The 230686-nt window shown below is 41.2% G+C and carries 251 protein-coding genes, 6 pseudogenes and 1 riboswitch (1 of these 258 running past the window's edge); of the genes and pseudogenes, 65 read left to right on the top strand and 192 right to left on the bottom strand.

Annotation, left to right across the window (positions count from 1 at the left end):
- Nucleotides 1-16 precede the first annotated feature (16 nt).
- From ACGTNH_RS05395 to ACGTNH_RS05375, 5 genes are all read right to left on the bottom strand, one after another.
- The gene (locus ACGTNH_RS05395; protein WP_394585575.1) at nt 17-811 is read right to left on the bottom strand and encodes a DUF6574 domain-containing protein; all 795 of its coding nucleotides are present in this window, start codon (nt 809-811) and stop codon (nt 17-19) included.
- 259 nt (nt 812-1070) lie between these two features.
- Entirely contained in the window at nt 1071-1877 is an 807-nt protein-coding gene (locus ACGTNH_RS05390; RefSeq protein WP_394585574.1) for a histidinol-phosphatase HisJ family protein, read from the bottom strand.
- A gap of 183 nt (nt 1878-2060) precedes the next feature.
- Nucleotides 2061-3407 (bottom strand): PTS ascorbate transporter subunit IIC, encoded by a 1347-nt coding sequence (gene ulaA / locus ACGTNH_RS05385; RefSeq protein WP_394585573.1) that lies wholly within the window; start codon nt 3405-3407, stop codon nt 2061-2063.
- A gap of 35 nt (nt 3408-3442) precedes the next feature.
- Complete coding sequence (locus ACGTNH_RS05380; protein WP_394585572.1) at nt 3443-3724, bottom strand: PTS sugar transporter subunit IIB; 282 nt, start codon at nt 3722-3724, stop codon at nt 3443-3445.
- Complete coding sequence (locus tag ACGTNH_RS05375; protein WP_394585571.1) at nt 3724-5766, bottom strand: BglG family transcription antiterminator; 2043 nt, start codon at nt 5764-5766, stop codon at nt 3724-3726. Before ACGTNH_RS05375 ends, ACGTNH_RS05380 begins: the two co-directional genes overlap by 1 nt.
- A gap of 175 nt (nt 5767-5941) precedes the next feature.
- Between ACGTNH_RS05375 and ACGTNH_RS05370 the strand changes: the two genes are divergently transcribed.
- Complete coding sequence (locus ACGTNH_RS05370; protein ID WP_394585570.1) at nt 5942-6790, top strand: Cof-type HAD-IIB family hydrolase; 849 nt, start codon at nt 5942-5944, stop codon at nt 6788-6790.
- Nucleotides 6791-6851: 61 nt separating this feature from the next.
- On the opposite strand, the gene ACGTNH_RS05365 is transcribed toward ACGTNH_RS05370, so the two are convergent.
- The 17 genes and pseudogenes from ACGTNH_RS05365 to allD all read right to left on the bottom strand — a co-directional run bounded on the left by ACGTNH_RS05365 (nt 6852) and on the right by allD (nt 25122).
- Nucleotides 6852-7898 carry a M14 family zinc carboxypeptidase gene (locus tag ACGTNH_RS05365; protein ID WP_394585568.1) on the bottom strand — a complete coding sequence of 349 codons (1047 nt, stop codon included), beginning with the start codon at nt 7896-7898 and terminating at the stop codon, nt 6852-6854.
- Nucleotides 7899-8313: 415 nt separating this feature from the next.
- On the bottom strand, nt 8314-10926 hold the full coding sequence (mngB, locus tag ACGTNH_RS05360; RefSeq protein WP_394585566.1) for a mannosylglycerate hydrolase: 2613 nt from the start codon (nt 10924-10926) through the stop codon (nt 8314-8316).
- A 19-nt stretch (nt 10927-10945) separates the two neighbouring features.
- A complete protein-coding gene (mngA, locus tag ACGTNH_RS05355) occupies nt 10946-12889 on the bottom strand; it encodes a PTS 2-O-a-mannosyl-D-glycerate transporter subunit IIABC (protein WP_394585565.1) in 1944 nt (647 codons plus the stop codon).
- A gap of 130 nt (nt 12890-13019) precedes the next feature.
- Nucleotides 13020-13739 (bottom strand): MurR/RpiR family transcriptional regulator, encoded by a 720-nt coding sequence (locus tag ACGTNH_RS05350; protein ID WP_394585564.1) that lies wholly within the window; start codon nt 13737-13739, stop codon nt 13020-13022.
- A gap of 122 nt (nt 13740-13861) precedes the next feature.
- Nucleotides 13862-14407 (bottom strand): hypothetical protein, encoded by a 546-nt coding sequence (locus ACGTNH_RS05345; protein WP_394585563.1) that lies wholly within the window; start codon nt 14405-14407, stop codon nt 13862-13864.
- Between the two features lie 9 nt (nt 14408-14416).
- Nucleotides 14417-14653, bottom strand: coding sequence for a hypothetical protein (locus ACGTNH_RS05340; protein ID WP_394585562.1), 237 nt, complete (start codon nt 14651-14653; stop codon nt 14417-14419).
- 23 nt (nt 14654-14676) lie between these two features.
- Complete coding sequence (locus ACGTNH_RS05335) at nt 14677-15213, bottom strand: stage II sporulation protein M (RefSeq protein ID WP_394585561.1); 537 nt, start codon at nt 15211-15213, stop codon at nt 14677-14679.
- 14 nt (nt 15214-15227) lie between these two features.
- Nucleotides 15228-15947 (bottom strand): ABC transporter ATP-binding protein, encoded by a 720-nt coding sequence (locus ACGTNH_RS05330; protein ID WP_394585559.1) that lies wholly within the window; start codon nt 15945-15947, stop codon nt 15228-15230.
- Complete coding sequence (locus tag ACGTNH_RS05325; protein ID WP_394585557.1) at nt 15940-17607, bottom strand: hypothetical protein; 1668 nt, start codon at nt 17605-17607, stop codon at nt 15940-15942. The genes ACGTNH_RS05330 and ACGTNH_RS05325 overlap by 8 nt, the downstream gene beginning before the upstream one ends.
- A gap of 38 nt (nt 17608-17645) precedes the next feature.
- Entirely contained in the window at nt 17646-17972 is a 327-nt protein-coding gene (locus tag ACGTNH_RS05320; protein WP_394585556.1) for an uberolysin/carnocyclin family circular bacteriocin, read from the bottom strand.
- Between the two features lie 310 nt (nt 17973-18282).
- Entirely contained in the window at nt 18283-19131 is an 849-nt protein-coding gene (locus tag ACGTNH_RS05315; RefSeq protein WP_394585555.1) for an SDR family oxidoreductase, read from the bottom strand.
- Nucleotides 19131-20198: pseudogene (gene uxuA / locus ACGTNH_RS05310) on the bottom strand (mannonate dehydratase). Before uxuA (ACGTNH_RS05310) ends, ACGTNH_RS05315 begins: the two are co-directional and overlap by 1 nt.
- Nucleotides 20199-20220: 22 nt before the next feature.
- Nucleotides 20221-21237: a zinc-binding alcohol dehydrogenase family protein gene (locus ACGTNH_RS05305; RefSeq protein WP_394585554.1), complete on the bottom strand. Its 1017-nt coding sequence runs from the start codon at nt 21235-21237 to the stop codon at nt 20221-20223.
- Nucleotides 21238-21254: 17 nt separating this feature from the next.
- Nucleotides 21255-22529, bottom strand: coding sequence for a TRAP transporter large permease (locus ACGTNH_RS05300; RefSeq protein WP_394586138.1), 1275 nt, complete (start codon nt 22527-22529; stop codon nt 21255-21257).
- Entirely contained in the window at nt 22529-23005 is a 477-nt protein-coding gene (locus tag ACGTNH_RS05295) for a TRAP transporter small permease (RefSeq protein WP_394585553.1), read from the bottom strand. Before ACGTNH_RS05295 ends, ACGTNH_RS05300 begins: the two co-directional genes overlap by 1 nt.
- Nucleotides 23006-23073: 68 nt before the next feature.
- Nucleotides 23074-24069 carry a TRAP transporter substrate-binding protein gene (locus tag ACGTNH_RS05290; RefSeq protein ID WP_394585552.1) on the bottom strand — a complete coding sequence of 332 codons (996 nt, stop codon included), beginning with the start codon at nt 24067-24069 and terminating at the stop codon, nt 23074-23076.
- A 42-nt stretch (nt 24070-24111) separates the two neighbouring features.
- Nucleotides 24112-25122, bottom strand: a complete 1011-nt coding sequence (gene allD, locus ACGTNH_RS05285) for an ureidoglycolate dehydrogenase (protein WP_394585551.1) — start codon at nt 25120-25122, stop codon at nt 24112-24114.
- A 374-nt stretch (nt 25123-25496) separates the two neighbouring features.
- On the opposite strand from allD, the pseudogene ACGTNH_RS05280 reads away from it, so the two are divergent.
- A pseudogene (locus ACGTNH_RS05280) lies at nt 25497-25653 on the top strand (transposase); the annotation flags it as partial.
- Nucleotides 25654-25886: 233 nt separating this feature from the next.
- On the opposite strand, the gene ACGTNH_RS05275 reads toward ACGTNH_RS05280, so the two are convergent.
- The 6 genes from ACGTNH_RS05275 to ACGTNH_RS05250 all read right to left on the bottom strand — a co-directional run bounded on the left by ACGTNH_RS05275 (nt 25887) and on the right by ACGTNH_RS05250 (nt 31891).
- Nucleotides 25887-26609: a sugar isomerase domain-containing protein gene (locus ACGTNH_RS05275; RefSeq protein ID WP_394585550.1), complete on the bottom strand. Its 723-nt coding sequence runs from the start codon at nt 26607-26609 to the stop codon at nt 25887-25889.
- Between the two features lie 12 nt (nt 26610-26621).
- Nucleotides 26622-27347, bottom strand: coding sequence for a GntR family transcriptional regulator (locus ACGTNH_RS05270; RefSeq protein ID WP_394585549.1), 726 nt, complete (start codon nt 27345-27347; stop codon nt 26622-26624).
- Between the two features lie 3 nt (nt 27348-27350).
- Entirely contained in the window at nt 27351-28097 is a 747-nt protein-coding gene (nagB, locus tag ACGTNH_RS05265; protein ID WP_394585547.1) for a glucosamine-6-phosphate deaminase, read from the bottom strand.
- Nucleotides 28094-29272: an N-acetylglucosamine-6-phosphate deacetylase gene (gene nagA / locus ACGTNH_RS05260; RefSeq protein WP_394585546.1), complete on the bottom strand. Its 1179-nt coding sequence runs from the start codon at nt 29270-29272 to the stop codon at nt 28094-28096. Before nagA ends, nagB begins: the two co-directional genes overlap by 4 nt.
- 55 nt (nt 29273-29327) lie before the next feature.
- On the bottom strand, nt 29328-31259 hold the full coding sequence (nagE, locus tag ACGTNH_RS05255) for an N-acetylglucosamine-specific PTS transporter subunit IIBC (RefSeq protein WP_394585544.1): 1932 nt from the start codon (nt 31257-31259) through the stop codon (nt 29328-29330).
- Between the two features lie 371 nt (nt 31260-31630).
- A complete protein-coding gene (locus ACGTNH_RS05250; RefSeq protein ID WP_394585543.1) occupies nt 31631-31891 on the bottom strand; it encodes a hypothetical protein in 261 nt (86 codons plus the stop codon).
- Nucleotides 31892-32069: 178 nt separating this feature from the next.
- Between ACGTNH_RS05250 and ACGTNH_RS05245 the strand changes: the two genes are divergently transcribed.
- Nucleotides 32070-32957, top strand: coding sequence for an AraC family transcriptional regulator (locus ACGTNH_RS05245; RefSeq protein ID WP_394585542.1), 888 nt, complete (start codon nt 32070-32072; stop codon nt 32955-32957).
- A 374-nt stretch (nt 32958-33331) separates the two neighbouring features.
- Here the strand turns inward: ACGTNH_RS05245 and ACGTNH_RS05240 are convergent, their stop codons facing one another.
- From ACGTNH_RS05240 to ACGTNH_RS05220, 5 genes are all read right to left on the bottom strand, one after another.
- Nucleotides 33332-34375, bottom strand: coding sequence for a FecCD family ABC transporter permease (locus ACGTNH_RS05240; protein WP_394585541.1), 1044 nt, complete (start codon nt 34373-34375; stop codon nt 33332-33334).
- A 24-nt stretch (nt 34376-34399) separates the two neighbouring features.
- Complete coding sequence (locus ACGTNH_RS05235; RefSeq protein WP_394585540.1) at nt 34400-35413, bottom strand: FecCD family ABC transporter permease; 1014 nt, start codon at nt 35411-35413, stop codon at nt 34400-34402.
- Nucleotides 35414-35464: 51 nt separating this feature from the next.
- The gene (locus ACGTNH_RS05230) at nt 35465-36439 is read right to left on the bottom strand and encodes an ABC transporter substrate-binding protein (RefSeq protein ID WP_394585539.1); all 975 of its coding nucleotides are present in this window, start codon (nt 36437-36439) and stop codon (nt 35465-35467) included.
- A 4-nt stretch (nt 36440-36443) separates the two neighbouring features.
- Nucleotides 36444-37022, bottom strand: coding sequence for a nitroreductase family protein (locus ACGTNH_RS05225; RefSeq protein WP_394585537.1), 579 nt, complete (start codon nt 37020-37022; stop codon nt 36444-36446).
- Between the two features lie 347 nt (nt 37023-37369).
- Complete coding sequence (locus tag ACGTNH_RS05220) at nt 37370-38389, bottom strand: TDT family transporter (protein ID WP_394585535.1); 1020 nt, start codon at nt 38387-38389, stop codon at nt 37370-37372.
- Between the two features lie 182 nt (nt 38390-38571).
- Between ACGTNH_RS05220 and ACGTNH_RS05215 the strand changes: the two genes are divergently transcribed.
- The 5 genes from ACGTNH_RS05215 to ACGTNH_RS05195 all read left to right on the top strand — a co-directional run bounded on the left by ACGTNH_RS05215 (nt 38572) and on the right by ACGTNH_RS05195 (nt 43233).
- Nucleotides 38572-40089, top strand: a complete 1518-nt coding sequence (locus tag ACGTNH_RS05215; RefSeq protein WP_394585533.1) for a spore germination protein — start codon at nt 38572-38574, stop codon at nt 40087-40089.
- Nucleotides 40090-40091: 2 nt separating this feature from the next.
- A complete protein-coding gene (locus ACGTNH_RS05210; protein ID WP_394585531.1) occupies nt 40092-41291 on the top strand; it encodes a Ger(x)C family spore germination protein in 1200 nt (399 codons plus the stop codon).
- A gap of 10 nt (nt 41292-41301) precedes the next feature.
- Complete coding sequence (locus tag ACGTNH_RS05205; RefSeq protein ID WP_394585529.1) at nt 41302-41508, top strand: hypothetical protein; 207 nt, start codon at nt 41302-41304, stop codon at nt 41506-41508.
- Between the two features lie 20 nt (nt 41509-41528).
- Nucleotides 41529-42653 carry a GerAB/ArcD/ProY family transporter gene (locus ACGTNH_RS05200; RefSeq protein ID WP_394585527.1) on the top strand — a complete coding sequence of 375 codons (1125 nt, stop codon included), beginning with the start codon at nt 41529-41531 and terminating at the stop codon, nt 42651-42653.
- A gap of 67 nt (nt 42654-42720) precedes the next feature.
- Nucleotides 42721-43233, top strand: a complete 513-nt coding sequence (locus tag ACGTNH_RS05195) for a DUF3231 family protein (protein WP_394585525.1) — start codon at nt 42721-42723, stop codon at nt 43231-43233.
- 541 nt (nt 43234-43774) lie between these two features.
- Here ACGTNH_RS05195 and ACGTNH_RS05190 read toward each other — a convergent pair.
- Nucleotides 43775-44038 carry a hypothetical protein gene (locus ACGTNH_RS05190; protein ID WP_394585523.1) on the bottom strand — a complete coding sequence of 88 codons (264 nt, stop codon included), beginning with the start codon at nt 44036-44038 and terminating at the stop codon, nt 43775-43777.
- Nucleotides 44039-44249: 211 nt separating this feature from the next.
- On the opposite strand from ACGTNH_RS05190, the gene ACGTNH_RS05185 reads away from it, so the two are divergent.
- Nucleotides 44250-44393: a Spo0E family sporulation regulatory protein-aspartic acid phosphatase gene (locus ACGTNH_RS05185; RefSeq protein ID WP_394585521.1), complete on the top strand. Its 144-nt coding sequence runs from the start codon at nt 44250-44252 to the stop codon at nt 44391-44393.
- 3 nt (nt 44394-44396) lie between these two features.
- Here ACGTNH_RS05185 and ACGTNH_RS05180 read toward each other — a convergent pair whose 3' ends face one another.
- From ACGTNH_RS05180 to ACGTNH_RS05110, 15 genes are all read right to left on the bottom strand, one after another.
- Complete coding sequence (locus ACGTNH_RS05180) at nt 44397-44615, bottom strand: hypothetical protein (RefSeq protein ID WP_394585519.1); 219 nt, start codon at nt 44613-44615, stop codon at nt 44397-44399.
- Nucleotides 44616-44636: 21 nt separating this feature from the next.
- Nucleotides 44637-44924 carry a hypothetical protein gene (locus tag ACGTNH_RS05175; RefSeq protein WP_394585518.1) on the bottom strand — a complete coding sequence of 96 codons (288 nt, stop codon included), beginning with the start codon at nt 44922-44924 and terminating at the stop codon, nt 44637-44639.
- Entirely contained in the window at nt 44921-45727 is an 807-nt protein-coding gene (locus tag ACGTNH_RS05170) for an ABC transporter ATP-binding protein (RefSeq protein WP_394585516.1), read from the bottom strand. Before ACGTNH_RS05170 ends, ACGTNH_RS05175 begins: the two co-directional genes overlap by 4 nt.
- Nucleotides 45718-46377: a hypothetical protein gene (locus ACGTNH_RS05165; protein WP_394585514.1), complete on the bottom strand. Its 660-nt coding sequence runs from the start codon at nt 46375-46377 to the stop codon at nt 45718-45720. Before ACGTNH_RS05165 ends, ACGTNH_RS05170 begins: the two co-directional genes overlap by 10 nt.
- Before the next feature lie 53 nt (nt 46378-46430).
- Nucleotides 46431-46613 (bottom strand): hypothetical protein, encoded by a 183-nt coding sequence (locus ACGTNH_RS05160; protein ID WP_394585512.1) that lies wholly within the window; start codon nt 46611-46613, stop codon nt 46431-46433.
- A gap of 157 nt (nt 46614-46770) precedes the next feature.
- The gene (locus ACGTNH_RS05155) at nt 46771-46905 is read right to left on the bottom strand and encodes a hypothetical protein (RefSeq protein ID WP_394585510.1); all 135 of its coding nucleotides are present in this window, start codon (nt 46903-46905) and stop codon (nt 46771-46773) included.
- A 346-nt stretch (nt 46906-47251) separates the two neighbouring features.
- Complete coding sequence (locus tag ACGTNH_RS05150; protein ID WP_394585508.1) at nt 47252-47554, bottom strand: hypothetical protein; 303 nt, start codon at nt 47552-47554, stop codon at nt 47252-47254.
- A gap of 136 nt (nt 47555-47690) precedes the next feature.
- On the bottom strand, nt 47691-48431 hold the full coding sequence (locus ACGTNH_RS05145; RefSeq protein WP_394585506.1) for an ABC transporter permease: 741 nt from the start codon (nt 48429-48431) through the stop codon (nt 47691-47693).
- Complete coding sequence (locus ACGTNH_RS05140) at nt 48428-49339, bottom strand: ABC transporter ATP-binding protein (protein ID WP_394585504.1); 912 nt, start codon at nt 49337-49339, stop codon at nt 48428-48430. The genes ACGTNH_RS05145 and ACGTNH_RS05140 overlap by 4 nt, the downstream gene beginning before the upstream one ends.
- A gap of 99 nt (nt 49340-49438) precedes the next feature.
- Complete coding sequence (locus tag ACGTNH_RS05135; protein ID WP_394585503.1) at nt 49439-50884, bottom strand: glycoside hydrolase family 13 protein; 1446 nt, start codon at nt 50882-50884, stop codon at nt 49439-49441.
- Between the two features lie 29 nt (nt 50885-50913).
- Nucleotides 50914-51738 (bottom strand): carbohydrate ABC transporter permease, encoded by an 825-nt coding sequence (locus ACGTNH_RS05130; RefSeq protein WP_394585501.1) that lies wholly within the window; start codon nt 51736-51738, stop codon nt 50914-50916.
- Nucleotides 51738-52598: a carbohydrate ABC transporter permease gene (locus ACGTNH_RS05125; protein ID WP_394585499.1), complete on the bottom strand. Its 861-nt coding sequence runs from the start codon at nt 52596-52598 to the stop codon at nt 51738-51740. Before ACGTNH_RS05125 ends, ACGTNH_RS05130 begins: the two co-directional genes overlap by 1 nt.
- A gap of 70 nt (nt 52599-52668) precedes the next feature.
- Entirely contained in the window at nt 52669-53943 is a 1275-nt protein-coding gene (locus ACGTNH_RS05120; protein ID WP_394585498.1) for an ABC transporter substrate-binding protein, read from the bottom strand.
- 237 nt (nt 53944-54180) lie between these two features.
- Entirely contained in the window at nt 54181-55173 is a 993-nt protein-coding gene (locus ACGTNH_RS05115; RefSeq protein ID WP_394585496.1) for a LacI family DNA-binding transcriptional regulator, read from the bottom strand.
- A gap of 134 nt (nt 55174-55307) precedes the next feature.
- Nucleotides 55308-57407, bottom strand: a complete 2100-nt coding sequence (locus ACGTNH_RS05110; RefSeq protein ID WP_394585494.1) for a heavy metal translocating P-type ATPase — start codon at nt 57405-57407, stop codon at nt 55308-55310.
- 232 nt (nt 57408-57639) lie between these two features.
- Between ACGTNH_RS05110 and ACGTNH_RS05105 the strand changes: the two genes are divergently transcribed.
- Nucleotides 57640-57909, top strand: a complete 270-nt coding sequence (locus ACGTNH_RS05105) for a hypothetical protein (protein ID WP_394585493.1) — start codon at nt 57640-57642, stop codon at nt 57907-57909.
- Nucleotides 57910-58157: 248 nt separating this feature from the next.
- The gene (locus ACGTNH_RS05100) at nt 58158-58355 is read left to right on the top strand and encodes a hypothetical protein (protein ID WP_394585492.1); all 198 of its coding nucleotides are present in this window, start codon (nt 58158-58160) and stop codon (nt 58353-58355) included.
- A 156-nt stretch (nt 58356-58511) separates the two neighbouring features.
- On the opposite strand, the gene ACGTNH_RS05095 is transcribed toward ACGTNH_RS05100, so the two are convergent.
- Both ACGTNH_RS05095 and ACGTNH_RS05090 read right to left on the bottom strand, forming a co-directional pair.
- Nucleotides 58512-58910 (bottom strand): RDD family protein, encoded by a 399-nt coding sequence (locus ACGTNH_RS05095; RefSeq protein ID WP_394585491.1) that lies wholly within the window; start codon nt 58908-58910, stop codon nt 58512-58514.
- 103 nt (nt 58911-59013) lie between these two features.
- Complete coding sequence (locus ACGTNH_RS05090; RefSeq protein ID WP_394585490.1) at nt 59014-59151, bottom strand: anti-repressor SinI family protein; 138 nt, start codon at nt 59149-59151, stop codon at nt 59014-59016.
- Between the two features lie 428 nt (nt 59152-59579).
- Here ACGTNH_RS05090 and ACGTNH_RS05085 point away from each other — a divergent pair, with 428 nt between their 5' ends.
- The 4 genes from ACGTNH_RS05085 (at nt 59580) to ACGTNH_RS05070 (ending at nt 61991) form a co-directional block, all read left to right on the top strand.
- On the top strand, nt 59580-60194 hold the full coding sequence (locus ACGTNH_RS05085) for a hypothetical protein (RefSeq protein WP_394585488.1): 615 nt from the start codon (nt 59580-59582) through the stop codon (nt 60192-60194).
- Nucleotides 60195-60808: 614 nt separating this feature from the next.
- Complete coding sequence (locus ACGTNH_RS05080) at nt 60809-60958, top strand: Spo0E family sporulation regulatory protein-aspartic acid phosphatase (protein ID WP_394585486.1); 150 nt, start codon at nt 60809-60811, stop codon at nt 60956-60958.
- A 215-nt stretch (nt 60959-61173) separates the two neighbouring features.
- Nucleotides 61174-61626: a YndM family protein gene (locus ACGTNH_RS05075; protein WP_394585484.1), complete on the top strand. Its 453-nt coding sequence runs from the start codon at nt 61174-61176 to the stop codon at nt 61624-61626.
- A gap of 53 nt (nt 61627-61679) precedes the next feature.
- Nucleotides 61680-61991 carry a hypothetical protein gene (locus ACGTNH_RS05070; protein ID WP_394585482.1) on the top strand — a complete coding sequence of 104 codons (312 nt, stop codon included), beginning with the start codon at nt 61680-61682 and terminating at the stop codon, nt 61989-61991.
- A gap of 57 nt (nt 61992-62048) precedes the next feature.
- On the opposite strand, the gene ACGTNH_RS05065 is transcribed toward ACGTNH_RS05070, so the two are convergent.
- The 4 genes from ACGTNH_RS05065 to ACGTNH_RS05050 form a co-directional block, all read right to left on the bottom strand.
- Entirely contained in the window at nt 62049-62870 is an 822-nt protein-coding gene (locus ACGTNH_RS05065; protein ID WP_394585481.1) for a manganese catalase, read from the bottom strand.
- A gap of 72 nt (nt 62871-62942) precedes the next feature.
- Complete coding sequence (locus ACGTNH_RS05060) at nt 62943-63140, bottom strand: hypothetical protein (RefSeq protein ID WP_394585479.1); 198 nt, start codon at nt 63138-63140, stop codon at nt 62943-62945.
- A gap of 102 nt (nt 63141-63242) precedes the next feature.
- Complete coding sequence (locus tag ACGTNH_RS05055) at nt 63243-63425, bottom strand: YjzC family protein (RefSeq protein WP_394585478.1); 183 nt, start codon at nt 63423-63425, stop codon at nt 63243-63245.
- Between the two features lie 74 nt (nt 63426-63499).
- A complete protein-coding gene (locus ACGTNH_RS05050) occupies nt 63500-63772 on the bottom strand; it encodes a general stress protein (protein ID WP_394585476.1) in 273 nt (90 codons plus the stop codon).
- 372 nt (nt 63773-64144) lie between these two features.
- Here ACGTNH_RS05050 and ACGTNH_RS05045 point away from each other — a divergent pair, with 372 nt between their 5' ends.
- Both ACGTNH_RS05045 and ACGTNH_RS05040 read left to right on the top strand, forming a co-directional pair.
- Entirely contained in the window at nt 64145-64501 is a 357-nt protein-coding gene (locus tag ACGTNH_RS05045) for a SpoIIAA family protein (RefSeq protein WP_394585475.1), read from the top strand.
- A gap of 26 nt (nt 64502-64527) precedes the next feature.
- Nucleotides 64528-64695, top strand: a complete 168-nt coding sequence (locus tag ACGTNH_RS05040; protein ID WP_394585474.1) for a hypothetical protein — start codon at nt 64528-64530, stop codon at nt 64693-64695.
- Between the two features lie 66 nt (nt 64696-64761).
- Here ACGTNH_RS05040 and ACGTNH_RS05035 read toward each other — a convergent pair whose 3' ends face one another.
- The gene (locus ACGTNH_RS05035; RefSeq protein ID WP_394585472.1) at nt 64762-65517 is read right to left on the bottom strand and encodes a YqjF family protein; all 756 of its coding nucleotides are present in this window, start codon (nt 65515-65517) and stop codon (nt 64762-64764) included.
- A 70-nt stretch (nt 65518-65587) separates the two neighbouring features.
- Nucleotides 65588-66010: a CBS domain-containing protein gene (locus ACGTNH_RS05030; protein ID WP_394585470.1), complete on the bottom strand. Its 423-nt coding sequence runs from the start codon at nt 66008-66010 to the stop codon at nt 65588-65590.
- A gap of 225 nt (nt 66011-66235) precedes the next feature.
- Between ACGTNH_RS05030 and ACGTNH_RS05025 the strand changes: the two genes are divergently transcribed.
- Nucleotides 66236-66616, top strand: a complete 381-nt coding sequence (locus ACGTNH_RS05025; RefSeq protein WP_394585468.1) for a DUF2512 family protein — start codon at nt 66236-66238, stop codon at nt 66614-66616.
- Between the two features lie 67 nt (nt 66617-66683).
- On the opposite strand, the gene ACGTNH_RS05020 is transcribed toward ACGTNH_RS05025, so the two are convergent.
- Nucleotides 66684-66974, bottom strand: coding sequence for a YrhK family protein (locus ACGTNH_RS05020; RefSeq protein ID WP_394585466.1), 291 nt, complete (start codon nt 66972-66974; stop codon nt 66684-66686).
- 198 nt (nt 66975-67172) lie between these two features.
- Nucleotides 67173-67257: riboswitch (cyclic di-GMP riboswitch) on the top strand.
- A 17-nt stretch (nt 67258-67274) separates the two neighbouring features.
- On the opposite strand from ACGTNH_RS05020, the gene sda reads away from it, so the two are divergent.
- A complete protein-coding gene (gene sda, locus ACGTNH_RS05015; RefSeq protein WP_394585464.1) occupies nt 67275-67448 on the top strand; it encodes a sporulation histidine kinase inhibitor Sda in 174 nt (57 codons plus the stop codon).
- Nucleotides 67449-67552: 104 nt separating this feature from the next.
- On the opposite strand, the gene ACGTNH_RS05010 is transcribed toward sda, so the two are convergent.
- From ACGTNH_RS05010 to ACGTNH_RS04980, 7 genes are all read right to left on the bottom strand, one after another.
- Complete coding sequence (locus ACGTNH_RS05010) at nt 67553-67678, bottom strand: Spo0E family sporulation regulatory protein-aspartic acid phosphatase (protein WP_394586137.1); 126 nt, start codon at nt 67676-67678, stop codon at nt 67553-67555.
- A 293-nt stretch (nt 67679-67971) separates the two neighbouring features.
- Nucleotides 67972-69405 (bottom strand): NAD-dependent succinate-semialdehyde dehydrogenase, encoded by a 1434-nt coding sequence (locus ACGTNH_RS05005; protein ID WP_394585463.1) that lies wholly within the window; start codon nt 69403-69405, stop codon nt 67972-67974.
- Nucleotides 69406-69423: 18 nt separating this feature from the next.
- Complete coding sequence (locus ACGTNH_RS05000; protein WP_394585461.1) at nt 69424-70593, bottom strand: iron-containing alcohol dehydrogenase; 1170 nt, start codon at nt 70591-70593, stop codon at nt 69424-69426.
- Nucleotides 70594-70610: 17 nt separating this feature from the next.
- Nucleotides 70611-72113: a sodium:solute symporter family protein gene (locus ACGTNH_RS04995; RefSeq protein ID WP_394585459.1), complete on the bottom strand. Its 1503-nt coding sequence runs from the start codon at nt 72111-72113 to the stop codon at nt 70611-70613.
- A 98-nt stretch (nt 72114-72211) separates the two neighbouring features.
- Nucleotides 72212-72712: a hypothetical protein gene (locus tag ACGTNH_RS04990; protein ID WP_394585457.1), complete on the bottom strand. Its 501-nt coding sequence runs from the start codon at nt 72710-72712 to the stop codon at nt 72212-72214.
- A gap of 129 nt (nt 72713-72841) precedes the next feature.
- The gene (locus tag ACGTNH_RS04985; RefSeq protein WP_394585455.1) at nt 72842-73834 is read right to left on the bottom strand and encodes a LacI family DNA-binding transcriptional regulator; all 993 of its coding nucleotides are present in this window, start codon (nt 73832-73834) and stop codon (nt 72842-72844) included.
- Between the two features lie 251 nt (nt 73835-74085).
- Nucleotides 74086-74307: a hypothetical protein gene (locus ACGTNH_RS04980; protein ID WP_394585454.1), complete on the bottom strand. Its 222-nt coding sequence runs from the start codon at nt 74305-74307 to the stop codon at nt 74086-74088.
- Nucleotides 74308-74474: 167 nt separating this feature from the next.
- Between ACGTNH_RS04980 and ACGTNH_RS04975 the strand changes: the two genes are divergently transcribed.
- Complete coding sequence (locus ACGTNH_RS04975; RefSeq protein ID WP_394585453.1) at nt 74475-74645, top strand: hypothetical protein; 171 nt, start codon at nt 74475-74477, stop codon at nt 74643-74645.
- 9 nt (nt 74646-74654) lie between these two features.
- Here the strand turns inward: ACGTNH_RS04975 and ACGTNH_RS04970 are convergent, their stop codons facing one another.
- Nucleotides 74655-76283: a pyridoxal phosphate-dependent decarboxylase family protein gene (locus ACGTNH_RS04970; RefSeq protein ID WP_394585451.1), complete on the bottom strand. Its 1629-nt coding sequence runs from the start codon at nt 76281-76283 to the stop codon at nt 74655-74657.
- Between the two features lie 169 nt (nt 76284-76452).
- Here ACGTNH_RS04970 and ACGTNH_RS04965 point away from each other — a divergent pair, with 169 nt between their 5' ends.
- The 3 genes from ACGTNH_RS04965 to ACGTNH_RS04955 are packed head-to-tail and all read left to right on the top strand — an operon-like array spanning nt 76453 to nt 78652.
- A complete protein-coding gene (locus tag ACGTNH_RS04965; RefSeq protein ID WP_394585450.1) occupies nt 76453-76812 on the top strand; it encodes a hypothetical protein in 360 nt (119 codons plus the stop codon).
- Nucleotides 76813-76824: 12 nt separating this feature from the next.
- Nucleotides 76825-77535 (top strand): hypothetical protein, encoded by a 711-nt coding sequence (locus ACGTNH_RS04960; RefSeq protein WP_394585449.1) that lies wholly within the window; start codon nt 76825-76827, stop codon nt 77533-77535.
- Between the two features lie 25 nt (nt 77536-77560).
- Nucleotides 77561-78652: a methyl-accepting chemotaxis protein gene (locus ACGTNH_RS04955; RefSeq protein ID WP_394585448.1), complete on the top strand. Its 1092-nt coding sequence runs from the start codon at nt 77561-77563 to the stop codon at nt 78650-78652.
- Between the two features lie 201 nt (nt 78653-78853).
- Here ACGTNH_RS04955 and ACGTNH_RS04950 read toward each other — a convergent pair whose 3' ends face one another.
- Genes ACGTNH_RS04950 through ACGTNH_RS04935 form a run of 4 tightly spaced genes read right to left on the bottom strand, consistent with a single transcriptional unit; the run spans nt 78854 to nt 80613 of the window.
- Nucleotides 78854-79159, bottom strand: a complete 306-nt coding sequence (locus ACGTNH_RS04950; RefSeq protein WP_394585447.1) for a hypothetical protein — start codon at nt 79157-79159, stop codon at nt 78854-78856.
- Nucleotides 79156-79542, bottom strand: coding sequence for a thiol-disulfide oxidoreductase DCC family protein (locus ACGTNH_RS04945; RefSeq protein ID WP_394585446.1), 387 nt, complete (start codon nt 79540-79542; stop codon nt 79156-79158). Before ACGTNH_RS04945 ends, ACGTNH_RS04950 begins: the two co-directional genes overlap by 4 nt.
- A 25-nt stretch (nt 79543-79567) precedes the next feature.
- On the bottom strand, nt 79568-80209 hold the full coding sequence (locus ACGTNH_RS04940; RefSeq protein ID WP_394585445.1) for a pyridoxamine 5'-phosphate oxidase family protein: 642 nt from the start codon (nt 80207-80209) through the stop codon (nt 79568-79570).
- 11 nt (nt 80210-80220) lie between these two features.
- Nucleotides 80221-80613 (bottom strand): hypothetical protein, encoded by a 393-nt coding sequence (locus tag ACGTNH_RS04935; protein WP_394585444.1) that lies wholly within the window; start codon nt 80611-80613, stop codon nt 80221-80223.
- Nucleotides 80614-80831: 218 nt separating this feature from the next.
- On the opposite strand from ACGTNH_RS04935, the gene ACGTNH_RS04930 reads away from it, so the two are divergent.
- Complete coding sequence (locus tag ACGTNH_RS04930; RefSeq protein WP_394585443.1) at nt 80832-80930, top strand: YjcZ family sporulation protein; 99 nt, start codon at nt 80832-80834, stop codon at nt 80928-80930.
- Nucleotides 80931-81196: 266 nt separating this feature from the next.
- On the opposite strand, the gene ACGTNH_RS04925 is transcribed toward ACGTNH_RS04930, so the two are convergent.
- The 4 genes from ACGTNH_RS04925 to ACGTNH_RS04910 all read right to left on the bottom strand — a co-directional run bounded on the left by ACGTNH_RS04925 (nt 81197) and on the right by ACGTNH_RS04910 (nt 83623).
- Complete coding sequence (locus ACGTNH_RS04925) at nt 81197-82012, bottom strand: DUF817 domain-containing protein (protein ID WP_394585442.1); 816 nt, start codon at nt 82010-82012, stop codon at nt 81197-81199.
- A gap of 18 nt (nt 82013-82030) precedes the next feature.
- Complete coding sequence (locus ACGTNH_RS04920; RefSeq protein ID WP_394585441.1) at nt 82031-82243, bottom strand: helix-turn-helix domain-containing protein; 213 nt, start codon at nt 82241-82243, stop codon at nt 82031-82033.
- A 10-nt stretch (nt 82244-82253) separates the two neighbouring features.
- Nucleotides 82254-82736: a DUF2975 domain-containing protein gene (locus tag ACGTNH_RS04915; RefSeq protein ID WP_394585440.1), complete on the bottom strand. Its 483-nt coding sequence runs from the start codon at nt 82734-82736 to the stop codon at nt 82254-82256.
- A gap of 290 nt (nt 82737-83026) precedes the next feature.
- Complete coding sequence (locus ACGTNH_RS04910) at nt 83027-83623, bottom strand: class I SAM-dependent DNA methyltransferase (RefSeq protein ID WP_394585439.1); 597 nt, start codon at nt 83621-83623, stop codon at nt 83027-83029.
- A gap of 95 nt (nt 83624-83718) precedes the next feature.
- Here ACGTNH_RS04910 and ACGTNH_RS04905 point away from each other — a divergent pair, with 95 nt between their 5' ends.
- Nucleotides 83719-83907, top strand: coding sequence for a hypothetical protein (locus ACGTNH_RS04905; RefSeq protein ID WP_394585438.1), 189 nt, complete (start codon nt 83719-83721; stop codon nt 83905-83907).
- A 12-nt stretch (nt 83908-83919) separates the two neighbouring features.
- Here the strand turns inward: ACGTNH_RS04905 and ACGTNH_RS04900 are convergent, their stop codons facing one another.
- From ACGTNH_RS04900 to ACGTNH_RS04860, 9 genes are all read right to left on the bottom strand, one after another.
- On the bottom strand, nt 83920-84273 hold the full coding sequence (locus ACGTNH_RS04900; protein WP_394585436.1) for a DUF2200 domain-containing protein: 354 nt from the start codon (nt 84271-84273) through the stop codon (nt 83920-83922).
- A gap of 246 nt (nt 84274-84519) precedes the next feature.
- Entirely contained in the window at nt 84520-85848 is a 1329-nt protein-coding gene (locus tag ACGTNH_RS04895) for a YjiH family protein (protein WP_394585435.1), read from the bottom strand.
- Between the two features lie 87 nt (nt 85849-85935).
- Nucleotides 85936-86925, bottom strand: coding sequence for a formimidoylglutamase (hutG, locus tag ACGTNH_RS04890; protein WP_394585434.1), 990 nt, complete (start codon nt 86923-86925; stop codon nt 85936-85938).
- Nucleotides 86922-88196, bottom strand: coding sequence for an imidazolonepropionase (gene hutI, locus ACGTNH_RS04885; protein WP_394585433.1), 1275 nt, complete (start codon nt 88194-88196; stop codon nt 86922-86924). Before hutI ends, hutG begins: the two co-directional genes overlap by 4 nt.
- Nucleotides 88196-89875 (bottom strand): urocanate hydratase, encoded by a 1680-nt coding sequence (hutU, locus tag ACGTNH_RS04880; protein ID WP_394585431.1) that lies wholly within the window; start codon nt 89873-89875, stop codon nt 88196-88198. Before hutU ends, hutI begins: the two co-directional genes overlap by 1 nt.
- A 38-nt stretch (nt 89876-89913) precedes the next feature.
- Nucleotides 89914-91452, bottom strand: coding sequence for an HAL/PAL/TAL family ammonia-lyase (locus ACGTNH_RS04875; protein WP_394585428.1), 1539 nt, complete (start codon nt 91450-91452; stop codon nt 89914-89916).
- Nucleotides 91453-91468: 16 nt separating this feature from the next.
- Nucleotides 91469-93049, bottom strand: coding sequence for a BCCT family transporter (locus tag ACGTNH_RS04870; protein WP_394585426.1), 1581 nt, complete (start codon nt 93047-93049; stop codon nt 91469-91471).
- 267 nt (nt 93050-93316) lie between these two features.
- Nucleotides 93317-94804, bottom strand: a complete 1488-nt coding sequence (locus ACGTNH_RS04865; RefSeq protein ID WP_394586136.1) for a helix-turn-helix domain-containing protein — start codon at nt 94802-94804, stop codon at nt 93317-93319.
- Nucleotides 94805-95306: 502 nt separating this feature from the next.
- Nucleotides 95307-96668: a DUF2254 domain-containing protein gene (locus tag ACGTNH_RS04860; RefSeq protein ID WP_394585424.1), complete on the bottom strand. Its 1362-nt coding sequence runs from the start codon at nt 96666-96668 to the stop codon at nt 95307-95309.
- 368 nt (nt 96669-97036) lie between these two features.
- Between ACGTNH_RS04860 and ACGTNH_RS04855 the strand changes: the two genes are divergently transcribed.
- On the top strand, nt 97037-97909 hold the full coding sequence (locus ACGTNH_RS04855; protein ID WP_394585422.1) for a DMT family transporter: 873 nt from the start codon (nt 97037-97039) through the stop codon (nt 97907-97909).
- A gap of 177 nt (nt 97910-98086) precedes the next feature.
- On the opposite strand, the gene ACGTNH_RS04850 is transcribed toward ACGTNH_RS04855, so the two are convergent.
- Nucleotides 98087-98416 (bottom strand): MazG nucleotide pyrophosphohydrolase domain-containing protein, encoded by a 330-nt coding sequence (locus ACGTNH_RS04850; protein ID WP_394585420.1) that lies wholly within the window; start codon nt 98414-98416, stop codon nt 98087-98089.
- Nucleotides 98417-98500: 84 nt separating this feature from the next.
- Between ACGTNH_RS04850 and ACGTNH_RS04845 the strand changes: the two genes are divergently transcribed.
- The 4 genes from ACGTNH_RS04845 to ACGTNH_RS04830 all read left to right on the top strand — a co-directional run bounded on the left by ACGTNH_RS04845 (nt 98501) and on the right by ACGTNH_RS04830 (nt 103128).
- A complete protein-coding gene (locus tag ACGTNH_RS04845) occupies nt 98501-99085 on the top strand; it encodes an LOG family protein (RefSeq protein WP_394585417.1) in 585 nt (194 codons plus the stop codon).
- 147 nt (nt 99086-99232) lie between these two features.
- Nucleotides 99233-100882 (top strand): spore germination protein, encoded by a 1650-nt coding sequence (locus tag ACGTNH_RS04840; RefSeq protein WP_394585414.1) that lies wholly within the window; start codon nt 99233-99235, stop codon nt 100880-100882.
- A 13-nt stretch (nt 100883-100895) separates the two neighbouring features.
- Entirely contained in the window at nt 100896-101996 is a 1101-nt protein-coding gene (locus ACGTNH_RS04835; RefSeq protein ID WP_394585412.1) for a GerAB/ArcD/ProY family transporter, read from the top strand.
- Nucleotides 101983-103128, top strand: coding sequence for a Ger(x)C family spore germination protein (locus ACGTNH_RS04830; protein ID WP_394585409.1), 1146 nt, complete (start codon nt 101983-101985; stop codon nt 103126-103128). Before ACGTNH_RS04835 ends, ACGTNH_RS04830 begins: the two co-directional genes overlap by 14 nt.
- Nucleotides 103129-103134: 6 nt before the next feature.
- Here the strand turns inward: ACGTNH_RS04830 and ACGTNH_RS04825 are convergent, their stop codons facing one another.
- Nucleotides 103135-103260 (bottom strand): hypothetical protein, encoded by a 126-nt coding sequence (locus tag ACGTNH_RS04825; RefSeq protein ID WP_394585407.1) that lies wholly within the window; start codon nt 103258-103260, stop codon nt 103135-103137.
- A 520-nt stretch (nt 103261-103780) separates the two neighbouring features.
- On the opposite strand from ACGTNH_RS04825, the gene ACGTNH_RS04820 reads away from it, so the two are divergent.
- On the top strand, nt 103781-104506 hold the full coding sequence (locus tag ACGTNH_RS04820) for a DUF421 domain-containing protein (protein WP_394585404.1): 726 nt from the start codon (nt 103781-103783) through the stop codon (nt 104504-104506).
- Nucleotides 104507-104893: 387 nt separating this feature from the next.
- Here the strand turns inward: ACGTNH_RS04820 and ACGTNH_RS04815 are convergent, their stop codons facing one another.
- A complete protein-coding gene (locus tag ACGTNH_RS04815; protein ID WP_394585402.1) occupies nt 104894-105526 on the bottom strand; it encodes an SdpI family protein in 633 nt (210 codons plus the stop codon).
- Nucleotides 105527-105868: 342 nt separating this feature from the next.
- On the opposite strand from ACGTNH_RS04815, the gene ACGTNH_RS04810 reads away from it, so the two are divergent.
- Together ACGTNH_RS04810 and ACGTNH_RS04805 are read left to right on the top strand one after the other, a co-directional pair.
- Nucleotides 105869-106849 (top strand): ATP-binding cassette domain-containing protein, encoded by a 981-nt coding sequence (locus tag ACGTNH_RS04810; RefSeq protein ID WP_394585400.1) that lies wholly within the window; start codon nt 105869-105871, stop codon nt 106847-106849.
- A complete protein-coding gene (locus tag ACGTNH_RS04805; RefSeq protein WP_394585397.1) occupies nt 106839-107648 on the top strand; it encodes an ABC transporter permease in 810 nt (269 codons plus the stop codon). Before ACGTNH_RS04810 ends, ACGTNH_RS04805 begins: the two co-directional genes overlap by 11 nt.
- Before the next feature lie 107 nt (nt 107649-107755).
- Here ACGTNH_RS04805 and ACGTNH_RS04800 read toward each other — a convergent pair whose 3' ends face one another.
- The 6 genes and pseudogenes from ACGTNH_RS04800 to ACGTNH_RS04775 all read right to left on the bottom strand — a co-directional run bounded on the left by ACGTNH_RS04800 (nt 107756) and on the right by ACGTNH_RS04775 (nt 110597).
- A complete protein-coding gene (locus tag ACGTNH_RS04800) occupies nt 107756-108151 on the bottom strand; it encodes a VOC family protein (RefSeq protein ID WP_394585394.1) in 396 nt (131 codons plus the stop codon).
- 123 nt (nt 108152-108274) lie between these two features.
- Entirely contained in the window at nt 108275-108490 is a 216-nt protein-coding gene (locus tag ACGTNH_RS04795; RefSeq protein ID WP_394585391.1) for a hypothetical protein, read from the bottom strand.
- 64 nt (nt 108491-108554) lie between these two features.
- Nucleotides 108555-108770, bottom strand: coding sequence for a hypothetical protein (locus tag ACGTNH_RS04790; RefSeq protein WP_394585389.1), 216 nt, complete (start codon nt 108768-108770; stop codon nt 108555-108557).
- A 384-nt stretch (nt 108771-109154) separates the two neighbouring features.
- On the bottom strand, nt 109155-109712 hold the full coding sequence (locus ACGTNH_RS04785; RefSeq protein WP_394585386.1) for a DJ-1/PfpI family protein: 558 nt from the start codon (nt 109710-109712) through the stop codon (nt 109155-109157).
- Between the two features lie 249 nt (nt 109713-109961).
- A complete protein-coding gene (locus tag ACGTNH_RS04780; protein WP_394585384.1) occupies nt 109962-110255 on the bottom strand; it encodes an RNA polymerase alpha subunit C-terminal domain-containing protein in 294 nt (97 codons plus the stop codon).
- 82 nt (nt 110256-110337) lie between these two features.
- Nucleotides 110338-110597, bottom strand: a pseudogene (locus ACGTNH_RS04775) (antibiotic biosynthesis monooxygenase family protein).
- A gap of 435 nt (nt 110598-111032) precedes the next feature.
- Between ACGTNH_RS04775 and ACGTNH_RS04770 the strand changes: the two are divergent.
- Nucleotides 111033-111770, top strand: a complete 738-nt coding sequence (locus tag ACGTNH_RS04770) for a PHP domain-containing protein (RefSeq protein ID WP_394585382.1) — start codon at nt 111033-111035, stop codon at nt 111768-111770.
- 217 nt (nt 111771-111987) lie between these two features.
- On the opposite strand, the gene ACGTNH_RS04765 is transcribed toward ACGTNH_RS04770, so the two are convergent.
- The 9 genes from ACGTNH_RS04765 to ACGTNH_RS04725 all read right to left on the bottom strand — a co-directional run bounded on the left by ACGTNH_RS04765 (nt 111988) and on the right by ACGTNH_RS04725 (nt 118678).
- A complete protein-coding gene (locus ACGTNH_RS04765) occupies nt 111988-112125 on the bottom strand; it encodes a hypothetical protein (RefSeq protein WP_394585380.1) in 138 nt (45 codons plus the stop codon).
- Nucleotides 112126-112231: 106 nt separating this feature from the next.
- Nucleotides 112232-112372 carry a hypothetical protein gene (locus ACGTNH_RS04760; RefSeq protein ID WP_394585379.1) on the bottom strand — a complete coding sequence of 47 codons (141 nt, stop codon included), beginning with the start codon at nt 112370-112372 and terminating at the stop codon, nt 112232-112234.
- A 431-nt stretch (nt 112373-112803) separates the two neighbouring features.
- Complete coding sequence (locus tag ACGTNH_RS04755; protein WP_394585377.1) at nt 112804-113844, bottom strand: zinc-binding dehydrogenase; 1041 nt, start codon at nt 113842-113844, stop codon at nt 112804-112806.
- 259 nt (nt 113845-114103) lie between these two features.
- The gene (locus tag ACGTNH_RS04750; RefSeq protein ID WP_394585375.1) at nt 114104-115459 is read right to left on the bottom strand and encodes an MFS transporter; all 1356 of its coding nucleotides are present in this window, start codon (nt 115457-115459) and stop codon (nt 114104-114106) included.
- A 67-nt stretch (nt 115460-115526) separates the two neighbouring features.
- A complete protein-coding gene (locus ACGTNH_RS04745) occupies nt 115527-115820 on the bottom strand; it encodes a Dabb family protein (RefSeq protein ID WP_394585374.1) in 294 nt (97 codons plus the stop codon).
- 10 nt (nt 115821-115830) lie between these two features.
- Complete coding sequence (locus tag ACGTNH_RS04740) at nt 115831-117081, bottom strand: flavin-dependent oxidoreductase (protein ID WP_394585372.1); 1251 nt, start codon at nt 117079-117081, stop codon at nt 115831-115833.
- A 574-nt stretch (nt 117082-117655) separates the two neighbouring features.
- Nucleotides 117656-117907, bottom strand: a complete 252-nt coding sequence (locus tag ACGTNH_RS04735; protein ID WP_394585370.1) for a hypothetical protein — start codon at nt 117905-117907, stop codon at nt 117656-117658.
- 69 nt (nt 117908-117976) lie between these two features.
- Nucleotides 117977-118318: a hypothetical protein gene (locus ACGTNH_RS04730; RefSeq protein WP_394585368.1), complete on the bottom strand. Its 342-nt coding sequence runs from the start codon at nt 118316-118318 to the stop codon at nt 117977-117979.
- Between the two features lie 54 nt (nt 118319-118372).
- Nucleotides 118373-118678, bottom strand: a complete 306-nt coding sequence (locus ACGTNH_RS04725; RefSeq protein WP_394585365.1) for a DUF5316 family protein — start codon at nt 118676-118678, stop codon at nt 118373-118375.
- 883 nt (nt 118679-119561) lie between these two features.
- Between ACGTNH_RS04725 and ACGTNH_RS04720 the strand changes: the two genes are divergently transcribed.
- Nucleotides 119562-120431, top strand: a complete 870-nt coding sequence (locus ACGTNH_RS04720) for a DMT family transporter (protein WP_394585364.1) — start codon at nt 119562-119564, stop codon at nt 120429-120431.
- Between the two features lie 68 nt (nt 120432-120499).
- On the opposite strand, the gene ACGTNH_RS04715 is transcribed toward ACGTNH_RS04720, so the two are convergent.
- Both ACGTNH_RS04715 and ACGTNH_RS04710 read right to left on the bottom strand, forming a co-directional pair.
- The gene (locus tag ACGTNH_RS04715; RefSeq protein ID WP_394585361.1) at nt 120500-121054 is read right to left on the bottom strand and encodes an alpha/beta fold hydrolase; all 555 of its coding nucleotides are present in this window, start codon (nt 121052-121054) and stop codon (nt 120500-120502) included.
- 64 nt (nt 121055-121118) lie between these two features.
- The gene (locus ACGTNH_RS04710) at nt 121119-121424 is read right to left on the bottom strand and encodes a hypothetical protein (protein ID WP_394585359.1); all 306 of its coding nucleotides are present in this window, start codon (nt 121422-121424) and stop codon (nt 121119-121121) included.
- Nucleotides 121425-121711: 287 nt separating this feature from the next.
- Between ACGTNH_RS04710 and ACGTNH_RS04705 the strand changes: the two genes are divergently transcribed.
- Nucleotides 121712-122188: a CarD family transcriptional regulator gene (locus ACGTNH_RS04705; RefSeq protein ID WP_394585357.1), complete on the top strand. Its 477-nt coding sequence runs from the start codon at nt 121712-121714 to the stop codon at nt 122186-122188.
- An 86-nt stretch (nt 122189-122274) separates the two neighbouring features.
- Here the strand turns inward: ACGTNH_RS04705 and ACGTNH_RS04700 are convergent, their stop codons facing one another.
- Nucleotides 122275-123249 (bottom strand): serine hydrolase domain-containing protein, encoded by a 975-nt coding sequence (locus ACGTNH_RS04700; protein WP_394586134.1) that lies wholly within the window; start codon nt 123247-123249, stop codon nt 122275-122277.
- Between the two features lie 410 nt (nt 123250-123659).
- On the opposite strand from ACGTNH_RS04700, the gene ACGTNH_RS04695 reads away from it, so the two are divergent.
- The gene (locus ACGTNH_RS04695; RefSeq protein WP_394585355.1) at nt 123660-124847 is read left to right on the top strand and encodes a DUF4062 domain-containing protein; all 1188 of its coding nucleotides are present in this window, start codon (nt 123660-123662) and stop codon (nt 124845-124847) included.
- The gene (locus ACGTNH_RS04690) at nt 124834-125049 is read left to right on the top strand and encodes a hypothetical protein (protein ID WP_394585353.1); all 216 of its coding nucleotides are present in this window, start codon (nt 124834-124836) and stop codon (nt 125047-125049) included. Before ACGTNH_RS04695 ends, ACGTNH_RS04690 begins: the two co-directional genes overlap by 14 nt.
- Nucleotides 125050-125241: 192 nt before the next feature.
- On the opposite strand, the gene ACGTNH_RS04685 is transcribed toward ACGTNH_RS04690, so the two are convergent.
- Nucleotides 125242-126339 carry a YkvI family membrane protein gene (locus ACGTNH_RS04685; RefSeq protein ID WP_394585351.1) on the bottom strand — a complete coding sequence of 366 codons (1098 nt, stop codon included), beginning with the start codon at nt 126337-126339 and terminating at the stop codon, nt 125242-125244.
- 131 nt (nt 126340-126470) lie between these two features.
- Between ACGTNH_RS04685 and ACGTNH_RS04680 the strand changes: the two genes are divergently transcribed.
- The 4 genes and pseudogenes from ACGTNH_RS04680 to ACGTNH_RS04665 all read left to right on the top strand — a co-directional run.
- Nucleotides 126471-127712 (top strand): PucR family transcriptional regulator, encoded by a 1242-nt coding sequence (locus ACGTNH_RS04680; RefSeq protein ID WP_394585349.1) that lies wholly within the window; start codon nt 126471-126473, stop codon nt 127710-127712.
- A 118-nt stretch (nt 127713-127830) separates the two neighbouring features.
- A complete protein-coding gene (ald, locus tag ACGTNH_RS04675) occupies nt 127831-128964 on the top strand; it encodes an alanine dehydrogenase (protein ID WP_394585347.1) in 1134 nt (377 codons plus the stop codon).
- A 70-nt stretch (nt 128965-129034) separates the two neighbouring features.
- Nucleotides 129035-130204 carry an alanine racemase gene (gene alr, locus ACGTNH_RS04670; RefSeq protein ID WP_394585345.1) on the top strand — a complete coding sequence of 390 codons (1170 nt, stop codon included), beginning with the start codon at nt 129035-129037 and terminating at the stop codon, nt 130202-130204.
- A 166-nt stretch (nt 130205-130370) separates the two neighbouring features.
- Nucleotides 130371-130633: pseudogene (locus ACGTNH_RS04665) on the top strand (cation:proton antiporter regulatory subunit); the annotation flags it as partial.
- 125 nt (nt 130634-130758) lie between these two features.
- On the opposite strand, the gene ACGTNH_RS04660 reads toward ACGTNH_RS04665, so the two are convergent.
- Together ACGTNH_RS04660 and ACGTNH_RS04655 are read right to left on the bottom strand one after the other, a co-directional pair.
- Complete coding sequence (locus tag ACGTNH_RS04660; RefSeq protein ID WP_394585343.1) at nt 130759-131214, bottom strand: NUDIX hydrolase; 456 nt, start codon at nt 131212-131214, stop codon at nt 130759-130761.
- Nucleotides 131207-131530: an inner-membrane translocator gene (locus tag ACGTNH_RS04655; protein WP_394585341.1), complete on the bottom strand. Its 324-nt coding sequence runs from the start codon at nt 131528-131530 to the stop codon at nt 131207-131209. The genes ACGTNH_RS04660 and ACGTNH_RS04655 overlap by 8 nt, the downstream gene beginning before the upstream one ends.
- Before the next feature lie 765 nt (nt 131531-132295).
- On the opposite strand from ACGTNH_RS04655, the gene ACGTNH_RS04650 reads away from it, so the two are divergent.
- Nucleotides 132296-132454 carry a hypothetical protein gene (locus tag ACGTNH_RS04650; protein ID WP_394585339.1) on the top strand — a complete coding sequence of 53 codons (159 nt, stop codon included), beginning with the start codon at nt 132296-132298 and terminating at the stop codon, nt 132452-132454.
- A gap of 149 nt (nt 132455-132603) precedes the next feature.
- Nucleotides 132604-132789: a hypothetical protein gene (locus ACGTNH_RS04645; protein ID WP_394585338.1), complete on the top strand. Its 186-nt coding sequence runs from the start codon at nt 132604-132606 to the stop codon at nt 132787-132789.
- A 191-nt stretch (nt 132790-132980) separates the two neighbouring features.
- Here the strand turns inward: ACGTNH_RS04645 and ACGTNH_RS04640 are convergent, their stop codons facing one another.
- From ACGTNH_RS04640 to ACGTNH_RS04625, 4 genes and pseudogenes are all read right to left on the bottom strand, one after another.
- Complete coding sequence (locus ACGTNH_RS04640) at nt 132981-133475, bottom strand: DinB family protein (RefSeq protein ID WP_394585337.1); 495 nt, start codon at nt 133473-133475, stop codon at nt 132981-132983.
- 165 nt (nt 133476-133640) lie between these two features.
- A pseudogene (locus tag ACGTNH_RS04635) lies at nt 133641-133838 on the bottom strand (DUF2975 domain-containing protein); the annotation flags it as partial.
- Between the two features lie 330 nt (nt 133839-134168).
- Nucleotides 134169-134645 (bottom strand): DUF3995 domain-containing protein, encoded by a 477-nt coding sequence (locus tag ACGTNH_RS04630; RefSeq protein WP_394585336.1) that lies wholly within the window; start codon nt 134643-134645, stop codon nt 134169-134171.
- A gap of 146 nt (nt 134646-134791) precedes the next feature.
- On the bottom strand, nt 134792-135448 hold the full coding sequence (locus ACGTNH_RS04625) for a hypothetical protein (protein ID WP_394585334.1): 657 nt from the start codon (nt 135446-135448) through the stop codon (nt 134792-134794).
- A 296-nt stretch (nt 135449-135744) separates the two neighbouring features.
- Between ACGTNH_RS04625 and ACGTNH_RS04620 the strand changes: the two genes are divergently transcribed.
- Nucleotides 135745-136194 carry a DUF1569 domain-containing protein gene (locus ACGTNH_RS04620; RefSeq protein WP_394585332.1) on the top strand — a complete coding sequence of 150 codons (450 nt, stop codon included), beginning with the start codon at nt 135745-135747 and terminating at the stop codon, nt 136192-136194.
- A gap of 226 nt (nt 136195-136420) precedes the next feature.
- Here ACGTNH_RS04620 and ACGTNH_RS04615 read toward each other — a convergent pair whose 3' ends face one another.
- From ACGTNH_RS04615 to ACGTNH_RS04605, 3 genes are all read right to left on the bottom strand, one after another.
- A complete protein-coding gene (locus ACGTNH_RS04615) occupies nt 136421-136618 on the bottom strand; it encodes a GNAT family N-acetyltransferase (protein ID WP_394585331.1) in 198 nt (65 codons plus the stop codon).
- A complete protein-coding gene (locus ACGTNH_RS04610; RefSeq protein ID WP_394585330.1) occupies nt 136609-136881 on the bottom strand; it encodes a GNAT family N-acetyltransferase in 273 nt (90 codons plus the stop codon). Before ACGTNH_RS04610 ends, ACGTNH_RS04615 begins: the two co-directional genes overlap by 10 nt.
- Before the next feature lie 219 nt (nt 136882-137100).
- On the bottom strand, nt 137101-138501 hold the full coding sequence (locus ACGTNH_RS04605; protein ID WP_394585328.1) for an aminotransferase-like domain-containing protein: 1401 nt from the start codon (nt 138499-138501) through the stop codon (nt 137101-137103).
- 210 nt (nt 138502-138711) lie between these two features.
- Here ACGTNH_RS04605 and ACGTNH_RS04600 point away from each other — a divergent pair, with 210 nt between their 5' ends.
- Both ACGTNH_RS04600 and ACGTNH_RS04595 read left to right on the top strand, forming a co-directional pair.
- On the top strand, nt 138712-139425 hold the full coding sequence (locus ACGTNH_RS04600; RefSeq protein ID WP_394585326.1) for an AzlC family ABC transporter permease: 714 nt from the start codon (nt 138712-138714) through the stop codon (nt 139423-139425).
- Entirely contained in the window at nt 139422-139748 is a 327-nt protein-coding gene (locus ACGTNH_RS04595) for a branched-chain amino acid transporter permease (RefSeq protein WP_394585324.1), read from the top strand. Before ACGTNH_RS04600 ends, ACGTNH_RS04595 begins: the two co-directional genes overlap by 4 nt.
- A gap of 156 nt (nt 139749-139904) precedes the next feature.
- Here the strand turns inward: ACGTNH_RS04595 and ACGTNH_RS04590 are convergent, their stop codons facing one another.
- From ACGTNH_RS04590 to ACGTNH_RS04480, 23 genes and pseudogenes are all read right to left on the bottom strand, one after another.
- A complete protein-coding gene (locus tag ACGTNH_RS04590; protein WP_394585321.1) occupies nt 139905-140549 on the bottom strand; it encodes a uridine kinase family protein in 645 nt (214 codons plus the stop codon).
- A 134-nt stretch (nt 140550-140683) separates the two neighbouring features.
- Nucleotides 140684-141193 (bottom strand): GNAT family N-acetyltransferase, encoded by a 510-nt coding sequence (locus ACGTNH_RS04585; RefSeq protein WP_394585319.1) that lies wholly within the window; start codon nt 141191-141193, stop codon nt 140684-140686.
- Between the two features lie 70 nt (nt 141194-141263).
- On the bottom strand, nt 141264-141563 hold the full coding sequence (locus ACGTNH_RS04580) for a TIGR04104 family putative zinc finger protein (protein ID WP_394585318.1): 300 nt from the start codon (nt 141561-141563) through the stop codon (nt 141264-141266).
- Nucleotides 141564-142023: 460 nt separating this feature from the next.
- Nucleotides 142024-143307 (bottom strand): TRAP transporter large permease, encoded by a 1284-nt coding sequence (locus ACGTNH_RS04575; protein ID WP_394585316.1) that lies wholly within the window; start codon nt 143305-143307, stop codon nt 142024-142026.
- Entirely contained in the window at nt 143304-143798 is a 495-nt protein-coding gene (locus ACGTNH_RS04570) for a TRAP transporter small permease (RefSeq protein ID WP_394585314.1), read from the bottom strand. Before ACGTNH_RS04570 ends, ACGTNH_RS04575 begins: the two co-directional genes overlap by 4 nt.
- 58 nt (nt 143799-143856) lie before the next feature.
- Nucleotides 143857-144870, bottom strand: a complete 1014-nt coding sequence (locus tag ACGTNH_RS04565; RefSeq protein ID WP_394585311.1) for a DctP family TRAP transporter solute-binding subunit — start codon at nt 144868-144870, stop codon at nt 143857-143859.
- A gap of 18 nt (nt 144871-144888) precedes the next feature.
- A complete protein-coding gene (locus ACGTNH_RS04560) occupies nt 144889-145533 on the bottom strand; it encodes a GntR family transcriptional regulator (protein WP_394585309.1) in 645 nt (214 codons plus the stop codon).
- A 750-nt stretch (nt 145534-146283) separates the two neighbouring features.
- Complete coding sequence (locus tag ACGTNH_RS04555; RefSeq protein ID WP_394585307.1) at nt 146284-146454, bottom strand: DUF1427 family protein; 171 nt, start codon at nt 146452-146454, stop codon at nt 146284-146286.
- Nucleotides 146455-146475: 21 nt separating this feature from the next.
- On the bottom strand, nt 146476-147555 hold the full coding sequence (mtnA, locus tag ACGTNH_RS04550) for an S-methyl-5-thioribose-1-phosphate isomerase (protein ID WP_394585306.1): 1080 nt from the start codon (nt 147553-147555) through the stop codon (nt 146476-146478).
- A gap of 16 nt (nt 147556-147571) precedes the next feature.
- A complete protein-coding gene (locus ACGTNH_RS04545; RefSeq protein ID WP_394585303.1) occupies nt 147572-148174 on the bottom strand; it encodes a class II aldolase/adducin family protein in 603 nt (200 codons plus the stop codon).
- Nucleotides 148171-149616, bottom strand: a complete 1446-nt coding sequence (locus ACGTNH_RS04540; protein ID WP_394585302.1) for an amidohydrolase family protein — start codon at nt 149614-149616, stop codon at nt 148171-148173. Before ACGTNH_RS04540 ends, ACGTNH_RS04545 begins: the two co-directional genes overlap by 4 nt.
- A gap of 1 nt (nt 149617) precedes the next feature.
- Entirely contained in the window at nt 149618-150418 is an 801-nt protein-coding gene (locus ACGTNH_RS04535) for an MTAP family purine nucleoside phosphorylase (RefSeq protein WP_394585300.1), read from the bottom strand.
- Nucleotides 150415-151296 (bottom strand): nucleoside phosphorylase, encoded by an 882-nt coding sequence (locus tag ACGTNH_RS04530; RefSeq protein ID WP_394585299.1) that lies wholly within the window; start codon nt 151294-151296, stop codon nt 150415-150417. Before ACGTNH_RS04530 ends, ACGTNH_RS04535 begins: the two co-directional genes overlap by 4 nt.
- On the bottom strand, nt 151280-152137 hold the full coding sequence (locus tag ACGTNH_RS04525; protein ID WP_394585298.1) for an energy-coupling factor ABC transporter ATP-binding protein: 858 nt from the start codon (nt 152135-152137) through the stop codon (nt 151280-151282). Before ACGTNH_RS04525 ends, ACGTNH_RS04530 begins: the two co-directional genes overlap by 17 nt.
- 20 nt (nt 152138-152157) lie before the next feature.
- Entirely contained in the window at nt 152158-152940 is a 783-nt protein-coding gene (locus ACGTNH_RS04520) for an energy-coupling factor ABC transporter ATP-binding protein (RefSeq protein WP_394585296.1), read from the bottom strand.
- 65 nt (nt 152941-153005) lie between these two features.
- Complete coding sequence (locus ACGTNH_RS04515) at nt 153006-153899, bottom strand: energy-coupling factor transporter transmembrane component T family protein (protein WP_394585294.1); 894 nt, start codon at nt 153897-153899, stop codon at nt 153006-153008.
- A 21-nt stretch (nt 153900-153920) separates the two neighbouring features.
- Nucleotides 153921-154958: a LacI family DNA-binding transcriptional regulator gene (locus tag ACGTNH_RS04510; protein ID WP_394585292.1), complete on the bottom strand. Its 1038-nt coding sequence runs from the start codon at nt 154956-154958 to the stop codon at nt 153921-153923.
- 226 nt (nt 154959-155184) lie between these two features.
- Nucleotides 155185-155964: a fumarylacetoacetate hydrolase family protein gene (locus tag ACGTNH_RS04505; protein WP_394585291.1), complete on the bottom strand. Its 780-nt coding sequence runs from the start codon at nt 155962-155964 to the stop codon at nt 155185-155187.
- Entirely contained in the window at nt 155961-157169 is a 1209-nt protein-coding gene (locus ACGTNH_RS04500) for an NAD(P)-dependent malic enzyme (protein WP_394585289.1), read from the bottom strand. The genes ACGTNH_RS04505 and ACGTNH_RS04500 overlap by 4 nt, the downstream gene beginning before the upstream one ends.
- Before the next feature lie 187 nt (nt 157170-157356).
- Nucleotides 157357-157974 (bottom strand): ECF transporter S component family protein, encoded by a 618-nt coding sequence (locus tag ACGTNH_RS04495; RefSeq protein WP_394585288.1) that lies wholly within the window; start codon nt 157972-157974, stop codon nt 157357-157359.
- A gap of 679 nt (nt 157975-158653) precedes the next feature.
- A pseudogene (gene arr, locus ACGTNH_RS04490) lies at nt 158654-159069 on the bottom strand (NAD(+)--rifampin ADP-ribosyltransferase).
- A gap of 448 nt (nt 159070-159517) precedes the next feature.
- Nucleotides 159518-159970 (bottom strand): VOC family protein, encoded by a 453-nt coding sequence (locus ACGTNH_RS04485; RefSeq protein ID WP_394585287.1) that lies wholly within the window; start codon nt 159968-159970, stop codon nt 159518-159520.
- 435 nt (nt 159971-160405) lie between these two features.
- Entirely contained in the window at nt 160406-161254 is an 849-nt protein-coding gene (locus tag ACGTNH_RS04480) for a sialate O-acetylesterase (protein WP_394585286.1), read from the bottom strand.
- Nucleotides 161255-161728: 474 nt separating this feature from the next.
- Here ACGTNH_RS04480 and bla point away from each other — a divergent pair, with 474 nt between their 5' ends.
- The 3 genes from bla to blaI all read left to right on the top strand — a co-directional run bounded on the left by bla (nt 161729) and on the right by blaI (nt 164892).
- Entirely contained in the window at nt 161729-162658 is a 930-nt protein-coding gene (bla, locus tag ACGTNH_RS04475; protein ID WP_394585284.1) for a class A beta-lactamase, read from the top strand.
- Between the two features lie 62 nt (nt 162659-162720).
- Nucleotides 162721-164487 carry a BlaR1 family beta-lactam sensor/signal transducer gene (locus ACGTNH_RS04470; protein WP_394585283.1) on the top strand — a complete coding sequence of 589 codons (1767 nt, stop codon included), beginning with the start codon at nt 162721-162723 and terminating at the stop codon, nt 164485-164487.
- A 21-nt stretch (nt 164488-164508) separates the two neighbouring features.
- Nucleotides 164509-164892 carry a penicillinase repressor BlaI gene (gene blaI, locus ACGTNH_RS04465; RefSeq protein WP_394585281.1) on the top strand — a complete coding sequence of 128 codons (384 nt, stop codon included), beginning with the start codon at nt 164509-164511 and terminating at the stop codon, nt 164890-164892.
- A gap of 509 nt (nt 164893-165401) precedes the next feature.
- Here the strand turns inward: blaI and ACGTNH_RS04460 are convergent.
- The gene (locus ACGTNH_RS04460; RefSeq protein ID WP_394585280.1) at nt 165402-165872 is read right to left on the bottom strand and encodes an SRPBCC family protein; all 471 of its coding nucleotides are present in this window, start codon (nt 165870-165872) and stop codon (nt 165402-165404) included.
- Between the two features lie 154 nt (nt 165873-166026).
- Between ACGTNH_RS04460 and ACGTNH_RS04455 the strand changes: the two genes are divergently transcribed.
- The 3 genes from ACGTNH_RS04455 (at nt 166027) to ACGTNH_RS04445 (ending at nt 170285) form a co-directional block, all read left to right on the top strand.
- Nucleotides 166027-167772, top strand: coding sequence for a LytS/YhcK type 5TM receptor domain-containing protein (locus ACGTNH_RS04455; RefSeq protein ID WP_394585279.1), 1746 nt, complete (start codon nt 166027-166029; stop codon nt 167770-167772).
- Nucleotides 167769-168494: a LytR/AlgR family response regulator transcription factor gene (locus tag ACGTNH_RS04450; RefSeq protein WP_394585278.1), complete on the top strand. Its 726-nt coding sequence runs from the start codon at nt 167769-167771 to the stop codon at nt 168492-168494. The genes ACGTNH_RS04455 and ACGTNH_RS04450 overlap by 4 nt, the downstream gene beginning before the upstream one ends.
- A gap of 348 nt (nt 168495-168842) precedes the next feature.
- A complete protein-coding gene (locus tag ACGTNH_RS04445; RefSeq protein WP_394585277.1) occupies nt 168843-170285 on the top strand; it encodes a carbon starvation CstA family protein in 1443 nt (480 codons plus the stop codon).
- A 204-nt stretch (nt 170286-170489) separates the two neighbouring features.
- Here the strand turns inward: ACGTNH_RS04445 and ACGTNH_RS04440 are convergent, their stop codons facing one another.
- Complete coding sequence (locus tag ACGTNH_RS04440) at nt 170490-172124, bottom strand: SLC13 family permease (RefSeq protein WP_394585274.1); 1635 nt, start codon at nt 172122-172124, stop codon at nt 170490-170492.
- Nucleotides 172125-172309: 185 nt separating this feature from the next.
- Between ACGTNH_RS04440 and ACGTNH_RS04435 the strand changes: the two genes are divergently transcribed.
- Entirely contained in the window at nt 172310-173413 is a 1104-nt protein-coding gene (locus ACGTNH_RS04435) for a tartrate dehydrogenase (RefSeq protein ID WP_394585272.1), read from the top strand.
- A gap of 301 nt (nt 173414-173714) precedes the next feature.
- On the opposite strand, the gene ACGTNH_RS04430 is transcribed toward ACGTNH_RS04435, so the two are convergent.
- Entirely contained in the window at nt 173715-173894 is a 180-nt protein-coding gene (locus ACGTNH_RS04430; RefSeq protein WP_394585270.1) for a hypothetical protein, read from the bottom strand.
- 66 nt (nt 173895-173960) lie between these two features.
- On the opposite strand from ACGTNH_RS04430, the gene ACGTNH_RS04425 reads away from it, so the two are divergent.
- Nucleotides 173961-174680: a GntR family transcriptional regulator gene (locus ACGTNH_RS04425; protein ID WP_394585268.1), complete on the top strand. Its 720-nt coding sequence runs from the start codon at nt 173961-173963 to the stop codon at nt 174678-174680.
- Between the two features lie 90 nt (nt 174681-174770).
- Here ACGTNH_RS04425 and ACGTNH_RS04420 read toward each other — a convergent pair whose 3' ends face one another.
- Nucleotides 174771-175691 carry a DMT family transporter gene (locus ACGTNH_RS04420; protein ID WP_394585265.1) on the bottom strand — a complete coding sequence of 307 codons (921 nt, stop codon included), beginning with the start codon at nt 175689-175691 and terminating at the stop codon, nt 174771-174773.
- A 132-nt stretch (nt 175692-175823) separates the two neighbouring features.
- On the opposite strand from ACGTNH_RS04420, the gene ACGTNH_RS04415 reads away from it, so the two are divergent.
- Nucleotides 175824-177269 (top strand): aminotransferase-like domain-containing protein, encoded by a 1446-nt coding sequence (locus ACGTNH_RS04415; protein WP_394585262.1) that lies wholly within the window; start codon nt 175824-175826, stop codon nt 177267-177269.
- Nucleotides 177270-177680: 411 nt separating this feature from the next.
- Here the strand turns inward: ACGTNH_RS04415 and helD are convergent, their stop codons facing one another.
- Nucleotides 177681-180014 carry an RNA polymerase recycling motor HelD gene (gene helD / locus ACGTNH_RS04410; protein ID WP_394586133.1) on the bottom strand — a complete coding sequence of 778 codons (2334 nt, stop codon included), beginning with the start codon at nt 180012-180014 and terminating at the stop codon, nt 177681-177683.
- A 234-nt stretch (nt 180015-180248) separates the two neighbouring features.
- On the opposite strand from helD, the gene ACGTNH_RS04405 reads away from it, so the two are divergent.
- Nucleotides 180249-180464 (top strand): hypothetical protein, encoded by a 216-nt coding sequence (locus ACGTNH_RS04405; RefSeq protein ID WP_394585259.1) that lies wholly within the window; start codon nt 180249-180251, stop codon nt 180462-180464.
- Between the two features lie 92 nt (nt 180465-180556).
- Here the strand turns inward: ACGTNH_RS04405 and aac(6') are convergent, their stop codons facing one another.
- The 9 genes from aac(6') to ACGTNH_RS04360 form a co-directional block, all read right to left on the bottom strand.
- Complete coding sequence (gene aac(6'), locus ACGTNH_RS04400) at nt 180557-180991, bottom strand: aminoglycoside 6'-N-acetyltransferase (RefSeq protein ID WP_394585257.1); 435 nt, start codon at nt 180989-180991, stop codon at nt 180557-180559.
- A gap of 124 nt (nt 180992-181115) precedes the next feature.
- On the bottom strand, nt 181116-181862 hold the full coding sequence (locus ACGTNH_RS04395) for a L,D-transpeptidase family protein (protein WP_394585254.1): 747 nt from the start codon (nt 181860-181862) through the stop codon (nt 181116-181118).
- A gap of 211 nt (nt 181863-182073) precedes the next feature.
- The gene (locus ACGTNH_RS04390) at nt 182074-182223 is read right to left on the bottom strand and encodes a hypothetical protein (RefSeq protein ID WP_394585252.1); all 150 of its coding nucleotides are present in this window, start codon (nt 182221-182223) and stop codon (nt 182074-182076) included.
- 179 nt (nt 182224-182402) lie between these two features.
- Nucleotides 182403-183251: an N-acetylmuramoyl-L-alanine amidase gene (locus ACGTNH_RS04385; protein ID WP_394585250.1), complete on the bottom strand. Its 849-nt coding sequence runs from the start codon at nt 183249-183251 to the stop codon at nt 182403-182405.
- Between the two features lie 291 nt (nt 183252-183542).
- A complete protein-coding gene (locus tag ACGTNH_RS04380; protein WP_394585248.1) occupies nt 183543-184859 on the bottom strand; it encodes a TrkH family potassium uptake protein in 1317 nt (438 codons plus the stop codon).
- A 124-nt stretch (nt 184860-184983) separates the two neighbouring features.
- Nucleotides 184984-186240 carry a YeeE/YedE family protein gene (locus ACGTNH_RS04375; RefSeq protein ID WP_394585245.1) on the bottom strand — a complete coding sequence of 419 codons (1257 nt, stop codon included), beginning with the start codon at nt 186238-186240 and terminating at the stop codon, nt 184984-184986.
- Nucleotides 186241-186511: 271 nt separating this feature from the next.
- On the bottom strand, nt 186512-186826 hold the full coding sequence (locus tag ACGTNH_RS04370) for a hypothetical protein (RefSeq protein ID WP_394585243.1): 315 nt from the start codon (nt 186824-186826) through the stop codon (nt 186512-186514).
- Between the two features lie 63 nt (nt 186827-186889).
- The gene (locus ACGTNH_RS04365; protein WP_394585242.1) at nt 186890-187735 is read right to left on the bottom strand and encodes a manganese catalase; all 846 of its coding nucleotides are present in this window, start codon (nt 187733-187735) and stop codon (nt 186890-186892) included.
- Between the two features lie 156 nt (nt 187736-187891).
- The gene (locus ACGTNH_RS04360) at nt 187892-188155 is read right to left on the bottom strand and encodes a hypothetical protein (RefSeq protein ID WP_394585240.1); all 264 of its coding nucleotides are present in this window, start codon (nt 188153-188155) and stop codon (nt 187892-187894) included.
- Nucleotides 188156-188230: 75 nt separating this feature from the next.
- Between ACGTNH_RS04360 and ACGTNH_RS04355 the strand changes: the two genes are divergently transcribed.
- Nucleotides 188231-188413 carry a hypothetical protein gene (locus ACGTNH_RS04355; RefSeq protein WP_394585239.1) on the top strand — a complete coding sequence of 61 codons (183 nt, stop codon included), beginning with the start codon at nt 188231-188233 and terminating at the stop codon, nt 188411-188413.
- A gap of 27 nt (nt 188414-188440) precedes the next feature.
- Here the strand turns inward: ACGTNH_RS04355 and ACGTNH_RS04350 are convergent, their stop codons facing one another.
- From ACGTNH_RS04350 to ACGTNH_RS04290, 13 genes are all read right to left on the bottom strand, one after another.
- Nucleotides 188441-188623, bottom strand: a complete 183-nt coding sequence (locus tag ACGTNH_RS04350; protein ID WP_394585237.1) for a hypothetical protein — start codon at nt 188621-188623, stop codon at nt 188441-188443.
- Nucleotides 188624-188817: 194 nt separating this feature from the next.
- A complete protein-coding gene (locus tag ACGTNH_RS04345; RefSeq protein ID WP_394585236.1) occupies nt 188818-189003 on the bottom strand; it encodes a hypothetical protein in 186 nt (61 codons plus the stop codon).
- A complete protein-coding gene (locus ACGTNH_RS04340; RefSeq protein ID WP_394585235.1) occupies nt 189000-190256 on the bottom strand; it encodes a helix-turn-helix domain-containing protein in 1257 nt (418 codons plus the stop codon). Before ACGTNH_RS04340 ends, ACGTNH_RS04345 begins: the two co-directional genes overlap by 4 nt.
- A gap of 150 nt (nt 190257-190406) precedes the next feature.
- Nucleotides 190407-190664 carry a response regulator transcription factor gene (locus ACGTNH_RS04335; RefSeq protein WP_394585234.1) on the bottom strand — a complete coding sequence of 86 codons (258 nt, stop codon included), beginning with the start codon at nt 190662-190664 and terminating at the stop codon, nt 190407-190409.
- Nucleotides 190665-191147: 483 nt separating this feature from the next.
- The gene (locus tag ACGTNH_RS04330) at nt 191148-191336 is read right to left on the bottom strand and encodes a hypothetical protein (RefSeq protein ID WP_394585232.1); all 189 of its coding nucleotides are present in this window, start codon (nt 191334-191336) and stop codon (nt 191148-191150) included.
- Between the two features lie 11 nt (nt 191337-191347).
- Nucleotides 191348-192058, bottom strand: a complete 711-nt coding sequence (locus ACGTNH_RS04325; RefSeq protein ID WP_394585230.1) for an ABC transporter ATP-binding protein — start codon at nt 192056-192058, stop codon at nt 191348-191350.
- Nucleotides 192059-192072: 14 nt separating this feature from the next.
- Nucleotides 192073-192669: a hypothetical protein gene (locus ACGTNH_RS04320; RefSeq protein WP_394585227.1), complete on the bottom strand. Its 597-nt coding sequence runs from the start codon at nt 192667-192669 to the stop codon at nt 192073-192075.
- 16 nt (nt 192670-192685) lie between these two features.
- A complete protein-coding gene (locus ACGTNH_RS04315) occupies nt 192686-193207 on the bottom strand; it encodes a stage II sporulation protein M (RefSeq protein ID WP_394585226.1) in 522 nt (173 codons plus the stop codon).
- Nucleotides 193182-194699, bottom strand: a complete 1518-nt coding sequence (locus tag ACGTNH_RS04310) for a hypothetical protein (RefSeq protein ID WP_394585224.1) — start codon at nt 194697-194699, stop codon at nt 193182-193184. Before ACGTNH_RS04310 ends, ACGTNH_RS04315 begins: the two co-directional genes overlap by 26 nt.
- 93 nt (nt 194700-194792) lie before the next feature.
- Nucleotides 194793-195035 (bottom strand): hypothetical protein, encoded by a 243-nt coding sequence (locus ACGTNH_RS04305; protein ID WP_394585223.1) that lies wholly within the window; start codon nt 195033-195035, stop codon nt 194793-194795.
- Between the two features lie 84 nt (nt 195036-195119).
- The gene (locus ACGTNH_RS04300; protein ID WP_394585222.1) at nt 195120-196304 is read right to left on the bottom strand and encodes an ABC transporter permease; all 1185 of its coding nucleotides are present in this window, start codon (nt 196302-196304) and stop codon (nt 195120-195122) included.
- A 34-nt stretch (nt 196305-196338) separates the two neighbouring features.
- Complete coding sequence (locus ACGTNH_RS04295; protein WP_394585220.1) at nt 196339-196998, bottom strand: ABC transporter ATP-binding protein; 660 nt, start codon at nt 196996-196998, stop codon at nt 196339-196341.
- Nucleotides 196991-198112: an efflux RND transporter periplasmic adaptor subunit gene (locus ACGTNH_RS04290; RefSeq protein ID WP_394585218.1), complete on the bottom strand. Its 1122-nt coding sequence runs from the start codon at nt 198110-198112 to the stop codon at nt 196991-196993. Before ACGTNH_RS04290 ends, ACGTNH_RS04295 begins: the two co-directional genes overlap by 8 nt.
- A gap of 321 nt (nt 198113-198433) precedes the next feature.
- On the opposite strand from ACGTNH_RS04290, the gene ACGTNH_RS04285 reads away from it, so the two are divergent.
- On the top strand, nt 198434-199507 hold the full coding sequence (locus ACGTNH_RS04285) for an LptM family lipoprotein (RefSeq protein ID WP_394585216.1): 1074 nt from the start codon (nt 198434-198436) through the stop codon (nt 199505-199507).
- A gap of 167 nt (nt 199508-199674) precedes the next feature.
- Here the strand turns inward: ACGTNH_RS04285 and ACGTNH_RS04280 are convergent, their stop codons facing one another.
- From ACGTNH_RS04280 to ACGTNH_RS04270, 3 genes are all read right to left on the bottom strand, one after another.
- Nucleotides 199675-200829 carry a CaiB/BaiF CoA transferase family protein gene (locus ACGTNH_RS04280; protein ID WP_394585214.1) on the bottom strand — a complete coding sequence of 385 codons (1155 nt, stop codon included), beginning with the start codon at nt 200827-200829 and terminating at the stop codon, nt 199675-199677.
- Between the two features lie 25 nt (nt 200830-200854).
- Nucleotides 200855-201700, bottom strand: coding sequence for a fumarate hydratase (locus tag ACGTNH_RS04275; protein WP_394585213.1), 846 nt, complete (start codon nt 201698-201700; stop codon nt 200855-200857).
- Between the two features lie 166 nt (nt 201701-201866).
- Nucleotides 201867-202718 (bottom strand): HpcH/HpaI aldolase/citrate lyase family protein, encoded by an 852-nt coding sequence (locus ACGTNH_RS04270; protein ID WP_394585212.1) that lies wholly within the window; start codon nt 202716-202718, stop codon nt 201867-201869.
- 67 nt (nt 202719-202785) lie between these two features.
- Here ACGTNH_RS04270 and ACGTNH_RS04265 point away from each other — a divergent pair, with 67 nt between their 5' ends.
- Nucleotides 202786-203664, top strand: a complete 879-nt coding sequence (locus tag ACGTNH_RS04265; protein ID WP_394585210.1) for a LysR family transcriptional regulator — start codon at nt 202786-202788, stop codon at nt 203662-203664.
- Between the two features lie 12 nt (nt 203665-203676).
- Here the strand turns inward: ACGTNH_RS04265 and ACGTNH_RS04260 are convergent, their stop codons facing one another.
- The 8 genes from ACGTNH_RS04260 to ACGTNH_RS04225 form a co-directional block, all read right to left on the bottom strand.
- Entirely contained in the window at nt 203677-204870 is a 1194-nt protein-coding gene (locus tag ACGTNH_RS04260; protein WP_394585209.1) for an acyl-CoA dehydrogenase family protein, read from the bottom strand.
- 132 nt (nt 204871-205002) lie between these two features.
- Nucleotides 205003-206067 carry a tartrate dehydrogenase gene (locus tag ACGTNH_RS04255; protein ID WP_394585208.1) on the bottom strand — a complete coding sequence of 355 codons (1065 nt, stop codon included), beginning with the start codon at nt 206065-206067 and terminating at the stop codon, nt 205003-205005.
- 19 nt (nt 206068-206086) lie between these two features.
- Entirely contained in the window at nt 206087-206767 is a 681-nt protein-coding gene (locus ACGTNH_RS04250) for a GntR family transcriptional regulator (protein WP_394585207.1), read from the bottom strand.
- Nucleotides 206768-206786: 19 nt separating this feature from the next.
- The gene (locus tag ACGTNH_RS04245; RefSeq protein ID WP_394585206.1) at nt 206787-207674 is read right to left on the bottom strand and encodes an NAD(P)-dependent oxidoreductase; all 888 of its coding nucleotides are present in this window, start codon (nt 207672-207674) and stop codon (nt 206787-206789) included.
- Between the two features lie 59 nt (nt 207675-207733).
- Nucleotides 207734-208285, bottom strand: a complete 552-nt coding sequence (locus tag ACGTNH_RS04240) for a Fe-S-containing hydro-lyase (protein WP_394585205.1) — start codon at nt 208283-208285, stop codon at nt 207734-207736.
- A 27-nt stretch (nt 208286-208312) separates the two neighbouring features.
- On the bottom strand, nt 208313-209665 hold the full coding sequence (locus tag ACGTNH_RS04235) for an MmgE/PrpD family protein (protein WP_394585204.1): 1353 nt from the start codon (nt 209663-209665) through the stop codon (nt 208313-208315).
- Between the two features lie 36 nt (nt 209666-209701).
- Nucleotides 209702-210499 carry an enoyl-CoA hydratase/isomerase family protein gene (locus tag ACGTNH_RS04230; RefSeq protein ID WP_394585203.1) on the bottom strand — a complete coding sequence of 266 codons (798 nt, stop codon included), beginning with the start codon at nt 210497-210499 and terminating at the stop codon, nt 209702-209704.
- Nucleotides 210500-210510: 11 nt separating this feature from the next.
- Nucleotides 210511-211440, bottom strand: coding sequence for a hydroxymethylglutaryl-CoA lyase (locus ACGTNH_RS04225; RefSeq protein WP_394585201.1), 930 nt, complete (start codon nt 211438-211440; stop codon nt 210511-210513).
- A 105-nt stretch (nt 211441-211545) separates the two neighbouring features.
- Between ACGTNH_RS04225 and ACGTNH_RS04220 the strand changes: the two genes are divergently transcribed.
- The gene (locus ACGTNH_RS04220) at nt 211546-212466 is read left to right on the top strand and encodes an AEC family transporter (protein ID WP_394585199.1); all 921 of its coding nucleotides are present in this window, start codon (nt 211546-211548) and stop codon (nt 212464-212466) included.
- An 87-nt stretch (nt 212467-212553) separates the two neighbouring features.
- Here the strand turns inward: ACGTNH_RS04220 and pcaC are convergent, their stop codons facing one another.
- The 3 genes from pcaC to ACGTNH_RS04205 all read right to left on the bottom strand — a co-directional run bounded on the left by pcaC (nt 212554) and on the right by ACGTNH_RS04205 (nt 215394).
- Nucleotides 212554-212934 (bottom strand): 4-carboxymuconolactone decarboxylase, encoded by a 381-nt coding sequence (pcaC, locus tag ACGTNH_RS04215; RefSeq protein ID WP_394585198.1) that lies wholly within the window; start codon nt 212932-212934, stop codon nt 212554-212556.
- 15 nt (nt 212935-212949) lie between these two features.
- Nucleotides 212950-214296: an MmgE/PrpD family protein gene (locus ACGTNH_RS04210; protein ID WP_394585197.1), complete on the bottom strand. Its 1347-nt coding sequence runs from the start codon at nt 214294-214296 to the stop codon at nt 212950-212952.
- Nucleotides 214297-214377: 81 nt separating this feature from the next.
- Nucleotides 214378-215394, bottom strand: coding sequence for a DctP family TRAP transporter solute-binding subunit (locus ACGTNH_RS04205; protein ID WP_394585195.1), 1017 nt, complete (start codon nt 215392-215394; stop codon nt 214378-214380).
- 303 nt (nt 215395-215697) lie between these two features.
- On the opposite strand from ACGTNH_RS04205, the gene ACGTNH_RS04200 reads away from it, so the two are divergent.
- Nucleotides 215698-216210 (top strand): TRAP transporter small permease, encoded by a 513-nt coding sequence (locus ACGTNH_RS04200; protein ID WP_394585194.1) that lies wholly within the window; start codon nt 215698-215700, stop codon nt 216208-216210.
- Between the two features lie 48 nt (nt 216211-216258).
- A complete protein-coding gene (locus ACGTNH_RS04195) occupies nt 216259-217530 on the top strand; it encodes a TRAP transporter large permease (RefSeq protein ID WP_394585192.1) in 1272 nt (423 codons plus the stop codon).
- Nucleotides 217531-218080: 550 nt separating this feature from the next.
- On the opposite strand, the gene ACGTNH_RS04190 is transcribed toward ACGTNH_RS04195, so the two are convergent.
- The 12 genes from ACGTNH_RS04190 to ACGTNH_RS04135 form a co-directional block, all read right to left on the bottom strand.
- Nucleotides 218081-218290: a helix-turn-helix transcriptional regulator gene (locus tag ACGTNH_RS04190; protein ID WP_394585191.1), complete on the bottom strand. Its 210-nt coding sequence runs from the start codon at nt 218288-218290 to the stop codon at nt 218081-218083.
- 4 nt (nt 218291-218294) lie between these two features.
- The gene (locus ACGTNH_RS04185) at nt 218295-218825 is read right to left on the bottom strand and encodes a DUF6773 family protein (protein WP_394585190.1); all 531 of its coding nucleotides are present in this window, start codon (nt 218823-218825) and stop codon (nt 218295-218297) included.
- 170 nt (nt 218826-218995) lie between these two features.
- Entirely contained in the window at nt 218996-219973 is a 978-nt protein-coding gene (locus ACGTNH_RS04180) for a 2-hydroxyacid dehydrogenase (protein WP_394585189.1), read from the bottom strand.
- 14 nt (nt 219974-219987) lie between these two features.
- Nucleotides 219988-221136, bottom strand: coding sequence for a galactonate dehydratase (gene dgoD / locus ACGTNH_RS04175; protein ID WP_394585188.1), 1149 nt, complete (start codon nt 221134-221136; stop codon nt 219988-219990).
- Between the two features lie 19 nt (nt 221137-221155).
- Nucleotides 221156-222637 (bottom strand): tripartite tricarboxylate transporter permease, encoded by a 1482-nt coding sequence (locus ACGTNH_RS04170; RefSeq protein ID WP_394585186.1) that lies wholly within the window; start codon nt 222635-222637, stop codon nt 221156-221158.
- A 21-nt stretch (nt 222638-222658) separates the two neighbouring features.
- Entirely contained in the window at nt 222659-223099 is a 441-nt protein-coding gene (locus ACGTNH_RS04165) for a tripartite tricarboxylate transporter TctB family protein (protein ID WP_394585185.1), read from the bottom strand.
- 29 nt (nt 223100-223128) lie between these two features.
- Nucleotides 223129-224130: a tripartite tricarboxylate transporter substrate binding protein gene (locus ACGTNH_RS04160; RefSeq protein WP_394585183.1), complete on the bottom strand. Its 1002-nt coding sequence runs from the start codon at nt 224128-224130 to the stop codon at nt 223129-223131.
- 18 nt (nt 224131-224148) lie between these two features.
- Nucleotides 224149-225165, bottom strand: coding sequence for a 2-dehydro-3-deoxygalactonokinase (locus ACGTNH_RS04155; protein ID WP_394585182.1), 1017 nt, complete (start codon nt 225163-225165; stop codon nt 224149-224151).
- A 17-nt stretch (nt 225166-225182) separates the two neighbouring features.
- A complete protein-coding gene (locus ACGTNH_RS04150) occupies nt 225183-225821 on the bottom strand; it encodes a bifunctional 4-hydroxy-2-oxoglutarate aldolase/2-dehydro-3-deoxy-phosphogluconate aldolase (protein WP_394585180.1) in 639 nt (212 codons plus the stop codon).
- 123 nt (nt 225822-225944) lie between these two features.
- Entirely contained in the window at nt 225945-226712 is a 768-nt protein-coding gene (locus ACGTNH_RS04145; RefSeq protein WP_394585179.1) for an IclR family transcriptional regulator, read from the bottom strand.
- Between the two features lie 67 nt (nt 226713-226779).
- The gene (locus ACGTNH_RS04140) at nt 226780-227463 is read right to left on the bottom strand and encodes a response regulator transcription factor (RefSeq protein WP_394585178.1); all 684 of its coding nucleotides are present in this window, start codon (nt 227461-227463) and stop codon (nt 226780-226782) included.
- On the bottom strand, nt 227441-228541 hold the full coding sequence (locus ACGTNH_RS04135) for a sensor histidine kinase (protein ID WP_394585176.1): 1101 nt from the start codon (nt 228539-228541) through the stop codon (nt 227441-227443). The genes ACGTNH_RS04140 and ACGTNH_RS04135 overlap by 23 nt, the downstream gene beginning before the upstream one ends.
- A 287-nt stretch (nt 228542-228828) precedes the next feature.
- Between ACGTNH_RS04135 and ACGTNH_RS04130 the strand changes: the two genes are divergently transcribed.
- Both ACGTNH_RS04130 and ACGTNH_RS04125 read left to right on the top strand, forming a co-directional pair.
- Nucleotides 228829-229083 (top strand): hypothetical protein, encoded by a 255-nt coding sequence (locus tag ACGTNH_RS04130; RefSeq protein ID WP_394585174.1) that lies wholly within the window; start codon nt 228829-228831, stop codon nt 229081-229083.
- Between the two features lie 13 nt (nt 229084-229096).
- The gene (locus ACGTNH_RS04125; protein WP_394585173.1) at nt 229097-229582 is read left to right on the top strand and encodes a hypothetical protein; all 486 of its coding nucleotides are present in this window, start codon (nt 229097-229099) and stop codon (nt 229580-229582) included.
- Nucleotides 229583-229755: 173 nt separating this feature from the next.
- On the opposite strand, the gene ACGTNH_RS04120 is transcribed toward ACGTNH_RS04125, so the two are convergent.
- Nucleotides 229756-230601, bottom strand: a complete 846-nt coding sequence (locus tag ACGTNH_RS04120; protein ID WP_394585171.1) for an SDR family oxidoreductase — start codon at nt 230599-230601, stop codon at nt 229756-229758.
- Nucleotides 230585-230686: the 3' end of a mannonate dehydratase gene (gene uxuA, locus ACGTNH_RS04115; RefSeq protein ID WP_394585170.1), read on the bottom strand. It continues 987 nt past the right edge of the window; only the last 102 of its 1089 coding nucleotides appear in the window; its start codon lies off the right edge, out of view — the gene reads right to left on this strand; its stop codon occupies nt 230585-230587. The genes ACGTNH_RS04120 and uxuA (ACGTNH_RS04115) overlap by 17 nt, the downstream gene beginning before the upstream one ends.

Genomic DNA, 230686 nt, shown 5'->3' with positions numbered 1-230686 from the left:
CCGCCTTTATGTAAGATTAAAATGGAAACATATTTATAAAGGATTCTATTTCTTCTACAGTGTCGGATACCATCCATCTCCAGAAAAAAAACGTTAAGACCGAAACGGATACACCTGTAACTAAACTCCAATAAAATACGTTTTGTTCAGGCTGTTCCGTTACTCCCTGGTGGTATATGTATAGAATTGGGACAATAAGCAGTGCAAATGAAGTAGAGAAACCTAACAGGAGAAGTGTTAAAGATAGGGACCCACTTAACCCGAAAATGATCGCTGCTAGATTGACGGCTGCAAACGGGGTTAGTAATCCACCAAACTGTGCAATCAGTCTTTTGATGCTGATAGAGAGTTTTAAGCCTTTAGAAATTATAAAAATAGAAAAGACACTAATGGCCACTCCAATTAATGAAAGAAGGAATAATCGCGAACTGAGTTCAAAGAAAGGAAGCGATTGGCTTTCCATTAGAAAAGAACCCATTTGCTTAAATAACGAATTAGCTAAAAAATAAATGCTTAACGTGTAAGCCAGGCTGTAAATAATTAACGTTACAAGACCCTGCATGAACGCTGATTCTCCCAGTTGAAAGGCAGCTGCGGGCCGCTTTAATAACCTCAGGGAAGACTGGCTGAACTCTCCTGAAAATTGTTTAACTTTTTCCATAGATTCAGAGTTTACAGCTGCAGTTTTCTCCGGGGAGCTTTCTACGGCAGCCGCTGAATATTCTGCTCCTGCTGCTTGCTCTAAAGGACTTCCACAAACTCCGCAAAACTTGCCCGAATCTTGTTCATTATTACATTTGTTGCATGTCATCAAACCATCCTCTACTCAAATAATGTGTTACGTTACCCAAATAAATTTGTTCTTCCCTCCTTCCTACTTTCAGCTGTGCTGAAAGGAAATTTATTGTACATTTGGATAACTTATTATTATTCTACCAGAACGCTAACACTTTAATAGGTGTTTTTTCATAATTTCAAGTTAAATTTATACAGTAAACCAGATAAAAAGAATCATCTATTTAAAAACAGGAAAAAATAATCACACTTCAAAATGAAGTGTGATCAGCTACCTAGGTACCTGGTACCGCTAATAATCTATTTAGCTTTCGTTTCGTAAACGTATAAACATGAGTAAATTCAGCCTGCCTGGCCATCTGGAGAGCACCTTCTAAATGGTTCCCTACGGTATGCGCGTGGTGGGAGTCTGATCCAATGGTTAAAATCTCGCCGCCGAGATGTTTATATAGTTTGAGAATCTCCCTGGTAGGAAAAGCTTCTCCCACATGTTCATTTGATAACCCCGAGGTATTGATTTCAATTCCAATGTCTCGTTCCACTGCCTTCTCTAAAATAGCATGTAAAATTTCTTGAAAATCAGTAAAGGCATAGTTTCCTTTTGTTTGTACCGCATAACGTTTCATCAAATCTAAATGGGCCAATACATCAATATCTGCTGAAGAAACTAAAGAATAGACTTCTTCAAAATATTTTTGATAAGCTTCGTTCTTCTCTCTCTCATTCATGAATTTACGCAGCTTTTCTTCATTGATGTTATGAACGGAACCAAGGATAAAATCAATCTCCAGTTGGCTGAGCACTTCATGATACTCCTCTTGCATGAGATGAGGCTCACAAAGTTCTATCCCAGCTTTCACTGTCAAATCATCTTTGAATTTATCTTGACAGTATTTGATTTGGGAGAAGTATATATCAAAATCCATATGGCCGTATGTGGGCAGTTTAGGATTAACTGAATAATGGTCTGTGAAACAAATCTCATCGATGCCTTTCACTATGGCTTGTTTACAGACTTCTTCCATATTTGCTTTAGAGTCAATTGAGTTATCGGTATGATGATGATATTCGGTTAAATACATTTCCAGCCCCCCTCCATCAAATTTAGCTGTTTCCTTAATTGGGGTAATTACGTCTCCTCCCCCATCTAAGTGGTTCCATCATTCACAAAACCAGGAATCACCCTTCGGCACATGCTTTGCCAGAGTAGACTTGGTAAAGAATTAGACAAGGGGGGAGAATTCCCTCCTTCCCGTCAATTATAATTATGCACTTTTTTTACTTCTAAACGGAATGGCCATAAGGACAAGAATAACGATAAGGCTGATTACAATTGCCATTGGTCCTGCATAATTGGCCAGTGTTCCGAAGAAGATGCCCCCGACACCAAAGTCTGCGTCTGAGAATGTGGTATTAGCAAAGCCTAGCTCTCCTAATACCGGCAGAAGAAAAACGGGTAGGAATGAAATAATAATTCCGTTTACGAAGGCTCCCGCAACAGCGCCTTTTACTCCACCTGTCGCATTTCCAAACACACCGGCTGCTGCTCCTGTAAAGAAGTGAGGCACTACGCCAGGAAGAATGATCGTACTTCCCACTACAGCCATAATAATCATACTGAACAATCCACCGACAAAGCTTGAGAAGAAACCAATTAATACAGCATTCGGTGCATAGGTGAACACAATAGGAACATCTAAAGCAGGCTTCGCATTTGGCACAAGCTTTGTTGAAATCCCTTTAAACGCAGGCACAATTTCCGCAAGTACCAAGCGTACCCCTGCTAAAATAATGAAGACACCTGCTGCAAAATTACCAGCCTGAATAAGTGAAAAAACGAGGAAGTTTGTATCATCACTAAGCTCCCCTTCAATATAAGCCGGGCCGGCAGCCAGGGCAACAATAAAATACATAACCACCATTGTTAACGCTATACTAACGGTGCTGTCTCTTAGGAAACCCAGCCCTTTAGGAAAATCGATTTTTTCTGTAGACGTTGACTCTTTTCCTTTCACAGCTTTTCCTACTAACCCGCTTAATGCATAACCCACAGCACTGAAATGACCTAAGGCAACATTATTATTCCCTGTCAGCTTTCTCATAAAAGGCTGAAGAATGGCGGGGGATAATGTCATGATGATCCCAAGTGCCACTGAGCCGGCTGCAATTAGTGGTACGGTAGTAAAACCAGCAACTGCCATGATTACAGCCAGCATACACGCCATGTACAACGTATGGTGACCTGTCAGAAAGATATATTTGAACCTCGTAAATCGGGCAATTAATATATTTACGATCATTCCGAAGAACATAATTAATGCGGTATTTGAACCATATTCATTTAATGCCAGTGCCACAATGGCTTCATTGTTTGGAACGACTCCAGATACATTAAATGCTTCCTGGAACATAGAACCAAAGGGAACCAGGGATGTTTCTAAAATGCCGGCTCCCGCGGCAATGACGAGGAAACCGACAAATGTTTTTGTTGTCCCCTTCATTGTGTCCGACAGGTTTTTCCTTTGAGCCAATAAACCTACTAAAGCAATCAAAGCAACTAATATTGCCGGTTGACTTAAAATGTCTATTAAAGTTGCAAGTATATTATTCATCTGCTTTTCTCCCCCTTTATCCTCAAATCAAACCATTACGTCAGGTTTTTTTCTTCTGCCATTTTCTTAATCTTCTCTCTTAATTCATCCATATCGATAATATTATCAAGTACAATTACTTCCCCGAGGTGCTCTCCGCCTTCTGCTATATCCTTTGCTAAGATGAAAACATCTGCATCACCCGGCGCGGCTGAGCTTAAGTCCGAGTGGGAGACTTCGACACCTGTAACTCCCAGTTCGTCCAATACCTGCTTAATATTCATCTCCACCATAAAACTAGTACCTAATCCTGATCCGCATACTGCTAAAATTTTCATTATGATTCCTCTCCTTCTTTTATAATCGTAATAATTTCCTGAGCAGACTCAGCACTTTTCATCGCTTGTAACGTAGATTCATTTCCTAATAGTTTCGTCAGGTGAGCTAAAGCCTTCAAGTGAGCTTCGTTATCGATCGCTGCCAAGCAGACAAATAAATCAATTGAATGCTCAGGCTGATCCAGCAGCAATACTGGCTTTTGTGTTCTAAGCAGGGACATCCCTACTTCCTTAACCCCGGCATCGGGTCTGGCGTGAGGGATCGCTATTCCTTTTCCAATATGAATGTACGTGCCGACATCCTCGACATTCTGGATCATCGCATCGATATATCTTTGTTCTACTTTGTCTGTTTCAATCAACGGCTGAGCCGCCTGAGTAATAGCTGTTTTCCAATCGAGGTTTTCGTTCGTAAATTGAATGGTATCTTGTGTTAATAGCTCTGAAAGCATCGGCTTTTCCCACCTTGTATCTGTGTTATTAAAATACATAAGTTCTACTAATTCAGAAATTAGTTTTTTCTCATTTTTGACATCGGCGTTTCTTCGAACAATGGTCATAATTTGATCTACAGAAATGTTCCGCTCATTTAACTGTGGAAACTCCGCAGACACCGCTTGAATAAGCTGATTTTTTTCGACAAGTGATAATAAAGGCTTCACAATAAACAAAGGTTTCATAGACGTTAATTGAACGGTTGAAAAAATTAAATCATAATCCGAAGGTGAGACATTGTGTATATCATCAGCTGTATGAATCCGAGAAAAATAAACACCCGGAAACATTTCATTTAACTGAGCTCTCAGCATAATCGATGAACTCACCCCGTTGGAGCAAACAATTAAAGCTCTGATGTGTTCCGTTTTCACTTCTCTGTATTTTTCTAAATATCCGCCAAAGTGGAGAGTGAAATACCCGATTTCCGCTTCGCTTATCGTTTTACCTGTCAATAACGAAAGAGGACGGAGCGAGCTTTCCACAAATTGAAACAGTTCCTTGTATTCAGCCTTAATCCGGTTCGTCATCGGGTTAATTAACGGGATTTCGAATGTAATCCGAAAGAAAGTGGGAACGAGATGATTAAACAAGCTTTGTATCAGATAGTCTTTATGCTTGATCGGCAGAAGCGTATTTTTTTCAAATTCATGAACGATCTCTTCTGCTAATTGTTTCAAAACAGTGTTCCCTTGACTGTGTACTTCCTCCTGCGTTGTTAACAGTTGAATAGCTGTGAAATACTTTTCCTGCTTGTATTCTTCTGGGAATAATTCTTTAGCGAGATCACAGGCGTGCTGAAATAAATCCTCTTTCTTCAGCATTTCTTTCTCTGCTGCTGTAAAATGGAGGTCTTCACTTTGACGGTGTAGTCTCATAAAGATCAGATGATAGATCATTTCTGTTTTACGACTTTTGACAAGGTGAAGCGTGACCCGATTCAAATATTCCTCTATCACCGTTTTTGTTTCTAAAATCTCCTGCTCTTTTTCCCAGGCTCTTAAAGTCATCACAATCATTTCTTTTCCCAGCGGCTGTGAAAGAAGGTAATCGATGCAGTAAAGCGCCAGTCTTCGCTTATCCATTTCATGCCCTTCTAATGTGTAGCCATCCATTCTTCTGTAAACCAACTGAATATTCCACGTCTTACAAAAGTCTTTTGTTTTTTTTACATCCGCTAGAGCTGTGTTTTTACTGACCCCAAGAATCAATTGAAAATGATAACCTGAAAGGACCTCCTCTTTAATAAAGGTATATAAATATATGACAAATGGACGGTCTTCTTCAGAAATAATGAGGTTGTTTCCCTTTGAGTCCAGAGCAGTCTCTGGTTCAAGCAGCTCTTTTGATTTCTCATCGACCAGAAACATCTGGTTTTTCATTTCAATAGGCGGCAGCTTATAGCTGCTTAATGTACTGTTGGCTTTTTCAAAAAGGTAATGAAATTGTCGTTCTGTCAGCTCCAGCTCGATCATGATCTCTGGTTTGGTAATTTGGCTGTACGTCATAATCCTCTCGAGAAGTTGATAGGTTTTCTGATCCAGCAAAGGAAGAACCTCCATTTCTTATTTCAATTGTAGAACGCTTACATTGCGATCACAACAACATTCAAACCCAACCTTTGTAAGCGTTTTATACATAAATTGTGCTTGTATGTCCATTGTTTTAAAGATATAGCGACATTATACTTTAGTTAGTCAAAGGCACGAAGGAGGAAATAACATGATACCTAAAGCCATAGCACTGGATATGGACGGTACGCTGTTAAATGCCGAAAATAAAGTGACTAAAGAACTTCTCTCTTTTCTTGTAAATATCCAGCAGGAGCAGGACATACGTGTATTTCTGGCAACCGGTCGAACGAAGCTCGAAATCGATGAAGTTCTTCCTACAGGGTTCACGCCTGATGGCATTGTCACAGCCAATGGAATGGGAGGTTACATAGATAGACAAACCTTGTTTGAGCATACAATCAATCCATCTTTAGTGCGCAGCGTCATACATCAAGCTAAAGAAGCCGGGTTATATTATGAGGTTCACCCCCATAAAGGAAGGCGGGTGGCACTCAGAGAGGATAAGCACTTACTTGAAAGTGTAGTCGAATCTCGGCGGCCCGATACGTTATTAGATAATGAATATTTTTCAAGAAAACAAGCGCTCAGCCAGGATATCGTGTGGGTCGAGAATTTATCGTATGAAGGAAATATCAAAGTCTATTTCTTTAGTATGGATCCAGGTAAAATAAACGAATGGAAAGAGACCTTATCCACTTTAAAGGCACGCTTTACTTTTACCATATCCTCTTCCTCTCTGCATAATGCAGAAATTATGGAGGGCAAAGTCACTAAAGCCAGCGGCATCACGAAATTGTTAGAGGAATTTCACCTATCGCCTGAAGACTTAATGGCAATTGGTGACGGGGAAAATGACCTTCCCATGCTTGAATTAGCCGGCTGGTCCGTTGCGATGCAGAATGCAGAAGACATCGTAAAGCGTACGGTTGATGAAGTGACGAAGTACACTTACGAAGAAAACGGCCTTTATTCTTTTCTATCAGAAAAATTAAAATAACATCCTTTTTCCATACAACAACCCCCGCTTCGTTACGTTCGAAGCGGGGGGTTGTTTTTCTCTATTCTTCTTCAGCCGTATATTGATCAGGCATCGTATCCCAGACACTTTCATCTGCTGTCTCAATAGAACCGACTGCGATGGCTTCAATAGAAGAAAGCATCGCGTCCGTTCCTTGCTTGATTAAGTAGCCGCTGCTCTTTTGACCAAGAATTGACGTTGTATTAGGTGAATCTGTCATCCCTCGGTTTTCAAAAAGAATCGTCGGAATATCATAGTGCGTCGCAAAATGGTTTCGCGCATTCGATGTTAAACTATCGCCTTCTGCATAACGGGCAAATGTGCCGTAGCCTTTTGATTCCATTTCATTGTAGATGATGGCGCCGAGCTTTCGTGACTTCTCAAGCACCTCATCCGTAATGGTACTCGTTGGATAGAGCAATGCTCCAGATACAAGCTCTCCGTCTTCCGTCACGCGATTGGCAATCTGATGATGAAAATCAATCGCGTAATCAAAGTCATACTTCCTTAATACGTTTTCGTGTAATGCACGGGTTTCTGGCTGAGATAATGAATTATGAGTACGGTTTAAATTAATCCCCGCTGCATTATTTCTCGTCTGCATGCCGCCAAATTGAAGATGCGATGTATCCCAATTGACATCACCTGCAGCTCCGTCCGGGTTAAGTCGTGGTACAAATAGAACGTTGACGTTATTAAGCCAATCTTTAACTTGTTTACTATCAGTTGAAAGCTTCTTGATCACTTGAATGGCTGACTCCGTCACGAGAGCTTCATTGCCGTGCTGCTGAGTGACCATGAGGATCGTCGGGTTGGCTGGATTAGTTCCTGCCCTTACAAGGTTAAGATCCCTCCCTTTAATCGACTGTCCTATAACCTCAACGCTGATGCTGTCCGATTTCTTGTCCACTTTTTGTAAAAAACTTGTCAACTCTTCGTTACTCGTTAAGCTTTCAATCTTTACCTGCTGGTTTTCATTCACTTCTGGTCCGCTGCTGTCAGCCCCAACTGGGCTGACAGACGGTGCTGCCAATAAGGACATGGTAAGCATTGCTGTGACGCCTGTTTTCAACTTCTTATTTTTCATACGCATACCTCCAAGAAAATTTAGTTATTTAAACAATTTCTTTGAAAGTATTCCATTTCCTTCTATAATAAGTAAAATACAGACAATTTACCCATTAAAAAAAGCGAAAACTCTTTTGAGTTTACGCCCAGCTTTTGGAGAAGCCTTGGTATTCTCTACACTTTTTATGAAGGGGAAAGTTTCTATTATGCGATAGCATAGGTCACCCCTTATTCCCATTTCCGAAGGGATCTCGCTCCTTGCAGATTCCTTATAATTAAAAAAGATGGTCCTTTCCCTTGCCATATTGAGCAAGAGTAAGGACCATCCTTTCATATTTTGGTTATTGCCGTCATCAATGACTTTACGTTGTTTTTTCTTTCCACGCATGGAACATTAACGCAGCCTTTGCAACAACCAAAAAACGAATGATTCTCTATTTTTTAATTAGAAAGCTTTGTGATTGATTAACTTTTATCGGAAACTTAATGAAGCCTCTATCTTCCTTCCACTCTTCCTGCTTATCCTCATTTAAATTCGCCTGCCAGACCTCCCGTGCCCCATTATCTATTCTGTAACAAGCCTCAACCTCTTCATCTTTTCCGTTAAACACTCGCAGAATAAGGGACTCCTCTTCCTCAGCTTTCTTCAATGTGCTTAACACAGCTTCAGACTCCATCTCTTCCAACAGCTGATAACTTACGGGTGTCTTCACACTTGTTGGATTAAGCTTCATCGCATTATGAGGAATCTTGTTATACGTCTCTACCGGCGTTAGATAGTCCTTAGCGGCCTTTGCTGTATTTACGTCGAGTGTACTCCCTTGATGAGGAAACAAAGCAAACTCCAGCGTAAGCTTTCCTAGCATTTGAGAGTCAGGTGTCGGCAGCTTGATGCCTGACGGACGGCCCGGCCGGCGCAGCATATCGGCTTTCCCTAAATGGCCGACACTTCTAAATAACGTAAGGGCGATCGTATCATAGGAATCACCTACAATCTCGTATTCTCTCGTACTATTGGACAGAACGCTTACGCCGTAGTTATCGTTAGATACTCCCACATAGCTTAACAGTGGATAAATTGCATCAGGGCGCTCGCTCCATTTCTCTTCCTGCCACACACCCATCGCTGAATCAATTACACCTCTTTGAATGTGACCAAATTGATTATCAGCAATGGAAAAGCTTGAACTTAATCCAGTCGGGATATAAGCACGCAGGCGATGATCCTTTGCTTTGTTGTCGAGTTCGCATGTTACTTCTATCAACGGTTTATGATTGGAAATACGAATCGTAAAGTGCACATTGACCTCGCTGTTTATCCTGCCAGCCTTTCGTTCCTCTAGATTAGCCGGTACGGGCATAGAACAGCAGACCTCAATTTTCCCAGCATATTGATTTTGTTCAATAGAAACATTAGCTTCTACATTGTTGCTGAAAATTAATGCTTCACCTTCAAGTGGAGAGAAATCATATTCATCACCGTCGTCTCCCCCGTTTTCCAAAAGAAGCACTTGATCAAACGACTTTCCTAACTGCTTATCGTAAATCTTCAGCGTGCCATTATCATTCACAGTCACCCGATAGTAATCCGTATCTACTTGATCACTGCGTTTATCTTCCATTCTCTTTTTTTCTTCTTCCTTCACAAAAAAGGTCGTATACCCCATTGGCGGCAAAGTTTTCTTCAATTGAACCTTATATTTAATAAAAGGATCATAGTTTCCGTAATGAACAATCTGCCGGTCGATTAAGCCGGGATCGATCTCTTCACGATGAAGAATCTCGTAATCTACCGCTTTTCCGTTTTCATCAACTAAGGAAAACCCTTTGTACTTTGTAATGACCTCAGTCATAACCACTTCTTCGCGTTTATAAGGCAGGAAGTTAAACAACGTTAGACGGTCGGCTGTCTCGTCCGTCTCCATCGCATCGACAATCTGACGTTTATAAAATTCAATCAACTGATCGGTCTTCTCTTCAGCTAAAAAGAGTCGACCGGCAATTTCACGATGTACTTTGTCAGAACAGCAGCAGCCTATGCTGTCATGGGCATGGTTTTTCATAATTTCTTTCCAAATCAGTTCAATCAGCCCATGGTGATACTCAAATCCGAGGTCATACGCCATAGAAGCGAGCGGCTCCAGCACATTAGTAATCTTATTTTCGACACGTGTATTGGCGGATTTAATATCCATACGAGTCGAGTAAATGCTGCGATGAACGCGCATGTATTTCCCATCCAGGAATTCGCCTTTGAGTGTGGTCAAATCGTTCTGCTTTTCGATTTCAGCAAAGATATTTTCATATTTACTTAAGAAAAACTCACGATCAGGATAAAGCTGCCTCAGCTTACCTATCACTTCAAAAATGTCCTTTTGAATCGGCATTTGATCATGACCGTTAGGAAGCACGAGATGGTCCGTTGTCGTTCCCCGGTCTAACACTGGGAAATACTTTTCCATACGCTGTTTCAATGCTTCTTCTTCCTGCGGCAGATATTTGCCAATTGCATAACCTAAAGGAAGTAGCTGGACGAGCACGCGGGATCCGTCGGCTGTTTCCCAATAAAATTCAGTTTTATCAGTGCCGTGCCGTTCACTCGTTCCGCGCCAGAAAATCGTATACTTAATATCAAACCCGTTTAAAATGTGCGGGATCTGCGCCGATTGCCCAAAGGAATCGGGCAGGTAACCGATCATCATTGGCTGTCCGAACGCCTTGCTGTCCTTTATCCCATAGAGAAGATTGCGGACAATGGATTCACTGCCGACCACCATTTCATCCGTTTGCGTATACCATGGGCCGATGATCAGTTTTCCGGCTTGCACGAGTTTCTTCACCCGCTCCTTCGCATCCGGTTTCACGGCAAAATAGTCTTCTAAGATCGACGTTTGTCCATCTAAAACGTAGTAAGGATACTCCGGATCTGTTTCGAGACGATCCATAATTTCTTCCATATTATTAACGAGGAGTATTCTTGATTCTTCAGTTGAAAAATACCATTCTCGATCCCAGTGCATGTGTGGTACAACGTGGACTTGCTTCATTACTTATCCCTTCCTTTACTTAGGCTGACTTCCATTGTTTATCTTCTTCTGTTGTTAAGTTCGTTGATTGCTTTTTTAATTTATGTTTTCTAGAAAGAATGAGCAGAATCATAGAAATGAAGGCTCCGATTAAGGCAGAACCTAACCAGACGCTGGCTCCTAATACTAATGGCTGGCCTTCTAGTAAAGCTAAAGAGAAAATCCCGGCGCCCGGCACATTCAATCCAATTCCGAAGAAAGCGACGATTCCGCCGGTCACGGCTGACCCGGCAATTAGTGACGGAATAACACGGAGCGGATCGTTAATCATGAACGGAATCGCCCCTTCTGTAATCCCCGCTAAACCAAGAAGCCATGTTTGTTTTCCAACCTCTTGTTCAGGTTTGGTATATAGATTCCTTGCAATAATCGTTGCTCCTGTCACGGCAAATGCAGATACCATTTTCACCGAAGCAAAAGCAGCATAAGGCATGATGTTGCCACTCGCCATAGCCCCAATACAGAATGTGTAGGCTGCCTTATTCACTGGTCCGCCAAGATCAAAGGAGACCATTGCGCCAATAACCGCCCCAAGTAAAATCGCATTTCCGCCTGACAAACCTTCCAGCCAGCTAATGAGCCCATTATTTAAAAAGGCTAAAGGCTCACCAATCACAAACAGCATGATCGCTCCGACAGATAATGTCCCGGCTACAGGATATAACCAGAAGCTGACAAAACCTGCGAATGTGCCTGATGTTTGCACATGCTTTTTCAAAAACTTAATAATATATCCGGCAAGAAAACCACCAAGCATCCCGCCTAAAAAGCCACTCTCAATCAGGTTTGCGGCAATCCCGGCTGCAAAACCTGGTCCAAGTGCCGGCTTATCACCAATTGAGTACGCCATGTACGCGGATAAAATCGGAATCATTAACGTTCCAAGCATTTCGCCGCCTAACTGACGGAACAACCAAAGCCAAGAACCTTCCTGATCATAAACCTCCTGCAGTCCAAAGGCTTGAGAGACTAGCACAGCGAAAGCCAATGTCATCCCGCCAGCTACAATAACAGGGATAATATATGAGATCCCAGTCATAATAGAGTCTTTAATTTCAGCTTTGAATGATTTTCCTTCCGGCTCCTCTTCTTCGAATTCATCATCTGCTTCTTCCCGTAAAGATGGGTCTCTTGATTTCTTAATCGCGTCCTCAATAATTCCCTTTGCATTTTTTAAAGGCGCTGCCACTGAAGTCGTTACCCTGGGAAGTTCTGCAAAACGTTCCTGGTCCTTCACGGCAACGTCAGCTGCAAATATTACTGCATCCGCACGACGAATGTCTTTTTTAGAATGCCGGTCTTCAATGCCGTTCGACCCTTGCTTCTCAACCTTCACCTCAGCATTTAGTTCCTTACCGGCTCTTACTAAGGCCTCAGCTGCCATGTACGTGTGCGCTATCCCGGCTGGACAGGCTGTTACAGCTAAGAGCAATTTATCTGATGTTGACTCCGCAGCTTCTGCTGTTTCCTCCTGATCAAGCGCTTCATAAAATGCCTCACTCGTCTTAGCTGCCATCAATTTTTCTTTATAGGACGGGTCAGCCATTCGTGTCATTAACTCAGCCAGCAGATTTAAATGGGTTGATCCCGCTTCATCTTCTGGAATAGCGAGCAGCATGACAAGCTCCACCTCGTTATTCTCATCGACGCTTTCCCAGTCTTTAATCGGCGTCTTTAACGTAGCTGCCGCAAATGCAGCCTGTTTAACCGATGTAGATTTGCCGTGGGGGATGGCTAACCCCCCTTCCATCCCCGTAGCCGACAGCGCTTCTCGTTCCATCACTGCATCATAAAAGTCCTCAGCTGAATGAAGCAGGCCTTCTTTATCTAATTGATCAACTAAATATCGAATCGCTTCCTCTTTTGTAGAGAAAGCTTGATCTGTACGAATTAAATTCGTTGACGTTAACTGTTGTAGTTTCACAACGTTTTCCTCCCTTCAACCTTCGTTCCATTTGAAAACAATGTAACACAAGATAAGTAAACGCTTTCTTTTATTTATAAAAGTACACTTCCTCAAAAAAATAAACCACTGATGTGTGTATTTATACACATCAAGTGGTTTCCCAAAAGATAGTAGAAAGATGCTGTAGTGCCAGCATAACCGGCGTCTTATCAGAAATGTTGTAGTTCTCAAGCATTCGTTTAGGCGAGTAAAAGAAAAAGCGATAATCCGCCATTTGTTCTAACGTATTACTTGAGAAATGAGTTAAAGAAACAATGCTGATTTCTTTTTCCTTCGCTAATTCACCGATTTCAATGATTTGTTCCGTTTCCCCAGACATGCTGATCAGAAAAAGAACGTCTTGTTTCTTCGCATGATTGATAGCATAAACCGCATCATGACGATGCAGGAAAAACTCAGCATTCATCCCCCCGATTTTAAAATGAGTGGCCATAATTTCACAAAAAGGAGCCGTATCCCCTACACCAAACAAGTACACGTGACGGGACTGCTTCATTTTTTTGGCTATTTTGCGGAGAATTTCTTCATCTAAAATATCCATCGTTTTGCGAATGTTATACTGCGCTGCATGTTCTTCCTCGTCTGGCTGCTCTTCTTTTAGACTGTTTTTCAGCTGGGAAAAACCATCATACCCTAGTTTCTTTGACAACCTGGTAATGGTATTCGGCACCGTATATAAGGATTTTGCTAATGCCTGGATCGAAGTGTCAACTATTGTTGCTTTATTAGCCAGGATATAGTCAATAATTTGATCATCTGTATCATTCAGTTTGTACTCATATTTATGGGCACGTTCTTTTAAATTCATAGGTTCACCTCATGGAAGGCCTGTTTGTGTGGCTTCCATTATAACATGTCTATAGAGAGGCCAATTAAAAGATGAACGAAAAAGTGAGAATATCCAATTAGTTGAACAGAACCTCCAGTGAGCTAAACCTTCAACAAATAATGCAGCAAAATCGAACTTGCAACTTGAACTACATAGTAAACTCCACAAAAAACAAAGTTATACACTCGTTCAATGTTTGTTTTCGACAGCAGTTTAAAGAATACAAAAACGGATAAGAGTAGAAACGGATTCAGTACAATAAAATAAATATTGTTATTCGGAATAATAATCGAACCATTAGTAAAAAAATTGGCTGCAGCCACTGGAAGATTGATCAGCATATTAGTTAAAATGACACAGCTGCAGATATACAAAAAGTCCATTTTCGTAGCACCGCTGTCGACAATTTTTCCAAAGATGTAAGTTAATATGCTGAACAAAAGAATACCAAAAATGTTAGCGGTGACGATGATAACCCCAATAACAAGCAGCACAATAATTAAAACGGTTGTATGGGACTCCAGTAATGGATCTGTCTTAAAGTAATTTAAAAAATATTGAAACACACTCGCATAAAATAAGAGAAACAAAGCCGTGATGACCAGCCACATCGAACCAATTCTGCGCATATTAGATTGAATAAGCATATGATCCTCCTATGCAGAAATATTAGGATTGATAAGGATCCAGAGCAATGCTCCTACGATAATGATCTGAACACCGACAATACTTATTTTTAAAGGTTTGGAATTTAGCCGGCCGACAAGCTGTGAGGCAGTTATGACCATGGAGAGTGTTAATAATACGATTCCGATAACCATCCTATCCATAGACACAAGTGTGACGGCAGCAATTAACATTACGAGCGAAACGATCCCTGTAATTTTATTCATTATGACCCATCTCCTTTTTCCTTTTAATACGTCACATACCATTCAATTAAAGCTGCAAAAAACAAAAAAATGATCACTTTACTGCCTATACAAAAGATACTAACCAGGTGCTCCTTTATAAGAGGAATAAATTTTTTTGAGGTGACAAACAATTCAATGAGAATGTGTAAGCCTTTAAAGCCAATCACACCAGCAAGGAGCAATGCTGGTATTTCAAGCACTCCGTGGGGAGCCAGTTTAAGAAAAACCTCCCAATTGCTCATTCCGTTATTTACGTGTTGTTTAATAGCTAATCCGACAATTAAGCCGTTCATTGCCAAATAGATGAGTGTAGGAATGCCTAGAAAAAATAGTCCTGAAGCTAGAATTAAACAGACAATTAAGTTATTCTCAAATAAACCCCAAAAGCTGGCGGGTTCAATAAACTCTTGATTGGATAAGCTGTCTGGATTCAGCAGGCTTCCTAAAGCAATAGTGACAGCAAATAAGCCAGAGGATATGAACAAAATAATTATATTTGATTTTGTCATCACATAGGAACGGTAAGTATTCACCAACATGCTCCCCTCCTCAGCTAACCCGCATAGTCATTTCCTCGTTGAATATAAACTTCTCTAATGTGCTCCTCTAATGAACGAATGTTAGTAGCTGAAGTTGAAAATTCCTCTACAATTTCTCCATTGTGCAGAATTCCAATTTTGTCACATAAAGAGTGAGCCAGTTCTATTAAGTGAGTAGTGAGCACCACGGTATTTTCTTTTGAAAAATCCTGTAAATACTCCTTAATGACCTGTGTACTGATCATATCGATCCCAGTTAAAGGCTCATCTAAAAGGATAATTTTCGGATCATTAATAATCGCTGCTGCTATCGATATTTTTTGTTTCATGCCGTTACTATACGTTTTAATTAACTCATTTCTCGCAGAGTTCAGTCCAAATAAATGAAGGAACTTATCAGCAAGAGATTTTCGTTCACCTTTGGGAATATCAAACATGGAGGCAGCAAATAGCAGGTACTCTTCCCCGCTTAAATATTCATACAAAGCAGGCGTGTCAGGAATAAAACTCAATTGCTCCGGTGTGTCACTTTGATTGGTCACTTTGACACCGTCAATTGTCATTGTCCCACTGTCTGCTTTCGTAAAGCCGGTCATAATTTCAAGAAGTGTCGTTTTTCCAGCTCCATTCGTTCCTACAATTCCATAGATGCTGCCTTTCTCTACTTCTAAATCTAATCCCCTTAAAACTTCATTGCTTCCATAACTCTTTTGAAGGTTGTTGATTTTAATCATAGTTGGTAAACACCTCTTTCAATTGCACCTTCTTCAAATACAATACTGTAGTGAAATAGGTGAAGGTAAAAAAGAATAAGACGAACGCACTTACGAGCACCGTGGTGAAAAACCCAAGACTAAGCCCCCATAGCTGCATTCCAAAAAACAATAAGCCGATAATAATCGTATAGAACACGGTTAGTGCGTTATTTAATAGATTGTTAATTTTACTTGCTTTGTTGGATTCACCGATTTCATAATAATGCTCCCAATTCATTCTAGGATACAAACCCGTAGTGGCAATTTGAAAAAGTCCTGAAAGAATGCCATAAGTTACAATAATAAGAAATGAAATAAGAACCGCCGAATAATCGGCGTTCAAGAAAAAGGTAATAATAAGTAAAAACAGAAGAGATATTGATGCTACGAAAATAAAATACGTGTACATCTTTTCCTTCACTAAATCGTATACTCGAAAGCTTTTATTAATGAATAAATACGCGTTTTTGGCCTCTCCATCAATCGCTAAAATCATTCGCAGGGAATCACCAACTAATTGAAAGATCGCAATGGATATTAAGCCAGAGATCGCAATGATAAACAACGATTCACTTACTCCAATAAAATGGTCGATTAAAGGAATAACCAATCCAACAAATAGCAGCAGTCCGAATATCGTTTTACTGATATGGCCGATAAACCAAGCATTCATTCGTCGAATATGGAGTAAATCTTTTATGAAAAATAGATGTTTCGCTTCGAGAATAGAGGTCTTATCTTTTTCGGAACTCATGACACGATTGATTTGATAGTAATCAATTAAATCAAACCTTCTCAGCAGAAGGAACCATAAGTAGAGAAAAACCAGGGAACCTATGCTTAATAGTATGGTGAAGAGAACTGATTCCACAAAGAACACTTGCGTGAACAAGTACGGGCTGATACCCAATTCACTTAACACCGTTTGATAGTTTTCTATAAACGGTCGTAACCGTTCACTAAACACATCCGTATTTACAAAATAAGAACTTACACTGTAAGGAATAAAAAAGAATAATAGACTAGCAGCGATAAAAACAATTCCATTATTCAAATAACGAATGGCATTCGCATAAAAAAGTTTTGAGAACAGGTAATGCAGCAGCGTGAAAAACATTAATAAAAATAGATTAAAAAATAGATAACCCGGGGCATAGACGACAATCAACAGCCATGAAATTTCTGAATGATGGATGGCTGCTCCTAAGAAAAGCGGTGCCAGGAAAATCATCCAAGTGAGCAGAGAGTATTTTACAGTGTTCCCTAACATAAAGGATACAACTTGCAACACTCTTATTTGTTTCGTTCGATTTAATAGTTTACTTGTATCTAAATAAAATAAATTTCTATGTTTGGAAAAGAAAGAGAAAGATTTGAGAATACTTAATCCTATGAATAACGTAAATAGCACAGAAACAAAATTCGTCATTTGGCCTTCTGGTATGAAAAAAGCGGTTAATACGTAGGACCCTGCAAATAACAGAAGAAACAAACCAAGTAGAACTAACGCTCCTGTTTTGTAAATAAATCCCAGAGTTAGGTGAGAAAAGTTCCAGTCATTTATGATCTTTCGCAGGTTAGACCTTTGGTTATAATAGATTAAAGAAAGAATTTTGTTAACGCTCATTAAACGATTCATAGTGATCACTCCCAAAAAGAATAGGGGGGCTTGATTTCTTACCAAGCAGCTGCTGCGTCAGTACCTCGTTTTTTAATCACGTACTTGATCCCGGAAATCCCGCCTGCTGCAAGAAGACCAGCACCAGAAACGCCTGCAATGACAGAGACGATGGTTAGAATAGTTGACCCACTATTTACCATGTTAATAACGGCGGATGCTGTACTTTGCGTCACTCCCAATTTAGTCGCAAGGAACCCAAACATTGAGCCCCCATCAACAGCAACACCTGAGACCTGCATAGTTGCTAAACCAAAAAGCAAAACTAAAACACTAGATAAAACGACAGTAGTAAAAACTCCAACATTCATACGGCTTAATTGCATGAAATCATTTCCCCTTTCCAAACTTATTGTGGTAAGCCCCCCTATCACAACTTACATTCTATTGGAATTTTTCCTAATTTTCTACATTTTATTTCCAATTTAGTGATAAAATACCAATTTCTTACGGTGGGGTGTAGGGTAAAGGCCTGTTTTACGGTGACTAATTTCATAGATATTAAGTTATAAATATCGATACAACTCTATAACTTTTCACTTAGATTCAACCTCTGTCCCAGCAAAAAACAAAAAAGCTGCCGAGTTTACTCGACAGCTTGAAGAGCTTCATTCTTTAGATGCTGCAGATATCTACTTAAACACCGGAGTAAGCTAAAAAACCACCATCTACAGGAACAGTGATTCCTGTGATGAAACCAGACATATTCTCGTCCGCCAGCCAAATTAAAGTACCGAGCAAATCCTCCGGCTTGCCAAATCTCTGCATTGGCGTATGACTGATAATTTTGTTTGAGCGCTTGGTTAAACTACCATCTTCGTGAGTCAGCAACTTCCTGTTTTGATCTGTAAGAAAAAAACCCGGAGCAATTGCATTGACTCTTATACCCACATCTGCCATATGAACGGCCAGCCATTGAGTAAAATTATTTATGCCAGCTTTAGCTGCACTATAAGCAGGTACTTTCGTCATAGGAGAAGGGGCACTCATTGAAGACATGTTAATAATAGAGGCTCCTTTCCTATTAACCATTCTCTTAGAAAAAACCTGGGTCGGGATAAACGTACCGACTAAATTTAAATCAAATACAAACTTAAACCCTTCGGTTGTCATATCAAAAAATGTTGTGAGTTCTTTTTGATCCAGATCCTCTTCTTGAAGAGTTTCGTTATCTGTAGCTCCTCCTGGATGGTTTCCTCCTGCACCGTTAATAAGCAAATCGCATATCCCCAGTTCAGAGGTTACAATTTCTTCTGCGCGATATACACTGTCTTTGTCGAGTACGTCGCAATGTACGAATAAAGCCGTTCCGCCACCATCTGTAATGGATTGTTCTACTTTCTTACCCGTTTGTTCGTTTCGATTTAATATAGCCACTCTTGCCCCAAGTCTGCCTAGCTCCTTAGCCATTGGACTGCACAGAACCCCGCTTCCTCCCGTAACAACAGCTACTTTTCCCTTTAGGTTGATATTATTTAACGTCATTAGCGATTCACCCTCCTTTGCGTTTTTGCGCTTAAGGCATCCCATATCCCCAACATATACATAATGCCGAGACCTCTATTATAAAGACCGTAACCCGGACGGCCCTCTTCTCCCCAAATATGTCTGCCGTGATCAGGTCTCATATAGCCGGCAAATCCATTCTCATGATAGGCTTCCATTACTTTGTAAATATCGACAGACCCCTCGTTACGTCTCGATAAAATCCCCGTTCTCATAAGTTTCCACATTTCTAACGTGGGCAAAATGAATGCGATCTGAAAACTCGTGAATCATTTCTGAAATATCATTTTGAGGGTCTGCGCCGAAAGAACCACTGCATAATGTTGTACCGTTGCAAGGGTCATCAACTAATTTTAGAAACCTTTGTACACTTTTCTTATTGGTTAGTATCCGTGGCAGCCCAAAAACTGACCAGGGCTGGTCATCAGGATGAATGCCCATTTTAATTCCATTTTCCTTAGCTGCTGGAATAACCTTTTCTAAAAAGTATTGTAAGTTTGACCAGAGATCTTCCTCAGTTACCTTCTTATATTTCTCAAACAAACTAGATAATTGTCCGAGTCGTTCAGGTTCCCAACCCGGCATCGTAAACGTAGAATCCAGTGCGATAGTACGGACAAGTTCATGGGGATCAATGTTCTCTACTTTCTCTCGTTCAAAGAACAATGCCGTTGACCCATCTTCCATTTCTTTATAGAGGTCGGTTCTTGTCCAGTCAAATACTGGCATGAAGTTATAACAAATCACTTCCACTCCTGCTTGAGCCAGCTTTTCGATCGTTTTAATATAGTTGTTTATATATTGATCTCGTGTCGGGAGACCCAGCTTAATATCCTCATGAACATTCACGCTTTCCACTACATCCATATGTAAACCTGAACTCTCGACTTGTTCTTTTACCTCTAGAATTCTGTCCATGGCCATTCTTCGCCAGCTGGAATATCATGAAGGGACCAGACAACTCCCTCAACCCCGGGTATCTGCTTTATATAACTTAACGGAATGCTGTCATTTCCTTCACCGAACCAGCGCATAGTCATTTTCATCTCGTCTACTCCCCCGTCTATATTACAGCTTAATGATCACTTTTCTTACGTGAGCAGAAGGATTTTCCATTAACTGAAAGGCTTCTTTAACATCAGAATAATCAAATTGATGACTCACTAAGTCTTTTACGTTTAGTTCTAAGGAGTTAAATAAACGAACCACTTTTTGAAACTGATGAGTCTGCAGTCTTGACCCGCATATGGTAAGTTCTTTTTTCGTAATATGAACTTGGGAGATGGCGGACAGTTCTTTCGCAAATCCAAGTAAAACTACTCGAGCAGCTGCGGATGTAAGAGAAACCGCCTGTTCGACCGTTTTCGATGTACCTACTGCGTCGATGACAACGTTGGCCCCTGATCCATCCGTCCACTGAGAGACCTTTTCTTCAACGTCAGTGATGCCAGGGTTAACTACCATATCAGCACCCCAGCTTTGAGCAAACTTCAGTCTCTCTTCATTAAAGTCAGATATAGCAACACTTGCTCCTGCTATTTTGGCCATTTTCAAACAACAGAGACCTATAGGGCCTGCTCCAATAATAAAAACATGGTCTCCGGACTGTACGTTCCCTCGGTAAACGGATTGTGCGCCAATTGTAAATGGCTCGATTAACGCAATTTCTGACCAATCTAATGAGGGATGTACACGGTGGACTAAGGAGTCCGGCACCACCATCATCTCAGACCCGCCTCCATCGCGATGCACACCATACACTTCAACGCTTTCACATACATTCGGCCTTTCTTGTTTACACGCGTAACATTCCCCGCAGGAGATCATAGGCTCTAGAACGACTTTATCGCCAATCGATAGATTAGTCACGGACTCACCGATCTCAATTACTTCTCCTGCCAGTTCATGTCCAATAATTCTCGGATAGCTGGCGAAAGGATTTTCTCCATGATAAATATGCATGTCTGACCCACATATTCCCATCGATCTTATTCTTATTTTCACTTCATTTGCATCTGTTAACTCAGGCTCTTCTTTATCTACGATGTTTAAAACACCTGGTTTTTTCACTTCAATAGCTTTCAACGATAATCCCCCGTTTATTAATCAAATAAGCTTGGCAGGAACAGTGTTAACTCAGGAATAAAACTAACAAGCAATAGTACGAACAAACTTACAGCTAAAAATGGCAGAAGAGCTATAGAAGCTTTTCCAAGAGAAACCTTTCCAATGCTTGAAGCCACAAACAAACATACGCCTACTGGCGGTGTAGACAGTCCGATCATTAAGTTTAGAACCATGACTACTCCAAAATGGACAGGGTCCATGCCTATATGCGTTGCTACTGGCAGAAGCACAGGAAACAGGATAACTAGAGCTGCAATCGTCTCCATAAATGTTCCAACGAACAAAAGTAATAAATTCAAAAGCAGGATGACCACAATAGGATTTTCAGAAAATGATAGTATACTGTCGGCAACAAGCTGTGGAATATTTTCACTAACTAATATCCAGCCGAACAAATTAGCAAAGCCGACTAAAATCATTATTCCAGCCGTACTTACCATTGAATCTAGAAATACCTTTGGAATCATTTTCAATTTGAGGTCACGATAGACTAGAAGTCCGACAATTAATGCATAAACCACGGCCACAATGGATGCTTCTGTGGGAGTAAAGAAACCACTTAAAATTCCAAATAATATAACAACCGTCATCATTAACGCCCAGAAAGCACCTGAAAATGATTTGATAACTACGGAAAGATGCTGGCGCTCCCCTTTTGGATAGTTTTTCTTTTTGGATATGATGTACGTTATTACCATTAAACAAATACCCAGTAAAACCCCGGGAATCGTGCCGGCTAAAAATAAATCTCCAATGGATACTGTAGCTAATGTCCCTAAAATAATCATGGGAAGCGAGGGCGGAATAATCGGTCCAATGGTCGATGAAGAAGAAGTCACAGCAACTGCAAAGGATGAATCATATCCTTCTTTCTTCATAGCAGGAATCATAACTGAACCTATGCTGGCTGTATCCGCCAGTGCAGTTCCTGAAATTCCGGCAAATCCCATAGATGAACCTACGTTAGCCAAGCCCAGTCCACCTCTTATATGCCCAACAATGTTATTAGTGAATTTAATAATCCGATCCGTAATTCCTCCAGCGTTCATTAAATTACCTGCCAGAATAAACCCTGGAATACACAGCAATGTAAAGGAGTTAATCCCTCCAAACATCTTTTGCGGGATTATATTTAAAGGGATCTCAGCTAATAATATGTATAGTAGTGAAGAGATACCTAAACTAAAGGCAATTGGCACACTAAATGAAATCAAAACAAGAAAAGAAATAAATAAAATCATGGCCATAATTACCTTACACCTTCTTTCTGCTCACTCTTTAACACAACATAGATATTAATGAAGCTATAAATTGTTAAAAGAGAAAATGTGAGTACCATACTTAAATTTATATAAAACATTTCGACCGCCATCGTTGCGGAGGATTTGTTTTCTCCTAATAAGGCAAACTCATAGGCATAGTAAATTAGAAAGGCGGAAAATGCGCCAACCAGTAAATAAATAAAAGAATCTACATATTTCATTATTTTAGACGAGAGCACTTCCAAGAGAAAATCTACTCTGACATACTCCCGTTTTTCCATGGCAAGTGGTGCAGATACAGCAATGGCATAGATGAACAGGAACCGTGAGAGCTCTTCAGTCCATACAAAAGAAAAAGTAGTATAGCGGCCTGTGATTTGAATGAGGACAACAATAACCAATGCCATAAATAGCAGCACTGTAAGAACCTTAAGTAAACCACTTAATAATTTTATAAGTTGCATGATTGATCATCCTTTAGATGTTAATAGATAAACACCCCCCCTTTTAGGGAAGAATGTTTATCTAAGCATTATTCTCCAGCTTCAAGTATTCTTTCATAAAGATCTAATTGAACGTCATCAAAACTGCTTTCCACGCCCGGCTGCATCTTTTCAGCAAATGCTTCCTGATCTACTTCTACAAATTCCATGCCTTCTTCTTTCAGCTCTTCCTCAATTTCCTTAGTCTCTGTTTCATACAACTCCATCCCATATTCCTGTGCTTCTTCAGCAGCTTCTTGGACGGACGCCTGTAAATCTTCATCCAATTCTTCAAACTGATCATTTCCGATAACAACATAAATCCAGGAGTACACGTGCTCCGTCACATTTACATAGTCTTGAACTTCAGCTAACCCTCCACTTTGAATAAGATCTACCGGATTTTCCTGCCCATCAATTACACCTTGCTGCAACCCAGTAAATACTTCGCTGAAATCCATGGCTTGAGGCCTTGCGCCTGCTTCCTCCCAGGCTTTCATGAATAGCGGTACATTAGGAACCCTCATTTTAAATCCGCTTAAATCTTCTGGTGTTTCAATTTTCTCGTTGGAGGTTAAATTTCTAGGCGCTCTTATGTGATAATAAAGAGGGGTTACGCCTACATCTTCTTTAACGCTTTCCTCGATCTCAGATCCAATATCTCCCTCAACTACCTTTTGTAGATGCTCCTCATTATTAAATGCGTATGGTGTAGCCATAAGAGCAGCTTCCGGTGCCCAATTTTCCATCGTTTCCCCAGATATAGTTAGATCAGCTGTCCCTGCTTTAATGCTGTCCAGCACTTCCGTTTCAGACCCTAATTCTTCATTAGGGTAAAGATCAATTTCGATCTGGCCATCCGTTTTCTCGTTTACTAGTTCGGCAAACTTCTCTGCCGTTTTATGCCATTGGTGATCTTCATTCGATAAATGGCCAAGCTTCCAAGTGATTGTATCACCTGATCCTGAAGCACCTTCATCCCCTCCACAAGCAGCCAGAGCAAAGACTAACAGTCCAGAAAAAAATAACGCAGCTTTTTTCTTCATTACAATTCCTCCTTAAATATTGGTTTTATGTATTTAGCAGGCTTAAGAATTCAAGTAATCGTATATGCTTTGAGGAATTGGAATCCCTTCAGCTTTATATTTCTCTTCTTTTAATTGTTCTGGTTCGCCCGGAACTAAGACGGAAGAAAATCCTTCGGCTGGTTTCACATCATGTAAATCATCAATCATTTGATCCATATTATTAAGAAATTCATTCTTATCAATAAATAAACCAGGGTCAATCGTTACGATCATATGACTTAACTCTCGATTCTTTTTGTAATCTCCATACATCGTAGAAATATTTGGACCAAATGCACCGCCTGTTAAAATCCCTGTTAACACATCAACGACTAGTCCGAGACCGTATCCTTTTGGTCCTCCTGAAGGTAACAAGTACTTTACAAGATTAGGGTCTGTTACTGGATTCCCTTTTTCATCTACTCCCCAGTTATCAGGGATAGAATCACCCGTTTCCCTTGCATGTAATACTTTTCCTAAAGCTACATTACTCGTAGCCATATCTAATATAACGGGACGATGCTGAGAAGCTGGAAAACCGTAAGCAATCGGATTCGTTCCAAAAAAAGGCTCTGCTCCTCCAAAAGGAACAACCGCACTGTCTGTATGTGTCATAATCATACTGATCGTTTCTTGATCAGCAGCTTGTTGAGCGAAGTATGATAAAGCACCACAGTGACTGCTGTTTACAATTCCGACAATCCCTATTCCATTTTCTTTTGATAACTTGATTGCTTCGTCCATTGCATTTTTCGTTATTACGTGACCCATGCCATTGTCCCCGTCATACATTAAGGCTGATGAACCTTTTTTAGTTGCATCAAATCGAGGATTAGCATTCATTCCTCCTTGTGTCATTCTTTTAACATAGTGTTCCGTACGTAATACGCCATGAGAACTGACCCCGCGGAGGTCCGCATGTACTAATACATCCGCCACCACTTCAGCATGCTCCTGACTTACGTTAGCTTCACTAAGTTTTGTAACAACTAACGATTTTAGTTCTTTTTCATTAACAATAACTTGTGACATGTTGTCTCCCCCTTGCTAATTTAAAACGCTTACATTCTTTCTGCCTCTAACTTAGTTTTAACTTCTCCTTTCACCTCTAACTTGTTGCATCCTTCACTAAATCGGTTTAGTAAACCGATTCACTAAACCGATTTAGTAAATATTAACATAATGTAAGCGCTTTTAAAATAGAGAATTATAATTATTTTAAATTTTATTAATTGTCAATCAACTAAAACAGTCAAAGTATGTAATGAAAGCAGTTTTAATTTTTATAACAAGAAGTTCACGTGGAAACAGCTGACTATATCGAAGAGTTGAATGAAGCTGTCCTTGAGGAACGGGTGAATCACGGAAAAAACCTCTCAAAGAAAAGGAGGAAGTGAAGAAAACCAAAGTGGATATACCGTATGAGAAAAGAGAAAGCCGAGCGTAGCTTCGCAGATTCAAAAGAACTGCATGGGCTGCGCTATTGCCGCTTGCGTGGCGCTGATGACGGCTGCCTGCCAGAACATGAAAAAGGTTGCCCTTCACCTAACCAAGGTGAGTTAGGTGAAGGAGAGTTTTTTTTCGGTGAAGGGCGGTCAAATACCAGGAGACTCCTGCGGAAAAACGGGCGATCCGAGACCCCGCAGTGGGGTTTTCACGAGGAGGCTCGGGCGTTCGTCCGCGGAAAGCGAGTGGTATTTGTCCGCACGGGTGCACAAAAAAAGCTTGTAGGAAAACACGGGGTTTCTCTACAAGCTGAGCGTGAACTTTATAAAAGTTCACGCTTTCTATGTTCTTTAAAATTCAATACGATGTTTATACCTTTCAACAAGCTTACTATTATGTTCTTCCACCCCATCCAGATTTCCGCTCATGAATACAGGAGGCACTTCTCCCATTTCCTTAAGGCGAACTACAGTTTTCGCCAGCAGATCCTGAATTAATGCAACACCCACCACTGAAGACAAAGGCGCGAACGCGGTTGGGACCCCTTCTTCTTTTAAAAGGGCATCGCCCAGCGGAACCTGGGTGTCAATGACCGCATCGACGACATCTTCTAAGCGTTTGCCCGACTCGTGACGAGACGGCTGGTTTGATGCATATTCCATCGACAGCATGCCGATCACGTAAGCGCATTTTTTGCGGCCGAATTTTGCTGCATCGATGGGTGCCGGATTACGGCCGGATGTAGATATAACGATAAGCACATCTTCTTCACGTACGTCTTCCTCAGCTATATGATCTTGTACTAAATGTGACGTTTTTTCATACACACTTGACTTCACAGCACCGTGGTGAAGCATCAACGGTTCAATGATGATGGGCCGGACGGGAACGAGACCTCCTGCCCGGTAGTAAGGCTCCTGAGCCAGCAAACTGGAGTGACCACAGCCAAACAAGTGAATAATCCCGCCGGCTTTTAGTTTCTCTGCGATCGTTTGACTGATTGAAGTCATCCGCTCGTTCGTGGACTCTTCTAAGCGGAGGATTTGTTCAGCGGCCTTTGATAAATACGACAAGCTTCCCCCTCCTTACATACGATAAATATCACTAATGAATTTGTAGCGGTCAGCTCGATAAGACGATTTGACGACTTCAAAAGGAGTTCCATCCGCTAAGCAGCTGTGCCGCTCGATCGACAAAATAGCTGAGCCTACAGGAATATCCAATAAAGCAGCTTGGTTCTCATCAGCCGTGGTTGCTTCAATCACTTGGTGAGCTTTTCCGATCGCCTGCTTTTTCATTTTTTCAATGTAGCTGTATAGCGAACCATGAACCGCCTGTTCATTTAGATCAGGAAACATATCGACGGATAGAAAATTTGTTTCAATTGCCATTGGCTTTTTGTCGGCGTAGCGAATCCGTTGAATTTTGTAAACGGATGCCTCTTCCTTCGTTTCTAATTTCCGTGAAATATCGTAGGGTGCGCTTACTTTTTCAAAGGTAAGCAATTTACTGCTCGCTTCCATTCCCCGCGTTTTCATATCTTCAGTAAAACTGGTCAGCCCCTGGAGAGGCTGTTCAATTTTCTCCTCCGCCACAAAAGTTCCCCGGCCTTTCTCACGATATAAGACGCCTTCATTGACCAGGTTCGTAATTGCCTGCCTGACAGTCATACGGCTCACCTCAAAGGTTTCAGACAGCTCGCGTTCGGATGGAATCATGTCAAAGGTCTTAAATTCTTTGTTTTTGATGCGCTGCTTAAGATCTTCTTCAATCTGATAATAAATCGGGAGTGGTGATTGTTTATCAACCATTTTCTATTGGGTCTCCTCTCCTTGTCCAACTTTTTGATAGGCTTCTTCGTCTACTATAAGCGTAACATTTTTATGATTCTTCAAGGCAGAGGCTGGCAGATCCTCGCTTGGCTCTTCTTCAACTAAGCGTTGAATAGCGTCTACTTTCCGTTCGCCAGAAGCAATTACGACGATCTTATTACTTTTTAATATGGACTTGATCCCCATCGTAATGGCTTGCTTCGGTACAGCGTCAATGGAGTCAAAAAATCGGGCATTAGCCTGCCTTGTCGACTCTTCCAATTGAATGAGGTGGGTTTCCCGGGCAAACGGGGTTCCTGGTTCGTTAAAGCCGATGTGTCCATTTTGCCCGATTCCGAGCAGCTGAAGATCCGGCGGGCCGATCTCTTCGATAAATTGTTCGTATTGTTCACATTCTTCCTGCAGATCCTTCGCTTTCCCATTCGGAATGTACGTGTGTTCAGGATTAATGTTAATGTGATCAAATAAATGCTTTCTCATAAAATAATGATAGCTTTGCGGATCGTTTTTGTCTAAACCGATATATTCATCTAGATTCAGCGTTTTTACGTGGCGATAATCCACAGAACGATGCTGGAATCCCTTAATCATTTCGTTATACGTCCCCAGAGGAGAACCTCCTGTGGCTAAGCCGAGCACGGAATCCGGCTGCTCTTTCACCTGATGTTCGATAAGTTCGCACGCTTTTTCACTTAATTCCTGCTTGTTCTTCGTGATGATCACCTTCATCGTGTCGTCTCCTTTCGTTCATAGGCAATTACACCGCGGCAAACCGTCATCTCTACGTTGTAATTCTCATCAAGAAGCACAAGGTCCGCATCTTTTCCTTCTTCAAGTTTCCCTTTACGGTCGTCGACGCCTAATTGTACCGCAGCATTGGTGGATGTAATCCGTGCAAGGTCGCTGAGCGTCAGGTTTATATTTTCTTCCATATGAGAAGCCGCTTCTTCTAACGTTAGAATACTTCCTGCTAAGGTTCCGTCCGATAACCGTGCTTCTTTTCCTTTGACATGAACCTCTTGTCCGCCTAAGTCATAGGCTCCTTCTGGAAGACATTTCGCTCTCATCGCATCCGTGATTAAAATCGTACGGTCCGCTTTCGTATGATGATACGCCAGTTTCACTGCCTCCGAACGGGCATGGACATGATCTACAATCATTTCTACCATCAGCTTAGGATTTAAAAAGGCCGCTCCGACAACACCAGGTTCCCGGTGATGCATGCCGCTCATTTGATTGTACAAATGCGTCACGTGGCGCGCCCCGGCTTCTACGGCTTCTGTCACTTGTTCATACGTGGCGTCGCTATGCCCTACGGAAGCAACAATGCCTTTTTGACTGACGTGTGTAATAAAATCCGCTGCCCCATTTACCTCAGGAGCTATTGTCACAAGACGAATGTGATCTCCGCTTTTCTTGTTCCATTGATCGAACAGCTCGATGGAAGGAGGTGCAATATGTGTCAGAGGCTGAGCCCCGGCTTTATTTCTTGAAATAAAAGGTCCTTCTAAGTGAATACCCAGCACTTCAGCCAGGCCATCTGCTTGTTCATTTTTCATATAGTTCCCGACGTTCGTTACAGCTTTTGAAATCTCATCATTTGACTGCGTCATCGTTGTGGCAAGGAAGCTTGTCGTTCCTTCCTGAGGCAGCACAGCCGCCATGCCACGTAAAGCTTCTTCGCTTGAATCCATTACATCATGACCATTGGCTCCGTGTATATGAACGTCAATAAACCCAGGCACAAGGGCCCTTCCTTTTCCCTCAATCGTTACATCTGCTCCGCCGAATGAATGACGTGCGATTGCGGTGATTTTTCCATTTTCTACATACAGGGAACCGTTTTCGATTGTTGCTTCCGGGGTCACAATCGTTACGTTTGTCCACTCGATACTTCCTGCCATCGTCTCACTCCTTATCATCAACGAAGGGAGAAGCAAGAAACTTCCCCCTGCTTTATTATTGAATGGTTAAAATTCCGGTTTGGCCTTCTGTCTGCATCCCTTGCTTAAGGAGGGTCACTGATTCGTTTTCCAGATTTGTGAAAATAATCGGTGTGACAACAGAAGGAGCTTTGCTTTTCACATACTCAAGGTCGATACGCAGCAGCGGGTCGCCTTGCTTTATAGACTGACCAGCTTCCACTAAGGTTTCAAATCCTTCTCCATTTAGTTTAACGGTATCCAGTCCTACGTGAACGAGCATTTCTAAACCATTGTCCATTTCAAGCCCAAACGCATGCTTCGTTGGAAAAACCTGCACAACTCTGCCGTTTATCGGAGAGTTGAATGTTTCTCCCTTAGGATCAATTGCAAATCCAGGTCCCATCATGCCTTGCGCAAACACTTCATCGGGCACTTCTTCAAGAGCCATAACTTTCCCTTTAATCGGCATCGTAAATTCGTGTTCACTCAAGTTACGAAAACCTTGAGCCACTTCTTCCTGTTTAGCTGGCTGCTTTTCATTATGCACGGGAGGGGCGTTGTTTCCATACTCCATCCGTTTTCTCATCGCTTCTGCTAAAAACTCTACTGACGTGCCGACAATGACCTGAAGGTTTTGCTTTCCAACCTTCATCACACCACGAGCACCGTACGATTTTAATGCTTTTTCATTGACCTTATCACGCTCATCCATCTGCAGACGCAGGCGTGTCGTACAATAATCGAGGGATTTAATATTATCAGCTCCTCCGAGCGCTTCCAGGTAGCGATAAGCTTTTACATCTTGGTCATCCATCTGTTCTCCCGGCTGCCCGACTTCCTGCGATTCTTCTACGAAATCTTCGTCTTCATCTTCACGACCCGGTGTTTTCAAGTCGAGCTTGATGATTAAGAAGTAAAACACGACGAAATAAATGGCTGCAAATACCAAACCTACGACAATCAGAAGAAGTGGATTTTGAGCAATTCCATAGTTTAGAGTAAAATCGATTAACCCTGCGGAGAAACCAAATCCATGTCTGATATCAAGCATAAAGGCTGTGACCATTGCTGCCCCTGTCAACAAGGAGTGCACGAAATAAAGCAGTGGGGACAAGAACATAAAAGAGAATTCAATTGGTTCAGTAACACCAGTTAGAAAGGAAGTTAAGCCAATACTTAAGAACATGCCGCCGACAGCTGCTTTACGATGTTTTTTCGCTGCAGCATACATCGCTAAACAAGCAGCCGGCAGCCCGAACATCATAATAGGGAAGAAGCCGGCCAAGAAATACCCGGCCTCTGGATCACCATTTAAGAAACGGTTAATTTCGCCGCGGACAACATCCCCGGCCCCAGTGGAAAATGTTCCAAAATCAAACCAGATTACAGCATTCATTACATGGTGTAATCCGACTGGAATAAACAAACGGTTCAGCACCCCATACACACCGACACCAATTTCACCGGAGTTTAAGATCCAGTTTGCAGTAGAATCGAGGACGTACTGTGGATACACCCATAAATAACCAAAAACAAACGAAAGTACTACCATAGTGAGGGAAGTAATTATTGGTACAAACCTTTTTCCGCCAAAGAATGATAGAAACTCAGGGAACTTTACGTCATTGTATCGGTTGTACAGCATACCAGCGATCACCCCGGCAATAATCCCGGCAAACACACCCATATCAATGTCATCATTAATGCCTTCAATTCCGCTTTCAAGAACTAAAACACCAACCGCACCTGCAAGAGCTGCGGCCCCGTTGCCATCCTTCGCGAATCCCATCGCTATCCCAATCGCAAAAATGAGCGACAGGTTTTCAAGGATTCCATTTCCCGCTGCTGTAACAAACGGGATATCAAGCATATCGTCCATACCAAGGCGCACGAGAAGAGCAGCGGCTGGTAACGTTGCAATGGGAAACATGAGTGACTTCCCAATCCGTTGTAAGAAATTTAACATGATTATTCTCCTCTTAGATTTTTTATGTGAAAACGTTTCATATAAGTAATTTACCATTACGGAGTATAGTTGTCTATACCAATTGGATAAAAGATTACTTTCACCTGTATTTAGAGTGGGGAGAAGTCGTCATCCTTATGTAAAAAAAGTCTACGTTTCTTCGATTCGTCTCACTTACCTGCAATAATCGTTATGGCACCTTGTAACTTACGAATGTTTTTTCGATTGCTCTCTGTTGAAGCCACGATGAACGTTCGGTAATATGTATAAGCACACAAGAGGGTAATCAATCCCTAAAAAGATTAATTTAATAAACAAGTATATTGGTGGATAGCCGCCACGAGAGAACCTCCCTTTTAAAAGATTCACAGCTATCCTAAACTTATCACCCGATCATTCTCTTCTTTGGAACGTAACACGATTTTCGCTCCTAGTTGAGGCTTTTGATCCGCATAATTCACCTTCATCTCATCGAATAATTCACTTACAATTGATTCAAGCTGATCGATCGTCGTGTTTTTTGGAAGCGTCATTGTTCTAAAAATTTCACAGCTTTTTATAGCTTCTTCATAGTCTTCTTTCATTTCTTCTCCGAATGCTTTCACTTCAAATTCTACTTTAATTTCTTCCATTCTCATTCACCTCCCATAATACAATCCTTACCATACCATAAAATGTTAATATTATAACCTGTTTCCCATAGTAGTTGTTTAGTATTTTTAAAAGTAAAAAATAAAAGATAGCAAAAAGTGTTAAGAGTAACTTCTTGTTTGGTGCTATATTGTAAGTACAAGGCAGGTGAAAAGCGGTATGGATTATGGGGACAGCATACAACGAACACTCGATTACATTGAAGATAATGTGCAGGAACAGCTTACACTTGAAAAATTAGCGGCCACTGCGTGCTTTTCTCCTTTTCATTTTCATCGAGTTTTTCAAGCCATGGTTGGAGAACCTGTGATGGATTATGTACGAAAAAGGAGGCTTACGATCGCAGCGGAGCGTCTTTATTACTCCAATGAAAAAGTACTTGATATTGCCCTGGATGTTGGATTTCATTATCATGAATCGTTCAATCGGGCTTTCAAAAAGTGCTATGGTGTTTCACCTAAACAATACCGCAATGCAACGCGTATTTCCGGTCCTTTACGCGGCAAAGCCTGCCTTCAACCAATACACTTATCAGGAGGGCGAAAAATGAAGCCGAATATTGTGACGAGGCCTGCTTTTCACATCATTGGGTATGAACTGAAAACAATAAATAAGGATGGTCAGAATCTTAAAGACATCCCCCAGTTTTGGCAGCAGTATATAAAAAATAAATTAGGCGAAACAATTCCGAATCCTCTGCACAACAAAGAAGAACTCGGCATCTGTACCGATTTTTCTCCAAAAACCGGCGAGTTCGTTTACATCATTGGAAAAGAAGTAGAAAAAGGAACGCAGGCACCTGAAGGATTGGTGTATAAAAGTTTTCCTGAACTCGAATATGCAGTGTTTACTACGTCAAAAGCAGATGAAGACTCTTTTCCATCAACCATTCAATCGACGTGGAATCACCTTTTTACTGAATGGTTTCCCCAGTCAGGGTATGAGCATCAGGGAACCTTAGATTTCGAACTTTACGACGAAAGGTGCCACGGCCATGAGAACAAACAGATTGACATTTACATTCCCATTAAAAAACTTACAACATAGGTCCCATAGAAAAGCGCCCAATTTTTACAATATAAAATTAGACGCTCAGCTTGTAGATAAACCTTAGTTTTTGCTTTTACCTCAACTGTGTAATCACTTCTCGCATTAAAAAAGAGGAAAGGGTTTTAGGAAACGACTTCCTTTCCATAGGCGAATGGTGTGCCTCCCCGGGCTTTATAGCCCTGTGGGGTCACACCTTATTCGTTTCTCCCATAGGAGTAGCGCCGTTTCCCAAAACCCTTTTTCGATAAAAATCCACTATTGAAAGTAATGAATCAACGTTTCCTAATGGATCAGATACTTACTGTGCATTCATTATATGATAGTTCCGTGCGCTTAATTATGTTAAAAGGATCGGAACCTCTAAATGATATTTAAAATTGATTCCGGTTTTTAACTAACAAGTAAATAAAGAAAGGAGCTCCTACACCAGCTGTAAAGATTCCAGCAGGGATATCGCTGGGGTAAAAAGCCGTGCGTGCAACGACATCTGCTAAAAAAACGATAAGAGCACCAATAAAGCCGGCGGAAGGAAGTAAGTATGGGAACGAACGGCCCACCAGCAGTCGTGCGATATGAGGGGCAACTAACCCTACAAATCCTATGGTGCCTACAACAGAAACTGCTGCTCCGGCAAGCACTACACTGCTCAATAATAAAACGAGACGGTGTTTCTGTACACTTAGACCGAGGCCTGCAGAAGTATCGTCTCCCAATTCCTGCACATTAAGTACAGAGGAGTACAAAATGATTAGCGGCACGATAAGAATCGTCCAGGGCAGCAGTAAACGAAGCCCCTCCCACGAGGCACCGTAAACACTTCCTGTCAGCCAAATATAGGCTTGACTTGCAGAGTAATCCGGGCTCAGCGTTAGAATGAGCATTGTACAGGCGTTCATCGCTGCGGAAACACCAATGCCGATAAGAACCAGTCGAATTGGCGTTACCCCTTTATTCCATGAAATTAAATAGATTAGTAAGGAAGCTGCTAAGGCACCACCAATTGCTGCAAAGGGCAGCCATTGAATGCCGAAACTATCCTGAAAGAAAGTGATATAGCTTACCGCCGCTACAGCCGCTCCTCCAGTAATGCCAATAATATCAGGAGAAGCCAGAGGATTACGTACGATCCCTTGAAGTATTGCCCCAGCTATGCCTAAACATAATCCGGCCAGCAGAGACACAGCTGCACGAGGAAATCTCAGCGTATTAATAATAAACTCATTCCCCCCGCTGCCTAAACCAAATAAAGACTGACTGATCTCAACCGGGCTGAAAAAAGGATCACCCAGTCCAGGTCCTGCAAAGAGAGCGGCAACAGCGAGCATCAGTAAAATCAGGGTAACCAGTAAAGATTTTACATCGATTTGAAAGGATATCGTGTTTTTTTTACTGCGAATGTTTATTTGTCTGATCATACTGAAACTCCCTCCACAATACCTTTACCTCTTTGTTAAACCATACCGGGCGATATAAATAAAAAACGGTGTTCCGATCAATGCGGTCATAATCCCTACAGGTACTTCCTGGGGCATAATAAGCAGCCTTGCTAACACATCCGCGCTTACGAGTAATGAGGCGCCCAGCACAGCACATAAAGGGAGCACCCAGCGGTAATCAGGTCCGAAAACCCCCCTGGTTATATGGGGAACGACTAAACCAATAAAACCTATAGCACCGGCGATCGATACAGAACTCCCTGCAAGAATAATGACAATAATGCCTATCCCTATTTTTAACAGGACTGTTTTCTGGCCAAGGTTTTTAGCCACATCTTCTCCGGTAGAAAACACATTTAACGCATTACCCATAAACAAAGCAGCGACAGCGGCAATTACAATAAAAGGTAAAACAGGATAAAGCATTCCCATTGATCTGCCGCTGATTGAACCGGTCAACCAGAACAGGACTTGCTGCAGCCCATTCTCATCTAACACAAGCATCGCCTGGGTCATAGATAAAAACAAAGCACTGATCGCCGATCCAGCTAAGACAATTTTGATAGGAGTCATCCCATCTTTCCCCACGGAACCAAGCAAAAACACCAAAATCCCCGCCACCGCTGCACCTAAGAGCGCGAGCCACATAATTTGAATCAGAGAAGAAAATGAAAACAGAGTAATTGACAAAACGACGAAAAACAAGGCACCCGCGTTAATGCCGAAAATACTTGGAGAGGCGAGAGGGTTACCTGTTAAAGCCTGCATCAATGCCCCGGCAATGGCCAGACTGGCACCGATGACACTGCCTAACACGGCACGGGGCAGCCGCTCTTCCAAGACGACCACCTGGTTAATGGAAGACGGATTAAAGCGGGTAAAAGCGTGCACAATGTCTTCCATTACAAGGGCGGTCTGTCCAAAATATAAGCTTGAGAAAAAAGCAGATAAAAATAAAAGTAGAGTGACCGCTGTTCCTATAATTTTTGAAAGCTTTGTTTTTAGTAAATAAGGCATAGTCAGTCGTTATCCTTTAGCAGACAAAAGAAGAGAGATGCCTCTCCTCTTCTAGTCGTTATTTTCATCTTCTAAGTTATAAATCTCGTACAAGTCATCGAGCATATGGTTCGCCGCCAGGTAGCCTCCAGCACTGTTCCACGTTACTTCATCTACATTGTGAACATTATCATCCTGCACCGCATCAAGCTCCTGCCACAGCGGGTGGCCTGTCCATTCTTCATACGTCTGTTGAATTTCGTCCTTTTCTGTACCAGAGTTAAAGTTAAAAATGACGTCCGCGTTCATTTCTGGAATACTTTCTTTAGACGTTAACTTCACTCCCCACGTGTCCTCTTGGTGGTTTTCAGGGCGGTCAAAGCCTAATTCATTTAAGATGCCGCCCCCAAAGCCGGTGTAAAAGATTCGAGCATGGTCCGCCCGGAAGTTCGTAATCGCCGCTTCGACTGGAAAATGACCTTCCTCTTCCATTTGAGATTTAAAGTCTTCTACTCTCTCATCCCAATCATTTAGTAACTCTGCAGATTCTTCTTCTTTATCCAGTGACTGGCCCATGAGATCAACGGTATCTTTCCATCCATAGATCTCATCAATCATGACCGTCGGTGCAATTTGTGAAAGCTCATCATAAATATCCTCATGCCGGTCTTTATTGGCAAAAATAACATCCGGCTGCTGTTTAGCTACTTCTTCTAAATTAGGCTGGGTTTCTTGACCTACCTGATCTACGCCTTCAAGATCATCGCGCAAATATTTATAGACAGGCTGCTCCACCCAGGACTCTACAATGGCCACAGGCTCTACATCTAGAGCCACAGCTGCATCATTGGCTCCCTGGAAGAGTGAAACCACACGTTCTGGCTCCCCCTCAATTTCTGCCGTTCCCATCGCATGCTCCACTTCACGAGTTTCTGACTCCTTGGATTGATTTTCAGAGTCTCCTGACGTTTCATCTGAAGAGCTCCCGCATGCCGTTAATATCAACGATAAAAGAAGCAGAATCCCGATTCCCCATTTATTTTTCATTTTATCATCTCTCCTTTTTATCAATCACTGTCAATTTTTCTTCTGCTTTTGTTCTTTGTTGGGCATTAGGAATTTCTGCTGGATATCCCATATGGATAATCCCTACGATTTTTTCTCCTTCTTTCACCCCGATATCTTCACAGAAAGAACTGGAATTTATGTACTGATTGGTCTTCCATATCATCCCAATTCCTTTTTCCCAGCCGAGCAATTGAAGGTTTTGAATCAAAGCGCTTGTAGCTGCAAAATCTTCCTCCCATATTTTTTTCTTATCACTCTCTTCCATTACCACAACTAAGTGAGCAGGGATGTGGCGGTACCTTTCAATCAGCTTGTCAGGATTTTTCGTCGCTAATTTGCCGCGCTCACACTCATTTTGCAATGCTCCAACGATAGCTTCTTTTCCTTCCCCCATAAACAGCATAAACCTCCATGGTTCCCTTACACCATGATTGGGAGCCCAGACCGCATCGTTTAAAAAATCGATGACGACTTCTTTATCGATGGGGGTACTTTTAAATTTTTTAATTGAACGCCGATTTTTTATCGCTTCAACTACTTTACTCTCTTCGACTTTCAGCATTTGCTCACTCCTATATGGTAATGATAATCATTTTCATTTAAAAATAATAAAAAAAATAACCCCAGCTGGAGGATTAATTTTTAATTAACTGATAATGATTCTCATTATATACAAAACGAGAGGAAGTTGCAACAAGGGATCGAAAGAAAATATTCAGCTAAGCTGTGCCTTCATTCAGCAGTCACCTCTCTTTTGGTATTCCTTTAATACGACGTGCACGATGTCTTTATCCATCCCCGTTTTCTATTTAGCCAGCACTCTATTAAAGGAGCCGGCCTGTAAGATGATCTCATTCCAGGGTTCTCAAAACCCATTTCAATAATAGATACTCCCTTTATCAAAGGCCATCACGGGGCAACGTGCCCACGATCAAGATAATGAAAATTCGCTTTCAGCCAAAGTCCTATCTGCACGATCAGTGCAGCAAGCACCACCCATGCCCATATGGATAAAATTATTTCATGAAAATCATACATCAGGTTTAAATAATATGGCCCTTCATGTCTCATCATCGTAAATGCGTAAAACATCCCAAACGTAAAATTACGCGACCATTGGCTGATGTTGTACGTAAACAGTCCTTTTCTCCAGCCATATGCGCGGACGCGTATAAACGCTCTTCGAATTTCTACAGCTTCAACCAGAACTACTATACTAAACACGAACAGCCAGAAAAATAATAAAAAGACAGGGGGCATTAATTGAGTCGATACAATCGCCAGTCCTGTAATCGACAATGCCCCGTGGATAATACAATTTGTATTCGTCCAATCCTCGGCAAGCGACCATTGATTGTCACTTTTATATCGGATTCCGATCAGCACAATACCAAATAAATAAAACAAGAGGCCTAAAGTCAGCACTGATAAAATGACGAGCGCTGATACGAAGGGAAACAGTTCCGTCCATACTATGACGAGCGACTGCGTAGCCACAGTAGATAACAGGATTACACCGTGGGCCGAATGTTTTCCAGGCTTCTGCAGCAGCTGCCTGAAATTATTGACGCAATAGAATATAAACACGATCCAGAAACACGTATTTACGATTGCCGCTGCTTGAATCCACGGATTAAGCTCTGGAAAATATTTAAGCACCACATTACACAAAACAGAGATTCCTGCAATCCAGGCCCCCATAACGAACGAATTGACTGGATTATTTAAAAACGGAACGCGGAAGGCTTTTCGAAAGCTCTGCTGAGCCAGGGGCACATAAATGACAAGGGCCGTAACCGTTAGTAATGCTGCTAACCATTTCCCCCAAACCTGATCAAGTAAAGGAAAAGCTTCGATCGCTCCATATAGAAAAATGCCCAGCGCCATCACGATCGATGCCGCTGCAGGATTAATTAATTTCATATTCATTCACCCACTCTCACAATTCTTCTATTATAAACCTCCTTCCTCCTTAGGAAAAGACTTTTAAAAAAGCTTATCTTATTCCAAAACAGTTGAAGAGTTTCACAAAAATCCCAGTGGATCATTCATAATTTCTCAGTTTTTGAACAAAATAAACAAAAACATCCAAGAGTAAAGGTGGGATCGCGGTGAAGCAACAATCCAATAATCGAACTACCCCACCTGTTCCCCAACCACTTTTTCATAAATTAGAAGACAACTTAACTCATATTCGTACGTCGTTGGGAGATAGCTCTGACCTTGTGATTCGTTCTTTAACGATTTACAAAACATCCGCAGCTGTAATCTATATGGATGGGCTTGTCGATAATAATGCTGTGCAAAATTTCATACTTGAAGCCTTGATGCTTGAAATGCCGCCGAAACGTCAGTCCAGTCACCATCTCTACTTATCCATTAAGCAAAGAGCATTGCCAATTGGAGAAACAGAAGAAATAGATTCGTACACTGACCTATTTGATAAACTGCTTTCGGGAGAAACGATCCTGCTTCTAGAAAAACAAAAGAAAGCCTTGGCTGCGAGCACTAAAGGCTGGCGTGACCGAGGGGTTCAGGAAACGACATCAGAAAGCGTCATCCGCGGACCGAAAGAAGCCTTTACAGAAACCTTGCGAACAAACACTGCTTTAATTCGAAGAAAAATTAAAGATTCAAATCTTCGCATTGAATCTAAGAAAATCGGTAAGAAAACACATACGGATGTAGCTGTCGTATATTTAGAAGGAACGGCCGAATCACAAGTCATCGAAGAATTGAACCGGCGTTTAGACGAGATTGATATTGATGGAGTATTAGAAAGCGGTTATTTAGAAGAGTTCATGCAGGATGCCCAGTACTCTCCCTTCCCTACCGTCTATAACTCGGAAAAACCGGATGCGATTGCGGGAGGAATTCTTGAAGGACGGGTCGCTATTATTACAGATGGAACGCCAAACGTTTTATTAGTACCTGCTTTATTTGTAAACTTTATGCAATCGAGTGAAGATTACTATCAGCGGGCGGACATAAGTACTTTAATTCGTCTGCTGCGTTTGTTCTGTTTTTATGTCGCTTTATTTATGCCTTCTATCTATATTGCCTTTACAACGTTTCACCAGGAAATGATCCCGCCTCCACTTTTGATCAACTTAGCTGCCCAGAGGGAAGGCGTCCCTTTTCCTGCGTTAGTCGAAGCATTGATGATGGAGTTGACATTTGAAGTGTTACGGGAAGCAGGAGTAAGGCTGCCTAAACCTGTAGGTTCTGCTGTATCAATTGTCGGTGCATTAGTGTTAGGACAATCAGCCGTGCAGGCAGGGCTGGTATCTCCTGCTATGGTTATCGTTGTGGCTATTACAGCCATCAGCAGCTTTGTTTTTCCGTCTTACAATATGGCGATATCCATTCGAATGCTGCGATTCCCTTTGATGATCCTGGCAGCTACGTTCGGTTTATATGGGATCATTCTAGGTATGATTGTAATGGTTCTTCATTTATGCAGTTTGAAATCATTCGGGAAACCGTATATGTCTCCTTTTGCTCCGATGATCGCGAAGGACCAAAAGGATGTGCTCGTCAGATTTCCCCACTGGGGCTTGTTGTCCCGCCCTAGTTCTTTAACTAAAAAAGACCAAAAAAGAGTAGATTCTACATCAAAGGAGAGCTGAAAATGTTGGTAAAGAAGGGCGGCTTTTTCAAAATTTCAGCTGCAGTCTTGTGCTTGATTCTCCTTACTGGGTGCTGGAACAGCAACGAGTTGGATGAACTTAGTATTGTTGTGGCAATGGGAATTGATAAAACAGATGACAACCAATATGAGTTAGTAACTCAAGTTATTAATCCATCTGAAATTGCAACAGACGCACCAACTACTCGACCACCAGTCTCAACTTACTCTACTACAGGCAAAACCTTATTTGAAGCCTTCAGACAGCTGACCCATAAATCCCCGCGGAAAATGTACTTGTCGCAATTAAGACTGCTTGTAATCGGAAAAGATTTAGCAGAAGAAGGCATCCTGTCTTCGCTTGATTTATTTTATCGAGATCATGAATTCCGGACTGGTTTTTATGTAACGATTGCTAAAGATACAGACGTGGAGACTTTGCTAAGCGTTCTGACAGCCTACGAAAAAATTCCAGCTAATAAACTGATGAACTCCATTGATGCAGTAGAAACAAATCATGGGTCCTCGAAAGGGGTCACAATTGATGAATTAATCACTCAGATTCACAGTAAAGGACAAAGCCCGGTGATCGCCGGTCTTCTCCTGGAAGGACCTGAAGATAGCGGCACGAATATTAGCAACGTAGAAAATATTGATGCTCCCGTTGAATTGACAATTGATCACTTAGGCGTGCTAAAAAATGACAGGCTCGTAGGATGGCTGGATGAAGACGCAAGTAAGGGGTATAACTACGTTGTCGGAGATATCAAAAATTCAGTGGTTACCCTACCGTGCCAAGATGGGACGACAAGTATTGAAATATTGCGGACCCAAAGCAGCATGGAGGCTTCCTTTTCAGAAGGGAAACCATCCATTTCCATTGAATTAGATGTAGAGGGAAACGTTGCAGAAGTGGATTGTCCAATCGATTTAAGCAAAGAAGACTCTATTCAGAAATTAAACGATGAAACAGAGAAAGAAATTAAAAGGCTCATGGAAGCCTCTTTAAAAATGGCTCAAAAAAATTTTGAAACCGACATTTTCGGTTTCGGCGGGATGATCCATCGGAAAGACCCTGAATATTGGAAAACCGTAGAGAAAGATTGGGATAATCATTTCAAAGATTTAAATCTCGACATTCAAATTAAAGCGGAACTTCGTAGAAAAGGAGACGCTGAACAGCCAATCACTAAAGAAGAATAGGTGAGTGCATATGTGGTCCATGTTAGCCATCCTAATTATCGCAGCCGTTATCTTTTTTGTAGAGTTTCCTCTATTAAAGAAGAAAAAGAAAGACCTTTGGTTTTTCAGCCTGCTTTTGTTGTTTTTCACGATTATAAGTGTATTAGAAGCTGGAGAAGTACCGCTGCCGAACCCACTGGATTATATTCAAAGCTTCTATCAATTTTTCTTAGGGTAACGAAAAAGTGAGGTGAAATAATGGATAACCAGACGATCAGTCCCCGTCAGTTTATGTTCTTGGTCATTTTATTTACCGTTGGAAGTTCCATTCTGATTGTGCCGGGTCCCCTTGCTGCACAGGCAAAGCAGGACGCATGGTTATCTATTACCATTTCGATTTTAATTGGGTTACTTCTTATCCTCTTCTATGACCGTATGACGAATTTGATGGAAGGGAAGACATTTGTCCAGGCAACTATTATGGTATTTGGAAATTGGTTCGGCAGATTTCTTCTATTCTTCTATCTATCGTTTCTTTTCATTTTAGGTGCCCTTGTGTTAAGAAATATCGGGGATTTCATGACAACTGAAATTATTCCAGCCACTCCTTTACAATTCACCCATATTCTCTTTCTAATTGTTGTCATATGGGGGGCTTATTTAGGTTTGGAAGTTATGGGGAGATCTGCTGAGATGTTTATGCCCTGGGTTCTCATTTTATTGGTTTTTTTCACAATTACGCTAACTCCGCAGATTAAAGCGGAAAACCTCCAGCCTTTTCTAGGGGAAGGAGTTGTGCCCGTGCTCAGTACGTCTACCTTAGTTATCGGCACCCCCCTTTTAGAGATGGTCACATTTCTAATGATCTTCCCTTATGTAAAAGAAGCGAAAGCGAAAGCGAAACGGAAAGCATGGCTCTTAGGCATTTTTATCGGCGGAATGATTTTGACGTTGATTACTCTTCTCTGCTTGCTCGTTCTTGGTAGCGACCTTACAGCCCTGAATACTTTCCCCAGCTACAAACTCGCTCAAAAAATCAACATTGCCGGGTTTTTAGAAGGATTGGAAATTGTAATTGGAATTATTTGGATGCTAACGATATTCTTCAAAATGGTGATCATTTATTACGCTGTCACTGTAGGTGTCGCCCAGTTCCTCACTATAGATGATCACCGCCCTTTGCTTCTGCCGCTAGGGATGGGCATGATTGTGTTATCCATCATCGCCTATCCTGATGTCGCTTATTTTGAAACATTCTTTGCAGAGACGTGGTTTCCATATGCTCTTACCAATGGTTTCCTACTACCTGTCTTCGTATGGATCGGTTTATTGATTAAATCGAAGAGAAATAAGAAGCAGCAAGCCCTCCCTTCCCAATTATAAACGAATGTATAAATTCGAAATAAGGATAAATAATACATTTGACACTATTATAAGGAGTAGATAAAAGATGGGTATTTTGACAGGGAATCAACAAAAAGAACCACTGCATTATGGAGAAGTTTTTAGTCTTTGGAGTTACTTATCAGTTGCAAAAGGGAACTGTGCAAGCTATGAGACCCTTTACAATCATGCTGGTGATAAAGATTTAAAACGGTTATTAGAAGAGTTGATTCAAGGGATTAAACAGGAAAACCGGGAAATTGAAGAAATACTTAAAGCAAACGGGATTGCTCTTCCTCCTACACCTCCTGAACGTCCAGTAGCAAACACAGACGAAATTCCCGTAGGGGCCAGATCCAATGATCCAGAAATAAGTGCTGCTGTCTCCCTTAACATTGCTCAAGGACTTGTGGCCTGCAGTCAAGCTATGGGACAATCCAGCCGAGAGGATATTGCGATGTTATTTGGCCAGTTTCACATGAATAAAGCGCAGGCGGGTTCAAGGGCGCTGCGCTTGAATAAAGAAAAAGGCTGGCTTGTGCTTCCTCCTCTGCATAAAACGAGTTCACGCGAACAATAAAGTTTATTACTAAATCAAACTGATAAAACGATGTAATCCAGGATAGACCCGACTAATCTTTAGCGGGTCTTTCTGTATTTAGAAGGCAGCGATCGTCAATATTCTACTACACGAATAACACACTCATCCTTTATTTTTTTCTTCTTTACGTTCCGCGGCGCTTCCCCAATTGAATCCCGATTTGCTCCAGTATAGAAGAAAAAAAGCTGATGCTGCAATCATAAACAGTCCTAGCATCTCCCCGCCCCCTTTTTTCTTGTTCCTACAAGTACGATGAGTTAAATGGGAAAGTTTCACTTCTAAAGGTAAAAAAAGAAGCTTCGGGTTAGGAAGCTTCTTTTGATTCATGTATTTTTGTCATGCCGGCTAAAATAACCACAATGCCGACAGCACATACAAACACCCCTAAAGGCAGCGTGACGGCGGTAATCCATGCCCTTCATCTGCGAGTACCCCCTGAATGAACATAAGATGCAGAGTGATCGTCACCACTAAAAACAGCGCAGCACATCGATATCAGTCACGAAAAAACACCTTCTTATTATGTATTCATCGATAACATTTCATTATCTAGATTAATTTTAACCATTCTTCCGCGTACAACATGTGGATTGGTTTTGACGCGGAAATATTGTCTTGCGCCGTTGTAGGTGGTGTACCATAAATTATTGATAATCGAGTACTTCCATGGCTCACTGCTGGTAATTTCAATTGGATGAAAGGAAGCACCAAAGACTTCATCTTCTATTTTAAGTATGCCGTACTTCTTCTGGGGGTCGACCCAAACCGTTTTTGTCTTTTCCATTCATCCTTTTCTCCTTGTCGCTTCTAATTATGTTTGGCTGTGCACGAAACTATGCTTAAAAAATTTAATAATAGTGAATTTAAAAAACGAGGACTTCCAATGAGAACTTATTTTGACATAATATTTTCCTGCTGATTCTCTTGAAATCATACTATTTTTTCCGATATCATAAATAAGATCTTGTCGAAATCCCTCAAAAAGGAGAGATGATATGAAACAAAATCATTTAGAAAACGAAATTGAAAACATGAGGAAACAGCTTTATGAAGCTTACTTGAATGGGTGTGAATACAGCCACCTTCTTCAACTGTCACAGAAGCTCGATGACTTGATGAATCAGCTGTATACAGCGTAATATTTAAAGCAATGCAACACTGCCATCTTCTTTAAATTCTACGAGCGAAAGGTGATCCACTTTAGGTGTTAATACGGGTTTCATGTGATGATTATTTTCCTTAAAAAGCTGCAGGTCCTCAGAAGAAAGGTCGCCCATCGCAAGTGTAATGTGAGGCACCCATTGATCTGGTGTGTACAAGTCAAACAAAGTAGCACAATATCGCTCCAGCAGTTGATGCACGTCGTTATGTAATGCAGTTAATTAATCGGACTTCTTGATTTTTAAATAAATCACAGGGGAAGGTGATTCGAAATAGCCGAACCCATCGACGTTCACATCAAACGAATGATGCGCCGCCCATAGCTGTTGCAAATCTTTTTTCAAAGAAACTGCGTCTTCACACGTTCCGCCCTGGTAGCCAAAATTAGGGTGAGCAAAGGACTGTACTGCCGTTGAGTTAAAATCCTTCTCAAACATCTTCCAATAGGAAAGCACCTCTTGTTTCCCTTTTCCTGTAAGTAATGTAGCGACACCTACTGTTCGGCTCACGTCATCCCTCCTCTTTTATATGCCATTTCTACTTTTGAAAGAAACGGACGGTCGTTGTGCCAGCTGAGGGCAACAGGCAGACCAAAAAATGCAGATAATTGTTCACTCGTCATCATCTCATTCGTCTTTCCAGAAGCAAAAACTTCGCCTTCTTTTAGCAGCAGCGTTTTATGAAAAACAGGTAAAATTTCTTCGACGTGATGGGTCACATAAATCATTGTAGGGGCGTCCACCTTTTTCGCAAGCTCTTCAATCGATTCTAATAGCTTTTCTCTAGCAATAAAGTCCAGCCCATTCGTCGGCTCATCGAGAATCAGCAGAGAAGGCTCTGCCATTAAGGCTCGCGCAATGAGTACCCGCTGCCTTTCTCCTTGAGATAACGTTTCATAATTACGGTTGGCGTATTCAATGCAGCCGAGATCCTCCAATAACCCAATGGCGCGCTCACTCATGTCATCTGTTGGTCGTTCATACAGACCAATTGATGCAAAAGCTCCGCTTAACACGACTTCAAACGCGTTATCACCCTCATGAATCTTCTGTTGTATGGCGGAAGAAACGAAGCCGATCTGTTTACGGAGTCGTTCAGCGAGATACGTTTGTCCAAATTGCATCCCTAAGACGTTGATTTCTCCCTTTGTCGCAAACGTGTAAGAGTTCAGCAAATTAAGGATCAATGTTTTACCAGAGCCATTCAGGCCGAGCAGGACCCAGTGCTCGCCTTTATCAATTTTCCAATTAATGTCCTTTAAAATCCAGCGGTCGCCTCTTCTTATTGAAACGTTTTCCATTTTTAGTACCATTCACCGGACTCCTTTCCTCTGGCTGTTTTCACTAAATTTCTATACTGGACATCCCCGAGGCCGTATTCTTTACATTCACTCAGTAGTACATCGAGGATTTCTTTGTCTGAATGCTCAGGATGTTGTTGGATAAACTTTATCAAGTCCTTTTTGTGATTTAAGTATAACTCAATGCCTCTTTTTAAAAACAGCTGCTTCACATCCGGCGTCATTTTTTTATTTAAAATGACGGACTTGTACACCGCATGATACCCTTTGACGTGAAAGGGTATCGTATCAACAGGATACATATGATCATCCACGATGGTAAGCTCCACTTCTCCTGCATACTCAGTCTGATCCAGCCAGGCGAGGATCGTCAGAATATTAATTTGACAGAACATATCCTCGTCAAACCACAAAGCAATCCTCGGGTAATTTTCATGAAAAAGAGGGGACAGCGGATCGATGGTGATTTTGCGGTATTCACGGACAGGAACCCCGTGCGTGGCTGCTCTCTGCTGAATAAATGCTTGCGAAAATACGGTTTCATGCGCCGCTCCGTCACACATCGCTTCATTAAAAGGAGCTATCGTTTCACCTTTAAGAAAACCTCTTCGTACAAACGTCTTGTGCATTTCTTTTCCGTTTAGAATGTGCAGTGTTTTCATAGCCGCCTCCTTTTGTTGTAAGAATAGCACTGCATCCTGCTGAAGAACGCGGCTTATGTGGCCTGCGCTTCTTCTACTTTAGCGCGCCATTCATTTTGTCGTTTCTTTTGTAAAAGCTCGTGGTAAAAAGCAAGCCGCGCTGTTTCATACAGCACTAAGGCGATGACTACACCAACACCGAAGAGTCCAAGGCCGAGAATGAGACCGCCCCCTGTGATTAGAAACAGACCGAGCAATGCCCTGCGTTTCCCCCTTTATTAAAGAAAAGCTCTGCTTTACGCTGCTGAACGTACTACTATCATGATCATCATGTATATATAACGCCTGCGAAATCCCTAAATACAGCCAAATGAAAAAAGTAAAGAGGAACGTATAGGGGAAGATAAGGATCCGCTAACTTTCTTCATCTGTTTCTCTCTTTTCATTCTGATAGTGCACCCATTTCGTGAACGCTGCAAGTAAAACGACAATTAATGTAATAATGATGGATGTGCGTGTAATCATAAAGAAATAATCAGGGTATGACATCGTAGCCCCCTGAAACCATTCCATTTACATCTTCTGTTGTTCGAGAGCGACTCATAAATGCGATTAAACAAAAAAAAAGAGATAACAAATGTATAAATTCCTGTTTTAACTAATAACTTCTCCATAGTTTCCCCCCTATAGATCGGTACCCATTTATCGGTACCAGGTACAGAAAGTGCGAGTGAGTGTACCTGGTACCAATAAACTATCAATTTTTCATTTTTCCTTTAATTTCTTTCTTCTATTTCTCATTTCTCCCCTGCTTACACCTTTTGGTAATTCTATCATTCTTTCATGGTAACACTAACATTCCATTTGAATGAAGAAAAAAACGATCGAACCCCGCTCAGGATTCGACCGTCTTCCCTTTATCCAGTTCACCCTTAGATTTCATCAAAACAGAACCATCACTCGTTACAAGATCCGTTGCTGCCGTACCGATATACGTTTGTCCCTTAATATCTAATAAATTCAACTTAAATGATTGGTCATCTTTTCCTTTAAATACATCAGGCTCTTTAACTTTAGACAGGCTGACCGTCCAATTCTCAGGTGTACCTTTGTCATCAATGAGCAGCAAACCTTTTGAGAAAGTAATTTCTGAGTTGTCTTCCATATTAAACGCTTTGTTCAGCTTTATGTTTTTCATTTCGATACAACCTCCTCTAGTATAGTATTCCATATCCTAGAGGTTTTTTCCTGCTCACTTGGTAAAGTTGGCTGATACGTTTTATAAAACAATTAAGTGGCGGACTAGGCGGTCATGATTAATTCGGCGAGAATATTTATTTATCACTCCACCGGAAGAACCGTGAAGCTAAAAAGACTGAAACTACACCTATGGATAACAGAATCATAACTTCCAAGCCATAATCAGTGATCGGTCCCTCATTCCACGTACCACGAAGTAATTCAATGACATAATACAGCGGCAATATTTTTGAAGCGTATTGGAGAACAGTCGGCATAAACTCAAGCGGGAAGGTCGCTCCAGATAAAAACAGCATTAAATTTAGAAAAAGTGAACTGATGGCGGCCGCTGCCTGTGTATTTTTAGCAAGTGACGTAATAAATAAAGCAAATGGAAAAAAGGCCAGAATGCTAATGAGCAGCGCTAATAACGTGCTTCCGATGTAGACTGGTAAGTGTAAATCGTACATGAGCATTCCAAATACCATGAGGAGAACAGCTGATATTCCAAAAATAACAGTACCCTGAAGCGTATGTGCAGCAAGAATTTTCCATGATGCCAGCGGAGTTGACTTATATCTCCGCAGCACACCTGTTTCTCGATAACCAGCCAGCACGGTACCAAGTGTAAAAAATGAAGTGGTAACGATATTGACGCCAATCCAGGATGGAACGAACAATTCAGCAAACGAGAAATTTCCCATTGCAGTGTCACCGAACATTGAGCCAAAAAGCCAAATCATAACTACAGGAAATAGAAACGTCCAAAATACACTAAGGCGATCCCTGAAAAACATTTTCGTTTCTAAACGCGCCAGCTTGATCACAGCATTCATTCGGCATGCTCCTTTTTCAAGTACTGGACAAATAAATCATCCAGGGACCCTTTTTCAAATTGGAAGTTGCTGATGGTGAGTTCTTCTTCGTGGCAAAAGGAAAAAATATAGTAGGCCGTCTTTTGCAGATCATCACTAAACACTTTAAAACTATGCTGCTCCTGTTCTACACGGATCACGTCAGGAAACATCATCAGATCTTCCTTATGCAATTGTTCACTTTCAAACAGTAAGTAATGGGCGGCATTATTATTCAACAATTCCTTCGGTGTATCTACCGCCTTCAATTCCCCGCTATAAATCATAGCGACGCGGTCACAAAGCTTCTCTGCTTCTTCCATATAATGTGTCGTTAGGACAATCGTGCTTCCCTGATCCCTCAATAAACGAATCATTGACCACATTTCCCGACGGGCATGCGGATCAAGTCCCATACTAGGCTCATCCAAAAACAAAAGCTCTGGCTTATGAAGCGTAGCTAACGCCAGCGTCACACGCTGCTTCCATCCCCCTGATAAATCAGCGAAATGAGAATTGAGCTTCTCACCCAATCCGAGTATCTTTATGAGCTCTTCCTTTTGAGAAGCACCATGGTAAAAAGAAGAAAACAAATCAAGCGCTTCTTTCACTTTCATTTTTTTTTGAATCGACGTAGCCTGAAACTGAACACCGATGCGATGATTGAGCTGCTTTAATTGACTGCTCGGTTTCAGACCGAGTACATCGACTTCACCGCTGTCAGCTTTTTGAATACCTTCTAGAATCTCAAGAGTGGTTGTCTTTCCCGCCCCGTTTGGGCCAATTATTCCAAAGATTTCTCCTTTATGGACTTGAAATGATACGCCTTTTAACGCTTGAACGCTCCCGTAAGACTTGGTCATATGTTCTACCGATATCACCTGCTCCATAGCTTCCTCTCCTTCTCCTCATTCGGACTCCACTATTTTATCTACGCGACTCTTATGGAAAAGTTTCGTAAATATTTCCATGAAAAAGACACTTACCAATTAGATAAGTGTCCCCTTTAATTGAAAAACCCGTGTTTCAAAAGGCTGTAAAACAGTTTCTTCTAAAGCAGCTTCTTCATAGTTACTCAAGTACAGCTCACTTGCATAATCCTTCCCAAAAGCTTCTGTAGGAGCATGCGTTTCTGTTAAATTAGCCATGACCACAAACGTTTCTCCTTTGAAGTTCCTCGAATAAGCAAAAATTTGATCGTGCTCAGGAAGTTCGAGCTGAAAACTTCCATAAATTAATGCGGGATGGTCTTTTCGCAACTGAATCAGCTGTTTATAGAAGTGATAGATGGAACCGCTCCTTGCCATCGATTCTTCTACGTTAAGCTGCTTGTTATTGGGGTTTACTTTTATCCACGGAGTTCCTGACGTAAATCCGGCATTCTTTTCTGCTGACCACTGCATCGGTGTCCGTGAATTGTCGCGACCACAGTGCCAAATCGCTTCCATTACTTTTTCATGACTCTTCCCACTGGCTGTTTCATACTGATAAAGGTTCTTGGCAGCAACGTCGTCATAGTCGTCAATCGTCGGGAAATGCACATTCGTCATTCCGATTTCCTGACCTTGATAAATAAACGGGGTGCCCTGCATCAAAAAATAAAAAGCAGCTAAGCATTTGCTTGAGGCTGTATGATACTTTTCATCATTACCCCATACCGACACCGAACGGGGGAGGTCATGATTCTCTAAAAACAGAGCGTTCCATCCTGATCCATCAAGCGCCGTCTGCCATTTTGTGAAAATGCGTTTTAAAGTGTGAATATCCAGGCTTTTCTTGCCTTCTTTCCCCCACAAATCGGTATGTTCAAATTGAAAAATCATATTAAATTTTCCATCTTTCTCGCCAACCCATTCATTGGCTTCATCGACACTAACACCATTCGCTTCACCTACCGTCATAATATCGTAGCGGGAAAAGGTTCGGTCCTTCAATTCTTCTAAATAGGTCTGAATTCCTTGCTGATTGCGGTGTCCGTCAAATGAAGCCCAGGCGGATCCTTCAAAAATAGAAGCCCAATTGTTCGGTTCCTTTCCATCTTTACCAGGAAGCCAAATGTAAAAATCCCGGTACGGATTATCTTTGGATGACTTCGATTCTATAAACCACGGGTGTTCATCTGACGTATGATTGATAACCAAATCCATAATCAGCCTCATGCCTCGTTTATGAATTTCATTCAGCAGCTCGTCAAAGTCTTCCATTGTCCCAAATTCACTCATAATTCCCTTAAAGTCACTGATGTCATAGCCATTGTCATCGTTTGGGGATGGATAAACTGGACAAATCCAGATCACATCAACGCCCAGATCTTGCAAGTAATCCAGTTTAGAGAGGATGCCTTGCAGGTCACCGATACCATCACCATTTGAATCCATAAAACTGCGTGGGTAGATTTGATAAGCGACCGCTTCTTTCCACCATTTTCTTTTCATTTCCCTAACCTCCTGCTTCTTTCTCTTCGTTACTTCACGGCTCCTTCAGAAACCCCGGCAATGATTTGTTTCTGGGCAAAAAAGTAGCCAATAATGACAGGGATGATCGCAATCGTTAACCCAGCTAACGCCAAATGCCACTGCTTCGTATATTGACCAAAGAAGAAAAACATTTTCAACGGGATGGTCGCATTGGCCTCACTTAAAACAAGGGAAGGCAGCAAATAGTCGTTCCAAATCCAAATGACATTTAAAATTCCAACTGTAACGGATATCGGTTTTAATAAAGGGAAAATGATCCACCAGAACAATTGAAATCGATTCGCTCCATCGATAATTGCCGCTTCATCCATCGACTTCGATACTCCCGTCATCGCTCCGTGGTATAGGAAAATAGATAAACTGCACCCAAACCCTAAGTACATGAAGATTAATCCACCGGCGTTTAACATATCAGCCTGTCCAAACAAGGCAACTAACGGAATCATCACAGACTGAAACGGAATCAGCATCGCTGCCACAAACACGAAAAACATCACGCCGCTCAGCTTACTTTTATTTCGTGCCAGCGCGTAGCCGGCCATCGAGGAAAAGAGAATGATGACGGCTACGCTGACGCCCGTAATCAAAGTCGAATTAAACAGCGACTTTAGAAATTCAAGATCAATAAATGCTTCCACAAAGTTTTCAGTAATCCATTCTTCTGGAAACCCGAGAACGCCTGTGAAAATATCGCGCTTCGTTTTAAACGCATTCACAATCATTAAGTAAAAGGGGGCAATCCATAAAAGTCCCAGCACTAATCCGAGAATTTCGATGGAGAATAAGTTCCGCTTCTCGTAGTTTTTCTTCATTACATTTGCACCTCTCGCTTTTTGTTGTAATAGACCTGCGTTAATGCAACAACTGAAACAATAAGGAAGAAAATGACCGCCTTCGCCTGCGCGTAAGCCATGTCGTTATCTGAGAACGCTGTATTAACGATGTCCATCGCCACCATCTGCGTTTGATTGGCAGGGCCGCCGTTCGTTAACGATAGGTTCTGGTCGTAAATTTTAAACGACATCGACAGCGTTAGAAACATACTGATTGTAAAGGCCGGAGCCACCAGTGGAAAAGTGATATTCTTAAAACGCTGAAAGGCACTCGCGCCGTCAATTTTCGCCGCTTCAATTAAATCTTTCGGGATATTCTCAAGGTACGCAATGTAAATGATCATAATGTAGCCGGCCATCTGCCAGCAGGTAAGAATGACGATCCCCCAGAACCCCGTGTTCGCGGTTGAGAGCCAGCCGTTAAATCCTTCAATTCCCGTGAGACCGCCAATATCCCCGAACACGCTGATAAAAATAAACTGCCAGATGAACCCGAGAATCAGCCCGCCGATTAAGTTCGGCATAAAGAAGATCGTACGCAGCAAATTACCTGATTTAATATTACGGGTTACGATTAAAGCAAGCCCGAGACCAAAAAGGTTTAATAAAATCACTGTGACAAAGGCAAATTTGGTCGTAAACCAGACAGCCTGCATAAACTCATCTTCCTGAAACAAACGGATGTAGTTCTGCCATCCGATAAATTGATCCGCCCTTAACCCGTTCCAATCGGTAAACGAATAGACCAGTCCGTAAAGAAACGGAATCACCACAACAATGCTTAAGCCAAGTAAAACAGGGGTAAGAAACAACCAAAATGAAAGCGTCCGATTACTCATAACAGCCTCCTTGCATTTTTAAATGAGGAGAGCTAACAACCTAAGCTGTTAGCTCCTCTTCACATTTTATTTAATCCTGTCTGTAGTTCTCCCAGCGGCTGATGGACTTTTCTTCCACCTCGTCCCACGTCATATCTCCACTTACATATTCCTGAATATAACCGCCGATATCCTCGCCCCACGTGCCCGGATAGCCAAGGAGAACCCAGCCGATCGTATCTCCTTCAGACGCGTATTTATAAATTTCTTTTGACAACGGATCCGCGATATTTTCCGTATCGAAACCTTCATAAGCAGGGATAAACTTTAATTCTTGAAGAACTGCTTCCTTGCCGGCTTCAGACGTGTACATAAAGTCAATAAAATCCTTAGACGCTTGCACTTCTTCTTCGCCGCTATTCTTATTCACACCCCAGTAGTTCGGAATTCCAACAGGCATCTTGCCTTCGAACCCTTCGACGGGAATAGGAATAATCCCCATGTTTTCTTCGGCAAATTCAGGATCCATCTGTTCAACCGACGGATAAATCCAATTCCCCTGCTGAATAATCGCCACTTCCTCTAGAGAAAAATGCTGCTCTACCTGTTGAGAGTAATCCAGCGTCAAGCTAGGCTGAATCGAATAATCATTTTGCAGATCAATCATTTTTTTAAACTCGCCGCCTTTTTCAAAATCTACACTGTCTGCTTCATAAGCATTCAAAACTTGTTGATCAAATTCCGGCGCTATAAATACATTCGATAGATGGCTTCCAGGAACCCATTTTTCTTTAGCCGGGAAAGCAAAAACGGCTTCTAATCCTAAATCTTCTTTTTGACTGTCCAGTTCTTCCACAGCACTCTCTAAGTCTTCATAAGATTTAATCTCTTCAGCGTTCACACCTGCTTCTTCAAATACACGCTTGTTGTAGATTAATCCGTATCCTTCCTGGTTAAAAGGAAGACCGCGAACTTCCCCGTCTTTAGTCACGGGTTCAAGCGTACCTTCAAGCGCGGCGTCAGCCGATGCTGTATCAGATAAATCCGCTAAATACTGTTCAAAACTCTCAGATTCTGTAGGGCCGGCAACACTGAAGATTTCAGGTTCATCCCCAGAAGCAAATCTTGTTTTCAGCGATCCCGCATAATCGTTTCCGCCCCCGACACTTGTAATTTCAATATTTACATTCGGGTTTTCTGATTCATATTGCTCGGCAAGCGCTTCAAACTGATCTTTAAATTCGACTTTTCCTTGATAAATTTCCACCGTCACCTGATCTTCTGAACCTTCACCGGAACCGCCGGAGGAAAACGAACACCCTGTTAACCATAGAGAAGCTGCAACTACCATCATCATTTTCTTCATTTGACTGAACACTTCCTTTGTTTATGTGATATCGGTTTCACAAAAAGATAAAATAAAAAACCTTATAACAACTCAGTCTTCAAACCATTCCCCAACACCAACCTGGCTACTCGTGACAACAAATGCATGTGATATCGGTTTCATATTTATCAAAAAAATAAGAAACCAATAGTCACAATTTATTTCTACGTAAAGTATACGTCATCATGATATCGGTTTCAATAGTTTTTTTGAAAATTAAGTAGATTTTCTAACAAGCAGTTCTACAGGCAGTTCAATATTTTCAGGAACTGTTTCCTTGCTATTCATAGCTGCAATCAGCTGAGCCACCGATTTCTCACCTAATTCATCTACCGGCTGACGAATTGTCGTTAGTTTTGGCTCCAACATCTCAGCGACCGGTTGATCGTCAAATCCCATGACCGCCAGATCCTCCGGAACACGTACCCCGTTTTCCTTCGCTTCCATGATGACACCAGCGGCGATTTCATCGCTGCCTGTAAAAATAGCCGTCGGTCGGTCAGCCATTTCAAGGAGCTGCTTCATCACTTTTCTACCATCATCAATCGTATGTTTATTAATGAAAATCCAGTTCGTATGAATGCTGAGCCCTGCTTCGGAAAGCGCGTGCTGATAGCCATTGTTGCGATCCTTGTCCTTCCCATCCTCCGCAAATAAGCCGCCGGTACAATACCCAATCTTCGTATGACCCTTATCAATCAAATGTTTTGTGCCGATATAGGCGGCCTTCGATTGGTCCAGACGAACGATTGGTGCGTTCGAGTGCGTTAAGTATTCGTTACACAGCACGATGGGACCAAATTTCGTATAAGGCTCAATCACTTCCCAGTCGTTTTCGATCGCTGTCATAATCAGGCCGTCCACCTGGCGATTCTTGAGCAGATTAAGAAAGTATAGTTCTTTATCTTTCTTTTCGTTGCTTTGAAACATCAACACCTGATAATTGTTTTTATATGCCGCTTGTTCAATCGAGTTGACTAAATACGAAAAAAACGGGTTAACGATTCTTGGAACAATTACACCTATCGTGCTCGTCGTCGATCCCCGCAGCCTTCGTGCTGACGGATTAGGTACATAGCCGAGCTCTTTCATCGCCTGTTCCACGCGCTCCCGTTTTTCTTTTGCAATATAAGGATGATTGTTAATCACCCGGGAAACAGTTGCTTTCGACAAACCCGATAACTTTGCCACATCCGAAATCGTAGGCATCCACATCACTCCATCGATATATGAAATCAGTTTCATAACTTTAGTCTAATCAACAGAGAAAGATTATGCAATCAAAAAGAAGATTTGTCAGTGTAAAAAATGATTTTTAAATACTTTTTTGGTACCAGGTACGCTTAGATGACTTCTCTGTACCTGGTACCTAATAATTTTGCGTTGATGGCGACTATGATTGTGCTGAGACTCATTAGTACGGCTCCGACTGCGGGGCTTAGTACAATGCCGATGGGGGCAAGAATTCCTGCGGCGAGTGGGATGGCTGCTATATTATAGCCTGCAGCCCACCATAGGTTTTGCACCATTTTGCCGTACGTACGCCTGGATAATTCCATGATACTGACTACATCCTTTGGATTGCTTTTCACTAGAACAACATCAGCTGTTTCCATTGCCACGTCCGTTCCGCTGCCGATGGCAATGCCTAAGTCTGCGGTAGCCAGAGCCGGGGCATCATTCACGCCATCTCCTGTCATAGCTACCTTCCAGCCTTTCTGCTGGATGTTTTTAATTTGATCGGATTTGTGATGAGGGAGTACTTCCGCATACACTTCCTCAATCCCAATCTGTTCTGCGACCCAGTCGGCAACCTTCTGATTATCTCCTGTCAGCATAATCGGATGGATGTCCATCTCTTTAAGGCTGGCCACTGCATCTTTAGCAGAGTCACGAACCATATCTGCTAATGCAATCATACCTGCTAGTTGTTTCTCAATAATGACAAATACGACCGTTTTCCCTTTTTCTGAAAGATCGTTAAAAGCCTGTTGATCATACGTCATGTCTTGTTCGCTCACGTATCCTGGACTGACAACGAGAACTTCTTTTCCTTCTACAGTACCTTTTAACCCTTTTCCGGTCATCGACTCAAAGCCTGAAACTTGTTTCAAGGTAAGTTCTTTTTCCTTTGCTTCTTGTAAGACTCCTGCCGCAAGGGGATGCTCTGAATTCTGTTCAGCACTTGCTGCCCAGAGAAGAACTTCATTTTCAGTAAAATCGTTAGAAGAAATGATATCGGTAACACCGAATTCTCCTTTGGTCAGTGTCCCGGTTTTATCAAAAACCACAGCGTTCAGCTGACGGGCCCCTTCGAAATTGGTACGGTTTCTAATTAACAACCCTTTTTTGGCAGCAATCGATGTGGATACCGCCACTACAAGGGGAGCGGCCAAACCAAGCGCGTGGGGACAGGAAATAACCATGACCGTTACCATACGTTCAAAGGCCATATCAAAGCCATAGCCTAAAGCGAGCCAGATAAACAAGGTTCCAAATCCGGCTGCTAACGCGATGTAAAACAACCACTTTGCCGCTCGGTTAGCTAAATCCTGGGTTTTCGATTTCGAATCCTGCGCTTCTTTAACTAATGTAATCACCTGTGAGAGGTACGTCTCATACCCAGTTTTCTTCACTTCAATGGTTAAAGAGCCTTCCTGGTTTACAGCTCCGCCAATCACTTCATCGTCAACATTTTTTTCTACAGGCATAGACTCACCCGTCAGCATCGATTCATCAATCGCTGATTTCCCGTCTTGAATCACCCCGTCTACAGGAATTTTCTCTCCAGGTTTGACGAGTACTCGTTCTCCCGCATCCAGCTCAGAAACAGCAACGTCCTCTGTTTCTCCGTTTTCCTTCACGCGATGGGCTTCATTCGGCATCAGTTTCACCAGCTGCTCCAGCGCATTGGATGCTCCCATGATCGAGCGCATTTCTATCCAGTGACCAAGCAGCATAATATCAATTAACGTGGCAAGTTCCCAGAAAAAGTTATTCCCGCTCCATCCAAACACAACGAGCGAGCTATAACCGTACGCTACAAAAATAGCTAAACCGATTAACGTCATCATCCCTGGGTTCTTTTGTTTTAACTCACTCCATGCTCCTGTAAGAAACGGCCACCCCCCATAGAAAAAGACAATGGTAGAGAGGCAAAATAAAATCCACAGATCATACGGAAATCGCCAATCCACTCCCATAAAATCCTGAATCATTGGAGATAAAATAAGGATGGGAATTGTCAATAATAAGGAAATATAAAAACGTTTCTTAAAATCCGCGATCATATCTCCGTGGTCATGATGATCGTGTCCTCCATGATCATGACTATGTTCTTCATGAGAGTAATGATCATCGGTCACCTCTTCCCCTTCATGATTATGGCTTTCTTTATGAGGATGATCCTGGTTTTGTTTCTCTTTTGCTTCATCTTTAGACATCACACCTGCTCCTTTCTTCACCTATTTTCCTCTATATAAAAGAAACTTATGCCATCCGTCTTCTAAGATGGCTTTTAGGACAGTTCCACTAAATTGTCGAGATTTTATGAAGTGGAGGACTTTTTTTGGATAAATACGAGAAGTCTGGTTGTCCAATTTTAATGTTATAATTTTCTGATTATTTGGATAAAATAATCTAACAAGAGAACATTAAAAAAAAGAGGTGAATATAATGGAGTTTGAGGCCAAATGTAAACGAAGTATATTCAGCAAAGTTCCAGTTAAATTGAATGCAGCCAAAGATGAAGAATCATTTAAGAAATTGTTAGATTCTCCTCATCATTGCTTTTTCACAGAAGGAGAATATTACACCTTCAAGGTCGGCCAGCATGTATGGGAAAGTGTTAATAACTTTTCAGACTGGCACCTGTTCAATGTAAGCCGGGATTTTGATACAGTAGCTGACCATTTTGAATTAAAGACGCTGTCCAAAATTAAATAGAATGAACCTGGCTCTATTATGAAGAACGAATCCAAGAAACTTACATATTGGATTCGTTCTTCTTTTGTTCTATTGCCGTTGGAAAAGTTCAATATTCTTTACATATATAATCATCATTACTAATGCCATTAGTTGAGTTATAGGAGAAGATCTTCCCAGGGAGCAAGATTGTTTAAAGATGCAATTGATAAAAAATTCACTCGTATAGGAAAAGTACTGTCCAGGCTTTACCTCCATGTTTTATAGTAATGGTTCATAATTATTCATTATGGATTATAGGTGCTGCGCTCCCTGGAATAGGAACAGCTATGGTTTATCCCACCATTCTCGCATCAATAAGTGATGTGGCCCAACCAGAGTGGCGGGCCACATCTATGGGCGTTTATCGATTTGGGCGAGACAGCGGCTACGCTTTTGGCGCTTTAGTGGAAGCATTGCAGATATAATCAATGTCAATTGGACCATTGGTTTTGTGGCGGTACTTCCTTTTCTATCCACCATCATAGCATGGACAAAAATGAAAGAAACGCTTCAAGCGGATCAATTTGAACGTGCTAATTGACTTCATCGATCGTTCCCTCATGGTAGGTCATATGCTCAAATTAACAGGATTCAACTTCTTTCACGATCGTCCCTGCATAACGGTCATGCGGCAAAAGCGCACCATCTTCTTCAGTGAACCCTTTTCGATCCTTCAAATAACGAAAACTGCTGACCGTGTCCCGATACGCCAATCGTTTTAGCAGCTGATTCGAAGTCGGCTCCCCTCCATCTTCATTTTCCAGTGCCAGTCCCATCATTTTATAACCTGCCGTCTGCCCGCACCGCTTCAGCTGTCCATATTCCAGCACCCACATGACGAGAGTCGGAGTTACCAACGCGTGCACAGCTTCATTTTTTATTTTTTTCCGCAGCAGCTTCTCCACACTTACCGTAACGGCTGTTGAAATAGCAAAGTCAATGAATATAGCTGCTGTGCGTTTTTTGGAAATGGTTGTCATCGTCTTTCCTCCTTCATTTTTAATGTCATTTTTTACATACGAGCATTATTTGTAAAAAGTTTCATAAAGAGAGAGCCTGCTTTCCCTAAACAGGCTCTCTCTTTCATTCTTTAGTTTTTCCGCCATTGGCAAAAAACTTCTGCACTTCTTTTTTCGAAAATCCCAGAGCCTTTGCCACCTTCATCAATTCCATCCACTCGTCGTCTAATGTTTTTAACGATTTCCCTTGAACTGAATCCATCCGTTTACTGATCCCCTCCAATTTTTACCTTTGGCAATAATGAACAATTCCCCTGGCTATACAGGATGGTGCCACTTCATTGATGAATCGCTTTTTAATGATCACAAGATCGACGGCCACTATCAAAGCCATGATCCCCCTGCTCGCCGAACGAACAAGATAGATACGCCGACAGCTGGAAATTTATTACTTTCTAGTAGTATAAATTAATTCGTTAAAAAGAACAATACGTTTTTTCCCTTTCCTCCCAGGCTTTTATTCGGAAGTAACGTATAGAATGGTTTATTTTAAGACAGGCTGGGTATTATCTATACAAATAACGCAATCCATCAAGCCCAGCCCAAACGAACTATCTACTATCAAGGGTTTAATGGCGGTATGGAAATCTTATAACAAACAATGAAACGACAGGAAAAGGAGAGATTTTTATGACCAGTCCACAATCCATTGTTAATCGTCTGACTCACTTTACTGCAGAATCCTATAATGAGCACACTGATTCAGAAGCAATCCAGAAACTGCGTCATGACTATGAGTGTGCGGTATGGAAAGCGATCGAAATGTACAGGGAGGCCAATGAAGATATTCGTCCCGAGGTCGTACGGTACAACGAGCTCGTATTAAAAATTAAAATGAGCCTGGGGCAGGAAAACTGCCGTACGGTAAATCAAATTCTTAAGATGGAAGAGAACTTAAGAAATGAAAAACCATCAGACACATGTGAGCTTCAGGTCACCAATCATTCAGAGATCGTCGACCGATTGGTTTACTTAACCGCAGAAGCTTTTCAAGATGATTTTCAGTCGGAGGCTCTCCAAAAATTACGCCATGATTATGAATGTGCCCTGGAGGATGCCGTCCAGACTTATAAAAAATCTTATAATAAAATGTATAATGAATCGATCCGATATAATGAATTTGTAAACAAAGTAAAATCATTCCTCGGTCAGAAAAACTGCGATCACATCGACCGAATTCTCACTTGGAATGAAGACTTAAACGAAGGCATAAGTATACGCAGAAGTCACGGCTATATTAAGTAAAAAAGATTCCAAAAGGTTAGCTAATGAAAAAATGAAGGATTAAAAGTCATGAACTTTATAAAAACGGTCTGTATGAGCTTTATGTTCATACAGACCGTTTTGTCTTTCTTTATAAGGGGTTCTAAGCTCTATTCCATGCCTTCAACCCTGGACTTTGTCTCTGTTCGCAATATAAAAATGGATATATTTACATTTTACTGATATAATATTAACCTTTATTATGATTTAGGAAAACAAATTATTATTGAGGAGTGTACGAGCAATTAAATATAATTTCTACCATGAGCATTATAGCACCAAAGAATTAGTGGAACTTTACCAACAGATTCTTATGCATATTACAAGCGGGGATTTAACAAACGCCATGTTTAACGAAATCGATTTAATCGAAAAAGCTGCAAGAAAGAGACATCTCTCCCTGAGTTATAAGAGAAGAAATTTAAAACATTCACAAGTATTAGTTACCATTCAAAGCTTGTCGAGACACTAAACTCAACTTTTTCGTTTATTTATTCGACAGACAAGGAAAACCTTCGACATCCTTCTGTTTTTATTGGAGGATTTGCGATATGATGGTGTAAACGCTAACATCTTTTAGGGTGGTGAAGAATTGAATGAGGGAAAGTTCCTTAGACATCCAGATCGAAAAATTAAGAACTAAAATGTACGAAGCTTACCGCAGCAATAAACCATATAAAGAAATATTAGAAATCTCTCAGCAGTTAGATAAGCTTTTAAACCAACTCAGTCGAAAGTCTAAATAATTTCTTCACATCTATAATATAACTTCCCAAACATGTCTACTCTTACGGAACGGAGCACGGGTTTCTACCTTATGTTAAGCAGTTCCTTCTTCTCAATTCCGAAAGTCTTCTTCGGTTTTTCATTTACCAGCCAGGATCATTTTCTGTCAGCCTCTTTCACCATTGAATAAAAGTAATCCCTTCTACAAAGCCTATGAGTGTAGGAGGTGAATACAATGGAAAATGTAAAATTAATGGGATTGAAGTTTATAGTTAGTCTCGCTATTCTCTATATGATTTTAGGGGTAGGGTTTGATGTTTCTTTCGGTAATGTTTTCTTAATCACTCTTGTTCTAGGTATTGTTTCGTATGTACTGGGTGATAAGATTATCTTGGCTAGAAGCAACAATATTACCGCAACTATAGCTGATGCTGTTCTAGCTTTTGTCGTGATTTATATGATGACTGATGCTCTTACCGTGGGAAACACTGTTTTTGAAGCCACTCTTATTTCGACCATCTCTTTAGCGATTTTTGAGTATTTCTTCCACCAGTCAGTTGCACGAACGTTAAAAGACGTGGATGAGCAGAAGAGAGATGTTGAACAGAAAAATACTACAGGCCAGTTAAGTATGGAAGCCTCCGAAGAACTAACACCAGACGACCCACGTAATAAGGAAGAACGATAAAACTTTACTCAGTTTTATCGTTCTTCCTATCTTGTTACAGGAGAATAAAGCAGATGACAAAAAAGAATCAGAAATATACAGACTTTGCAAATGCTGAGACACAGCGTAACTTTCTTACTTCAGAAGAATTTCCAGAAGGTTCTTTTGGGCACCCAGAAGGAAAAGTTAAACCAGTAAAAAACAAAGAGACTCCCTGGAAAGAGGGTCAACAATATTACAGTAATTTTGCCTATGAGAACCGGAATCTTCACCAAAACTTACCAAGGCAATATCCTGGTGCCCACCCGACTCATGATGATAAAAATGAAAATAGTGAAGATCCGTACAACACGTCTCCCAATGAAAACAATAGTCAAATGGAATAATCATCAAAAAGCCGTTTCAACGTAAGGTTTAATTTTGAAACGGCTTTCTTCATCTTTTTATTTTTGGGGCGGTGTCCCATGCACGTAATTAGGTGCCGGCTTAAGTTCTTGTTTTCCTCCATGAGCCTGTGGTTCTTTCACGTACCCGAATTCACCATTCCCATCTGGCGTTTTACCTGAGGTCCAGTTTCCTTCTGTACTTTCTTCTCCTTCTGAGAAGTTCAATAAATCATAGGAAAATTCTGCAGCTTCCCATTCTTTTGGTACTGTGCCTGGAACTGTGGTGCCATGCTCTTCTTCCAGTTCTTTAAGAGCAGCGATCCATTGGTTTTGGTGCATTGTATCCCGTGCAAGCAGGAAGGAAAGCATTTCTTTGACGCCACGGTCGTCTGTCATTTCATATAAACGAGCAACCTGTAGTCTTCCCTGTGATTCAGCATTTAAATTGGCGCGCATATCTGTGATAAGGTTCCCGCTCGCTACAATGTATCCAGCATTCCACGGGACCCCGGTACTGTTCTCCGGCATCGCTCCGAGTCCTGATACGATAGCGTGATGGGGGTTCATTCCTCCCATAATTGCGCCAATGACAGGATCCTCTGCTGCCTTTTCCTGTTCGTGAAGAGGCGCATCATCTAACAAACGAGCAATCATAGTAGAGATCATTTCAATATGTCCCAGTTCTTCAGTTCCCGTATCCATAATCAGATCCTTATACCTTTCGTCTCCTCGTGCATTCCAGCCTTGAAATAAGTACTGCATCGCAACTGATATTTCTCCAAACTGACCGCCTAGTATTTCTTGGAGCTTTTTAGCATAAACAGGATCCGGACGTTCTGGCTTTGCGTGATATTGAAGTTCTTTTCTATGAAAAAACATAAGAGAAATCCACCCCTTCTTTTTTAATTTGATTCTTTATGATCAATATAAAACCTTGTACATCTACCACTTTCATACACAATCACGTAAGGCTTTTCTTCTAAAGGAAAATTCCACACGTATGGGATTAACCTTTAAGATATTTAACAACTGTTCCTCGCTGACCAATTCATCCAGTTGAAGAAATACTCTATTCCCTTCATTTTCTGTATCAAAAGCGACTTTGGAGTACCCATCATTTTTCAATGTATGGAGAGGTTTCAGCGTCACAGTTACATCCCCTTATCGTATCTAGAGTGATCTTAGAAAACAGATTTTTTCAAAAAGAATCCCCTCTTGATTCATTAACCAAGAGGGGATTCTTTTAAATCTTTAAGAAGATTTCACCCAATAAGCGGCTTCGTTCTCTGAAGGAGAAGGTGGAAATTGATCTCCTTCATTCAGATTTATCGTTGTGTTATCTTGACTGGAATTTCCGTTTTGTAGCTTGTCTACTTTATATTTACCGCTTTCTGGAGCTTTTTCTCCTGTTTTATACTGTTTGTTATTTGCCATTGGTATACACCTCCGAGAAAATTTTAGTTGATGGTTATGCCAGTAACCAGTTTCTTATATTTTAAAAAGTGTTGTTAGGAACTGCGGTTGGAACCGCTGCTGGAATTACGTCCGCCTTTTTGGCAGATCTTTTCATAATGTTCTTCACCGTATTTTTCACTGGTGGTTTCCCCACCTTTTTGGCCAATGTTCTCAAAGTGATCCTGATCATATTCCTTGCTGGTCGTTTCTCCGCCTTTTTGACCGATATCCTCGAAGTGCTCTTGGCTGTATTTGTTACTTGTTTTTTCTCCGCCTTTACGCCCAGCTTCTTCTCTGCTCATGTTACTTTGATTGTTCTTAGCCATATTATCTTGCCTCCTTATCAGATTTATTTGGTGTTACATATATTAACTTTCTCATTTTTCAGTTAAGTTAAACTACGGGTTTTTTAAAAATATTTTTTGTAAAATATATGAAATATTGGTAATTGATTCTTAATAAAAAATAATCTTTTATGCCTATTGATGTTGTGGATTTTCAATAAGAAATAAAACAACTTTCTTCTCTGAATACCTTGTTATTACATGATTTACCAAAATAAACACAGGCGTTATTTACCATTTTATAAATGCAAACACAACTAAGGATGCATGTTCGGGGAGGTCTATATAATCATTTACACCAACGTTTATAGTTGGTTCTTATCGTGAATGGTTTCATAAGAAGGAGAGGTTTACATGTTTACCATTTTACCCAGTCATGACTCATCAACGATCGTTGTTGAGATCAAAGGAGAAGCCACTGGCAGGGACGCTCTTCATCTCGATGAATATATTGAAAAATGCTTTAACGAAGATGACAAGTTTAATGTGATCGCTTATATAAAAGAATTGAATGGAATTACGCAGCAGGGACTTCTTAAAGGAATGAAAGTGGATGCTAAACGCTGGAAACAGTTTAATAAATTTGCAATGATCAGCAACAAAGACTGGATTAAAACACCTGCAAAAGTTGGGAAGTATCTACCTGGTATTCAAGTAGAGGTATTTGAAGATAGGGAACAGGAAAAAGCATGGAAATGGATGAAACAGTAATGCAGATTGGAAGGTAAGTAAAGTTGATGTCAGAAAACGAACGATCGAGCAACTCTATTGCAGCGAGAGAGCATAAAGGTTCCAGGTACCGAAAAGCTGTAAAAGAGCGAAGTGCCAAGTGTGAATTTAGGTACCTGGTACCCGGTGCGCAAGAGGAAGCTGAAGTCGTGCCCACAGAAAGCGGAGTGTTTTGACGGAGCGACGGTGTGGAGTCTCATTAACATAAATAATCCGAACTGATTTCTCCAGAATCGTTCGGATTATTTTATTTTTGTCTCTGCCTGTTTCAAAAGCTTAAGCGGCCAGAATAATACTCGTTTGGATTTCACGTAATGAAGCAGCGGCGGTTTTATCATCTCGTTAACAGGAAAAGGAATTAAGTTAAACGCTTGAATATCTGCTTGAGCCTCCTGAACCTCCCATTTCGTATGGTGAATTCCGATTTCGACAAGAAGACTGCCAAGAGAGCTCCAGGCATAATACCTTTCCAACAGCCATTGTTCAAGCGATTCATCTTTTGGGTAATAGATAGCTGAGTGAGGTCGGTATATCCCTTGAAGAAGTGCTCCTGTCTTTCCTTTTCGCTTGCTGGAAAACTGAAAACGTCCGTCTTGCTTCTGCATCTCCATTTTTGCGTAATAATAAGGCAGCGTTGTCATTCGGGCGCCAGTTACCGCTAAGACTTTACTGGCATCTAAACTGAAAAAATAAAGGCCAGAAACTCCGTTACATTTTACATAGGTTCTTACATTGAGTTCTAAATAAGTATTTACAGATGGAAAAGGCGGTAATTTCCTTATGTGCATATCGCTAACTTCAAATGGAAGGATGGTAATCCAGGCTTCCCCGCCATACGTGTCTAACGAAAGATCTTCTGGAATGTATGGTTCTACCGTTTCTTTCTTTATAGGAAAATGTAGAAATAAAAGGTGCTGCCACCTTTGAGTCATGATCCAGTGACCATCGGGTAATGGAAAGGTTCTATGGTCTGTCTGTTCTATGATTGGTTCATACATATCCGCTACCTCCTATAAAAAAGGTACGCTATGGCCAGATAGCGTACCTTTAATAACTTTTTTCTAATAACTAGTTGTTTCCATTCCCTTTAGAGACTTCCCGGACAATTCCTGCGGCTGCTTCATCAATACCCTGATAACCAATGTCACCTAAAGTAATAACACCTTTAATCTTATCACTTTCTACAATTAAAAGTCTTTTGATTTGGTGCTCCTGCATAAGACGAGCAGCTTCTTCAACCTCCATATCCGGATAACCGGTTATGATTTTCTCTGTCATCACATCCGAAGCTTTAATCTCACCAGCTGAACCTTTGGCTAATCCTTTTACCACAATATCCCGGTCTGTTACAACTCCTACATACTTATCTCCCTCGGCGATCGGAACAAATCCCACATCTTCATCTCTCATCTGCTTAGCTAACGAAGCTAGATCATCCGAAGATTTACAAGTCGTCAGGTTAGTAGTCATCACATCTTTTACTTTGCTCATTGTCCATCCACCTTTCTTCATGTAGTAATTGCTATATTTTAGCAATTGCCGCCTTGAAAGCCTTTTAAACCTGGCAGGATAAATATGCCCGTTTCGGCCTACGGTTATCGAACTAGAAAAGGGATAAGTAAGAAAGACCATAGTCCTCATTTTTTAAGAAATCGTTTAAAGCTTCCAATCTTCGGAAATTAAATCAGCAAATGAATAAGTAAAGGTGGGAAAAATATGAACCATATGAAGGCGCTTATCGTTAAAGGAATAATGACGATAGGTGTGCTGTCTCTCGTTTTAAGTTTAAGCTATGGCGTTCCTTTTCTAAGGGTATTGGTACTGAGTCTCGTGCTTGGGGCTGTTTCTTATGCAGCCGGGGACCTTACCATCCTGCCCCGAACGAACAACTTAACAGCAACGATCGCCGATTTTGTATTGACCTTTATAATCGTTTTCGCAAGCAGTGCATGGATCTTTTCGTTAGACGGTTCTGCCTTCCTGGCGTCACTTATTTCAGCCGGAATTATGGCAGTTGGTGAGTATGGATTTCATATCTTTCTAGCGTCCCACATCCTGCCTTCCAATGCCCGATTACGAACGGATGAATACTATTAATAGCAAGTAGAGCAGCGAAGATTTCTCTTCGTTGCTTTTTTGTGTCAAAAGGGAAGCAGCATCAGCTTTAAGGCCCTCCTTCTTTTCCTATAGTTTTTTTCATTTCATTTTTAAAAGTCGTGTCATGAATAAACTTAAGGACCGGGCGTGTTCCGAGAAATAAGCTGCCGAGCAGGTAACATGCATTTCCATACAATGCTGTTCCTGAAAAGAAATTAAGCGAACTACCTGTGATAAAAAAGACACCTACAAGGACATCGTTAAAAAGAGAAATAAACTTATACCTTCTTCTGAAAAAAACACGAAAGCGCCCCGCCTTTAAATCCAGATAATTTTTTCCTTCTGTAAGTTTTGGCATACCCCTTTCTCCTTTCATGGGTTCTTCTTTGATTACTAGTTACCAACCTATTTTTTTATTAAACTATCTATTAAATAAATCCTCCTTTTCTCCTTTGAATTTCTTTCTACATGATCTGTTTTTTTATTGGACGTTAAATATATAATGTTTATATTTTTCTTTTTATATAGAGTATAATGTAGATAGTTTAACGAAATATTTAACACGAGAATGTGATGACTTATAATTCGTATGTGGGCACTTGAATTATAATGAACAAGTAGTGCAACCGGCTCCTTAAAAAGGAGAGAAGAACCAGCTATGGCATATATGAGTAGAGACAAAATCATCGAACTCCCGGATGATGTTCTAATACGCACGTATTGTGCCGCTCTAAAAATCAACGTGTCTAATGATTTTTTAAATTTAATCATTAAGGAACTTCAACGCAGAAATATAGATTACAGTTATTTATATTCAAAAGAGCTGGAATAAAAGTTATAAAAAAATGGAAAACCACCCTTCATTCATGCTGTTTTCTATATAAGTCAGGTGACTTTCCACTCACAATCCACCTAGACGAGAGGAGCAATTCGAAATTACTTCTTTGTGAGACGGTTATACTCGTTTAAGAGCTTATCCAGGGATTGCGAAATTTCAACCACTTGGGGGCTTTGAGGATTTTTTTGAAACTCTTTGTACATTTCCAGTCGTAGTTGTTCAATTCTTGCTTCTAATTGCTTGATCGTAATTCTGACACCCCCAATGGTGTCAATATACCCCTTTAATAGTCAATCCATAACTAATTGATACGATTTGATTCTAAAGCATGAAAACATCACAATCTTCAATTCGTTCGTTCAGCCTTTCTGGTGAATACGAATGCTATTCGACCTAGAAGATTACCCTTTTGTTGTCTATCGTATACCATTTTTTCGGGAAAGAAAAAGTCACCCTTATCCCATGAAAGATAAGGATGACGACAAGTGTTATTTTCACTCAAATTGTTCAGAATGACTTAGGAGTTAATGCCAATTGAAAGATATTTTGTTTCAAGAAACGCTTCGATTCCTTCCGCTCCACCTTCTCTTCCTAATCCACTTTGCTTCATTCCGCCAAAAGGGGCCTGCGCAGCGGACGGCGCACCATGATTCCAGCCGATAATTCCATAGTCTAATGCTTCGCCCATCTTTGTACCGCGGTTCATATTTTCCGTAAAATAATAAGCAGCCAGTCCAAACGGCGTATTATTAGCCAGCCGGACTGCTTCTTCTTCGGTCTCGACTTTTTGAACGGGGACAACGGGACCAAAGGTTTCTTCCGTCATGCATAGCATGTTTTCGTTTGTCCCAAGAATTAGAGTCGGTTCGTAAAAGGGAACTTCATATTGACCTTGGCCGCCTACGACAATGTCCGCTCCTTTTTCTTTAGCATCCTCAACGTGTCTTACGACTTTCTCGTAGCCTTTTTTGTTAATGAGCGGTCCGATATCGACGTCTTCTTCCAAACCGTTTCCTACCTTGAGCTTCTCTATTTTTTCTTTCAACAGACTGACAAATGGATCATAAATGCCTTCCTGGACATAAATCCGGTTCGCGCATATACACGTTTGGCCGGCATTTCTAAATTTTGAAGCGATCGTACCTTCGACAGCTGCTTCTACATCGGCGTCATCTAACACGATGAGCGGGGCTTGTCCCCCTAATTCCAGGGAAATGTTTTTCATTTGATCAGCACTTTGTTTCATTAATAATTTTCCAACTTCCGTTGAACCTGTGAAAGTAAGCTTGCGAACGACTTCACTTTGCTGAATGGTTTCGCTGAAAGCCTCGTTTGGTGTAACAACCATATTTACGACACCTTTGGGAATACCCGCTTCTTCGGCGCATTCCATTAATTTAGCAGCCGTTAATGGCGTTTCTTTTGGCGGCTTCACAATGAACGTGCAGCCTGCAGCTAACGCTGGCGCCAGTTTTCGAGTAATCATCGCTGCTGGAAAATTCCATGGCGTAATCGCCGCAACGACGCCGACGGGTTGTTTTAACACTTGAATCCTCTGGCCAGGACCTTTAGATGGAATCGTTCGTCCGTACACTCGTTTTCCTTCTTCGGCGTACCATTTAATAAAGGAAGCAGCATACAACACTTCTCCTCTTGCTTCCTTTAGCGGCTTGCCATTTTCAAGCGTAAGAATACGGGCAATTTCTTCTTGTCGTTCAATTACCCGCTGATAAAATTTTTCTAAATAATCCGAGCGTTCTTCTGCTGATAATACCTTCCATTCTTCAAATGCAGCCTGTGCCGCTTCAATCGCGGCCTCCACGTCTTCCTTTGTCCCATTCGGTATCGTTCCGACTACTTCATTTGTAGCCGGATTCGTAATATCAAAAGTTTCTGCGTTCTCTCCTACCCATTTTCCTGCAACATAGTTTAAAAGATTTAATTCCTTCATAATAATTCTCCTCCTCCGTTATTTCGATTCCCATCCGGCAAAAGCATGTTGATAGACTTCACGGATGCTTTTTTCATCAAAAGGCATAGGACTTCTTGTCAGTAAGCGTGTCTGCTTCATTCCATTAGTCGTTAACTGATCAATATCGTTTAATGTAATCTTGTATTCCAAGATCGACGTTGGCAGCCCGACGTCTTTTACGAGTTCGTGAAGAGCCTGCACGACCTCCAGAGCCACCTGCCTTTTATCTTTCCCTTCGTAAGAAATAGAGAAAATTTCACCCAGCTCGTACATTTTATCTAAGCATGACGGCCAAATACGGTGGTAAACGTAAGGTAACAACACGGCATTTGCTTCACCATGAGGGATTTTAAATAACCCGCCAAGCGGATAAGCTAAACCATGGACACCGGCGACTCCTGCATTATAAAAGCTAAGGCCGGCAATTAAACTGCCGAGAGACATTTCTTTTCTTGCATGATAAGCCTTCGGATTCCAAACGGCACTTCTTAAGTTGTTGACGATTCGCTTCATCGCATCAAATGCGAGTGTATCGGTTAATGGGGTGGCGTTTACAGATGTAAAAGCTTCTATGGCATGAGTCAGCGCATCGACACCGCTCGCCGCTGTTACTTTTGGCGGCAGTGTATAGGTCAGTTGAGGATCGACGATGGCGTAATTCGCTAACAAATACTTATGAGTAATCACATCTTTCGTATCCTCCAGCGAAAAAACGGCGATATCCGTAATTTCAGCTCCGGTCCCGGCGGTGGTAGGGATGAGGACGGTTGGAATGCCGGGTGATTGAAGCTGCTTCGTGCCCGTGAGATTTAAATAATCCTCAACGGTTCCCTCGTGGTCTGCCAGCACGGCGGACGCTTTGGAAAGATCCAGCGCACTTCCTCCGCCAACACCGATAACAAGATCGGGTTTCTTTTCTCGTATTTCCTGCACAACTTCGTTTCCTACAGCTAAAGGAGGTTCAGGGACTACATTTGTCGATAAATCGTATCGAATGCCCTCGTCTTCTAAAATGTGTTCGATCGGCTGGATGACTTCCAGCTCTTTCAGCATGGGGTCGGTTAATAAAAAGGCGTGGGTTACATTCAAATCTTGAACAATCGTTCTCAGCTGTTCAATAGAATTTTCTCCGTGATAGATGTTCTGCGGCGTAATAAAAGAATTCATGTGATGACTCTCCTTTTCTACGAATAAATAGATACTTTTTCACTAGATTGTGAATTCAAGTCTTTTTTCCCAGCGATCAACGTAAATACGATCATAGTGATCATGCTTAGCAATACCCCTGCACCAGCTGCGGCAAACGGGTTGCTGACTCCCATCCCGATTGGCAGGTAAATATACCAGTAAGAAAGCGTACCGACTAATAACGATGTGATCGCCCCAGCTTTCGTTGCTCGATTCCATAATGCTCCGACGACTAATGGACCAGCCGTTGCGGAGACAATTCCACCGATTCCAATCCACATAAAGATCGATAGAAATGCGGGAGGGTTCCACGCCATGAATGAAGCGACGAGAATGACGACAAATGTGGAGTAACGGCTGATGATGAGTTCCACTTTCTCCGCTTTTTCTTTTGTAATTTTCGTTCTTGGCACAATCGACTTGCGATATAGGTCGTTAGCAAGTAACTGAGTTAAGGAAACAATTAAACCATCTGATGTCGACATAATAGCCGATAGAACCGTTACCGCTAAAAACGCTGCTAAAAATGGAGGAAAAATTTCCTGAAAGAGTACAGGAATGACCTGGTCAGGCCGTATGTCCATCCCTGGATCTATTACAGCGATTCCGAGCATTCCGCCAAGCCCCATTAACGGTAAAATTGTTGCGAAGATCGTACAGTACATAATTAGCTTTTTCATATCATTGTTCGATTTTACCGCTAAGAATTTGTTGCCTAAATGTGGTAAAATACCAAATGGAAGGTGGGCGATAAACAGTAAGGCTACCAGCCAAAGTGAGCCATACGTATTGTCACCGGGAAGGAACAGCTGATCAAAACCACCAGAAGGGTTCCTTTCCTTTATCGTTGAGATCATATCTCCAAAGCCGCCTTCCACCCCAACACTTGTCACAAAGACAGCGACCACTACCAAGGATGTAATCAACATGAGGAATCCCTGGATCGAATCTGTTAAAATATCAGAGTGGGAGCCGCCCATAAATACATAAATCGCCAGCACAACACCAGTAATGATAATGCCCCACTGATATTCAACCCCCATCATAATCTGAAACATTGTGGCAGCTGCGACCAGCTGAGAAACGACGTAGAAGATTAATAGAATGGAAATGATCGTTAAGACGATTCTTAAGAATTCACTCTTAAATCGATCGCCGATAAATTCCGGAATCGTTCGCGTGCCGAATTCATCTCCATATTTCTTAATGGTCTTCGCGACAAAAAGCATACCAATCACAGTAGCTACTGGGTACAACAACGGATACCATAAACTCGGCGTACCTAAGTCATAGGCTAAGCCGGGCATCCCCATGAATGTAGAGCCACTCGATACCCCTGCACTGATCACAAGAGCAATCGTTATGGGTCCATAACTTGAGCGGGCCGTTGCAAAATCTTCAGCTGTATTTGTCTTTTTCATTCCGATAAAGCCCATCGTAAGCATAATGCCAATAAAAATCGCCATAAAAATCCAAGAATAAACGACTACACTCAACATAATCCCCCCTTATTTATTTAGAAAATCCGTTTTAAACAGCACCAAAGCCATCCCTATCCATGTTCCAAAAATGACAGCAATCATGATATATAAGAATGTCATGTAATCACCTCCTTCGATTGCAGGTATTGATAGATTTTTTTATGGTGGTGCAGATTCACCTTTTGACCTGTGGCAAGCTCTACCATTTGATAGACTTTACGTCCCTTTTGAATTTCTGGAAAAATCGCATATGTTACATACAGTGAATACGTATTCAAACAATCAATAACCGGATTCGACCACACTTTTCGTTTGTGAAGATAGAGGTTACGTATAAAATCCAGGGACGTATAGTGGCGATCCGACTCTTCGTATTGCTCCGGTAAAAAAACATCTTCAACTTTAGTTGACAACGCTTCCATTTTATCGACTGGCCATTCAAACAGCCCTGTTTCTTTATGGAATAAGTTTGAGATCACCCTCATTTTTTCTTTTCGCTTCTTCATAAATGGCAGTGGTTTATACTCTACGGCCCATTCAGAGACCTTATATGGATAGTACACCGCTGTATACTGATCTGGTAATTGAATGCTTTCCTTATCTTGCAGCGTATACATGGTACATTCACCTCCTTCACATAATGTGGTTACGTATTCTTAGCCAGTTACTAAGATAAACCCTTACCCACTGTAACTTCACTCAGAAAGAATAGATCGAGCCTTTTGAATACGTATTCAAAATAACAGTTAAATTTCTCGGGTTGTCGATCGACTATATAATTGCACGGGGTATGTTTCCCGCACAGACTCACCATCCGGCAATTCTATTAGTTCTATTAAATGCTCAATCGCCAGCTGACCAAGATTTTCATTTTCCATCATACCAACCGTGGTGAGCTGAAACGAATGATGACTGCTCAAAGCAATATTGTCGACTCCGATCAAACTTATATCTTCCGGTACGCTATACCCTTTTTGGATTAAATAGTCCAATATAAAAATAGCAATCGAATCAGTGGCTGCAAAAATAGCAGTCGGACGATCTTTTTCAGCCAGGATCTCCCTGATCACTTCCCGAATCGCTCCTTCACTCGTATCGGTTATACGAGCATTATGCTCCGAAACTTCAATCCCGTTCTCCTCCATCACCTGCCGGAACCCTTCGAATCGGCCTTGAAAAGTCGTCATAGATGAGGGACCGCTCACACAAATGATGTTCTTATGATTGAAGTCCATTAAATGTTCTGTGGCAATACGTCCTGCCTGTACATTATCCATTTCTACATAATGGCCAGGTTCACGGTGCTTACGGTTAAACATCATAAATGGAATGTTTTGCTTTTGCAGCTCAGGAAAAATCGGATCATCATACAAAATCGATGATAAAATAATCCCGTCCACTTCACGTTCAAGCACATCTTTGTAAACAGACATATTATCTCCAAAGTTTTCAAAATGAACGTTGACGTTATATCCTCGTTTTTTCGAATAATTAACGATCGAAGTCGTCGTTTCCACAAAAAATGGATTGTGCAGGGGTCCTGAGATCAGCGCAATTGACTTCGTTTGTTTCTTGACGAGCGACCGGGCAATCGAATTCGGCCGATAATTCAGCTCTTTCATTGCCTGGACTACTTTTTCATATTTTCTCTTGTCCACTTTCTCAGGGGTGTTGAGTACTCTGGAAACGGTAGACTGTGAAACTCCTGCTAGTTTGGCTACATCTTTAGATGACGGCATGTTGTTTTATCTCCTTATTAGTAAAGCGCTTACATGTTAAGTTAAAATAATATCTGAAAATTGTCAATATGGTAGCGGCGAAATAGTATAGGTGGACTAATTCTGACTTTTGATTGTATTTTTCAGACATTTGAGGGGGTTTTTCTGACATTTAACGCACTTTTTCTGACATTTTGAACGATAATTCTGACATTGTTAGTTCTATGGAGAATTTTATAAATAAAAAGCATCCCCTAAAGGGATGCTTCCGATCAAGGTACATATTTTTTTGCATCAGCAGGCGTTCGAGTCAATCGCTTCTCACTGGCTTCCACCGAAATGACATGACCTTTTGAAAAAGAAATTCCATCTTCAATAAATGTGCCGCTGCTTTCTAACAGCTCTTCAATCACAGCTTCAACGCTTTCTCTTTCAAGAACCATTTTAATCACATGGCCATTGCTTAACGATACATTCGTCACAATCTCTTTCATCAAAACACCTCCTATAGACAACTTTCGACAAAAAAAGGATTTTTCCTTCTGTAGTATGGGGCAAATCATACCGTATCTTTCTTAACTATCACCATGGAAATGTTTAACTCATCCCTTTAAGGAAATATAGTGATTAGATCGCTATCATAATTGTCAGGGGTGTAGCTATGAAATGGTCTCGAAGTATTATTTTAGGAATTATAATAGGCGTCGCGCTTGTTTTTGGATTTCAAATTGGGATGATGCTCTCTGATTACTTTTTAGTCATTTGGCTTATAGCGCTGTTTTTCGGACTCGCTGCCCGGCTCATCGCACAGCTCATGTTAAAAAAATTATAAATCTCTCCCCTAAACCGGGGCAAGCTCTTGCTGGAATTCCTCCATGTGCTTCGCTAAAAAGTCTACATACCCAGCTGCTTCTTCGCTCGTTGTATAAGGTGAAATGGCAAAGAATTTAATGGCATAGACCGGTATTCTTTCCGCTTGATCACAAGGTGAAATCAAACGCTGCTTGGACGTACTGCCAAAGTAAACGTGTTCTCGATGGTTACCAATCCAATCTGCAAACCTGGCGTTGTAGTTATTCACTTCTTGAATCTTATCGTACGTCAACTGTCCTTCTTTCTCTTCTTTCCATTGCACCTCTCCTGGGTAAAAACGAAAGGTCGTTATTGGAGACATTTCATTTGTAATGGCGACATTGGGTAATCTTTTAAGCTGTTTACGGAATTGAACATTGACGTCTATGTAATTGGCAAGCAGTTTTTGATAACCTTCTACTCCCATCCCGACTAAGGAAGCGTATATGGGAATGGAGCTTCCCATTCTTGAACATTCGAGCGTGTAGCTCGTGTGGTAGCTGCCGTAACTGCGGTTGCCCACGTACGGGGTTTCATCGTGATCGAGCTCGACATTCATGAAGTTCATTTTATTTTTTACTAGAAACAGGCTGGACGTATAGGGGGTTTGCCCCAGTTTGTGAAAATCAAAGACAAGGCTGTCCGCCAGGTGAAGGTATTTAAAAGTAGATTGATAACCTTGCAGTGTTTCCCTCGCGTCCCCGCTGAAATCTAAAGGGTTTTTCACAAAATCATAGTTGTTAAAAAAACTGTACATCCCGCCCATGGCAGAGTCGGCATGAAGATAGACGGGAGCCAGGTTGTGCCGTATTTCCAGCTCTACCGCTGCTTCTTTGATTGTTTTCACATCATCGATGCCAAACGTATCCGTCGTTCCGGTGCTCGCTAAAATGTACAGGGGAATGCCACCGTTTAACACGACGTTCTCCATTTTTTCTTGTAAATCATGAATATCCATGGAGTGATCGTCTTTTGCATTGACTTTGATAAGGTTGTTCGTCCCTATGCCAGTCGCTTCTACGGATTTGTGCAGACTATAGTGCGACAACTCGGAGCAGAAGACGTACACATTGCGTGGGATGCCTTCCTCATTGGAGGCAGGAAACCTTCTCGCAATAGCTAGACGCAGCGAGTTGAATACGGCACCCTGTCCTCCCCAGGTCGTATAGCCTCCACTCTTTTCCGTATCGTAACCGACGAGCCTCGAAAGCATCGCCGTGATTTTCACTTCCGCTTCAGCTGCTCCTGAACCTTCCACATCCCATAAGTTATTCCCATTTAGAAGGACCATGACAAGATTGCCCAGTATACTGGGAATATTCGCAAGCGGCGCTGCATTGGCGACGTAACGGCTGTTAACGTAACGGTGGCCGTCAGCGAATTGTGTGAGCTTATCCATCACTTTATCCATAGGCAGAGGCGATTCCGGAATAATTGCTTCCTTTACCATCTCCTCATAAAAAGATTCAACCGTGTTAGAAAATTGTCCCAGCGTTAACTGGCGGGAGTCTTTCAACTGATCAACTGCTGTTATTATCCATTCCATTTGCTTAAGTAACGCTTCTCTTTCAGCTCTATTTCCGTCATCACTTGGATAAAGGGCCTGTATTTCTTTCATCACTTTTCCTCCTTAGGTCTATGTAATCACGCTTATCATACTAAATCATTCCTTAAAAATTTACCATTTCAACCAGAATATAAGAACTTTGTCACACCTTAACTTAACTATGGGCAATTTTTGTCGATAATTCAGTTGAATGCATTAACAAACGTGAGGAGAAGAGAGAATGAGAGGTATCGTAATCAATAAACGTAAATATAAGATGGCTGTGCAAGATCAAGAGAGGGAATTACGCGTGCAAGTATTCGGGCTTATCCGGGCTGAAGATGCGGAGGAATACTTAGTAGACTTTCAGGAAACGACCAGCCGCGTGCAAAAAAGCAGCTATACGCTAGTCATTGATGGAACGCACCAGACGACAGTGCCGTCAAAAGTTGTGCCTCAGCTTGATCAAACGCTGCAATTTTATACAAGCCTGGGGTTTAAGGACGTCGTTGTCATCTACCCATCATCAAAGATTGCTCAAGTGCAGTTAAGAAATGCGCTCGAACGCATTCAATTTCAAGGACGAGTGGTTACTCACTAAGGAGGGGATTTTATGCTGCAGAAACAAGAAGTTTATACGTACCACGTAATTGAAAAGGAAAATAAAGACTTGATTTATCAAGCGGCAGACTGTCTGACCCGTTCGTTTATCGGACTTTACGTTGCTGGGAAATGGGTCCAGGAACCGATGGTCGGACAATTAGATATTCGTTATGAGGATTTTTACGAATTTACAAAAGAATACATCGAAGCAACAACTGACCAGGGTTATTGTATTGCAGCTGTTGATATGGATGGGCTTGTCGGCGGCGTGCTGGCAGGGGATACAAATGCTCCGGAAATTATAGGAGAGAACGTATTTGAAGGAACGTTTAAAGATATGAACGTCATTTTACACGTGCTCGAAGATGTTGATCAGCAGTTTATCAATGACTACAAAGCGCGTCACGGCAAAGACATAGAAGACGGCGAGTTGCTGCACTTGTTCATGCTTGGCGTGACCGCAGAGGAAGAGCGACACACGATTATTCAGGAACTCGTACAAACGTTAGTAGATAAGGCATCAAATGCTGGCATTCAGGCCGTTTACGGAGAGGCGACGAATAACAAGTCGATTCGGGTGATGGAGAAATACCATGCTTTTAAAAACTATCTTACCATCGACCATCAGCCAATCATTCATAAATACAGTCAAAATGAACGGTTACGAGAAATCCCTGCCTCTATTTCAGAAGGTACGACGCTTATCATTAAAGAACTTTAATCTCAACAAGGAGAGGAATCCCACCATGTTTTATATCGCGTTAGCTTTAAACGTTATTTTATTAATTACTACAATCTTCTTCGCGGTTCGTTATAACCAGCTCAAACAGATGAACGAAAACAATTCAGTAGAGGCGCCGGCCTACTTGCCTGAGACTGCTTTTGAACAAACGGCAGAAAAAGAACTTGAGGAGTTAAAGCAACAGCTGGATGTTAAACGTTCCGCGCTGCTCGAGAAAGGTTATGACGCTTCTGAGAAAGCAGACATCGTCCGGGCGGCAATGGATGAAGTCGGCAAAGGTCTTGTTAAACAGCTGTCGTCTACAGAAGAAAGCTCAGCCGCTCTTCAGCAAATGAGTTCAGCGATTGTGGATCTTTCCAACCGCTCCACCGAAATATCCGATCAATCCACGATGGCCCTGAACTTAACGAAAGAAGGCAATGACAAAATCCAGAAATCCGTAACGAAGATGGAAAGCCTGCATCATACTGTCACAGGCACATACGATGTCGTAAAAAATCTCGGTATAAAATCTCAGGAGATCGGTTCCATCGCCAAAGTCATTACCGACGTCTCTGAGCAGATTAACCTTCTTTCTCTTAACGCCGCAATTGAAGCCGCGCGTGCAGGTGAGCACGGCAAAGGTTTTGCTGTAGTGGCAGATGAAGTACGTAAACTCGCCGAGCAGACGAAGCAGTCTTCTGATCAGGTGACTGCCATCGTCAACGGGACCCAGAAAGAAACAACTGTCGCCGTTGCATCAATGGAAAAAGGGTTAAGCGAATCGGAAGAAACAAACCAATCCATCGAAGAAGTCGGCCGATTGTTTGAGGAGATTTTATCCTCAACTCAAATGATAGCCGAGAACAATGAGAACACTTCTGTCTCGACGGAGGAAATGTCAGCCGGCGTGCAGCAGATCGTATCTTCGGTTGAGCAAGTCACATTCATTTCACAAGAATCCGTCGAAATGTTTGAAGAACTCACGGAGATTAGTGATGATGAGCTGAAGACGATGGAACATTTACTGCAGGAAGTGCAGTCGCTGAAGAAGTCGAGGGAAAATAACGAAGTACACATAGAGGAAGCTGAAGCCATGCAGTCGACCGCCTCGTAACTAAAAGGAACTGACCGGGACACGCGCCGGGTACCAGGTACCAAGTAACAGCTTTTCGGTACCTGGTACCCGGCGCGTGTCCTTTTTAAAGATAATCCCTAAAACAATGATAATTCAAAAGGAGTGCTCAGCTTTTCACCAAAACGTTAACCATACACGTAGATCGCAGGTTCGGCAGTTTAGACAAAAAGCTTTTTTTTCTCATTGTTCCTTCTTCTTCCACATGTAATAGTTGTACAAAGCTTGGAAGGAAAACGGGATCACAAGCAGGCACCAAAGAATAAGGTTCTCTTCTAAATCGATGTTTAAAAGAAACGGCGCGGCAATCAGTGCAGCGGCTAATACGACAAGCACGATCAAGGTCCGCTTCAGCTTTTTACGATAAGTAAGTTTGAAATAGTTCATTGTAAAGCTTTGATCAGATTTCTTTATACTTTTTGAAAAAAAAGATAAAACAATAGCCATGCCGAGACAGGCAAACACTAGTAAGACGATTTCCCCCATCATTGTAAAAACCTTTTTCGTTCGTCAGGGGAAGGCAGCCGGCAGTTTTCGTTTTTTCCAAACCATTTGTACCTATTCTTAGCTATGTTATTGTAAATAAAATCCCTTAAGGGCTTCGGTACGAGCAGGAGCACATAAGGAACCTTCCATACGCCTTTTAAATGCTTACATATTCGAAGAGCAGCGGAGGATTGAACGTAGGTGCGATCGTATTCGATCAACACAAGGCTGTCCATATCTTCATCAACTTGATGCTTCTTCAACAATTCCTTCCCTGTCTCACTCTGTAATGAAGCAAAAACGGCTTTTGGGTCTCTTTTGATGATAAATTGGACGCTTCGATCACAGAAGTTACATTCCCCGTCGAACAGCACAATCCTCTCCATAGCATTTTCCCCTTTCTTCACACGGTTAGTAAAGTCTCTTGATGTATCCTTCTTCCAGTCTTTGTTCAACCGATTCTGCGGTGACGCCGTCCATCTTGGCATGATCAGCCATCATGCGAGCTGCTGATGGTCGTTCATCTTCCTGCAACCAGGAATCCTGTTCCCACAGCTTCGATCGCTTAAACGCTTTCGCACAATGGATGAAAACCTCATCCACCTCTACACCGATTCCGAGCAGCGGCGGCTTTCCTTGAACTTTCATTTTTTCCAAATACTTTTGATTCTTAGTTATGTATGCACGACCGTTCACGCGTAGTGTCTCTCCCATTCCAGGAATGATAAATAGAAGACCGGCTGTCGGCTGATTAAGGATGTTTTGAAGCGAATCCAAGCGTTTGTTTCCTCGTCGCTCAGGAATAATAAGCCGCTTCGACTCAAGGATATGGACAAATCCAGGCTGGTCTCCTCTTGGGGAGGCATCGCAGCTCCCTGATTGATCGACTGTTGAAAGAATTAGAAATGGAGATTGACGAATAAATTCGATGCTGTGTGAATCCAAGTGAGAAATGACTTTGTTTTTAGCCAGATCACCTGCATCTCCTGTTAGTTCCCGCAGTTCAGCAACAGAATGGACGACGTCGTTAAAAGGTCCTTCTACTTTCAACATGAACTCCTCCTTTATATGAATTCAAGAATGTCTTCAATGTCACCTGCGGGCAGTTCAAAGTTGTACTTTAACACCACCCTCGCCCTTTCCCGGACTGGAAGAGCTGTTAAGGAGTCTTCTAAACCGCCCCGGCCGACTATCTTAGTTTCTTTCTTTCGCTCCGCCAGGTAATCATTGACCAGATCGACAACTATTCGGTAAAGATGCGTGTGGTTCTTCGTTATGTGACGTTTGAAATTCTTCTGTTTGTATACTTCTAGAAAGGCCGCAGTCGAAATTTCTTCCGCAGTACAGGAATCTCCCGTCAGCATGTAACTAAGCTGGTACACTTGATCCTTATGAACGTTAATATAATCTACAAATGACTGCGGATAATTATTTTTTCTAGTAATAGATAACAGCATGCAAACCACTCACGATCAAATATTTAGTAATTACTCAGTACAAAAGACTTAAGTATTTTCCCTCATTATGCTTGATTTTTTAACTCTCGTACAGACATCACCTGAAATTCACAGTAAATTTTTAGGGAGAAAAAATTACTGCAATAGAGATATCAGCCTTTCCCGAGTTGGAGGTGGACACATACCCTACTTTATCGAACTGTTAAGGTGGTGAGATTATGAGTTACTATGGTGGTTATAAAGGAGGAGGCTTTGCCTTAATCGTAGTGTTGTTCATTCTTTTGATTATTGTGGGAGCAGCATTTGTAAAATATTAATGGCAGACGCTCGTCCTTGAATGAATAATCAACGCAGATTCCCATGCTTAATACTAGAAAAACGTCCAGGAACAAGTCCTGGACGTTTTTTTATTTCTATATTCATAGGGGACCCCATGAGGACATGGGGTCGGAAATAGGCATAGGGCCATCAACGTAATAAACTTACTGAACGGGTTGGAGTAAGTTGGATGGCATGTTCATTATAATAGACATTTTTTGATTTGAACAGGAAAATTTTTACAATATCGATTATTAATTCTTATTTAAATAAAAAATTTTATTATAAATGTCTTCTTATCCTGAAGCCATGTAAGAGTGTAACGCTCCCCCTTCACCTGTTTTAACATCGCTACAATTAAGAAGCTCACAATTACTAGAAGCAGCCACGAGCTCACTTTTCCTAAATGCACAAGACTCCAGGCTTCCGTCTGATTCGGGTACTCCCAGGCCCCAAAGTAAGTCGCAATATTTTCAGCTACCCATATGAAGAAGCCGATCAGTACAAAAGAAAGGGCGATCGGCATCCGGTAACGGGAACCATTCACCTCATAACGAACCCAGGAAGACCAGAAAACGATGATAACCAGTGCAGACAACCACCAGCGCACGTCGACCCAGTAATGATGGGTGAAAAAGTTCAAATAGATGGCGGCGGCTAAAGGAGCGACGCCCCAAAAAGACGGCCACTTCACAAGCTCCACCTTAAATCGTCTCCATGCCTGACATAAGTAACTCGCCACACTAGCGTACATAAAACCGCTGTATAACGGGACGCCGAGTATTTTCGAATAACCTTCTTCTGGATATGACCACGAGCCCATATGTACTTTAAAAAGCTCCAGCGCAAGCCCGATGAAGTGAAACAATGTAATTACTTTCAGCTCATCCCGAGTTTCAAGCCCGGAGCGTACCATCCACCACTGCATGAGCAGGAAGAGGATCAACAGCCAATCATAGCGCGGCAGCAGAGGCAGCGGTATGACTTGAGTAATCGCTAATGAGGCAAAAATAACGACCGGAAACAGGCAGGATAGAGCCTGCTGCCAGCCAAAATGCACCAGCTGTATGAGTGCTCTCATCCTACCTCCCCCTTCCTTTTATTCTTCTTCCGGTCTGTATTCTAAGAGATCCCCCGGCTGACAGTCTAAGGCCTGACAAATCGCATCCAGTGTTGAGACACGTATCGCCTTGGCTTTCCCATTTTTCAATATTGAAAGGTTGGCCATCGTAATTCCTACTCTTTCCGAAAGTTCGGTTACGCTCATTTTCCTTTTCGCCAGCATGACGTCAATGTTAATAATAATAGCCATTGTCTTCACCTCAGACCGTTAGATCGTTTTCTGTTTTGATTTGGATCGCTTCCTGCAGCAGTCGTTCCAGCACGGCGGCAAAAACAGCGATTACCATGGATGCAAAAATGATGATTAGCCCAAGTACAATCACACCTGGCGCATCGTCATATTCAGCCACGATATAAATGACCGGCAGGAGCAGAACATATAACCCACTAATGGCCACAGCACAATATTTGATCACTCTTAATGCTTTGACGGATAAGTCGGAGAACGCTTTATTTTTATCAATGTAACTAAGAAGTTTAAAAGCCTGGTAGAGCGCAAAGTAAAATGGAATTGCTGTCACATATAAATACAGCCAAATAAAGATTTTCATGAAAGGGAGATCAGGAAAAAATCCTCCCGCAAAGTCAGCGATCCCAGGCACGGCAAAGATGCATAAAGCAAGGATCGGGAGACCGATCAGGATGACAGCCAATTTTAGAAATAGAGTTGTTCCACGTTTCATCAAGTGCACCTCACTAAGTTAATGATACATTTAATTTATCATGATATTTATCGTTTTACAATAAATTTTTATTATTTTAGTTTATATTATTGTTGTTTCAGAAATAAAAAAAGCATTCCTTCGTTAAAAGAAATGCTTCTATAGATAACTTCATACGAGTCGATCCATGAGAATGTCATCTGCATAATTATGGTCATTCCATTTTATTTCTTTAATCTTCCGCCCTTGAGCTTTATTATTTCCCAATTCAACCTCTACGTTCTTAAAAAGGCTGCGGCCGGAAAGAATTCTTACTTTATACTACTGGAGATAAACATCGAGGCATCTTGCTTCATGAAAATACCCTTTCCATGATGAAAAGTCTTCGTTATTGTTGTTTTAAACCCTACATCAGCTAACACTTTCTCCAGTTCTCCATGCGAGAAGCCGTTATGAACGCTCGGATGATTGATTTTATCGTTTTTGTCAAAGTCAATAATAATCAGCTTGCCACCTTTATGTAAACGATTGAATAATGAAGTAAGAATTTTTTCTGTGTCAGGAATATGAAGAAGGACGAGTGAGGTTAGAATGATATCTGCTTTTCGTTCTGGTGTGTCGACCGTGAAATCAGAATGAAGAATACCGGCGTTGGTTATATTTCGGCGAGAAATTTTTTCTTGCGCCACTTCAAGCATCTGTGCGGAGGAGTCCACCAGCAACAAGGATTCTACTAAATCTGATAATTCTAGACTCACCAGTCCTGTTCCGCTCCCATAATCCATTAAAGACTTGGTCTGGCTGTCTCGTAACTCCTGCCTGACTTCTTGCACAATTATGTTCGCTAATTCCATTCGTTCTTCTGAATCATACTTTTGGGCCATTTGTTCAAAAACGTTTTCTTCCATATGCAGTGCTCCTTTATTCCTCGAAGTTGATACATCGTTTAACCTTATCCTAAGAAGGTAATAGAAGAACATAGTAAAAACGAGGTGGTTAAACTATGAAAAGTCGGCTGATATGGGCATTTGCCGCTACAATTTTATTTCCTATCGTATGGGTTTCCATGTCTATGTTACTGAAAGGTGAACCTCCGAATGGGTCTGCCTTAGCTGGTGCGGCTATTGGAGGATTTTTCAGCGGCTTTTTCTTAATAGCCCCAAGTGTACACAAAAAACGATCCTTTCCCTAGCTGCTTCTCTGTTCAACCTTTTCGCAAAATCTTTTCCATAGATTTTCCCTTTGCCAGTTCATCAATCTGCTTATCCAAATAACGAATTTCCTGCATGAGCGGTTCTTCGATGTCTTCCACACGGACTCCACAGATCACACCTTTGATCAGCGTCCGTGATTGATTCATTTGGGGTGCTTCCGCAAAGAAGGTCTCAAAGTCTATTTCTTTTTCGAGCTGCGTTTCTAACCCTTCCTGGCTGTATCCTGTCAGCCAACGAATAATCTCATCCACTTCTTCTTTCGTACGTCCTTTTTTCTCCGCCTTCTTAACATAATGAGGATAAACGCTAGCGAAGCTCATGGTATAGATCTTATGTTTGGTCATCGTACACCTTCCCTTTCACATATTAATTATTCTCCCATTATACCATTTAATCGTATTTTAACTTTTTTTCAAAATTCATATGGCTGATTTTAAGTAAGCTCAATTAGAAAGAGTTAAAATCCTTTATGGCTTACCCCAAAGTCCTATATGTCTTAATCTATCGAATCCAGGTAACAAATTTTCTTCTAGATTACTTTTCAAAGATTTCTTTTCTCCCTGGATAAGTTAAAAGTATACCTTTCTTTGCTAAAGTAATAGATAGGCAATTGGCGTGACGATAACCAACGTTAAGATTGTTCGCTCGATCCAAATGATAATTAACTTTGGAATGCTGATTGGAATTTCCGTTGACAGGATACATGGAATCAAAGCTGAGAAGAACAATACAGCTGATACGGACAAACTTCCGATCACAAACTTTGTAATAAGCGGAGCATCCGCAACTAACAAAGCCGGCAGAAACATTTCTGCAATTTCGATCGCTGAAGCTTTAGCAGCTAATAATGGCTCAGGGATTTGCAGGACCCAGGTGAATGGGTAGAAAATGTAACCTGCAATATCAAATACAGGAGTAAATTCAGCCAATACTAATCCGAGCAAACCGACAGACATGATAGAGGGCAGGATAGCCATTGTCATAATAAATCCATCTTTGAAATTGACCCAGATGTTCCTTCCAAGAGAAGAGGATTGGCTGGATGCTTCCATAGCTTGGTGCCAGGCTGCTTTGATACGGTTCTCTTTGACTACTTCTTCCGGTTGTCCATCCTCTGTATAATAATCGTTACTGATTCTATTTAGAGGCCATATCCGCACTGTAATAGCAGTTACAAGAAAAGTAACAAACAGGGTTACCCAAAAGTAAATATTCCATATTTCCATCAGTCCAAGAGTTTTTGCTACGACAATCATGAAGGTTGCGGACACTGTCGAGAAACCCGTGGCAATTATCGTCGCTTCCTTGATGGTGTATTTTCCTTCTTTGAACACTCGGTTCGTAATCAGCAGACCTATGGAATAGCTTCCTACGAAAGAGGCCACGGCATCGATCGCTGAACGCCCCGGTGTTTTCCAAATCGGCCGCATGACGGGCTGCAGGAGGACGCCAATAAACTCTAACAGTCCATATCCGACAAGCAAAGCCAGGAATATGGCCCCGATTGGGACTAATAATCCTACGGGAATGACGAGGTTTTCAAACAGGAAGGGGCCCATATTTGGATCAAACAGCCACGCAGGACCTGTATCGACAACAAGCATAATAGCTGCAACCACGCCGAGAATTTTAAAAGCGGAGAGTGTCACGTTTACTCCATCTTTGTTCCATGATTTGTTGAGAAATGGATAAATGGCACCAAGAATAATGACAAGCAAGGCATAGTAAGGGATAAGTTCAGGAAAGGTCGTTTGGATCAATGTAACTAAATGATCAAGTGGAATGGACGATCTGCCGTCAATTGTGATGGGGATAAAGAATGTAAAAATACCGATCAAGCTCATGATAAAGAAATTCGCGATGTTCCCTCTGTGCTTCACATGCTGATTCTGTGATACAGCTGCTTTTCTTTCTTCCATAATAAAACCTCCATTTTCACACTAATCAGAAAATTAAACCTGAAAATTTACCTCAAGCCTCGGATGAGGACTTGAGGTTTAGTCTATTTATCCTCGCTGACAATAACCTGTTAAAAACGAAAGCATCGTATGGACGGCCGCCTTTACATGCATTTCTCCTATATCCTTTCGGGGATCAAGGCAGACTATGTCCATCGCCTTTACTTTTGGATGCTGCCCCGCCAATTGAACGGCATCGAATAACTCTGCGGTGTACATGCCGCCCGGAGTTGCAGCTGGAGCACCCGGTCCATTGGTAATGTCCAGCACATCCATATCGACCGTCAAATAAATTGTGTCCACCTCCCCATTTAATGTTTCTAAAGCCTGCTTAATCGTCGCTTCCATTCCCTTTCTCCGCGATTGTTTCATCGTCGTATAATGAATACCTTTTTCATCGGCAAAATGCTTTAGTTCCCGTGCATTGAAAAACCCATGCAGCCCGATGTTATGCACATGTTTGCCTTTTACGACTTCTTCATCCAGCAGCTGACGGATCGGTGTGCCGTTTGCCGGTCCGAGGGTGGCCGTATCCCGCAAGTCAAAGTGGGTATCCAGTTGAAGGATGCCGATCGTTTCGTCCTTATGCGCCTGCTTCCACCCTTTGACCAGCTGAGCCGTAATCGAGTGATCTCCACCGATAACGAGGGGGAGGGCATGAGGATGATGGTTGCGCATTGCCGTCATTGCTTCTGTTATCTGCTCGTGGGTATAGGCAATGTCGGTGACGTGCTGCTTGACATCCCCAAGGTCAACGATCCTCAGCTGGGCCAGATCAATGTCTTCATCCAAATTATACGTCCCAAACCCCTTCCACGCTTGACGTAACGCATCTGGATTTTCACTGGCAGAGGAGGAGCTTATAGACGACTTGGAGAGTGGGACTCCAAGCAGTGTCACGTCATAGTCGGACCAATTCGGCTTACCATCTCCCAACGTCTCGATCCATTCATGAACCTTCATGTCTGATTTCACTTCGGTGCGTGTGTTCCAGATGAACTTTGGGCGGTCTAATTGAGGGTATGGATAAGCGCTCATTGCAGCTGACCTCCCACAACGACCGGTTTTCCAGCTTTGATCACTGTATCTACATGGTTCATCCCATACTGGTAGGAGAGCACCATGTAGTTCGGGACGTCATAAATAGTGACATCGCCGTTTTTTCCTTCCTCCAGGCTGCCCGCTTCATCAGCTATGCCAATCGCGTGAGCAGCATTGATCGTCGCCGCTGTCATTACTTCTTCGGGTGTCATTCCCATCATCAGGCATCCTAAGTTCATAATGAATGGCAACGAAATCGTCGGTGAAGAACCAGGGTTAGCGTCTGTGGAGAGAGACACGGGGACTCCCGCATCAATCATGTCCCGGCCCCGCGCAAATTCCGCCATTAGGAAAAATGCAGTACCAGGGAGCAGTACACCCATGACACCCTTCTCAGCCATCGCTTTTAGCCCCTTATCCGATGCACGCAGCAGGTGGTCGGCCGAAATCGCCCCAACCTCTGCAGCTAATTCAGCTCCTGCATACGGTTCAATCTCATCGGCATGAATCTTTGGAATCAAGCCATGTTTTTTACCAGCTTCAAGAATGCGCCGGGATTGCTCCGGCGTGAAAACCCCGCGCTCACAAAAAACGTCGTTAAACTTGGCCAGTCCCTGTCTGGCGACTTCAGGAATCATCTCTTCAATAACTCGATCCACAAATGCTTCTGGATTCTTTTTCTCATCCATTGGCACCGCGTGGGCTCCCATGAAAGTAGAAATAATATCGATGGCGTGGCTTTCATGAAGCTGCTTCGCCACCTCCAACTGTTTGAGCTCGTGCTCAAGAGTCAACCCATAGCCGCTCTTTGCCTCCACCGTTGTGACACCATGTAGAAAGAATTTGTTCAAGCGTTTTTTCGATTCTTCGAAAAGCTGTTCGTGGCTTGCCGCTTGTGTCGCGCGGGTCGTGGCATGGATGCCGCCCCCGGCTTCCATAATGTCCATATAGGATTTGCCTTTTAAGCGCATGGCGTATTCGTTTTCTCTTGTGCCGGCATGAACGAGGTGAGTGTGAGGATCAATCAGCCCGGGGCTCACCACTTTGCCAGCTGCATCGATTTCTTTCATCGAGCCGATGCGGTCACTGTATTTATTGCGAAGCTCTGCATCCGGACCAACAGCGGTCACTTTTCCGTCCTCAATCAACACACTGCCGTTTTCAATAATTTGTAAATCCGACATCGCTTCTTGCACAGCCGGTTTCTGCGAATGACCTGCAAGCGTAATTAATTGAGCGGCTCTGCTTATATAAATGGATTGAGTCATTATTTCTCACCTCCCTCTTGTTTGAGCATCGGAATGTGGACACCTTTTTCACGGGCCGTTTTTTCTGCCAAATCATAACCCGCATCCACATGGCGTGCGATTCCCATGCCGGGATCTGAAGTCAATACACGATCAAGACGTGCTTCGGCTTCCTTCGTGCCGTCCGCCACAATGACCATGCCTGCATGAAGAGAATAGCCCATTCCTACACCTCCTCCATGGTGGACGCTGACCCAGCTTGCTCCTCCTACACTGTTAATCAATGCATTTAAGATCGGCCAGTCTGCGACAGCATCACTGCCATCCTTCATGCCTTCGGTTTCACGGTTTGGAGAGGCAACAGAGCCTGAATCCAGATGATCGCGGCCGATGACAATCGGCGCTTTCAATTCTCCTTTTGCTACCATTTCGTTAATGATTTTTCCAAACCTGGCGCGTTCTCCGTAGCCTAACCAGCAGATACGGGAAGGCAGCCCTTGAAAGCTGATCTTTTCACGAGCCATTCGAATCCAATTGCACAGGTGTTCATTCTCGCTGAACTCCCTCAGGATGACTTCATCGGTTTTATAGATATCTTCCGGATCCCCTGACAATGCCGCCCAGCGGAAAGGCCCTTTCCCTTCACAAAACTGCGGGCGGATGTAGGCGGGCACAAATCCAGGAAAGTCAAAGGCATTCTCTACACCTTCATCTTTGGCCACTTGCCGGATGTTATTTCCATAATCAAAAGTAACCGCTCCCTTTTCCATCATGTCAAGCATAGCCTTCACATGTTCTGCCATAGATGTCTTTGACAGCGTGACGTATTGTTTTGCATCATTTTTTCTTAATTGATCTGCCTCATCCAGTGTTAAACCTGAAGGAACATACCCATTTAATGGGTCATGAGCAGAAGTCTGATCCGTTAATACATCTGGAATAAATCCTTTAGCGATCATATCTGGAAGAACTTCTGACGCATTGCCAACAAGTCCAATGGATAAAGGCTTTCCTTCACTTTTGGCTTCTTGAGCAATACGGATAGCTTCCTCTAATGAATCGGTTTTAACATCGGTATAGCGGGTTTCAATTCGGCGGTCGACCCGCGCTTCATCCACTTCGATGGCAATGCATACGCCGCCGTTCATCGTAACCGCAAGTGGCTGAGCCCCGCCCATTCCACCAAGGCCGGCTGTTACTGTTATCGTATGTTTAAGAGTATTGTTAAAATGCTGTTTGGCAAGTTCAGCAAAGGTTTCATACGTTCCCTGAACAATGCCCTGCGACCCGATATAGATCCAGCTTCCAGCCGTCATCTGCCCATACATCATGAGACCTTTTTTATCTAATTCATGAAAGGTATCCCAGTCGGCATACGCAGGGACAATATTTGAATTAGCGATGAGAACTCTTGGAGCATCTTTGTGTGATTTAAATACAGCGACGGGTTTCCCTGACTGAACAAGTAAGGTCTCATCATCTTCAAGTTCCTTTAAAGAATGAACAATAGCATCGAAGCATTCCCAGTTTCGTGCGGCTTTTCCTATCCCGCCGTACACGACAAGTTCTTCCGGCTTTTCTGCCACTTCCGGGTCTAAATTATTCATTAACATGCGCAGAGCCGCTTCCTGCAGCCAGCCTTTTGTATTTAATTCCGATCCACGATAACGGACCACTTTTTCCTCATTTATTTGTACCATGATTATGTCCTCCCTTTAGCTTTTTCTAATTTTGTAATCTAATGAAGCGCACCAATTTTTTCTTCTACAACGGCAAGGATTTCTCCGGAATGAAGTAATTCTTTCATTATTTCTATGTCGGGGTATAAATACTTATCCTTTGTCATTGGTGCGACGTATTGGGCGATACGTTCAAGTACAGCTTGTGACGCAGAACCTGGAGTAAGATTGCTTTCCATAAATTGATGAGTATTATACGTAGACAAAAGCTCTACAGCTAGAATATATTCAAGCTTTTTCACGACGTCCCGCGCCTTTTTGGCTGAGTTGTATCCCATTGCTACATAATCCTCCTGATCCGCACAAGTTGGGATACTGTCTACTGTTGCCGGATGGGAAAGTATTTTCAAGTCATTTAGCAGCCCTGCCTGTGAATACTGTGGGATCATCAACCCTGAATTCAGGCCGGAACCCTGGATAAGAAAAGGAGGATAGTCTGAGAGATTCGCGTTGATCAGACGATTATTTCTTCTTTCAGACATCTTGGCCATGGACGTTACAGCGATACAGGCTGAATCCATCTCGATTCCAATATAGGAGGAGTCGCAATTACTTCCCGATATGGCCCCACCGTCATCCTCGTCCGGCCATATAATTGGGTTATCACAACAGGCATTCATTTCTATTTCAACCGTAATCAAGGCATCATAAAGTGTTTTCTTCGCGGCTCCATGTAATTGAGGAATCGCTCTTATGGATAAGGCATCCTGCAGACGATGATCGATCGATTGCTTGGCAATTATGGAATCCTCCAGCATTCGTCTTATATTTGCAGCTGTGTTTCTTTGCTGCTCATGCGGGCGGACACTCATCAGACGATCATCTAAGGCCCGGGTTGTTCCTCTTAACACCTCTAAAGTCATCGCAGCAATGATATCAGCCGATTTGGCTGCTTTCACCATGTCGTATAACGCCAGGGCCCCAATGGCAGTTGGACTTGTAGTGCCGTTTATTAATGCAAGCCCCTCTTTAGCAGCCAATTCAGCTGGCTCTAATCCTGCTCTTTCGAACGCGTCCTTCGAAGACATTAACTCTCCTTTCACGTAAGCTTTTCCTTCACCTATCAGGACTAAAGCGATATGGGCTTCTACACTTAAGTAACCTACCGAGCCTTCACGAGGAACAAAAGGGATAACCCCGCGATTAAGCATTTCACGATACAATTCGAGGGTACGTAGTTGAACGCCTGAATATCCCTGCCCTAAATTTTGTAAAACCATCAGCATAATGGCTCTGACGCATTCCTCATCCAGTGGATCCCCAACGGATGCAGCATGTGATAAAAGAATATTTCTTTGTAATTGTTTCGATTGGTCTATTGATATAGTGTGCGTAGACAGCGCTCCAAACCCTGTATTGACTCCATACATGATTTTTTCTTCTTCCATCCGCTTGTTTAGGAAGGAACGGGAGTGTTCTACGCGTTCACAGTAAGCATCAGAAAACTGTACATACGTACCATCGCGTACCACAGAGACAAACTCTTCTAAGGTTATCGTAGACCCAAGAGTTACACCTTTTAGTTGTTGAGCTGTCATACAGCTTCCCTCCTTTCTATTTTTCAATTTTATCGATAAAGAACATTTTTATAGCGGAACAAACTTGTAGGACAAAAACAAAAAGTACGGCAGATCCACCTAAAGCAGCTAAATATTTCACTCCATCCACGCCCTGCGCCCCTCCGGCAAAGGTAACCATTAAGAAGGCCACAGTGGCAATGGAAATGGCCCAGAGAAGCATTTTCCATTTTGCCGGTTCTTCATCATAGCGGATGTTAACAGTACATACCGTTGATATCGCCCGCACCATCGAGTCAGCCGCCGTGGCAAAAGAAAGAATGAGAACAATCATGACCACGGGAATAATGATGGCTGCCAGGGGCAGATTGGCTAAGAAGGTCCATAAACCTGCAACTGCTCCACTTTCTTCAATCGTCGACACCAGATCCACGGTACCGCTCTCCTGCCAATGTAAAGCGGTGCCGCCAAAGACTCCAAACCAAAGAATACTGAAGACCGCTGGCAAAATCCAATTGATGAACATAAACTGACGAATCGTCCGCCCGTAAGAAATAATAGCGAGAAAGATCCCCATTAACGGGGCATACGCAATCCAGATCGCCCAGTCATACAAGGTCCACCACATGACAAGAGCCTCTCCTCCTCTTACGCCAGGATCAAGTCCCCATCCCCAGAAATTCTCAAGCCAATAGGAAAAACCAGCTGTAGTCGAGTTTAAGATGTATAAGGTAGGACCAATGACGATGAGCACAGCGAGAAGGATATAAAAGACGGTGGCATTCAAACTGGACATCCGGCGAATACCTTTGTTTAACCCTTTTAATGCAGACACGGTAAATAATCCGGTCGTAATAACCGCCAGCATAAACCAGACAGCCGGTCCTTGTTCAATACCGTATGTTATGGCAATGCCGGAACCAACTAATGCCAGTCCTGCTCCAAGTGAAGAAGCGAGACCAAGTGCTATCGCTAAGACCGCGAGGGTGTCAATGATTCCCGGCCAAATTCCCCTGGTGACTTTATCACCAAATAGAGGAGTTAATGTTCCAGAAACAGACAATTCCTGCTTTCGGTTAAAATACATATAAGCAACGACTAAACCACTGAGTGAATACATCGCATAAGGAATAAATGTCCAATTATATAAAGAGCGGCCCATCGCGAACAAAGCTGCCGTCGGAGTTCCGGGTTCGACACCCGTATTTGCCATTTCTCCATAAATGTTACCGAAGTATATAATCGGTTCATTTACCCCATAAGTAATGACTCCTGTGGCAATGCCCCCCGTCAGTGCCATCGCAAACCAGGCCCGAAACGGAAATTTCGGCTTGGCCTCTTCCCCGCCCAGGCGAACGTTTCCTAATTTAGAAAACGTAACGATACTCACAATAATTAAGGCAACAAGTGAGATGATTTGATAAAGCCATCCAAGCCCCTTTAGTGATCCGGTAAACCCATTCATAGAAATCTCAGTCAATAGTTCATTGTTTACCATTCCTAAAATGGCTCCTCCTCCGACAATCAGAAAGGATGGAACAAATACAGATTTTCTCGTTTTGTCTTTTTTCTCTTTTATGTGTTCCGTATCATGTCCCTTGTCAGTAGCCAGCGACATCCTTCATTCCTCCTTCTCCTTTTTTCAGCGGTTTTAAAAAAAGATAAAGAAGGAGAATGCCGCCATGAAGATAACGCTTTCTTTTCATGGTTCATTTCTTAAACCTCTTATCTTAATCTAGTAAAATTATAAAATATTGATTTTTCAAAAAATAGATGATAAATTTTCGAAATTCCTAAATTTCTTTCGAAAACACTAAAAATCCTCCCGTTTTTTACTTTGAAAGTATAAATTATTTTAGAATTTTATGATTATTTATGATATTAGTCATCCTTTTCGCATGTACTCTCGATATTCACGAGGAGCCATAGTGGTTATATCTTTAAAAAGCTTTGTAAAGTAACTTGGATGACGGAATCCTGCTTGTTCTGCAACTTCTTTAATGGAAAGCTGGCTTCCCGTTAACAATTGTTTAGCTTCTTCAACCCGCTTGTTAGCCAATTGCTGCCGAAAAGGGATCCCTTGCTTTTTCATTAATAAATGACTAAAATAGGCTGGACTTCTTCCGACGGCATCAGCCACATTTTGAAGGGTTAAATCGGGGTCCGAATAGTTGTTTTCAATATAAAGAATCCCTCTCTCGATCACATCCTTTTTAGAAAACACCTCTTCCGTATTAGAGTTATCAAGTAATTCATAAAGAAACAGAAGCATTTCTTGAACAATTCGATACAACACTCGATTGAATAATATTTCGGAAAAAATTCTCATATAAAGCTCTTCCATCTTTCCCTGGTCCAGTTGATAGATTTTCATGAACCTTCTTACTTGAGCAAGAATGCTCGTCAGCCTTATTCTCAGCTTTTCTGGATTGGGAAAAGGCGTGTCCATTTGTAAAAACTCTTGATGCATCTTGTATTTAATTTGTTTTTTATCAAAATGATTTAACATTTCTACCCATTCTCGCTGCTCCATAGACGTTAGAAATGGGTCTATCTCATACCACGAGTCGTAAGCTTCATGAGGTAAGATCACCTGGCCGTAACCAATAAAAAACGTAATATCTAATAGCCTTCTAGCTGATAGATACATATCATGGACCGTCTTATGGTGATTATTAGGCGGGATAATAACTGCAGCAAGCGGATCAATGTTCGTAGCTTCCCAGTCTCTTAAAATTTTCCAAGCCTCTTCTCTTAAGTGCTGGGTAGGCTTTCTAAATAAACAAATCACCATATCTGACAGAGGAAGTAATATGGGGGGCTCTCGAAACGGAAAGTATTTCGAAAACTTATGCAAATCTGCTAATCTTTTATTATTTTCCGGATGTAATAGCATTAACCCGATTTCCCCATTATTTAAATCCCGGTCTACAAACAGAGAGCGGTATGAGTGTTCCTCATCATTTTCGATCGGAGAGACAGCACGGCTTTCTCGCTTTGAAACAAGGGACAACGCCATTCTGACACTTTGGTTAAGATTAACTGGATCCAGGGGTTTAACAAGTAAATCTACACATCCCAGCGCAATAGCCTGCTTCGCACGCTCAAATGTTGCTTCTGCCGTAACAGCAATAATTTGTAGAGAATTCTTTTTTATATTACTTGTCACGATTGACCAATTTTCGTTCGAAATCATATCCAACTCCAGGTAGAGCAGTTCAGGCCTCTCTATTTCAAGTAAGGTCACTGTCTCCTTAACGGTATGAGCAATAAAAACTTCATGAATTGGAATAGAGTAGGTAGTCATAAGCCACTCAATTGCAATACTTTCATTTTTGTCTCTTTCTGCTATTACTATTTTCAATAATCTCACCACCCATTAATTTAGGTCTCCATTTTATACGCGGATTCCTTTTTGTCACGGAGCCATGAAGGCAAATACTGCTTTTTTATAAACTATACATCAATCCTTACTAACTCAAAAGAAATAATCGACGATCTCATCAAATCGTCGCTTCTTATTCTTTATTTCATTTTTTCGCTATAACCTTCTATTATATAACTTTAGTTCTGTGCGCTATGGGTTTAAGGGGGTTTGTTATTTTTTTGAACGTTAGAACTGAACGGAGTATTACCTCTAATCCCAACCAAAAGATCAGCCTGGAGTATAGGGGTTTGTTCGAAATAGATCCTACAACCTGAAGGGAAATGCAAATTCTCAGCATTAAAGAAAAGCCCTCCGCTTATGGAAGGCTTAGATCCGAGCTATTAATTTTGTATTTTTCAGGTGTCTTCCCTTCGACTTTACATTTATAAAGTCTATCTTCATCAAATGTTACGAGTACCCGCTCTACGTACATCCTCAAAATTAAATCTTAAAGAGAAGAACGCACCTCTGCTGCACTCTTCGAACTCACCCGCTGCAGCATATACTCAAGCAGGAAAAGGTAATCCTGCTCATGATCTGTGTTTTTAGCGAGGTCGGATAACTGCTCTAAAATATACAGGCAGTCATTTTCGTACAGGCTGTAGTTATCAAATCCAAAAATTGTCTGACGAGCAAATTCCCATAGGTCGTTGTGCACGTCTTCATCCATCGTTTTACTCAGCAGGGAAACCATTGTTAAAAGCTCTGTCATCACTGTTGAGTTCTGATTCGCGTACTCACGAATGGATGCAAATCCCTTATGAAGATAATAACGAAAGTCCTTTTGATTTAAAATAACGCGCAGTTCCTCTTCCTGATCAAAAAGATAAGGAGAAAAATTCGTCGACTGGCCGATGCTCTTCAACAGATCAGCAATCTGATGAATCGTATTCGTAACGGTAAGAGGGTCATTATGACCTAAAGCCTTAATGGCTACTTCGGCAAGCTTAGTCAGCCCATACTCCAGGTCTTGAATTTCTGTTTGTTTGACCCCGATTTCAACGGTCTTAAAGTATCGTTCTGGCTGAATGGCTGATCCGTATTCCCAATACGTAAGCAGCGGAGTTCCTTCTACGACAAATTGTCCAATTCTGACATCAAACCTCAACAGACTGTTGTCTCGGTTCGCTTGTTTAACCAGCCTTGAGAAGTCAGCCACTTGAAGATAGCCAGACTGGTTTGCTTTGATCACATGTCCCTCAGAGTCAGCTGGGAGGGATTCTTTCTCTGCCTCCTTCTCTAATCGGTATGGCTTTAATTCCTTTTCAAGAGAAGCCTGAACCGATTTTGACTTGGCATTCATATTAAAGCTGATGTTGTGCACCTGCATCCAGGTCGTTGTATGGTTAATAAAATAAATAAACGTCACAGCCGCCGTAATAGCTGTCAGAATGGATAAAACCGGTGTCGCCACAATGTACTCTTCTTCTTCATGGGTAACGTATAAGAAGTTTAAGAGCACATAAATAAAACTGCCGTTAAAAATACCGAGTACATGCTGGGTTGCCCGGTCACTGACAAAGTTGACAAGCATTTTGGAAGAAAACTGACCGCTGAACGTCGTCAAGGCGACGAGCAGAGAGTTAATCGTAAATGCGCTTAACGTCAGGACCCCTCCTACGAGGGCACTTAATAACACCTGCAGCGTCTGGCCGCTGAAACCGACGGCGGCCGGCAGATATAAGCTGATATCAATGACATAATCGAGATAAAAAGTAAAAGCGGATAAACATACCGCTCCAACGATATACCAGAAAGGCATAAACCAAAGAGTTGATTTTAATTCAATTTTCCGCTGACGTCTCGACATTTTGAAATATTTCTTTATATAGTAAAAGAGCCCCATATGATCACCATTCTTTTTAGTTTAAATACTTCTATTTCCTACCCCGGTTAAAAGTAAAATAACCTTATTTTTTTAGTTTTCCATTAAAATTACTAAAAATACCGACTGATCCTCGAGCCTCCTTAAACAAGAAGTTTCTATTAAATATACAGGTAAGCATCGCAGTGGTTGAAATCATCCCGGATCGTTGGCATTTCGATTTATATGGAGGTTTAGAGTTGAGAGTTTAAAGGAATTACCGTTAACACCTTTAAAGCGAACTGGATGAGCTTTAAATTACGTTAGTACATTCACAAATATTTGTACCATTACTTATCTTTAGGAGGCAGACGATGAGATTTGCAGGGGTAGGCTTCGTGATGCTGGCCGCTATATGCTGGGGCATCAGCGGAGGAATAGCTGATATATTAATGACCAGGGGATGGGATCCGATTGTGATTTCATTTTACCGGGGGGCTGTTGGGTTTATATGTTTTCTCGCGTGGTTTCTCTTTCGTTTTAAACAAAATTGGTCGGGAGGATCGTCCCGATTATACATATGGTCCTTTTTAGCGGGCGTTGGTGTGGCTGGAAATTTTACTTTTTACTTTCTCAGTATTCAAGCTTCAAGCGTAGCTGTGGCCGCAACTTTAATGTACACAGCTCCTGTGTTTGTCCTTTTAATCTCCTTTTTATTACGACTGGAACGTTCAACTTGGTTTAAGTGGGGATGCATCGCCGGCGTACTTGTGGGGATCGTCCTGCTAACCGGTGCCTATAACATTGATTCGGTTACCGTAAGCTTACTAGGGGCGGCCGCGGGTCTTACTGCGGGGCTTTCGTATGCTTTGTTTATCTTCGGATTTAAAAATGCCTCTTCTATCGGAAAACCGCAGACTTCGTTAACGATTGCCTTTTTTTCCTTTTGTCTTCTCCTTTTTCTTTTTACGGACAAAGGGGAAACTGCTGCGGTGGTTACGTCCAGCGACATAGGATGGTTTCTATTATTAGGGCTCGTGGGTGCAGGAATTTCATTTATTTTATATGTGATTGGTATTCGAAAGACAACCCCGACAACGGCTTCAATGGTCGCTATGGTCGAACCGGTGACAGCCTCCTTATTTGGTGTTCTGCTTCTTGGCGATCATCTGGCCATCATGCAGGTTCTTGGCATGGTGATCATCCTGTTTACGGTGACTGTTCTTAGTATGAAGCAGTCTGACTGAAGCAATGTATCCGCATTATTTAAACATAGGGAAGGCATGTACTTTTACTGCCTTCCTTTTTCTTCTGGTCTATCGATTGTCAACATCGCTTTTGGTTTAAGGGTTTCTTATGAATTCTATGGAGAAAGGCATCCATGAATTCTAGTGAGATCATCCGTATCGCCATATTTTTTCTGGCTATTGTGTGTTTCTATTTTTATATCGTTTTGAAAGTTTTTCTTGGTGTGCTTGGAATACTTCTTCTAAGGGAATGTCATATTTATTCGCTATAATGATGAGGTTTCCTAACACATCCCCTAATTCTTCTGTTAACTCTTGTTTGTTATTGGCATAAGACTCCTCCTTTTCGTCTGGACGATCTCTCCCTATCTCAAGGGATCTTATGGCACGGGCTACCTCCCCTGTTTCCTCAGCTAAAAAACCGATTCGAATAAAGATATCTAACTCAGACCATCCTCTGTTTTCATAATATTCTTTGATCCATTGTTGAAATTCAGTAACATCCATTTTAACTCCTCCTTACATTAGAGATAGTTTAACAAAGGATTCTAAGTTTTGTATAATACACATGGTGAATTTAGGAGGGATAAAATGAAAAGAATAGCTGTATTCTGCGGGTCAAGCCCCGGCGCCTCTGACTCTTATATAGAAGGGGCAGAACAGCTCGGAAAAGAGATGGTTAAAAGAGGGATCACTCTCGTTTATGGCGGCGCAAGTGTAGGTATAATGGGAGCCTTGGCAGATACGATCTTAAAGGAAGGCGGACACGTGATTGGTGTAATGCCCGACTTTCTAGAAAAGAGGGAAATCGCACATAAACACCTAACTGAACTGATTGTTGTTGGATCTATGCATGAAAGAAAAACCAAAATGTCAGATCTAGCTGATGGATTTATTACTTTACCAGGTGGGCCAGGAACGATGGAAGAATACTTAGAAACCTTTACTTGGGCTCAATTAGGACTTCACCAAAAGCCATGCGGCCTTCTGAATATTAATCGTTATTTTGATCCTCTTTTAGATTTTATGAAACACATGAGTAATGAGCAATTTCTAAATGAAAAGTATCTTTCCATAGCTTTATCAGACCCGGACCCAGCTCGTTTATTAAACCAACTCTATTTCTATGAACCCCCAAAAGTAAAGACTTATATTACTTCTAAAAATGAGACGTAATGCAAACACAGACTAAATTTTTGGTCTGTGTTTTTTTAGAATAATTACGACAGAATTTCTTAACTTCATAATCGCTCTCGATTTTTAAAATGCTTAAGGATAATCAGGGAATTTTCGGGGGATCTTATTCATAAGGAGAGGGATAAAATGGATACAATTCTTTCTTTTTTTTCACGTACAGATGTGTATATGGGTGCCTTGACGATTCTAGTGGTTCCATTAATATTTTCAATTTGTTTTCATAAACTTACGGAGCTAAGGAAAAATGTCAACCGTCCGAGAAAACGGTCAACTACATGTGAAGAGAAAAAACAAGTCATGATATCTTCCGAGTTATCCTGCAACTTGGAACATATTAACACATCAATTGGGAATAATTCGGATGTGACGATTCGCAGGTTTAAACTTGGTTTTGAAGGACGAGATAGTGCCCTGATTCATATAGATGGTTTGGTAGATAAACAATCCTTACAAGAAAGTATATTTCTGCCTTTGATGAAGCCAGTTTCAAGCAAACATTCATTTGAAAAGCTAAAAAAAGCAAACGTAAAAGATTATTTATTTAATCATGTAATTGGAATCACTGACGTTAAAGAAGCAGATGACTTCCAAACGAGTTTAAAGGAACTTCTTTCGGGATCAGCCCTTTTAATTATTGATGGTTTAAATACAGCTATTGTGTTGGGAGTGAAAGGATGGAAAACTCGAGCTATTGAGGAACCTGTAACGGAAGGATTGGTTAGAGGACCGAGACTTGGTTTTATAGAAAACTTAAGAGATAATACCTCGATTTTACGAAGACTTACAAACGACCCTAACCTTACGATGCTTGATTTCGAAGTAGGAGAACGCACGAAGAGAAAACTCGTAGTCGTATATCTTAAAGATGTGGCTAACGAGTCGTTAGTGGAAGAGGTAAAAGAAAGAATTAATAACATTGATTTAGATGATGCACCAGAATCTGGATATATAGAACAGCTCATTGAAGATAATTATCTTTCATTATTTCCCCAGGTTCAATCGACAGAGCGTCCTGATCGAGTCATGGGTGGTTTATTAGAAGGAAGAGTTAGTATTTTATTGGATGGGACTCCGTTCGCTCTCATCCTCCCTACAACCTTTTCCATGATGCTGCAGTCCCCGGAAGATTATTATGAGAGATGGTTGTCCATGTCTCTAATCCGTATGCTGCGTTATGGCGCTGCTATGATTAGTATATTTCTGCCTTCTTTTTATATTGCTTTTGTTTCTTTTCATCAAGGCTTGATCCCAACAGAACTTGCCCTTGCTATCGCTAGTACTAGAGATGGAGTCCCCTTTCCAACGATCATAGAAGCCTTAATTATGGAAGTGGCAATTGAAATGCTGAGGGAGGCCGGGCTTCGGCTGCCCAGTCCAGTCGGCCAAACCGTTGGCTTAGTAGGGGCCCTTATCATAGGTGAAGCTGCTGTTCAGGCGGGACTAGTGAGTCCAATTATGGTTATCGTCGTGGCCACAACTGCGATTGCTTCCTTTGTTTCTCCCCAATATGGAGCTGGTATCGCCCTGCGGATGCTTCGCTTTTTAGCCATGTTTTCTGCAGCAGTTCTAGGGTTGTACGGGATCATTTTATTCTTTCTAGCTTTATGTATACACGTAGTTAAACTTAGAAGTTTTGGAGTGCCTTATGTGACTCCCGGTACATTATATAGTGTAAATGACTTAAAGGATTTTATTTTCAGGCTTCCCCTTTTTACGATGAAACAAAGACCAAAAGAGCTCTTCCCTAAAGATTTGATGCGCAGAAGAAATAGATAAGGAGGGAGTGCGTTTGAATAGAGGCACTAACGAAATAACGACTCCTCAAACGATTGCGTTGGTAGGTTCGACTCTTGTAGCTGTAGGTATCTTTACGCTGCCTCGGACTTTAGCTGAAAAAGTTGGCACCCCTGATATGTGGATATCCATTCTAATGGGCGGGGGAATTACTATATTCTCAGCATTTATCATTATAACTTTGAGTCTTCGCTTTCCTCAAAAAACGTTTTTTCAATTTAATCAAATCATTATTGGAAAATGGCTGGGAACTATAATCAGTCTCATTTTTATCATCTATGTAATCACTTTGGCCAGTTTTGAAATTCGGTCAATGTCTGAGCTAACTAAATTCCATTTATTAGAAGACACACCTCTCTCTGTATTGATGATTTCTATGATGTGGGTCGGGACTTATTTACTGGTAGGAGGAATTAATCCCATTGTTCGACTTTTTGAATTTCTATTTCCCATTACTATTCTTATCTTTTTAACAATAATATTACTGGGTTTTAAAGTGTTTGATCTAGATAATATCCGTCCAGTACTTGGACTAGGAGTTATCCCTGCATTAAAGGGAATTACGCCTACCTTGTTAACAAATAGCGGTGTTGAGTTCTTGCTCGTTTGGGTGGCCTTTATGAAAACTCCTGCACACGCCAAAAGAGTCATTGGATGGGGGATAGGAATTCCTATTGTTCTCTATTTGGTCACCATCATAGTAGTGACCGGAGCGCTATCTGTCGACCGTATTAAGGTAGAAACTTGGCCAACCTTTACACTAGTTCAGCAATATGAATATACCGGAATAATTTTCGAGCGATTTGAGTCGATGTTTTTGGTCGTTTGGCTGATTCAAATCTTCTTTACTTATATCGTTTGTCATTACATTGCTGCCATTGGGCTCTCCCATATATTAAATGTAGATTTTAAAAAAATAACCTATTCTCTTCTTCCAGTCATCTATATTATTTCCTTAATACCGAAAAGTCTTAATCAAATATCCGATATGGGAACGATGATTGGTTATGTAAGTTTCGTCTTCGCTATGATTATCCCTGCTATTTTACTAGGGATATCATGGATGGCGGGGTTAAAAGAAGGTGAAAAAAATTAGCAATAAAATCAGCTACCTCCTCCTGACAAGTTGTTTATTTGCCGTTCTGACCGGATGCTGGGACAGTTCTGATATTGATGAACTTTCCATTGTAATGGGGATGGGTATTGATAAATCCGAGAATGACGAGGAACCGATTAAATATACGAGTCAAATTGCGAGTTCTGAAAGTAATTCTGATTCTTCTACTGTCCAACCTGCTTTTCAGAATGTATCTTTAACAGGCAGTGCTGTCCACGAGATTATAAGAAACCTATCATTAGAATTAGCAAATCCAATCTTTGCTCAACACTTAAAAGTACTCATACTTAATGAAAGTATTGCTCAAGAATATAAGATGAGCAATCTTCTTAACCAGGTTTTCAGGGATAACGTGTCCAGAATGAGTCCAACTGTCTATGTAACAAGCGGGGAAGCTCAAAGTATTTTGGAAGTAAAAGGCAACGAGGATATTCCTAGTACACATATCGAAGGAATCGAGACCAACCGAGCACGTACTATGGGCTTAGTTAAAAGCATGAGAGTTGGAGATGTAGCGGCTAAACTCACCAGCAATTCAAGCTTCCTGTTGCAGAATATCGATGTTATCGATGGAAAAATAAAAATGAATGGAGCCGGTGTGATTAAAGGACATGAACAAAAGCTGATTGGCTTTTTAAATAAGGAGGAGGTTGAAGGAGTAAACTGGGTTACAGGAAATGGAGAAGGAGGGCTTGTAAAAGTATTCAATGAAAACAAAGATGTAATCATTTATGAGCTCCAATCCTTGCATTCTACGATCACTCCCCAATGGGAAAACGACACAGCTTCTTTCCACGTTAAAATTAAGTCAGAGGGCTGGATATCTGAAGATTGGACCTATCCTGGTAACTCCTTTAAAGAAGAAAAACTGGAAGAAGTGGAACGTTTGACTGAAGACAAAGTCAAAGATTTAATGGAACAAGCTATGAATAAGGCTCAACAGGAGTATAAGACGGATGTGGCCGAGTTTAGTGAATCATTTAGAATCAAATATCCGAAAGAATGGGAAAAAATCAAAGCGGATTGGGATCAATACTTTGCACAGGCCTCTATCACCTATGACGTTGAGATAAAAATCAGCAGTGGCGGAGCAGCAGGATCTAAAAATTAGATTTTCTTATCCTTCATCCCCAAATGCATACGTTGATGTTTGCGTTTGGGGAATATCATACTGATTCGCAATAAATATAAGCTTTCCTACTACATATTCTAACTCTTCCAATAATTTCTGTATATTTTTCACATAAGACTCATACTTTTCGTCTGGACGGTCACTTCCTATCTCAAGGGACCTTATGGCCCGCTCCTCCCCTGTTTCCTCATCTAAACAAAGCTAACTCAGACCATCCTCTGGTCTCTGAAAGTGTATTCCCATTACATAAAAAGCTCTATTATCGTAAAATTGGAGATAATGAAAGGATTTTTCAGTATAGTTTGAAAATTATTGTTAGTAAGATGCACATCGAACATAGGAAGTATTAAAATCCTTCTTCTAATGAGTCTCATGGTTTTAATTATTATGAATGGTATTCATCGTTAAAGTCTTGGAGAAGATGATAGTGAGTTGTAGTAATTCCTGGGAAGATAATAGTGCAACTAATACTAAGAGTTATATAAAAGTCACGATATCACAAATGAACCTTAGAAGACTTTAATTCGCCTAAACAATCTATTTACCTTATAAACCATTCCATTATCAGCTTAGCTAAATATATCCAATAAGCTATTTTTGTACATTAAATAGTTCAGGAAGTGGTGTGAAAATGCTTGAATTTATGAAAGAAATACTTTTGGTTCTTGGAAGAATAATTACTGTTTTGCCCTTGTTGTTGTTTATCACCCTATTTATGGGAAAGCGTGCCATTGGGGAATTGCCCATTTTTGACTTTTTAATTATTGTCACATTAGGAGCTGTTGTTGGAGCCGATATCGCAGACCCTGATATTAAACATGTCCCGACTGTCATTGCTTTAATTGGTATCGGAAGTCTCCAAAAGGTTGTGGCAAAATGGAAAATTTCAAATAGAACGATAGGTAGATTACTTACATTTGAACCTACTTTTATTATTCAAAATGGAAAATTTCTTAATAAAAACCTAAAAAAAATCCGATATTCTATTGATAATATACTTCAAATGCTTAGGGAAAAAGATGTTTTTGATATTAGTGAAGTTGAAACAGCCATTATCGAAGCAAACGGGAACTTAAGCGTGTTAAAAAAACCCCAAAAAAAATCAGTTACGTTAGATGATATGAAGATTGTAAAAACAACTTCTTCGATATCTTATCCTGTTATTTTAGAAGGTGCCATTTATTCAGATGTCCTAAACAAATTTAGTCTTAACGAAGAATGGATAGAACAACAGTTATCCCTACAAGGTATTATTGATCGAAAGGATGTTTTTTTTGCTTCAATAAATAATAAACGGGAGTTGCATATCTCTCTGCAAGAGGAAAGTGATATAACTATTCCACCAATAAAACACTAACTGGTTGGTAAACTTACAGATCGGAACTCTTTTATACCGTCTTGTTAAGATTACTCTCCGACAGGATTGGCGTTATAATTCACTCCCCCTCTTCAAAAAAAGCCATTAAATGTTATATTAAATTTTAATATTTGGTATGAAAACCATTACTTATCCAATTTTGTCCAGTAGTTGTAAGCAAATTTGTTCTTAATTTCAATTGAGTATTCGTTAAATTACAACTGTTCATTTAATTATCGTATACACCTTTCGGGGAAATACTTATGTAGACATTTAAGTGATAGATAAACAATTGGATGAAAAGAAAAGGGCCAGCTGTTTTAAGGCTGAACCCTTTTGTCACGTATCCTTTAGCTGTAACTTTTTCAATTCTTTTCTTTGTATGGTTTATTCAGATTTCTTAAAATATCTATAAGAAGAGATCATTAATAGGAAGATCATAATGATTATAATAACGAGGAAACTAATCAATTTATATGAGCCAGGTAAGAAAGAAACTAACAATATTAATACTCCTGCCAAGACAAACACTTTGCCGCCTAGTTCATGCGTTTTTCTCCACGTTTTATCATCTGCCAACGTCCAGGGCGTTCGAATGCCCATAAAATAATTAGGCTGAATACGAGGCATAAAAATTCCTAAGACGATAAAAAGACACCCCACAGCAGGGAAGATCACTAGTGATATATCGATGGCCCACCCTAAGTTGTAGCCAAGTGTCACTACGTGCAGCAGAAAAAGGAATACGAGGATGACGTGGACAATCATTTGGTAGCTGGTTGAAAACTTTTTAAAATTTGCTTTGTTAGGATCAATCTTTGGCAGAAGAACCAGTAAAGCAGCCATTCCGAGCATTAAAAGCGGGATAAAGAAAACGGCAATTGATTTGTTCCAAAATTGATCAGCCTCTCCATAGATATTCCAATGCATGGCGACCTGCTCCGGCAAGTACGGGAGCACAAACAAACTTACCCCAAAGCTCACAGCAATTAAAAACCAAATATACATGTACCTTCTCACTTCATATCCCCTCCCGAACCATAAAAGTAAAAAAATCAATTTTTGCACTCATTATTGTACCAGGTACACAGAATAAAAGCACTGGTACCTGGTACAGCTTTCTCTCTCTTCTGTACCTGGTACCAAAATCTCCTTTAAAATTCATTTTTTCCTCTTCTTCTATCCTATATTTATCGTTTTTGTTTACTTGCTATTCTTCATTTCTTTCTTTTTCATTCTCCATATTTGGTCTACATACAATTTGAAATAAACCTTAATCTAGGGGCTTCATCCTTTTACACAAACAAAGCTCAAGACTTCTGCCCTATGGTAAAATGGAATGGAAAGAGGGAGGTCATCTCAATGGAACATTCAAACACAACCTATGCAGTAGAAGCCGATCAGTTAGTTAAAGCATTTGGAAAAGAACGAGCTGTAGATGGGATAAGCTTAAAGGTACCGAAGGGAATTGTCTATGGTTTCCTCGGGCCTAATGGAGCTGGGAAAACGACGATGATCCGTATGCTGGCCACACTGCTGAAGCCAACAGAAGGACAGGCGAAAGTCATGGGATATGAGCTGGCAAAAGAAGCGGATGACGTCAGGCAGTCGATCAGTTTGACAGGTCAGTTTGCTTCAGTGGATGAAGAACTCTCCGGCCGGGAAAATTTAATATTCATCGGCAGGTTAGTTGGTTTTTCCCGCAAAGAAGCAAAACAGCGTGCCGATGAATTATTAGCCGCTTTTAAATTACAAGATGCCGCGAAGCGGCAGGTAAAGAAATACTCCGGCGGAATGAGAAGAAGAATTGATATTGCCGCCAGTATTGTAACTTCACCAGAACTGCTCTTTTTAGATGAACCAACCACCGGCCTTGATCCAAGAAGCCGGAACGAAGTGTGGGAGATCATTCGAGCCTTAGTCAAAAAAGGAACAACTGTATTTCTGACGACGCAATACTTAGAAGAAGCCGATCAGCTTGCTGATCTTATCGGTGTCATTGACCGCGGCGTTCTAATTGCGGAAGGAACGAGCTCAGAATTGAAATCATCGATTGGGGTTCGAAGCCTGGTGATTGAATTCGAAGACGAAGTGGATTTAAACAAAGCAGAATCCATTTTTGAAGGGATGTTCACCCAGGCACCTGAAGTGGACCGCGGTCGCTTAACGATTTCCGTTACGATGAAAGACCAGTCAAAAGCTGCAAAAGCGATTGGAGAATTGGCGAACCAGCAGATCGCAGTCAAAGACTTCTCGATGCAGCAGCCAAGTTTGGATGATGTATTTTTAACAATTACCGGAAAGCCGGCGAAACAGGAAGGAGGGGAAGAAAGTGGAGAATAATTCATTAGAAAAATCTATCACGTTAGAGAAACGCCCGTCCAAAGCTTCGCCGATGAACGCCGCTCTAACCTTTGCATGGCGGGCCTTATTACGAATACGCTATGTTCCAGAGCAGCTTTTTGATGTAACGATCTTCCCGATTATCTTTCTATTAATGTTTACGTACTTATTCGGCGGCGCGATATCTGGCTCAACAGGAGAATATTTAGACTTTGTTCTGCCGGGCATCTTAGTCATGACCGTCGCAATGATTACGATGTATACCGGACTCGATTTAAATAAAGATATTGAAAAAGGCGTCTTTGATCGTTTTCGTTCACTGCCGATCTGGCAGCCTGCTGTGTTGGTAGGGGCGCTGCTCGTCGATGTCGTGCGGTATTCCCTTGCCGCTACCATCATGGTGACACTTGGCTACATTTTAGGCTTTCGTGCAGAAGCAGGCTTTACAGGAGTCATCCTTGCCGTCCTGATTATTCTATTTTTTTCTTTTAGTTTATCATGGGTGTGGACGATGCTTGGGATCATTGTCCGCTCAGAAAAAGCACTTATGGCCATAAGTATGATGCTGTTATTCCCCCTCACCTTTTTAAGCAGCGTATTTGTTGATCCATCTACTATGCCCGATTGGCTGCAATATTTTGTGGATATCAACCCCATTACCTTTGTAGTTGATGCAGCCAGGGGATTGATTCATGGCTATGATGTAACCAGCGAATTATTAGTCATTACCTACATCTCCATCGGTTTAATTGCCGTGTTTGGTACACTGACAATGTACTTTTTCAGGAATAAAAATTAAGAAATTAAATAAAAAGACGAAACAGCCTTGGTCTCTCCTTAGAAGACGAAGGCTGTTTCGCTATCTGCCATACAAAAAGGTTCTTTACATGAGACTAATGCAAACGGCTACTTGGCATTTTCATCCGTTTGGTGAATACCAAAGATGTTTCCTTCTGTATCAATAAAGTATCCCTGCCAAGCCATTCCGGGGAGAGCGTATTTTGGCATTGCGACCTTGCCTCCATTATTGATAATCTTAGATTCAATAGAATCAAAATCTTCGACATTCATTGTACAGGCAAACCCATTTAAAGGCTGGTTTGGTTCTGGAGGAGGACTTTGCCGCTGCATTAATGCACCGTTAATACCCAGCTCTTTTTCATCGCCGGTTACGGCACCAAAATAAGGCATTCCCGCATACTCGCTCCAATCTTCAAACTTCCATGCGAATACTTCTCCGTAAAACTCCTTGGCCCGATTCATGTCATCCACGTGGATTTCGAAATGAACTAATCTGCCCATAAATAACCTCCTGATTTCGTTCTAGACTTTACTCATCAAGTTGTATATTCTATAAAAAGTTTAATACTCCTTTATTATTTTTCTAAATCGCTAACGAAAAAAGACTAGATTTCAAGATAATAATTACTTATTGTCATCATGATATTTTCTATGAATTTTTATTTTCCCTTCAATAAATAGATAAGCTATTAACCCTGCACAAATACAGACTAGCAGAAATAACGGAGAGCCGTACCGCTCAGGGTTCCTAAATTGAAATACAGAAAAGGCAACCGTAGTCATGCCCAACACACCTATTATGGCCATAAGAGAGTATTTTAATAGCAGAAGCTTCTTCACTGAACCTCCCCCTTCTTAAAAATATTACTGTCTGTTAAAGACGAACAACATGAAAAAGTATGAATCAAAAATCTACATCTAACACTTTTTTTATACCCTTTAACAACCGCGGGTGATTCTCAGTTGTGAGGAGTGGTTTTTCTCTAACAGAGTCTATATCATCAAAAGTAAATACAAATGTGGCCTCCTCTAGTATGTAAAAAGCGTAAGGCACTTGACCCGTCTCTAACGTCTGACTCTCGAAGAAATTAAACATGTAAGAATCCTGGGACTCTAACATTGGCATAAAACTCCTCGTTACTTTCTTGAACCTCCAGACCGGGAATCCTCTCCAAAACAGTATGAATCATTGAATTGTTTTTAACCGTTTTAGTCAGCTCTTCTTTTGTCTTACCATTTTCGAATTTTTGAAGATATAAAGTAAATCAAAGGATTTCTCATTTAATTTAAGCACCTTTTCTTGCTCTGTACAGGAAATCAGAAAAACGACGAGAAGGGATACGTTCTCAGGAGCAGAAATTGAATATATTGATTTTATGTATGTTTCTTCCGTTAACCCTTGGAAAGTTCAATGAAAAATCAGCATCCGTATTTCATTTAAAAATTAAAAGACTCAATATCGAGAAGACATAAAAGGCCAACCTAAAGGTTGACCATAGAATACTTAACTCCTTAATTGATTCTTAAAAAACAAGATCGTTTCTAACTCGTCTTCACGGTCGTCGAAAATCTTCAGCTCTTTACCAACGGCGATGCCAAACTCGATATAGGCATTCCCTTCAGCGGTAATCACATTTTCACTTATGGTCACGTCTGCTTCACTTTTAAATGTTTCATCAAAATAATGTTGATACTCCGGTTCATCAATTGAGGTTGAGTATTTTCTTTCACGTAATATACCTGCTGCTGCAAGGAAAGTCGGAGCTCCACATATAGCTGCAATATATTTTCCTTGTTCATCAAATCGGCGGATGAAATTCAATAAACGTTCCTCTTTATCCAGTGGTGCCGGCGTTCCTCCAGGTATGATCAAAACATCATAATGTGTTGGATCACATTCCTCGATCCTAAAATCGGGTTTGATCCTGAATTTACCTTCATGAGTGATTTCTTCAGTCAGAGCAACTGTTTTAACATCGATGTCAGACACACTTAACATATAAGACAACGGACTGATTTCCCAATCAACATACCCATCATATAAAAAGAATAATGCTTTCAACCGCTCATCTCCTACTAAATTTTTAAACTAAAGAACGATCCGACCTATGTTTACCACCTTATTATTGTTTTTCATAATACCAGCCCCTTTACATACTCATTCATAATATTCAGATATTTAACATTGTACCGTTTCATCTAAAAAGTTACTACTCTATTTCCGGACGCCAGGAAAATTTCTTTGAGTTTTTAATCACCAAAATAGTTTCCTTTATATGTCCTCTTGCTCGTATCCTGTTGGAACAATAAATTATTTTATTTTAAATGATAAACCTGCTTTCTCTAGGGAAGTTCTCAAAATTGGCAAGGATGCTGGTCCCATGCCATGAAGTTTTAGAATCTCTTTTTCTGTATACAGGGAAAGCTTTTGCAAACTATCAATTCCTTCATGAACTAAGGCGTTTCTGGCCGGTGAACTTAGTTTTGATAGGAAGCCGCTTTGAGGTTTTTTCTCTCTCTCGCATGCAGGGCAAGTAGGACAATCACTACTTTTGTAATACTTATGTCCTTTTTCACATACCCGCTGACTTTTATTTGCTGTCAAAATAATCCCTCCTAGAAATATCTAAATCAATTTTACCTTACTTTTTAATTTTCCAAAGTTATACAGTCTATACCTACGCCCTTTACTTAATCTCAAAGTGTTCAACTTCTGGAAAGGTGGCATAGGAATGATGTAATCGGCTCTTCCATTTTTGATATTCTTTCGATTGCCTAAATCCAACGGTATGGTCTTCTAATGTTTCCCACTTCACTAAACATTTCCCCTGAACTTCCATACATCGCTGCAATTTGTGGGATATGTAGCCGTGCATGGATGATATGATTGTAGACGGTTCTCGAAAGGGTTGCGCTTAACTTGCAGCATTACCGCTTCCAGAATCATTTAACCGCCCTTATTTTATTTATTTCTTCTAATTATTAGTGCTTCATTTTATATGCGGCTCCACGAGGTTTGAAAAGCCGCTTTCAACTACTTTAAGTATCGTTCCCTCGTCTTTTGAAGTCAACTTGAATTCGACCAGCGTACCATTTTCTCCTTTTATTTTCTGAGGAAAGAACTTGCCCACCTGCACGCAAGGTAGTTTGACGGTTCAGCGCGTTCAGTCAACACCGGGGATTTAACGCTTTAGCAGAGGGTCAGGCACATCTTCCACTATTCTGCCACTCGATATTATCAGTAAATTAATATACCTCAGAAAAATTTACATTGAGTAAACATATTACAATAATTCCCTTAATAATGTTTGATTACAATAATAGATAGTTAGGATCTTACTTGAGCTGATGATTCGTTAGTAAAAACAAAGGAGAGAGCTAAATGCACATTGACTTTCATACCCACGCAAATCTATCAAGAAAATCACCCATTACTTTAGATGAATTTATTAAAAAAATGGAAGAAGCAAGCTTAAATGGACTAGATGCGTTAGCTTTAACGGAAAATGTTAACCACCCTAATTTTACTAATTTCTATAACATGCTCGATAACAACTTCCCTTATGTAAATGATTATTATGATGTAAATGGACTAAAAGTGTTTCCTGGCATGCAAGTTAATGTTAAAGACAAAGGGAGCTTTTTAATTATTGCTGATCGGGAGACTGTCAAGCTCATTTATAAGAAGCTAAGTCTTCAAGAGAAGGGGATCCGTGCGGACGAATTGATGGAGTTAGTTCATCATCATCATGTATTGAAAATTGCAGCTCACCCTTTAAGAGAAGCCAATCCTTGGCTCCATCATAAAGACGAAACCTTAAAACAGTTTGATGCTCTCGAAATTAACGGAAAAGACTTATACAGATATGGGAATACTATGAAAACTGAAATGGAAGCTTTAGCTTCTCACCTTCAAATCGGTGCTGTGAGCGGCAGTAGTGCTGATCAGCGTTTTCACTACGGATGTACCTTTAATGAAATTCCGGAATGCACAACCATTGATCAGTTGAAAAAGGCTATTCAAGAAAAAGAATATAAAGTTCACGTTTCACCTTTCTTACACCCTAAAATAAAAGCGGCTAATTTTGTAAGTATATTTTTCAGGAAAAAAGCTGTTTAATAAAACATACTAAGATTAGTGGATAAGATCATCGACGGGTGACTTTACCCACTTTTTTCTTTTTTTAGTAGAAGTGCCTGCCCCCACTGCGTTAACGCTTTAGCAGAGCGGGAGTCAGGCACCATATTTAAATGTGCGCTGCCAGACTCCAGTAGAAGTTAGAGTCATAGCAGCTCAAATGTGTTATTTAATATTTGCCTCCAAAAGCGGAGATTTATTAATACAATTGACGTTGTTTCATTTTTCTTTCGTTTATGCGATCACTAATTAATCGGGCACGCTCAGCCGAACGATCTCTATCTTCCGGCGCCATTTTTTCAAATGATATTACAAAAATCAAAAAGTTAATTCTCATCGTTTATTCCTCCTACGTGATTGTCACTAAGCGGAATCCTTCTCCGCATTTAACCAGTTCATAAATTCAATCCTCAATAGTTCAGCCATCGGTTACACTCCCTTTCTTAGAAAATATTTTTGGCAGTTGCTTTTCGGTCCAGCCATTGATCATGAGCACTCGGTCGGTAACCAGGCAGCGGTGAATACGTTTGTTTTTCCCGCCGGTTTACACGAATCGTAAAAATAAAGAAATGCATGGTCATCATTGCTCACCTCCTTAAAAATGTAAGATTATATCAAAAGAGTAAAAAATACCCTTTGATTCCATAACAAAAAGCCACAGGTGTCCGTGTCCTGTGGCTCCGCTTTAAACAGCTTTTTGTTCATGAAGGCCCAAAAAAGCCACAGGGATCCTGCGGCTCTGCTTTAAAGCTCTTCGTTTATGAAGACGCAAAAAAGCCACAGGAATACAATATGCACTACCTGCGGCTGTTATGAACCTATTTTTAGAATAACGTTTTAGGGTCTAATAAATAGCGCAGGTCGATTTAGTTGTACAGCTTGATTCAAAGTTAACGTGTTCATCATTGGTTTCGACCTCGCTTTCTGATAATTTTTTCTTACATTGGAAATTATATATGAACCTTTCCTTAAAGTAAAGCCTATTTTCACAAAAGTTTCACAAATACAAATTGACTTATTCTTCAGAGAGTAATAAGATCTTTCCTAATTTCCCCTTTTTCTTAAAATATACTTGAGCTTCTTTGGCTTTATCTAAAGGAAAGCTTTTGTCGATGACTGGCTTTATTTTACCTTCAGCTATCGCCTGCAGCATATCTTTAAATTCTGATCTTGTCCCCAGCACAGATCCATACATTGTAATATGTTTAAGATACACTGTCCTAAAATCAAGGTTTGTTTTTTGGCCGCCAGCGGACCCGGAGATACAGAATTTGCCGCCTTTTTTCAATACTTGTATAGAGGTGGGAAACAAAGCATCCCCTACCACATCCAGCACAGAGTCAACCGGCCCTTCATTCGCCTCTAAAATTTCTTCTGCAAGATTCTCGGATTTATAGGATAAAACGTATGTGGCACCTAATTCTTTCATTATCTTCTCATCATTTAAGTCACCTACAATTGCAATAACGTTAGCACCAAACACTTTAGATGCAATTTGGACATTTAAAGAACCCACTCCACCATTTGCCCCTGTGACCATTATCGTCTCTCCAGGTTGAACCTGAATTTGTTTGACCATATGCCAAGCCGTTAACCCGCTTACTGAAAAAGCGGCACTTTCTAAATAAGAAGCAAGAGGCATATCATAACAAAGCTCCGCAGGCCATACTACGTATTCTGCATAACCCCCATCATATTCTGATCCTATAAATGACATATCCTCAGAGATATGTTCACTCCCTTCTTCCCCACTAGAAGTAAAAGGAAATAAAACGACATCTTTTCCTGACATGGATTCATCTACTTGACTGCCAACTTTCACAATTTCTCCAGTTATATCTGATCCAGGAATACGCGGGAATTGCACCCCTTCTGGTCTCCAGCCGGACTTAGCCCCCGTACCATAGGCCCCTTCTCTCATCCAGATTTCCGTATTATTAATAGCACATGCTTTTACTTTTACCAGGACTTCATTTTCCTTTGGTTCAGGGATAGGAATGTCCACTACTTTTAACTTATCGGCATCCCCATATCCTGTGACTTGCACAGCTTTCATAAAAACCACACCTTTTCCTAATTTTAGCGAGATATAAAAATAGTATAATGCACCATTTTATTATTCTTCTTTTTCCCTTGATCATTCAATTCATTTGCTTCACTAGTTCATTTCCACACTAAACCACAGCCACTTTGTAACTATCGCTTAGACTTGATATTAAGTCTTTTAGCTAAGAATTCTTGTGAGGGAATTATGATTGAGCCATTAAAAACAAGCTGGGCAGCAGTGACCCAGCTTGTTTTTACATATCATAAGCTCATACAACTTCTTTCCTTTTACCGTCCCCATCATACGATTTCTCTTCTCTATTATAATGAGCATGTTTTTCCTGAACAAACAAAATCGCTGCACCCCCAAGAACAGCGGCCATGGCGATGACAGTAAAATTCACCTGGGCAGACATGTTCAAGGTTAAAAGAATACCGACAAATGTTGGAGCAAAGATGCCGCCTACCCGGCCAAATGCCATTGCAGCCCCCACCCCGGTGGAACGCATGGAAGGGGGATAGTATTGAGAAACAAAGGCATTGCTGATATTCTGCACACCAACAGATGCAGCCCCGATCATCCCAATTAACAGGTAGGCCAACATAAGATTCTGTGTCAGACCGATACTGGCCAAGGCCACAGCTCCGACAATATAAAGCGGAACCATTACTTTTTTAAAGCCCCACTTGTCCGCGAGTCTGCCAAAAATAACTGTGCCGACGATGGCACCGACATTCATCATAGCGACAAACACTAAACTTGAGCTCAAACTGTACCCCGCTTCGATCATTAATTTCGGCAGCCAGGTATTCATCGCATAGATAAGTACAAAACAGGAGAAGCAGGAGATCCAGAACATAATCGTGCTGATCGCCCGTTTCTTTTCAAAAAGTTTCAACAGTGGAAGGCCTTTTCTTGCAGGCTCAGGCTTCTCAAATGTAGTACTCTCATCTAGTGTTGTTTCCGGATCGATTCTTTGCAAGAGTTCCCTTAATTTATCTTCCTTCCCTTTGGCTAACAGGAAGCTTGCTGATTCTGGAAGACTTTTTGCGATAAAAGGGATCAACAATAAGGGCAGACCTGCGATCCAGAAAATCGGCTGCCAGCCAAGCGCAGGTAAAATGGATTTACTGAATAATGCAGCCGCAATGGCTCCGATCGAGTACCCGCAAAAAATAAAGGAAACCATCGCAGCCCTGATTTTTTTCGGGGCATATTCAGTGGAGAGTGCAATTACGTTCGGCATAACTCCGCCAAGTCCCAGTCCCGCAATCACCCGGAATACCGTAAACATCGTCGGTCCTGCAGCAAATGCCGACAGGGCGGTGAACAAACTGAAAAGGATGGTACATAGCAGGATGACATTCTTTCGGCCCAGTTTATCAGCCAATAATCCGAAAAGTACAGCACCGACAGCCGTGCCGGCAGCAGTATAGCTTCCAATGGCCCCTGCTGTTACGGAAGATATGTTCCACTCTTCTATTAAGGAAGGGACAACCGAGCCATAAATGACTACATCATACCCATCCATAAGAATGATGAAGAAGCACCAGAAAATAATAGAAAAATGGAAGGAACGAAAGCGACTGTTATCAATAATTTGTTCTGGATGAACAGCTTTCATAAAAATCCCCCCTGCGAAATTTTAAATTAACGCGTTTAAGCACTAAAGTTTAAGATTAAAAATAAGCTTAGATTTCAAAATCCACAATAATACTGTCTTCGAGACCGATATTTTTCAAATAAGAAACAATTTCCTGATGGGCGGGATGCGGCCCATAATTTTCCAGAGAATCCCTATCCTTAAACCGCACGGTCAGTCCGACTTCATACCCCTGGCTGCGATTGGAAAAATTGATCCCCTGCTGAATATCCACGATTCCCGGGATTATGTTCTTCAGCCGCAGTGTCCGGCGGATCAGCTCCTGCTTCTGTTCAGTTGTTGTTTCCTGAGAAAACTTAACTAATACAATGTGTTCGATCATAGCTGCACTCCTATTTACTATTCAATGTCTCCCGATCAAAACCGGCAAGCTTTTTATATTTATTAGCAACTTCCGCAAGCTCATCATACGTAATCACATCTTCCAACTTATCAAAACCATCAGGCGCACGATCTTCGACCATCTGCATGACGACTTCAGGCCCGTTCTGCCGATTCGTTCGAACGATATTAGCTGTTGGTTCCAGTCTTGCTTGTTCATAGGCTAGTAAAGCAGCTTCGGTATTCGGCTCTTCTGCAAAGGTCTGGGCTAAAGCCTCAGCATCAAGAATCGCCTGCGACGCTCCATTCGATCCAATCGGGTACATCGGGTGGGCAGCATCTCCAAGCAAGGTTATACGCCCGAATGTCCAACGAGGGACCGGATCACGGTCAACCATCGGGAATTCATAAACAGCATCTGTTTCTTCAATTAACCGGGGGACATTCAACCAGCCAAAATCCCAATCAGCAAAATAAGGCGCAAATTTTTCCTTATCGATTTCCTGATTCCAGTCTGCCTGTGAAATCAATTCATCATCCACTTTCAGTTCAGCAATCCAATTGACAAGAGAGCGCCCATTTTCATTCGCTCTTGGACATACAGGATAGGCCACAAATTTTTGATCCTGATAACCAGCCATAATCATCGACTTACCCGTCATAAAGGAAGCGGATTCTGTCATACCACGCCATAAAATCCTGCCACTGAATTTCGGCTCTCCTTCATTTGGGTAGTAGAATTTACGGACGGCCGAATGGATGCCATCGGCTGCGATCATAGTATCGGCGCTATACGTACCCGCATGTTCCCCAGTTTTTTTATTATTAAAATGAGCGGTTACCTTGTCACCAAACATTTGAAATGAATGCAAGTGATGACCCGTATAAACAGCATCCTCACCAATGCGTTCTTTAACAGCATTCAGCAAAATCATTTGCAGCCGGCCGCGATGGATCGAATATTGAGGCCAATGATAGCCGGCATTCAGCCCACGATCCTCCTGCCAAATCTTCTTGCCGAACTTATTTACATAAATAAGCTCAGCCGTTGGAAGACCTTCCTTTTTAAGCTCATCATCCAGGTCAAGTTCCGTCAGAACCTTCACCGCATGAGGTAATAGATTAATTCCAACCCCCAATGCTTTAATCGTTTCTACACTTTCAAAGACACGCACCGACACGCCAACGCGGTGAAGTTTAAGAGCCGTAACTAGCCCGCCTATTCCCCCGCCGACGATCATCGCCGTCCTGGTATCAGACATCTCGAATCCCCCCTGATCAAAATTAATAATATTGTATTTTTTCTAACAATTTAATCTGTTTTACTATTATTACATAATAAATGGAGAATTCAATATTAAATTTTTAAAAATGAAAGGCACAATAATACCAGGTGCGCGTTCGATCTAAAAAAACGTCTGCTTGCCGAAGAAACAGAAAAAGAGTGGAGGTCATTATCTTTTTTGTACAGAAATGTTATTTTGAGTAAGAGAGGAGAATCAGGAAATGTTGAGTCAGAATGAAATGTAATTCATATATGGAGGGGTTGTATGTATATAAATTTCGATAAGCTAGCTTCTTATGTAATACTGCCTTTAATAATGATCATTTACATCATTAATGTTAACACTTCTGACAGCATTATTATTAATTACACTCTAATTACTGTCGGGTTGATTATAGGCAGTACTCTAACCTTTGCAATGATATACAAGGAGAAAAAATATAAAACAGGAGCCTTTTTTATTATTATTATATTTCTATTGATAATTTGGGTTATATAACCTACGCAAATTATTAATTTCTTCCTCTTCGTTTAGTACTCCCTTGCAGGAATTAAGGAGTATTCCAGAAAAATGTAGTGACAATTAAGGGAACGATTATTAAAACTAAGACTATCAATCCATTACCAATCAATCCAATCTTTCTGTATATACCTTTTTTAGAAAACAGTGCGAACACCTTCCCTATTATAGAAACAATTACTCCGGTAAATAAAAAGATTTCATTACCAAACAGCATTGAAGTATATGCCACTAAACTAATTAAAAATAAAACAGAAGAAATAATACCTGGATTTCTCCTCACTTCCTCCCCCCCCTCAATCGTCCTCAATACCAGCAGAAACAATTTAGTGACCAACGCCATGAGCGAAAATCAAATCCATGCAAAAATAGCTGCTGTAACTAAAAATGCTGTGATTAAACTCCTAATTTTACTATCACTCCACAAAGTCACCCCAGTAGTGACGCCAGCCACTGCCAATAGCGTAATCCCAACATACTTTAGGGTATTTATAGAAATAAGGTTCCCTAAAGAAGATAGAAAACCACCAAACACTAGAAAGCCCATGGTGAAAATGGAACGTAAGGTTTTGAAGTCATCTATGGCCTCCTGCCTTTCTGCTTTATTCATCTTAAGATATTTCACTACAATAGCGACACTAGGGCACCCCCATAAAATAATGAAAGTAACTAATGAATCAATGTCTATTTCCACGTTCATTCCTCCGTAAAATAATCAAGATCGAGCTCTAAAGAGAGAATATTGAATTCAATTATTTTTAGTGGCTATTACAATAAGAATAATTATTAGAACGGCATTCGGAGCACTCATTACCAAAAGTCCATTTATCCGTTTGCTCTTACTGTTCCTATCTCCCTTAACTTCTGTATGGTAATTTGCCCTGTGCCTGTCTCCACTTACAAATGCTCCTGTTAAAGTGCCGGTAATTAATAAAGGAACAGCAGCACTTATCCCTATTATTTTGACAGCCGTTTCCCATTCATTTGTATATAATCCATAAATCAAAGCAGAAAGTGTGGCTGCAAGTCCAACTCCAAAACATTTTAACTTCATATAAGCACCCCTTACTATAACTGCAACTGCAAAATCATACCACTACTGCTCAATATATATGTATTAACTGTATAAAGCGATACAAAGCCCTAAAATACTCGCTTTTATTTTAGAAGAATGCCTTGTTTTACTACGCAAAAAGTAAAATAAAATTATTATAAATCCGAGAGGCAGCCATAACTCAAAGACCCCCTCTTCTGTACCATGCGAGTAAATTGGAGCAATATATGTACTAATTAAAAAATATAAGAAAATTTTAAAACGCCCTGTTTCTAATTGCCTGCTCCACTTTACTAAAAAGATAAAAATTATCACCGTGATAATCGTAAAGTGTAAAGAGGGAAGAACAATGGCAAAATTCCCGAATTTGAATTCCATTCTCAATGACACTTCCTTTTTCCTGCAAATTATTAAAAGTTCATTTGTTTTACATTCTCCCACTGTAACTTAATCGAAAAAACTGTTGTTTCCATAATAGTCTGTCTCCGTCATTCCGTTCTACCGTCCGTGACCTTTGCATTCGTTGCCACTTTCAAAAGTTCCATTTATATTAGAAGTTTGATTAGACCCTACCATCGTTAAGGTTATTGCAGCACTCCTAGTCTTTTCCTCCATTTTCTCTCTTTTCTTTATTACGTTTAGATTCTATCTTAGTTTCAAAAATGGATATTCCTCTTTAAATTAAACCTACTTAAACCCTCATAACGCGTACGAGCAAACCAGGTTTATGTGTGAAGATTAAAAGGAAATACCGTTAGTACCTTTGGTTACTTGCGTATAGAAAATTGGCTGTCTCTTGTATTTACGTTATTAAGGCCATGCTGGATTTCTACTAGAATAATAAAAAATTTCGAAGCATTATTTCTCTTTCAGGAGGCACGAGATGAGGTTCACAAGTATAGGCTTAGTTATGCTAGCCGCTATATGCTGGGGCGTTAGCGGAGGAATTGCTGATATTTTAATGACCAAAGGGTGGGGGCCTTTAGTGGTTTCACTTTACGGAGGAGCGATAGGATTTTTGTGTTTTTTCCCGTGGTTTCTCTTTCGTTTTAGACAAAATTGGAGTTTCTCCCCTCGTTTATACATATGGTCGCTATTAGCGGGAATTGGTGTGGCCGGAAACTTTATTTTTTATTTTTTGAGTATTCAGGTCTCAAGCATTGCTGTGGCTGCTACTTTAATGTACACAGCACCGGTATTTGTCCTTTTAATCTCCTTTTTATTGCGGATCGAACGTTCGACTTGGTTTAAATGGGGGTGCATAGCCGCTGTGCTTATAGGCATCATCCTTCTTACAGGTGCCTACAACACTGAATCGATTTCAGTAAGTTTCCTGGGGGCAGCCGCAGGACTTGCTGCTGGTCTTTCTTATGTATTGTTTATATTTGGGTTTAAAAACGCATCTTCGATCGGAAAGCCGCAGACTACATTAACCATTACCTTTTTTGTATTTTGTCTCACCCTTTCTCTTTTTACGAAAAAGGATGAGGCCGTTTCTGTGTTGACGTCAAATGACATCGGGTGGTTTCTTCTATTAGGAGTTTTGGGTGTTGGAATTCCATTTATATTCTATGTGTTTGGAATTTACTGGACTCCTCCTACTACTGCTTCCATGGTCGCTATGGTAGAGCCGGTGACAGCCTCGTTGTTTGGCGTACTGTTTATTGGAGATCATTTGACCTCCATTCAACTTCTTGGAATGGTGCTCATCCTGGTTACGATCACTGTTCTTAGTGTGAATCAGGCCGGGTGAACTTTCTAGCAGATTAAAATGGTGATTCTTTCTAGAGTTTTACGTTAGCTACGAGACTCCAAATCAACTTATTTGCAAGACTCGATATCATATACGAGTTCAGGCAGCTCCTCTTGAAACAAATGCCCGCCGTATTTGAAGACCCGGGTCTTCGCATGGGAAATCTTAGAAGCATAGTGTTCAAAATGGCTGAACGGAACAACTTCATCATTACGGCTGTGATATAGAAAGATTTGTGAAATGTGAGGCAGTCTTGAAGCGAAATCCTCAGAGAGTTCGAATTCTTTAAACGGCCACTCTTTATCGAGCCCCCAGTATGGCGATCCCAACACAAATAAGCCAGCGATGGATAAGTCACAAGCTTCTTCCGAGAGATATTTTAAGAGGACAGATCCACCTAGTGAATGGCCGGCCAGAATGACGTCACCTTTCAACTTAGAAAGTTCCTCTTTCAATGCGTTCTTCCACGGACCATAACCCGGGTTTTCAGGATCCGGCATGGCCGGAGACGAAAAATGGTAATCCACACTAAGTGATTTTTGTAAGTATGCGATTAAATGACTACTTCCCTGCTTTCCTTCCTGGGGACCTGCACTGTGAATAAACAATACTTGCTTCTTCATATAATTTCCTCCCTGAGGGGGTTATTACGAGATTAATATAAATACACTCTATGGCAGTTTCAGTTTACCCCCACCACATAGCCAAAACAAATAAAGACCAACCAGAAGTAAGCAGCCCAATAAAGCCAAATAAAGAAAAATATACCCCCATTTTGTCCATATCAATTTTTTGTTTCTTATATTGAATATATGTCAAAACAAAACCGCTTACATATAAGATGACACTTAATATTGTTAAACCGGATAAATAGTATATCGGAGGTATTTCAACGACCTTTTCTTTCAAAAAGTAAGCCATTCCTTGACCAAATATTCCAAATATAGTTGCTAAAATTAAACTGCTAAATATAATAGCATTAGTTTTACTCACCAACATCCCCTACCTTTATAAATTGAGAATATATTAAATTATAACGCTTTAATTACTAACCTTTAATTTGGTTAGACGCTCCTATAGTCTTCCATAGCCTCACTCCTTAAAGCTATCTTGTGTAATCAAACTCTTCTATTTGAATAAACCACACTAATGAGACAAAGCCTAATATGTAATTTTTGCTAATTTCAAAGAAAAACAGTTGATTGTTAAGTTTAAATTATGTTATTATTAAAATTTTGATAAAAATGATATGTGTGTTAAACTTACTAAGGTAACCACATATGGAGGTGGATTTTTTGTTTCAAATTGGCGATAACATTGTTTATCCAATGCACGGAGTAGGTCTAATTAAAGCCATAGAAGAAAAGGAAATCTCAGGAAAAAAACAAGAGTATTATGTCATCAAAATGTTAATCAGTAATATGCAAGTCCTGATTCCAACAGGGAAAATATTGAGTTCAAGTATACGTCCCATTACTGACTTAATTGCATTAAAACACATCATACACATTTTTCAAGATGGAGAATCAGATAGAGCACTGCCGTGGAAACAGAGATTTAAAGTGAACACGGACAAAATAAAAACAGGTGATATACAAGAAAGTGCTGAAGTTGTACGAGATTTAAAACGTATGAAGAAAGAAAAAGCGCTTAATACAAGCGAAAAAAAAATGTTTGATAACACACAAGAATTTTTGATTAGTGAACTGAGATTAATTAAAGGGATCACTGAGAATCAAATAAAAATTTTCTGCTAAAGTTATCGATAAAAATGTATTCAATCTCCCGAAAATATCCTGAATTTTTGGGAGTAAAATATTAAACAGTATTTCTTTGTATATAACTACTGAAATGTATCGGCTCCTATGCTGCTGAACTTTTTCAGGTAATAAAGATAGTTCTCGTTTCCGTAGTTGTATCTCTTATTGTACATTTTTGCGATGACAACATTGTATTTTGGGATCACTACTAAGGTCGGCCCCGTCACTCCTAAGATTTGAAAAGAACCCCTTGGCACTCGATCACCTAATTCACTCCATTTTCTTGGAGTATCCTGCACATACCAAAACATACCATTACGAGGAAAATCTTTGGCTAGATGATCCGGTGTATGTATATTGATCGCTAGTTCGATTACCTCCTTAGGAACAATTCGCCTTCCATTCATTTCCCCTTTATTTAGGAAGAGGTTTCCCCAAAGAGCAAATTCACGGGCAGAAACAAATAGGTTAGATTCCATTCCATCTTCCGTAGAACCTGTTGTATCTTCTCCATTCCTATTAGGGTCATTGATTACTTTTACTAAATCATCACTGTCTTTAGTTTCCCACCACGTTTGAGTCAACCCCATTGGTGAGAACACTTTTGCAGACAAAAATTCTGGAAAGGGAACGCCATAAATTTTACGGATTAATTGAGTCATTCGTTTGATGTTGATGCCTCTATAAGCCCATTTTTCTCCAGGATTGAACTCTCTGATGATATCCCCTTCTGAATTCTCATTTAAACCGTGCGTGTGAGTGACCATATGCCGTATAGTGGTATCTTTAAGTATGTCTGGGTCTATGTCATTAAAATAGTCACTAACATAATCATCAAGGCTATGTATTTTTCCTTCATATAAAGCAAACGCAATGCACAATCCTAAATAACTCTTCCTGGCAGACGCTACATTGAATCTAGAATTTTCATTTACAGGTAGTGCGCTGCTCGTATTGGAATAAGTCCCGCTATAGTGATCTAAAACTATTTCATTATCTCTTATTACTGTGAGTGCAGCAGCAGAGCTTTTATTTTTCTCCTTGATTTCTTCTACCATAGAAACGATATTATCGTACCTTGAAACCACCCTCAACCCCTCCATTTACCGATAACTTATATCCAATTATTTCAAAGCACTTACCTTTTCACAATGGTTTCTTTCCTTTCAAATAAGAAAGAGGCCGGAACATAAGTAAAGCCTCAAGGTCATAAAACGAACGATAAAAACTGAATCGTGTAAGCGCAGTTAAAACACGCAGACTCCCTCCGGGAACAGTGCGAGCCGAAGATCCCGCAGGAACGTTGCTCATCAAGGAAGTTTATGCCGCTCCCAAGGAAAGTGTTTATACGGAGCGATGGTAAAATTCAGGATTTTATAAAGGGTTATTATTACTAGTGGAAGTATTTACTATATACAGTATTTTTACTTTTTGAGCTGTGCTATCATCAATATAGGGGAGGGGTATGATGCCAAATCAATGTAAACTTTTTATTAGTTCTGCTTATGATAACCAGCTCATTCCGTTAAGAAAAAACTTAAAAGAGCATCTTGAAAATGCTGGGCACAGGCCACTATTATTTGAAGACAACTTCTATCCATGGCATGAAGACTTCATGAAGACATGCATTGAAAAAGTCATAGAGTCTGACATTTTCATATTGCTGATCAATGATAATGTAGGGACTTATTGGGATGAAGAGAAATGTACTCCAACCTATCAGGAATTTAGAACAGCAGTAAAAGAAGATAAATATATCATTACGTTTATCGATTTAACTGTTAAGCAGTATTATGAAGATTACATAAAGGCAGACCTTACCGCAAAAATGGAACAGTATAAAAAAGATAACTACCGCTACCCTGACTATACCATTGATGCCGTGGATACTGTATTAATGGATTTACCTGCTGGTCAACAAGAAAGATTAAAAAATATCCACCCTTTTATTTGGGCCTTCATATATGATGTACAAGCTCAAGGAATATGGACAGAAGAGCTTGTACTAGCTCAATCTCCTGAATTTTATAAGAAAATTAATGGATATTTAAGTGACCGTTTAAAAGAAGGTATTAAACTTGTACCCATGAAGGAAGGTATTCATGAAAATGCTATTGCAGCACGTGATTTTGAGGTATATCAAGAATATACTCTAACTCTTCTTTCATATTTAGCTGCTGGAACAGTATCAGATTGGAATGAATTCCTGGAAATGGCCAAGACTCCGTTAAAAGGAGGCCACATTTATCAACGCCCTGATACAATATTAGAAGAAGCAGTGGGCACCTTTAAAGACTGCAATACAATAACCGTCTATAAAAAGCATGAAGGCAAAATGAAACTCTGTGGTTATACAGGCACTACAAGTCCAACACTTGAATATGATTTAGAAGATGAGACATCTTATGTAGTAAGGGCATATACAACCCCGCAGAATATGATAGGATATTCTCAAAATAAAAATCTGCTTTATTACGCACTAAATACAAGTGACTATGTACTATGTTTTCATTACCCTTTAGACCATACATGGGATAAGACCAAGGTGAAAGCATTCGGTAAGGAAATCGAATATGCTATAATGGAGAAAACAAATATTCTTTACACGGACTTTTTAGCTGATCTTATAGGAGGAATGAAATATGACTTCAAATAACAAAATGCATTATAATAACGATGATGTAATTATTGTGGCCTCTGAACCATCAGCTGAAAGACGTACGCATTCAAAAGCAAAAATGAAGAACATGAAAGTATCAAGTAACCGGGTTTTAAAAACATTGAATGAAATTGATAAAACGTTTGAAAATAATCGAGTTAATATATCAGATCATAAACCATCAAAAAGCTCCCTGTGAGGGAGTTTTTTTATACTTTGCTTTATCTATAAATGGCTGTTCTGCCATAAATTTTTCCGGTACTGTTCACAGCACTAGAATATTCTTACTGAAAAAAAGCACTAAAAAACCCCTGAGATCCGGTTTATTCAACCTTCGCTCTTAGGGGTTTTTCCATAATATTAACACCATTAATTGATTATTGTACCTGGATTAACTCGTTGCTCGTTTCTCTTCCATGAACTGACTTTCCTTTTCCTGCTTAAAGCCCTTCTTCATCCGAAATGGTGTAACGATTAACACCGCAATTAACGTCAGACCAAGATAACCGATCAGCGGGTAGAAGTAGGCAACCAGTTTAGTAAAACCGAAGAAACTGACAATAAAACCTACCGCCATCGTACCGGTGAAAAATACCTTAAACTGTTTGGTTTCAACTGTAGAAAACCTGGCCGCAAACGAATAGAACATGCTGAGAGCTGTATTGAAAATCATGGCGAATATAACGATTGACATGACTACTCCTAATACCGGCGATACATCACTGACGATGGCCAGCATCGGCAGGTCTGCTTGTCCAGCGTGCTCCACTTTTGAAAAGATAGCCAGGTTACTTAATATGATGAGAAGGCCAATACCTAGACCTCCTATTAATCCTCCCAGCGCTGCTGTTTTACGATTCGTTTCAGCACCGCCCATGACCAATGCCATGGATGCCCCTACTGCTATATTAAAAGATACATAATTGATAGTAGAGATGAACCAGTTCGGCAATGTTGTAGTCAACTCGTTAGCCTTACTGTCCAATTCAGCAAATGTACCGTCTGCTGTCATAAAACTGAAAACGGATATGAGCAGTACGAATAAAATGAGGAAAGGCGTGATGCTGCCGATAATATTGACTACGCGGTCGACCTTTAACATGCCCGCTAAAAAAACAAGTATAGTCATAATAATGGTTCCTGCAACTACCGGTAAACCAAACTGTTGATTAAGGTTCGATCCTGCACCTGCAATCATGACAACTCCCACACCGAACAAGGTGAAGATGAGTACATAATCAATAACGGTTCCTAACACCTTTCCGCTTATTTGGTAAATGACTTCCTTGTGGGAGGTGGTTTTCAACCGGCTTCCAATCCATACGAGTGTCATCCCTGCGTAAGCAAATAAAGCGGTTGCAATAACAGCCCCAATGATTCCCATTATGCCGAAGCTGGTAAAATACTGAAGCACCTCTTGTCCTGAGGCAAATCCAGCCCCGACGATAACACCTATAAAAGCGCTTCCAATTACAAATGCATGTTTCATATTAGTCCTCCTGTTCACTCTTGGGTAAAACTATACCATTCTGATGGTGAATTTTAATTGTAAATATACTAAAATAAGAATGCAACGGTTTGTGTATTTACTCAAACGGACGGACATGAAGGAGCGAACATATGAACATACACCCAGACACCCTGAAAGAGCAGCTAAATGAAAGCCATGTATCCATTGAAGAACTCGCCGATCGTATTGCTGATATTTTTAACTGTCCTATTACAATAGAAGATTCCAACCATAGTTTAATTTCATACAGCAGGCATTCCAGTAACATCGATGAGGTGCGCGTAGCTACTATTATTAACCTTAAAGTTCCTGATAAAGTGATTAATGGGTTATGGAAAAATGGAATTCTGCCTAAGCTGATTGACAGTGATGATCCTGTTGTAATTCCCGAGATGAGGGAAACAGGTCTCGGCAATCGTGTTGCGATTTCAATCCGGAAGAATAATGAAATCATGGGGTTTATTTGGGCACACGTTTCGGACTCTACGTTCACGAATGAAGAAATCGAGTTATTTAAGAAAGCATCCTTTTATGTAAAAAGGTTCCTGCTTCAACGCAGAAAGAGACGGCGTAAATCGGAGGAAGGATATAAAGACTTCTTTTGGCAGCTGCTTCGAGGCGACTTTTGGGATAATGATGAAATCCTCCTTAAGGCAAAACAGTACAATATGAACCTGGAAGGTAATAAAGCTATTGTCATTATAAACTTTTCCGATGTAGTCACTGAGCAAATGGAGAAACATGCTTATTATTTATCAGAGACGCAAGTGAAAGTCTCAGTGATTACTAGACTGTTCGACGATAATTATTTTATTATGCTGGTGCGTCTCAAAGATAACGATGCCCCGAAACCGACATTAATAGAATTTATTCAGCAATTCATTATGAAATTGAGCGGCCAATTGCAGTTACAGGAGATGTATGGATCAGCTGGAATGACATACTCACCCTCGCAAGAGATTGTTCATTCTTATCATCAGGCTGCGGAAGTACTGAGATTAAAGAACATGTTCCCAGAAGAACTTGCCGATGTAACGTTGTATGAAGATTTAGGGGTGTATCAATTTATTGAGCGATTACATGATTTTCAGAGAAAGAACCATTACCATAACAGGCAAATTGAATATCTCCGGCGATACGATGAAGACAACGATACCTGCCTCGTGCATTCGTTAGAGACCTACCTTAAGAATGACAATAACGTATACCGTGCAGCGAAGCAGTTGTATATTCATCCAAATACGATGAATTACCGGTTGAAGCGGATCCGGGAAGTCGGGGGAATCGATCTTCATAACCCAAACCAGAAGGTGAGCCTGTATTTGGACTTAATTACTTTAAAATTGGATTAAGCATGCTTTGTGCATTTACACAAAGCATGCTTTTTTTATTTAGCTGTTTGCCCGATGAAAGGGCTTTAATAGAAAGTTACGATGGAGTGGAAAACATAGAAAAAAGGAGAGATGAATCGTGATTATTAGTGTACCTAAGGAAATAAAGAATAACGAAAATCGTGTAGCCATGACACCAGCTGGAGTTGTTCATCTGATAAATGCCGGGCAAACCGTCTATATTGAAAAAGGAGCCGGTTTGGGAAGCGGCTTCACAGATGAAGAATATATTGAAGCTGGTGCAGAAATCCTCGACCATGCTTCTGACGTCTGGGCCAAAGCGGATATGATTATGAAAGTAAAAGAACCACTAAAGGAAGAATACGACTATTTCCGTAAGGACCTTATCCTTTTCACCTATCTCCACCTGGCAGCGGAACCAGAATTAGCAGAGGCATTAATTGAAAATGAAGTCACTGCCATCGCTTACGAAACCATTACAGTAGATCGGACTTTACCATTGCTTACTCCGATGAGCGAAGTCGCCGGTCGAATGGCTGCTCAACTTGGTGCGCAGTATTTAGAAAAATCACAAGGAGGAAAAGGGATCCTTCTCAGCGGAATCCCTGGAGTAAAACGCGGAAAAGTGACCGTGATCGGTGGCGGTGTCGTCGGTACCAACGCAGCTAAAATCGCCCTTGGGTACGGAGCAGAAGTAACAATCATTGACCTGAACCCTGTTCGCCTGCGTGAATTGGATGATATTTTCGGCTCCAGCATCAACACCGTAATGTCCAATCCATTAAATATCGCAGAAGCAGTGAAGAATTCTGACCTGGTCATCGGCTCTGTTTTAATTCCTGGAAGAAAAGCTCCAAAATTGGTATCGGATGAAATGGTACAAGCCATGCAGCAGGGATCAGTAATTGTAGATGTTGCCATTGATCAGGGTGGAAATTTTGAAACGGTGGACCATCCCACTACCCACGATAAGCCCATTTACGAAAAACACGGCGTGCTTCATTATGCAGTAGCCAATATCCCCGGCGCTGTGCCACGTACGGCTACCGAGGGACTTACGAATGTCACCGTTCCGTATGCAGTCCAAATCGCTGCAAAAGGTGTCACTCAGGCCGTTCAGGATAATGCCGCTATCCTTTCAGGACTGAACGTCGTCAATGGTAAAGTAACGTATAAAGCCGTTGCGGAGGACCTTGGCTATGAGTATCTCCCTCCAGAAAGCGCTTTACGTGAAGCAGTAATCGTACATTAATCAAAAAATATCCTACTGCCGCTCTGGCAGAAGGATATTTTTATTAACTATATGAAGGGAGGTAACTCACATGGATCATGGAAGTTATCGTGAGGCGTGGGCAGAAGTATCCCTGGACGCCTTTTTGGAAAATCTATTGGCATTCAAACAACATATTTCATCAAACACAAAACTGATGGCCGTAGTCAAAGCGGACGGGTACGGCCATGGAGCGGAAGCAATGGCAAAAGAAGCAGTGGCCGCCGGTGCTGATTATTTGGCTGTTGCCCTTCTTGATGAAGCATTACTCCTTCGTGAGGCAGGGATTGATGAACCCATCCTTGTTCTCGGCTACACCCCGCCGGATGCCGTAGAAACAGCAATCAGCCAGGAAATCACCCTCACCGTTTTCACTACAGAGGCAGCGGAAAGCATCCGACGGACAGCAGAATCTCTAAAAAAGACTGCACATGTGCACTTAAAAATAGAAACTGGAATGAACCGGGTTGGAATAGTAGATGCAAAACAAGCTCTGCAGATTATCCATGCTCTCACCTCAGACTATGTATTTGTCGAAGGGGCGTTTACCCACTTTGCAGATGCCGATCATCCGGACCCTGCCTATACGAAAGAACAATTTGCTGCCTTCTGCCAGCTTATTGATTTTATGGAAAATCACATTTCTATTCCAATTAAACATTGCTGCAACAGTGCAGGAACAATCGCTTATCCCGAGATGCACCTGGATATGGTACGGGTCGGAATCAGTCTGTATGGCTTGTATCCGGCAGAGCATTTAAAGCCCCTTGTTCCCTTAAAGCAAGTGATGAGCCTGAAGGTGAAACCCATCCTGATAAAAACTGTGGAAGCAAATGAGACGATCAGCTATGGCCGTACTTTTACCACAACACATCCAAGTACCATCGCGACCCTTCCTATCGGATATGCGGACGGTCTTTCCCGTTTACTTTCTAATAAAGGCGACGTAGTAGTCCGAGGAAAAAGGGCCCCGATTGTCGGAAGAATATGCATGGATCAGACAATGATTGATGTTACGGAACTCGAAGATATAAAAGAAACAGATACCGTTACCGTCTTCGGAGAACCATCTGAAGGTTTTATTTCGATGGATGAAGCAGCCGATCTTATGGGAACGATTCATTACGAAACGGCTTGTCTGATCGGAAAACGCATTCCGCGCGTCTATTTGAGAAATGGGCAGGTGACAGGGAAAAATCAATTATTAAAAACCACAGTCTGAACAAATCTGTTATCTTTTATAACTTTAATAAAAAGGAAGCAGTCTATAATAAAGTCGCTCCCTCAGCTTGTGGTGAAACCCTTCTTGCCGTCAGGAGCGAAAGCCCCTCTCGGCTCACTCGTTCTTCCGCAGGAGTGGAAGGGGGCTCACTCCTTGCCATAGAGGTCATCATATCGTGTCAGACAATATATTAGACAACATCGAGTTATCAGACGACCATAGTGTTATTGAAGCCAGAGCGGGAAGACTCTGGTTGATTTAGATATCCGCGCCCACTATGGATGTAACATCGTAGCCATTAAACGCGGAAAGAACGTAATCATCTCGCCGATGGCAACGGAGGAAGTTAAAGTCAGCGATATTTTGATTGTCATTGGCGCGGATAAAGATGGGCATCGTTTTGAGAAAAATCTTGTGGTTGATAACTAGCAATAAAAACGTCTAGTGTTTTCCTGCTAGACGTTTTATTTTTTAAAATGTAAAAAGAAAATTTAAAAGTTAATTGACACACTTACGAGTTGAGTAACCCTACAGTCCCCATATGCAAAATTATATTAGATTACTATTTTCTTCTTAAGATCATCTAAAATTATTTGATTATTAGGAGTCATTTCAGGTAAGGATCCTAGTTTAAAAAACTGCACGTCTTTACTCTCGTCTTGATCTGCTGCTAGTATACCTTCGTAATTCTTACATATGTAAATAACATTAACAAAATAGACTTCATCACCATTCGGATAAACATAATGTTGGGAGTCACCAGAATAAATATTAAAAAGCTCTAGCTCTTGTACTCGTAAACCTGTCTCTTCCAATACTTCTCTTGTAACAGTATCTTCTACTGCTTCTCCAATTTCCACTACTCCTCCGGGATGCGACCAATGATGGTTGTCAGTTCGATGCTGCAATAAAACTCTATCCTGATCATCTAGAATTAGACAGCCTGCCACACTTACAACGAGGGGCATCGTTCCGACTTTTTCACGTACTTTCATAATATAATCAGCCATGCACACCCTCCTCTCTATTCGTAAAATCAATATAAGTTTGAGCCTCTCTGTCGTAATTAAGTCCTGCGAAGACATGTATTAATCCATTAGCCACTATAAAAATACCTACAAAAGCTGCCATTAAAGCCCCTCCATGACCAGAATTACCAGGACCCATCACTATTCCCCCCACAGTAAACCCAAGCCCAACACCAAGAACGGCTAATATAATACCAGAAACTAAGAGGGGGAAACTCCCACTCCTATGCCATTTGATTACGTATATATTTGCTGGGATTAACAATGCTGCAAGAAATAAATACATCATTACATCCATCCAATCCCTCCTAAAATAGATTCTTATGTCTAATATAATTCATGTAGAAATAATTTCCAAATCAATATATATTATTTTATTGTTTTTAGTACTATTGGTTAAATTTATAAGTTATATTAATAATAGCCTCTATGCTTATGCAACAAGGAAAATTACTCTTTTAAACACCAACTCCCCTTTAACGAGACAAAGGACCTAATCCATTATTCATGAATTGCTCCCTTATCTGAAGACTCAGTTTCAATATAGAAAGCAAGTAATATACCATTGACATTCAATACTACCAAATTTATAATAACGACAATCTACATAAAAAGGAAAAAATGATTACATAAATAAAGATATAAGACCTTGCTTGAAACTATTTTCCTAATTGATTCGGTATTTTTCTCCTCTTTTATCTATAACATTTTTGTAACCTTATCCTAGTAACCCTGTTAGAAAGGAAATATTCAATGGTTCCAATAGAACTAATATGCCATGAGCTTAAACGGTTGACCGATGATTATTATAAATGTAAGGAACCAAGTATCCAGGAGCAAATACATAGTGATATAAAACTTTTAAGTAAAGCTTTATTTCTTAGTGACCTTCCTGATGAAATAACTTAATTTTTCAGTTAGTTACCCGCTTGGTATAACTTTCTTTATTATCGATTTTGTCTACTTTCAATACATAAAAAAATATAACTTTTTATAATAAACTCGTTTCACTTACATTATTTAGGGGAACTGATAAATAATTCACTTAAATAGGAGTACTATTATGCAGGCATCCCTAGATAAATGTGAAACATTACTATTAAAAAGGGAATTGGATATAATGATTGAAGATAGATCCCATTTCAAAGACATCGATACCCTAGAAATTCTTGATTCACAAATTAAATTAATTCAATCAGCATTAAAAGAAGAGGGAAAATAAATATTGCTTTCATTCTGATTTAAACCTCAACACAATGTTCAGCATTGTGTTTTATTTTGTTTAATTTTCATACTTTTAGGGTATACTATCATTTGGATTTTCTTGGTATAATGTTTTCACTTCTATAAACCAATTAGGAGCTGATAAACATGTACAGAATTATTCGACGATTAAATGATGGTAGTATAGAAACATTAAAGGACACCGGTACTACTACTACTAAGACTCTCACTGATTATAAAGAAGCAAAATTATTAGCGAATAAACTAAATTCAATTGAACATGCTAGTACAGTAGATTGGACAGTAGAAAGAATAAAGCACCCAGTAGAGTGAAATACTCCACTGGGTGCTTTATTCTGCTGCTTCGAATTTTCCTGCATTCACCCCAGATTGAGCCATAACCTTGCTACCCGAAGTTCCCGGCTCCATAATGAGTTGAATTCATCACGCCCGCTTGGAGTCATCTTATATTTATTCAGATTTTCCCCCTATAATGGATAAACTATAAAGCTAATAAACCTTTTTTAAAAGCTTCGGTTCTCTGCCCAAGCTCCTTGCATTTTACTAAGGAGTACAATTTGTCCAATATGATAGGCGTTGTGCATGGCTAAACTCTTCAGTTCAAGTACTAACGGATTATCTTCTTCAGGGACGGGTCGATACAAATCTTCATGGTCTGATTTTACTAGTATTTTTTCAAGTTCACGGTGAACATAAAAGTATTCTTGTTTTGTTTCCTTCCAATTTTCCACCGTCTCAACTGGCAGACTAAAGGTAGATTCATTATTTTCAGCCTGTGGTACATTCGCTGTTTCACCAAGAAACCTCATCAGATATCTCTTTTCATAAAAAAGCAAATGACTAACTAATTCCCAAATGGAATTCATTGTACCATTAGCTGGTTTCCAAATTGCCTGTTCAAGAGTAATATTCTCCAGCACTTTTTCAAGTGGTGGAAACCAGTCTTCTTCATCTAAGCAACTTGCCCATTGTTGTAGCAAAAGTGTTTTTACCTCCATTTTCATACCCCTCCGATTTAATCACTTTAAAAACATACAGACTTCCCCAAGGACTAAGATGGTATAGGATGACACAACACGCTACCGAGTAATTACAAATATTTAAATACCCACTTACCAAAATATTCAATGTGTTTTTTCTTTTTCCTGCAAGATTCTTAAGATTTATGGTTGCTCATCTAAGACATTTCTTAAAGGCTTTTGAAGAACGTCTACAAAAGCTGCAACGACACTTGTTGCTATCATTCCAATTAAACCTAGTGATATCGGACCTGCCGGGTCATCACCTGTGAATTGAGTAAGCACTTTTAAATAAACTATTGCTAACAAAATGAAGAAAATGATAGTAAAAGCGCATTTTTTTTAGCTTCAAAGATTAATTCATCCTTCATTTAACTAAATTTGTTTACCATAATAATATCAACAACAACTAGAAGTAAAAACATAAAGGCACTACTATATATATAACGTTTTTTCTCCTTGCCCCACCATAGCGCCAAAGACATAAGTGCAAAGACCACTATGAACACTTGAATTTTTTGAATTCTATCTTGCTTTTGAAATAGTTTAAGCTCTTCCTTCGGTTCACCATTAAAAGTCTGTTCACTTACTTTCTTGCCATACCAATTGTAATCAATTACTTCCTATCGTTAGATTTTACTCATACAGTTTTTCAAGCCTAAGAATTGTTAGCTAATCTCGCTTTAATTTGATCTGGCGTACATTGATGCCCGCCATGAGATATAGAACACCACCGGCCATCCAAAAAGGTTCCCAGAAAATAAGCCTCCACTTGAGAGCAAAAGGACTTAAATCAAACTCCAACACATGCAGTCCAGCTAACGAAATCGTAATAAAATTAACAAGACCGTATAACAGCATAAATACTCCCGCCACTATTGTAAGAGACGATAATATTTTATTTATTTTCACATGACGCCATTTTTTTAACATTAATAATAGGATAATGGCTCCTCCCAATTTGCCAAAGCCCGTCAACCAGACAATTGCAATAATATCCTGTTCTCCATTAAGGACTTTGTGGGAAATCTCTCCTCCTACCGACTTGACCCCAACCCTTCCTCCAGCCGCCCAATAAAAGCTCATCGCCGCAAATAAAAGCATCCAAATAAGACCTGCATAAATGGGCAATGTTCCTTGCTTTATCATTTGTCCACCCCTCTTATTGAATCCAATTAAACCAAGGAACCCGATTGTAGTATAACCTCACCCTAAGAAACCCCTTCGGACAAGGCATATCCAAAGGGGCAAAACGGTGCATGTTACTTGACAACAACGTTTGAATTTTTCCGATTCTATATGGCTCTTCCTGGAATCACCAGTGTACCTCTGTTATTTTGTAGCTCCCCATAAACATCTGTAGTGTGATAAACGATATTACCAGAAAAGTCGTGAGAAGTATTCAGGGTAGCATAGTTGTTTTTTACCCAGCCAGAATTCAACCAAAAATCGTTGGTTTTACCCACCCCACTACTTCCAATAAGACCATAACTTACAAAATGGACACGAACACGAGATTGATCTACTCCATTTGTACCGTCCACAGTTCCATTGACTGAAAGAGTGTGGTTCCACCAACCTACATCAATATATACGTTCCCTGACACTTGTCCCGAAATTCCAATAGAGTCATTTATTCTTGAACCAAAAAATCGCCATTCCTGATCGACAAATTGAGGCTTCATTTTGTTTTCTTCAAATCTGGCAGCAGCCTTTATTATCTTTTCATCTTTTTCAGAGAAAACTTCATTAACTTCATACGAGTTATTAATTCTTTTAGTTTGCTTATCAAAATAATTTTCTTTTTCTTTATAGGTCATAGTTTCAAGATCTTCGATGGAGTCTTGTTTTTCTGTTTCACCTGCTGCCAAAGATGCTATCGGGAATAACAACAGCCCAATTAATAAGGTGGTGGTAATTGTAAGAAACACCAAAGCTCTCTTTTGTAACATAAAAATTTTCCTCCTCTAACTTTTTTTGAATTTGTTTTACCCTGTTATGTTTATAGTAAAAAAAAACAAATAGTTTCACTAGTGAAACTAGTACCAATTTTATGAAAAAAATCAATAATTTTACAAATTAATTCCTCATTCTTAAGATCTAGATCGGGGCGAGAACAATAACTGCCAAAGTAGATTTCAAACTAAAGCACCCGTTAGTTAAAAGGATTATATAACGTTGACATTGAATTATATATTAAATAATCGAGGGCATTTTTGCGTTAAAATAAAACTAAAGGAGTATTCTAATGAATAATATTTTTGAAATCACCTACACAGATGAAATATTAAATCGTATTGAAAACTTAAATGTAAATTCACAACCAAAATGGGGGAAAATGGATGTATCTCAAATGTTAGCTCATTGCTCATCTTTCCAAGATATCGCAATGGGATTTTCTTTGCCCCGAAGAGGTTGGTTAGGGTTATTAGTAGGTAGATTTGCAAAACCCATCTTTTATAATGACAAACCTTTAGACCACAATATGTCCACTATTCCAACCATTTTAATTACATCTAAAAGAGATTTCGAAATAGAAAGAGAAAAACTGAAACAAAAAATTATAATATTTCAGAAGAATGGCCCAGAGGCATGTACTGATCATCCACATCCTTTTTTCGGAAAACTTACTTCGGAACAATGGGGAAAAGGAATCTATAAGCATCTTGACCACCATTTAAAACAATTTGGCGTTTAGTGGCTCGAGTTTTAAAAAAACCGTCCCTTCTAAAAGTAACTGCTTTGTCAGTTAAATTCCTTAATGCCTGATCTCCTTGTGCTTATGTAAAAAAGACAAAGGCTCTATTCAAGAATCGCCCCCTATTCTTTAAGACTCGATTTCAAAATATTTCCGCATAATTCTTTAATTAAGCACCCGTTAGTGCAAGAACATTCTCACACATTCAAAGTACTTATTAAGCAGTCTATTTTAAATTTTTTAGAAGTTTTACATATTTACCATATTCATCTTTACCAAGGTATAATACAGTTGTAAAACCCTTCTTTTCATATAGATGTCTTGCGTTTAAGTTACCTATATCTACACCAATTGTTATTTCCTCATATCCGAGTTGTTTAGCATAATCAGTCAGATAATCAACAATAATGCTACCTATTCCCAATTGCGGTATTCTTCTTTAACATTCATACGAGATAGATAAATTCGTTTATCTGGAATAGTATAATCTGGGTCATTGTTTCGTAAAACTAATGAACCTTCACCTATAAACTCGTTATTCTCCAAATAAATAAAAGTAATTCTGTTTCCACATACCAATTCGTCATAAAACATCTTAGCCATTTTCGGTTTCTTTTCCATATCCCAAATATTACTGCACTTATTATAATCTTTTGGATTTAATTTCTCTATTTGGTACGAAATCATAATCCATCCTCTCTCTTTATTATTGTTTTTAAACATAGCACAAATAATTTATAAGCGCTTTAAATAAACTACTCAATTAACACAATAGGCGATAGCTAATGTGCAGCTATCGCCCCCGTTTATATAAAACTCAGCTTCAAGATAAACTTAAAAAAGCAATATCTTGCGCCCTCTAGTTTTACTTAGCAAGTATAAGGTAAGTAAGATAATTCAAATAAACTAATTCAGATGGTCGAGGTGGATTCTAAGTCTATCTAAACCCTCATTCAATTCTTCAAAGGAATTTGTGGCAGCCATAGAAATTCTCAGATACTTATTAGTGGAAGATTGTCCACCACTGATAAATCGATCCGAATGAAGAACATAAACTTGCTTCTTTTTTATTTCTTCCTCAACTTGAAGGCCGGGTGCTTTACTGTTAATGGGCAGCCAACGAAAATAGCTTAACGGGTTTTCGTATTCATTACTTATAGGAAAGTAGGAGTTATATATTTTATTCGCTTCCTGTAGTAAGGACTTTTTTTGTTTGAAAATAGAATGAGCTTTTCCTGTAAGAACCAGTTGTGAAACAACCTCTATATCAAGAGAAGAAGGCTTTGTATTTATATTATAAATTCCTTCGATTATTTTTTTAGACAGACTATCTCCAAATATCATGTAGGCTACCCTAAGGCCAGAGCATATGCTCTTCGAGGTACTGTTAATATAAACGGTTTGCTCTGGCAGCAGATTAAACATCGGCTGTTTGTAGTCATACGATTTGTCGGCAATGAATAAGGCGTTAATTTCGTCCTCTATGAGAAGGATACGGTGCTTTTTAATGATTTCAGCTAGCTCTCTTTTTCTGCTATTCGAAACCATATGTGCTGTAGGATTACAACCGGATGGCATTAAAAAAACTCCATGGATATTTGTTTTAGAACATATTTTATCGAGCTCAGCTGCTGACATCCCATTCGTATCTGCTTGGATAGGGATCAATTGGATATGATACATCTGGGCCAATTGAATGAAATTTGCGTACGTAAAAAAGTCTGTGGCAATACGATTTCCCGGCTCAAAAAGACTGGATAGAGCTATGGCTAAAGCACTCTGCGCTCCGGATACTATTGCCAATTGATTTGTATTCGCTTCAATATTCAGGGGTTTTAACCACTTTAGTGCTGCCTTTTTATGGTGAGGTAATCCAGCTGGGTTATTATAATTGAGGAGTTCTTCCACACTTTTCTGTGCTGCCACCTCTCTTATAGTATCTACCACCATAAAGTTTGTTTGTTCAAAGGTAGCCCCAAAAGCAAGGTCGATATCTGTATAGCCAGCCTCTTTCGATATCGTTATAGTCCTCGCAGCGTTAGGGGATATAAACGTGCCTTTTCCTGTAATCGCAAAAATTAATCCCTTCTTTTCACACAGTTTATACGCACGCGTAATCGTCGTGAAGTTGATATCAAGAAAATCAGCAAGTTCACGCTGAGGAGGAAGTTTAGTACCAGGAGTTAAATGTCCACTAATGATGTCTTTTTCTAACAAATTGGCTAAGGAAAGATAGATAGGCCGTGTTAAGGAGGACTTGTCTGGTCTCCAAGACATAGGATATTGATCGAATGAATTTACTGGCATAAATTACACCCCCACCCTACATACAATTAATTCAATTGTATGTTTTTGTTATTGAATATCTTACTATCTCTTCATTAAAAGCACAAATTCTTAACTTTAGATTTACTTTTGAAGCTGATTTTTTATTGTAATACATACAATTATTGTGTTTGTTGCAAATGTTACCCGTGTTATAAATGAATAAAGGCAATGCTAAGGGAAGTGAGAAAAATGAAAAGGAAAGATAGGTTTTATTTGGCCTTTAAAGCAGCTTTTCCAAAAACTTTACCTATATTAACAGGCTTTATGTTTGTAGGAACGGCTTATGGAATATTCATGCAATCATTAGGCTTTCACCCATTATACGCCACCTTGATGAGTTTTTTTATATTTGCAGGATCTATGGAATTTGTAGCAGGTCATTTGCTGCTTGGGGCATTTAATCCATTAAATGCCGCTTTCTTAACGCTTATATTAAACTCCCGTCATTTGTTTTATGGGATCTCTCTTTTAGATAAATACAACGCGACGGGTGCTAAGAAATATTATTTGATCTATGGAATGTGTGATGAATCGTTTGCCATAAACAGTACAGCCAAGATCCCTGACCACATTGACAAAGGATGGTTTATGTTTTTTGTGACCATCCTCAACCATTTTTATTGGGTACTCGGAGCAACAATCGGTGGTTTATTTGGCTCTTATCTTAAGTTTAATACAGAAGGTCTGGAGTTTGTGATGACGGCATTGTTTACCGTTATCTTTTTAGAACAGTGGATGCACGAGGAAAATCACCAAAGTTCTATTGTAGGAATAGGAGGTTCCCTCTTATGTCTAATACTATTAGGACCCAGTCATTTCATTTTGCCATCATTGATAGTTATTTTAAGTATGCTTGTCCTTATGAAAAAAAGTCCAAAGATAAGAGAGGTCCTTGAACAATGACAATGTCACAAGAAATTGTAATTTTAGGAATCATTGTTTTAATGACCATGGTTACAAGATTCCTTCCTTTTATTATTTTCTCATCCAATAAACCTACCCCTGATTATGTTCAGTATCTTGGAAAAGTTTTACCATCAGCCATTTTTGGTTTTTTAGTCATTTATTGCTTAAGAGATGTAACATTTTTTTCAGGTACTCACGGAATTCCAGAGATCATATCCTTAACTCTTACAGTCATGATTCATTTCTGGAGGAATAATATGCTTCTATCCATTGCGGTTGGCACAATCTCTTATATGGTATTAATACAATTGCTTTATTAATAGGTCTAAAATCATTTTTAAAAAGAGTCTTCACCTAACTTACCCCAAGAATATCTAAAGTAGGCGAACCTTATTGTTAAGGATTCGCCCCCAATTCAGGAAGACTTGAATTCGAGACATCTTGGGTAGATTCCAAACCATCGCGCCTCCAATATGTTAATATAAATCACATTTTTCTAGAAAAAACTCTTCATCGGAATTTTTTATAACAACATCAAAATTTTTATAGTAGGGATGCATAAATAATTCATATTGAATTCTACGCTCTTCATGAGATTGCCTTAAGAAATTTATATCCATTCCTCTCTCAGTCACATCACGAGAAGATCGTCTTCTAAATTCTGTTTCTCCATCCGTATATAAGTACACTGTTAAATCAAACAACTCTGGATTAGCAAATGCAACACTCATACCTTCTATAAAATATAACTTATTTTGCGAAGAAATTAATTGACTCTTCTTATAGTGGGTACCTATTGTATAAATATCCATCCCATCTCTAAGCATATGTATGTCTCTCTCTAAGGCTGATATATTATGGGCGCCTGGGTGACAAGCTGTCATTTTATAATGATGATTTTCATTTTTATATTCGTAATTTATAGTAGCGTACTTCCTAATATTAGATGAGCCAATAATGTACGGGTCTGTATTAATATAGTTCACATCATTTTGTCCTAATTGTTTTATAAGATTGTTTGCAAATGTTGTCTTTCCTGAAGCCCCATGACCAGAAATACCAATAATAATTTTTTCTTTACTGCAAACCAAATCAGCTATCTTATGCAATACTTTGTCCATGATCCCCCACCTTTATGTTAGTTTGATAACTCTCTTAAGGAAACCTACCCGTTAACAAAAAGGCGGTCCTACTGAATGAGAATCGCCCCAGATTGCTCAAGACTTAGATTGGAGATAACTTCGGATAATAGTACTCAAACTAGTTTGTACATAAGAACATCATCAACGTATTTATTTTCACCTAACTTTATTTCTTTTTTCTTTCGACCTTCCTCTATAAAGCCCATTCCCTTATAAAGGTCTATTGCTCTTTTATTTGTTGAAAAAACTCCTAAACTCACTTTCTCAATACAGGGGTGCTCTTCTGTCCAAAGTAATAGCTTTTTAATTAGTCTTGCACCTATCCCTAGACCTCTAAAGTCTTTATGTAACATCATTCCAAATGAACCTGTATGTGATAATCTTTGGCGGTCTGGTGATTGAAATGCTATCCACCCAACTACTTCTTTATCTATTTCAGCAACAAATAAAGTTTCTCTTTCATTTTCTAATAACCTCTGAATCGAATCTCTTTGTTGTTCTATAGTTTTATTAAACTCTTCTGGTACTGAAATCAAATATTCGTCTTCAGTAATTACATCCCTTTGAAGGTTTAAGATCGTTTTCGCATCGTTCAATTCACCTGTTCTAATAATAACTTTCATAGTCTCCTCCCTTAACCTTGTGACTTATTGTCTCTATTCTTTTTATTACTTCATTTCTTTTGATAACACCTTACCAAAGGGGATGCTCTTCATTAGACAATTCTAATACACGCGGAAATAAAAGTAAGCAAAGGAATTCAGCAGCTACAAAAATAATCAACGCAATACCAATAGGAACTTCAAAACCTACAACAAAAGGTAACATTAGTAATGGAATCATTGTTATTAAAGATACTTTTCTCATAGTTTTCTGTGTTTGGAACTGTTTTTCCCCACAGTATTGGCATTTAGCTCCATTATAAAATTGAAATGATTTTTTAATAGATTCTGACCACGTCCATTGACTTCCACAGTTCTGGCATACCGGCATTTAAAAACACCTCCTGTTTCGAATATTAATGATTAATATTACGCACTTCAGTTTATGCTAAATGTTTTTAAAGGTCTAAATCAACTCAATATTATGTACGATTAAACTCCAAGTTGAGTTTCAAAACCCTCCAATATCTCGAAACTGAGTCTTCCACAATCCTGCCCTTATCTTTAAGACTCAGTTTCGAGATATACCCACTTTCACCCCCAAATCTGCAACTAAATCTGTATTAGAGAATTGTTGTCATGAATAGGGTAGATTCCTCTAAGTAAGGAGTTCTTATAGTGAAACTTATTTGCTACTAATCGCATCTAAGAAAATGAGGTCCTCCACTAAGGGGATGTTTTTTCTTATGAATGATCTTAAGAGACCCATAGTTGACGATAACCTGGATCAATTTAAGTCATACAAAAAAAGCCTTACAGAGAACCATTCCTCTGAAAGACTTTCCCGAAAACTATCGATACATTTCCGTCAGCCACATCGACAACGCAGGTACATACGTAATAATAAGCAAAGCGAAAATCATGGCCACTAAAAACGGAATGACGCCTACGACGATTTTTTCGAATTTCACTTTTCCGACGGTGGAGGCGACAAACAGGTTGACGCCTACAGGCGGGGTGACAAATCCGATCGCCAGGTTGGCTACTAAAATGACACCAAAATGGACAGGATCAATGCCGAACTCTGTGACGATCGGCAGCAGTACAGGTGTCAAAATCACAACAGCTGATATCGTATCAATGAACATACCGACGAGCAGGAGCAACAGGTTAATGACAATCAATATGAAGATCGGATTTGTCGTCAATCCCGTCAGGTAACTTGATATTTGATCCGGTATGTGGACGAGTGTCATGAAATAGGCAAAGGAAACGGACAGGCAGATAATGATCATCGTTGTTGAATTGATGATGATCGTTTGGATGAACGAGTCATAAACGGTCTTCCATGTCAGTTCTTTGTAAATAAAAGCTCCGATAATAAGAGCGTAGACGACAGATACGACTGCCGCTTCTGTCGGAGAGAAGATACCGCCATAAATTCCGCCTAAAATGATTACTGGAATAAACAGCGCCCACTTCGCATCGTTTAGGGCGCGAACCACTTCTTTGCCGGTCGTCTTGGAGCCGTCTTCCGGGCGGTAGTTATTTTTCACAGAAATGATATAGGCGGTTACCATTAATAGTACGGCGATAAGCATCCCCGGGATTATCCCTGCGATAAACATATCGCCGACCGATACGTTCGCAGTCACGCCGTAGATAACAAACGGGATACTCGGCGGAATGATAACTCCGATTGAACCTGCTGCAGCCGGTACACTGGCAGCAAAGCCAGGTTTATAATTTTTGGCGATCATCGCTGGGATCATGAAGCCGCCAATGGCGGCAACGGTTGCGGGTCCTGATCCTGAAATCGCTGCGAAAAACATACAGGCGACGATTGTAACCATCGACAATCCGCCGGTCATCCAGCCGACCATGGAGGTTGCTAAGTGAAGCAGTCGTTTAGACACGCCGCCTTTCCCCATCAATATGCCGGCAAGCATGAAGAAGGGGATGGCTAATAACGGAAAAGAATCTAATGAAGTAAAGGCCTTTTGAACGATGATATCAAGAGGGAGCGTCGTTCCGAAGTAAATGGCTGTTAAAGCCGATACCCCAAGAGATATCGCGATTGGTACTCCGATAAGCAAACAGACGAGCAGCGTTCCAAATAAGAGAAGGACACTCATGTGGCAATCCCCTCACTTTTTGGTCTTTCATAGTTCCCTTTCCAAATCTCAATAAGCTGGAAAACTAATCGGATCGCCATCCCCAAAGATCCGATCGGTACAGCGACCATAGGAAGCCACATCGGGATCTGCATCGCAGGAGACCGCTGACCGTAGCTGATGGTGTCCATCACAAGAGCAGTTCCAAATATTGCTAAAAATAATACGAGCGAAAACCACAAAATGACGCTGATCGATTCTAGTATTTTTCTCCCTATTCCTTGAAACAGGGTAATGAACGCATCGACTCGTATATGTTCTCTCATTTTCACGGCATAGCTTGCGCCGATCCATACTTGAAAAATGTGCAAATAGCGGGCGATTTCTTCCGTCCAGCTTGGAGCGGATTGGAAAATGTACCGTCCAACAACTTGCCCAAAAATGAGGACGACCATCAGGACTAGTGTTGATACGAGTATACCTTTTTCAAAGTTTGCGAAAATCTTCGCCATGACTGTCCCACCCTATTATGTATTAAAAGGAAGGCAGCCGCCTCCCTTTTTCATGTCGTTATTCACTGGCATTTCGAACGTCTTCGAGGAGATCCGTACCAATCTCTTCTTCAAATTCTTCATACACTGGTTCCACTTCATCTTGGAAGGATTCCATCAATTCCTCAGAAGGTTCATTCACTTCCATGCCTTCTGCTTTTAATTCTTCTAGAAACTCACTATCCTGCTCTTGAGCCAGTTCCCTTTGTTCTTCGCGATATTCTTCGGAAGCTTCGACGACTAACTCCTGCAAGTCTGTGGACAGACTCTCGTAAAATTCATTGTTCATCAATAGAGCGGTCGGCGCATACACGTGGCCCGTCATTGTCAAATAGTTCTGTACTTCAAAGAACTTATTCGTATAAAACAATGAGACGGGCGCTTCCATTGCATCATAGGTCCCTTGCTGAAGGGCTGTATAAAGCTCACCGAAAGCGAAAGGTGAAGCATTCATTCCGAGGGCATTGAAGGTTGCCGTGTGAACTGAGCTTTCCAATGTACGCATTTTCAACCCCTGAATATCCTCCAGAGATTCCACCGGCCCCTCGTTATTCGATAGATGACGGAAACCATTTTCTGCAAAAACAAGTCCTTTGATGTTTTGTTCTGTCAGATCCTCAAGCAGTCCCTGTCCAATCTCTCCATCTAACACTTGATAAGCCTGATCATAGTCTTCAAATAAGAAAGGAAGGTCAAATACCATGAAGTCTTTATTAAAAGAAGAGATTGACGCAACCGCCGGAATCGTCATTTCCACGTTGCCTTGCTGGACCGCTTCAATTGCTTCGCGATCAGATGGATAAAGCTCCCCATTCGGGTGAAGCTCGACCGTAATTTGCCCATCTGATTCTTCTTCCACCTTCTCTTTAAAAGATTCCGCTGCAATATGAGACGATTGATCTTCCGAAACTAAGTGAGCAATACTGATCTTGTGACTTTCCCCGCCATCCTCTGAATCACCAGCGCCTGAATCCGGGCGTCCGCAAGCGGCTAACATGATCAGAGCTGCGAATAGAACCATTACCTTTTTCATATGTACTCCTCCTATGTCTTATTGTGTAATTCGTTTTACAATATTGTTCATATGTATATTCATCGCTTCGACAGCTCTCTCCACATCTCCTTCCTGTACCGCCTCCAATATGCTTTCATGCTCGTCACAAGCAGCGTCGGCACTTTGAGACAGCGTGTTCGATAGGATGATAAATGCACGATAATCCCCTGAATTCATTTGCAAAATTAAATCTTGCAGCTTCTTATTCCTATTGGCTTTTGTAAGCAATAAATGAAAATTCCGATCCAGCTCAACAAAAGTCTCGTAATCTTTTTTTGCAATCGCTTTCCTTTGATTCGATACATTAATCCGCAGTTGTTCGATGATTTCCTTAGATAAAATAGGGGTGATCGTTCGGAGGTTGTGTGTTTCCAGCAGCGTGCGGACCTCCATCAGATGTAATGAACCTTCCATCGTAAACGTAGCCACCTTGGCTGGTTTGCCATTTCGCAGGACAACGAGCCCATCCATAGAAAGACGGCGCAAAGCATCACGCAGCGGTGTTCGACTGACACCGATCTGCTTAGCCATTTTCTCTTCCCGTAATTCTTGATCAGGAGAGAGCTCACCAGAAACAATAGACTGACGCAGTAAATCGTACGTCTGCTCTGTTATCGACATCTTCTTATTGACCCTTTTCATGAATCACTCCACCCGCAAATTTCTGTATACAGTATACTGGAAATTGTATAAGAGATTAATAATTTTGTAAACTGAATTTTTAAAAAATTTAGAAATCACAAATGAATTATTGAAGAAAAAGCAAATAAACCTCGTTAATTCAAAGAGGATTCAGGCTTGAATTAAGTATAAATATGGGATAAACCAAGGTAAAAGCCTCAATAAAAAACGCGCTTGTCCCCCGGTGTGTTAAAGCATTAACCCAGCAGGGGACAAGCGCCTACTTCCTTTTCTTATAGTTTTCATCTTCCACTGTTTCTATTAACTCCAGAACCGTTTGTTTTATTTCATCTCACCAAATCTTGATAGCGCAGAAGATGGAGTAAACGAGAATTTTTTGTTTAATTATAAATATTAAATGTCTGTGATGTATCTAATCTATTTACTATGACATGCTTCTAGGGATCATTCCCCTTGCTCGGGGAGGGATAACCCAACCTTAGTTATTGTGTGGACTGGTGCTATCGTGTCTGCTCTGCTCTTTGGATTAGGCCATTATGGAGCAACGGCAGCGGCTGCAGACACGACTACTATTGACAGTACCTGACCCTCCAACAGGGCTTCAAAATCACTCCAAAATTGTTCGTTCGCCACACAACTCTCCGGAAGAGCTTCAGAAACAATGAATTCATACAAGGCCTGGTCCACGTTCAGTTTTCCGATTCGATTTGCACATATTAACTCATAAGTCCTTCCTCTTTTAACCCATCATTATTGTACTCTCATATAAAGCATTTCTATGATTTTGCCGCCGATATACACCCCTGCTACACCAAGCACACCAGCGAGAACAGGAGGGGCAGGTAAAGGAAGTTTGATCAATTTAAAAACGACGCCAATGAAGATTCCTGCAACCAATGCGAGAATAGCTTCTTTTACCATATCAGTTCCTCCTTCCCGTACTTACTGGGAGACTTTATCCGCTGCTTGGGCATTCACCTTCCTCAAGTTCGTTGAGTAAGGAGCTGTGATTACGCCTTTTTCGGTAATGATTCCGCTGATCATTACATTCGGCGTGATATCAAAGGATGGATAGAGTGCATTAGTTCCTATAGGAGCGATCGCGATGCCTTTCAAGTGGGTGACTTCGCTAGAATCACGCATTTCCACCTCTATATCGGTCCCGCTCGGTGTTTCGAAATCTATAGTATGGCTGGATGTTGCTGTATAAAACGGGATATCATGTTCTTTAGCGGCCAGTGCATGCATGTACGTGCCTACCTTATTGGCTAAATCACCATTTGCAGACACCCGATCCGATCCTACAACAACCTTATCAACCTGCCCTGTACTCATACAGAATCCTGACATGTTATCGGTGATCAACGTATGGGGAATTCCGAATTTCTTCAGTTCATACGCCGTGATCCGGGCTCCCTGCAGATAAGGCCGTGTTTCACAAGTGATGACATGGATATTCTTTCCCTGCTCGTGGGCGGTACGGATGACAGATAACGCTCTCCCTCCATAGCCGGCTCCGCCAAGGGCCCCGGAATGACAGTGGGTCATAACCGTATCCCCGTCCTCGATCAAGTCAGCCCCATGTCTGCCGAGTTCATATTCAAAGGCAAGCTGACGCTCCAGAATCTCCACAGTCTTCGCTTCCATCACACGGATTAGTGTCTGCCCTGCCCCCTTGATGGATGCCGTCATTTCATCTACCGTCTTCATCAAGTTCACAGCCGTCGGGCGTGTGCTTTTCAATAAGGCACCAGCTTCCTTTACGGATTCTGGATCGCCATCCGAGACAAGGGCCGCTAAGTACAGGCCATAGGCCCCGCAGATGCCGATCGCTCCTGAACCGCGGATCTGCATGGAACGGATCGCTTCTCCCAACTCTTCCACCGTCGCATATGTCAGAACCTCTTCAGAAAAAGGTAATTTTGTCTGATCGATGACTTTCAACGTTCCCTCTTCGAACCAGATCGGAAGTGCTAGGTTTTCTTCTTGATAACGCTGCACCAATTGTTGAATATCAGTCATGATAATCCCCCTCCCATTAGTTTGTGACCGGAACACCTGCGCGTAATTGAGTTAAAATAAAGGCCTGCTTGGCTGTTGCTTCTGTAAGATCGACGACATTGTAGGCTGCTTCAAGAGTCGGTCCGACTGAGCAGACGCCATGATCCTTCATCAACGTAATTTTGATATCCGGGTACTGGGTGAAAACGTCGGTCACATGCTGCGCAAGCTCCTTGGATCCGGATGGAGCGACGTCTGCCACTGGCACATGTCCGAGAAGTTTCCTTGCCGTCACGGTAGGAAGGGGAAGCTCTTCTCCTAAACAGGCATATCCAATCGCGTAATTGGGATGGCAGTGGACGACCGCGTTGGCGTCAGGACGGACTTTATAGACCCCGAGGTGAAAACCGATTTCTTTCGAGGGCTTTCCTTGTCCTTCGATGACCTCCCCTTCCATATTGACAACGAGTGCATCTTCCCTGCTCACTTCCCCGAGGCTGACCCCGCTTCTTTTAATAAGCACATAGTCTGTCCCTGGAATTCTTACACTGATATTTCCACCCGTCGCCTGGGTGAACCCTTTTTGATAAACCTTATGGGATACATGCTGTAGTTCTTTTTTCAATAATTCATAACTCATCTTTCATTCCTCCAGTTATAAAAATGATGGTAAAACTTTTCCACATGAACCCTTAGCAGGTCAGCGAGTTCAACAGCTTCTGCACTGTTTTCGCTGAGCGTATCTGCTCGTTCCTGCACCCGCTGGATCACTCGTTTCTCATCAAATGATGTGATCTCCTTATTTTTCATTACCCATTCTCCCCGGATCATGACGGAATCGATGGAAGAACCATTTTCATGGAAGACCAGTTGGGTAACGGCATCATGAGTATTCGCCCATGTCGTCGTGTTTTTATTGAGGAAAACAAGATCGGCGTCAAAGCCTTCCTGAATATCACCTTTTCGATTTTCATTTCCCAGTACAAGCGCCCCTTGGACAGTGGCCATTCCAAAGACTTGTGAGGCGTCCGGCCATCTTTCAGGATCCCTTTCGCACATCCGCGGCATCATGGCTGCCAGTTTCATCGTTTCAAAGAGACTGTGAGTGGTTCCACAATTGGAAGCATCGGTTCCTAATCCCACGGGCAACCCTTTTTGTAAATAATCAAAGACCGGCGCTTTTCCACTGCCCAAAATCATGTTACTTGCCGGATTATGGACAATCGATACCCCACGCTCCTGGAGAAGGTCCGTTTCCCAGTCATCCACCCATATTGCATGTGCAGCGGTGAGGCGGTTATCGAGAATGCCGGCTTGATCCAAGTGTTTAATGACCCCGCCCTCCCCATAATGGCGCCTCCCATAATCTCTTTGGATTTTCGTTTCCAAAAGGTGGGTATGAATAGGAAGATTATAGGTTCTGCTAAGTTGATCACATAACTCCAAGGCATCAGCGGAACACCTTTGGGGGGCATTCGGACCCACCGTCAGCTGGATCCGGTCCGCTTTTCCATGCCACTTGTCGATCAAGTTGCTGTAGAAATCATTCAATTCTGCTAACGATCTTGGTGGGACTTCCATTTTTCTTCTTATATCATCCGGTAATTCTAACTGAAGAAATTGATGATCAGGCACATCGTGGATCATAGGAGCAAAGGATACATGGATCCCCGATTCGAAATAGGCTTCTAAGGCGCTTTCCGATTTCGAAATATGCGGGAAGTGGTCCAAACAAGAAGTCACCCCACTACGGATCATTTCTGCTGCTCCCAGCAGAACCGCTAAATAAATATCTTCATCTGTTAAGGAATGGCCATAGGCAACTGTATATAAGGACCATAGTTCTAAAGGCAGGTCGGTTTCTGTACTTTTGAGCAAGTTGGAATAAGAGTGATAATGGGCATTCGTCATGCCAGGGATCATCAACTGCCCGCTGGCATCCACCTTTTGCATTTCAGTGCCACCGGGGTAGGAAGCAGAAGGAAAAATTTTCTCGATTTTCCCCTCCTTGATCACAAGGTCACCCGTTCTCACTGAACCTTCCCTGTCGATCCATTCCGCCTGACTGATGACAACGCTCATCTTATACCTTCGTCGCTTCTAATTTTTCAAGCTTTTCTTCACGGGCTTTTAAAGCTCTCGCATAAGCTTCGTGCGCAATCGATGGTTTGTCATCTTTCGCAAGTTCAATCGTTTTCAAGAAAAGGTCTCTGATTTTATCCTGATTATCAATGACCACATTTTTATGTGTATCAAGATCTGGCGGAACGTCCGTCGTTCCTGCCGCGAGGTCTGTAGACATCGTAACGACCGCATAAGCGATGCCCAGTTCTCTTGCCAGAATCGCTTCTGTCGCATTCGTCATGCCGACAACATCCATTCCCCATTGCTTATAAATATTAATTTCCAATGCTGTTTCGTAACGGGGGCCGTCCACACAGATGTAATTCGCTTTTGGTGTTATATCCATATTCAGCTCTTTGGCTGCCTCTAAGAACGTGGCGTTCAAGTCCGGACAGTAAGGCTGAGTGATCTCCACAGAGTATTTATCGTAAGTCGATACACGCTTCGTCGTGACATCCATAAATTGATCCAGGAGTGCAAGCGCTCCGACAGGGATATTAGGATTCAATGAACCAACGGCACACATTGCAAGCACATGATCTGTACCGAGCTGTTTCAGTGCCATGATGTTTGCCCGGTAATTGATTTGGTGGGCAAGGCTGTCATGCGATTTCCCGTGCCTCGGCAGGAAATAGATTTCTTTTCCTTCATGCTGCCCTTTATAGACAACGACATCACCATATTCTGTTGATACCTGCACTTCCTTCATGCCGTCAACTAAATTGTAAAAACCTGTGCCTCCAACGATTCCGATTTTCATAGAACACTTCCTCCTTCAACTTTATTTTGTTGCGTTAATAAGGATGGGTAAAAGTAAGGCTTCCCTGAATCTTTCTTCAACTGATCCCAGTGGCTCAGGATTTTGATGGCTTCTGTCGCCACAGCGATCGATTGTTCCACGCCTTCCCCTTTATATTCGAATTCATCTTTCACTCTGTTGGCAACTGCTGTAAAAATAGCCCCCGCTCTTAAATTGAATAAACTGCTCAAGGTCAGAACCGTTGCGGCTTCCATTTCGAAGTTGAGGACACCAGCTCGCTGCATATCGTCCATGATCGTATGCATCCAGCTCTGGTTATAATTGTTAAACCCTGGACGTCCTTGGCCACAGAAAAAGGAAGCTGCCGTGTAGCCAATGCCCACATGATAGGTCACGCCTAGTCGCTCAGCGGCCTCGATCGTCGCCATCACCACTTCCTGATTTGCAATCGCAGGGAACTTTTGGTCGACATACTGATCACTTGTCCCATCGTAGCGGACAGCACCTGCACAGATGATCAAGTCACCTGGTGAAATGTCCTCCTGCATCACCCCACATGTTCCGACACGCAGGAAGGTTTCCGCCCCTACTTCTGCGAGCTCTTCCAAAGCACTTGCCGTTGATGGACCACCCGCTCCTGTCGAGCAGGCGGATATTCCTACGCCGCCCACTTTACCCGTATAGGTCACATGTTCACGGTAAGTCGCGATATGTTCTTTCTCATCCCATAGCTCAGCCATCTGTCCCACACGTTCCGGATCCCCAGGAAGCAATACATATTTCTCCACATCACCGGGACGGCACCGAATATGATATTGTGATTGATCTGCTGATTCTGGTCGATTTGCTTTTGCTTTCCATTTAAGATCCTGAGCCAATTTGAACAGCCTCCTCTTTCTTCTCTTTGTTTTCTTTGATCCACGAAAGAATGGAATCGATCGTTAAGTACGTTTTATTTGAATCCAAATTTGATAACTCATTGGCGAAGCTTGTGATTTGCGGTGGCTGAAGGCCCGCTTCTTCCATGACACCTTTGTGGGAAAAAACGATATCCGCTTGATCATCGGCAATTTTCCTACTCTGATTCATGACGACTGTACGGCAATTCAATTCCCCGATCAGGTGCATATCGTGGGTAATCAAAACAACGATGTGTCCATGATCTTTGAACATCCTCACTAAGTCGAGGACACGTTTACAACCTTTATGGTCCTGCCCCGTCGTCGGTTCATCCAGGACGATCACTTTAGGGGAAACCGCCATGATCGATGCCATCGCCACCTCTTTCCGCTGACTTGAATTCAAATCAAATGGATTATCATCGAGGCTCTCCTCCAGTTCAAACAGCTCAATGGCTTTGTTGACTCTTTCCTCGATCTCACTTTCAGACATTTTCAAATTGGTACAGCCATATTCCAACTCTTTCCTCACTGAAGGAAGAAACGTCTGGTGATTCGGATTTTGGAAGACATACCCGACTAAGCTTGAGAGCTTGGATATTTTCTCCTTCTTCGTGTTTAACCCACCTACGGTGATTTCACCTTTGGTCGGGGTTAACAGCCCGTTGAAGTGCTTCACGAGCGTCGTCTTTCCTGAGCCATTACTACCAAGAATCGCGACGACTTCTCCTTCATAAATATCGAGATTGATATCTTTGATCGCTGTCACACCGTTCGGGTAAACATGAGAGACATTTTTCACAGACATATATGGTTGCATCGTTTCTGCCCCCTCAAACGTTATTTGTTTGCGCTTTCATAAGATTGAACAGCTTTTTCGAGTGTTGTCGCAAGCGCTGCATCCCCATTGTACGCTTTATTGTACTGTGATAAGAATTCGGTCACTTGCGGGGCGTGTAAGGTCAATTCATGCAAGCGGTCGATTTCTGTAAAAACTTCTTCCGTCGTGCCGAACATTTGAACTTCGCCCTCGTCCAAAACTAAGACCTTATCACAATAGGCGGCGATTCTCTCTACCTCATGATCGATGATGATTCCTGTCATTCCATAGGCTTTTAGATTCTTCAACACATCGTAGACTTCATTCTTCCCTTTTGGATCAAGCATGGATGTCGGCTCGTCCATAATCATGATGGTCGGTCTCATCGCTAAGACTGCCGCAATCGCGAGACGCTGTTGCTGCCCACCGGATAAGGCAAGCGGGCTGCGTTCTTCGAAACCTTCCAAGCCGACTTGAGAGAGTGCATCTTTAATGCGGATAAGCATTTCATCCCGCGGGACGCCCAGGTTCCCCATACCAAAGGCGATTTCTTCTTCAATCGTCATCTGGCTCAATTGATTCTCAGGTTCCTGAAAAACAAAGCCGACATGTTCAGACATCGCAGCCACATTACTTTCGTGGACATTCATGCCTTTGACTTTGATTTCCCCTTCCATCTCTCCTTGGATCACTTGAGGCACAAGGCCATTCACACACATAGCTAATGTTGATTTTCCAGCACCTGTAGGACCGATGATGCCGAGGATTTCACCATAGTCGATGGAAAAGTTGATATTCTTCAAGACGGATTCTTCCGTATCAGGGTACTCAAATGTGAGATTTTTGACTTCGATCGCTTGTTCAGGCATCAATTCACACCTCCGAATTTCCCTTGGACTCTTTTGACCAGGAACTTAATGAGCATAAGCCCGCATACGACCCAAGTTCCAATAAGGGAATAGGTTAATAGAGCGTCTGTTGTCCATTGCAAGGATCCCGTCATGAACAACTTCAAGTATATTTCAAAGACCAGTACAGCAAGCATCCCAAGGAGGAAAGAATAATCGAGGGATCCAATATTCGTCTCGCGGAGGCTTGTTTTGTTTCCTTTTCTACTAAAGGCTCTGCATTCAAGAACGTAAGAAAGTTGGTGCACTTTCATAAATGTAATGATAAACAATGGAGCAAACATGGGGACTAAATTCTTCACACGTTGAATAATGTTTCCTTTCACATCGAGACATCTCGCCTGCTGGGCCTCCATAACGATTTTCGCTTCACGGGCTATGATCGGGATGATCTGGAAGGTTGATAATAAGATAAACGCAAAAGAATGAGGGACTTTCCATTTCACAAGTGCTGAAGCCATGTCAGATGGGTGGGTCGTCATGACGAAGAGAACAGCACCTGTACCGATAACCAGAATTCTGAAAGACATCACAGACGCATAAACCATAGACTCATACTTAAAAGTCAAGCCTCCAAAAATTTCAAATACTGGTGTGACACCTATCGGATTATAGATTCCATGAACGGTCATGATGAGGACAGCAAAGAGCAGCAGGAATTGAATGGAAATCAAATAGGGCTTTACGAGTTTCGCTATAACGACGAGCGGAAAAAGAGCAACCAACAATAAGAGTTGGAGGGCCGGCTCATTCATAATAAATGAACTGGCAACGACAAATGCTACAAAAATCATTTTCGTCCTTGGGTCCAAGCTGTGAATCAAACTATCTTTGGGCAGGTACAAACTATTCACGCTTTTTCCTCCTTCATAAAGTTAGGATGGGTATTTCTGTACGAGATGGTTATCATTTAACACTGTTGTTGATCCCCGTTCGATCAGCGTCGGCTGAAAAGTGATCGTTTCCTTGAAATTCTTGCCTTCCGTTATGATTTTGACAACCAATTCAACGGTCTTCTCTCCCATATCCGCCGTTGGGGTTTGGATCGTCGTCAATTCAGGAGCCACAATTTCCGCGAATTGAGAGTCGTCAAAACCGATTACAGAAAGTTCCTCCGGAATAGAAATGTCCAGTTCCCTTGCTGCCTTGTAAACCCCGACCGCAATGGCATCATTTCCTGCGAAGATGGCTGTGGGCCGGTCAGGAAGGGCCAACAATTCTTTCCCTTTGTGGTACCCGCTATGGATTTTGAATTCATCCAACCGCACATAATGATCTGTGGGTTGAAGACTATGATCTTCAAGCGCTTTACAATAACCTTTATACCTTTCCACCGTGGCATAAGAATCTTTCTGTCCACCAATATAGCCAATCCTCTGATGCCCATACTCTAAAAGGTGCTCGGTGGCTTGATAGCCTCCTTCAAAGTTATCCACCAGGACTTCATCTAACTTGACGTTTTCCACTTGGCTTCCTAATAAAATCATTGGGAGATCGGGCCGGTTCTTCATGACCTCTTTGATGTTCCTATCATTTATTTCAGGTGTGGAAAAAATGATGCCATCAATGCCTTTTCTCAACAGAAAATTCAGGTATTCCGCTTCTTTTTCCAAATCATTGTCCGTATTACATAAGATCACGTTAAAGCCATGTTGATGAGCCTGATCCTCAATGGCCCGCGTCAATTCTCCATAGAAGATGTTTTTAATATCTGGAATGATCAACCCGAGGGTCGAGGTTTTTTTCTTAATCATGGCCGTTGCAACCATGCTCTTCTGAAACTTTAGTTCTTCTACCGCTTTATACACTTTTTCCCTCGTGCTTCCGCTGCAGTATCCACTATTATTCAACACTCTCGAAACCGTGGAGATGGATACGTTTGCCGCTTTAGCTACATCTTTGATCGTAGTCATTGTCACCACTTCCTATCATTATGGAAACGTTTTTATGCAAATAGATAAAAAATTAGCTTCAACCTCTTACAGCATCGCATGCAAACGCTTTCTAATTGTGTCTATTATACAGGAAAGGAAGGGGTTATTTCAATAATTTTCAGAAAATAAAGATATTTTTTCTACATTCTTTGTGTGAATCTTGTTAGAGATGTAGAAACGTTTTTATAAAGGAGTTGAAAGAGACTTAGGAAACGCTTGTCTTCTGCTTCACCTTACTTACAGGGTTCCTAAGAGAACCGATCTCTTCGATCCGGCATTCTATTTCATCATTCTCTTTCAAAAACTCTGCTCCAACCGGACTCCCTGTGAGAATGAGATCCCCAGGTTGTAGTGTCATCACTTTGCTCAAATACGAAATCATCCGTTCTATTGTGACGATCATTAATTTTGTAGAACTGCTCTGCTTTCTCTCTCCATTATGATAAGCTTCTACAACGGCCTTCGTGTGGTCAAACTCTGTTTCTACCACTGGCCCTAGAGGAGTGAACGTATCGAATGATTTACCCAGCGTCCAATGACCGTTCTCATGGAAATATTGAGGAGCCGTCACATCATTCCCAATGGTATAACCGAAAATATGATCCATGACTTCCTCTTCTGTTAGTCCACTCGCTTTTTTCCCAATAACAACAGCCAGTTCGGACTCAAACTTTACTTCGTCGACGGTTTCAGGGATTTGAATGGCGTCAGAGGGACCAATGACAGAGCTGTTCGGCTTGAAAAAGAAAACCGGCATATCGGGTCCTTCTTTCGGCAGGTCGTCTACCTCAGTTACAAAATTCGCTCCGATCCCTATCACTTGATTCGGCTCTAAGGGAACCAACCATTCGATTTCTTCTGTTGAATAGGTTTCACCTGTATACCCCCAGGTTTTAAAGATATCCCCTGAAATTTCTTTCACCAGTCCATCTTCAAATATCCCTGTTTTCTTCTCTCCTTCGATCGTAAACCGCAAAAATTTCATCGCTTAACCTCCACTTTATCCGTCATTTTAACCTTTCTGGCTACGCCGCTCTGGATGGCAGCATCGGCTACAGCTCTTGACACTTGATCGACAACACGGTCGTCTAATGGGTCAGGTATGACATAATCTTTATTCAATCGGTCGTGATCTACTAAAGAAGCAATGGCTTCCACAGCAGCAACCTTCATCTCTTCATTGATTTCTTTCGCCGAAACACTCAAGGCACCTTTGAAAATTCCCGGAAATGCTAATACATTATTGATTTGATTCGGAAAATCAGATCTCCCTGTACCCATCACTGCGACACCGGCCTTTCCAGCTTCCTCTGGCATGATTTCTGGTATGGGATTAGCCATTGCAAAAATTACAGGGTCACGATTCATTGAAACCACCATTTCCTTGGTCAAAGCTCCTGCAACAGAAACGCCGATAAAGACATCCGCCTCTTCCAAAACCTCTGATAACTCTCCTGTCACCCTTGTTTCATTGGTCATGGCAGCGACCTCCTCTTTTAGAGGATTCATCCGATAATGACGGCCTTCGTAGATCGCACCTTTTGAATCACAAAGGATGATCTCCCCGACTCCCATATTCACGAGCAGTTTGACAACAGCGATCCCCGCTGCTCCGGCTCCATTGATGACGACTTTCACATGCTCTAATTTCTTTTGAACGACTTTCAAAGCATTGATCAATCCGGCCGCAGTCACGATAGCCGTCCCGTGCTGGTCATCATGAAAAACAGGGATTTGAAGATCATTTTTCAATTTTTCTTCAATGTAAAAGCAGTTGGGGGCGGAAATATCTTCGAGGTTTATTCCTCCAAAGGTCGTTTCTAACGCCTTCACAGCATCGATGAATGCATCAGGATCTTTACGGTCAATACAGATCGGAAAGGCATCTACGTCAGCAAACAGCTTAAATAATGCAGCTTTGCCTTCCATCACAGGGTAGGAAGCCCCAGCCCCTATATCACCAAGCCCTAAAACTGCGGTTCCATTTGTGACGACGCCAACTAGATTTCCTCTAATGGTATAATCGTAGATAGCTTCTTCATTCTCATGGATTTCCTTACAAGGTTCTGCGACTCCCGGGGAATAAACTAAGCTCAAGTCTTCCTTACTTTCCACTGGCACCTTCACTTCCACACTAAGTTTTCCACGGTATTTGTGATGGAGCTCCAAAGCATCTCTTCGCAAATCCAACGGCCACCCCTCCTCTTTATAGAGGGAAAAGGACCCAATAGGTTAAAAAACGAATTCGATCCTTTTCCACACATTCAACCAAGTCATAACTTTTGATTTCTACTCTCTTTTTCTATATCCTTACAAGTAAGTAATTGGAGCATCATACAACTCGATTTCCCAGATTAAATTGTATTGATGTTCTTTTTTATGCCGTTTTCTTTTTGCCTACACTGTTCTTCGGGGCAATTCCGATTTTCTCTCTGATGTCTTTGGCATTTGGAAGGAATCGGACCGGAAAGATTTTAAGAATCATCCATACGATGTAGAACGTCAATAATTTGTCAGCGACCGTTCCCGGAATGTTCGCAACAAAAGCGGCGTTGAAAATTTCCTGCCCAGAAGCGATCAATCCTGCTGTCAATACATCCACGGTATGTCCAGAAAATCCGCCAAAAGCATACACCGAAATGACGGTGGCCACGGCTGAAGCTAAAATCCCCGTCACGGCACCCGCCGTCATGACTTTCCAAGCTTTCTTAAACCACCCTTTTTTATAGAAGAAGTAGGCTAAAAAAGCGACAAATATTCCGACAAGAGCAAAAGGTAAGTACGTCCATCGCACAATAAGAGCTAAAATTACATTGGTCATTAAAGCGGTCGCCGCACCCCAAAGCGGGCCTAAGACTATGGCATTTAGTACCGTTCCGATATTATTCAGAAACAATGGCAGCTTCAGCATCTCTACTATGGAGTTAGCCACCCAGTTCAGTGCAATACCAGCTGGAATCATCGCAACAATGAAACTAGAATTCTTTTTCATCATAATTCGTTATGTCCCTCCTCTATTATGAAAGCGATAGTCAATCCTCCTTTTAGACCCACCCCCTCAAAACAATTTTTTGTAGAACATCCCTCTAACATAAAAACGTTTCCACAAACAGTTAAGTTATTACATATCAAGTTATATGGAAACGCTTTCTTAGACTGAATTATACATAGGGTCGTGTGTAATTTCAACAATATTTTGAAAATAAAAATATTTTCAAAATATTACCTGCATTCGTTCGACAAAAGTCTACAAAAACCCCTTGATTTTACGACAGAAATGGGAATGATCCATTTTAAAAAATGAAGGGAAACTTTAATTGAGAGCTTGGCCCTCTATTCTTAATCTTAATTTAAGGTGAAAACCTTTTCCTATTTACTTTTGATCGTTGCATAAAAAAGGTTCTGTTCCATTGTGGAACAGAACTTCACTACACCCATTATTATTCCTTTTTATCAATAGTTACTTCAACCGAAAAGATATCCTGATGAAGTATAAAGTATCTCATTTCTTCTAAAACACCTCCATTTGGCATGAAAGCTTGTCAAAGATAAGCCCCCTTATACATAAGAATTGACTTCGAGATATTTTGAATTAGATCTTAAACTAACGCACCCAATTGCGGAATATTGGTAATTGCAAACAAAATAACTATTTTACTCCATTTTAAATATTTTCAGTTTATAATTCCGCTATTGTTTTTGGCTAAATTTTTCCGCCATTCACTTCGCTCCATAGTTGTCAGTTTTGCCCACTCAGTTTCTTCACCAATAATTCTTAAAGGTTCTTGAGAACGATAAGATCGTGTTAAGTTACCCGGGAACTTTTGTCAGTAACATTTGGGTCGTTTTCAAATTCACCTGTTGGTTCTATTTTATAAACGCGTTCTCTTCCTTTCCCTTTTGCTAATGCTGCTGCAAGTCGTGCACCATTGGTATTAGCAGTGAAATAAATGTGGTTCATTTTAAGCCCAGGTTTGTAATTTGAATCCCCCCCCCCCGCTTTCAGCAAATCACCAACCTGTAAATCTGCCTTTGTCCCGTGGTAAAATGGTCCTTTATCAGAAGGTACACCGCGATATGAGTTTGACAATTCATAATTTCTTTGTGCATTATCAGAATCCCCCAACTCCTCATAGCATTTGGCAATGTTTAAATATAACGTTGAGTATGTACTCTTAACATTATCATCATTTATATTTAGTGCACACTGTAAAGAGGTTTCCATCCATTTCAATTTGTCTGTAATACTCTTTTGTTTACGAGCTAAATGATAAGCTGCAATAAACCTTTCATAGTCGTCTTTTGCTTTGTGCCATGCTTGATGGAACATCGTGGTTGCACCTTCAATATTTCCGCCATCCTCCATATTTATCCCACTCATACAGAGTTTAATAACGACATTGTTTTGATCAAATTTTATATTCATCTAATCTTACCTCCAAATTAATAAAATCACATTTTTGAACTACATTTCTCCAAACCGCTTTATTTAATAGACCATGCCCTTCCCTGTGATATTTTAATAAAACCTCACTTTCTTATTTTTTTTCGAGTTGTTCTGCCAAACCGATTAGAAGCCCTTCAATTCCACGAATGTAGCAGAGCCGATACGAGTCCTCGTACTGAACAACTTCGCCAACAAGTTGAGCACCATACTTACTAAGCCTGGATACCATTTCGTCAATGTCTTCAACGGTGAACATGACGCGCATATAACCGAGGGTGTTTACAGGAGCAATCCGGTGATCTGATATAGTAGGAGGGGTGAGAAATCGCGAAAGTTCAAGTCGGCTGGGGCCATCTGGGGTAACCATCATAGCAATCTCTACGCTCTGAGAACCCAATCCGGTTACGCGACCAGCACATTCCCCTTTGACTGTGGCTCGGCCTTCGAGGTGCAAGCCAATTTCCTCGAAGAAAGAGATTGCGTCATCAAGGGATTCTACAACGATGCCGACATTATCCATTCTTAGTAATTTGTTTTTTTCCATTGTTTTATCTCCTTATGTGTGAAAATTTATCTTCTGATTATCCATAATTTCTATTAAAAAGTTACACATCCCTTTCAATCAAAAAATGGATCTTCATCCCCCTCCTATATCATATGTCTACTAAAGAGTTTATTCTTGATTGCTTAACGCTTTTCCTCTAATTCTACAAAAAGAGTAAATCATTTCTGTTAATATCTCGAATTCGAGTCTTCAACTATACTGCCCTTAACATTAATAGAGGGCGATTCCTGTATTTCAGACTTGATTTCGATATATTGAAGCAGATCTTCAACTAACGCTATTCTTTTATTTAAGTGTAATCCTTCACTATTCACCTTAAAATAACTCTAATCCCTATTAAGTGTGTTTCCAGATGCAATACAAATAGACGCCTCCTTATTCAAGAAAAGCGCCCGATTGTTTATCATTTTAGTTTTACTTACTTTCATTAATATTGGAGATATTAATAGAAAACTCCCCAAAACTTAATTGGCCTAAAGCAAACTTTGTACTTTGAACAAATCTACGTTCATTTTTAGTTAGTTCACGTTTTGCTGCCTTTTCAATCCATTCTTGCTCAAAGTCTAAACTATCTAAAATATGCTTTTGTTTTGAAAAAGCTTCATGGTATCTTAATCCAAATTTTCTTTGCGAGATAGCATTAATATGAATGCCATCTGGATTTGCTGTTAAGCCTTTTGATGTTACAAAATAGCAATTTTTTTCGGTATGAGCAACTTTAGATAATATCTGGTTGATTTGTTTATATTCTACAGCGCTTTTTCCAAATCCGACTTCTCCAAGGTAATGTCCCAACTCACCGATAATAATCGGGATATCTGGTGCATTCAATTCTTCTCTCAAATGTTTAAATAATGAAAGCAACTTTTCTTCATACGTCTTATAACGTTCTCCGTAACTGTCACTTTCCCCTTGATGCCACAGAATTCCCACTATTTCACTTGTTTCCATAGCAAATTTTGCTTCAGAAATTGCATGTCTCGTTAATAGTCCATCAATTGTCCACTCATCAATAGAGCTTCCACCTTCAGCACATGGTATCAACCCAATAGACTCACCCGGATGACCCTCCGTCCAAGTCTGAGCAAAAGAGGCTGCTGGACCAACACCAGATACGTGGCGATCAAAATTAATCGGTTCTGCCATCATTTGCCATCTACCGTTTCGCAACACATTTATATGCTCATTATAAATCGGCGCTACATCCTCAATAAATCCTCTACCTGCCATATTTGATTGTCCGATTAGTAAAATAGATTTCATACAAAAACCTTCTTTCTTTGTTTGCATAGGTCTAATTAGACTAAACAGGATTAAGAGTATTCTTAATTAGACTTTTTAGTCAAGACACTTGTGTTAACGTTACATGAAGACTCAGTATCGAGATAATTACGTTTCTTAAGATTATATCGAGTTTCTTGAAGAGTTCAACCTTTTTGAGAAATCAATTCTGAAATATAATTAGTAACCTTTCTTAAGGAGATTTTTCTAAGTTTTGCTTCACCCTATAAAGGCTCTGGTTATTTCACTAAGCCCATCTGCCCACATAATACTTTCGAAGAATACCCTCAGAGATTATTGGGTATGTATGCAAAGTTTCATCTTGACGCTTCTAGACTACAACTGTAATATAGTATTACATTTGTAGTCTAACCGGTAAGGAGGATATACAATGATTACAAAAAAGCGGTTGATAATCAATGCGTACAACAATCTAATAAAAGAGAAGGTGTTCAGATGAAAAAAACAAATTCATACAAAGCTGGCATTCGTTTGGTTACAATGTCCTTAACATTCCTTTTACTCACAATACTTACCGCATGCACACATGGAGGTGATCAAACCAACGCATCCTCCGACAAGAAGAGCGAAACAAAGAAAACGATCAATACAGAAAAGGAATTTACGCAGCTTGAAGGAGAGTTTGATGCTAGATTAGGTGTCTATGCAATTGATACAGGCTCGAATCAAACAGTCGAATATCGACCGGATGAACATTATGCCTATTCATCTACCTTTAAAGTTTTGGCTACAGCAATCCTGCTAAAGCAAAACGACATAGAACAATTAAAAAAAACCGTTACATACACCAAGGATGATTTGGTTACTTATTCTCCAGTTACCGAGAAACAAGTGGATACCGGAATGACACTTTTGGAAATCAGTGAGGCGGCTATCCGTACAAGTGACAACACTGCTGGGAACCTTCTCCTTGAGGCGATCGGAGGACCAGATCAATTTAAGAAAGCTTTACGCGACATTGGTGATGACGTTACAATGCCCGAACGATACGAAACCGAATTAAATGAATTCACGCCAGGTAATAAACGTGATACCAGTACACCGAGAGCTATGGCCACTAACCTGAAGAAAGTTGCCCTTGGTGACTTTCTCCCAAATGATAAGCGTGAATTGCTTATCGACTGGATGAAAGGAAATCAAACAGGTGATTCATTGATACGTGCCGGAGCCCCTCAAGGATGGAGAGTTGATGATAAAAGCGGGGCTGGAAGCTATGGAACAAGAAATGATGTTGCCGTTGTATGGCCGCCGAACAGAGAACCAATCGTCATAGCAGTCATGTCCCGGTACGATACAAAGAATGCTGAATATGACAATGCGCTTGTTGCAAGGGCTGCCGAGATCACACTGAATGCTTTAAAATAAGAGCTGATACTGTCCTTCATGATGCACCGCCGGATGTAATATAACGATTAAGGAGTGAATAAATGTCCGCTCTCCATCTATCTGTTAGCTTGTTCATATCTTCTCTCATGGTCATTGTTATCTTGTTGATCCGAGAAATTTTTAAGTATCAGTTGTCATCCAAATGGAAGTACAATCTTTGGTTCCTGTTATTCATTGCTTTACTAATTCCTTATCTTCCAACGCAATTATTAAGTTTCGGGGGTAAGCTTACGGGAAATGGGATCCAATACAGTAATCCGGCGCAAGCCGACATTACAAACGAAAACCCTCAATTAAATAATGAAAGTTGGATGAACGATTTTTCAACATCTGTTCATCGATTGGATTTTACAGTTCTGGACCCTGTTTTCACCATATTATGGATAGCAGGCATGCTCGTTATGATTATTTTGGCCATGCATGCCTGGATAAAATTGTGGCAATTAAAAAAGTCTGCTAGTGCTATAGCAAATACCGAAATTCTATCAATATTCGAACAGTGTAAACAAAGGTTGAATGTATCGAATTCACTAGTATTGATGGAATCACAACGTATCAAATCCCCACTGATGTTCGGGATATTCAAACCCTGTATTATCCTTCCCCGTTATGCTGAAGTTTGGCTGTCTACGGAGGAAATAAAATATATCTTGCTGCATGAATTACACCATTATAAAAACAAAGACGTTGCTATAAATTACCTAACCGTCCTGTTCCAGATTTTATACTGGTTTAATCCATTAATCTGGATGGCGTTCAGGGAAATGCGGCTGGATAGGGAAATCGCGTGTGACAGTGCTGTCCTCCATACATTGAATCAACCTCAGCACGTAGCCTACGGAAACACAATTATTAAGCTTGCGGATAAATCTCGTCTTCCAAAACATTTCGCAATGGTTAACCAGATCGCTAGTTCAAAAAAGCAAATAAAAAAGCGAATGGAACGTATTGCGTACTTTAAAACTGACACAAAGCTGGTAAAAGTGAAAAGTATCCTGATTTTTATCCTTCTTGCCGGATTTGTCGTGAGTCAAGTACCAATTGTTTCTGCTATGCCTTATGATGACCGCATTGATTTTGACAATGGGCAGACAGTAAATGAAGATTTAAGCGCTTATTTCAATGGATATGAAGGCAGCTTTGTATTGTACGATGTACAGAAGAAGCAATACAATATCTATAATAAAGACAAAAGCACATTGCGGGTTTCGCCAAATTCTACGTTCAAAATTTACAGTGCATTATTTGCATTGGAGTCCGAAGTTATCACACGAAAGGACAATTTCATGAAGTGGAATGGTCAATCGTATCCTTATCAAAGCTGGAACCAGAATCATAATTTGCAGACAGCGATGGAAAACTCAGTAACATGGTATTTTCAGCAGATGGACAAAATGCTACAAAAGAAAAATATTGAGGCGTACACGGAAAGGATAGAGTACGGTAATCAAAATCTGTCAGGTGGAATTGAAGAGTACTGGCTGGAATCTTCCTTGAAAATTTCACCGATCGAACAGGTGCAGACACTCAAAAAGTTTTATACAAATCAATTTGGATTCGATGAAAAGAATATTAATATCGTAAAAAATGCCATCAAACTGGAGGCCAGAAAAAGTTCAACTCTTTATGGCAAAACCGGAACGGGAACGGTTAACAGTCAAAATGTAAATGGCTGGTTCATTGGGTTTGTAGAAACAGATAACACCACCTATTTCTTTGCAACGAATATCGAAAGCGACAATCACGCCAGCGGCAGTATAGCTGCTGACATTACGAAATCCATCTTGCACAACAAAGGCATCTATTAAAAGGAAAAGGCAGGGATTCATATGACGAAAAAAATACCCGCGATTACAGAGTCGGAATGGGTAGTCTTAAAGGTGCTTTGGGAAAAAGGGCCGCAAACAGCAAATGGTATCATTTCTTCATTGCCGGCTCAAACGCACTGGAATCCGAAGACCATACGGACACTTTTAGATCGGCTTACTAAAAAAGAAGTCGTCGGCGTCCATAAAAATCAGAGAGTTTATACATTTTATCCGCTTTACTCCCAGGACGAATGCCAACGTGATAAAACAAAATCCTTTGTCAAGCGATTCTATGACGGCACCTTAAAGTCAATGCTCGTTCAATTCATTCAGGAGGAAGACCTGTCTGAAGACGATGTTGAAGAACTAAGGGCCATCCTGGATAAAAAGCAGAATAAAAAATAGATCGGTATTACGCTTTAAACGGTGGAAGCATCCTTTAACAATTAATCTTGAGATATCTTTTCTTTAACAATGAAATTTCATATTGTAAATTCTAAAGTTCTAGCAGTTCTTTCAGCAATAGATTCTCCCAAGATTTGTTTAACAATATATGAAGAAATAGATCTCCAATTTATTTGTTGAAGTACAAAATGATATTTCAGATAATAAGGTTTACTATTTTTTAAAGGAAACCTGTTATTCTAATAATATTAAGGGCTTTGGCCTCTTACTATATTCTTCATGGTTAACTATAATAAAATCTATTTCTGAAGGTGAAATAACTATCGTAGAAGGAAAAAATTAATTGATTCGATGTTAAGAGATCAATTAATTATACAATTTACGTTTACCACTTTAAAGAAAGCAGCATTTCGATTCACAGTGAATCAAAATGCTGCTTTTATTTATATATGTTATAGATTATCTCGAAACTGGGTCTTCAATAATTCTACCTTTTTATGGAAGACTCCTTATATATTAACCACCTCCCCCTCCAGCCGGTCCAGATTCTGCTCATTAGCTTCAGCTACAAACCTGCCTACCTTCTCACATTCGTCCGCCGATTCAAAAAGCATGTGCCAGGTAAGCAAAGTCCCATCTCCCTTTTCGTTAAAAGTAATCGTTAATAAAAACTCATGGTTCGGTTCAAGATGACGAAGAACCAGTCGTTCCGGCTCCTCAATCTCTACAAATACACTTTTGTTTTCATAGCCTTTTCCATCGGGGCCATGCATGGTGAAATGCCATAATCCATCTGGCTTCATTTCAAATCGATGAAATGTGTTTGTAAATCCGTTCGGTCCCCACCACCTGGATAAGTGAATAGGATCACTGAAGGCTTTAAACAGCTGTTGTTTTGTCGCGTAAAAGAAGCGTGTAGTCATAATTTCGCGATCTGAAGAAGCTCCCCTGCCTAACGCGTCTTCCCTATTTTTGCTCATAACGTTCTTCTCCTTTCTTAATACATGTCGGTTTGTCTTTATTTTAATTCATCATGGAAATATTTTCATTATGGGTGAGGAGATTCCTCCATTTGTATGAAACGTTTTCAAGCATGCTACAATAGAAGCAAAACGACTGGGAAGGACGAGACAGATGTTCGAATTACTTCTCCCGATGCTTGAGCGGCTCGGCATTATCGTGACGGTTGCTTTCATTATAACGAGATTCCGTTTTTTCCGGGAACTGATTGACCGTAAATCTTTGCATCCAGGTCAGCAGATGATGGCGATTGCATTCTTCGGGCTGTTTGGGATTATTGGAACATATACAGGAATTACGTATGATACGAGTTCTCTTGAATTTGGAAGATGGACAATGGATTTAGTGGAGAGTGAAGCGATCGCGAATTCGAGGGTGATCGGAATTGTGGCAGCTGGTTTGTTCGGTGGGTATCGCATTGGCATTGGTGCCGGCTTGATCGCCGGCATCCATCGCTTCTCGCTCGGAGGATTTACTAGTTTCGCTTGCGGCATTTCGGCTGTTGTTGCCGGTGTGCTTGCCGGTTTTTTTCATAAAAAGGATAAGCCGCTGAAACTGAAAACGGCTCTTCTCATTGGCGGGCTCGCTGAAATGGTTCAGATGGGTATTATTTTAGCGGTATCTAAGCCATTTTCCCGTGCGTGGGAGCTTGTGCAGGATATCGGCGTACCGATGATCGTTGCCAATGGTGTGGGGGCTGCTCTCTTTTTGCTTATCATTCGAAATGTTTTAAACGAGGAAGAAAAAGCAGGGGCGCTGCAGGCTCAAAAAGCATTAAAGCTTGCGGAGTCGACGGTTGCTTATTTGCGAAAAGGGTTAACAAGGGATTCTTCTCAAAAAGCCTGTCAGATCATTTATAACGAAGTGGATGTGAGCGCCATCTCCATGACGGACCAGGAGAAAATCCTCGCACACGTTGGAGAGGCGGATGATCACCACCAGGCAGGGGAAAATATTCAGACCGATGCTACGCGAGAAGTGATTCAGACTGGGACGATGATAGTGGCGAGGCATGAAGACATCAATTGCAGCCATGCGGCTTGTCCGCTTGGAGCTGCTGTTATCGCGCCATTGAAGAAAAGACAGGAAGTCGTCGGCACGTTGAAGTTTTACGTCCGGTCAGAAAAAGAAATTTCTAATGTGCTGCTTGAACTGATTCAAGGGCTGAGCGCCCTGCTTGGCCAGCAGCTGGAGATTGCGGAAGCCGAGAAAGCGCAGAAACTGGCGAGAGAAGCCGAAGTTAAAGCGCTGCAGGCTCAAGTGAACCCGCATTTTTTATTCAATTCGTTAAATGTGATTATATCGCTGACCCGTACGGAACCGGACCGAGCGCGCTCTCTTCTAATCGCTTTGTCAAAATTCTTCCGTCAGAACCTTGGAGCGACGACGAAGACGTGGACGTCACTTGATGAAGAACTAAAACACGTAAAAGCCTACCTATTAATAGAAGAAACTCGTTTTGTTGATAAATTACAGGTCAATTATGAGATTGATCCTTCCGCTCTGTCTGTAAAAATTGCGCCGCTTACGCTGCAGCCGCTCGTTGAAAACAGCATCAAGCATGGGATCAAAGATAAGGAAAAAGACTGTGAAATCACAATTCAAGTCCGTGATCTTGGCGACTGGGTGAAAATTACGGTCAGCGATAACGGCAGCGGCATGACGCCGGAGCGCATAGCCTCCCTCGGAGAAAAAGAAGTTCCTTCTGAAAAAGGCACGGGACTAGGGCTTATGAACGTTAATAAACGGTTAGAGTATATGCACGGTGAGACATCAAAACTTCACATTGAAAGTTCGCCCGGGGAAGGAACGACGATTTCATTTGTGATTCCGCATACTGGAAAGGAGGTAACTGCATGATGGGTACGATTAAAGCGCTGATCGTTGATGATGAACGATTCAGCCGGGAAGAGTTGATTTATTTGCTTTCATCCTATGATTCCATCGATATTGTAGGTGAAGCCGATTCAGGAGATGCTGCGATTATGAAAGCTATCCAGCTGCAGCCTGACGTCATTTTCTTAGATGTAGAAATGCCGAAAATGGACGGCATGGAGGTTGCGCAATCTGTTAGGGAATTGAAGAAAGTGCCGGCCATCGTGTTTGCGACCGCCTATCCTGATTTTGCGGTGGAAGCTTTTCGCCACGAGGCCATTGATTATTTGTTAAAGCCTTTTGACGAGGAACAGCTAGGCGTTGCGATTGCCCGGTTAGAGAAGAAGCTTCAGCCCATAAAAGCAGCTGCATCGCGTCCCTCTAAGCTGGCTGTGGAACGAGACGATGAGATTCATTATCTCAATCCTGCACATATTATGTATGTTTACCGGGAAGACCGGCTGACGAAAATCGTCGCAAAAGATCATGAGTATGAAACGAAATGGACATTAAGGGAAGTCGAAGAGCGTTTGAAAGGATTTTCGTTTTACCGTATTCATAAAAGCTACCTCGTGAATCTCGATTACGTTGATCGTTTGATTCCATGGTTTAACGGGGCTTATCAGCTGGAACTCAGGGGCCGGAAGGATAAGCTTTCTGTGAGCCGTAATTATGTGAAAGGGTTGCGAAAACAGCTTGAATTATGACATAAGTGCAAAAGGGTTTTAGGCAACAACTCGCTTTCCGTGGGCGTATGTGGTGCCTCCTCGAGTTCTTCAGCTCTGCGGGGTCACCCCTAATCCGCATCTCCCACAGGGTCTCACTGTTTCCTAAAACCCTTCTCGGTAAAAGTGGACCGAACCCTTTCCCCATCGGCAATCAGCTTCAATAAAATTCATAGCCACCTTCAACACACCCATCGTCCTTTTTTGAGGGCGGTTTTTTTGCATGTCAGACAGATATTTCGACATGATAGACAGAAACCAGACTAATGTAAGCGCTGTTTTGTTACGATCGTTGTAAGCGATTACAGAGATTGTAAGGAGGAAGCTATTGTGATTACGTTTCTAGTAAGTATTGCCCTTTTAATTGTTGGTTATTTTACGTACGGTAAATATGTCGAGAAAACGTTCGGAGTCAATACAGACCGCCAGACGCCTGCTTTTACGCACGGTGACGGCGTTGATTACCTTCCCATGGGAGAAAAGAGAAATTCATTAATTCAGTTATTAAATATAGCCGGGGTCGGTCCGATCTTTGGTCCGATTCTCGGAGCACTTTATGGGCCTGTGGCCTTTTTGTGGATTGTATTTGGTTGTATCTTTGCTGGGGCGGTTCATGATTATTTAACGGGTATGATTTCAATTCGTAACCGTGGCGCTCACCTGCCTGAGCTTGCCGGTAAGTTTTTAGGAAAAGTGATGAAGCACGTCGTGAACGCTTTTGCGATCTTGCTTCTTGTGCTCGTAGGAACTGTGTTCGTCTCAGCGCCCGCTGACCTCTTGCATAATATGACGAGCAGCTGGCTGAGTCTGCCGATTATCATTGGAGCCATTTTTGTTTATTATCTGCTGGCGACAATGCTTCCGATTGATAAAATTATCGGGCGTTTCTACCCTATTTTTGGGGCGCTGCTTTTAATTAGTGCAATTGGTGTCGGCGTTTCGCTCGTAATTACAGGAGCACCGATTCCTGAACTTACGTTAACGAACATGCACCCGGATAACGCACCGATTTTCCCGCTGTTATTCTTAACGATTTCCTGTGGTGCCTTGTCTGGTTTCCATGCCACGCAGACACCGATTATTTCTCGAACGACACAGAAGGAAAAACAAGGCCGCCGCATTTTTTACGGCATGATGATCGCAGAAGGAATTATCGCGATGATCTGGGCAGCCGCTGCGATGAGCGTATTTAACGGTTCTGCCGGACTTAACGAAGTCCTGGCAAGTGGAGGTCCTGCTGCTGTAGTCAGTGAAGTATCGATTGCAATGCTTGGAGCTGTCGGAGGTACGCTTGCCGTTCTTGGTGTTATCGTTCTGCCGATTACGTCAGGTGACACTGCTTTCCGTAGTGCCCGTATGATTATTGCCGATTATATCAAGGTTTCTCAAAAGAAAATCGCCAGCCGAATTTGGATTGCTGTACCGCTGTTTGTGATCTCCTTTGTGCTGACGCGCATTGATTTCACATTACTTTGGAGATACTTCTCCTGGGCGAACCAGTCCACTGCAGTAATTGCCCTTTGGGTTGGAGCGATGTACTTGTTCTTATCAAGAAAAAATTACTGGATCGCTGCGATTCCAGCAACGTTTATGACGATGGCAACGTTCACTTATATTCTAAATGCACCGATTGGCTTCGGTATGGCATTGAACGTCTCGTATGTGGGAGCTGCTATTATTACGGTGGCGATCGTTACTGCCTTCTTTATCGCTGCCCGCCGCGGACTGAACCAGAATATTCCGCTTGAAGAAGAGCTGAAACCGACAGCCTGATGGGAGGCTGCAGTCCGAACCTTCAGAAGCAGGTGGAACAGCAGGAAGAAAAGGTTAATCAAGTAAAAATGAAAATATCCCGTTATGGGTCAAGGTTATTTTAGTGATGATTGTTATGCTTACGCTCGGCTATTATGGCTTTTAACGAAAACCTCCATCAGCATTTTTCGCTGATGGAGGTTTTTTTCGTTCACCTATTCTATATTAATTCAATAACTCTCCGAAAATAAGGGGCACAAAGAAGTAAACGATAACGACTGAAAAAACGATACTGCATAGGTTTAACCAGATCCCAGTCTTCGCCATTTTACTCATTTTTATATAACCCGTCGCAAAGACAATTGCGTTAGGTGGAGCCGCAACAGGGAACATAAAGGCAAAGGTGGCCCCCATACAAGCAGCGACCATGAGAATAATCGGATCCGTTCCTAATGCTGCAGCACCTGCCGCAACAATTGGATAAACCATCGTGGAAGTGGCTGTATTTGACGTGAACTCAGTAAGTAAGGTGATGACAGCTATAATTAACCCGACCATAAGAAAGAAAGGAACGTTGGTAAAGTTAACGAGTTGATTGCCGATCCATTCATCCAATCCAGAGCTGATAATCCCTGAAGCAAGGGCAAGTCCTCCTCCAAACAGCCACAAAATCCCCCATGGCAGTTTAAGTACAGTATTCCAGTCCAGGATACTGCCCTCTTTGTTTTTAGAAGGGATTAAAAACAAAACGAAGGCTCCAAACAATGCAATAATGGTGTCATCAATGCCGGGAATAAAATTTTCAAGAAATACACTTCTAGTCATCCAGGCTAAGGCTGTCATCGAGAATACAGCTAACACTACTTTTTCTTCATAGTTCATTCTTCCGAGGTTTTTCAGCTCTTTTTTCACTATTGTCCGACCGCCGGGGATATGTTTAACATTCATAGGATAAGCGATCTTCACTAAGTAAAGCCAGACAATCGGAATAAGCAGCATGACCATTGGAACGCCAAACAGCATCCACCGGGCAAAGGAAATATCAATGCCGTACAAATTATTTACCGTGGCAGCTAAAATGGTGTTGGCCGGTGCGCCAATTAACGTACCAAATCCCCCAATCGTCGCCGCATAAGCTGTGCCAAGCATAATGGCTGTGCCAAATGGAAAGTTTCCGGGCGATGTATCAACCTCTCCGCTCTTCTCTAATGAATCGGCTACGTGTTTAGTCACCGCTAAGCTTATTGGAACCATCATCATTGTACTCGCTGTATTTGAAATCCACATTGATAGAAATCCAGTTGCCACCATAAAACCTAGAATGAGCATCGTAGGACTGCTTCCTATAAAAGCTATGATTGCTAAGGCCATTCGTTTATGGAGATTCCATTTTTCCATTGTTAAAGCGATCATAAAGCTTCCGGCAAATAGAAAGATGAGAGGATCTCCATAGGATGAGGAAACGTCCCCTGTCTCCATAACCCCGGTTATTGGAAATAATAAGAGCGGAAGCAAAGATGTAATTGGAATAGGTACAGCTTCAGTAACCCACCAGGTGGCTATCCAACCAATAAGCCCAAGCATTTGTACAGCTTCTCTGCTCATCCCCTCAGGTTGAAGGAGCAGTGTAATCAACAAATACAGTAAAGGTCCGACAACCAATCCTGTTCTTTGGGCAAAAGAAAAATTTCCCGGCTGCGGAGATGGATCTTCCGTTTCTTTTGTCGGGGTGTCTTCTTCTTTCTTTACAGCCGCATTTGCTGAAACACTAAAGAACAAAAAAGATGCTGCTTTTCCTATATCTTTCCTCAGCTTCCGATCCCAACGCCACATTTGATCCCATACGGAATGAATGTACATTCGTTTATCCCTTCCCTTCTTCTTTTTTGTGAACGCTTTCATAATACTTTATGTATACATTAAAGTCAATAAATTATCTGAATAATTAATAATATCCTGTTTTAACGAATTCATTTGACAATTACGTATACATTATTTAATATTTAGAATAATGAACCAAATATAATTTATAGGAGGAATTACGAATGGAAAGTAAAAAGCATTTTAAATTAGCCGTCATCCCGGGTGATGGAATTGGGGAAGAAGTTATAAATGAGGGACTGCGAGTCATCGATCATCTATCTGAAGTTACCAATAAGTTCACTTTTGAAAGCGATTACTTCCCATGGGGCTGTGAATACTACCTTGAAACTGGAAAAATGATGGATGAAGATGGATTAGATAGAATTAAGAATCACGATGCGATCTACTTTGGGGCTGTCGGTTTCCCGACTGTCCCGGATCACATTAGTCTCTGGGGGCTGCGTCTCGCTATTTGTCAGGGGCTTGACCAGTGGGCTAACATTCGTCCTGTTGAATTTCTCCCAGGTGTAGAAGGAAAACTGAACCATCCTAATAAAGAAGAATTAAACTGGGTATTAGTCAGGGAAAATACGGAAGGTGAATATTCCGGTATCGGCGGTCGTAATTTCAACGGGAGAGGACGCGGCAAAGAGGTGGCTGTGCAATCATCCGTTTTCACAGAAGAAGGATGCGAAAGAGTAATTCGCCACGCTTTTAATCTAGCACTTAAAAGGAAACGGAAAAAAGTAACGAGTGTAACGAAAAGCAATGCACAGCAGTACGGCATGGTCTTATGGGATGAAGTGTTTGAAAGAGTAAGTAAAGAATACCCTGAAGTAGAAACAGATAAATGGCTGGTAGATGCGATGGCGGCACGATTTGTGCTGCACCCGGAAGAATTAGAAGTCGTCGTGGCTTCAAACTTACACGCGGATATCTTATCTGACCTGGGAAGCGCTCTGGCTGGAAGTCTCGGAATCGCCCCAAGCGCAAACTTACACCTTGATGGCCGATTCCCTAGTATGTTTGAATCCGTGCACGGTTCTGCCCCTGATATCGCCGGGCAGGGCATCGCAAACCCTATCGGAACAATCGGAAGTGCAGCATTAATGCTGGAACATTTAGGAATGCCTGAAGAAGCTCAGTTAATCAATGAAGCTATTAGAGAAACAACAAGAAGCGGCATTATAACAGCTGATATCGGAGGCCGCAGTTCGACAAAGGAAGTAACGAATTCCATTATATCCTGCATTTCAAAAAACATCAGGGTATCTGATACAGTTTAAAATAAAAAGAGGGCTCCCCTCTCAGCTTGTTGAGAAAGCAGCGTTTTCTCTCTTAACTCGAAAGTGTAAACATTCCTTGCATAATCAAGAGGAAAGGGTTTTAGGAAACGACTCTCTTTTCCAAGGGCGAACGGTGTGCCTCCTCAGGCTTATCAGCCTTTCGGGGTCACACCTTATTCGTCTCTCCCTTAGGAGTCTCGCCGTTTTCTAAAACCCTTTTTCAATAATTAGATGTAGTGGTGTTTGAGACATTCTTTCCCCCAAGGTTCCGTGCTCCCACGATTCCGAGCGTCTCTTAAGATTAAAAGGAACGGAAAAAGTGACGACTCCTGCGGGACGAGCAGACAGGAAAGGCCCCGGAGATCGTAGATCGAGGAGACTTTCCGCCTGCCCCGCGGAAAGCGGCGCTTTTTCCTGTTCCTTTTCTCCAGACTAATGTAGGAACCATAAGATACAAGTACATCCATCCAGGCTTTTTCAACAGTCTGCCTCTTTTTATTTTTTTCTTGTTATAATGAAGACAAAGACAAAAGTGAAGTGGTGACCTATGAAAGATCAACACACAAAGAATACAGAATCATCCATTAACATCGAAAAAGTAAAACAAGATTTAGAACCTATTATAATAAATGTAACCGAAAGAAAACTTCCTCAGCGGGCATATCAAATCCTTCGGTTAGCCATTAGAAACCTGAAATTACTTCCTGGAAAGACCATCCTGGAGAGAGAAATTGCAGAGGTCCTTGGCATGAGCCGCACCCCCGTCAGAGAAGCATTAATTCGTCTGCAGACAGAAGGGGTCGTCAAACTTATACCGAGAAAAGGATTTGAAATCGAACCGATTGAAGCGAAGGATTTGCGTGAAATCTATGAAGTTGTCGAAATGCTCGAAGGTTTAGCAGCCAAGCTGTCAACGACCACCATTCAGCAAGAACAGCTGTCTGAATTAGAAACGCTGATTGAGCAGCAGGAACAAGCGATTAACGAAGAGAACCTGGCAGAATGGGCAAGACTTGATAATCTATTTCACTTCAAAATTATCGGCTATGCTGAAAATAAAAGACTGTTAAACGTTATCGACGTCCATGCCGATTTATTGTATCGAGCACGTCTCATTACAGTAAAAAAGCGCCCCTTACCGTTTCAATCAATCATCGAGCACCGGGCAATTGTAGCCTGTATGAGGGCACAGGATGGAGAGGCTGCTCAGGCTTCTATGCAGTCCCATAGAAAACGGGCGAGAAACGAGATTCTAAAAGCCTTATAAACGTACGAGTGTATAAACCAGGGAAGTAGTAAAAGGCGTTCTAACGCTGCTTTTTACTTCTTCCCTTTTTTTTAGATTATATTAGGCTTCCTATGAACCCCTCAAATCATTTACCGGCTTCGTATAAGCCATTCTTTTTTCCACTTCTTTTTCTTTCATTGTATATAAGGTGGAGAGGGAAACCCCCATTAACACAACAACCCCACCAACGATAGAAAGGAACGCCGGGACTTCACCTAACCAAACCCACGAAATACCGATGGCAGCTGCAGGCGTAAGGTAAAAGCAGCTTGTCGCTTCAGAAGCCCCTTGCTTTAAGGTCGCATAAGCAATCGCGAAATAAGGGATAATCGTAGGCAGAAGCCCGAGGTAAAGGACGGTAATGAGACCTTCCGCAGAAGCCTGCTGAATCGCTTCAGTAATGCCGGGGGTGAAAAACAGCATAAATAAAGTCCCTGCTAAAATGGTATATGTCGTAAATGGCAGGAAGCCGTATTTTTCTAAATAACGGGACTGCAATACAAAGTAAAAACTCTCTCCTATCGCAGCCACCAGTATGGCTAGGATCCCCCATTCAAAATTAAATTCTCCTGTTGAACCGAACGTTACAAGCACCATCCCCAAAAAGGCCACAATGGAACCGATCCAGCCGAATTTACCAAAGGTTTCTTTTAATAACACTCTGGCAAGTACCGCAGAAAAAAGAGGTGTGGTCGAAACAATAAGACTTGCCACTCCGGCGTCTATCGTCTCTTCTCCTATGCTGAGGAAGGTATGGTAAACCGAAAACCCGAGAAACCCGAGCAGCAGAATGACTGGAAGGTCTCTTGCTTCCGGCAGTTTCATTTTTATAGCTATGGCGAAAACCAAAAGTCCTATGGCTCCAATGAGCAGCCGAAGCATCGATAAATGAAGCGGTTCAAACGATTCCAGACCGACTTTAATGGCAGGAAATGCTGAAGCCCACAAACCAACTGCGATGGCATAGGCGAACAAAACTTTTATAGTCATATAGGCATCCTCCTTTTGTAAACCTACAAATTGGGTCGTTTCCATTCATATGGTATAGTATTTAGATACTATTGGAATCAACCATTCTCTTGAAAGAGATCCCAACCAATTTGCGACAAAAGGATGAACCAAATGAAGGATAAAAAAACAGAGAAGACATCCATTCATTCTTACAGAGACATTGTCAAATGGATTGAAGAAAAAATAGAAAGTGGTGAATGGTCCGTCGGGCGGAAACTTCCTGCTCAAAGGTCCTTGGCATCCCAGTTTGGTGTCAATCGAAGTACAGTCATTCATGCTTTTGATGTACTAAAGGAAAAAGGCCTCATAGAATCCAAAGCAGGCAGCGGCACCTATATTTCGAACCGCTTTTCGTCCGGCTTAGCGAACAGCTTGATAAACTGGAACGACTTTTCTAAGTACAGCGTCCATCCCACGAATCACCAGACCGTTAGAAAAATAAACAAGTGGGAGCTCGACGATTCCCTCATCCAATTAGGAAAAGGCGAACTTCACCATTCGTTATTTCCAAAGGCATCATTTAAAGAATCGCTTCGCACGCTGGGAGACAATTATGAACATTACGGATATAACAATGGAACAGGCGACGACTGTTACCGGGAGGCTGTGTCAGCGTATTTACAAAAGAGAGGTATACCTTCGACGCCAAATACAATCCTGCCAGTTTCCGGCGCGCTTCAAGCTTTACAATTAATTACCCTCGGCTTGATGCAGCAGGGTTCAACTGTATACGCTCCCTCCATCTCCTATATCCATTCCTTACATGTCTTTAAAACATCCGGGATGAGATTAAAAAGTATTCCATTCAAGGGACAGACGCTTAACACCCAGACTTTACGTGAGGATTTATATCGACGTACGCATTCATCTATTTTGTTTACGAACCCGACGTTTCATAATCCAACGACTCAAACGATGGGTCTTACCAGCCGCCAGGAATTAGTAAAGCTGTCAAACGACTACACACTGCCCATTATAGAAGATGATATCTTCCGTGATCTTTGGTTGGACGAGCCGCCCGAGCCTCCGATTGCTTCCTTAGATAAGAGCGGACATACCTTGTTAATTGGGAGCTTTTCAAAAACGATGGCTCCCAGTCTAAGAATCGGCTGGATTGCAGGACCTGTAGATGTTATAGAAAAGTTAAGCGACTTAAGAATGCAGCTTGACTATGGTACAAGCTCCCTTCCGCAGCTCGCTATGTACGATTTTCTTGAAACAGGAAAGTATGAACAGCATTTGGAAGCGCTGCGGGCTGAGCTTCGCTGCAGGAGAGATGCATTGGTCCATCTTTTGGAGAAAAATATTGGCGATTTTGCTTCCTGGGAAATTCCAAAAGGCGGCATGTTTATATGGGTACGGTTTTCTGAAGATGTAAATGTGCGCAGGCTATTTTCTTCTCTCGTTCATAAAGGGGTCCTTATTAATCCGGGTTTCATTTATAGTTCTTACGATAATCAATATGCAAGGCTTTCGTATACGAGCGCGTCGCTGGAGGAGATGGAACGGGGCGTGAAAATCATTCGAATGGTTTTAAAAGGTGAGCCTAAAGCTTAATGGCAGGTTACATCGTTTGTTTAAGATGACTTTCTTTAAATTTTTTAAAAGGTAGCACACCATCGCTCCGTCAAAATACTCCGCTTTCCGTGGGCACGGCCTCAGCTTCCTCAGAAAGTAAAGTGCACTTTCCTGCGGGATCTTCGGCTCGTGCTGTTCCCACAGGAGTCTGCGTATTTTGACTACACTAATGGACTTTCGAACACTCGTTTTTTTGCACCAGTTCTATACTTACATCCCTATCTCGATTATCTGTTCACAAATGAATCAGTTCAAAGTACTGAGTGCATTCCAATATACACAAAAAAAGAAGCTTACCCTTCGTACGGATAAGCTACTGGTTCGGAAGACTTAGATTTCAGATTCTACTTCACTGTGTGCTTGGCACGACAGGCTGATGCTGCATCTAAATTAATCCTGCGAGGTCTGCAATTTTGCTGATGGAACATTTTCTAAAAATGGGTTGGGCTGCCCTACGCTGTAAATGTGCAGCTCATGCATCGCTCGCGTACATGCTGTATAAAACAATCGGCGCAGACTTTCTTCCCCATATGTTTGATTTGAGGCGTTGTAAATAATAACCGCATCAAATTCGACACCTTTTGCCAGGTATGCCGGAATCACAATTACACCTTGTTCATACTCGCCTGTGTTCTTTTTAACGAGTTTAATGTTTTTTATCGCACGAAGAGATTGATAGGCAGCGGAACTTTCGGCTGCTGATTTACATATGATGGCGATGGTTTGAGATCCACGGTTCTGTAAGTCTTCTACTTTAGCTGTTATGGCTTCACGCAATTCATCATGGGCCGCGAGAACGGTTAGCGCCGGCTTCTCCCCTTCCCGGTCAAAAGCTTTAATTTGTTCACCTTCTGGCACAAGTTCACGGGTAAACTCAATAATCTGCCGGGTCGATCGATAACTGCGATCTAACGTGATACGTTCCGTTTCATCAGGTCCATAAAGGCTGGTCAGCGAATGAAAGTCAGCAAAATGATTGCTGTGAGCAAATATGGCCTGGTTAAAGTCGCCGAGCACCGTCATCCGGGCCCTTGGAAATAACCTCTTAATAAACTCAAACTGAAAAACAGAATAATCCTGGGCTTCATCGACAAGTACATATTTAATAGAAGTATTGGACTGAAAGCCTTGAATCAGTTCTTTCAACAGCAAGTATGGCGTCGCATCCTCGTGATGAAGCTTGCCGTCGTCCAGCATTTCTCTCGTCATCATGCAAATTTCTTCCCACTCTGGCGGAAGGTCTTCATCTTCCCAAAGCTTTTGACTCATCGATCCTTCAAAGATCTGCCTGTATAATTTTTTTATATGAATAAATTCAAGAGCTTCTACTTTTTTACGCAAGGGCTTCAGCTTCCTGCGCACGATTGCCCGGGTCAGCAGCTTATTCTCTTTTTTGTAAAAATCAAACGTATCCTCATTGAATGTATCTAATTGATTGTAAACCTTTTGCAGCTCTTCTTTGCTGAGCAGTTCGATTTCTTCCTGTACCCAGGCCTTTTTCATTTCCAGCTTTTCCGCTTGATCAATTTTTCTTAAAATCCACTCTTTCAACTTATCAATACGATTATGAAAGCGCAGAGAGGTATCTTTACTATAAAACATGCCTGAGATTTGTTTTGAGGAAACGATCGTCTGCCCGCGAAATTTGAGCCCTTTAAACACCATTCCCGAAACCTCTAAGGATTCCCGGTACTTATTGATTCCTTCAAAAAAGCTGGATGAAGCCTTAAATTGAATGCTGTCTTTTCTTGTTTTATAGTGGGGGTCATCTTTAGCTTCCAGCAGATACTCCAATTGATCATAAGGATCCTCAACAGTAAACGATTGACTCAGCCGGTATTCCAAATAATCCTGAAAGGTTTCCTGCTGCATATTCTCTTCTCCAAGCTCAGGTAATACATGAGAGACATAGTTGCTGAACATCGTATTAGGAGAAAATAAAATGATTTGATCCGCCTTCAAATTTTCCCGGTATTTATAGAGAAAATAAGCAATTCGCTGGAGAGCCGCCGATGTCTTGCCGCTCCCCGCAGCACCCTGTACAAGCAGCAATTTACCACCGACGTTGCGAATGATTTTATTTTGTTCCCTCTGAATCGTGGCTACGATACTCTGCATATGCTTATTCGACCCTTTGCCGAGCACTCCTTGAAGAATCTCATCCCCGATCGTAATACTCGTGTCGAACATGGATTCAACCACACCATTATGAATGTTATACTGCCACTTCTTTTCAAGCTCCCCCGTAATGACTCCATCAGGAATAGAGTATGCGGCCGGGCCGGGAGGATAATCATAATAAATACTTGAAATTGGAGCCCGCCAATCGTAAATAAGAATCGTCTCTTTTTCTTCATCCGTAACCGTCGAAACGCCAATATAAATCTGTTCGGTGACCCCGGTGCCATCTTCAGCAAAATCAATTCTGCCGAAATAAGGGGTTTTCTCTATTCGTTTAAGTCTCTCCAGTCTGTTATAAGCAAATCTATGTGTACTTTGACTTACAGACAAATCCTGCGCCTGCTGTCGCATTCCGATAATCGTCTCCAGGTAATCGTCAAATGTATCCATATTAATTTTAAGATCATCCCAGAAGTGCTTACGGATATGAATCACTTCTTCTTTACGCTTGGCTGCGTCTTCTTCAACCTCGTTTATTTGCTTCGTGATGGTTTCCATAACCATTTCCAAATACGCTTGCTCTTTCCGAATATCATGGTTCAGAAAAACCACTCCTTTTAAATACAGATTGAGGGATTGACTCTTGAAAAATAATGTATTATAATTAATATAGGAGATAATATGCATACATATATTAAAAAAGAGTCACTGATTTAATTTAACACAATCTGTACCTTAAATCAATATATAATTACTGCTAATCATAAAGAACCAGCTGAGCATAAAGCGCGGCTGGTTTTTCTATTTTTAAAAGATATACAATAGGAGTGAGTGTAAATGGTTTGTTTTAAAAGATCTGAATTAGTTGAAGCCAGGCGTCAAATTGACTCAACTGTAAATAAACTTAAAGAATCAGTAAAAACGCTTGAAGCGAAAGTAAATCCCACTAACTATAAATCCCAAATCACCTTAGCTAACAGGCGGATAGAAGCATTTCAAATCTCAGTATGCCTGATTGATAGAGAAATAGATGAACTTGAGGAAAAAAGCTGACTTTCTGTAAAAAATTATCTTTGAAGGTTACTACGAATGACTGTCCCTCCTGCCCTATGGTTTTCTGCTCACGGTTGGTGGATTGTTCACCGTTATATATCTTTTTTAAAACAAATAATACGATTCACCTCATTAAATCCCAGTCTAAGATGCATGGCTAAGCTTCCCTCATTTTCTAATTCACAATCACTAGCAAATTCTTGGCACCCTTTTCTCTTTGCCCACTGCTCACATGCTTTCACTAGTTGTACAGCTACCCCTTGATGACGAAAGTCCTTTTTTACATAAAGTCCTTCTAAATAGCCCACCGGACTTGAACGTGTGCCTTCAACATAATCATATCTCAGTTGGCACTGGGCAAACCCGATAGTTTGGCCAGCATGATAAGCTAAGAAGATCCTTGCATCAGGCTGTACAATCAGCTGCGACATTTCTTCAGTAAATTGCTCTAATGAGTGCCCTGGCCAAAGTTGTACAGCCATGTGCGCCACCTCTTCTGCTTCTTGTAAAGTTGCCTCTTTCAGCATAAAAAACCCCCAAGTCCTTCACTAAAAATTCGAGAAAATATGTTAGGATAGTCAAATTCTTACACATAAGAACCCCCGAATAAAGACTTTTTTAGTATGTCTTTCATTCGGGGTATAGATTTGTTTATTTACTAAATAATGCTTTCCTCGTATTAGGCCCAACAATACCATCCGCCACTAATCCTTTTGACTTTTGGAACTTCTTAACCGCCTTTAAAGTCTGCGGTCCAAAAGATCCATCTGCTGTAATGCTCAGTTTTCTCTGCAGAATTTTGACTGACTCCCCTTTACTGCCATACCTTAAGGTTTCGTTAAAGGCTTCATATCCTGCGACTACTTTTTTGGCTTTGCCCACTCCATATTTATCGGCTAATGCAGTAAATGATGTAGATGTGCTTGTAATATAGACCGGAATATTATGATCTGCCCGGTCATACAACCAAATGACATCTTTATTATGCATTCGAATACAACCGTTTGACGCGTAAGTTCCAATCGAGGACGAATTATTGGTTCCATGCACGCCATAAACGTTTCCTGAGGTATGTCCCCAGTCACCCGGAACTTTTAGCCCGAGCCATCTTGCACCTAGAGGATTCCGCGGGTCCCCGCCTGGAATATTTCCTTTATACCAGGGCCTGTTCTTAACCTTATTAACAAGTGTAAATTTCCCTTCCGGCGTTAAACCTTTCGTTTTCCCCGTTGCTACAGGAAACACTTTCTGAAGTTTACCTTTTTCATAAAATGCCAGCTGGTTACTACTTTTGTTAATAATAATAGCTTCGTTCTGGGCAGCTTCTGCCGGCTTGGCCATAAAGCTCAAACTTACTACCAAAATCCCCAATACCAACGCGATATTTTTCAGCTTCATTCTCTTTCCTCCATTAATTCCCTTAGTAGTTTGGAAATATTATACTCCGGGCAACAGGGAATTTATTGTCGGAAATGGCTGTCGAAAAATATAAATTTGCTTCCTTGGTATCGCATAACAAACGGGATCGTTTCGTTCGAAAAAAATGGAAACAGGGAGATGAGACTCCTTGTTTCCATTGTGTATTAATTAGAGGGAAGTTTTCCCTCTTTTATTTTTTTGTAGTGGGTGTAGCAGCGGGTGCGGCTTTCACTTTGTCCTCTAACTTTGCCGCCTGTTCCTCTGTAATTTCAATTTCATGACCAGGGGAGACGACTTTTCCATCTTTTACTAAATAATCGTTCGCAATAAATGTTGGCATTCGCCTATTCTCCTTTTTGTTCTCCTTTACAAGGAGGAGGTTTACACAATAATTACTATATCAATCGGTGTCGAATTTGCAAGTATTTTGCTCCTCTCAAACCAACAAGAATAGAAAAATAACCCAACCCTTTCGCTCGTTTAACGAATCAGGATGGGTTATTCACCTGCTCTATGAAACTATTTTCTAAAATACCTCACATAATTCGAATTCGCTGAAATGTAAGCCCCGCTCTTAAGACGGTACATTTCTCCTCCGCCCACTGTGAATTTATCACGCGTAACAGTGAAAACTTCTCCCCTGCTTACGATCTCTCTACGATCGTCCCAGTCCGGAGAATTATACGTCCACAGCGAGTCCGTTACAATTTCTACATAAGCCTGGGAACGGCGCGTCAGGTTTAACGCTTCAGCAATGCCTAACGCATGGCCTTTCGCAATATTCGTTTTATACGTTTCTGATTTTAATGCATTCGCATCCGCGGCATTGTCGATAAAACCATTCTCGGTAAGTACAGCAGGCATAGCTGACTGCCTTACCATGTGAAAATTAGCTTCTTTCTTGCCTCGATCTCGAAAACCTGTCTGGTTCACAATCTCATCATGGACGATCCCGCGCAGACGATTCGTTTCTGCTTTCCCACCATAACTTCCATTATATGTATAAGATTCAAATCCCGATCCACCGCCGGCATTCACATGAATAGAAACTAAGTAATCGGCCCCCCAGCTATTGGCCTTGTTTGTACGCTCATCAAGAGACAGTTTCTGATCCCCGGTACGGGAGAGCTGAACCTCATGTCCCTCGTATTCGTGGTCTAAGATATCCTTCGTCTTTAAAGCAAGATCGAGCGTCACATTTTTTTCCTGAAGTCCATTCCCTGTTGCTCCTGGATCTGAGCCGCCGTGACCGGGATCAATAAATATTTTCGTAGTTTCTGCGTGAACGACTTTATTCTCCACATCCAATGCAAAAACAGCTAAAACTAATAATACAACTGCGATCGACAACTTCCACTTACCATTCATTTTTAAAATAATCTGTTCATCCTCTATCGATAGTATCGTCTTGATTTATCCTTCCAAAAACAGTAGAACCAACAGCACAGCATGAAGAAGTTAAATCAATCGATCCCCTCCTGTCTTCCTAATAATCATGTAAAATCTTGAAATCTTGTTTATTATAACAAACAAATGCTAGAAAAATTTAAGTATTTTGCCATAAAATGTCGAAATAAGTCAAACGGTGCGGTTCGCAAATACTAGATTGCTATAAAAAAGACCCCGCCGCATGGCGAGGTCAATAAGTTTTATGAAAAATTACCCAGTCATTACATCTTCCTTTGGATACTTCACAAGATCAGGGGTGTGACTGGCGAACGCAAAGGCAAAAGTTAACGGTCCGAGCTTGCCGATGAGCATCGTCAAAATTAATACAGATTTTCCTACAATGGTTAACTCCGTTGTTAAACCCATTGACAAACCGACTGTGCCAAATGCAGATACACATTCAAACAGGATCGTTAAAAACGAGACGTTCTCCGTTATTTCCAGGATAAAAACTGTAACAACGACGACTGCCATGCTGACCACAGTTAAAGCTAACGCGCGCATAATCGTGTATGGGCGTAAATTCCTTTGAAACAGCACGATATTTTCTTTACTTTTAAACACAGCAACCGTGGAAAGCAGAATCGCAAGCGCTGTCGTTAATTTAATGCCTCCCGCCGTAGAAGCACTTCCTCCGCCGATAAACATCAACGTGATGGTATAGAAAAGAGAAGCCTCCTCCATCGACGCCGTATCTATCGTATTAAACCCTGCTGTCCGCGGCGTAACGGCCTGGAAGTAAGCAGCCGCCAGCTTCTGACTTGAACTCATAAACCCTAACGTGTCGGGGTTGTTATACTCCAGGACAAAAATGACCAGCATACTGAACACGTTGATCAGTAAAGTGCCAAACAGCATCACTTTTGTGTGCAGCGACAGATGTCTGAACTCTTTTTTCTGCCACAAATCAAAGACGACCGTGAAGCCGATCCCGCCGATAATAAAAAGCAACGAGATGACAATGTTGATGACGGGATCAAAGACGTAGCCTGATAAACTATCCGACCAGATGGAAAAGCCTGCATTGTTAAAAGCGGAGATTGCGTGAAACACACTTGCATACAACCCGCTGCTCCATCCAAGCTCCGGCACCCAACGCACCGAGAGGATGATAATCGCCACCACCTCAACAGACAAAGAGAAGAATAGCAGCTTTTTCGCTAAGGCGACCACTCCGCCAATTGCAGATTGATTTAACGCCTGCTTCATTAATAAGCGCTGCCTTATGCCGATTTTCTTTCCTAACGCCATGTAAATTAATATCGCGAACGTCATAATGCCAAGCCCGCCGAGCTGAATTAAAGCTAAAATGACGACTTGACCGAATAAGGTAAAAGCCTCTCCTGTATCAACGACGGCAAGTCCTGTAACGGTCATCGCTGAGGTGGCCGTAAACAAGGCATCGGTGTAATGAATCGATCCGTGTGTTGCGATCGGTACAGCCAATAAAATACTTCCGATCAAAATTGACACAGTGAATACAAGGATTAATATTTGAGGCGGCTCCGGCTTATGAACATATCGCATGCTTCAACCATCCTTTGACTGAACTTCATTCTATTGTCTAAATATACTCCTGCCCTTCAGAGGATTCAACATCATTTTTTCAAAATAAAAATCGTCATGTGAACGAGTCACATGACGATTGAAGTTAACAAAAGGAATCTTTTGATTTCGGAACAGATAACCCAAACAAAGGTCTGAGATAAAGCGCTAAGAAAGTTCCGCCTAACGCGAGAATCCCCCAAAGGTAGCCGTGAAGACTGAATGAGGCAATACCTCCAAAGTAAGCGCCGATGTTACAGCCGAACGCCAGACGCGCGCCATAACCCATCAGCAAGCCTCCGATGACAGAAGCCATTACATTTTTCACATTGAGCTTGGAAAATTTAAAGAGACCGCCTGCTGCAGAAGCCAGGAATGCTCCTAAAATAACGCCCAAATTCAATACTGTCGTAGAATCGGCAAAAATGGAGGATTGCAATACCGCTGCGTTCTCACCCTGCCAGTAGCCCCAGCTCGCGACATCCATTCCAAAGAACTGGGCGACTTTTGACCCCCAGAGGGCAAAAGCGGACGTAATGCCCCACGGAGCTCCGCGTGTCATTAACGTTAACGCATTAAGCACGGCAAGTACGATCGCCGCTGTGAACAACGGCCAGGAACCACGCAGAATTCGCTTCCAGCCGCTTGTAGACGGCACAGGCGCCATCTTCGGTGCTTTTTTCTTCTTTTCTACCACTAAGGTAATCCATGCAATGATACCAAATAAAGCAATCGACAGCAGCCACGCGCCGCCGTAGCCAAGACCTGTGGATGTAGCCAGCGATACAGGTTCAAACGCTGGAAGATCTTCGGTCCAGAACGGCAGGTGTGCAGCACCAATCGTTGAGCCGATAATAAAGAACAGCAATGTCACAAGCATAACCGAGCGTCCGCCTCCAACGGCATAAAGCGTACCAGATGCACACCCGCCGCCAAGCTGCATGCCGACGCCGAACATAAACGCACCGACAAGCAGGCTGATGCCTACCGGAGAAACATAACCGGCCACTTCCCCTCCGAAGAAGGTATAGCCAAATGCCAGAATGGGCGCAAACAATGTAACTGCCACAGCCAGCATGAGCATGTGCGAACGTAAGGCCTGTCCATTACCGACCGACATCATGCGGCGGAAGGCAGACGTAAAGCCAAAACGGGCATGAAATAACGTGTAGCCAAGCAATAGACCAATGACGAGCAGCAGCGCCTGCACAACATTTTGGGTCACCATAAGAAATACCATTAAAATAGCACCAACGATCAGACCGCCGGCAATGAGCGGCATCTGCGGACGATTTAAATCAGCATCTTCTCGCTTGACGGGGTCTTTTACTTCATCTATAGGTTGAACTTTTGTAGTAGCCATTTATATAAACACCCTTTTCCTTATCAAAATAGTAGGAATTACTTCAATTAGGATAACGAGTTTTGCGGGGAATGTCAAAGAGGAGAACTCACACTGAAGCATTCTATAATTATGGGAATAGATAATTACATAAGGATGTTTCACTGGTAAGGATCATAAGAAAGGAGTAAGAAGCCTTGAGGAAAAAAGAAATACGAAAAGCCGTGGGGGAGCAAAACTAGGTACGCTAGCTTCCCCCTCCACCGCATGTTAACGATCTCGAGCCATTTATCTAATTTAGCATATCCCATAGCCGGCCGTTCTCCATTTCAAAAAACTGCCCGAGCACGCCAAACGTACGGATCGTGATTTCTTCTCCTTCAGCATCTTCAAAGGTTTGTTCATAGGAAGCAAACAATCCCGTATTTCTATAATGAGAAGAACGAAACCACAAGGGACGATCCTCTTTCAAACAATTCCCTTTTGCGTCACACGCAATGCTGTATGTATTCTCTACCCATTTGTCATAAGCTGATGGAGATGGTGAAGTGGCCATCATTGTTACTGCTATGACTATAAAAACGTAAAAAATTCCCTTTTTCAACAAAATCAATAGTTCCTTTCTATACATCATAAAAGCAGGGAACTTTAAAAGCTCCCTGCCACTTAGTTATTGCTGTAAGTGATTTAAAGGATCTGGAGATGGAAGAGTCCCATGAATGAATGCTGGAGCCGGATTTAATACAGGCTTTTGCCCTTTAGCATCAGGAGACTGCACATAATTAAATGTTCCTTTACCATCAAGAGAACTGCCGTGAGCCCATCGTCCTTCACTGCTTTCTTCACCTTCAGAGAAATTCATAAATGAATAAGCGACATCCTGTTTTTCGTGATCGGAACTGAACGTACTAGGTACAACAGCACCTTCCATTTGTTCAAGCTCTTCTATCGCTGCCATCCACTGATTTTGGTGCATCTTATCGCGGGCGATTAAGAATGAAAGCATATCCCTCACCCCAGGATCCGTCGTCATCTCATAGAGACGTACGGCTTGAAGACGCCCTTGAGACTCTGCATTTAAATTGGCTCGAAAGTCTGCCAGCAAGTTGCCGCTGCCGATCGTGTAACGTGCATTCCACGGATACCCCGAGCTGTCATTCGGCTGTGCGCCTAATCCATTAACGATCGCATGCTGCGGGTTCATTCCGCCAAGCACCGCTTCGACTACTGGATCCTGTGCCGCCTGATCCTGATCATGAGCAGGCGCTCCTTCCAATAGCTGTGCAATCATTGTGGCAAGCATTTCAACATGCGCGATTTCTTCCGTTCCGATATCTAAAAGCATATCTCGATATTTGCTGTTCCCCCTGCAATTCCAACCCTGAAATAAATACTGCATCATTACAGAGATTTCTCCAAACTGGCCGCCTAAGATTTCTTGTAGTTTTTTAGCATAAACGGGGTCTGGCTGAGAGGGCTTGGCGTTATATTGTAATTCTTTAATATGTGAAAACATAGTGAGCACTCCTTAACAAAGATTCCTTCTTAAGGTGCTCACAAATCATGCATTTATGAGGAGAATAATTGCCAGTTGATGGTTATGTATACAAGGGAAGAAGCTGCGTAAGCTAATGGTTAACTATAAGACGTTGCAGCGTTTCAAACATTTTTTCTATCGCCTTTCCTTAAGGCTCCACAACAGACTCCCAAATAAAATGCCTCCCAGCATAAAAATACCAAGTGTTACTGCGAATTCAGGGACAACTCGTGTATCCAGTAACATAGATGGGGTTAGACCATTAAGGACGAGCTGTTGAAAGGCAAAAAATAAAACTCCTGTCACCAATCCCCACTTAACGATTCCATTAACTATAATAAATTTTCTCTTTCCCTGTTTTCTCGTTTCTTTCCATTTATCTAGATGTTTTTTCTCCAATGACATCCCCTCTCCTTTTCACTGCTGTAATACACTAAGTTCAAGAAATAACCTTTTAATACAGGAGTTGGTAACATGTTTCTCTTAATCACAGCTATCGTATCAATCGTCTTATGGAGCGCCGTAACCCACGAGCTTGGAAAACCTTCAGAACAGAAAAATAAAGAGCACGGGTTCAAAATTATAACGTTAATGTCTGCAGGTACGCTCTCTACCATAATTGTGACCTTTTCACTTTTTCAAAATTTCCAGCTTTAATTAGCATAGTAAGCCCGGCTCACTTCTCTATCCTTTCACTCTTTTACGCGCACGATATTCCGTGCCGAAATAAAACACAGCTATAAGAAACAAAAGGTTCGATAACATGAGGACAATTCCTCCCCATTCCCCGTTAAAAATCGTAATATGTACAAGCGTCATCGTGTGCATCAACACTAAGACAATAAATAGAACGACGGAACTTTTCAAGTCGATACCTCCTTTTGGATCAACTACAACTTTTCAACCCTTTATTAGTGATACGATTGAGAAACTAAAAAGTTTCCAGAGGCAAATAATTTTATGTAGAACTTTTTCCTGCTGCTCTCCACAGCAAAAAAGGCAGCAAAATCGCTGCCTTTCTCCATGACTATCCCTTGTATACCTAAGAGTGGTTGAAATTTTTACGAATCTGGATATTGATCATTATCAGGTACAACAATAATTGGACCATTAGGCGTCGGAGTTGGCAGGATATGAGAATAATCTTTAGAAACATTCACACTTCCATCAACCTGAGCAGCTAACGCGCCGTTTATTGGGAGTACACAAGCCAGACATAGTGAAGCAGCAATGATTTTTCTTTTCATAATAACAATTCCTCTCTATTTCGATTTGGATTTAAATTAATATACTTCTCTAAGTAATACGAGCATTTCTTGTATTGATTAATGTTCTTATATAAGTCTGCTAAAAGTAACAGACATTCTTGATAAACAACTGGATGATGAAGTTCAAAGTATCGAAGGGCCGTCCCTTCTAATAAATTGATTAATTCTTTCTCATTTCCTAACGCATACAACTTTGATATTTTAAATTTGTAGTACATGACCAGGTCGTTCTGGCTTAATTCCAGCCCTTTATCCAGGTAGTCCATCATCTTTTGATGATTGCCCTTGCCCTTATAAATATGAGCTAAGAAATATAACGTAGTAATGGTTTCTTCATCCTCTTCCTTCAATTCCGAGGATGCATCAAAGTATTCCACGGCCTGATCCATCTCTCCCAGGTACAAAAACGCGATGCCTAAGTTATGATAAATACGGCTCAAATAGGCCTCATTAATACTTTCCCCGTTGTTATGAATTAAGTTAAGAAAAATTTCTTTAGAGTCGTTAAATTTTCCCTGCTTACTGTAATTGATGCCCGTAATCATATTACATTCTATAATTCGTCTTAAGTTTAAGGGGGCATTATAATATCGTAATGCTTCCATTAAATAGTTGTTAGATTCAGCAAAGTGATTAAGCTTTGAATTTAAAAGACCTAGTTGGTACAGTAACTCAACATCGACTTTTTTCAATAGTTTCATATGTTTTTCCGCATCCAGATAAACGTTCAATGAATCCTTCAAGGCTCCTATTCGATGATAATAAAGCCCTTTCACTTTAAGGTATTTAAATTGAAAATCATCCGGCAGAAGCTTAAAATGCTCATCTGTCAACTCCAAATAATCAGGCACCTCATCATACTTTTTGTCTTTCGTGTTGAAATACGCTAGTACAATGCCGCACCCAGCTTTGATAAGTGGATGGTTACTCTGATCGTAGCCTTCCAGGATTTGTGGGATTAAATCTCTTCCCTGCGCGTAAGTCTTAGTGTCCTCCAGCAATTCAAATACGTTTCGTATGTTATCCAGCATTTTCGTTTTATCAAAAACTTCTAAGTCCTCAGGGTCTAAGTTAAGGCGTGCGAGTAAATGATCTAATATACCTTCATGTGGTGTAATAAGGTTATTCTCAATCTTACTTATGTAAGTAATGGAACAAATTCCTTCACTTAACTCTTGTTGAGTTAACTTTAATTGTCTTCTTCTGCTTTTTAAAAGTAATCCAATCCCCATGTCCTACTCCGCACCCCACTTTAAATATCTAGTCGAATTTAGTTATAAAAGAAGGATATTTTTCCATCCTCTATTATAATAACATTTAAAATGGGTGAATTGGACCAAAATTAGATAATTTTACTATTATAATGAACTTAGAAGATACCCCTAGCTGCTTTCTTTAAGAGTAGAATTGGATGGACTTTGGTCTTTATTCTGCCATAATTCCCCCGGCACTAAAAGCTTGAGATCATAAGCTCGTGCCACGATCCCTACACGTGTCTGCACATCAAAACGTCTAATCATTTTGCTTATGTGATAGTCGATAGTGCGGGTCGAATACATCAATTCAAAAGCGATTTCCTTATTAGGTTTTTCCTGGGCAATCATCCTTATAATATTTTTTTCTTTTTGCGAAAGGTTCATGTATTTCCCCCTTTTTGCTGTGATTACTATTATCTTAGCAGGAAAAAGGCCTGCTTTGTATTGATAAATTTTCAGAAAAATTCAGCGAAAAGTCCCGGAAAATATAATTATTTTTTCACAATTTTCCCGTGAAATCTCCATAATAAAAAGCAGCTTATCTAATAAGCTGCCCAGGCTGTTGAGAAAAAGATCGTAAAATTCCTTGATTTAGATAGTGTAAAGGGTTTGATGAAACGACTCCATTTCCCGCAGGCGTCTCACCGTTTCCTCAAACCCTTTTTCGAAATAGATGACTGGCAAAATCATTTACTCAAGCTGTGAAACAGCTTTTGCAAAAGGGCCTTCACATTACGAAAGTTTCAAGATTCCATTCTGGTTAAAGGAACGGAGAAAGTGCCGACTCCTGCCGGAACAGCGCGAGCCGCAGTATGTTGGCGAAGCGTCACCGTAAAGCTACCCAAGAAGCCGCTCCTCTAACCTTAGTTAAATCGTAAAAATTAGTATCGAACCTATTACAAACCCAGCCGAAGACGTCACCACCCAAAAAGTCACAAGTTTACCTTTACTAATCTCACTCTTTTTATATCCAAAGAAGAATAATACATTCAAAAACCCTACCACGAGGAAAACTAATACAATGCAGGCAATAATAAATAAACTAGCAGGCTCCATATCGATTCTCCTTAATTTAAATTTTGAAGAATTTGATCTTCAAATATTCCTTTATCCGTTTCTTTAAAATCTTCGCTTAGACGTGTTGCTTTGCCGTCATTTAATATATAGATGGTATCGGCAATATCCTGACAAAAGGACATATCATGGGTAGTGATTAACAACGACTTGTTATCTTCTTTAAACTTCAGCAGTCGTTTCTTTAGAAAGTTAATACTTAAGAGATCCAATCCTATGGTAGGTTCATCCATGACGATTAATTCTGGGTTTACAATATCCATAAAGCACAGGCTCAGCTTTTGGCGCATTCCCCGGGAATATAACTTAACCAGCTGGTTGGAAGCGTCTTTTAGTTCATAGTTTTCCAAGAGATCCAGTAATTCTTTTTCTTTCATTTTTTTCTTATAAATGTGGCTGTAATACTTCAAGTTCTCCATTCCCGTAAGATATTCTATGAAAATCGGTTCATCTGGAATATAGCCTAGCTCTGCCTTTACTTTTTTAGGGAAAGGGATCGTCAGCTGCTCTTTGTTAAATACGATTTCTCCCTCATCCGGACTCATTAAGCCTAAGATGGTTTTGACTAATGTTGTTTTACCGGCACCGTTTGGACCAACTAAAAAGGCGATTTCACTTTTTTCTACATTCAACGATAACCCTTTTAATATATGGTTTTCTTCGTACTTTTTATGAATACCTTCTAACTGTAAAGTCTTCTTCAATCCCCGCACCTCCCTTAAAAGTTCAGAAACATTTGAACGGTAAATCCGAGCGTAAGATAAATCGAAAGCACGACGACCGGAGAATACGTAAACGTGTTTCTTTTATAAAATTCTTTACCGAATACATACGCCTGCAGGACACCGATTAATAACCAGTATAATCCCGGAGTGACGCCTTCCATCGTTTTTAATGAGACGTTCGTCATCATCATAAAAAGTCCTAATACAATGAAGTTGGCTGCCACGACGTAAATACTTTTATAAAAACATGTGACGATATCCTTAAAGCTGTTTCTTTCCTGCGAGATTTTTCTCACTTTATTCTCGGTTTTATTAAAGATTAAAATAAAGATACTTAAGATATAGATAATAAGCAGTGTGTTAACGAATTGGAGCGGAACTTGAAAATACATGCTCGTCATTATGTCTAAAAAAGAATCAATGGTATTCTCTTCCGTCCCTGTCATCATACTCCCTGCTCCTTGTTTCATACTGTCAATGATAACGGTAAATTCCGTAACTGACTGACTGTAGAAATAAGCGTAAAACATAACAGACGCCATCAATATCGCTAAAATAAGATAATTGTTTCTAAAAATACTTCGATCCATACCCTTCCTCAACTCCTTACTTCATTGTAATCGTAATTTCCACTACCGCCGCAGCAATATTTAACAAAAGCACCAGAACAAAGGCCAGGCCGATATATTTCAAGTAAAACCTATAGTTGATTTTCTTTTTACTGTGCGCTTTTTTTATTAGTAAAAGAATGGGTAAAAAGCCTACAGATGTACTAATAAGTAACGAAGGAATTTCAAAGACGCCGTGCGGGATAATGTTCCACAAAATTTCTCCAAGGGCCAGGTTTTCTGATGAATAGCTCATAAGAGAGCCAATGCTGAATCCATTGATTCCTGCGATTCCTATGTTAACGAATCCAAATGATAGAATCCCTGCAAAGAAAATCAAGCTTATAATGGTGTTGTTAACGAAGATATCCCATATGTTGAACGATATATCCGCTTCCTCATATGGAATGTCCATGGAATATCCGGCGATATAGGAAATCACATAAATCATGAGGGCAATGACATAACTGAAGATAAGCACATTATCTATTTTCTTAACCGATTGCATCACTATATTCACCATAAAATTCCTTTCGTGTAGATTTCACTCGTTTGACCATAATGGCGTACAACACTAAATGAATAGCTGAAATCAACAGTGCAGAAAACAGATAAACATTTACATTGAGTAAAGAGAGTATTGTGATTACTGAAATGTTGAAATAAGCAATCACTGCCGTAAATAGAATCGTTTTGGTCGCTGCGAGCTTATGCGGAATCATAAACTGATTGGAATATGAAGTCTTATACGTATTTGTATAGTTGGCTACGACCGAGTAAAGGACGATAAACGTCATGACGATCGGCAGTAACATTAATGTTTCTTGTAAATTACTATTAAAAATGACAGATAGTAATAGATAGACATACAAGACAACGCCGATGAGAATTCGGGAAATTAATTTGGACTTAGAAAGCAGTAAATCCGATATTTGATATCCTGATAATATGTAGTAAATGACGTATTGTCTCTCATGACCAAGAGCCGTTTTTGTATAAGTGCTCATAAGATTCATTACTTCAGTAAAAGTAATAATTAAGATAAGGGTAGGGCTTGCGATAAGCGTTATATAACCGAGTGCCTTTAGAATAAGTATGATTGCAAAGGCAATGAAATAAGAAATGCACCTTTCTGCGATTTTAGAACTAACACCCTTTTCATGAAGCAGAAGATATTCTTTTCTCCACAATATTCTCTTAAACGAGAACGTTTTTTTGAGAAAAGCGCCCATTCTGTTCATTGGATTTAAAATGTTTTTCTTATCGTTGTAACTGTACGTAAGAACTTTTAAAACATATGAAAGTATCATAAGCGGTAAAGCATAAAGAATGAGCGTTTGAGCAAAATTATATTCGATCAAGCTGACATAATCCTCCACGGCAAAGGAATATTTACTGATTAAATCCAAAGGGGTTTCTCCCTGATTGTATAAACTGTCAAACCACCGTGTAATATTGCCTGCAATAATCAGCACTAAAGTAAGAAGTAAAGACTTAAGGAGAAGAGAGAATAAAGGAAACAGTATAAAATTAGTAATGATGTTGTGGCTGAATATTAAAGCGACGTTTCTAGCTAGCAAATACAATAGACAGTAGCAGCAAAGATAAAGAGCAAGCGTCGCGACATTTGTTCCGGCTACAGCCATGGCTCCTAAGAGTGTGGCAAAAATAATAAAAACCTCAACTAACGTCACAAGTTCATACTTAATCCCTTTTAAAAGCAGAAACCCTGTTTTATGAATAGGAAAGATATTCACCAGCCTGCTTTTGTCCGTTTGAAGATAGTCGAGATAAATATCTTTATTTAAACTGATCCCTAACATAATGGAGAGGGAAAGCCCGGCATTGAGATAAATAAATTCATTCACTTGCATCCTGTTCACAATATAAAATAGTAAGGAAAAAAACATAAATGCGAGAAGAAAAAGCAGTACTTTATTAAAAGTGATCGTGAACGAAGATTTATACTCTCGATAGATCCCTTTACATTCTAGTAATAGTATTTTTAACATGTTATCCACCAGCTTTTTTATATGTATATGATTTTAAAATAATAGGATAAGGCCGCAGTTAGACAACTACTGACCTTATCCTATTCTGCTAAGCTACCAGGCAGTTACAGCTGCTTTTCCAGCTTTAATCTTTTTAACTAAGAATGGGTAAGAAATAAGAGCAACTAGAGCAACTCCAATCCCTACAACGCCTGTGCCTGCAATAAGTACGGCTGCTCCTCGTAATGTCAATGTTCCAGCATTATAAGCTGCAATAATCAAAGCACTGATTTTTCCAGCTGTTGCCGTCGTCATTCCGAAGGTAGCTACAAGTTTCATAAGTAAAGAATCCATCATTCACATCCTCCTTTCTTCATTTATTTCCTTACACCTTTATTTTACAATTCAACCAGTTAAATGGGAATTGCGTATCTTACTAAACTATCCAAAACGAAGGGCTTCCACTGGTTCTAATTTAGAAGCTTTGCGAGCCGGCAGTATGCCAAATATTATGCCTACGACTGTGGAGAAGGAGAGGCCGATGAATATGATCTCCCAGGAAAAATAAGCATCCCAGCCAATTAAAGAGGAAGCGAGAATGGTCGTCATATATCCGATGCCGATGCCTATAAGTCCTCCAACTAAAGACAATATGAGTGACTCTATTAAAAATTGGAAGAGAATCTGCTTTCTCGTCGCTCCAAGCGCCCGGCGAATTCCAATTTCATTCGTTCTTTCGGAGACAGAAACGAGCATCATATTCATCACCCCGATCCCTCCTACAAAAAGAGAGATGCTGGCAATGGCGCCTATAATATAAGTCATGATCATAGCGATCCGACTGATGCCTTGTGAAATCTCTTCCATATTAAGAACTTGGAAGGCATCCTCTGCGGCATGCCTTTCATTTAATAAAGTGACCGCTTCATTTCCTATGTCTTCTACTCGATTAATATCACTGACTTTTAATTTCACTTCACTATAATTGGAGCTGCCCATAATAGATTTGTATGTATCTTTAGGTAGAGAGATTTGCGCCCCGCCCCCGGAAAACAACCCCTCTTCCGAAGTCGAAACGCCTATGATTTTAATAGGCTGATCAGCCACCCATATCGTTTGATCGACTGCTTCTTCATGGCTGGAAAATAATTCACGGCTTAAGCCCGCATCAATCACCCCTACTTTGCGTGACTTTTCAAAATCAAAGCTTGTAAAATGACTGCCCGCCACGGTTTCGGTGATATCTTTCTTTTCCACCCCTACAATGGCCGCTTCTGCCGTCTTCGAATGGTAAGTTAATGTACTGGAGGCTTTGCTTGTTGCCAGTACTTCTTCCACACCTGAAATAGTAGAGAGTTCACGTATATCCTGCTCCATGAATTTTGGTTCGTCTAATACATTCGGATTGTTCTGGAGCTCTTCATCGGTAGGTTGATAGTAAAGCTCAATCGTTTCTTCATCCCCGGCCATCTGCTCTTTCAGCAACTGCTCTCCTCCACGCCCGATGGATACGATGAGGATAACAGCGGCAATACCTATGATAATCCCTATCGTAGTCAGTAAAGATCGCATCCGATTGACGAGTAAAGACGTAAACGCAATTTTAATATTTTCTAGAATACCCAAAGAAGTCCTTCCTTTACATTTCGATTAATAAAACTCATGCCAGCATCCCGTCCTTGACAGACATTACTTTCGTTGAATGACCCGCAATCTCAGGGTCATGAGTAATGATCACAATCGTGATTCCTTCATTGTTTAACAGTTTAAACGTATCCATAACCAACGCACTCGACTGACTGTCCAGCGAACCTGTAGGCTCATCGGCAAAAATTATTTTCGGATGATGAACAAGAGCACGGGCAATTGCCACTCGCTGCTTCTGCCCGCCTGATAGCTGGTTCGGTAAATAAGTTAAACGCTCCTCAAGCCCCACCTTCACGAGCGCCTCTCTTGCTCTCGCTTTTCTCTCTTTGCGGGGAACCCCTGCATAAACTAAAGGAAGCTGAACATTTTCACTAGCCGAAATGTTATTCAATAAGTGAAAGCTTTGAAAAACAAAACCTATATTTTCATTGCGTTCCTTAGAGAGCTCCGTATCGGTTAGTTGAGTAACATCTTTACCATCCATTTTATAAGTGCCGGAGGAGGGACGGTCTAAACACCCTAAAATATTCATTAACGTAGACTTTCCTGAACCGGAAGGGCCGATGATCGAAATAAAATCCCCTCTTTCGATTCTTAAATTAACGTCACTTAAGATGTTATGATATTGGCCGGCTGAGTGGATTGACTTGTCTACATCAGATAATTCAATCATTGCTAACTTCCACTTCCATTCCTTCTTTAACATGCTCCGGGTTTCTCACAACGGCATCCTCTCCCGTTAATCCTGAAATTACTTCTACTTTCTCTCCCAGCCGCACCCCATACTCGACCTCTTTCGAAACAGCTTTCCCATCTTCTACAACAAAAACGGTATGACTCTGCCCTTCACAAACGACACTTTCACGCGGGATCGTCAGTCCTCTTCTTTTTTCTAAAATGATATCTATGAGCAGCTTAAACCCCGGCTTAAGTTGTTCATACTGTTCCTGCTCATCTTCCGTAAATTCAATATCGACGGCATACTGCTTAGAAGCACGATCGTCTTGTACTTCTACTGCATCACTATTCACCGGCGTGTAGCCTATGCTTTTAACCTCCCCGGCCCACTTTTTATCATCTATCACGTCCGCCTGTATCACAGCTTCATCATTTTCTTTAATATGTACCGTTTCATCCTCCCCCACAACACCACTTGCGGAATATTGACTGAGGTTCGCAATCGTTACCATCGGTTCATTCATATCCTGGCTGCCTTTTAAATTAACAGTAAGTACCGTCCCATCTATTGGACTGGTTACTTCTAACTCTTCTTCCTTTGTATTGAGGGTCTCTAATTCCAGCATGATTTTATCTTTTTCAATTTGAGCATTATGTAATTCAAATTCAACCTGATCCAATTCAGTGGTCAGCTGAGTTACTACTTCCTTATCTTCTTTCGCTTTATGGATTTGGTCTTGTAACGAATGCTTTTGTTTATAAAGGGATTCAAGGGATAATTCTACTGATTGAAGCGATAAATTATGCTGTCGTCTTTCCTTAGAAAGGTTCTGATCCTCATACTCTAAGACCGGATCACCTTGCTTCACTTTCTCCCCTGCTTTTACAAATACCTCTTTCACCGTGCCTTTTTCTGTTTCTGAATAAATTTTCTCTTCGTTTTTTAACTCCAGAACTCCAGGGATGGATAAGGTTTCTTTCACTTCTTCCTCTTCTCCATAAATAACTTCTACGGTTACATCTTCTGTATTCTTAGCTTTCAGTACATTGAATGAAAAAACAACGACGATAAAAACAATGATGACTGTAATGAAAATTTTCCTTTTCAAACTAAAACTCCTTATTCATGTGGTCTTTTCAACTATTTTATCAAACTCTACGGATGTTTATATTGAAAAAAAAAGCGCTCTACTCCTGTTTAAACGGGGGTTTTTGTTCACATTTTTTCAACTTTTAAGGAAGATTTAATTACCCTGAAAAACCCCTGTTACTACTACATTTATATAACTATTGACTCAGTCTAACCTAAACAAACCATAAGACTTATTAATTATACGCTTCTGTAAACATTGAAAAATTAAGCATAATTAACTATACTATCATTGGTATGATTTTCCTGAAATTACAATAATAAACAGGGAGATGGAGAGATGGTTTTAAAGAAAAAGTGGTTCGTCATGTTGGCGGCAATTATTATGGTATTCGTATTAGCAGCTTGTGGAGATAAAGGAAAGGCTGAACAATCAAGCGGGGAGGAAGCAAATTACGATAATCCACGAAACCATACAGCCGAAGATTTTATGCCTTTAAGTGAGGGACTTGGAAAATACCCTGTTTGGATTGAAACAGATGAAAATCCTGTTCGGGATTCAAAGATTAATAACATTTATGTTTTTAATAACAGTCAATTAACCATTTATCCCTTAGATAATGGTGATATAGGAACAAGCGGAGTAGTACTAGAAGATATTTTAGATATGTCTGATGAGGAACTCATCAAATTCGCACGTAAAACAGTGAATAATCTATATGACGATTACGAAAAAGAGATTAAAGATAGAAAACTTTTTGATATAGAATCGTTTAATGAATCGCAAGAGGGGTTTCATATTTTTCTTGAGGATTACTTTGATAGAGAACACGAAGAAATCACAGAACCCTATTATAATGACCAAAAACCGATGAAGGAAAATATCTACTACGGCATTGAAGGCGAGCGAACTGATCCATCTCCAAGTAAATATTCTCTTGATATAAAGATAGATGATTTAGGCCAAACTACTGAAAAGATGGAGCTTATCGTACCTAATGCAACTTCTAAATTAGTGAATAATTCTGATTCCATAAGTTTTAGTGATTATATTGAGTTCTTATATTATGATCTTGATACCATTCTATTGAGCATGGAAGATCAAAAAATTTTTACAGAGCGTAAAGAAAGTTACGTTGAGAAACTTAACCAGTATGGAAATTTTATAGAAAATAACGATTTAGGGTTAAACCATCCGCAAAACTTTGTACCTCATCCATATACATGGGAAGAGAAAAACCAAGAACTTTCTATTAATACAACCAGCTTTAACGAGAAGATTTTCGATACAACTTTCTCGGGGATTAAAACAGGAAGCGGGAGTTTAGTAACACGAGTGGATGATTCGTTTATTGGTTTTAGATTAGATGATCCTGATACGGATAAGGAAAATGTAACAATTGAAGGAAATTAAGAAGGTGGCACATGCTGTAATCAGCGTGTGCCTATTTATATTACATATACGCTGAGTATAAAACGTCCCCCCAGCCGGGCACAGATGCTTATACCGGACAAAAAAATCGCACACCAATAAAATATCGATGTGCGTAAGATTCTTTCCTTTAAGGAACACTCTCAATATCACGTGGTCCACTGTTTATTTTCAACTTTGAATTCCTTCAAAATCTCTTCAGTGTGCTCCCCAATTTCAGGAATAGGATTCATTACTGTATCAAAATCCTCAAAGGTGACTGGCGGAATTAGTGCTTTTAATTTCCCAACAGGAGAATCTACTTCTCCCCAACGGTTTCTGTCCTTTAACTGAGGGTGATTGATGACATCTTTAACCGTATTCAAGTGGGCGTTAGCAATTTTGGCTTCTTCTAAAATATCGATCACTTGCTCTGAATTTAGTTTATCAAGTGCTTTTTCAATGATTTCCTTTAATTCTTCACTATTTTCAACTCGCTTGGAATTGTTATTAAACCGTCCGTCTTCTGCTAAATGGGGCTGTCCCAAAATTTTTTCGGTGAATTGTTTCCATTCTCTTTCATTTTGTATAGCAAGAAAGACCATCTTTTTATCTTTTGCTTGGAAGGGGCCATATGGATATATGGCTGCATGCCTTGCTCCTGTTCTTTTCGGATCTCGTCCCCCGTATTCCGAGAAATACATAGGGTACCCCATCCATTCGCATAATGCTTCCAACATGGAAACTTCCATAACGGTACCTTGGTTCGTTTTATATCTTGCAATAATCGCTGTCAACACTCCGGTATAAGCATACATCCCTGCAGCAATGTCAGCTACAGAAATTCCACTCTTCGAAGGTTCTTCTTCAGTCCCTGTGATAGAAACGAGCCCTGCTTCGCACTGAATCAGCAGGTCATACGCCTTCTTTTGGGTGTAAGATCCATTTGTGCCGTAACCGGATATTCCACATATAATGAGCTGCGGGTATCTCTCTCTTAAATCTTCAGCTGCAAAACCGAGTCGATCGACGGCACCGGGTGCTAAGTTGTGGAGAAACACATCGGCTTGCGATAAAATTTTATCTAAAGCTTCTTTTCCATTATCTGATTTTAAATTTAATGTAATAGATTCCTTCGAACGATTTAACCACACAAAGTGGCTCGACATTCCTTTAACCGTCTGATCGTATCCTCTGGCAAAGTCGCCTTCGTCCCTCTCGACTTTAATGACACGTGCCCCTAAATCGGCTAATTGCCTGGTTGCGAATGGGGCCGCTACTGCCTGCTCTAACGATACTACAGTAATCCCTTCTAACGGTAACATGTAAGTCCTCCTATATAATTAATATCTAGATAACTGCTTTTTTGTGGCGGCTGGCATGACAATTCAAGTTTACAGCTACTGGTAAGGCTGCTATATGACAAGGAGCGATTTCAATTTTTACGTCTAGTGCAGTCGTACTTCCTCCTAACCCTTGAGGGCCTATCCCTAAACGATTGATTTCCTCCATCAATTCTTCTTCCAGCTGCGCAATATCTTCGCGATCACTTCTTTCTCCTACGGGGCGGAACAAAGATTTCTTTGCTAATAGTGCACATTTTTCAAAATTGCCGCCAATACCAATTCCTACTACTAAAGGGGGACAAGCATTGGGGCCGGCTACCTTAACCGTGTCAATAATATATTCTTTGACACCCTTCAAGCCGTCTGAAGGTTTCAGCATCTTTAAGGTGCTCATGTTTTCAGCCCCGCCTCCTTTTGCTGTCATATGAATGGATAACGTATCTCCCGGTACCACATCTATATGAATGACTGAAGGAGAATTGTATTCTGAACTTTTATTTCTAGTAATCGGGTGATCTACAATGGAGTGACGGAGATAGCCTTCCTCGTAGCCTTTCATCACACCTTCATTAATAGCATCATTTAAATTCCCGCCCGTGATGTGACAATCCTGCCCTAGCTCGACAAAGAAAACTGATACACCTGTATCCTGGCACATGGGAACACGTTCACTAGTCGCTATATTAGCGTTCGTAATTAACTGATTTAATACATCCTTGCCTGTTTCAGATTCTTCTTCTTTTACCGCAGTCTTAAAAGCATTAACCACATCTTCTCCTAAATCATAATTCGCTTCCTGACACATCCCGGATACTTCCTCAACAATTTTTTCATAGGGGATGGTTTTCACTTCTTCCACCTTCTTTCAATAGGTTAGGGCTCTTCAACCTCGGATACTGGATACACAAGAAATGAAAATAAATATTGAACACCATTTTTAAGGGATTCAACTTAGCTTAAATAAACGGTTGCTAGTCACATAGACAAAAAACTGTTTTTCTTTTATTCTTTTTATATTATCCTAGTTTATCCAGCACTTGCTTGGCTTTTAAATACACGGGGTAATCGATCAGCTTATTTTTATATCTTATAGATGCTATACCTTGTTTTTCCGCTTCTTCAAATTTGTCTACAACCTCCTGGCAATAATTCATTTCTGCTTCAGAGGGAGAAAATAATTTATGAACGCTCTCGATTTGTTTTGGATGGATAATCAATTTCCCTTTAAAACCCAGCTGCCGTGCAAATGATGCTTCTTTTATTAAACCATCGTTATTACTCAGGTCAGGATATACGGCATCAATGGGAGAGTGTATCCCGGCAGCTCTTGACGCATTAACGATCTGAGAGCGGGCGAATAATAATTCCAGACCTTCCGGTGATAGTTGGCAGTCAATATCCAAAGAATAGTCGATAGATCCAAAAGCCAATCGGTCAATGTATTTACTTGCACTGGCAATTTCATAAGCCTGCTGAATCCCTTTGGCCGTTTCGATTAAAGGTATGATTCTAACTCCAGAATTGGTATCGCTTTCAATTCCTTGCTGTATTTTTTCACATAATCTTTCGATGTCCTGCGCGCACTCTGCTTTAGGGAGCATAATCCCATCTGCTTTTATCCGAATAGCGCAGGCCACATCCTCTTCCCAGAAAGAGGTATTCAGGCTATTAATTCGGATGAAAATTTGTTTATTGTACTCTAAATTATCAACAGAGCTTTTGATAACTTCTCTCGCTCTCTTTTTCTCGGTAAGTGCCACGGTATCCTCTAAGTCTATAATTATACTATCTGCTTCAGATCGTATAGCTTTTTCAACCATTTTCCCACTGGATGCAGGTACGAAAAGGTAGGAACGGCGGTTAAACATAGGAGTCAGAGACCTCCTTCTACTTATTATTTTCCTTCACTTTATAACAAAATAAAGGAGCTTCCCTATGGATATTTCCCAATTATATTATTTCATCGTTACAGCCGAACAAGAACATATGACGAAAGCTTCTGAAACGCTGGCACTATCGCAGTCTGCCTTGAGCCGATCCATTACATCATTAGAAAAAGAACTGGGAGTGTCTTTATTTGATCGAAAAAACCGACAAATATTTTTGAACAATCAAGGAAAAGCTTTTCTTAAGGATGCGAAGGAAATCGTTAATAAGGTAGAAGTTTCAAAAGAACAACTCCTCAACCTTACGAACGCCACGAACAGGAATGTGACTATATCTTATGTTCATAGTCTTGGCTTGAATTACATCCCTTCCTTATTAAATGCTTTTCAGAAAACTAATACGAATCATACACTCTCCCTGCACGAAGACAATGCAGAACTTATTATAAAAAACTTACTTACCGATGAAATAGATTTAGGATTTGCTACTCATTATAAACCTTTAGCCGATTTAATGTATTATCCTATCTTCAAAGAAAAAATTATATTGATTACATCGAAGAGCCATCGTTTCGCTGAAATGGAAGCTGTTCCTCTTGAAGAAATCATGGAGGAATCTTTCATCCATTACAATAAAAATACGGAGTTACGGAATGTGATTGATTCTAACTTATTTCAATATGACATCTATCCCAATGTGATTTATGAAGGATTGGAAATTAATAGTGTGATTGGGTTAGTTTCTGCCAACATGGGAATTGCCTTTGTGCCTGAATCAACTGTAAGGAACCTTCAGAACATCCACGTTTCTTCGATTCCGTCATTTGATTTAGAAAGAACAATCTACCTTATTCATAAAAAGAAAGATTATATCTCAAATGCCGCTCAGTCATTCAAGAATTTCACTTTCGATTTCACCTTTCATTAGGAAGTAAAGCGTTCAATAAGATCTTGGAAGCCCTAACACATGCTGGCCAATGTAAGCCATAATCATGTTGTTGCTGACAGGAGCTACTTGATACATTCTTGTTTCTCTAAATTTCCGTTCGACATCATATTCATCGACGAAGCCGTTGCCGCCATGTGTATCGAGGCAAGTATTTGCAGCCTGCCAGCTGGCTTCACTTGATAAGAACTTTGCCATGTTCGCTTGCTCTCCGCATTTCTCGTTATTATCAAACTTTCTTGCAGCTTCATATCTCACGGTATCAGCCGCTTTAACAGCCATATAAGCGCGTGACAATGGAAATTGGATGCCTTGGTTTTCTCCAATTTGTTTTTCAAACACTTTCCGTTTTTTAGCATAATCAGTGGCTCTGTCAATAAAGAAATAGCCGTCCCCAATAGCTTCAGCAGATAGGAGGATTCTTTCTGCATTCATTCCATCCAAAACGTAGCGGAACCCTTTACCTTCTTCACCAATTAAGCTGTTGAGAGGTACTTTCATATCGTTATACCATACTTTATTTGTTGCATAATTAAACATGGTTCGGACCGGTTCCACAACAAAGGATTCAGGCTGATTCTCTCTAATTTCCCGGAGATCAATTAAAAACAGGCTCAGTCCTTCGGTACGTTTATCGGGGTTAACTTCTTTCGTTCGAGCCAGCAGCATGACAAGATCAGATTGTAATACCCTGCTCGTCCAGTTTTTGTGTCCATTGATCACATATCCATCTGATGTTTTCTCAGCAAACGTCTCAATAGCTGTCGTGTTGGATCCAGCGTTAGCTTCTGTTACTGAAAAAGCCTGAAATTTAATCGAACCATCCGCAATGCCAGGTAAATAAGTTCTTTTCTGTTCTTCACTTCCATGCTTCAGTAATGCTCCCATCGTATACATTTGCGCATGACAGCCGGCAGCATGGCCTCCAGATCGGTTAATTTCTTCAAGTACGATGGTGGCTTCTGTCATCCCATATCCTTTCCCACCGTATTCTTTTGGAATCAGGATGGATAGATAGCCGGATTTCGTTAATTCTTCTACAAATTCATAGGGATACTGCCGCTCCTTATCTAACTTCTGCCAGTATGTATTTGGAAACTTACTGCATAACTCTCGGACATCTTGCCTGAGTGCCTCTCTTTCATTTTCAGACAGCGACTGAAACCCCTGTTCTTGTAATTTTTCCATTTTAGCACTCTCCTAGCTTTTATATTTTTAAAAATTCAAAAAAATATATTTGTACTTTTAATTATAAAGGGAGATCTGAGGAACGAACAAAGCAAAAATTGCATCTATTTCATGTATTAATCTCATAGATACCTATTGTAAAACAGTAGAAAATCGATCAATGATCGCATTCGTCACTTCTTCCGTTGAACTGGTTCCGCCAATATCAGGGGTTTTCACTCCATCTTTCAACACATGCTCCATAGCTTTTAGAAGTTCGGCTCCCGCTTCACTTTCTCCAAGGTGATCCAGCATCATCTTAGCCGTCCAGATTTGACCAATCGGGTTTGCTAGATTTTGTCCGACTATATCCGGGGCAGATCCATGGACGGGTTCAAACATAGAAGGATACTTTTGGTTGAGATTAAGATTACCAGAAGGCGCAATCCCAATGCTTCCCATAATAGCCGATCCTAAATCTGTTAATATGTCTCCAAATAAGTTACTGGCTACAATCACGTCAAAACTATGCGGCTTCGTAACCATGAAGGCAGAAAGTGCGTCAATATGAAAATTTTCAACTTTTACTGCAGGATAATCACTAGATAATTCTTTTAATACCTCATCCCAAAATGGCATGGAATGGACAATTCCATTTGATTTTGTCGCACTTGTCAGCCTGGAGTCTCTCGTTTCAGCTAACTGATAGGCATAATTCATCACACGCGAAACAGCCTTTTTAGTAAAGACTGCATTTTGTACGACTACCTCATCCTCGCCTGAGTGCACTCTCCCACCCGAACTGCTGTATTCTCCTTCGCTGTTTTCTCTAACAACTATGAAATCAAAATCGTTCGGATGAGAGAGCGGCGATGCTATCCCTTCCAATTGTTTAGCTGGTCTAATGTTTACGACTTGTTCGAATTCCCTGCGAATTTTCAGCAGTAATCCATTTAAAGAGATATGATCTGGTACAAGAGAAGGATCTCCTACTGCTCCTAAAAATATGACATCACTTTGTTCAAGCTGTGCCATCCCATCCTCCGGCATCATTCTTCCATGCTGCATGTAATAGTCTGATCCCCAAGGAAACTCCTGGTAGGACAGCTTAAAACCTCCATGGATTTCACTAAGTTTATTTAACACACGAATTGCTTCAGGTACTACTTCTTTCCCAATCCCATCTCCAGGTATGACGGCTATCTCGAACTTCTTCATCTCATCCTCTCCTAACTGATTAGTTATTTACTTCCTCATTACTCGTAACCATCTTAATCAATTCATCCCTGGTTCTAAGGATATGATTTACAGTCACTTCTTTAAGCTTGTCCGCATCTCTCGCAATAGCATATTCGACCATTAAACGGTGCTCCTTATGAGCTTCCTCCAGGTGATTAGGCAGTACACTCGGCGTATAAGAAGGTATTCCTTTCCATAACGTATCAATGAAACCTTGTGTTCTCCTCCAGGGACAGCCGCTTCGTAAAACTTTATGAAACTCCGCATTCAGGCTTAAGTACTCTTTAACGTCTTTACTATCCGCATTTAATTCAATCATTTGATTGTACAGGGAATCCAGTTTTTCCAAGTCATGCTGTTCTAAATAAGGAACGGACTTAACGATCGCTTCCCCTTCTAAAAGTGCACGGAGTTGATAGATTTCCTTAATATCTTCTTCAGAAATAGGGGTGACAATGGCGCCTTTTCTCGGTTCTATTCTTACGAGACCTTCCAGTTCTAGTTGTCTTAATGCATCTCGAATGGGCATTCGGCTTACCCCGAGTTTTTCAGCCCACTCTTCCTGCATAAGGCGTTCCCCCATTTTAAACTCACCTTTTAAAATCAATTCCCGCAATTTGGTCGTCACTTTAAATTGTAGAGTCGTCCGGTCAAAGTTCTCTATTTTGTAATCTGCCAAGGCTTTCATCTCCTTAAAACTATCCTTTGATTTCAATGTCTATCATTTCTTCTATATGCTGAATAATTTCAGTATGGTCCCTGGGTCCTCTGCCTTTAGACCACGCTTGTTTCCATAGCTGATAGCTGGCCCCCGTGATCATCATCGGTACCTTCTCTTCCTCAGCCATACCTAATGCAATCTTCAAATCTTTCACCATCAAATCTAAAGTGAACCCTACTTCAAAATCACGTGTTAATACTTGGTTTGGTAATTTGTATTCACTAGAAAAGCTTCTTCCGGTGCTCGAATTAACGACATCCAACATCCGGTTAGGATCCAGTCCTAATTTAACCCCAAGGGCTATGGCTTCTCCTGTTGCTGCAAGTGTAGTTGCAGATATCAAATTATTTAATGCCTTCATCGTATGGCCGCTGCCAACTTCTCCTACGTGGGTAATATTTTCTCCTATACTTTGTAATAACGGATAGACCTCCTGAACGTCTTGTGTCTTTCCACCCACCATAATCGCCAGAGAACCGTTTTCTGCTTTTTGAATCCCTCCACTCACCGGCGCATCTATCATTCTCAGGTGATTAGTTGTCATTATATCATTCAACTCTTTTGTTACAGAAGGTTCAGAGGAAGTCATTTCGATGAGAAGACTTTTTTCCGTTAGACGATTAAGTAAGCCTTTTTCACCTAATAAGGTTTCCTTAACAATAGAAACATTCGGGAGAATCGTAATGATATATTGGAATTCTTCGGCTAATTCGCCGGGAGTAGAAAAAGACTTTCCCCCCATATCCACGAGTTGTCTTACAGTTGTTTCATTTACATCAAATAAGCCCACTTCAAAACCTTCTGTTAATAACCTTTTAGCGATTCTCCCTCCCATGTTTCCTAACCCAATGATACCGACTCTCATAGTTTACTTCCTCTCTGAATGTATTTTTCATCCCTGTGTCAGAGATGAAAGCTTTTGAATTAATCCTTCTTATATTGAGCCACCCCATCAGCATATAAATCGCCCCCGTAACCATCATTAATTACAACTGCCGGAAACTCCTCGATTTCCAGCTTTCGAATAGCTTCTGTTCCTAAATCTTCATACGCTATGACCTCAGAGGATTTAATAGAACGTGCGATTAATGCAGCTGCCCCTCCAACTGCTCCGAAGTATATGGCTTTGTTCTTTATTATTGATTCTTTAACTTCTTCACTGCGATAACCTTTTCCAATCATTCCTTTTAAGCCTTTTTCCAGTAACAGTGGTGTAAAGGCATCCATTCGACCACTTGTTGTAGGTCCTGCTGAACCGATCACTTCTCCAGGTTTTGTAGGAGTAGGGCCAACATAATAAATGACTTGATTGTTCAAATCGACTGGTAATGGGATTCCCTTCTTTTCTTCTTCTACCATTCGTTTATGAGCTGCATCACGAGCTGTATAAACAACTCCGGATAATAACACTCGATCGCCAGCCTTTAATGAAGCGAGCTCCTTTTCCTCAATGGGCAGTTGAACGTGAATAGCCAATAGTCTTCCTCCCTCATTAAAATATTCTTAAACGGGCTGCTTCAATAGTTGCATCACGTCTGCTATATTCTCTTCTAGTTCTACATTCATAATTTTGTCCGTTAGATGTTCTCTAGTTTCTAAAGGTAATTGATAAGACAAAGAATGAAACTTCTCAATTAATTCTTCGGTGGAGACCGGGTTTTCAGGATCTCCCTTCGGAAAATCTGTTCCGCTTTGAATAGAACGCCCATCTGTAAAGGTGATTGTTACCTCAGCTCCCCATTTTTCTGGATACTCACCCGTAATTAATGGATCAGAGTGAAGCGTCACTGTTTTCATAAGCTCACGTATTTCCTCATCCCACAAACTTGTTTCATTAAAATCATGAATCCCGGCCTGTTTTTTTGATAGAGCTAAAGCGGTGCAGTACTGCAGGCTGAATTTAGATGCGTAAATGGTGTCCGGGGACGGATCATCTGTAATATCAATAGCTGTTTGATACGTACGCACATCCACAGCTTCAATTTTTTCAATAGGGATAGGATTTGAATCAGCCATCTCCATAAGAATATCAATCGCATGATGGGTATGGCGGCAGGAAGCATGAACTTTGAATGAGTTCTCCAAGATCTTGAATTCATCCCCCAGGTTCTCGGTTATTTTATGTGCCTTAGGATCAGTACTCATTGACTTAAAAAACCCTCTATTTCCCTCAAGAATCTTTTGCGCGCCAGTAAAACCTTTTTGCGCAAGCAGAGAAGCCATCGTTCCGTTCATAGCAGCTTTACCAGGGTGCAGTTGTTTTGTCATAGCTCCGTCTTCAATAAATTCCCATAAGCCAGCAGCCTGGGTTCCTGCATTCCCTAAAGCAGCCACTATTTGCTTCTCATTTAAGCCGATGAGTTTCGCAGTCGCTATAGCAGCTCCAAATGTTCCGCATGTTGCCGTGTTATGCCAATAGTAATAGTGAGATGGAGACACCGCTTCCCCAATCCTATAGCAAACTTCATATCCAATAACGACCGAAGTAATGAGGTCTTTCCCAGACATTTCTCTCCACTCACTTACGGCTAAAGCGGCTGGTATAACAACGGTAGCAGCATGTATAATAGAAGCTTTATGAATATCATCCAATTCTACGATATGACTGGAAGCTCCATTTATTAGTGCTGCATTTATTACACTGGATTGACCACCCGTAAAAAGTGTAGATTGATTTTCTCCTCCCATTTCCTGCATCATTTCATTGATGATTCGAATGGGTTCTTTATCGGACCCTGCAATAGCTGAACTAAAATAATCCAGTATACAAAGCTTTGTATATTGTCGAACCTCTTCAGGAATATCTTCATAATTCAAGTTGACGCAGTAGTTGGCAATCTCCTTACTTAAGTCCATAACCATCCTCCTTGAAAAAGTGATTGATCTTAAAAACTATTCTCCTTGCCAGAGTGGGTTGCGTTTTTCGTTAAACGCTTTGATGCCTTCCTGTCTGTCTTTAGAATTTGCGCAAGTATAATATTGATCAAGTTCTATCGATAATGCCGTTGTTAAGTCTGTTTCTGTCCCCAAGTTAACAGACTTTTTAAGCGCTTTCAGAGATAATGGAGCATTACGGGCAATTTCTTTAGCGACTTCTAAGGTGTGGGCATATAAATCCTCTTTATTAAATACATCATTGGCAATCCCTGTCTCTAATGCCTGCTGAGAAGATATGTGATTCCCTCTAAATAAAAATTCTTTAGCTTTGTTTACGGAAATCGTTCTCGGAAGCAACTGAGTGCCTCCTACTCCAGGAATGATCCCCAGAGTCACTTCCGGCAATCCCATTTTCGCATCTTCAGAAATATAGCGAAGATCGCAGCTCAGTACCATTTCCATTCCCCCGCCTAATGCAAACCCATTTACCATTGCTATGGTCGGAAATGGAAAATTTCTTAATTGGTCATAGGCCTCTTCAAAACAATCATGCTGCTCCTTCCACTGTTGGTTGCTCATTCCTTTACGTTCTTTTAAGTCAGCTCCTGCACAAAAACTTTTTTCACCCGAACCCGTCAAGATTAGAACGCGAGTATCATTTCTATTTTTTAAAGTTCTTAAGCAGTCAATCAGCTCTTCACTCATCTTAGTATTTAAGGAATTCATCGCTTCCGGACGATTCAGTTCAATTACAACGATACTGTCACTCTTATGTTCTTCTATCACATTGATTGTTTCATAGGGTTTCATCATGATAACCTCCATCACATTTGATTGGGCACAGGGTATTTTCGAATCGACTTGCCAGCTTTTCGTATGTAGCTTGGGGTGTCGTGGTTAAGGATTTCACTTAAAAGCTCGGAAGCAAAGATCAATTGGTCAAGGTCGATATTCGTCTCTATCCCCATCTCGTGGAACATGTGTACCACATCTTCGGTGCACACATTACCTGTGGCTCCTGGTGCAAATGGGCAGCCCCCTAACCCACCTAATGCTGTGTCGAACCTTCGAACACCTGCCTGCAGGCCGGCCATTATATTGGAGAGACCCATGCCTCGCGTATTATGAAAATGCAAGTTAAACGTTTGGTTTGGATAATGATCTACTAAACGAGCCAGTAATTCATAGACTTGCTTTGGATTAGCCATCCCTGTTGTATCAGCTAAGGTAATATTAGCTATATCTAACTCAGATATAACATCCACGATAGATTCAATCCGCTCTGCTGGTATAACTCCTTCAAAAGGACAACCGAAGGAAGTAGCTAATGTTACATCGACGTCCATATCATTCCTTTCACAATAATGCTGAAGTGATTTCAATTCCTCCAACGATTCTTCCGTTCGCTTACGAACATTTTGCTGATTATGAGTATCACTGGCTGAGAAAACATAATTCACTTTCTTTACGCCCACACGATTGGCAGCTTCAGTTCCTTTTAAATTGGGTACGAGTCCGATTAAATCGATATGTTTATTTTGACCACTAATCGCGGTATACAACGCGCCGCTATTAGCCATTTGAGGAACTAATTTAGGATGAACAAAAGAGCCGAACTCAAAGCTTTTCACATTAGCCTCCCGCAAGTGATCAAATAATTTCTTTTTACTTTCTACACTGACTACTTGGTTCTCCAGCTGCAGTCCATCCCTTAACACGACTTCATTAATACAAACACTTTCCGGCAGTTTCATGTTAAAACCTCCCGTATATAGAGTACAATCAAAACGTTTATCCAAAATCCAATAATTGTGTTATATTCTGATTATTCTTTATTTTTTGTAGGAAAGGAGAAATATATGGAAATTTTAAATATATTTTTAAATGTTTTATTACCTATTCTCATTTTAATAAGCGTTGGAGCCTTTCTACATCGACAATTTCAGTTTGATTTGAGTACGCTGGCTAAAATCAACATTTATTATTTAATTCCAGGTCTCATCTTTACAAGACTTTATGAAACCGATTTAGCTTGGAATATGTTTGCTGATGTTCTTATTTTCTTTCTGGCTTTAAGTGCAGTTTTGTATTTTGTATCCAAAATGATCAGTAAAATTTTTCGTTTTCATCGTGGAATGCAGCTGGCATTTTCGCATAGTACCATGTTTTTTAACTCTGGAAACTATGGGGTTCCTGTAAACGACCTTGCCTTTAAACAAGATCCTTTTGCCATGGCGATACAGGTCCTGATTTTAACTTTTCAAAATCTATTAGTTTATTCCTATGGAATTATTACGCTCCAAGCAGGCAGTCAAGGCTTCTTCAAATCACTGATTCCTTACTTTAAGATGCCTATTACATATGCTATGGTGCTTGGAATTGGATTGAACGTATTTGATGTTCCACTGCCTGATTTCATTTACACGCCGGGTTCTTATGTTGCTGACGCTTTAATAGGGATAGCTTTATTAACCTTAGGTGCTCAAGTGGTTCAATTGAATTTTTCTAAAAACATGTGGAACGTCTTTTTAAGTATTAGCGTAAGACTCATGGTGGCTCCACTGGCAGCCTATATTATTATTTTCTTTCTGGATGTCAATACCACGACGGCCCAGGCTATGTTTATAGCATCAGCTGCACCAAGTTCTGTTAATAGCGCCATTATAGCCCAGGAATACGAAAACGAACCTTCTTTCGCCTCTCAGGCTGTATTGTTTTCAACCATTTTCAGTGTGCTCACTGTCACTCTTGTCATTTACCTATCAGGCCTACTATTCTAAATAAATGACTGTGTTAAGAATAACCAAAACAGTATGCAATCAGTGGAGTACTGATTCATACTGTTTGGATTATGAATGGGATCGTATTCACTCCTGTTCCATTTCATCAAATACTTGCTGAGCCGTCCTAAAACTATCTATGGCTGCAGGTACTCCACAATAAATCGCCGCTTGTAAAAATACTTCCTGGATATCCTCTTTGGTCAATCCATTATTAATCGCGCCTCTCACATGGAGCTTTAATTCATGAGGGCGGTTTAGTGCAGTGATCATCGCCAGATTCAACATACTTCTCGTCTGTTTAGAAAGCCCTTCTCTTCCCCAAACCTCTCCCCAGCAGTATTCTGTAACAAGCTCCTGCATAGGCATATTAAAATCAGTAGCATTATTTATTGACGCTTCCACATAGTCAGATCCTAGTACACTTTTTCTTGTTTCTAACCCTTTTTCAAATAACTCTTTATTCATAAACAAGCTCCTTTATTATTGAAATCTTTTAGCATCTGTAACATTATTAAGGTTGGTCAGTTCGTTAATAGACTGGAGATTTTCCAAACCTAACAGTTTAGAAACAATAGATTGAATTTGACTGGTCTCCATCACTTCACTAGCTAACTCATTGAATTTATTGATTAAATCCGTTTCTTTCATTGGATTTAACAGGCTTCCCGTTGCATGGTCGACTTTACACTCCATCACTTCACCATTTAAGCGTTCAGCTTTAGCGACGACTTGCTCTTCTTTAATTGTCTCATCAACCTTCACCTGTATTTTTCGTTGCATCTGCTGAATGTTTTGTTGATTTACTTTATCATCGGTGAATTGTTTGAACCCTGCTTCGCCATAGATAAAGGCGGCTGCTGCCGCAAAATAAATACTAAACTTTCCTTCCAGCCCTGTATTTGGATTTCTGTTTCCCGTAAGCTCTAGAACATAAGGGTTTACATTAAGTTCAATAGATTTTAACTCTTCAAAAGGAACTCTTTCTCTAAAATAGATGCAAGCATCAATAGACGGGTGGAGCACAATACCACATGCATAAGGCTTAAAAGTGTTCTTTAATAGTTCCCACTCTTCTCCCCATTTAATATTCACCTTTTCTAAATCATGCTCAGGAGCAAGGACATTGGCAAATCCTCTTTTAGCTTCGAGTATTTCTTGTGATCCGGTAAATCCCTTTTGTGCTAACAAAGCAGATAAGAGTCCAGTTTGAGCTGCTTTACCTGGATGAAGCGGTTTAGACATCGTGCCGAATGAGGCTCGTAACCCGAAGGCCTGCGTACCGGCAATTCCCATGGCATTATTTAGTTCGTCTTCTTCAAGACCAAGTAATAGCCCTGCTGCGATGGCAGCTCCAAACACCCCTGTCGAACTTGTGATGTGCCAGCCCAATTGATAATGCGAAGGATACACAGCGTTACTAATTCTTAATTCAGCTTCGCAGCCAAGAATAAAGGCTTTTAAAACATCCTCCCCGCTGGCCTCTAAGTGTTCTCCCAGTGCAACAACTACTGGAGCAACCGGGCCGCTCGGGTGATGGATAGTGTCTAAATGAGTATCGTCATAATCAAAGATGTGGGAAGCCGTTCCCATGACCAGCGCTGCGGTTGAGATATCACTTTTTTCTTTTCTCCCAAAAATAGTCGCTTGACCGCTGGATGAAAGGTCATTTGATAATTCGATAAGCATGTCAATCGAAGGATGTTCAGCAGTGCCAATAGCTGCACCCAGCCAATTTAACAAGCTCATTTTTCCGTGAATTTTAACATCCTCAGGTATTTGATAAAATGACGTGGATAAACAATTAGCTATTAATTTTTTTGTTATCATGATTCGTTCAACTCCACCCTCCAGTGAAGATGAAGAGTCAACTGGCAGTAGTTAACTCTTCATCTAGAAAACTAGAAGTATTTATTCGCCTGCTTCTCGAGCTGCTTCAATGACATCAGTACCAATGTCGTCTTCATATTCTTCATATACGGGCTCCAGCGTGTCCCGGAACTCTTGAATTTCTTCTTCAGAAAGTTCTTTTATTTCCACTTGCCCACGCTCTTTAATCGTTTCATAGGCTTCTTCATTTAAGCTTTGGGCTTCTGCTCTTGCCACTTCCGTACCTTTTTCTACACCGCCTTCAACAATCTCTTTCGTTTCATCATTCATACCATCCCAAAACTCAGTGTTGGTAAAGATTGCATAGTCAACACGGGTATGATTCATAACTGTCATATAGCTTTGTACTTCATCAAACTTCTTAGATTCTATGTTACTAAAGGTGTTCTCCTGGCCTTCTACTACGCCCTGATCAAGCGCCGTATACAACTCACCAAATGGAATCGATTCAGAGCCTGCTCCCATTGTTGAATATAATGACTCTAATACTTGTCCACCCTGTGTTCTGAACTTCAAGCCTTCAAAGTCATCAGGAGAAGTAATCTCTCTAGCATCATTTGTAATTTGTTTTCCGCCATTCGGCCACATTGATAACCCAAGAACTCCATCGTCCGTCAAACTACTAAGTACTTCTTCTCCTTTTTCCCCATCCCAGAAATTGATGGCTGCTTCGTCATCCGGAAACAAGAATGGTAAGGCAGGTATATTAAACTGTGGATTGTTTCCTACAAATTTAGTTAAATCGGGCGCTATAAATTGAACATTGTTAGAAGCTAAATTTTGATATTCATCTTGATCCCCGAATAAAGAACTGTTCGGGTAGATTTCAAGCTCAATTTTTCCATCAGATTCATCCTCAATGTATTCCTTCATTGCCAGAGCACCCTGATGTTTGGGAGTGTTCTCAGAAACAACGTGGGAAAACTTAATCGTCATTTCCTCTACACCATCTTCATCCGTTCCAGAGGCTCCTTGACCACAAGCCATTAAACTAATAGAGACTACTAAGAACAAACCAAAGACAATTATTTTCTTCATAAGTAAAATTCCTCCCTAATGATTTAATCTAAATCAATAATTTTCTTCTATCCCCCTTCTCGTGAAAAGGCTTACATTTTTCCGGAAAACTTACGCCCCCATTTGAAAATACAATGGTGCATCCTTTGCATCAATGGATTTTGGATACAATACATAAAGTAACACATCACCTGTCAAAATGTAAAGAATACTCAAAATTTTTTGTTTATTGTGAATATTGGGGTTGTTTTGCTGTTTTATATGTATTATGATGGGTTTCAGAAAATTGTATCCAAAATTCAATCTTTCAAGGAGGATATCGAAATGAAAGTTTTGTCATTTATTGAAAACGCTTTCTCAGGATTGTTTTTTCTTGTAGGTATTTCTATCAGCCTTTACTCCGTATTCATGAGATACATAGTTGGAGATTCTCAGAGCTGGGCTACAGAAATTTATACCATGCTGCTTGTTTGGGCGATTTTTATCGGCTTTTCGACGGCGTTAAGAGATAACAAGCACATTGCTATTGATCTCTTGTACGATCGTGCCGGCCCTCTGTTCAGAAAAATCTGTGAAATATTCACTTTAGTGCTTGGCATAGCCTTTAGTATTTTCATCATACAGACGGGCGTCGATATGGTATTAACAGCATACGCTCAAGGAATTAAAACGGTGGACGTCGGTTTCCCAATCTGGGTAAATTATTTAATTATGCCTATTGCTGGGACATTGTTATTCATTCGTTTCTGTGAAAAAGCTTACAAATACTTCATAAAAAAAGAAATCTACACAAAGGAACAACCTGATGAATCAACACCTGTAAGAAAAGTAGAATAAAAAATCAATTTTCTTTGGAAGAATTAAAATATTTGGAGGAGGATGTAAATGGAGACTGGTATCGTATTACTGCTATTGTTTTTCTTCGCGTTTCTTCGCGTACCAATTGCGATCAGCCTTGCTTTATCTAGTATTATCGGACTGTGGTTGGTTGATTTTTCAATTGATACCGTGATTCAGAAAATGTTTACAGGAGTAAACAGTACGACCTTAATGGCTATCCCCGGGTTTGTTTTTGCAGGTTTAATCATGGCGAATGGAGGAATTTCCAAGTATTTAATCAGTTGTATTCAGGCATGGATCGGTCATACAAGAGGTGGTTTATCCGTGGTGACAGTCATAACTTGTATGATATTTGCTGCGATTTCCGGATCAAGTCCGGCTACAGCGGCTGCGATCGGTGCCATCATGATCCCTATGATGGTCAAAGCGGGATATGATAAAAAATATTCGATGGGACTAGTAGCTGCTGCAGGAACATTAGGTATCTTGCTTCCTCCCTCCATCCCTCTCATCCTCTATGGTTCAGTATCAGAGCAATCGACGGGGAGGCTATTTTCTGCAGGTATTTTTCCAGGAGTATTACTAGGCTTAGCCTTGATCATTTATGCTGTATTTGTTGCTTACAGAAAAGGATACGGCGGGCTGACGAAAGTTCCCCTAAGAGAAAGATGGATGCCTACACTCAAGGCTACCTGGGGACTGATTATGCCGATTCTAATTCTGGGATCAATCTATACAGGAATAGTAACTCCGACAGAAGCATCCTTTATTTCAGTCTTATATGCCCTTATCATTTCAGTAGTAGTTTACAGGGAACTCTCCTTTAAAAAATTCCAATCTATTTTAATAGAATCTGTAAATACAACAGCTATGATTTTTTTAATCATTGCCGCTGCGCTAGTATTTGGAATGTTTTTAACTACAGAACAGGTGCCACAGCAATTCGCTTCATGGGTTAGTGATAGTGGATTCAATAAATGGACTTTCTTACTTATCGTGAGTATATTGTTTTTTATCCTTGGTATGTTCCTGGAACCAACCGCGATTATTCTTATCACGCTCCCTATATTTTTACCGATAATTGCTGCACTGGATATCGACGTGATTCATTTTGCGATCATTATGGTAGTAAATATGGAGTTGGGAATGATTACCCCGCCTGTTGGTTTGAACTTATTTGTTGTAAGTGGGATAACTGAGGAAAAAGTTGAAAAGGTTATTAGAGGGGTTATCCCTTTCTTTGCTATATTTGTTGTCGTGCTAATTCTTATTGTGATCTTCCCTGATATTTCACTATATCTTACTGATATTCTTTAGGTCTTAGTTATGAATTAAATGATTTAAAATCACTAAAAGAGCACGAGACAAAACTGAATAAAACATATAATAATCCGAATGATTTTGTAGAAATCAGTTCGGATTATTTATGTTAAAGAGAATTCAAACGATCGCTCCGTCAAAATGCTTCGCTTTCCGTGGGCACGGCCTCAGCTTCCTCAGAAAGCAAAGAGCGCTTTCCTGCGGGATCTTCGCCTCGTGCTATTCCCACAGGAGTCTTCGCATTTTGACTACGCTAATATGGTGTTTATCCAAATTGTTCGTTTTCTCCAGCACAGTAGCCCCTAACCGTGGCCAAAATCCTACCGATATTCATAGAATCTCCTCCCTGAATTATGTATTCATACCATTTCAACATTCCCTCCATTAGTCATTGTAAATATTTCCCTATATTTGTCTGTTCCCCTGAGTAAAGCACTTTGTCCATTGCCTATCAATTTATGAACATTTTAGGGGTATAAATGAAAAAGTTCGCGTTACATACAAAAAGCACCCCAGCTGGGATGCTTTAAAATATTTTTTCCAGCTTTTACTCCTCTTCCTGTTTCACCTTCCAGAACAAATCATCCAACGTTTTATCCAGCGCCCAGCAAATCGACAAACACAACTGCAGCGTTGGATTATATTTGCCAAGTTCAATCAACCCAATCGTCTGCCTTGAAACTCCTACCTTTTTAGCCAGCTCCTGCTGGGAAAGGTCGTGTTCCGCCCGGGCCATTTTCAGCTTTTTATTTTTCATAGAATCACCGCTCATCTTCGTCGTCTTCGTCTATTAGTTCTCGTTCATTCATGCGATCGCTATTATGCTTGGCTATGAGTGATGGTACCACGAACAGGCCTAATAAGATAGGAACGTTAATGATAAGGCTGGTGATCAGGATAAGAAAGAAGTAGAAAATGGTTTCTTGTGTGGTTTCCCCATACCTTAGTGAGTTATTGACTGCAAAAAATAACGAGAGTCCTCCGCCGATCATTAGACTGGTAATAAGGTACTTCGTATTCAGCTTGATTTTACTTGATCGATCGTGCATTTCCACTTCGTCTGTAAAAATGCCTAAGTGCGAAGCCCGGGCAAGATAGTAAATGACGCCTCCAATTAAGATCAGCATTTCAAGCCAGGTGTTGTCTATATAAGCTTCCCTTTGAATGGATTTATAGACGAGAGATCCTGCGCAAATGAGGATGATAACGTGGTAGAGCTCTCGGTAGATTTTGTTTTGTAAAGTGGTAACGCGTTCATCCTGGGGCTTCTTTTTCGTAAAAGAAAAATTCATACGTAGCCTCCTTTCCATATTGAAGGGAAATCAACTTTCCTTCTTATTCCATTATATAATATTAACGTCTTTTTGCAATATATATATTACATTTAGGCATATATTTTTATTAAAAAACAAAAAAAGATGACCCCTGCATCTCACAGAGATCATCCAACCGTTTCATATCATCAAACTAAATGACTCAATTCCTTCACTACATTCTCAGGTTTCCCACCAGTCACACCAGCGACCAGATTTTCCGCGGCTTTCATCGCCATCGCTTCACGGGCATCTGCCGTAGCTGAGCCAATATGAGGCGTTGTGACCACGTTATCCATCGTTAATAATGGGTTGCCCGGGTCCACGGGTTCTGTTTCAAATACGTCTAAGGCAGCGCCGCCAATTTCGTTGGCTTCTAAGGCTTGAATAAGCGCGGGCTCGTCGACTACGTTTCCTCTGGACGGGTTAATGAAGATCGCATCTTTCTTCATCATCTTAAATTCCTTTTCCCCGATTAGGTGATGGGTTTCGTCTGTTAAAGGCACCATCGTCAGCACGAAATCGGATTGCTTAAGAACTTGTTCCATTGTTTTCTTTTCTGCTCCATATTTTTCTTCGGCTTCGGGACGGGGGCTGCGGTTATAATAGAGAACGTTCATGTCAAAGCCGAGACTTGCCCGCTTTGCCACCTCTTCGCCTATTCTGCCCATGCCGATAATGCCCAGTGTGGCATGGTGGACGTCTTTTGATAAGAAAAAGGGATCGTCTAGTTTATTCCATTTTCCTTCTTTTACGTAGCGGTCAAGCTGGCTGATTCTTCTTGCGCTCGATAGCATCAGCCCTAAGATTAAATCAGCTACTGTATCATCAAGGACGTAAGGGGTATGAGTCCCGATGATTTCGTGTTCTGCCATAAGGTCTGTATCCAGGGTTTCGTAGCCGACCGCTATATGACTTACTATTTTTAAGTGAGGCGCGTTTTTGATAAAATCTTTATCGACTTTCGCTTTAGGGATGATTAACCCTTCTACATCCTGGATTTCCTCCAGTAAGACGTCTTTAGGGATATTCTCTTCTCCCCGCCACATCTTGTAATCACAATGCGCAGCGATATAGTTTTCTACTTTTTCTGAAACAGGTTTAGCAATGTAAACTTTCGGCTTCATCCGTTCTCCTCCTTTTACCATTCAGCGATGCTTTGGTCTTTATGTCTCCACACCGGATTTTTCCAATTATGGCCTTCTTCCGCACGCTTACGTACATACTCTTCATCGATTTCGATGCCGAGCCCCGGCCCTTTTGGAAAGGCGACGTGCCCTTCTTTATAATCAAAAACGCTCCGGTCTTTTACATAATCGAGCAGGTCGTTTTCTTTATTATAGTGGATGCCGAGGCTCTGCTCCTGAATAAAGGCATTGTGGGAAGTGGCGTCCACCTGCAGGCAGGCCGCTAAAGCAATCGGACCGAGCGGGCAGTGAGGGGCCATGGCTACGTCATAAGCCTCTGCCATGGATGCAATTTTTTTCACTTCTGTAATGCCTCCGGCGTGTGATAGGTCAGGCTGAATGATATCAACAAACCCTTCGGATAAGAGGTTCTTGAAATCCCACCTGGAATACATTCGTTCGCCAGTAGCGATGGGAATATGTGTGTGGGCAGCAATATCTCTTAGGGCTTCATTATTTTCTGAGAGGACAGGCTCCTCGATAAACATCGGACGGTAAGGTTCCAGCTCTTTAGCAAGCAGTTTAGCCAATGGCTTATGCACTCTGCCGTGAAAGTCGATGCCGATGCCGACGTCAGTTCCTACACTTTCCCGAACACTGGCCACTCTCTCTACGGCTTGGTCGATTTTGCTGTAAGTATCTATATACTGCAGTTCTTCAGTACCATTCATTTTAACGGCTGAGAATCCTGTAGAGACGGCTTCCTTAGCGGCTTTACCCACATCTGCAGGTCTGTCCCCGCCAATCCAGGAGTAGACTTTAATCGAATCGCGGCATGAACCACCCATCAGTTCATAAACCGGGGCGTTGTGATATTTCCCTTTAATGTCCCATAAAGCCTGATCAATTCCTGCAATGGCACTCATTAGAATCGGACCGCCGCGATAGAAACCTGATCGATACATCATGTTCCAATGGTCTTCGATTCGAAGGGGGTCTTTACCGATTAAACTTTCCATCAGCTCTTCGACTGCTGCTTTAACGGTATGGGCTCTTCCTTCAATTACAGGCTCTCCCCATCCTGTGATTCCTTCATCGGTTTCAATTTTTAAAAACAACCATCTTGGCGGTACTTGAAAGAGTTCATAGCTTACAATTTTCATGGTTACATTGGCTCCTTTATTAAGAGTAATCTTCTTTTAGTTTAACAGCTTTCTTCTTCAACAACGGAGCAAACAAGGTTAAGAATGCAAGGCTGAGCAGTACTAACGTAATCGGTCTCGTGTAAAAGATGCTGTAATCCCCTTGAGACATAACGAGGGCACGACTAAAATTACTTTCAAGCATAGGCCCTAATATAAATCCTAAAATGACAGGAGAAACAGGGAACTCATATCTTTTCATGAAATATCCAATGATGCCGGCAATGAGCATGACGATCACATCGAAAAAATTATTATTGATTGCGTATGCGCCTACGGTACATAACACGAGGATGATCGGCATAAGTACGGCTTTTGGAATGAGAAGAATTTTTGTAAACAGCCGGATGCCAAGAAGTCCTAATATGAGAATGATGACATTGGCGATCAGCATTCCGCCAAACAGTGTGTAAACGATCGTTCCGTTCGTTTCAAAAAGCATCGGACCGGGCTGAATCCCTTGGACCATCAAAGCCCCTAACAGCACAGCGGTCACCGCGTCCCCGGGGATCCCTAACGTGAGAAGCGGAATCATTGCTCCACCTGTCACACTGTTATTAGCGGCTTCCGGGGCAGCGACTCCTTTTAAGGCTCCCTCTCCAAATTCGCTTTTATCCTTGGAAAATCGTTTCGCTTCGTTGTATGCCACAAAGGCTGTAATATCTCCTCCGGCTCCTGGAATCATGCCGATAAAAGTTCCAATACCAGCGGAGCGTAGGATCGTTAAAATTAACACTCTAAATTCTTCCCACTTCAGCTTCGTCTTTTCAATCACAACTTTTGCCCGCTTTGCTGAAAACAAATCGCCAATCGACGTAAAGCCTTCAGAAGCTGCAAACAATCCGATCATGACAGGAACGAGGTCCACTCCATTTATTAAGTTCTCATTTCCTCCGGTGAACCGGGCAAAACCGCCAACAGGATCCAGTCCTATTGTGGCGACCATAAGGCCAAGTCCCCCGGCAATCAGCCCTTTGACCAATGTTTTCCCGGCAATACTTGAGATGATCGACAGGCCGAATACAGCTAATGCAAAGGATTCCGGAGCACTAAACTTCAGAGCAAACGCTGCCATTTGCGGAGCGATCAAAATCAGGACAATGACACTTAATATCCCGCCAATTGTAGATGAGAGGGTGGAAATGGTTAAAGCTTTATGAGCCTTTCCTTTCTGGGTCAGTGCATATCCATCAATGGCAGTGGCAGCTGAAGAAGGAGTTCCAGGCGTATTAATGAGGATCGCTGTTAACGAACCGCCATAAACGGCTCCAAAATAAACCCCGATTAATAAAAGAATGCCGGCAACCGGGTCCATTCCAAAGGTAACGGGTAAAATAAGAGCCACACCCATAACGGCGGTTAAACCCGGCAAGGATCCTATCGAAATCCCGATCGCTGAACCAATTAAAATCATAAGGACGACCTGCCATTGCAGGGCGTTCATTAAACCTTCCAGTAACATATGAGTTCCCCCCTTTCTCTATTAAAATATAGTCCCAGTGGGCAAAGTTACATTTAACGTCTGGACAAAGAACACATAGATAAACAACAGCGTGCCTATTGGAACGCTCGATAAAATAATCCAGCTTCTTACTTTGGCATAGAACAATAAGCCTACGATGAATAGTAGAGTAGCTACGTAAAAACCGATAAACGGAATCGAAATGATATAAATACTCGTCAAACCTATCGCAATTATGGAGTAGAGGAAAGAGGGTTTACTCTCTCCCTCTTTCTCTTCTCCTTTAAAGCTGCCGGCCATAAGAAAAGCACTGAAAATAAACATTAATAGACAATACACTCTTGGGATAAACGCAGCACTCGTCATCTGAAGTTCAGATGAGGGAAAACTCATAGTTTCGTAGAAGTAAATCGAACAGCCTATGAGTAAAATAACGCCAATCCATAGATTTGGACGATTCATAGATAATCTCCTTTATCGTAAGTCTCCACCTATTCGTTATTACCAAGATCTAGATCAGAAATGATGTCTCCATAAAAATCACTTTCTGTTTGCATAAATTGCTCGAATTCCTCAGAATCTTTAATTTCCAGACCGAGCCCGTTGCTATCCATAAATTCAGTGAACTCATCCTCTTCAGCTCCCTTAAGGAAAGCTTCTTCAAGCTTGTCTGCTACTTCATCCGGCGTGTCTTGAGGAACGACTAAACCTCTCCAAGTTCCAACAGGAGTAGCGTCTACACCTTCTTCTTCAAATGTCGGTACATCCGGCATGATATCGGAGCGGTCTTCAGACATAACCCCTAATGTTTTTAAGTCACCTGATTCCACCTGCGGCAATACTTCTGCCGGGCTGACGGTAACCGCATCGATATGTCCGCCCATAAGAGAAGTAACTGCTGGAGCAGCACCTTCAAAAGGAACGTGGTTCAGTTCAATTCCTGTTTCTTTAGCGAAACTTTCCGCTGCAATATGCCAGATCGAACCTGCCCCTGCATTTCCTACTTGTACTTCACCCGGGTGTTCCTCAGCATACTCTATGAATTCTTCAATAGTGTCATAAGGGGCATCTGCCGGAACGGTAAGAGCGGCAGGATCAAGGTTCACAAGACCGAGTGGTTTAAACTGGTCACTTGATATATTAGAGACGCCTAAGTGCTTCAACATCGTAAGCTCAACAAACACCATACTGACGGTATAACCATCAGGCGCTGCATTGGCTCCTTCAGTCATTCCTGTGGCACCGCTGCCGCCTTCTTTGTTTTCTACCCCGATCGATTCACCTAAATGTTCTTCGGTCGCATCAGCCAGGGCTCTAGCTGTGGAATCCGTGCCCCCGCCAGCCGCAGAAGGCACAATTAAAGTAACTGGCTTCTCAGGAAATGAAGAAGCATCTTCGCTATCACCAGATGAACTTTCCTCTCCACTACAACCGGCTAAGAGTAACAACGTTCCTAAACAAATGACGAAAAAATATTTACTGAAATAGTTCATTTTTGCCCTCCTCATATTTTAAACGCTTTCATTTTTTATATAGTTTTCGAAATAAGACTGACCGACTTCCAACGTTCCATAAACAGCAGCCATCTCCACTTGTTCATCATCTGCCGTGATCAAGTGAGCGGGTTCATTTACATAATTGAGGAGATGGTAAAAAATCTTTCGTAACGGATTGGATCCGCCAATCATAATCCATTCCACCTGTTCTTCCTCCAGCATTTGCTGCAAGGCTTCCATATCATAATAAAGAATGGCGCCGGCATAGTAATTGGCACGTTCATCCGCCGTCAGTTCTGAGAACAACTGCAGCAGCCGGATATGATATAAGCTCCTTGTCACCCCGACTTTGCGAGCGGCCAAATATCCTTTAATCAAATAGTCTGGATTTACTTCTTCTACGAGGTTTTCATGGAGTGAATCCGAGATAATTGTTTGATCTCGAACAGCCTGAAGCATTTCTCCTCCGAGTGTAGAGCGGCAGCTTAACAACTCCTGCTGCTCTCCCACTAAAACGAATTTCGTATGCGATCCCGGCAGTACCATCAGCCCTTTGCCTTGAGGTTTTGCCTGGGTCAGCAAGCCGATGGTTTCTACTTCCTCCCCTCTCATGACGTCGTATTGATTAATCACACTTATATCATCTAATGAAGCAGACACATTGTTCTTCATACCAGGGACGTACAAACATGGAATGTTTAGAAACTCTTCAGCTTCTACCACTTGAACGCCGCCAATGAAATCCTCGATCCTTGCGGGTGAAGGAATGTGAGGAACTTCATGCAACCCTAGATTAGACGTGATCATACCAGCAGCAACTATGTATTTGATATCGCGTTTCGTCAGTGAATGTTGGTTGAGCAGCTGCTGAATGCCTTTCGCTAAATCCTGTTTTAACTTGTTGTTACTGCCATCAATCGCCGTATTTCTCACACCGACTTTTAATTTTATAACATCGACGATCTGTTTATCTTTTTCTTGAACTAATCGAATTCTTGAATTCGTTGTTCCTGAATCGATTAATATAATCAACTTCTCACCACATTCCCTTATGAATTAATGACTTCATCTCTGATCTTAATGAATTGCTCGGCTCTTGCAGTTATTTCTTGAAAATTGCCTTCCTCAATCAGTTGACTGCTGACGAGTGAGCTTCCGATTCCAACAGACTGCCAGTTAGAGCTGAGGTAGTCGGCCACGTTATCGAGCCCCACTCCTCCAACGGCCATCACGTCAACAAATGGCAGCGGACCTTTTACATCCTTGGCAAAATTCTTCCCAACGGAGCGAACCGGAAATACTTTGACCTGCTGCGCTCCATATTCGTAAGCGGTTAAGGCTTCCGTTGGTGTCATAACACCCGGAACCACCGGAATGCCATAGCGATTCCCCATTTCAATCGTTGCTTTACTTAAAGTGGGGGCCAGGAGAAAATCAGCTCCTGCCATAATCGCCGCACGCGCACTTTCCTTATCAAGCACCGTTCCTGCTCCGACGAGTAAATCACTCCTGTGTGCTTTTAATTTTGAGATGATTTCTAAAGCGCCCGGCGTGTTAAGCGTGACCTCAACCACTCGAATTCCACCTTCATACAAACTTTCGACCAGACTCTCTACATGTTCTGTACTCTCAAGCCTTATAATAGCGACAATCTTTTCCTCGTTGATCCGATCCATCGTCTTCATCATTCGAAAACCTCCTTATGTTCCTTATTAAGGAACACTGTTCCAATAATGCCTTAAAAAAATAAGAACAGCTTTTCAATACTTGTTGAAATCATAACGCTACTTGAAAACGCTGTCAATGTTTTTTTATAATCCTAAAGCCTCAGAGATTCGTTTTGAAGCTTTTAACACTTCTTCGGAAAAGAACGCAAGCTTCTCTTCATTCACTCTCATCATTGGTCCCGCGACACTAATTCCTCCGACCACTTCACCTTTATAATTAAAAACAGGAGCAGCCGCACATTTAATACCCTCTTCATGTTCCTCCAGGTCGAAAGAAACCCCTCGCGTTCTAATTTCCTCCAAGTGCTTGTTCATTGAGTCTTGGTCCGTAATCGTATGTTCCGTAAATTTCGTCATCGGACGTTCTGTTAAAACTTCTTCGATTTTTTCCTGTGGTAAAAAGGCTAAAATGGCTTTCCCAACGCCCGTGCAGTGCATAGGAGCCCGCTTTCCAATCCGGGAAAACATACGTATCGTCGCTTCCGACTCTGTTTTATCAATATACACGATCTCTAAATTATCCATTACGACAAGGTGAACCGTTTCTCCCGTGATCTCCGCTAATTGATTGAGGTACGGAGCAGCAATCTGCCGGATATTTAAGTGACTTGAAGCGACTTCGCCAAGCTCAATCAATTTTAACCCGAGCAGATACCTTTCATTCTCATGATCCTGTTTGACGAAACCCTGCTGTAATAAGGAACTGAGAAGACGGTGAATCGTACTTTTTGATACGTCTAAACGATAGGAAAGCTCCGTTACCCCTAAGCCTTTAGGAAAATCCTTTAAAATACTTAAGATGTGTAAAGCTCTGTCCACGGATTGAACAGTCGTTGCTTCTTTCTTTGCCATGTGTATCCCTCCAAAATGCCGTCATGTGATTTGGATTATATCATAATCTTCTAGATTACAACGTCCGTTATTTCAAAAACCGGTACCCCACACCCCAGATCGTTTCAATGTAAGCCGGCTTTGAGGCATCCTCTTCTATTTTCTCCCGGATCCTTCTGACATGAACGGTCACCGTCGTACTATCACCCAGCGCATCAAGCCCCCAGATCCGCTCCATCAAGTCATCTTTACTGAACACTTGATTGGGATGAAGCGCCATGAACTCAAGCAGGTCAAACTCCCGGGCGGTCAGCGTTTTTTCTTCTCCATTAACGAAAACCCGTCGGGAGGCGCTGTCGATGTGCAGACCTCGCACTGTAATATCTTTGTCGTCTTCCTTGCCGACGAGCCGCTGATATCTGGTAAGGTGGGCCTTCACGCGGGCGACGAGTTCATTCGGGCTGAAAGGTTTGACGATATAATCATCGGCTCCAAGGCCGAGACCTCGTACTTTATCAATATCGCTCGTCTTGGCAGTGATCATGAGAATCGGCACTTCTTTTTCTTTTCTTACCTTTTTACAAATCTCAAATCCACTCACTCCCGGCAGCATTAGATCCAGCAGAAGGAGGTCGTAATCTTCCTGCAGTGCTTTTTGCAGACCCTTTTCTCCATCTCCTTCGATATCGACGGCATATCCGTTTATTTCTAAGTAATCGCGTTCAAGCTCGGCAATTTCCCGCTCATCTTCAATGACTAAGATCCGCTTCATTTGCTTCCTCCTCCCATTTCTCCAGGGAAAAGGTAATCGTTGTACCTTTTCCTTCTTCACTATCGGCAGTGACGTCGCCGCCATGCTCTTCGACAATTTTTTTCACAATCGCAAGGCCGAGACCTGAGCCGTTCGCTTTACCGCGCGCAGCATCAGCCTGATAAAACTGTTCAAAAATGTGCGGCAGGTGAGCTTTAGATATGCCCTGTCCGTTATCTTGTATAGTGATTTCAATCCTGCCTCCGCTTTCTTGAAGCGTAACCTGCAGAAGCTTATCTTCCTTGTCCATATGCTTCAAACTGTTTTTGATCAAATTCGTGACGACGCGGTTCAGCTGCTCCCGGTCCGCTTTTACAAAAAAGCTCCGCTTCTCTTCCGCCTGCAGCTCGACTTCCACATCCGCACTGAGCTCCACCTCTTCTAAGTAGTCCAGAAAATAAGCGTACAAATCGACTTTTTCATAATGAAACGGCACGCGCTGCACGTCAAGCTTGGAATATAAAAACAGCTCATCGATCAGGTGATCCATTTCGTCAGCCTTTTTATAAACGGTAGTCGCGTAGCGCTGAAGCTTCTCCGGCGTATCAGCGACACCGTCAACAATCCCTTCTACGTAGCCTTTTATAGAAGTAATCGGTGTTTTCAAATCATGCGATATGCTGGCGATCAGTTCTTTGCGGCTTTCTTCATATTTGTGATGCAGTTCTTCCGCTTCCTGCAGCTTTCTCCTCATCGTTTCAAAGCTTTCCGCCAGCTCCCCGAGTTCATCCCGGCGTTCAGGTTTTATTTGAAAATCAAGCTCCCCATCGGCAATTCTTTTCGCTGCACTTGAAAGCTCCCGCACCGGTTTAATGATCGTTTTGGCCACATAGTACGTTAACAGGCCGTTGGTCACGATGAGGATGATAATGATTCCGATAAAACGGATCTGCGTAAACGTTTCTATTCTGCTTTCGACGTCCAAATCGAAGACGCGGAACATCAAAAGACCTAATAAAATTTCCATCACCAGCAGCCCAATGATCGGCAGCACAATCATGCCGAGATTGGATAAAAGCAGCCGTTTTCGAATCGACACAGTCATTCACCTTCTTTCCCTATCATTTCTCTCTACCATTCTAACCGATAAATCTTAAGAAATTCTTAACAACGAGCGCAGAGATTTAATACATCGTTAAGAATTCAGCAAGCGTTTATTTAGAAAGGCTCTCTATGATAGAGACAGCAAAGGAGTGAAGCACAATGCACTTATCATGGAAATTAATTTTAGGACTGGGCGCCGTCGCGCTCATCCGCCCGCTGCTCAGCAGTCTCGGTATACTCGCCCTCATCGGGCAGCCGGCCGCCAGTCTAGCCGTAACCCTTGTGATCACCATCGTCTGGATCGCAGCCGTTTTATGGAAAAACGTATCCCGGCCAGTGAGCACGCTGTTTTATGCAGGAGTGGCCTACGGCATATTTGCGATCGTCATCAGTGCAGTCATGTCACCAATTGTTACTGGAGAACTGCAGGGACCGCTGACTCATCCGTTTGGGATCGTCAGTGTCCTTGTCACCAATGCAATCTGGGGAACAGCTGCCGGCGTAATCGCTGTCGTATTAAAAAAAGCAATCAACTAAGGAGGAAAAACCAATGAGAGAGAAAATGACGTTTATCTTTATCGCCGGACACTTATGGATTCAGCTCATTATGCTCGGAAGTATTTTATTGCAGACCTTTATGGTGTACCCGAATATATTTCACGACATCCCGCATTCCTTTGAAACCGGCATGGAATTCATGGCCGTCGCAGCGCCGAACACGTACTTCCCGCCGCTTGGGTTCTTCAGTATTTTAACAGGAATTGCCGCCGTTGTACTGGCGTGGCGTTATAAGCGGGTGAAGTGGTGGGTGCTCGCAAGTATGCTGATGATCGTTCTTGAGGGAGCGGCATCAATGATCTTTGAATGGCCGCGAAATGAGATCATGTTTATTGAAGGTGTAAGTGTTCATAGTGTGGAGTTCTTAACGAAGACGGCGCGGGAGTTTCTCGCTGTTCATGGGTTCAGAGTGCTGTGTAATATTGCGGGCTCGGTGCTTATTTTTATCGGCTTTTTGAAATATGTTCGGGAGCGTTGATTGAGCACTTATGAAGATGGGACAAAACTGAATAAAGCATAAAATAATCCGAACGATTCTATTGAAATCAGTTCGGATTATTTGTATTAAAAAGCTCCGTCAAAATACTCCGCTTCCCTCACCGGGTACCAGGTACCGAAATTCACACTTTCGGTACCTGGTACCCTTCTTTGTCAAACTCCTGAATACGCTAGAAAACCACCATCTACTGAAATAGTAGAGCCCGTCACAAAACCAGACATGCTGTCATCTGCGAGCCACAACAACGTACCTAGTAAATCTTCCGGCTTGCCAAATCTGTTCATCGGGGTATGGCTGATGATTTTTTGGGATCTTTCTGTTAACTCCCCCTCGCTATCCAGCAGTAAATTCCGGTTCTGTTCGGTTAAGAAAAATCCTGGCGCAATAGCATTGACGCGAATTCCAGAGTCGGCAAAATGGACAGCTAACCACTGCGTCAGGTTTTCAATCCCTGCTTTCGCTGCGCTATAGGCAGGCACTTTAGTCATGGGAGAAGGAGCGCTCATGGAGGACATATTAATAACAGTGCCTCCGGATCCATCGACCATGTCTTTCATAAATTCTTGTGAAGGAATAAGAGTCCCTAGTATGTTCAAATCAAATACAAACCCAAAGCCTTCTTTCGTTAAATCAAAGAAGCTCTTACACTCATCCTCTGCTTCTTTCCGCTGATAAGTTTCCTCAGTAGTAATCCCTTCAGGGTGGTTCCCTCCAGCTCCATTGATTAAAATTTGGCAGGGCCCCAGCTTTTCATTGACTTCAGCTTTTGCACTTTTCACCTTATCAAGATCCAATACATCACAGGAGATGGCGAGTGCCTCTCCCCCCTCCTTGCGTATATCTTCTTCAACTTCTCTTCCTTTTTCCACAGTTCTATTGAGAATAGCGACTTTAGCACCCTGCCGGCCCAGTTCTCTGGCCATTGCTCCACATAGCACGCCGCTCCCTCCTGTGATTACGACTACTTTTCCTTTTAAATTTTCATTTAATGGCAGCATATTGACTCTCCTTTTCCATTCTCACAAGAGAATCCCAGATTCCTTGAATGTACATAATTCCTAGTGCTCGATCGTACAAACCATA

The organism is Halobacillus sp. B23F22_1, assembly GCF_043497005.1.
Classification (GTDB): Bacteria; Bacillota; Bacilli; order Bacillales; family Halobacillaceae; genus Halobacillus_A.
Note: the sequence above shows the minus strand (reverse complement) of the source record. Positions and strands in the feature narration are given on the sequence as shown.

Bases quoted from the DNA above. Each gene is read 5' to 3' on its own strand.
- ACGTNH_RS05395 (WP_394585575.1), bottom strand. From the start codon at position 811: ATGACATGCAACAAATGTAATAATGAACAAGATTCGGGCAAGTTTTGC.
- ACGTNH_RS05390 (WP_394585574.1), bottom strand. From the start codon at position 1,877: ATGTATTTAACCGAATATCATCATCATACCGATAACTCAATTGACTCT.
- ulaA (WP_394585573.1), bottom strand. From the start codon at position 3,407: ATGAATAATATACTTGCAACTTTAATAGACATTTTAAGTCAACCGGCA.
- ACGTNH_RS05380 (WP_394585572.1), bottom strand. From the start codon at position 3,724: ATGAAAATTTTAGCAGTATGCGGATCAGGATTAGGTACTAGTTTTATG.
- ACGTNH_RS05370 (WP_394585570.1), top strand. From the start codon at position 5,942: ATGATACCTAAAGCCATAGCACTGGATATGGACGGTACGCTGTTAAAT.
- ACGTNH_RS05365 (WP_394585568.1), bottom strand. From the start codon at position 7,898: ATGAAAAATAAGAAGTTGAAAACAGGCGTCACAGCAATGCTTACCATG.
- mngB (WP_394585566.1), bottom strand. From the start codon at position 10,926: ATGAAGCAAGTCCACGTTGTACCACACATGCACTGGGATCGAGAATGG.
- ACGTNH_RS05350 (WP_394585564.1), bottom strand. From the start codon at position 13,739: ATGAATTTAAAAGAACGTGCCCATAAATATGAGTACAAACTGAATGAT.
- ACGTNH_RS05345 (WP_394585563.1), bottom strand. From the start codon at position 14,407: ATGCTTATTCAATCTAATATGCGCAGAATTGGTTCGATGTGGCTGGTC.
- ACGTNH_RS05340 (WP_394585562.1), bottom strand. From the start codon at position 14,653: ATGAATAAAATTACAGGGATCGTTTCGCTCGTAATGTTAATTGCTGCC.
- ACGTNH_RS05335 (WP_394585561.1), bottom strand. From the start codon at position 15,213: ATGTTGGTGAATACTTACCGTTCCTATGTGATGACAAAATCAAATATA.
- ACGTNH_RS05330 (WP_394585559.1), bottom strand. From the start codon at position 15,947: ATGATTAAAATCAACAACCTTCAAAAGAGTTATGGAAGCAATGAAGTT.
- ACGTNH_RS05325 (WP_394585557.1), bottom strand. From the start codon at position 17,607: ATGAATCGTTTAATGAGCGTTAACAAAATTCTTTCTTTAATCTATTAT.
- ACGTNH_RS05320 (WP_394585556.1), bottom strand. From the start codon at position 17,972: ATGCAATTAAGCCGTATGAATGTTGGAGTTTTTACTACTGTCGTTTTA.
- ACGTNH_RS05315 (WP_394585555.1), bottom strand. From the start codon at position 19,131: ATGACGTTAAATAATATCAACCTAAAGGGAAAAGTAGCTGTTGTTACG.
- ACGTNH_RS05295 (WP_394585553.1), bottom strand. From the start codon at position 23,005: ATGCAACTTATAAAATTATTAAGTGGTTTACTTAAGGTTCTTACAGTG.
- ACGTNH_RS05290 (WP_394585552.1), bottom strand. From the start codon at position 24,069: ATGAAGAAAAAAGCTGCGTTATTTTTTTCTGGACTGTTAGTCTTTGCT.
- allD (WP_394585551.1), bottom strand. From the start codon at position 25,122: ATGTCACAAGTTATTGTTAATGAAAAAGAACTAAAATCGTTAGTTGTT.
- ACGTNH_RS05270 (WP_394585549.1), bottom strand. From the start codon at position 27,347: ATGGTTGATAAACAATCACCACTCCCGATTTATTATCAGATTGAAGAA.
- nagB (WP_394585547.1), bottom strand. From the start codon at position 28,097: ATGAAGGTGATCATCACGAAGAACAAGCAGGAATTAAGTGAAAAAGCG.
- nagA (WP_394585546.1), bottom strand. From the start codon at position 29,272: ATGGCAGGAAGTATCGAGTGGACAAACGTAACGATTGTGACCCCGGAA.
- nagE (WP_394585544.1), bottom strand. From the start codon at position 31,259: ATGTTAAATTTCTTACAACGGATTGGGAAGTCACTCATGTTTCCCATT.
- ACGTNH_RS05250 (WP_394585543.1), bottom strand. From the start codon at position 31,891: ATGGAAGAAATTAAAGTAGAATTTGAAGTGAAAGCATTCGGAGAAGAA.
- ACGTNH_RS05245 (WP_394585542.1), top strand. From the start codon at position 32,070: ATGGATTATGGGGACAGCATACAACGAACACTCGATTACATTGAAGAT.
- ACGTNH_RS05240 (WP_394585541.1), bottom strand. From the start codon at position 34,375: ATGATCAGACAAATAAACATTCGCAGTAAAAAAAACACGATATCCTTT.
- ACGTNH_RS05235 (WP_394585540.1), bottom strand. From the start codon at position 35,413: ATGCCTTATTTACTAAAAACAAAGCTTTCAAAAATTATAGGAACAGCG.
- ACGTNH_RS05230 (WP_394585539.1), bottom strand. From the start codon at position 36,439: ATGAAAAATAAATGGGGAATCGGGATTCTGCTTCTTTTATCGTTGATA.
- ACGTNH_RS05225 (WP_394585537.1), bottom strand. From the start codon at position 37,022: ATGCTGAAAGTCGAAGAGAGTAAAGTAGTTGAAGCGATAAAAAATCGG.
- ACGTNH_RS05220 (WP_394585535.1), bottom strand. From the start codon at position 38,389: ATGAATATGAAATTAATTAATCCTGCAGCGGCATCGATCGTGATGGCG.
- ACGTNH_RS05210 (WP_394585531.1), top strand. From the start codon at position 40,092: ATGTTGGTAAAGAAGGGCGGCTTTTTCAAAATTTCAGCTGCAGTCTTG.
- ACGTNH_RS05205 (WP_394585529.1), top strand. From the start codon at position 41,302: ATGTGGTCCATGTTAGCCATCCTAATTATCGCAGCCGTTATCTTTTTT.
- ACGTNH_RS05200 (WP_394585527.1), top strand. From the start codon at position 41,529: ATGGATAACCAGACGATCAGTCCCCGTCAGTTTATGTTCTTGGTCATT.
- ACGTNH_RS05195 (WP_394585525.1), top strand. From the start codon at position 42,721: ATGGGTATTTTGACAGGGAATCAACAAAAAGAACCACTGCATTATGGA.
- ACGTNH_RS05190 (WP_394585523.1), bottom strand. From the start codon at position 44,038: ATGGAAAAGACAAAAACGGTTTGGGTCGACCCCCAGAAGAAGTACGGC.
- ACGTNH_RS05185 (WP_394585521.1), top strand. From the start codon at position 44,250: ATGAAACAAAATCATTTAGAAAACGAAATTGAAAACATGAGGAAACAG.
- ACGTNH_RS05170 (WP_394585516.1), bottom strand. From the start codon at position 45,727: ATGGTACTAAAAATGGAAAACGTTTCAATAAGAAGAGGCGACCGCTGG.
- ACGTNH_RS05165 (WP_394585514.1), bottom strand. From the start codon at position 46,377: ATGAAAACACTGCACATTCTAAACGGAAAAGAAATGCACAAGACGTTT.
- ACGTNH_RS05155 (WP_394585510.1), bottom strand. From the start codon at position 46,905: ATGTCATACCCTGATTATTTCTTTATGATTACACGCACATCCATCATT.
- ACGTNH_RS05150 (WP_394585508.1), bottom strand. From the start codon at position 47,554: ATGAAAAACATAAAGCTGAACAAAGCGTTTAATATGGAAGACAACTCA.
- ACGTNH_RS05145 (WP_394585506.1), bottom strand. From the start codon at position 48,431: ATGAATGCTGTGATCAAGCTGGCGCGTTTAGAAACGAAAATGTTTTTC.
- ACGTNH_RS05140 (WP_394585504.1), bottom strand. From the start codon at position 49,339: ATGGAGCAGGTGATATCGGTAGAACATATGACCAAGTCTTACGGGAGC.
- ACGTNH_RS05135 (WP_394585503.1), bottom strand. From the start codon at position 50,884: ATGAAAAGAAAATGGTGGAAAGAAGCGGTCGCTTATCAAATCTACCCA.
- ACGTNH_RS05130 (WP_394585501.1), bottom strand. From the start codon at position 51,738: ATGAAGAAAAACTACGAGAAGCGGAACTTATTCTCCATCGAAATTCTC.
- ACGTNH_RS05125 (WP_394585499.1), bottom strand. From the start codon at position 52,598: ATGAGTAATCGGACGCTTTCATTTTGGTTGTTTCTTACCCCTGTTTTA.
- ACGTNH_RS05120 (WP_394585498.1), bottom strand. From the start codon at position 53,943: ATGAAGAAAATGATGATGGTAGTTGCAGCTTCTCTATGGTTAACAGGG.
- ACGTNH_RS05115 (WP_394585496.1), bottom strand. From the start codon at position 55,173: ATGCCTACGATTTCGGATGTGGCAAAGTTATCGGGTTTGTCGAAAGCA.
- ACGTNH_RS05110 (WP_394585494.1), bottom strand. From the start codon at position 57,407: ATGTCTAAAGATGAAGCAAAAGAGAAACAAAACCAGGATCATCCTCAT.
- ACGTNH_RS05105 (WP_394585493.1), top strand. From the start codon at position 57,640: ATGGAGTTTGAGGCCAAATGTAAACGAAGTATATTCAGCAAAGTTCCA.
- ACGTNH_RS05100 (WP_394585492.1), top strand. From the start codon at position 58,158: ATGGTTCATAATTATTCATTATGGATTATAGGTGCTGCGCTCCCTGGA.
- ACGTNH_RS05095 (WP_394585491.1), bottom strand. From the start codon at position 58,910: ATGACAACCATTTCCAAAAAACGCACAGCAGCTATATTCATTGACTTT.
- ACGTNH_RS05090 (WP_394585490.1), bottom strand. From the start codon at position 59,151: ATGGATTCAGTTCAAGGGAAATCGTTAAAAACATTAGACGACGAGTGG.
- ACGTNH_RS05085 (WP_394585488.1), top strand. From the start codon at position 59,580: ATGACCAGTCCACAATCCATTGTTAATCGTCTGACTCACTTTACTGCA.
- ACGTNH_RS05080 (WP_394585486.1), top strand. From the start codon at position 60,809: ATGAGGGAAAGTTCCTTAGACATCCAGATCGAAAAATTAAGAACTAAA.
- ACGTNH_RS05075 (WP_394585484.1), top strand. From the start codon at position 61,174: ATGGAAAATGTAAAATTAATGGGATTGAAGTTTATAGTTAGTCTCGCT.
- ACGTNH_RS05070 (WP_394585482.1), top strand. From the start codon at position 61,680: ATGACAAAAAAGAATCAGAAATATACAGACTTTGCAAATGCTGAGACA.
- ACGTNH_RS05065 (WP_394585481.1), bottom strand. From the start codon at position 62,870: ATGTTTTTTCATAGAAAAGAACTTCAATATCACGCAAAGCCAGAACGT.
- ACGTNH_RS05055 (WP_394585478.1), bottom strand. From the start codon at position 63,425: ATGGCAAATAACAAACAGTATAAAACAGGAGAAAAAGCTCCAGAAAGC.
- ACGTNH_RS05050 (WP_394585476.1), bottom strand. From the start codon at position 63,772: ATGGCTAAGAACAATCAAAGTAACATGAGCAGAGAAGAAGCTGGGCGT.
- ACGTNH_RS05045 (WP_394585475.1), top strand. From the start codon at position 64,145: ATGTTTACCATTTTACCCAGTCATGACTCATCAACGATCGTTGTTGAG.
- ACGTNH_RS05040 (WP_394585474.1), top strand. From the start codon at position 64,528: ATGTCAGAAAACGAACGATCGAGCAACTCTATTGCAGCGAGAGAGCAT.
- ACGTNH_RS05035 (WP_394585472.1), bottom strand. From the start codon at position 65,517: ATGTATGAACCAATCATAGAACAGACAGACCATAGAACCTTTCCATTA.
- ACGTNH_RS05030 (WP_394585470.1), bottom strand. From the start codon at position 66,010: ATGAGCAAAGTAAAAGATGTGATGACTACTAACCTGACGACTTGTAAA.
- ACGTNH_RS05025 (WP_394585468.1), top strand. From the start codon at position 66,236: ATGAACCATATGAAGGCGCTTATCGTTAAAGGAATAATGACGATAGGT.
- ACGTNH_RS05020 (WP_394585466.1), bottom strand. From the start codon at position 66,974: ATGCCAAAACTTACAGAAGGAAAAAATTATCTGGATTTAAAGGCGGGG.
- sda (WP_394585464.1), top strand. From the start codon at position 67,275: ATGGCATATATGAGTAGAGACAAAATCATCGAACTCCCGGATGATGTT.
- ACGTNH_RS05005 (WP_394585463.1), bottom strand. From the start codon at position 69,405: ATGAAGGAATTAAATCTTTTAAACTATGTTGCAGGAAAATGGGTAGGA.
- ACGTNH_RS05000 (WP_394585461.1), bottom strand. From the start codon at position 70,593: ATGAATTCTTTTATTACGCCGCAGAACATCTATCACGGAGAAAATTCT.
- ACGTNH_RS04995 (WP_394585459.1), bottom strand. From the start codon at position 72,113: ATGTTGAGTGTAGTCGTTTATTCTTGGATTTTTATGGCGATTTTTATT.
- ACGTNH_RS04990 (WP_394585457.1), bottom strand. From the start codon at position 72,712: ATGTATACGCTGCAAGATAAGGAAAGCATTCAATTACCAGATCAGTAT.
- ACGTNH_RS04985 (WP_394585455.1), bottom strand. From the start codon at position 73,834: ATGCCGTCATCTAAAGATGTAGCCAAACTAGCAGGAGTTTCACAGTCT.
- ACGTNH_RS04980 (WP_394585454.1), bottom strand. From the start codon at position 74,307: ATGAAAGAGATTGTGACGAATGTATCGTTAAGCAATGGCCATGTGATT.
- ACGTNH_RS04975 (WP_394585453.1), top strand. From the start codon at position 74,475: ATGAAATGGTCTCGAAGTATTATTTTAGGAATTATAATAGGCGTCGCG.
- ACGTNH_RS04970 (WP_394585451.1), bottom strand. From the start codon at position 76,283: ATGAAAGAAATACAGGCCCTTTATCCAAGTGATGACGGAAATAGAGCT.
- ACGTNH_RS04965 (WP_394585450.1), top strand. From the start codon at position 76,453: ATGAGAGGTATCGTAATCAATAAACGTAAATATAAGATGGCTGTGCAA.
- ACGTNH_RS04960 (WP_394585449.1), top strand. From the start codon at position 76,825: ATGCTGCAGAAACAAGAAGTTTATACGTACCACGTAATTGAAAAGGAA.
- ACGTNH_RS04955 (WP_394585448.1), top strand. From the start codon at position 77,561: ATGTTTTATATCGCGTTAGCTTTAAACGTTATTTTATTAATTACTACA.
- ACGTNH_RS04950 (WP_394585447.1), bottom strand. From the start codon at position 79,159: ATGATGGGGGAAATCGTCTTACTAGTGTTTGCCTGTCTCGGCATGGCT.
- ACGTNH_RS04945 (WP_394585446.1), bottom strand. From the start codon at position 79,542: ATGGAGAGGATTGTGCTGTTCGACGGGGAATGTAACTTCTGTGATCGA.
- ACGTNH_RS04940 (WP_394585445.1), bottom strand. From the start codon at position 80,209: ATGTTGAAAGTAGAAGGACCTTTTAACGACGTCGTCCATTCTGTTGCT.
- ACGTNH_RS04935 (WP_394585444.1), bottom strand. From the start codon at position 80,613: ATGCTGTTATCTATTACTAGAAAAAATAATTATCCGCAGTCATTTGTA.
- ACGTNH_RS04930 (WP_394585443.1), top strand. From the start codon at position 80,832: ATGAGTTACTATGGTGGTTATAAAGGAGGAGGCTTTGCCTTAATCGTA.
- ACGTNH_RS04925 (WP_394585442.1), bottom strand. From the start codon at position 82,012: ATGAGAGCACTCATACAGCTGGTGCATTTTGGCTGGCAGCAGGCTCTA.
- ACGTNH_RS04920 (WP_394585441.1), bottom strand. From the start codon at position 82,243: ATGGCTATTATTATTAACATTGACGTCATGCTGGCGAAAAGGAAAATG.
- ACGTNH_RS04915 (WP_394585440.1), bottom strand. From the start codon at position 82,736: ATGAAACGTGGAACAACTCTATTTCTAAAATTGGCTGTCATCCTGATC.
- ACGTNH_RS04910 (WP_394585439.1), bottom strand. From the start codon at position 83,623: ATGGAAGAAAACGTTTTTGAACAAATGGCCCAAAAGTATGATTCAGAA.
- ACGTNH_RS04905 (WP_394585438.1), top strand. From the start codon at position 83,719: ATGAAAAGTCGGCTGATATGGGCATTTGCCGCTACAATTTTATTTCCT.
- ACGTNH_RS04900 (WP_394585436.1), bottom strand. From the start codon at position 84,273: ATGACCAAACATAAGATCTATACCATGAGCTTCGCTAGCGTTTATCCT.
- ACGTNH_RS04895 (WP_394585435.1), bottom strand. From the start codon at position 85,848: ATGGAAGAAAGAAAAGCAGCTGTATCACAGAATCAGCATGTGAAGCAC.
- hutG (WP_394585434.1), bottom strand. From the start codon at position 86,925: ATGAGCGCTTATCCATACCCTCAATTAGACCGCCCAAAGTTCATCTGG.
- hutI (WP_394585433.1), bottom strand. From the start codon at position 88,196: ATGACTCAATCCATTTATATAAGCAGAGCCGCTCAATTAATTACGCTT.
- hutU (WP_394585431.1), bottom strand. From the start codon at position 89,875: ATGGTACAAATAAATGAGGAAAAAGTGGTCCGTTATCGTGGATCGGAA.
- ACGTNH_RS04875 (WP_394585428.1), bottom strand. From the start codon at position 91,452: ATGACAGCTCAACAACTAAAAGGTGTAACTCTTGGGTCTACGATAACC.
- ACGTNH_RS04870 (WP_394585426.1), bottom strand. From the start codon at position 93,049: ATGTCGCTGGCTACTGACAAGGGACATGATACGGAACACATAAAAGAG.
- ACGTNH_RS04860 (WP_394585424.1), bottom strand. From the start codon at position 96,668: ATGTCGAGACGTCAGCGGAAAATTGAATTAAAATCAACTCTTTGGTTT.
- ACGTNH_RS04855 (WP_394585422.1), top strand. From the start codon at position 97,037: ATGAGATTTGCAGGGGTAGGCTTCGTGATGCTGGCCGCTATATGCTGG.
- ACGTNH_RS04850 (WP_394585420.1), bottom strand. From the start codon at position 98,416: ATGGATGTTACTGAATTTCAACAATGGATCAAAGAATATTATGAAAAC.
- ACGTNH_RS04845 (WP_394585417.1), top strand. From the start codon at position 98,501: ATGAAAAGAATAGCTGTATTCTGCGGGTCAAGCCCCGGCGCCTCTGAC.
- ACGTNH_RS04840 (WP_394585414.1), top strand. From the start codon at position 99,233: ATGGATACAATTCTTTCTTTTTTTTCACGTACAGATGTGTATATGGGT.
- ACGTNH_RS04820 (WP_394585404.1), top strand. From the start codon at position 103,781: ATGCTTGAATTTATGAAAGAAATACTTTTGGTTCTTGGAAGAATAATT.
- ACGTNH_RS04810 (WP_394585400.1), top strand. From the start codon at position 105,869: ATGGAACATTCAAACACAACCTATGCAGTAGAAGCCGATCAGTTAGTT.
- ACGTNH_RS04800 (WP_394585394.1), bottom strand. From the start codon at position 108,151: ATGGGCAGATTAGTTCATTTCGAAATCCACGTGGATGACATGAATCGG.
- ACGTNH_RS04790 (WP_394585389.1), bottom strand. From the start codon at position 108,770: ATGTTAGAGTCCCAGGATTCTTACATGTTTAATTTCTTCGAGAGTCAG.
- ACGTNH_RS04770 (WP_394585382.1), top strand. From the start codon at position 111,033: ATGCACATTGACTTTCATACCCACGCAAATCTATCAAGAAAATCACCC.
- ACGTNH_RS04765 (WP_394585380.1), bottom strand. From the start codon at position 112,125: ATGAGAATTAACTTTTTGATTTTTGTAATATCATTTGAAAAAATGGCG.
- ACGTNH_RS04760 (WP_394585379.1), bottom strand. From the start codon at position 112,372: ATGATGACCATGCATTTCTTTATTTTTACGATTCGTGTAAACCGGCGG.
- ACGTNH_RS04755 (WP_394585377.1), bottom strand. From the start codon at position 113,844: ATGAAAGCTGTGCAAGTCACAGGATATGGGGATGCCGATAAGTTAAAA.
- ACGTNH_RS04750 (WP_394585375.1), bottom strand. From the start codon at position 115,459: ATGAAAGCTGTTCATCCAGAACAAATTATTGATAACAGTCGCTTTCGT.
- ACGTNH_RS04745 (WP_394585374.1), bottom strand. From the start codon at position 115,820: ATGATCGAACACATTGTATTAGTTAAGTTTTCTCAGGAAACAACAACT.
- ACGTNH_RS04740 (WP_394585372.1), bottom strand. From the start codon at position 117,081: ATGTCTGATACCAGGACGGCGATGATCGTCGGCGGGGGAATAGGCGGG.
- ACGTNH_RS04725 (WP_394585365.1), bottom strand. From the start codon at position 118,678: ATGAAGTTAAAATGTTTTGGAGTTGGACTTGCAGCCACACTTTCTGCT.
- ACGTNH_RS04720 (WP_394585364.1), top strand. From the start codon at position 119,562: ATGAGGTTCACAAGTATAGGCTTAGTTATGCTAGCCGCTATATGCTGG.
- ACGTNH_RS04715 (WP_394585361.1), bottom strand. From the start codon at position 121,054: ATGAAGAAGCAAGTATTGTTTATTCACAGTGCAGGTCCCCAGGAAGGA.
- ACGTNH_RS04705 (WP_394585357.1), top strand. From the start codon at position 121,712: ATGGAGGTGGATTTTTTGTTTCAAATTGGCGATAACATTGTTTATCCA.
- ACGTNH_RS04700 (WP_394586134.1), bottom strand. From the start codon at position 123,249: ATGGTAGAAGAAATCAAGGAGAAAAATAAAAGCTCTGCTGCTGCACTC.
- ACGTNH_RS04695 (WP_394585355.1), top strand. From the start codon at position 123,660: ATGCCAAATCAATGTAAACTTTTTATTAGTTCTGCTTATGATAACCAG.
- ACGTNH_RS04690 (WP_394585353.1), top strand. From the start codon at position 124,834: ATGACTTCAAATAACAAAATGCATTATAATAACGATGATGTAATTATT.
- ACGTNH_RS04685 (WP_394585351.1), bottom strand. From the start codon at position 126,339: ATGAAACATGCATTTGTAATTGGAAGCGCTTTTATAGGTGTTATCGTC.
- ACGTNH_RS04680 (WP_394585349.1), top strand. From the start codon at position 126,471: ATGAACATACACCCAGACACCCTGAAAGAGCAGCTAAATGAAAGCCAT.
- alr (WP_394585345.1), top strand. From the start codon at position 129,035: ATGGATCATGGAAGTTATCGTGAGGCGTGGGCAGAAGTATCCCTGGAC.
- ACGTNH_RS04660 (WP_394585343.1), bottom strand. From the start codon at position 131,214: ATGGCTGATTATATTATGAAAGTACGTGAAAAAGTCGGAACGATGCCC.
- ACGTNH_RS04655 (WP_394585341.1), bottom strand. From the start codon at position 131,530: ATGGATGTAATGATGTATTTATTTCTTGCAGCATTGTTAATCCCAGCA.
- ACGTNH_RS04650 (WP_394585339.1), top strand. From the start codon at position 132,296: ATGCAGGCATCCCTAGATAAATGTGAAACATTACTATTAAAAAGGGAA.
- ACGTNH_RS04645 (WP_394585338.1), top strand. From the start codon at position 132,604: ATGTACAGAATTATTCGACGATTAAATGATGGTAGTATAGAAACATTA.
- ACGTNH_RS04640 (WP_394585337.1), bottom strand. From the start codon at position 133,475: ATGGAGGTAAAAACACTTTTGCTACAACAATGGGCAAGTTGCTTAGAT.
- ACGTNH_RS04630 (WP_394585336.1), bottom strand. From the start codon at position 134,645: ATGATAAAGCAAGGAACATTGCCCATTTATGCAGGTCTTATTTGGATG.
- ACGTNH_RS04625 (WP_394585334.1), bottom strand. From the start codon at position 135,448: ATGTTACAAAAGAGAGCTTTGGTGTTTCTTACAATTACCACCACCTTA.
- ACGTNH_RS04620 (WP_394585332.1), top strand. From the start codon at position 135,745: ATGAATAATATTTTTGAAATCACCTACACAGATGAAATATTAAATCGT.
- ACGTNH_RS04610 (WP_394585330.1), bottom strand. From the start codon at position 136,881: ATGATTTCGTACCAAATAGAGAAATTAAATCCAAAAGATTATAATAAG.
- ACGTNH_RS04605 (WP_394585328.1), bottom strand. From the start codon at position 138,501: ATGCCAGTAAATTCATTCGATCAATATCCTATGTCTTGGAGACCAGAC.
- ACGTNH_RS04600 (WP_394585326.1), top strand. From the start codon at position 138,712: ATGAAAAGGAAAGATAGGTTTTATTTGGCCTTTAAAGCAGCTTTTCCA.
- ACGTNH_RS04595 (WP_394585324.1), top strand. From the start codon at position 139,422: ATGACAATGTCACAAGAAATTGTAATTTTAGGAATCATTGTTTTAATG.
- ACGTNH_RS04590 (WP_394585321.1), bottom strand. From the start codon at position 140,549: ATGGACAAAGTATTGCATAAGATAGCTGATTTGGTTTGCAGTAAAGAA.
- ACGTNH_RS04585 (WP_394585319.1), bottom strand. From the start codon at position 141,193: ATGAAAGTTATTATTAGAACAGGTGAATTGAACGATGCGAAAACGATC.
- ACGTNH_RS04580 (WP_394585318.1), bottom strand. From the start codon at position 141,563: ATGCCGGTATGCCAGAACTGTGGAAGTCAATGGACGTGGTCAGAATCT.
- ACGTNH_RS04575 (WP_394585316.1), bottom strand. From the start codon at position 143,307: ATGAGTGTCCTTCTCTTATTTGGAACGCTGCTCGTCTGTTTGCTTATC.
- ACGTNH_RS04570 (WP_394585314.1), bottom strand. From the start codon at position 143,798: ATGGCGAAGATTTTCGCAAACTTTGAAAAAGGTATACTCGTATCAACA.
- ACGTNH_RS04565 (WP_394585311.1), bottom strand. From the start codon at position 144,870: ATGAAAAAGGTAATGGTTCTATTCGCAGCTCTGATCATGTTAGCCGCT.
- ACGTNH_RS04560 (WP_394585309.1), bottom strand. From the start codon at position 145,533: ATGAAAAGGGTCAATAAGAAGATGTCGATAACAGAGCAGACGTACGAT.
- ACGTNH_RS04555 (WP_394585307.1), bottom strand. From the start codon at position 146,454: ATGGTAAAAGAAGCTATTCTCGCATTGGTTGCAGGAATCTTCATTGGC.
- mtnA (WP_394585306.1), bottom strand. From the start codon at position 147,555: ATGACTGATATTCAACAATTGGTGCAGCGTTATCAAGAAGAAAACCTA.
- ACGTNH_RS04545 (WP_394585303.1), bottom strand. From the start codon at position 148,174: ATGAGTTATGAATTATTGAAAAAAGAACTACAGCATGTATCCCATAAG.
- ACGTNH_RS04540 (WP_394585302.1), bottom strand. From the start codon at position 149,616: ATGAGCGTTGTCATCAGTCAGGCGGAATGGATCGACAGGGAAGGTTCA.
- ACGTNH_RS04535 (WP_394585300.1), bottom strand. From the start codon at position 150,418: ATGAAAATCGGAATCGTTGGAGGCACAGGTTTTTACAATTTAGTTGAC.
- ACGTNH_RS04525 (WP_394585298.1), bottom strand. From the start codon at position 152,137: ATGCAACCATATATGTCTGTGAAAAATGTCTCTCATGTTTACCCGAAC.
- ACGTNH_RS04510 (WP_394585292.1), bottom strand. From the start codon at position 154,958: ATGACTACGATCAAAGATGTAGCTAAAGCGGCAAACGTATCCATCTCC.
- ACGTNH_RS04505 (WP_394585291.1), bottom strand. From the start codon at position 155,964: ATGAAATTTTTGCGGTTTACGATCGAAGGAGAGAAGAAAACAGGGATA.
- ACGTNH_RS04495 (WP_394585288.1), bottom strand. From the start codon at position 157,974: ATGATGAAAAAGAATTCTAGTTTCATTGTTGCGATGATTCCAGCTGGT.
- ACGTNH_RS04485 (WP_394585287.1), bottom strand. From the start codon at position 159,970: ATGGAAAAAAACAAATTACTAAGAATGGATAATGTCGGCATCGTTGTA.
- ACGTNH_RS04480 (WP_394585286.1), bottom strand. From the start codon at position 161,254: ATGAAATCTATTTTACTAATCGGACAATCAAATATGGCAGGTAGAGGA.
- bla (WP_394585284.1), top strand. From the start codon at position 161,729: ATGAAAAAAACAAATTCATACAAAGCTGGCATTCGTTTGGTTACAATG.
- ACGTNH_RS04470 (WP_394585283.1), top strand. From the start codon at position 162,721: ATGTCCGCTCTCCATCTATCTGTTAGCTTGTTCATATCTTCTCTCATG.
- blaI (WP_394585281.1), top strand. From the start codon at position 164,509: ATGACGAAAAAAATACCCGCGATTACAGAGTCGGAATGGGTAGTCTTA.
- ACGTNH_RS04460 (WP_394585280.1), bottom strand. From the start codon at position 165,872: ATGAGCAAAAATAGGGAAGACGCGTTAGGCAGGGGAGCTTCTTCAGAT.
- ACGTNH_RS04455 (WP_394585279.1), top strand. From the start codon at position 166,027: ATGTTCGAATTACTTCTCCCGATGCTTGAGCGGCTCGGCATTATCGTG.
- ACGTNH_RS04450 (WP_394585278.1), top strand. From the start codon at position 167,769: ATGATGGGTACGATTAAAGCGCTGATCGTTGATGATGAACGATTCAGC.
- ACGTNH_RS04440 (WP_394585274.1), bottom strand. From the start codon at position 172,124: ATGTACATTCATTCCGTATGGGATCAAATGTGGCGTTGGGATCGGAAG.
- ACGTNH_RS04435 (WP_394585272.1), top strand. From the start codon at position 172,310: ATGGAAAGTAAAAAGCATTTTAAATTAGCCGTCATCCCGGGTGATGGA.
- ACGTNH_RS04425 (WP_394585268.1), top strand. From the start codon at position 173,961: ATGAAAGATCAACACACAAAGAATACAGAATCATCCATTAACATCGAA.
- ACGTNH_RS04420 (WP_394585265.1), bottom strand. From the start codon at position 175,691: ATGACTATAAAAGTTTTGTTCGCCTATGCCATCGCAGTTGGTTTGTGG.
- ACGTNH_RS04415 (WP_394585262.1), top strand. From the start codon at position 175,824: ATGAAGGATAAAAAAACAGAGAAGACATCCATTCATTCTTACAGAGAC.
- ACGTNH_RS04405 (WP_394585259.1), top strand. From the start codon at position 180,249: ATGGTTTGTTTTAAAAGATCTGAATTAGTTGAAGCCAGGCGTCAAATT.
- ACGTNH_RS04395 (WP_394585254.1), bottom strand. From the start codon at position 181,862: ATGAAGCTGAAAAATATCGCGTTGGTATTGGGGATTTTGGTAGTAAGT.
- ACGTNH_RS04390 (WP_394585252.1), bottom strand. From the start codon at position 182,223: ATGCCAACATTTATTGCGAACGATTATTTAGTAAAAGATGGAAAAGTC.
- ACGTNH_RS04385 (WP_394585250.1), bottom strand. From the start codon at position 183,251: ATGAATGGTAAGTGGAAGTTGTCGATCGCAGTTGTATTATTAGTTTTA.
- ACGTNH_RS04380 (WP_394585248.1), bottom strand. From the start codon at position 184,859: ATGCGATATGTTCATAAGCCGGAGCCGCCTCAAATATTAATCCTTGTA.
- ACGTNH_RS04375 (WP_394585245.1), bottom strand. From the start codon at position 186,240: ATGGCTACTACAAAAGTTCAACCTATAGATGAAGTAAAAGACCCCGTC.
- ACGTNH_RS04365 (WP_394585242.1), bottom strand. From the start codon at position 187,735: ATGTTTTCACATATTAAAGAATTACAATATAACGCCAAGCCCTCTCAG.
- ACGTNH_RS04355 (WP_394585239.1), top strand. From the start codon at position 188,231: ATGTTTCTCTTAATCACAGCTATCGTATCAATCGTCTTATGGAGCGCC.
- ACGTNH_RS04345 (WP_394585236.1), bottom strand. From the start codon at position 189,003: ATGAAAAGAAAAATCATTGCTGCTTCACTATGTCTGGCTTGTGTACTC.
- ACGTNH_RS04340 (WP_394585235.1), bottom strand. From the start codon at position 190,256: ATGGGGATTGGATTACTTTTAAAAAGCAGAAGAAGACAATTAAAGTTA.
- ACGTNH_RS04335 (WP_394585234.1), bottom strand. From the start codon at position 190,664: ATGAACCTTTCGCAAAAAGAAAAAAATATTATAAGGATGATTGCCCAG.
- ACGTNH_RS04330 (WP_394585232.1), bottom strand. From the start codon at position 191,336: ATGGAGCCTGCTAGTTTATTTATTATTGCCTGCATTGTATTAGTTTTC.
- ACGTNH_RS04320 (WP_394585227.1), bottom strand. From the start codon at position 192,669: ATGGATCGAAGTATTTTTAGAAACAATTATCTTATTTTAGCGATATTG.
- ACGTNH_RS04310 (WP_394585224.1), bottom strand. From the start codon at position 194,699: ATGTTAAAAATACTATTACTAGAATGTAAAGGGATCTATCGAGAGTAT.
- ACGTNH_RS04305 (WP_394585223.1), bottom strand. From the start codon at position 195,035: ATGATGGATTCTTTACTTATGAAACTTGTAGCTACCTTCGGAATGACG.
- ACGTNH_RS04295 (WP_394585220.1), bottom strand. From the start codon at position 196,998: ATGATTGAATTATCTGATGTAGACAAGTCAATCCACTCAGCCGGCCAA.
- ACGTNH_RS04285 (WP_394585216.1), top strand. From the start codon at position 198,434: ATGGTTTTAAAGAAAAAGTGGTTCGTCATGTTGGCGGCAATTATTATG.
- ACGTNH_RS04280 (WP_394585214.1), bottom strand. From the start codon at position 200,829: ATGTTACCGTTAGAAGGGATTACTGTAGTATCGTTAGAGCAGGCAGTA.
- ACGTNH_RS04270 (WP_394585212.1), bottom strand. From the start codon at position 202,718: ATGTTTAACCGCCGTTCCTACCTTTTCGTACCTGCATCCAGTGGGAAA.
- ACGTNH_RS04265 (WP_394585210.1), top strand. From the start codon at position 202,786: ATGGATATTTCCCAATTATATTATTTCATCGTTACAGCCGAACAAGAA.
- ACGTNH_RS04260 (WP_394585209.1), bottom strand. From the start codon at position 204,870: ATGGAAAAATTACAAGAACAGGGGTTTCAGTCGCTGTCTGAAAATGAA.
- ACGTNH_RS04255 (WP_394585208.1), bottom strand. From the start codon at position 206,067: ATGAAGAAGTTCGAGATAGCCGTCATACCTGGAGATGGGATTGGGAAA.
- ACGTNH_RS04245 (WP_394585206.1), bottom strand. From the start codon at position 207,674: ATGAGAGTCGGTATCATTGGGTTAGGAAACATGGGAGGGAGAATCGCT.
- ACGTNH_RS04235 (WP_394585204.1), bottom strand. From the start codon at position 209,665: ATGGACTTAAGTAAGGAGATTGCCAACTACTGCGTCAACTTGAATTAT.
- ACGTNH_RS04230 (WP_394585203.1), bottom strand. From the start codon at position 210,499: ATGATGAAACCCTATGAAACAATCAATGTGATAGAAGAACATAAGAGT.
- ACGTNH_RS04225 (WP_394585201.1), bottom strand. From the start codon at position 211,440: ATGAAACTGCCGGAAAGTGTTTGTATTAATGAAGTCGTGTTAAGGGAT.
- ACGTNH_RS04220 (WP_394585199.1), top strand. From the start codon at position 211,546: ATGGAAATTTTAAATATATTTTTAAATGTTTTATTACCTATTCTCATT.
- pcaC (WP_394585198.1), bottom strand. From the start codon at position 212,934: ATGAATAAAGAGTTATTTGAAAAAGGGTTAGAAACAAGAAAAAGTGTA.
- ACGTNH_RS04210 (WP_394585197.1), bottom strand. From the start codon at position 214,296: ATGATAACAAAAAAATTAATAGCTAATTGTTTATCCACGTCATTTTAT.
- ACGTNH_RS04205 (WP_394585195.1), bottom strand. From the start codon at position 215,394: ATGAAGAAAATAATTGTCTTTGGTTTGTTCTTAGTAGTCTCTATTAGT.
- ACGTNH_RS04200 (WP_394585194.1), top strand. From the start codon at position 215,698: ATGAAAGTTTTGTCATTTATTGAAAACGCTTTCTCAGGATTGTTTTTT.
- ACGTNH_RS04195 (WP_394585192.1), top strand. From the start codon at position 216,259: ATGGAGACTGGTATCGTATTACTGCTATTGTTTTTCTTCGCGTTTCTT.
- ACGTNH_RS04190 (WP_394585191.1), bottom strand. From the start codon at position 218,290: ATGAAAAATAAAAAGCTGAAAATGGCCCGGGCGGAACACGACCTTTCC.
- ACGTNH_RS04185 (WP_394585190.1), bottom strand. From the start codon at position 218,825: ATGAATTTTTCTTTTACGAAAAAGAAGCCCCAGGATGAACGCGTTACC.
- ACGTNH_RS04180 (WP_394585189.1), bottom strand. From the start codon at position 219,973: ATGAAGCCGAAAGTTTACATTGCTAAACCTGTTTCAGAAAAAGTAGAA.
- dgoD (WP_394585188.1), bottom strand. From the start codon at position 221,136: ATGAAAATTGTAAGCTATGAACTCTTTCAAGTACCGCCAAGATGGTTG.
- ACGTNH_RS04170 (WP_394585186.1), bottom strand. From the start codon at position 222,637: ATGTTACTGGAAGGTTTAATGAACGCCCTGCAATGGCAGGTCGTCCTT.
- ACGTNH_RS04165 (WP_394585185.1), bottom strand. From the start codon at position 223,099: ATGAATCGTCCAAATCTATGGATTGGCGTTATTTTACTCATAGGCTGT.
- ACGTNH_RS04160 (WP_394585183.1), bottom strand. From the start codon at position 224,130: ATGAACTATTTCAGTAAATATTTTTTCGTCATTTGTTTAGGAACGTTG.
- ACGTNH_RS04150 (WP_394585180.1), bottom strand. From the start codon at position 225,821: ATGATGAAGACGATGGATCGGATCAACGAGGAAAAGATTGTCGCTATT.
- ACGTNH_RS04145 (WP_394585179.1), bottom strand. From the start codon at position 226,712: ATGGCAAAGAAAGAAGCAACGACTGTTCAATCCGTGGACAGAGCTTTA.
- ACGTNH_RS04140 (WP_394585178.1), bottom strand. From the start codon at position 227,463: ATGAAGCGGATCTTAGTCATTGAAGATGAGCGGGAAATTGCCGAGCTT.
- ACGTNH_RS04125 (WP_394585173.1), top strand. From the start codon at position 229,097: ATGAGAGAGAAAATGACGTTTATCTTTATCGCCGGACACTTATGGATT.
- ACGTNH_RS04120 (WP_394585171.1), bottom strand. From the start codon at position 230,601: ATGCTGCCATTAAATGAAAATTTAAAAGGAAAAGTAGTCGTAATCACA.